The sequence below is a fragment of the Geomicrobium sp. JCM 19038 genome (assembly GCF_000698125.1).
Classification (GTDB): Bacteria; Bacillota; Bacilli; order Bacillales; family Marinococcaceae; genus Geomicrobium_A.
Genome location: NZ_BAXA01000003.1, coordinates 1 through 230,686, shown reverse-complemented (window position 1 = coordinate 230,686; position 230,686 = coordinate 1). Strand labels below are relative to the sequence as shown.

Here is a 230,686-nt window from a genome sequence, read left to right as displayed (position 1 = left end):
CGTATTCTGATCGCCTTTGAATCGTTGCTTCGTAATGGCTCGGATGAACGTGGATGAGCACTTCCGTTTCCTCATGAACTTCTTGAATTGCTTTTTTCAAAAACGATGCATACCCCTCTTGTTCTTGCATCGTGACGTTCATCATTTCTTTTGCCAAAGCACAAGCAAGATCTAAGATGTCTACTTCTGCATGGCGCAAATACGCGTCATAATCCACTCTTGCTGACTGGACAACCTCTGTAGCTTGGACAATTTGCTCAGCATACTCGTTGTGACCTTTTGCAAGTCCGTCACGATACCCTTCTTCTTCTCCGCTTCTTCTTGCTTGTTCATGTAGTCGTTTTGCTTCTTCTTCAGCAGCGAGTCGCTCATTTTGAATCGCTGTTTTGGCCGCTTCGATTTCTGCGTTGGCTTCATCAAGCAAGCGTTTCGCTTCTGTTCGAGCATTTTGAACGAGTGAATCTGTTTGAGCTTTTACTGTTTCGTTCATCTCGACGAGCGGTTCGTCATCACGCTCTTTGTGAAAGGTGTGGAGCAGCAATGTATACGGAGATTGATAGTCTGTTTGGTCACTTTGTTTAATGATCCTAGACAACGATATCATCTCCTCCACCACGTGCGATGACAATTTCACCCGCTTCTTCGAGGCGACGAACAGCGTTCACGATTCTCGTTTGGGCATCTTCAACATCTTTCAAACGTACAGGTCCCATGAATTCCATTTCTTCACGGAACGTTTCGGCCATTCGTTGCGACATGTTGCTAAAGAGAATCTCCCGAACTTCTTCACTTGCCACCTTAAGTGACAACTGTAGATCTTCGTTATCAACATCACGGATAATACGCTGAATGGATCGATTGTCGAGCGTGACAATATCTTCAAAGACGAACATCCGCTTTTTGATTTCTTCTGCAAGCTCAGGATCTTGAATTTCTAAGCTATCTAAAATCGTTCGTTCTGTACTACGGTCCACACTGTTTAACACTTCAACGACTGACTCGATGCCACCAGCTTCGGTGTAATCGTGCGTGAACGTAGAGGCAAGCTTTTGTTCTAGCACACTTTCCACTTCGCTAATAATTTCTGGTGACGTCCGGTCCATCGTAGCGATTCGTTTCGCAACATCAGCTTGTAAATCTGAAGGCAATTCAGACAAGATCTGTCCACTTTGATCAGGATCTAAATACGATAAGACGAGTGCGATCGTTTGTGGATGTTCGTTTTGAATAAAGTTCAAGACTTGTACAGGTTCAGACTTTCTCGCAAAGTCGAACGGACGCACTTGCAACGTTGACGTAAGTCTAGAGATAATCGCCATCGCTTCATCGTTTCCTAACGCTTTTTCTAACACGTCACGGGCGTAACCTATTCCACCTTGGGTCATGTAATCTTGAGCGACCGCTAACTGGTGAAACTCTTTAATAAGGGATTCTTTGATGTCGTTTTCGACTTTGCGTACATTTGCGATTTCTAGTGTTAATTGTTCAATCTCTTCTTGTTGCAAATGTTTATACACTTGTGCTGAAACGTCTGGGCCGAGTGATATGAGCAATGCAGCTGCTTTTTGTTACCGGTAATTTCTTTTTTGTTTTGACCATTGGTATGTGTGCCCCCTAGTCTTCTGAAAGCCACGTACGAAGCAACTTCGAAAATTCTTCTGGTCGCTCCCTTGCGAGTTGTTCCAATTTCTTTTTACGTTCCGCGCTTGGCGTTAAATCTTCTGTTGGAATTTCTTCAATTTCTTCGTCATACGTCAATTCTTCAACTTCTTCATACTCTTCTCTGTTTCGTCTGAGCAACAACACAATACCAATAATCAGAGCGATGATCCCGACTGCTGTTACGACATACGCCCATGTAGGGATCGTAAAGCTTGACGTCGGTTCTGTGTCAGCTTTGCCGTATAGCGGCTGTGATGTAACGAGAATCTTCTCTGAGACTGTGCCGTCCATCTCTTCTAAAAGCGGTTGATCAATGCTCGTCATCACGACTGACTCTAACATGGATTCAATTTCGCTCAGTGCTTGAGGTGGTAAAGACATCGGGTCGTCTGCAACTGGTGGCTCAACGACGACTTGTACACCTAAGTCACGAATCTTATAAGGACTTTCTTGAATTTGACGGTGGATTCGATTCACATCGTAATTGATGCGATCTTCCATTCGTTCATAATCACCGTCACCACCAGGAACGACACCTGGGTAATTTGCAATATCATCTTCACCTGTACCTGCAACACCTTCGTCATTTGGGGCTTGTCCCTCGTAATACTCAGACACACGCTCAGCACTGATGGCGATTCCTTCGGTTGCATCTTCATCTACAGGCTCAATGAGTTCTTCTTCACGATATTCTTGAGTGAAATCAACATCGGCTGTCACGGATACAACGACTTTGTCTTGGCCCATCATTAAGCCAAGCATTTGTTGCAAACGTTGCTGCAAGTCATTTTCAATCGTTCGACGGACTTCACGCTGCTGGTCATACGCTTGCATATTTTGCATGCCTTCTTGACTTTCATAAAAATAACTATTAAACAATTGATCGGTAATGACGATATTATCGGTAGGCAGGTTCGGTATACTTTTGGAAACTAAGTTGTACAGTGCTTGAACATTGCCTTGGTCAAGTGTCATCCCTGGCGCAAGCGTGACGACGACAGAAGCTTGAGCTGTCCCTTCTTCATCGCTTAACCAAATCGTCTCTTCTGGTAATTGGATCATTACCGTAGCGCCTTGCACGCCATCAATCGTTTGGATTAACGTTTCTAATTCAGATTGCATTGCCGCTTTTTCCATGACTGAAAACTCGTTGTCAGTCATTCCGAACCCTAAGCTATCACGGAAATCATCATATGTAATTGAACCTGTGGCTGGTAAGCCTTCCGCTGCAAGTTCTACCTTTATGTTATCGACGAGTTCTTCAGGTACGAAAATGGTCGTTCCATTATCTCGAATTTCGTTTGGGACACCACGACTATCCAATGTCTCCTTAATCTGACCCGTTTCGCTCACAGACATGTTGCTATATAGCGGAGCGTAACTCGTTCTAAATGTAAAAAAGATGATTAACATAATGACGACGAGAATGAGTACGAAGGAAGCAACAAAGATTCCTTGTTCTTTTCTCGTTTTTGACGTCCAAAAACCTGTTATTTTGTCTCGATACTGTATGAGTCGCTCATTCATGAACTGCCTCTCCTATTTCCTAACATTCATTACACTTGCATTCGCATCATCGTCTCATATGCTTCGACGACTTTATTTCGTACTTCAACTGTTGCTTGTAATGCGATTCCTGCTTTCTCAGAAGCAATCATTACATCATGCAATGATTCAACGTCTCCATTTACGAGCCGCGTCGTCATCTCTTGTGAATGCTGTTGCTCGTTGTTTACAGATTGAATGGCTTGTTGTAACGTCGTTGCAAACGACTCGTGTGCGTCAGAAGTCGTACGCTCGACACGGGGTTGGATTGTCTCCTGTGCAATCGATTGCACAGGCGCAAACATCGATGTGTGCTGGATCGTCACGTTCATTCACCTCTACTTTTAGTTTCTATTACCCTCGTCCAATTTCTAATGCTTTCATCATCATACTTTTGTGTGCATCAAAAACCGTTACATTTGCTTCATACGAACGTGTTGCCCCCATGATATCGACCATTTCTTTTAGAGGATCAACATTTGGCATGTGTAGATTGCCAGCTTCATCAGCATCAGGATGTCCTGGCTGATAGATCGTTTTACCTGGCGTTTGGTCAGCAGTAATCGATGTAACTTTCACACCATCTGCGTTTGAAACGCTTTGATTTCTCTGCTCTGATAAAATTGACGCAAAGCTTTCGTTTTTGTTCGGTGAAAGTGTGACGACTTTTCGTTCATAAGGTTGCCATTCTCCGTCTACCATCGTAGCCCTCGTCGTTTCTGCATTTGCCATATTGCTCGCTGCAACGTCCATACGTAAGCGCTGTGCGGTTAACGCAGATGATGTTGCGTTCATTCCAGTAAATAATGACAACCTAGCTTCCTCCTCGAATTGCTGTCTTTAATGAACTAAACTGACCGTTTAAACGATCACTAACTGCTTGATAGTAAACTTGATTGTTCGCCATCTTGGCCATTTCTTTGTCGAGATCGACACTGTTGCCACTATGGGAGTACATCACATTTCGTGGGTTTACTTGTTTCATTTGTTCAGAGTGATATGTAAAAGGTACGTGACGCTCATCGGTTCTATGTGCCAAAAGCTCTCCCTTGGCTTCGCTTAAAACGTCTTTAAACTGCACTTGTTTTGCTTTATAATTCGGTGTGTCCACATTCGCTATGTTTGATGCGATCGCTTGTTGTTGCATCATTGAGGCATTCATGCCCCGTTCAAGCGACGAGATCGTCGTTGAAAATAGTGCCATTTTGAACCTCCTCGTCCATTTGATGGCTTAAATCATGACAAAGCTTCTAATCGCTCAGAAACATTTGTTACTTCCGTAATACGCTAATCGTCTCTTTAATTGTATTCACTTTTGGGAAGTTTTTCTATAAAAAAACAGGTTTTACTACGAATTTCACTAATATAGAACTATAAATTACAGGTTTCGACAAATAAGTAAGGTCTATAATACCAATTAGTCTGAAAAATAAGTAGTCTTTTAGAATCACACGAAGATGGTAGAAAGGTAGTTTTATAGTCTATTTGAATCAGTCCTTTTCTTATTTCGATATTACATATTTTGTAAAAACGACAAAATCCCCTTCGAACGATTATTATCTTAATAATAGGAATAAATAATTTATCTTATTTATAGTTCTTTATAACCAGAATTTAAGACGTGAATCTGAGTCATTCCGAGCTTTATAATTTCGCTTTTCACTTTCGTTTAGGAAGTAAGACACATCGACTTTGACTAGCAGTTTCTATGAACTACATGGCAACCTAACACAAAAAAGCATCGCAAATGTGAGAACTCACATTTGCGATGCTTTTATTTATAGATTCTACTCTTCACGAAGACGCTCGAGTTCGTTTAAGAATTTACCGTTAAGAACTTTAATATACGTACCCTTCATACCGAGTGAACGAGATTCAATAACTCCCGCGCTCTCAAGCTTACGAAGTGCGTTTACGATGACAGAACGAGTAATTCCTACGCGGTCAGCAATTTTACTTGCAACGAGTAGACCTTCTTTGCCATCCAGTTCTTCGAAGATGTGCTCAACAGCTTCAAGCTCACTATATGAGAGAGAACTAATTGCCATTTGAACGACAGCTTTGCTACGTGCTTCTTCTTCGATCTCTTGAGCCTTCTCATGAAGGATCTCCATACCAACTACTGTTGCACCATATTCAGCAAGAATTAAATCATCATCGTTAAACGAGTCGTTAAGTCTAGCAAGAATAAGTGTACCAATACGTTGGCCACCACCGTTGATTGGAACAATGGTCGTAAGTCCTGTTTTGAATAGTTCTCTGTTTTCAACAGGGAAAGCTGTATATTTGCTGTCAATGTCAAGGTTTGACGAAGTGTCCGCCACCGAGAAAAGTCCTTCTGTGTATTCTTCAGGGAATTGACGCTCTTCTAAAATACGATCAATGCGATCGTGCTCAATTTCCTGTTGAATTGAATAACCGAGAAGCTTCCCTCTTCGACTTACAACAAAGATATTTGCAGAAATTACGTCACGTAATGTTTCTGCCATGTCCTTAAAATCGACATGTTGACCTGCTGATTTTTGTAGCATTTCGTTGATCTTTCTAGATTTCGTTAATAGTTCCATCTCCTGTAGATCCTCCTAATCATAAATTACAAGATATAGTGGCTGGTATCCTCATTGCCTGCAACATCTGCTAGTTTCTCATTGACATAACTTGCGGTAATAGTGATTGTTTCTAACGTGACATCGGATGCTTCAAACGACAGATCTTCTAACAATCGTTCCAACAACGTATGCAGTCTTCTTGCACCGATATTCTCAGTCGTTTGATTTACCTGCTCTGCTAACTCAGCCAATCTAACTACAGCTTCGTCAGAAAATTCAACGTTTATACCTTCAGTTTCCAAAAGAGCAGAATATTGTTTTAAAAGTGCATTATCAGGCTCACGAAGTATTCGCACAAAATCGTCTTTACTTAAGTTGTTCAGCTCTACCCGAATTGGGAAGCGCCCTTGAAGCTCTGGAATTAAATCCGACGGTCTTGATACGTGAAATGCACCCGCTGCGATAAACAAAATGTGATCGGTTTGCACGGGGCCATACTTCGTCGTCACTGTTGACCCTTCAACGATCGGCAATATATCTCTTTGTACGCCTTCTCGTGAAACGTCTACAGAACTTGACTGTTGTTTACCAGCAACTTTATCAATCTCATCAATAAAAATCATACCAAGTTGTTCTGTCTTCTCAACAGCTAACTGGCCGACTTCATCCATGTCAACGAGCTTTTGTGCTTCATCGTCAATAAGAACTTGCCTTGCTTCGCGCACAGGCAGCTTACGCTTTTTCTTTTTCTTTGGCATCATACTACCGAGCATATCCTGCATCATGCCCATCTGTTCCATGCCAGATCCAGAAAGCATATCCATAAGCCCTTGTTGTTGCTCTTCAACTTCAACCGTAACGAGTTCATCTTCTAATTCACCATTGGCCAATTGAGAAGCCGTTTTAGTACGGCGTTCTTTGATTGAATCACGTTGCTCTGACTCATCATCCAAGTCTACATCTTGATTCATGTTTCCTTGGGAATTAAAAAACATCTCGAGCGGGTTTTTGTACGCTTGGCTTTTCTTTTTCGAAGGAACAAGTAGCTCAACGAGACGCTCATTCGCTAAATCTTTTGCTTCTGGTTGTACGCCTTTCATCTTCTCTTCTTTGACGAGACGAACGGCAACTTCCACTAGATCACGAACCATCGATTCAACATCACGACCGACGTAACCAACTTCAGTAAACTTCGTTGCTTCCACTTTCACAAATGGAGCTCCTACGAGTTTGGATAAACGTCTTGCGATTTCAGTCTTCCCGACACCTGTCGGTCCGATCATTAAAATGTTCTTCGGTGTGATCTCATCACGAATGTTCTCCGCTACTTTGCTTCGTCGATAACGATTACGAAGCGCAACAGCTACGGCACGCTTTGCACCATTTTGACCAACAATATATTGATCAAGCTTATTAACAATTTGCTTTGGTGTTTGATTGGCATGTTCCAAAAGCCATCACCTATCCTTCATTCTTAGAATGATACTAAGCCGTTAAATTTCTTCAATGATTCGCTCATGGTTTGTGTACACACAAATGTCCCCAGCGGTCTTAAGTGCTTCTTCAGCGATCTCCTTTGCAGAAAGAGCTGAATGTTTCGCAAGCACACGTCCCGCTGCTAAGGCGTAAAAACCTCCAGAACCGATCGCAATCATGCCATCATCAGGTTCAATGATTTCACCAGTCCCTGCGACAAGAAGAAGTTTATCTTCGTTCATGACAAGAAGCATCGCTTCCAGCTTGCGAAGCACTTTGTCATTACGCCATTCCTTTGCGAGATTAATAGCAGCCCGGTCCAATTGTCCGCTCGCTTCTTGCAACTTGCCTTCAAACATCTCAAAGAGCGTAAACGCATCTGCAACAGAACCTGCAAATCCTGCAAGAACTTTACCGTTGTAAATTCTGCGAATCTTCTTAGCTGAGTGCTTCATGACTGTCGCTTGACCGAACGTTACCTGTCCATCACCTGCCATTGCACCTTTACCGTTATGTCGGATTGCAAAAATTGTCGTAGCATGGAATGAATGTTCCATGTTGCCTCCTTTCAGGCACGTGGGTGTGCACCTTTGTATACGTGACGAAGACGATCTGTCGTTACGTGCGTATACTTCTGCGTCGTACGGAGGTTCTCATGACCGAGAAGTTCTTGTACTGAACGCAGATCAGCACCTTCATTCAACAGATGAGTTGCAAACGTATGCCTTAGACTATGCGGAGAGATTCGCAAAGTGTGCGAAGCTTCCTGTACACGTTTCGTTAATGTATGACGTAAACCACGATCAGTAAGGGGAAGACCACGAAAATTTAGAAACACACGCTGTGCTTCTTCGCGCATTAAACGCTTTCGTCCATCTTCAAAATACCTCTCGAGTGCATCAATCGCAAAAGCGCCGATTGGAACGTATCGTTCTTTACGTCCTTTCCCTAAGACATGAACGGTTTCTGTCACGAAATCAAGATCCGTCATCTTCAAATTCGTGCATTCACTCACTCGTATTCCCGTTGCATACAGCAACTCTATGATCGCAAGATCTCTTTGTTTTAGTGGGTCATCTCCACGACAAACTTCAAATAGGGATTGAAGCTCCTCTTCATAGAGGAAGCGTGGCAGTCGATTGGGCTGCGAAGGAAAGTGTGTAAACGATGTTGGATTCTCAAGAATCATTGATTCCCGTTTTAAGAAGCGATAAAACGTCCGTAATACCGAGAGCTCGCGAGCAATACTCGTTCGCTGTAACCCTTTATTGTGCATTGCCGTCAAGTAAAGTCGTACGTGGAGACGCTCAGCATTCAAGCACCCTGCATCCACGCCTTCTTCGTTTAAGAATTCCTTCCAATCACTTAACCCACGAGTGTAGGCAGTAAGTGTATTGGGAGAGGCATTTTTCTCCACTTGCAGATATTGAAAAAACTTCTGATAAGGATCTTGTGCGTTTGTACACATGATCATTCACCTCAATAAAGCGACTAAATCGTACCACATAACTTTGTTGATATCAACCTAAACGCCTTGTTTTTTCATAAAATTCTGAATGGACTCCAGTGCTACTTGTCCGAGGTACTCATAGCGTTCTTTTTTCTTCATTTTCTCGGCTGGTCTAGGAACGAGACCGAAGTTAGCGTTAATTGGTTGGAAATGATCAGGGTCAGCTGTTGTTATATATTGCGCCATCGCACCGATCATTGTCTCTTTCGGGAAGACAATTAATTCTTCACCTAATACTTGCTTTGCAGCATTTGTGCCGGCAATAAGTCCTGCAGCTGCTGATTCTACGTACTTCCACGCCTGTCATTTGTCCTGCAAAGAATAAATCATCACGATCTTTGTATTGATACGTTGGACGCAGTAAACGGGGGCTGTTCATAAATGTGTTGCGGTGCATCACGCCGTAACGGACGATATCTGCGTTTTCCAAACCAGGAATTAGACGAATAACTTCCTTCTGTGGACCCCATTTCATATGTGTCTGAAATCCGACAATATTGTAAAGCGTGCCTTCTACGTTGTCTTGGCGAAGTTGAACGACGGCATATGGACGCTTCCCTGTTCTTGGATCTTCTAATCCTACTGGCTTCATCGGTCCGAACAATAACGTTTTTCGGCCACGACCGGCCATGACTTCAACAGGCATACAACCTTCAAAAAACATTTTCTTCTCAAATTCTTTTAGTGGAACTGTTTCGGCAGCAACGAGCGCATCATAAAACGTATTAAATTCATCTTCTGTCATCGGACAGTTAATATACGCCGCTTCACCTTTATCATAACGAGACTTGTAGTAGACTTTATCCATATCGATTGAATCGGTTTCAAGAATGGGCGCAGCTGCATCGTAAAAGTACAATTCTTCTTCACCGGTTAACCCGATAATGCTATCCGATAAGGCTGAAGAAGTTAGAGGACCCGTTGCAATAATTGTCGGACCACTTGGAATTTCGCTAATCTCTTCTCGCACGACATTCACAAGAGGGTGCGCGTGCAATCGCTCGGTCACTTTCCCAGCGAAATCATGACGATCTACCGCAAGAGCGCCTCCAGCAGGTACCGCACTTTCATCTGCTGAAGAGATAATAATTGAATCGAGTTTACGCATTTCTTCCTTTAATACACCGACCGCGTTCGCTAAAGAATTCCCACGTAATGAGTTCGTACAAACAAGCTCTGCAAATTGTTCAGTATGATGAGCTGGTGTCTTCTTTACCGGTCTCATCTCATATAAGTTAACAGGCACGCCTCGCTTACAATTTGCCAAGCCGCTTCACTACCTGCAAGTCCTGCACCAACTACGTTTACTGCTTGCTTAGTTGTCATCGCCATCTCCCTTTCAAAAGTCTCCCACTCTTCTTACTATCTAGTATAAATGATAACCCTCTTTGAAGAATAACAAACATTCAGTGACAATCTATGTATTTTCTTTTTTTTTAGCATTCTTTGACATGCAAACGCCCTTTTATCGAAAAGGGGCGCTGTAACAATATACCGATTTTTTCTCGTTCTTACAAGCTTTTTAATTCGGATCTTCTTCATAGTCACAATTTGTACACTGTACACGGACTTCTTTTTTCACTTTTTTCTCAACGAGCATGTGTTCACAACGAGGACACGGACGGGCGATTGGTTTATCCCAAGAGACGAAATCACATTCAGGATATTGATCACAGCCGTAGAACGTACGCTGTTTCTTACTCTTACGCTCGACGACGTCACCTTTTTTACACGTCGGACAATCAACACCGATTTTTTTGACGATCGCTTTCGTATTGCGACAATCCGGAAAGTTTGAGCAAGCCATGAACTTTCCATAACGCCCCATTTTAATGACCATCGCATTCCCGCACAGTTCACAATCTTCACCGGCAGGTTCGTCTTTAATCTCGACTTCTTGCATTTCTTTCTCAGCAACTTCGAGACGTTTTTCGAAATCTTGATAGAAGCGATCAATAATCATAATCCAATTCTGATCTCCCGCTTCAATTTCATCGAGATCTGTTTCCATTTTAGCTGTGAATTTCACATTTAAAATTTCCGGGAAAAACTCAACGATCAAGTCTAAAACAATTTCACCAAGTTCAGTCGGTACGAATCGACGGTCTTCCATCGCTACATAGCCACGACGTTGAATTGTATCGAGTGTCGGTGCGTACGTGGATGGACGGCCAATGCCTAATTCTTCCATCGTACGAACGAGTCTCGCCTCAGTGTAACGCGGAGGTGGCTGTGTGAAGTGTTGATTCTCATTCAACTCATCACGCGTCGCAGTTTTGCCTTCTTCTAAATTTGGTAGAAAAGAGTTTTCTTCTTCTTTTCCATCGTCATTTCCTTCAATATATACTTTCATAAAACCAGGGAATTTAACTTTAGACCCTGTCGCTCGGAAAATGACACCTTCGTTCGTCAAGTCTACTGACATCGTATCCATGATTGCAGGCGCCATACGACTTGCGACCATACGTTCCCATATCAAACGATACAAGCGAAGTTGATCTCTTGAGAGATAAGACTTTAATTCTTTCGGCTCTCTAGAAACCGTCGTCGGTCGAATCGCTTCGTGAGCGTCTTGACTGTTTTCATTTTGTTTTTTCGGCTTTATATCTTGACCAACATAGTCACTGCCGTACTTTTCTTCAATGAACGTTTTCGCATCACCTTTAGCTGTATCGGAAATACGAGTGGAGTCTGTACGCATATACGTAATTAAACCGACGGTCCCTTCTTTTCCAAGGTCCACACCTTCATACAACTGTTGTGCAAGCATCATCGTTTTCTTCGCTCTGAAATTAAGCTTACGTGCAGCTTCTTGCTGTAATGATGAAGTCGTAAACGGCTGAACCGGGTTTCGCTTACGCTCTTTCTTCGTCACGCTATCGATGAGGAATTCATCACCTTTTAGCTGACCTAATACAGCTTTAACATCATCTTCAGAGGAAAGTGGTTGCTTCTTTGATTTTTCTTTGTTATCTTTCGTACCGTAAAAATTCGCTTCGAACGTTTCTTTTCCATACGAAAACCGTCCTGTAATGGACCAATATTCTTCTGGTATAAATTCTTGAATCTCTTTTTCCCGATCATTAATCATCTTCACAGCGACCGATTGAACTCGTCCTGCACTTAACCCTTTTTTCACTTTCTTCCATAATAGAGGGCTAATGTTATAACCAACAAGGCGATCTAGAATTCGTCTCGCTTGTTGTGCATCAACTAAGTCCATGTTAATCGGACGCGGGTGTTTGAATGCGTCTTTGATTGCGGTTTTTGTAATTTCGTTAAATACTACACGACATTCTGACTCTGTGTCGATGTCGAGGCTATGCGCCAAGTGCCACGCAATCGCTTCCCCTTCGCGGTCGGGGTCGGCAGCGAGATAGATGCGTTTGGCTTTCTTAGCCGCCTGTTTCAAATCTTTTAAAACAGGGCCTTTTCCTCGAATGGTAATGTATTTCGGGTCATAATTCTGTTCCACATCAACGCCCATTTGGGATTTAGGTAAATCACGGACATGGCCCATGGATGCTTTTACTGCATATTTTTTGCCCAAATACTTTCCAATGGTTTTCGCTTTTGCGGGAGATTCAACGATTACTAGGTAATCTGCCATCTCGAGTTTCCTCCCCCTTCTTTGTAAATGTAAACCTTCCCTATTATTGAACATGAATTTACAATTTGTCAAACATCCTATGTTTTTAATCGGTGAAATTTTTTGATTTTATGCAGTAAAAATGGTTTATTCCTGAAATAATAAGTCGGTCGCAGACAAGACCATCTGGGCACCATCAAAGATCATTTGGTTCGTTCCTTTTGACGTTGACTCATCGATATTTCCAGGTAGAGCATAGACGTCTTTACCTTGTTCTAATGCACAATCGACGGTAATTTGTGTGCCTGATCGTACACCAGCTTCAACGACAAACAATCGGTCACAAAGACCGCTAATAATTCGATTTCGTTCAGGGAAATGCCACTTTTCTGGGGGTTGGGTTGGAAAGTATTCGGAGAGAATGAGATGTTTCGTAGCCATTAGATTTGCGATGCCTCTATTTTCTTTTGGATAAATATGGTTCAGTCCTCCTGCAATGACTGCGATCGTTGTTCCATTTTTGCCGATCGCGAGCTTATGGGCGTACGTATCAATCCCTCTCGCTAAACCACTGACGATGACGGCACCTTGTTGTATAACAGGTTCAAGTAAATTTGGCATAACAGTTTCTGCATAACGGCTCGGTGAACGCGTTCCTATAACGGCTAACAGATGTTGCGCATGTATTAAATGAAGGTTTCCGGAATAATAAAGTACTGGGGGAAGATCTGGTAATTCATACAGGCGGCGGGGATACTCTTGATCAAAGAGCGTAATGGCAGGGATTTCGGGTGGTTTAAAGTCTGAATACGGATGTTCTTTCCAATGCTTTGTCCACGTATTCACCGTGTCTGTTTTTGCTTTCGTGAGAAAAGCTAATGAAGCCACATCTAGCGTATGGATTTCTTCTACACGTACGTGTCTAATAAGCGACAATAAGTGCTTAGACGATAACTTCCTCGTACTGTGTAAGTAAAGCAGACGATTTCGTTTTGTGTTCATGTAACACCTCCGTAATCGTATTATAAAAAAAGCCCTTGTTTGTCACAAGGGCTTTTCCTTAATTACTTTACTTCGTGCGTTAAGCAAGCTTCGTAAAGGTTTTGTTCTTTAAGAACGTTAATGAGCGTTTCGCCAATTACTGCTGGAGTTTCAGCAACTTCAATTCCGCATGCGCGAAGTGTCTTTTGCTTTTCTTCAGCTGTTCCTTTACCGCCAGAGATGATTGCACCAGCATGTCCCATACGCTTCCCTGGAGGTGCAGTAGCGCCACCAATGAAACCGACAACTGGCTTCGTCATGTTATCTCTAACCCATTCAGCAGCTTCTTCTTCAGCTGTACCACCGATTTCACCGATCATGATAACCGCTTTTGTATCTTCATCTTCGTTGAAGAGTTTAAGCGTATCAATGAAATCTGTACCGTTAACTGGGTCTCCACCGATTCCAACTGCTGTTGATTGACCGATGCCGTTACTTGAAAGTTGCTCTACCGCTTCATACGTTAATGTACCAGAACGGGAAACAACCCCAACGTGACCTTTATGGTGAATGTATCCTGGCATAATACCAATTTTACATTCTTCAGGTGTAATTACTCCTGGACAGTTCGGTCCAACGAGACGAGTCTTCTTGCCTTCCATATAACGCTTAACATTAAGCATGTCAAGGACTGGAATACCTTCTGTAATACAGATTGCAAGATCTAATTCTGCGTCTACAGCTTCCATAATTGCATCTGCTGCAAATGCAGGTGGAACATAGATTACTGTTGCGTTTGCGCCAGTTGCTTCAACAGCTTCTGACACTGTGTTAAATACAGGAACTCCTTCAATCTCGGTGCCACCTTTTTTCGGTGTTACACCGCCAACGATGTTTGTTCCATATTCAATCGCTTGTTTTGTATGGAATAGTCCAGTACTGCCCGTGATTCCTTGGACAATAACCTTCGTATCTTTATTAATTAAGATACTCATTGTACTTGGCCCCGCCTTTCTATTTAACTAAAGCTACGATTTTTTCTGCACCATCAGCCATCGTATCTGCAGATGTGATGTTAAGCCCTGATTCTTCGAGAATCTTCTTACCTTCTTTTACGTTTGTACCTTCAAGACGTACAACGAGTGGAATTTCAAGTCCAACTTCTTTCGTTGCTGTAACGACACCTTCTGCGATAACGTCACACTTCATAATTCCACCAAAGATGTTTACGAAGATTCCTTTCACGTGCTCATCAGAAAGGATAATCTTGAACGCTGCTGTAACTTTCTCAGCAGTCGCACCGCCCCCAACGTCAAGGAAGTTCGCGGGTTCGCCGCCTTTGTACTTAATAATGTCCATCGTAGCCATCGCAAGGCCGGCTCCGTTAACCATACAACCGATGTTACCATCAAGCGCAATGTAGCTTAAGTCGTACTTAGAAGCTTCGATTTCTTTTGCATCTTCTTCGTCAAGGTCACGGTATTCTGTGATTCCTTTTTGACGGTAAAGAGCGTTGCTATCAAAGTTAAGCTTCGCATCAAGAGCGAGTACGTCGCCTTGCTTTGTTGTAACGAGTGGGTTGATCTCAGCAATTGAGCAGTCGTTTTCAACAAATGCTTGGTAAAGGCTTCCCATAAATTTAACCGCTTTTCCGAGTGAATCTTGCGGAATGTTCATGTTAAAAGCAAGACGTCTTGCTTGGAATCCTTGTAAACCTACTGCAGGATCAATATACTCTCTAAAGATCTTCTCTGGAGTCGCTTCTGCAACTTCCTCGATCTCAGTTCCACCTTCTTCAGAACCCATAAGGACAACACGGGATGTACTACGATCTAGCACAAGGCCGATGTAGTATTCTTGATCAATATCGCAGCCCTCTTCAATAAGAAGACGCTTAACTTCTTTACCTTCTGGACCTGTTTGGTGAGTCACGAGTGTTTTACCAAGAATGTCGTCTGCGTATGTACGCACTTCATCAAGGTTTTTCGCGACTTTAACACCGCCAGCTTTTCCGCGTCCACCTGCGTGGATTTGTGCTTTTACTACGGTTACGGCTGTACCTAATGAAGACGCTTTTTCAACGGCTTCATCGACCGTAAAAGCAACGTGCCCGTTCGGTACAGCAACGCCGTACTTGCGGAGCAATTCTTTACTCTGGTACTCATGAATATTCATGTTATTTCCATCCTCCTATGAGTACAATCGGTTACATCAGATGTGTCCTAGACAAGCAATCTGCTTGTCATAAGTTCATTTCACACATTTTTTATCATAGCATAAAACGTTTTCTACTAAAGGTTAAAGTACCGAAAATGTCGAAAAACGTCTTACGTAACAAATTTACTCATGAGAACGTCTTCAACGTATGAGCCGTCACTCTCTTTACGGTGACGTGGTTTTTGACCTTCAACCGTGAATCCTAGCCGTTTGTACAAAGCAATTGCTCGCTCGTTGTGCGCATAAACCTCTAATGAGACCTTCTCGATTGCCGGGTCATTATTGGCAAATAGTAACAATTCGTATAACAGCTTGTGACCGAGTCCTTGATTTGTATAACGTTCTTGTATACTCATCCCGAACATTCCGCAATGAGAATAATGCGGTCTTGATGGCCTGTTGAACGTGAGCATACCGATGACTTCATCACAATGTATGGCAACGAGCATTAAACCTGTTTCATTTTGATGCTTTCGGATCCTTGCTAGCTCATGCTCTACAATCGGTTGATATTCCTTTGCGGTTCGTCCCATAAATGAAGCATTCTCTTGCAAGACAACCTGTTTGTGTCGAATAATATCAACGACATCTGTAACGACGGCTTGACGGATTGTAATCTTGTTGTTCATAATCTTCCCCCTTAACGAATGAAGAAGCGCGAGTAGGTGACATCCCTGAAAATCAATGGGCTTCGTCAGCTTCCCGCGCTACTGATGAGTTGGATCAATTAGACAGTTAAAGCTTTGAATTGGCTCATAACGAGATCATAATATTTGCCTTCTCGTTTCATTAATTGTTCATGATTTCCATTTTCTAGAACATTTCCTTGCTCTAATACGATAATATTATCTGCCTCACGAATAGTCGATAATCGGTGTGCAATCATAATTGACGTTCGCCCGTGCAATAACGTTTTTAATGCTTGTTGAATTTTAACTTCGGTTTCAGTATCAATGCTTGCGGTTGCTTCATCTAGAATAATAATCTTCGGATCTGCCAATAGCGTTCTAGCAAATGATAATAACTGTCGTTCACCGACACTAAGCACGTTTCCTCGCTCTTCTACTTCCGTTTCATATCCATTTTGTAATTTTTCAATAAATTGATTCGCTCCAATTGCCTTTGCCGCTTGCTCCACTTCTTCATCCGTTGCATTTGGTTTCCCAAAGCGTATGTTCTCTCGGATCGTTCCTGAGAAGATGAACGTGTCTTGCAATACCGTGCTTACTTCTTCACGTAAACGATGGAGCTTGTAATCTTTTAAATCGATGCCATCAAGCATAATGCGACCATCTGTAGGATCGTAATAACGAGAAATTAAGTTCGCAATGGTTGATTTCCCAGACCCTGTATGACCAACGAGTGCGATCGTCTGTCCTTTTGGAATTGATAGGCTAATACGGTTTAACGCTTTACGACTTTCATCATAAGCAAACGTGACCGCTTCAAATTGAATTTCCCCTTTAAGATTCGTTGCTTCATTGCCATCGTGTTTTGATTTCACGTTCGGTTCTTCATCGAGAAACTCGAAGATTCGTTCTGAAGACGCCATCGCAACGAGTAGTTGATTGTACACTTGACCGAGTCTAGAAATGGGCTCCCAAAACATCCCAAGGAAAAATGCGAAAGAAACGAGAACACCAAATCCGATTGAACCTGTCATAACAAGATACGCCCCGTACCAAATTAAAACGGCAGAACCGAGTGCGTTTGCCATTTCTACAAATGGGCGGAAAACCGCACTTTTCTTAGATGCTTCGTCCCATGCATCGTAATTTTCTTTGTTCACACCTTTAAAAAAGGCCATGTTGTTTTCTTCTTGTGAAAACGATTGGGTGACTCTAACACCTTGAATGCTTTCATTTAAATGAGAGTTTAATTTCGATTGACGAATTCTTACCGTTTGCCAAGACCGTCTAATGTTACGACGTAGTTTCGTCGAAATGAAAAACATAATAGGCAGTACAATCAGCACAGCAAGTGCAAGTGGTGGGCTTAACGAAAACAGAATGATTACGATACTAATGAGCATGATAATGTCCATTAACATGTTAATAATTCCGTTTGTGAAAAGCTCTTGCAATGCATTCACATCATTGACGACTCTTACGAGAATTGAGCCTGCTGAGCGGTTATCAAAGAACCGGTTAGATAACCCTTGGATGTGGTTAAACAATTGCTTTCTCAGCGCATGAATTGCATTTTGTCCAATTTCGTTCGTCCATTTAATTCGTAGTCGGTTTGCAAACAATGAAAAAATATAAAGAAACAATGCAAGTACGGCTAGTTGTAGCATAAGCCCGTAATCTTCATTTGCTAGTGCAAAATCTAAAGCCCATTGACCGATAATGAGAGGGACGATCAATCGTACAGTTGTCGTAATCAGCATCGCAACGATCGCTTTTACGATTAAAGAACCACTTTCTTTCATGTAATGAAGTAAGCGTGTTAACTTTTCCCAATTGAACGGTTTTTCAATGGCTGTATCTTGACTATATCGAAAACGCTCCATTACCCTCGTTGTTGGCATTGACACTTTCCCCCCTTTCACCGTATGGACTCTTCTTGGATCGTTTGCAAATCTTGATATTGAATATCATAGATTCGTTTATACATGCCGCCTGCTTTAAGTAACTCACTGTGCTTCCCACGTTCTTTCATTTTCCCGTTTTCTAACACAAAAATTTGATCTGCATGTTGAACGCTTGATATACGGTGAGCGATAATGAACGTTGTGCGCCCTTTCATAAGTTCCCGAAACGCTTTTTGAATTTTTACTTCTGTTTGCATATCAACCGCACTCGTAGCGTCATCTAAAATTAAAATACTTGGGTTAACTAACAATGCTCTTGCGATTGAAATTCGTTGTTTTTGTCCACCAGAAAGCCCCATTCCCCGCTCACCTAAAACGGTGTCATAACCATTTGGTAATGCTTCAATGAATTCATGGGCATCTGCTCGTTTTGCGGCTTCCACAATCTCTTCAAGTTCGGCTTCTGGACGTCCGTAAGAAATATTGTCTCGGATTGAAGATGAAAACAAAAACGGTTCTTGTAGAACAAACCCAATATTTTCTCGTAACGTTTTAATTGTGTACTCTTGTACTGCTTTTCCATCAATCTTAACTTGCCCATGAGTGGCTTCGTAAAAGCGAGCAATAAGTTGTGTAACACTTGATTTACCTGCCCCTGTTTGACCCATGAGACCAATTGTCTCACCATGCTTCACTTGAAACGAGACATGTTGTAATGCTGGTTTTTCTTCTTTAGGATAATAAAAGGATACGTCTTCAAACGACACATCACCGGTAAGTCGTCCTGCATCAATCGCTGTATCATGGTTCTTTATATCTTCTGGTTCATTTAACACTTCAAGCAAACGCTCACCAGAAGCTTTTGATTGACTAAACGTATTAATGATAAAACCTAAATTCATTAAAGGTCCCATAATGTACCAGACAAGGCTAAAAAATGCGACAAACGCTCCGGGCGTTAGGGTGCCATAAATTGCTAGATAGCCACCGTAAGCAAGTAAGAGCACTACCGCAACGTTTCCGATAAATTCCATAACCGGAAAATATTTTGACCAAATGCTTGACGTGTACAAGTAACGATCGCGATAATGGGAGTTCTTCTCATCAAATCGATCTTTCTCGAACTCTTCTTTTGACAATGATTTTACTGTGTTCATGCCACTAACATTTTCTTGAACACGCGTATTTAAGCTTGCCATTGAAATACGAATTTCTTTAAATGCAGGGTGCACAAATTTATCAAAACGCTGTACCGTAATTGCTAAAATCGGCATCATAAAAAGAGTAATCAGTGCGAGTTGAGGTGAATAATAAAACATTACAATAAGAGAAAAAACGATGATCATTACGAAGTTAAACAATTGTGCAAACCCAAATGACAAGAAGAACCTGAAGCCTTCCACATCAGCGGTTAGTCTTGACATTAAATCCCCTGTTCGAGCGTTATCGTAATAGCGAAAAGGTAAATATTGCAACTTTTCATACAATGCTTTACGTAATTCATAAACGGTTTTGATCCCGAAAACATCGCCCCAATACTGATGGAAAAAGGCAGCTAAGCCTTTGAACATCATGACGATAATAAAACCGATTGCTAGCATAGGAATGAGGTCATAGTTTTGGTTTACAATTCCTTCATCAATGGCTAATTGCAGGAAAATCGGGTAGACGACCGTGAAGCCAGTCACAAATACTAAAAAGAAAATAGATCCTAAAAAATAACGTCGATACGGCCAATAGTACTGTCTTAAAGCCTTAAATATTTGCAAAATTACACCTACTTTCAAGCGAAGTTCAGAAAACAGTCACCAAGTAAATATAACGCTTTTCGAAATAAATTTCCAGTGAATATTCGGAAAAATTTTAAAAAACATAAATAAACGTTCAAGAGATGGAGAGTTTAGACTTTCCACCTCTTGAACGTTTACTTAATCATTCTTTTTATTTTTTTCTTCTTGGATCGTTTTTGTCATATCTTTTGCTTTGGCATCTTGTTCTTGCACACTATGGTGTACACCAAACTCATGCGCCATTTCTTCTTTGTACTGATTAATCATGTCTGATGCACCTTGAACATCAAGTAAATTCTTCTTATTTGCCATGAGTCGAACCCCCTTTGTCAGTAACATTCCCAACTTCGTGAATTTCTTTCATTTCACGATCAATTTTATAGACAAAGGCAAATACTTCAGCGACCACTTCATACAGCTCAGACGGAATCGGCGCTTCAACATGTAAGTGCGTCATCAGTTCTGCGAGTGCTTCATCTACAACAACAGGGGTATCTGACTCATTTGCAATTTGTTCAATTTTTTCTGCGACGGTACCGTGACCTTTTGCTGTTACGACCGGTGCATGATCGCTTTTTGCATCATGCCGAAGTGCAGCTGCAAATTTTCGTTTCGATTTCATACGCGCACGTCCAATCGATGATTCGTCGTCATCTCTTGATTTGAACTTTTTAACACCGGTAGTTGTTCATTTGCTCGTAACCATTCAAATGAAGTTAAGGAAAATCCGAGTTCTTTTAGCTTCTCTTTAAAAGGTGGCACTAAAATCGGTTTCATCCAGTGAGGTTCATCCATTTGATTATAAATGGTAATCGCTAGTTGCTGCTTTTGACGACGCACATCTACGACTGTATCTTGCAAATGCGGTAATGTTAAAAAAAATAACACTCTTTCTGTTTCTTCAAGCTGTTCTTTAGGGTCGTCCAGCATAATAAGCACATCTAAAAATGTGTCATTCACATGCATCGGTACGATGATTGGTTGCGTTTGTGACTCATGGAAGAGCGTTGCACCAACAACTTGTTGAAACACCGTTGCTAACTGTGCTTTTTGTTGCACCGGTAATTCAGATGAAACGCCTGCCTGAAGTAGTGCTCTCAAGGATACATGATTTTCACCACGTATAAAGTCACGTACTTGAGTGGCTTGAATACGTTCTTCTTTAAAGAGTTGTTGTAATACGAAACGCTCTTCCTTAGTAAGACCTTTTGCGTGTAACAGTTGACTCATCGTAGAGGCTTGCTCTTTTTGACTCATCTGTACTAGCTTTGACTCGAACGTTCGTGCATGTTCGACGTCTGTCATCGTCCCTCGTTCAACATTGTAGCCTTGATAGTAGTTCAGTCGCTCCTTGTTGTCTGACACCTTCTCCACGAGTCGCATCATGTATAATCTGTTGCAAACGAGAAACTTGCAACAATTCACGGTTGCCAACATCACGCGAAGTAGAAGCGTGTTCTAACAACTGTAGAAAACGCGTCGTAGATTCTGATTGCGTATGTAATTGTTGTAATTGCTGTTTGAGCGTATGTAAACGTTCACCAAGTGTCAGAGAAGACGTTTGAAACGTATGCAATGCGTCAAAACGTTGCTTTTGTCGCCGGAAACTGACGCTCTTGCATGAGCGTCATCGTTTGCAATGCATTTGGCTTAACCGTGCCCGCTTCCTTTAACAGCGACGCTAATTGTTGCATCTGCTCTTTCGTAAAAGCTACCTCATGTTTTACAAAATGATGGAAAAGCGCTCGCTCAAAACGATCTGCACGCTTTCCTAACGTTTCGTTAACATTAACTTGATTCGTTTGTTGGATAACTTTTAGTTGAATCTCGCGACCGGTCTGCTTTACTTGAAAGACGTAACGTTTGTTCGCTTCAAGCGCCGCTTCCAGACGCGCAACAAATGAACCGTTCTTCGACTCAATCGCCGCGAACTGTCCATTATAGATGGTCTTCACCTTTCCGCTAAACCACTCTCCTACCCGAAGACCATGAAATGATGACGTCTGCTGTGTACGGTTCTCAGTGCTATGTAGTGGACCACTGACATTCACTTTGACTTCACCTTCTTTAATATATACGATCTGCTACAGGACGAAAACTCCTGCGATGCACAGGCAACACTCCGTATTCATCCATCGCTTGTAAATGCGCACTTGTCCCATAACCAACGTGTTGATCAAACCCATACTGTGGGTACTGTTCGTGTAACGTTTTCATGTATTCGTCCCGCGTTTCCTTTGCGATCACAGATGCTGCCGCAATGCTCATACTTCTTGAATCACCTTTAATAAGTGATGTCTGACGAATCGTGACTGGGAGCGTCATCGCATCAACGAGCAAATGATCTGGTGTCGTTTTTAGTCCAGTGACTGCACGTACCATCGCTAACTTTGTAGCTTCATAAATGTTGAACTCATCAATTTCTTCAACACTTGCCTCACCAATGCTTACGGTACAGCGGCTCATAATTTCATCGTAGAAATACGCACGATCTCGTTTACTTAACTTTTTGGAGTCCGTAAGACCTGGAAGAAAAACGTCTTCTGGAATCATGACCGCAGCTGTAGTCACTGGTCCTGCAAGTGGCCCTCGACCGACTTCATCAAGACCTGCGATCTGCCACGTATTGCACATTTGAAACTCTTCATTTCTTTTATCGGTATAGGATTGCATTTTTTCACGTAGAAGCTGTTGTTTTTGCTCATAACTCTTTAGTAAATTCTGGACACCTGTTCGTGAATCTGCGCGAAGTTCTTCAAGTCTGGTTGCTTCGATCGTTTCCCCTGTTAACTCTGATTTAATGTCTTTAATCGTTGCTTTTTTCATGATTAGCCCTCTCTATGACGAAAACTAGGGATCCTTCGTCAGACGCCCCGCTTATTGCTCAGGTCGTTCAAGCGAAATTCTCCCTAGTTTTTCAGAACGATATTCTCGTAAAATCAATTCTGCAGTTGCATCAAAATCAATGTCTCCGCCTCCCATGAGGCATCCGCGCTTTCGGCCAATCTCTTCAAACCAGCCAACATCATGTTCTGGTTCTTCTTGAAGCTTGTACCGTTCTAACAAAGATTTTGGGTAGTATTCTTTCATATAACGAATCAAATAGAGTACAACATCTGAAAAATCAAGTCGCTCATCTTTAATTGCACCAGTCGCTGCTAAACGCAAACCGACCGTTTGATCTTCAAATTTCGGCCACAGAATTCCTGGCGTATCCAATAGCTCTAGCTTTTTGCCGACTTTTAGCCATTGGTTCTTTCTCGTCACCCCTGGCTTATTGCCAGTTGTTGCTTGATTCTTTCCTACGAGACGATTGATTAGTGTGGACTTTCCTACGTTAGGAATACCAACAATCATCGCTCGTACACTTCTGTGTTGAATGCCTTTTTTACGAAGCTTTTCCATTTTTGGTTCTGCAAGCTCTGTAACAGCAGCAATTAGCTCAGAGATTCCAATGTTCTTCTTAGCATCAATGGTCAGTGCTGTTTGACCAAGGTCACGATAATGTTGTAGCCATTGTTTCGTAACATTAGGATCAGCCATATCTGGTTTCATCAATACGAGAACACGGGGTTGGTCTGTAACGGTTTCATCAAGCACTGGATTTCGCGAGGATTCTGGAATCCGTGCATCGACCAGCTCAATGACCACATCCACTTGGTTTAAAGATTCTTTGATTAGGCGAATCGCTTTCGCCATATGTCCTGGAAACCACTGAATTGTCATCGTCTTCCCTACTTTCCTTACGAACTATAAATAAAAAGGAGCCTGACCAATGGCAAGCTCCTTTTGAACATCTTTAGTTGCTACGAAGTTCTTTAACTCTTGCAGCTTTACCTTGAAGCTTGCGCAAGTAGTAAAGTCTCGCTTGACGTACACGTCCACGACGCTTCACTTCGATCTTATCGATTCTTGGTGAATGTACTGGGAACGTACGCTCAATACCAACACCTGAAGAGATCTTACGTACTGTAAACGTTTCGCTAATTGAGCTTCCACGGCGCTTTAATACAAGACCTTGGAATACTTGGATACGCTCGCGCGTACCTTCAACTACCTTTACGTGAACAGCTACTGTATCTCCAGGACGAAAGCTAGGTACGTCACTCTTAAGTTGAGCTTTGTTAATTTCGTTAATGAGATTAGTCATTGGGTGTTTCCTCCTTCCTTCTCGGATGCTCTTACGGGATTACCACAGCGGAACATCGGATTCAACGGCTTTCGCCACAACTGCTATCATAGCATACCGATTAATAGAGTTCAATCGTTGTTCTTAAATTCATTTAACCATTTTTCTTCTTGGTCCGACTGATCATAGTCTTCTAGAAGATCAGGTCTTCGTTCATACGTCCTGCGAAGGGATTCTTTCTTTCGCCACTCTTCGATATTTCTGTGATGACCTGAGAGAAGAACATCTGGCACTTTCATTCCACGAAACTCTGCCGGTCTTGTGTAATGAGGGTGTTCAAGCAATCCCGTTTGAAACGAATCTTCTTTGGCTGATTGCTCATTACCAAGAACGCCAGATTGCAAACGAATAACGCTATCTGCAATTACCATCGAGGCGAGCTCTCCACCGGTTAACACGTAATCACCGATTGAAATTTCGTCTGTTGCAAGGGAACGAATGCGCTCGTCATATCCTTCATAGTGCCCACAAATGAAGACAATCTCTTCAGCTGACGCTAGTTGTTCGGCTTTCTCTTGCGTGTGTGGTTCCCCCTGTGGACAAAGGAGCACAACACGTGCGTCTTTGGAAAGCTGTATGCTTTCAATCGCATCATAGATCGGTTGAGCACGAAGCACCATGCCTGCACCGCCACCAAACGGATAGTCATCGACTTTGTTATGCTTGTTGTCAGCATACTGACGAAAATCTGTAACGGAATAGGTTACTTGCCCTTTCTCTTCTGCTTGCTTCCAAATCGATGACGAAAAAACTCCTTGATACATCTCCGGAAACAAACTTAAAAACGTGAGCTTCATTCGTCAAGCAACCCTTCCATTAATGTTACGGTTACCGTTTGGGAATTCAAATCGACTTGCTTAACCACTTCATCTATATAAGGTAGCAAGACGTCTTTTTTCTTCGGTTCCGTCCGCTTAACGACCCAAACGTCGTTCGCTCCTGGTGCGAGAATCTCTTTTACAAACCCGAGTTCTACGCCGTCTGTCGTAACGACTTTCAAACCGATAATATCATTGTAATAAAAGTCACCATCGGACAAATCATCTCGTTCATCTGCAGTAACTTCTAAAACCCCGTCGCGAAGCTTGTCTGCTTCGTCTTTGTTAGTAATGCCTTCAAACGTTAATAATTGGAACTGTTTATGCGCTCTGGAACTCGTAATCGTAAGGCGCTGACGATTACCGTTTTTATACTTGACAGATAATTCATTGCCAACCTTAAAACGCTTTTTTGGAAAGTCCGTCGTTGAAACGACACGAACTTCTCCTTTTACGCCGTGAGTATTCACGATTGTTCCAACATTAAAGTATTCAATGTTTGACGTCATGTGAAGCGTGATCTCCTTTAGTACGGATCTCTTTAATGACTCCATCTTCTACGATAATTTCGTCTTCAAGTTTATGATCAGCCCAACGATCCCCTACTTGAATGTCTGTATACCGTTTGACAGTGTCACCTGTAACTAGAGATCCTTCTGGCAACGTGCGGATTTTGTTCTCACGGAACGTGATGCTTTCTACCCGTTGCGTTCGTTTATTAATCTCTGCGTTAAAGCGTGTTTTTATGAGTGCTTTGTTTTTCGCATCTGTTTGCTCTTTCGCTTGCTTTTGAGCTTGAAAACGGAGTTGCTCCACTTCATTGGTTAGTCGATCTTTTTCTTGATCCATCTTTGTGAGCAACTTTTTGCGGTAATCTTCTGTAAGTACGTGACGTACGAGTACATTCTTTTCAATCCTCATAAAATCCACCTCATCCTCTAGATAGTATGTATATGTAAAAATCGTAGCATTGATAAAAGAAAAAGGGAAGGCTTAGCCTCCCCTCAACACGTCCTTAATCAGCAATCTTGAGACGAACTTTGCCGCTCTCACGATTGGCAGCAGCAAGTAATGAACGCATCGAACTTGCAACTTTACCATTTTTGCCGATGACTTTACCGACATCGTCCTTATGGACCGACAGCGTTAATAACGTTGTTCCATCGTGCTCTGTCTCTTCAACAGTCACATCGTCAGGATGATCCACAAGTGCTTTGGCAACGGTCAAGACGAGTGTTTGTAGCATCCGTATTCCTGCTTACTTGCTGTTCTTTGCTTCATGGACTTTCTCCATGAGGCCAGCAGTTGAGAATAGGTTACGTACTGTGTCAGATGGCTTAGCACCGTCAAGCATCCACTTTACAGCACGGTCTTCTTTTACTGTAAATGAGTTATCTGTAACAAGTGGGTTGTACGTTCCAATCTCTTCGATGAAACGACCATCACGTGGTGAGCGAGAATCCGCAACTACGACACGGTAGTAAGGTCTTTTCTTTGATCCCATTCTTTTAAGACGAATTTTTGTAGCCATAATTCATTACCTCCAACTTATATGTTGTAAATTTTTTATGATGACAAGTGGTCACCTATAACTTCACGATCATGGTGAAATCATCGCACATTAGCCTATTATAGACAAAATGTTTGAGTGTGTAAAGGGTTTTTCCTTTTCAGTGCATAAATCGCTTAAATTACTTCATAAACGGAAACTGCATGCCGCCTTTTCCTTTGCGTTTACCAGCTTTTCCGCCCATTTGTGACGTCATTTGCTTCATCATCTTCTTCATATCTTCAAACTGTTTAAGAAGCTTATTGACATCTTGAACGGTCGTACCGCTTCCTTTTGCAATTCGACGCTTTCGACTTGCATTTATAATCTTCGGTTCGACCTTTTCTTGCTTAGTCATTGAACGAACAATCGCTTCGACTTTGCCAATTTGGCTGTCGTCGACTTGCATGTTCTTCATGCCCTTCATCTTGTTGGCACCTGGCAACATGCCAAGCAAGTCTTCAAGAGGCCCATGCTTTTCACTTGATCAATTTGTTCTAGAAAATCATCAAACGTGAGGTCTGCATTACGAAGCTTTGCTTCAAGTTCCTTCGCCTTCTCTTCATCAACGTTCGTTTGTGCTTTCTCAATGAGTGAAAGCACATCGCCCATGCCGAGAATTCGTGAAGCCATTCGCTCTGGATGGAACGGTTCAAGTTGGTCAATCTTCTCACCCATACCGGCAAATTTAATCGGCTTCTCGGTTACAGCACGGATTGAAAGTGCTGCACCACCTCTCGTGTCACCGTCAAGTTTCGTAAGAACGACACCTGATATTTCAAGAAGTTCATTAAATTGCTCCGAAACGTTTACCGCATCTTGTCCGGTCATCGCATCAACGACGAGTAAAATTTCGTCAGGATTCACAGAAGCTTTCATTTCCTTTAGCTCATCCATTAAGTTCTCGTCAACGTGCAATCGTCCCGCAGTATCGAGAATGACTGTGTCGTGATGCTCTTCCTTCGCCTTTTCAACACCGCGTTTGACGATATCTACCGGGCTTACATCGGTTCCTTCAGAGTACACGGGCATATCCAGTTGTTTACCGAGTGTGTTTAACTGGTCAATCGCTGCTGGACGATAAATGTCCGCTGCAACGAGCATGGGTGTTTTATTCTTTTTCTTACGTAAATAATTCGCAAGCTTTGCCGTCGTCGTCGTTTTACCGGCCCCTTGCAAACCGACCATCATAATGACCGTCGGTGGTTTCGGTGCCGTTTCAATCTTGCTTTCTTCAGAGCCCATTAACGCAGTCAATTCTTCATTAACCACTTTAATGACTTGTTGACCTGGCGTAAGACTCTTCATCACTTCTTGTCCTACCGCACGTTCTTTTACGCGGTTTACAAATTGTTTAACCACTTTAAAGTTAACATCGGCTTCTAGCAAAGCAAGACGAACTTCACGCGCCATTTCTTTGACGTCGGCTTCACTTACTTTCCCTTTACCTTTTATCTTTTGCATCGTTTGCTGAAGTCGTTCAGCTAAACTTTCAAAGGCGATGGTCATCTCCCCCTTACTCTTCCGTACTTTCTAACTCTGTTACAAGAGCGATTACTTCACTGTCTTCAGACGCTAGTCGAAGTTTCTTGTAAAGCTCTTCTCTCAAACGATAACGGCTGAACAATTGAAGCTTCTCTTCATATTGTTCAAGCATAAGTTCACTACGCCTAATGTTATCATAAACGGCTTGACGACTCACATCGTATAACTCAGAAATTTCTCCGAGGGAATAATCATCGTAGTAGTACAATTGCAAGTAATTCCGTTGTTTGTCTGTTAATAATGCATGATAAAAATCAAACAATGCGTTCATTCTCATTGTTTTCTCGAGCATTGTACTTCACCCTTACTGTTAAGTGAATAACCTTTACAATTAGAATGGTACAATTCCCCTTGGATTGTGTCAAGAAACAGCCGAGAGTTTCTATAAAAACTCTCGGACATTTTAAGATCTAATTCTAGACGTATGACAAGCGTCCTGCTCATAATTTCAATCCATGAACTTACACGAAGTTATTCGCTCCTTCTCACTTACTTCTCTTCAACAAGTGTTTGGAACAAACCATACGTAAACTGTTCTGCATCAAACGGTTGTAAGTCATCGACTTTTTCACCAAGGCCGACAAACTTCACCGGAATGTCGAGTTCATTCCGAATCGCAAGTACGATTCCACCCTTTGCTGTACCGTCAAGCTTTGTTAAGACAATCCCTGAAACGTCTGTCGCTTCTTTAAATTGCTTCGCTTGTGCCATAGCGTTTTGTCCAGTCGTCGCATCTAAAACGAGCAACACTTCATGTGGTGCACTCGGCACTTCGCGCTGAATGACTCGTTTCACTTTCTCAAGTTCTTTCATAAGGTTCACTTTGTTTTGTAAGCGACCTGCGGTGTCACAAAGAAGTACGTCGGCGCCTCTAGATTTTGCAGCATGGATCGCATCATACATAACAGCCGCAGGATCTGAACCTTCTGCTTGCTTTATGACGTCAACGCCAACACGATCGCCCCATACACCTAGCTGTTCAATCGCACCCGCTCTAAACGTATCTCCAGCAGCTAGCACGACCTTTTTATCTTGCTCTTTAAAATGGTGAGCGAGTTTCCCGATTGTTGTCGTTTTCCCTACGCCGTTAACGCCGACGAATAAAATGACCGTCATGCCTTCTTGATTCATCGAAAGCTCGGAATCCTCTCCTGTGAAATCCAGCTTCTCGGTTAATTTCTCACTAATGACTGGTAAAATATCCGCACTGTTTTTCACATTTTCAAGCTTTGCAGTTTCACGAAGCTCATCCACGAGCTCCATAACCGTATTTACACCAACATCTGCTGAAATCAGTAGCTCTTCAAGCTCCTCAAAGAAATCCTCATCAACTGTGCGGTATTTTGCTGCTAACGTGTTCATCTTCTCAGAAAAAGAATCTCTCGTTTTTTGGAGACCATCTTTAAATTTCGTTGTAACCGAATCTGTTTGATTTGTTACGCGATCTTTTAACTTTTTAAAAAAACTCATTCGCTAAAATCCTACCTCTCTTATTTGCTCGTTGACATCGCTGGCTCAAGCATTTCTGCTTCCTCTAATCTTACAGAGACGAGTCTTGACACACCTGACTCTTCCATCGTCACACCATACAGTGAGTCACTCGCTGCCATCGTGCCTTTACGGTGGGTAATTACAATAAACTGAGTTTGTGCAGAAAAGCGTTGCAAGTAGTCCGCAAACCGTTTGACATTCGCTTCATCAAGCGCCGCTTCGACTTCGTCTAAAATGCAAAACGGAACAGGGCGAACGTTTAAGATCGCAAACAATAGCGCAATCGCTGTTAATGACTTCTCGCCACCAGACAATAACGACAACGCTTGTTTTTTCTTACCCGGCGGTCTTGCAAATATATCAATGCCTGTTTCTAGAAGGTCATCTGGTTCACTTAGAACGAGATCGGCTTCACCGCCGCCAAACATGACACGATACGTTTCTTTAAACTGTTCACGAATTTGCACGAACGTCTCTCGAAACTTGCGCGTCATCTCTTCATCCATTTCACGGATGGCTTCAACGAGCGTTTGTCTAGCTTCACGCAAATCTTCTTGTTGCGTTTTTAGAAACTGATAACGCTCAGACACGCGTTCATATTCTTCAATCGCCCCTAAATTTACGTAACCGAGTTCTTCAATGCCACGCTCTAATAACTTGAGCCGCTTTCTAGCGTCTTCAACCGGAAGCTCACGATCACGTTTCTTTTTGGCTGCTTCGTACGTTAACTCGTATTCTCCTTGTAAACGATCAAGAAGATGATCAAGCTCAACATCGAGTCGCTCTGTGACGAGCTCAATGTGCTGTCTTTGTTGATCGGTCTCGCGGTACTCGCTATCGAACCTCGTAACGGCTTGTTCAACTAAACCAAGCTTTTCGTTTGTTTCTTCACGCTCTTTACGTTTCGCTTCAACATACGTGTGCCACTTTTCTTTGCTTTCACGTGTCTTTTCAATGTCTTCATCAATCGTTGACGACCCACCTGAAACGTCTTCAAGACGGTACGTCAATGCCTCGCGTTCTTCTTTAATGTTAACTAACTCTCGCTGTTGCTCGCTCACCTCAGTTTGCAATCGTTTTACAGTCTGTTTTTGATGGTCGAGTTGTTCTTTTTGCTTGGCGCGTTCAATTCGAAGCAACGTCACTTGCTCTTGCATTTCTTTCTCTGAAAGTGCTTGTCGTTTTTTCTCAGCTTCTTTTTCATTAATCTCTTGCTCTAACGACGTGGAGCGTTCTGAGAGCTCAATCGCTTTTTGTTCATTCGTTTCCTTCTCTTCTGTCCATTGTAAAAGCTCTTGGTCAAGCACGCTTTTTTCTTTTACATACAAGGAGTGTTCAGATTGCTTTTGTTGCAGCCCTTGTCTTTGGAGATGCAACTCTTCTTTCGCTCGTTGTAGTGAATCGACTAGTTCTTCAAGCGTTAACTCTTTTGTTTGCAACAACTGCATGGCTTCATTATATTCGTTCGTTTTATCTTTTACGTTTTGTTCCAAGTCAGAGATTGCGGCTTCAATATCACGCTTTTTCTCAAGCAATTCTCCTTGCTCACGTTTGCGACCGAGTAACTCTTGGCCTTTTTTCTTTTCACTACCTCCGGTCATTGAACCGCCTGGGTTAATGACGTCGCCGTCTAACGTTACGATGCGGTGCCTAAACTCACTCACTTTAGCAATTGCTTGTCCACTCTCTAAGTCACTTGCAATGATAATGCCACCTAATAAGTGGTCAATGACGTTTTGAACGTGGTGCTCATTTGAAACCGCTGCAGTTGCTACACACTCAAATCCAGGTTGTTGCTCAAGTTTTTTTAGCGTGCTCGATTGAACAAACCTTGGCTTCATAACATTTTGAGGTAAGAACGTTGCTCTTCCTTGCTTTTTAGCTTTTAAGTAAGCAATTGCTTTTCGTCCATTTTGATCGGTGTCTACGACAATATGTTGTAGCGCCCCACCAAGTGCAGTCTCGATTGCAAGTTCGAATTTCTTCGTAGCATGAATGAGTGAAGCGACTGGACCGAGTACACCTGAGAGTTGACCGTGTTCTCTACCTTGCATGACAGCCTTTACCCCTTGGAAAAACCCTGCGTGTTCTTGTTCCATTCTCTCAAGTAAGTCAATCCGTGCTTTCACATCTTCATAACTTCGGTAGCCACGATGAAGATGATCGCTTTGTTTCTGTTTATGTTCTTGGATCTTCTCAACGTGTTGCTTTGACTCTTCCACGTCTTCAAGAACGGTTTGTTGCTTCGTTTCTAGTGATTCGATTTGCTTTTGCAAGTGATCGAAATTCGTTTGTTTTTCTTCAAGCGAATCCTTGGCACCTGAATGTTCTTCATCAAGTGTATCCATTCGCCGCTTGACTTTTTCCTGTTGTTCTTTTCGATAACGCATTTCGTTTTTTAGTGCAGCTTGTTCATTTAACACATCGATATACGTCGTTTTAAGCGCTTCAAGCTCTGTCTCGAAATCTTCTTGTGTTTTGCTCATTTCTTTTTGTATCGTGTTCCAACGCTTTTCGAGCTTTGCATCATTTGCTTCTTTATCTTCAAGTTGTTTTGCTTCAGCATCAAGTGATTTCTTGGACTCTTGCCAACTCGTCTCAATTGCCATCATTCTTTGCTCGAGTTCCTCAAGCCTCACGTGTGCGTTTGAACCTCGCTCATTCATGAGCTCACGATGACCTTCTAATTGAGTTAAACGCTCACTCACTTCTAGAAGTTCTTTTTGACTCTCTTCTAATTGTTGGTCAATTTGTTTGAGCAATGCTTTTACATCGTCTTGTTCTTGAACGCTTTTTTCAAGTTGTGCACCTTTTGTCTCTAAAGTTGCTTGTAAGGTTTGGAGTTTGTTTTTTTTACTCGTCCATTGCCCATGTTTATCATCAATATCAAAACTAAGTAACGAGATGTCTAACTTCTCGTATTCCTCACGCTTTTCGACGTACTCTTTTGCAGTAGATGCTTGACGCTCAAGGGGTTCGATTTGTTGTTCAAGTTCACTTAATATATCTTCAACACGCTGAAGATTATCTTTCGTCTCCGTAAGTTTTTTCTCTGATTGTTGTTTTCTTGATTTGTATTTCAAAACGCCAGCAGCATCTTCAAACATGACGCGACGTTCTTCTGGTTTTGAAGAGAGGATCTTTTCAACTTCTCCTTGTCCAATCATCGAATACGCTTCTTTACCGAGTCCTGAATCGATGAGTAGATCAAGTAAGTCTTTGCGACGGCAGGCGGTGCCGTTCAAATAGTATTCACTCTCACCTGTTCGAAACAACCGTCTCGTCATACTAATCTCAGCGTACTCAGAGCTCATATGTCCGTCTTCGTTATCCAAAACAAGCGTTACTTCTGCAAGGTTCACTTTCTTTCTCGATTCACTACCTGCAAAAATAATGTCTTCCATTTTTGATCCGCGCAACTGTTTCGCAGATTGTTCGCCAAGTACCCAGCGGACCCCGTCCGAAACGTTGCTTTTTCCGCTCCCGTTTGGCCCTACAATCGCTGTCACTCCCGGGTCTAGATCAATCTTTAACGGAGTTGCAAATGATTTGAACCCTGATATTTCTAGCCTTTTTAAATACATGGCTTTACCCTCAATTCTTTCTAACGTCGTGCTTATTCTCGTTCCATCTGACGACTTTTTTGTAATCTCACCTTTTCAAACATGAAAATCGCCTCTAAAATAGAATGGAAAGGGAGGCCATCCATGACGAATTTAGATCATGCTACACATGAGAATTTGACTTACATGTTTGAAAAGTTGCAGGAACGACTAAAAGTAGTAAACCGAGTTGTTCTTGATCCTGAGTACTACTCACTTAATCAATACGAAGACATTAAAGACGTGTATGACTATGTTGTTAGTCATCCGAATTTAAGCGTAAGAGAAATTGATGCACTCGTATCAGAACTCGGGGCAATTAAAGCAAAAAAATAGGTCAACCGTACAATCACCTTAAACCATTACGTTTTAAGGTGATTGTCATTTATTCGCTACTTTTTTACTTAATAAAGTTAGTGCTTTTTGTGCAGCGTGTTGTTCTGCAGCTTTTTTAGTCTTTCCTGTACCTTCACCGTAACTCGTTTCGTTTATGAACACTTTTGCGACAAATTCACGGTTGTGGGCAGGTCCTTGCTCAGCAACAATTTGGTAACTAATCCGTCCGCTACTTTCTTGTTGCACAAATTCTTGCAATTGGCTTTTAAAGTCCATGACGTCCGTGTAACTACCCGTTTCAATCTTTAGATAGACGGTTTCTTCAAGAAATGCGTATACTGCATCCATCCCTTGGTCTAAATACAACGCACCGACAAACGCTTCAAAAACGTCTGCAAGCATTGCAGGTCGATTGCGACCGCCACTCATCTCTTCACCTTTACCGAGGAAAATTAATGATCCGAACTCAAGTCGCTCAGCAAGCTCAAACAATGAAGGTTCGCACACAACAGCAGCTCTTAGCTTCGTCATTTCTCCTTCTTGCATGAGTGGAAAACGCTTGAATAAATGTTGAGATACTGCAAGCTCTAACACCGCATCCCCTAAAAACTCTAACCGTTCGTTATCTTGGTCTGCACGAAAGCGTTGTTCATTCACGTACGAAGAATGTGTAAATGCTTGATACAGCAATTGTTGATCAATAAACGTAACCGATAGGGAACTTAGCATCGTTTGGAACTTTTTCGCATGCGCATCACTTACACTGTATTTCTTCTCAGCCTTTCGTTTACGCCCTGACTGTTGACTCATTTTCATCTACTCCTTTAAAAAGTTCAATCAGAAAACGGGAAAAACAAGCTCTGCGATGTGCAGAACTTGTCTGAAAGGAAAGGGTTACTGTGCATCTATGTAGTTGACGACATCAGCAACCGTCGCAATCTTCTCCGCTTCCTCATCTGAGATCTCAAGGTCAAACTCATCTTCAAGTTCCATTACAAGTTCAACAACATCAAGTGAATCTGCACCTAGATCTTCTTTAAACGTTGACTCCATTTTCACTTCTGACTCTTCCACACTTAGACGATCAACGATGATTTTCGTTACGCGCTCTAATGTATTTGTTTCTGCCATGATAATTCCTCCTAGACTTTCATTCGTGTTTTTAATTCGATTGTTTATTTAATTGAATGTAACCATTGTCATTATAGATGATTTTCTAGTAAAAAACTAGAGAGGTTTGTCTTACCCCATATACATGCCGCCATCAACATGCAACGTTTGTCCTGTCATATAGCGACTATCCTCTCCACATAAAAAGGATACAACACGTGCAACATCTTCTGGCTCACCAAGTGTAGCAAGTGGGATTTGTTCAAGTAATGCTGATTTTGTTTCATCTTGCAATTCATCCGTCATTTCAGTTGCAATAAAGCCTGGTGCAACAGCATTCACACGAATGTTACGACTTGCGAACTCTTTCGCAAGCGTTTTTGTCAATCCGACAACACCTGCTTTTGCCGCAACGTAGTTCGCTTGACCTGGATTTCCAATTGACCCAACGACAGAGGCGATGTTGACAATAACACCTTCGCGTTGCTTCATCATCGGTCTAGATGCCGCCTTCGAGCAGAGAAACACCCCCTTTACGTTCGTGTTCATCACGTCATCCCAATCTTCTGATTTCATACGCATAACCAGATTGTCACGTGTAATCCCCGCATTGTTAATGAGTAAATCAATGCGTTCGAATTCATCCGTGACCGTTTTGAACATTTCTTTCACTTGTGTTTCATCAGAAACATCTGCTTGAATTGTAATCGCTCGTACACCGTGAGCTTCACAGCTTGCCTTTGTTTCTTCTGCCTTCGCTTGATTGCCTGAATAGTTAATCGCTACATCGGCACCTAGACTTGCCAGTTGAATCGCAATTGCTCGCCCAATTCCTCTAGATGCGCCGGTGACTAATGCCTTTTTTCCTTGCAATTTCAATAGATTAAACCTCCTGAAGTAACGCGTTTAGTTTCTCTACATCGTCGTTCGTATGCAAAGAGACAACGTCCACACTTTTGCGGTCAATTTTGCGCACAAGTCCTGATAGTACTTGTCCACTTCCTACTTCAACAAATGTATTGACGCCTTCACCAATCATATAGCGAATCGAGTCTTCCCAAAGAACAGGGGATGTCATTTGCTTGACGAGTCCTGCTTTTAACCGTTCGCCTGATTGTTCTCCTGTTGCGGATACATTTGTAATGACTGGAATGGTTGCATCTCGAAATGGAATGCTAGCTAACTCTTTTTCCAGCTCATTTGCAGCAGGTTCCATCAATTCAGAGTGGAATGGCCCACTCACATTCAATGGGATCGTACGCTTCGCACCTTTTTCTTTCATTCGTTCACCGACCGTCTTCACACCCGCCGTCGTCCCTGAAATAACGACTTGACCAGGTGCGTTAACATTTGCCATTTGCACTGCTTCACCATCAGCAGTTACCGCTTCACAGACCGCTTTTAAATCCTCGCGCGTACCACCCATAACTGCTGCCATCGTACCTGTTCCGTTCGGAACTGCTGCTTCCATGAACTGTCCACGCTTACGAACGACCGCAACCGCATCTTCAAACGTTAAAACACCTGCGGCAACGAGAGCGCTGTACTCTCCTAAACTATGACCTGCTACAAACGACGGGGTAACATTGAGCCCCTTAACAAGTTGCAAAGCAGCAATGCTCGTCGTAACAAGCGCTGGTTGTGCATTTGACGTTTGCTTTAGTTCCTCTTCAGGTCCTTCTTCCATGAGCTTCGAAAGTGGAAATTGTAACACACGATCAGCAACATCCACGACGTTTTTCGATGATTCATTCGTCTGTTTCGCATCTAGTCCCATTCCAATGACTTGAGACCCTTGTCCAGGAAACAAAAACGCAAACTTCCGCATGTGAATCACTCCTTCTCTGACGTATCGCTTAATTCTTTTGCGATGACTTCTGGAACTTTTTCTTCGATCATTTGCATAGCTTGCCTTACTGCGTGATAAATCGCTGTATGGTCTGATGAGCCGTGAGCTTTAATGACTGGCGCTTTAAGCCCGAACAATCCAGCACCACCATAGTGAGAATAACTCATCTTCTCTTTTATATTTTTAAACGAAGGCTTCAAAACTCCTGCTGCTAATTTGTTCATTGTCGTTGAGGTTAGCTCTGCCTTTAAGATCGTGAACAATGATTCAGCAGTTCCTTCAATCGTTTTTAGAAGGATGTTCCCCGAGAATCCATCACAGACAACAACGTCACAAACACCGTTTAATACGTCTCTTGCTTCAACGTTGCCAACGAATTCGAACTTTCCGCCTTGCAGTTGTTCAAAGGCAGCCTTTGCTAACTCGTTGCCTTTTCCTTCTTCTGTTCCAACGTTTAATAAACCGATGCGAGGCGTTTTACGATTTTTCACTTGTCGTAAATAAACGTCACCCATAACACCGTACTGATACAAGTGTTCCGCTCTCGCTTCAATGTTCGCACCAACGTCTAAAAGCAAGAATCCTTCGCCATCAATCGTCGGTAACATCGGCGCAAGTGCTGGACGCTCCACCCCGTCAATTCGCCCAACGTGAAGAAGTCCTGCCGTCATAAGCGCACCTGTGTTGCCTGCAGAAATACATGCATCACAGCGGCCTTCCCGTACTTCCCGAACAGCAAGAACCATTGATGAGTTCTTTTTACGACGCACCGCACGCGTTGGTGCATCTTCGTTTGTAATGACTTCATCGGTATGCAAAATTTCAATTCTTGGATGCGCATTTAAATGTTCGTTAATTTGCGCCTCGTCACCGACGAGAACAATCGAAATTTGGTCAAATGCTTTAACAGCTGCCATTGCGCCAGCCACTTGAGCTTTAGGGGCGTTGTCACCGCCCATAGCGTCTACTGCAATCTTCATGCTTTAAGCTCCTTTTATCAGTTCAACCTTCATCACTTTAGTCTTGATGTCCTCTTGCCATTTGAAATTCCCCAGAAAATACTCGTCGTTGATCGACATAACTTTCAACGATTACGGTTGTCCATTTGTCGTCTTGAGCGGTAACTTTTGCTTTGGCAACGACTCGTTCTGTTGCTTTTACTGGTTTTGAAAAACGTACATTAGCACGACCTGTTACGACGAAATCATCGTTAATGATGGCCACAGCTAGTGAATTTGCTTGTGCAAACAAATGATGCCCACGAGCAATTCCATTTCTCGTAAATACATGTTCTTCTCGAATTTCCATGATTGAAATCGCTGTCTCATCAAGTTGTAAATCAATGACTTCACCGATTACTTCTTCATCTGTTAACGCTTTTACTTCATCATGGTGTTGTCTTGCGACGTCTTTTAATCGCTCACGAAGTTCTGGTATACCAAGTTCTAAGCGATCTAGTCGAATTGTTTGAATGCTAACATTAAAGGACGTAGCCAATGCTTCGTCTGTGATGAATGGATTGTTTTGAATCGTTTCCTTCAGTTCAGCTTTACGAACATGCTTTGGTTTTCTCATGAATAATAAGCACCGCATTTCTATGACTAGGTCCTAATAGTAGTTTGCAACAATCTGGAGAGAAAATCAACAAATCTTTAATCGAGTTTCTCTCCAGAAAGCGCTCCTGTATCGGATAAATAGTTACGTAACGCCTCGTACTCAGCGTCGGCCCAAAACGCATCGGACTGTATGAGCGTTTGTGCGTCTTGTCTTGCTGTCTCAAGGGCTCGGTAATCATGGACAGGATCTGCTAAACGGAAGTGAGGCATACCGCTCTGTTTCTTACCAAGTAAGTCACCAGGACCTCGAAGCTTTAAATCTTCTTCTGCTAACACAAAACCATCTGTTGTTTCGGTCATAATCTTCATTCGTTCTTTTCCTGTTTCAGACGTTGGATCTGATAGCAAAATGCAGTACGATTGCGCATCTCCACGACCGACTCGACCTCTTAGCTGGTGCAGCTGGGCTAATCCAAAGCGATCCGCATCATAAATCAGCATACAAGTCGCATTCGGAACGTTTACACCGACTTCAACGACCGTTGTAGAAACGAGCAATTGTACGTGATTACTAAAAAACCGTTCCATCGTGCCGTTTTTCTCATCGTTTGAGAGACGACCGTGCACGAGTCCAACGGAAACGCTAGGAAGAATCTGTTGCAATTGCTCATACAAATCTATGGCATTTTGTACGTCTAGTTGCTCTGACTCCTCAATTAATGGACAAATTACATATGCTTGACGTCCGGCACGAATTTCTTTTTCTATAAACGTAATGACTCGCTCGAACATATCATGCTTCGCCCAATACGTTTCTACCGGTTTACGCCCTACGGGTTGCTCATCAATTCTTGATACGTCCATATCACCAAATGCTGTAATCGCAAGCGTTCTCGGAATGGGCGTTGCGGTCATGAACAACACATCTGGGCTGCCTTTTTCTTTCAATGCACGTCTTTGATTCACGCCAAATCGATGTTGTTCATCGGTTACGACGAGCCCGAGATTTGGAATTGGGACGTCAGGTTGAATGAGCGCGTGGGTTCCAATTACTAAATTCACCTGACCTGCTTCTAATGCTTCAATCGTTTGTTTTCGTTCAGACTTCTTCGTGGAGCCCGTCAGCAAACGAATTGAAACGTCGAATTCACGAAAGAGTTCTTGAAGCGATTCATAATGTTGCTCAGCTAGAATCTCCGTTGGCACCATTAATGCTGTCGTTTTCCCCGCAGTAATAACTGCATATATTGCAATCGCTGCCACGACTGTTTTACCAGAACCTACGTCCCCTTGTAGTAAGCGATTCATTCGATACGGTTGGTGCAAATCATGAACAATTTCATCAAGTGAGCGCTTTTGTGCCTGTGTAAGCGCAAATGGCAAAGTCTCCATAAACGCCTTTACTTTAGCTACATCCTCTTGAAGTGGTGTTGCCTGTTCATGTTGACGTACTGAACGTTTATACGCTTGCATGCGCAGTTGAAACAGCAGAAACTCTTCGTATATGTAACGTCTTCTTGCATGTTTTAAAGATTCTTTGTCCGTCGGTCGATGCAATTGTTGAATCGTATCGATGATCGCCGGTAATTTATATCGCTCTAACAAAGCCTCTGGCAATCGCTCTGGCGGAAACGCATCGGTCATCGCTAGCGCATCATCTGTCCATTGCGTCAGCTGGCGTGTCGTTAATCTTCCAGATAAGGCGTAGATTGGGGCATACGGCCTTTTCTTTTCTACTTGTCCAACTTCAATGGATTGAGCGGTAATTTGAGCTCGGTGCCGATTCCACTTCCCTGACACAGTAATTGCGACTTCGTTTTGCAATTTGCTTTTTAAAAAGGCACGGTTAAACGCTACAACGTTCAACACGTGTCCCCCGCTGTTCATTTTAAAATTCAATCGGTTTTTCTTTCTTCCGTAGTAACTTACTCTCGCTTCACCGATTACAACTCCTTCAACGGTCACATTGTCATCATGAACGAGCTGTTCAACCGGTTGTGCTTCTTTGTTTTCATAGCGATAAGGAAGATGTGCTAGAAGATCAGAAATAAAGAAAATGCCAAGGCGCTCGAGGTCTTTGGCACTTTCTTTACCGATTCCTTTTAGCGAGGAGACGGGTGTTTTCATCATGTACGCTCAGCAGAAAGGTCAAAAATCTGTGATTCGAGCGCTTTGCCTGTAGGTGTCGCAGCAAGCCCACCTAAAGCAGTTTCTTTTAACGTTTCTGACATACTCTCACCGATGCGATACATCGCATCAATTACTTCGTCACAAGGTATGCGGCTTTCGATTCCGGCAAGCGCCATATCAGCTGCTACCATTGCAATCGACGCACCTGCTGCGTTTCGTTTGACACAAGGTACTTCAACGAGTCCTGCAACCGGGTCGCAAACGAGTCCTAGCATATTTTTAAGTGCCATTGCCATTGCTTCAGCAGATTGCTTCGGTGTACCGCCTGCAAGCTCTACAGCAGCTGCCGCTGCCATACCTGCTGCAGAACCGACTTCTGCTTGACAACCACCCGCAGCTCCCGAAATCGAAGCATTGTTCGCAACGACAAGACCAAATGCACCTGAAGTCAATAAATAGCGTTGCATCGCTTCACGAGTTGGGTTTAATTTGTCTTTAAGACTAAACAACGTTCCTGGGACGACTCCAGCGGAGCCGGCTGTTGGTGTCGCACAAATCATTCCCATTGCTGCATTCACTTCGTTTGTTGCCATTGCACGACTCACTGCGCGTAAAAGTGTATCACCGCTTAGACCGTTGCCATTTTCGATATACTTCTCAAGCTTCTTTCCGTCTCCACCGGTGAGTCCTGAAACAGATTTCACATCTTCTTCAATGCCACGTCTTACGGCTTCTTCCATAATCGTGAGCTTCTCATCCATATCCGTTAAGACGGCTTCCCTTGAACGACCTGTCACCTCGGTCTCTTGTTGAATCATACTTCTGAAATGGAGATTCCATCTCTATTAGTCAATTCGATTAACTCTGCGACGTTTCGAAACATGAACGTCCACCTCTCAATCATTTATTCGTGAAGTTTTGCGACTTGGTCTACATGCTCAAGTTTTTCAAGTGATGTCATAATCTCATCTGTGACCGTTTGATCAACTTCAATGACCATGAGAGCTTCTCGCCCTTTTTCTTTTCGTGAGACTTTCATATGACCAATGTTCACTTTATGAAGCGCTAGTACGTTTGCCACATTTGCAATGACTCCGTACCGGTCTTGATGAACAATTAGAAGTGCTGGATGATGTCCGGTTAATTGTAAAGCAAATCCGTTTAACTCAATAATCTCAATCTTACCGCCACCGATTGAAATTCCAACAAGTTCCATCGCATTGTCGTCGGATTCAAGGCGTAGCTTGACCGTATTTGGATGGTCAGGAATGGCTTCTTCTTCATGAAAGCGTACACGCATGTTTGCATTGCTTGCATGTTCCTTTGCATCGCGAATTCGCTCATCAAACGTATCAAAGTCGAGCAATCCACCGATTAACGCCACGTCAGTACCGTGACCTTTGTACGTTTTCGCAAATGAGCCGTATAAATGAATGTTCACACGCTTCGGTTGACCATCAAAAAGCAGTCTTGCAAGACGTCCGATTCTAGCAGCACCTGCAGTATGTGAGCTGGACGGTCCAACCATGATTGGACCAATAATCTCTGTAACACTACGATATTTCATAACAATCCCCTTACGCTTTTGTAGGAGTGACCATCACGGCAACAGTTCCCGGACCAACATGAGTACCAATTACCGCACCGATTTCTGTCTTAACTGTCGATTGAGTGTTTAACCGAGCTTTAATTTCTTCTAAAACCGTGTCGCCAACTTCAGGAGCAACCGCATGACTTAATCCGATGTCTACCGGTTGGTCTTTGTATGTTTCTTGTAACGTTTCTACAATTTTATCGATTGCTTTTTTACGGCCACGAGCTTTTTCAAACGGGTAGACTTCTCCTTCTTTCGAAAGAGATAAAATCGGTTTCATTTTTAATAAGGATCCAATAAGTGCTTGTGCTTTACCGATTCTACCGTTTTTTTGTAAATACTCAAGTGTTTCAACCATAAAGTATACCGATGTTTCATTTAGCAGAACGTCAATACGGTCTTGAATTGCCTTTTGATCAGCGCCTTCAATAGCAAGCTTCGCAACATCAGCGACGATGATGCCAATAGAATAGCTCGCTCGTTTTGAATCAATCACATGCACGTTAATTTTGTCTTCTACTTCTGAGGCAGCGATCGTTGCAGCTTGATACGTACCGCTCAATTTAGAAGACAGATGAATGGAAAATATGACGGTATCTTCTTCTGATTCATCGTAGATTTCGCTGTAAAGCTTTTCAAAATCATACGGTGAAGGTTGAGAAGTTGTTGGCATTTGATTCGCTTGTTGTAACTTCTCATAAAAGGCAGTCGGACTTAATTCAATTCCATCAAGATACGTCTCATCCGCTGAAAAGTTTACTTTTAGTGGAATAACGGTAATGTCTAGTTCTTCAGCGAGCGCGTTCGGAATATCAGCCGTACTGTCCGTAACAATCTTTACACGTGTCATATCATCCATCCCCTCTTATCTTTTATTCAGCAGCAATAATGTAATGGTAAAGCGGTTGTTTCCCTTCATGCACTTCGGTCTCAACTTCTGGAAACTTCTCTTCGATGTACGAGACGAGCGCATCCGTACAAGACGCTTCTGCTTCTTCACCACTAATGATCGTTACCATCTCTGTATCGTTGTCTACCATTTGGCTTGTCACAGAAATGAGTGTCTCTTCTAAAGAGTCTCCTGAGCTTACAATTTTGTTCTCAACAAGGCCCATGATGTCGTCTTTCTTAATGTCTATGCCATCAATCGCTGTGTCACGAATTGATTTTGTAATTTGACCGCTTTTCACTTGAGAAATGCTCTCCGTCATTTCTTTTTGGTTGCGATCGGCATCGTTCATTGCATTAAACGAAAACAGCGCGCTTAATCCTTGAGGAACAGACTTCGTAGGGATGACACGAACATCACGATCACTCACTTCAGCTGCTTGCTCGGCTGTCATAATGATGTTGCTGTTGTTTGGAATTAAAAACACATGCTTTGCGTGTGTTTCTTTAATTGCATTCGTCAACTGCTCCGTACTCGGGTTCATCGTTTGACCACCTTCGATCACGATGTCTACACCGACACTCTTGAATAGATCACGAATTCCTTCACCCATGGCAACGGCAATCATAGCAAACTCAGCTTCTTCTTGAGTTTTTTCGGAACGGGCGGTTCAGTTTTCTTAGGTTCATTTGAAAGTGCAGCATGCTGGTCACGCATGTTGTCCACTTTAACGTGAATAAGATCCCCGTACTTTTGTGCCTCGTTCATGATGAAACCTGGATGTTCAGCATGAATATGAATCTTAATAATATCTTCATCACTTACGACTAGAAGAGAATCGCCGTATTGGCTTAACGTATTGCGGAAATCTTCTTCAACGTAGGGTGACTCGTTCGTTTTGTCATCGCTAAAGCGAACCATCACTTCAGTACAGTATCCAAATTCAATATCCTCTGGATTCATGTCACCTTGAATGTTGTGGTGTTCAACATGAACGAGCTCTTCCATCGTCGCTTGCTCTGGAGCGTCATCTGCTGTCGTTTCTCCGCGCATTGCACGTAGCATACCTTCATAGATGTAGACGAGTCCTTGACCGCCTGAATCGACGACACCTACTTCTTTGAGTACAGGAAGTAAATCAGGTGTGCGCTCAAGTGAAGCTTTCGCTTCTTCAATCGCATCGACAAGTACTTGTTCTGCATCCTTCGTTTTCTTTGCAGACTTGGTCGCTTTCTCAGCTGCATCTTTAGCAACCGTTAAGATTGTCCCCTCAACAGGTTTCATAACCGCTTTATAAGCCGTCTGAACGCCTCCGTCGAACGCTTTAGCAAGCGCTTGTCCGTCAAGCACTTGATCATGCTCAATGCCTTTTGCAAAACCACGGAATAGCTGTGACAAAATGACACCCGAATTTCCACGTGCTCCCATTAATAAACCTTTAGAGAACGTTTTTGCAACTTGGTTTGCACTCGTTGCATCTTGCTGTTTCATTTCTTTCACGCCAGATCGAATTGTAAGGCTCATATTCGTTCCAGTATCACCATCTGGTACAGGAAAGACATTTAGAGCGTCAACTCGCTTTGCGTGTTTCTCTAAAGCGACTGCTCCCTCATTAAACATGGCCAGAAGCATCTGGCCGTTAATTGTATTTGACACTTATACACACCTCATTTAGTCCAACCGTTACGGATTAGAAACGCGAACACCTTGAACGAAGATATTCACAGATTCTACTTGTAGTCCCAGTAATTTTTCTAGTTGATATTTCACTTTTGATTGTACGTTGTAAGCAACTTCAGAGATCTTAGTGCCATAGCTTACGATGATATACATATCAATCATAAGATCTCCCTCGTTTTCACGGATGACAACCCCACGTGAGAAATTGTCACGCTTTAAAAGCTCAGAGATTCCGTCTTTGATCTGCTTTTGAGAGGCCATGCCTACAATCCCATAACAGTCTGTTGCTGCACCTCCTGCAACGGTTGCAACTACTTCTTTTGAGATGTCAATGGAACCTAGTTGAGAATTCATTTCTAAGGCCATAGCCATCCTCCTTTCATCCATCAGTAATGATAACTATCGACAGTTTACTATATTTTTCAGCTTTTATAAAGCAACTGTTCATAAATCTATATTGATTTCTTCCATATTTTTATGCTAAGATGTTCGAGTGCAAGTAAGGGAGAAGTAAATAAAGGAGGGATTCTGATGGCACGTAAATGTTTTGTTACGGGTCGTGGACCATCAAGCGGTAATAACCGTTCCCACGCGAACAACTCGTCAAAACGCCGTTGGGGCGCAAATGTCCAAAAGGTTCGTATTCTAGTTGACGGGAAACCTAAACGAGTATATGTATCTGCAAAAGCGTTGAAAGCCGGTAAAGTAGAGCGCGTCTAAGCGCTACTTACCGGTTTTTATAAAATGAAAAAAAGAAAAAGCTCCGCTTAGCGGTGCTTTTCTTTTTTGGGGGTTACTCTTTTTTAAATGAGTTCAGCATCGCGCGAACAACCCCACCTAAAAACTTCGGAAGCTTAATCGTATAAAATTTCATTCCAATTCCTCCTTGAAGGCCAGCTTTTTCCGAAGACAAACACTGACGGGCACATACGGATTCTTCTATATGTATATTCACCCAGAAGGAAATAGTACATCGTTTTTATAAAAAATTACTCGGTTATGCTTTTAAGCCGTTCCACCGCCTGCTTGCGGTCACTTTGTTTATAAATGTGTGAACCTGCCACGAGCAAATTTGCTCCGTGTTCTACACATTGTTTTGCCGTTTCTTCGTTAACGCCTCCGTCAACTTCAATAAGCAACTCTTCGTTCACTTCATTTGCAAATTTACGTACTTCAGCAATCTTAGGTAACACAGCTTGAATAAAACTTTGCCCACCAAACCCAGGGTTAACCGTCATTAACAAGACGAGGTCTACGTCTTCAATCACATGTTGAATCATCGCTACTGGAGTATGTGGATTTAAAGCAACCCCCGCTTTAACACCATGGCTTTTAATGAGTTGAATCGTCCGGTGCAAGTGAGTACATGCTTCTACATGAACCGTAATGATGTCTGCGCCGGCTTTGACAAAGTCTTCAACGTACCGATCTGGATCTTCAATCATTAAATGAACATCAAGTGGTAGTGATGTTGAGCGTTTTGCCGCATCAACAATGAGAGGACCAATTGTAATGTTAGGAACGAACTTTCCGTCCATTACGTCTACATGGATATAGTCCGCATTGCTCACTGCCTCGATGTCGTTGCCTAGTTGTTTAAAATCCGCTGAAAGGATTGACGGTGCGATCATTGCCATTGTGTTAAAACCTCCGCTTTTCTTCTTCTTCTTTTTCGTTGTAAAATGCCAAATAATTGTCGTATCGATACGGTGCAATTTCATCGGTTTCAACCGCAGCCTTTACTGCACAACCATCTTCTCTGCGATGCGTACAGCCTCGGTACTTACAATCTTTGGACACCTCATAGATTTCAAGAAAGCTATCTGCCAAAACATCAAGGTCAATCCCCGTAAAATCAAGGGAGCTAAAGCCGGGAGTATCTGCGACTTGACCTCCACACGTTTGCAATAACTCAACGTGACGCGTCGTATGTTTCCCCCTTGATAATTGTTGCGAGATTTCACCTGTTTGCAGGTCTAATGAGACATCAACACGATTTAATAGCGTTGATTTACCAACGCCAGACTGCCCCGCAACGACGGTGGTGCGGTTTTTCAATTGTTCTCGAATAACGTCAAGATCGTCATCACCTGGCGTATAAACGACTGTATAACCGAGTGATTCATATCGACTTGCTTTGCTTTGAACTTCTCGCTTTATTTCTTCACTTGCAAGGTCCATTTTCGAAATGATGATGACCGATTCAACTTCCATCGCTTCTGTATGGACGAGCAATCGATCTAGTAAATACGTACTAAACTCCGGTTTCGTCGAAGACATAACGAGTAGTGCTTGATTGACATTGGCAATCGGTGGACGATGCATCTCATTTGATCTCGATTCGACCGTTTGAACATATTCCTCTTCAAACGTGACAAAGTCACCAACGAGCGGTTTAATCTTCTGCTTACGAAACAATCCACGTGCCCGACAACGCGTAACCTCTCCATCATGTAAAACATCGTAGAATCCACCGACGGCTTTTATAATTTGGCCTGCTTGCAACGAATCTCCTCCTTAGTCTTCTTCGAACTCTAGCGTATTGGATTGCATTTCTTCGTCGTTAATATACAACGCGTACGTCCCCGGTATACTCTTGCTCACTTCAAAAGGAACGAGATATTCGGTCGATTCTGTTATCTCTTCCTCAACGAAAATTTCTGGGTCGTCCCCTGTCGTTCTATCTGTAAATTCAATGCGAATGTCATACGACTGTCCAGCTTCTGGGTCGGTCACATTTACGGGGATCTCCGCATAGCGAGTTTGCGTTTCTTCCTCTTCGACAGGCGGTTCACCATTAGAAATCACGAATGTCACGTCAGACCCTTCATCAATCGTAACGTACGGTCCTGGCTCATGAGTAATCACTTGCCCTTCTGGCACAGTTTCTGAGTATTCACGATCAAATGAACCTGACAATTGATGAGATTCAAGGTAATTACGCACCGCTTGCTCACTCGATCCTGTAAGGTCTCCGAGTGTCATTTGTGGTGTTTCACTGTATACGAGTTGAACCGATAGCTCGTCTTGAATGACCTCATCACCAGCCTCAGGTGTCTGGCTGATGACGTACCCTGGTGGTTGCTCATCAGAAGGCTCACTCGTCATCTCAACGTCTATGTCTAGTTCTTCAAGAAGATCAAGCGCATCCTCTACACTCATTCCTGTTAAGTCTTGCATTTCAACCGTTTCCGGACCATCACTCACTCGAAGTGTAATCGCACTTTCAACTTTCACATTTCTTCCCGCTCTTGGGTCTTGGTAATAGACAACATCACGTTCAACTTCATCGTGATATTCTCGCTCAATTGTAACGATTAGTTCATGCTCTTCTAACAACTGTTCTGCTTCTTCGTAATTCGTACCAACAACATCAGGCACTTGCACTTCGTCTACAGCAAACCAAGACGGAATGACCATAAATCCTAGCACGAGCGCTGTCGGTACAATGATTAGAAATGCGAGTAATGGAAACAACCAACGCTTACGTTTTGACTTTTTCTTAGGCTCATTTGCTTTTGTATCATTTTCTTGTTGGTCTGTTTGTTCACTTGGAGCGACAATTGTTTCTTCAGAAGATTGTTGATCGCTTAATACGGGTAGCACTTTTGTTTCTTCTTCACTTTGATCATCAAGTTCAAGTGGCGCCTCATTCATCCGTTCTGGTAACAACGCCGTTTTTGCATCATGCAACATGTCGTGTACCGTCTCATAACGCAACAACGGATCTTTCGCAGTCGCTCTACGAATGATATTGTTCATGCTCTCTGGTAAATCAGGGCGCAACGCTTTTGCGTTCGGAATCTTCTCTTGCAAATGTTTGAGTGCAATTGAAACCGCAGAATCTGCATCAAACGGCAATGTCCCGGTAATCATTTCATAAAGCACAACGCCTAAAGCATAAATGTCCGCTTTTAACGTAACCGCCCCACCACGTGCTTGTTCAGGAGATAAATAATGAACAGAACCGAGGACAGAATTCGTATGTGTAATCGTCGCCGCTGAGGCCGCTCTTGCAATCCCAAAATCCGTTACTTTTACCGTGCCATCTTCATCAAGAAGGATGTTGTGTGGCTTAACGTCACGGTGAACAATTCCTTGGTCATGGGCATACGCAATCGCTGAAGAAATTTGATCAAAGATTTGGAGTACTTCTTGAAACGGAAGTGCACCTTCTCGAACTATTTTTTCTTTTAATGTACTGCCACCAACGTATTCCATCACGATGTAAAACGTTTGATCTTCTTCACCAACATCATAAATGTCAACAACGTTGGATGAATTAAGCTGGTCGCCGCCTGAGCTTCACGTCTAAACCTACGTATAAATGCTTCGTCGTGTGTATATTGAGGTTGTAAAACCTTCACAGCAACATCACGCTCTAAAATAACATCTCGCGCTCGGTAAACGTTTGCCATTCCGCCACCACCGATGGCTTCAATGACTTCATAACGACCGTCAATCCGTGACCCTATCATAGTTCGTTCGCTCCCTTGTCTATGAGAATGAACGTAATGTTGTCTTCGCCACCACGGTCAAGAGCAAGTTGCAATAGTTGATCGGCTTTATCTTCTAAACGATTATCTTGATTTAAGACAACGTCGAAATCATCGTTTGATAGCTTGTCGCTAAGCCCATCCGAACACAAAATAATGGTGTCCGTATCGCTTAATTCATGCTGCAACACATCAATGTTACACTGGTTCTCTGTGCCGAGTGCGCGTGTGACGACATTTTTTTGTGGGTGATTTTTGGCTTCTTCTTCTGAAATCTGACCTTGACGGTAAAGTTCATTTACGAGTGTATGGTCATGAGTCACTTGTGAGATATGGTGTTCTTTTTTTACGTATAAGCGGCTATCACCAACGTGAGCACTAATCATTTCAGATTCGGTTATGAGTGCACAGACAATCGTCGTACCCATGCCACGCATTTCTGTATTCGTCAGCGATTGCTCATAGATGCGTTTATTTGCGTCTGTAATCGTATGAAGAAGCCATGATGTCATGGCTTCTTCTGTTGCATGTGGTGCTTGTTTCTTCCATGCTTCTCTTAACGTTTGAATGGCAAGTTCACTCGCAACATCTCCAGCTTTATGGCCACCCATGCCATCAGCTACAACTGCGAGAAGAAGATCATCTGAGAGAAAATAATCACATACATCTTCATTATGTTCTCTCATCTTACCTACATCACTTCGAAGCTCAACTTTCACACTCACACCTTCGTTTCTTCAGCGCGTTCTTTTGCGCGTAATTGTCCGCAAGCAGCATCAATATCATGCCCTTGTTCACGACGGATTGTGACGAGTACTCCTTTTTCTTTTAACGTACGTTCAAATTCAAAAATATCTTCGCGGCTCGTACGCACATAATCACGCTCAACAACGTCATTAACCGGAATGAGGTTCACGTGACATTTAAGGTCTTTAATGAGCTCAGCTAACTCTTCAGCATGCTCAACTTGGTCGTTCACCTTACCAAATAGACCGTACTCAAATGTAACACGACGCTTCGTCGTCTTTTGGTAATACTTAATTGACTCCATTAGCTTTTTCACTGGGAATGCTTTGTTAATCGGCATTAAGCGACCGCGGATTTCATCGTTTGGCGCATGGAGGGAAATCGCAAAATTGATTTGCATTCCTTCATCAGCAAATTTGTAGATTTTAGGCACCATTCCACTCGTTGAGACCGTAATGTGACGAGCACCAATGTTAAGTCCTTCATCATGATTCACTGCTCTAAGAAAGCCCATTAGATTCTCATAGTTATCAAATGGCTCACCAATACCCATCACGACAATTGAGTCGACTCGCTCACCTTTTGCATCAAGGGCACGTTGCACGTCTAATACTTGTGCTGTAATTTCACCCGCTTCAAGATTTCGCTTTAAGCCACCGAGAGTTGATGCACAAAACGTACACCCAAGACGACACCCAACTTGTGTTGTTACACAAATGCTGTTTCCGTAATCATGACGCATTAATACAGTCTCGATTGAGTATCCATCGTGTAACTCAAAAAGAAACTTTTCTGTACCGTCAACAGATGTTTGACGAAGCACTTCTTTTAACCTCGTAAATCGAAATTCTTCTTTTAGTTTATCTCGAAGTGTAATCGATAGATTGGTCATTTCATCAATTGATTCGACACGCTTCCGATACAACCATTCAAAAATTTGCTTTGCACGGAACTTTGGTTCTTTGTTTTCTTTCATCCATTCTTCCCATTGCTCAAACGTTAATGAAAGAATTGATCGTTTTCCATCTGTTGCTGTTTTCGTAATATCTCGCTTTTTAGTTCTCGTTTCCATGACGAGCACTTCCCTTCTTCATTGCACAAATAAAAAATCCGTCACTGCCATATTGATGTGGCAAGATCGTTGTATATCCTTGATTTTTACTTTGTATCTTTATTCGTTCTTGTAATGATTCATCGTGAGTAAAGTCTTCATTGTTCTTTAGAAACTCTTGAACGACGTGTTCGTTCTCTTCTGGCAAAATCGTACACGTGCTATATACGAGCACTCCGTCATCTTTAAGCAGTTTGGACGCAGCGTTTAGAATATCAAGCTGTAATGCTGGCAATTTCCGAATCTCTTTTTCATCTGTATTCCATTTAATGTCTGGCTTACTTCGAAGCACGCCAAGTCCACTACACGGGGCATCAACTAAAATACGATCAAACCGCACATCTTGATACGTTTTAGCAAGATTCACCGCGTCTTCAGTCGTTGCATGAACAATTGAAAGTTGCAGTCGGTTTGCTTCTTTTTCAATCAGACGCTTTTTATGAGCATGCACATCATTGGCAATAATCTCGCCTCATCGTTCATTAATTCGGCAGCATGCATCGTTTTACCGCCTGGAGCTGCACACGTATCCAACATCTTCATCGAAGGTTTTGGGTTTAGTGCTCTTGCCACGAGCATGGAGCTTTCATCTTGAATGCTAAGTCGTCCTTCTTTGAACGCGGCACTTTTTGTGACGACGCCCTTTGTGACGATCAAGCTCTCTGTCGCTAGTTCACCTTTAACCGTTTCAATTCCTTCTTCCAAAAGCTCTGTTTGAACAGCTTCTACAGTCGTAACCCTTAAATTCACTCGAATCGTCGTTTTACCCCGTTCGCTGTTCGTTGCACATAAACGCATCGTTTCTTCTTCACCGTAAGCGTTGATCCAACGGTTAACGAGCCATTCTGGGTGAGATGTTTCAATCGCAATTCGTTTAGAACTTGGTGTAATGGAAGAAAAGTCAGGAAGCCCTTGTCTTGACAACGAACGTAAAACGCCGTTGATTAAACCTTTAAGACCAACTCTCCCCCATTGTTTTGAAAGCTCAACTGCTTCGTGAATTGCTGCTCGTTCGGGAATGCGATCCAAATAAAACATTTGGTAAACTGCCATTCGTAGAATGACTTGAATTCGTTGATCACTTTTGTGGACTTTGTTTTTCATTACACCATTTAAAAGATAATCAATCGTATTCAATCGTTTTATCGTACCATAAACCACCTCTGTTACAAACCGTTGATCCACAGCCGATAACTGATGGGTTTTAAGTTGTTCATCAAGTGCTAGATGCTATAGGCCCCTTTGAAGAACACGGCTTGGAGCGTTTTTGCTGCCACGTAACGTGGGTTTTCATTCTTTGTCATCTTTGAGTACATCTCCAACGTTTAAGGATTGGCCTTTTCCTCTAAGAAAATCAGAGGCTTCCATGGCTTTTTTGCCTGCTGGTTGGACGAGAAGTAACTTTACCCCTTGATGGTCTCCCGCCACAACGGTAAATGAATCTTGCTCACGTTCCACAACCGTTCCAGGATTTGCATCAAAGTTGTGATCACTAAGCTCAGACTTCCATAATTTAAGCGACTGACCATTCCACGTCGTAAAAGCAACCGGCCATGGGTTCATACCACGAATTTGGTTATGAACAGCTTGGGCAGATTTCGTCCAATCAATACGTTCTGCACCACGAGCGATGTTCGGTGCATACGTTACCTTTTCTTCATCTTGTTGTACCGGTTGAACCGTTCCATTTTCAAGATGTGGCAACGTTTCTTTTAAGAGCTTCGCACCGAGCGCACTTAGCTTGTCATGCATCGTTCCAACTGTATCGTCTTCTTCAATGTTGATGGCTTCTTGAAGAAGCATATCTCCTGCATCCAATCGCTTCACCATATACATGATGGTCACGCCAGTTTCTTTTTGTCCATCGATGATGGACTGATGGATCGGAGCGCCTCCACGATAAGCCGGCAACAGTGAAGCGTGAACGTTCACCGCACCGTATTTTGGAGCTGTTAAAATCGACTCTGGCAAAAGTTGACCGTAAGCAGCAGTTACAATCAAATCAGGATTTCCTTCGATGGCTTGTTCTACCGCTTCTTTATCACGAAGTTTCTCTGGTTGAAACACCGGGATGTCATGTTGCTCAGCTTCAACTTTCACAGGCGTTTTAATGAGCTCTCTTTTGCGTCCCTTCGGACGATCGGGTTGAGTGACGACACGGATGACATTATGACCTTCTTCAACGAGCATAGAAAGCACAGGTACAGCAAAATCAGGTGTTCCCATAAAAACGATTTTCATACTTATCTATCCTTTCAAACCTTACTGTCGTGCAAAAACCCCCAACGTTGTGGGGGCTACATGAATATGTTTGGATGGCGATCAATGGCCATAAAACGACTATCTTTGTGCACTTCTTGTTGGTAATGAGTAAATAGTTCGCTGAGAATCTCCGAAAAATTAGGTTCTCGTTTGTATTTTATCATGCATTGCGTCCGATATCTATCATTGATCCGACTAATTGGTGACGGAGTCGGCCCTAAGATGACCGATTGATCACTTAGACGCTCCTTTAGAAAACGAGTCGCTCGTTCAGCAGCTTTCATCGCCGTGAGCAATTCTTCATGCGAAAATGTAATTAAACAGATGAAATAATACGGCGGGTACCCTGCTTGTCGCCTTTGTTGCATCTCATACGCAAAAAAACCTTCAAAATCATGGCTTTTTGCGTGCTGGATCGCATAATGTTCTGGGGTGTACGTTTGGATGACGACTTCTCCTTCACGCTTGTCTCGCCCCGCTCGGCCACCGAGTTGCGTTAACAACTGAAACGTTCGTTCAGGTGCTCTGAAATCTGGTAAGTTCAAGAGCGTATCCGCAGTTAAGACGCCTGCCAATGTAATTTTTGGGAAATCCAAGCCTTTGGCAATCATCTGCGTACCGAGTAGAATATCTGCCTCGTGATTACCAAATCGCTTTAACAGTGCTTCATGCGAACCTTTCTTACGTGTCGTATCGTTGTCCATTCGTATGATTCGCGCTTCTGGTAATAGCTTTTGCAATTCCTCTTCGACTTTTTGCGTTCCTGTTCCAAAGAAGCGAATGTGCTCACTTTCACACGCTGGACACTCCTCATACATCGTCTCTTCATGTCCACAATAATGACACTTCAACTGGTTACCCCGTTGATGATACGTAAGGGAGATTTCACAGTGCGGGCAATCTCCAACGTACCCACAACTTCTACACATCACAAACGTCGAGAACCCACGCCGGTTCAAAAACAAGACAATCTGCTCTTCTTTCGCTAACCGGTCTTTCACTTTATCTAGCAACTGACTAGAAAATACCGACCGATTGCCACCACGAAGCTCGTCTCTCATATCAATTAGTTCAATGGCAGGAAGCGGTTTTTTATTTACACGCTCTGGCAATGAAAGTAACGTATAGACGTCTTTTTTTGCTCTAGCGAAGCTTTCCATAGAAGGTGTTGCACTACCGAGAACGACAGGACACTCGTGCGTTTGGCTACGATAAATGGCCACTTCTCGAGCATGATAACGGGGATAATCTTCTTGTTTGTAACTACTTTCATGCTCTTCATCAATAATGATTAAACCAATGTTGTTAAAGGGCGCAAACACGGCAGACCGTGCTCCAACAACGACTTGCACTTCGTTACGGTGAATCTTCATCCACTCGTCATACCGCTCTCCGCTTGAGAGCGCACTATGCATCACGGCAACGTGGTCTCCGAATCGCCGCTTAAACCGTTCAACCATTTGTGGCGTTAGTGAAATCTCGGGGACGAGCACAATCGCTTCTCGTCCTTCTTTTAGCACTTGTTCAATCGCTTGCAAATACACTTCCGTCTTACCGCTACCGGTAATTCCATGCAACAGCATCGGTTTCGATGATCGTTCTTCAACTGCGTCACGAATTGATTCATACGCAACGTGTTGATCATGGGTGAGCGTTCGCTTCGCTTCCCGCCCATCGCCAGCTTGGCGTTCATAGGGATTGCGTTCAATAACGATTTGATGCTCCTCAAGAAATTCATTTTTGATGAGCGTTTGAATCGTTGAGCGACTGAGTCCATGATCATTAATAAGTGTGGCGACTGGAACAGCGCCAGAATCTGCTACTCGCTCAATCGTCGCTAGTGTCTCTTGTTGTTTCGTCGTTTTCGGTTGTTGCGCGCTTTGTAACGTTGTTACTGCCTTTTGCTCCTTATGCTTTGCACCGTCTTTTAGCTCATAATACACTGACAGAACATTTTCCTGAATCCCTCTAGAAACGGCCTTTAAAATCGTTTTATCCTCCGGAATTTCTTTGAATGGAATTTTGATTCGTTGGCCGAACAGCGCTTGAACAGAAACGTCAACGTGATTTGCTTTCTCGTTTAAAACGAGAAATTTTTGTGCTTTTGCTCTCATCGCCGCAGGAATCATTGCAAACAGTGCTGTGATTTGGAAACACGTCGTTTCTTTAGCAAGCCAACTCCCTAAATCTAGAAGTTCTGGACTAAGAACTGGTGTGACGTCTAACAGTTCACTAATAGACTTGACGTTTTTCACGGATGCTGTGTCGGATAATTCAACGATAATTCCTGTTAGTTTACGTTTCCCGAACGGGACGAGCACACGCATCCCCGGTGCTGCTACGCCAAGATGAGCGTCTTTTAAACGATAGTCAAACGGTCGATCGACACCTCCCGCAGCGACATCAACGATGACTTTCGCGTACACGGTGATTCTCCTCACGTAAAAGCTTCGATGCGTTTTCTAAAATCGTATATGCTAACGTTTCTTTCTTCTGTTGATCAACTCGGTTTACGCCACCTTCACGATCAATCAATAACACACGGTTTTCATCACTTTCAAAACCAATTGAGCGGTCCGAAACATCATTCGCTACAATTAAGTCCAGTCGTTTTCTTTCAAGCTTTTCTTTTGCGTACGTTTCTACATCTTGCGTTTCTGCCGCAAAACCTACAAGCACTTGATGATGTTTATTTTCTCCGAGTGTCCGAAGAATGTCTTTCGTCCGCTCCATTTCAATCGTCAGGTTGCCTGCTTGTTTCTTCACTTTATGCGCTTCTACCTTTGTTGGTCGATAATCAGAAACTGCAGCGGTTTTAATGACAAAGTCTGCATCATCAAAGTGCTTCATCACTTGTTCATACATCTCCTCTGCGCTCGTTACCGAAATGAGCGTGACGCCTTGCGGCGCCTCCAAGTGCACAGGTCCACTAACGAGTGTCACCTTCGCTCCTAAATCAATAGCTGCTTTGGCAATTGCATAACCCATCTTCCCTGTCGAACGATTGCTCAGAAACCGTACAGGGTCAATGACTTCTCTTGTTGGACCAGCGGTTATGAGGACGTTTTTACCCTTTAGTGTCTTTTCTTTTTGTTCACTGAATTCGCCGTGTAAAAAATTCAGGATATCTTCTGGCTCGGCTAATCGTCCCTTGCCAATCCACCCACACGCTAAGTAGCCCGCACCTGGTTCAATAAATGTCACACCGCGGTTCATCAATGTTTCGAGGTTTTGGATCACGGCTGGATGGTCATACATGTTCACATTCATTGCCGGTGCAACGTATACAGGAGCTTTTGTCGCAAGCAACGTGGACGTTAACATGTCATCTGCAATCCCATTTGCATATTTCCCAATGAAATTTGCGGTCGCAGGCACGATCACAAACGCATCTGCCCAATCAGCAACGTCGATATGAGCAATCTTTGAGACATCTTCTTCTACAAACGTATTGTCATAAACCCGGTCCCTCGTGAGCGCTTGAAACGTTAGTGGTGTAACAAATTCTTTGCTACTTTCTGTCATGATCGTCTTTACACTCGCTCCAGCTTGTTTCAATTTCGAAGCAAGGGCGGCTGCTTTAAAAGCTGCAACTCCTCCGGTTACACCGAGCACGATTTTCTTACCGTCCATACGTCCTACACCCTTCCGCACTGTTCTTTTTGCTATTTATTATAGCAAATTCCTATGTAAATAAAAAAAGACTGCCTGTAAATAGACAGCCTCTTTAACCGTTACGCTTTGATGTTTAAGTAGCCTTCTTGAATTTCTTCAAGTGCAACACCGACATTCTTTTTTGATACTGGCTTGTTCACTCCAGAAGTTCTGTCTTCTTGCTCTTGAAGTGCACGTGCGCGTTGCGCTGAAATTGTAACGAGTGAATACTTACTATCAATCTTCTTTAACAATGAATCAATCGATGGGTATAACATCTTATTCACTTCCCTCTACTAAATTACGATAATAATCGATCACACGCTCTTGACGGAGATGCTCTGCATCAATGATCGTTTGAACTTTACTTACAGCATTGTCGACCTGATCATTTTCAACAACATAATCGTATTGCGCCATCATTTCAATTTCAGCTTTCGCAACATTCATGCGTTGGTTAATTAGATCAGAATCTTCCGTTCCTCGCCCTTCAATTCGTTTTCTAAGCTCATCTAAGTTTGGCGGAGCTAGGAATATAAAAACACCATCTGGGTATTTCTCTTTTACTTTGGCAGCACCTTGAACTTCAATCTCCAAAATAATATCTTGTCCTTCACGGAGCTGTTCTTTTACATAGTGTAGTGGTGTTCCATAATAATTATCAACATACTTTGCCCATTCTAAAAGCTCATCATTTGCGATCATTTCTTCAAAGACTTCTTTTGTCTTATAGAAATAATTGACGCCTTCTTGCTCACCTTCTCTAGGAGAGCGGGTCGTTGCAGACACGGAGTAAGAAATTCGATCATTCACGCCTCTTAATGCGTTACAAACTGTACCTTTCCCAACTCCTGCAGGCCCTGATAAAACAATTAATAACCCTTTGTCCTTTTTCAACATCGGTTCACTCCTACACTTATGATTCTTCTTCGCCTTCGTCTTTTGAATGCAATCGTTGAGCAACGGTCTCTGGTTGGACCGCTGACAGTATAACATGGTCACTATCTGAAATAATAACCGCTCGCGTTCTTCTTCCATATGTAGCATCGATCAGCATGTTACGATCGCGACCTTCTTGAATAATTCGTTTAATCGGTGCAGATTCAGGACTTACAATGGTAATAATTCGATTTGCTGAAACCATATTTCCAAAACCGATATTAATGAGTTTCACGTTCATTATGTTACCCTCCTTTTCTGCACGTCGTTTATTCGATATTTTGCGCTTGTTCGCGTAACTTTTCAAGCTCAGCTTTGAACGAAACGACACTTTTGGAGATTTCTGCATGGTTGGCTTTAGAGCCAATTGTATTTATTTCACGATTCATTTCTTGAAGAATAAACTCCAGCTTACGACCCATCGGGGGTTGTTCAGTAAGCGTTTGTAAAAACTGCAATCGGTGCGAATGTAGTCTCGTTAATTCTTCTGTAATATCACTCTTATCAAGTAAAAAGGCAATTTCCTGATGCAACCGCTCATCGTGTTCATTTAATGATCTATACGACTCACTTAGCTTTGACTCTAAGCGTTCACGATACATCGTTTCTACTTCAGGTACATACCCTTTTATCTTAAGCTCCATCTGTTCGAGCTCGAGCAATCGCTCATAAACATCACCGTACAAATACTCTCCTTCTGTTTCTCTCATGCTTAATAGCTGAACGAGAGCGTCCTTCGATGTGTTTAGAACAAGTTCCTCCAAACCGTTTGTCGTCGACTCATCATCAACGACTTCAATGATCCCTAAATCAATTAAGCTTGAATCGAGTGAAATCTTCTGTTCAACATTCTCCGTTTTCATAAATCTACGCATTGTTTTGATGTAATCATCATACAATGTTTCATTCACTTGGAGTTTTTTTAGACGACCTCGATTCTCTTCAATCTCAACTTTCAGATCAAACTTCCCTCGGTTTACCCGAGACTTTATAAGCTTTAGAAGGTCTTGTTCTATGTGTCTTAGTGAAGTAGGCAACTGCATATGAACATCTAAAAAACGATGATTTACGGTACGCATTTCGACGAGTAACTTTCCACCTATAAATGTCAGTTCTGCTCGTCCAAAACCAGTCATACTATTTACCATTCGATTCACTCCATCATTTTATTTTATACGTTTTTGCTTTAGACAACAAGTAGTTCACCGTTGTCTTTCAAAAGAGAACCGCGAAATTTGCTGAAAAGAAGTCGGATTTTCGTTGTCGTTTTTTACTATTACATATATTACAAGGTGGGAATTTATGGTACATTATAAGTAGAAAAGATGTGAAACTTTTCCCAATTTGAAACGTCTATACTACGACCAAGTTTTATGGAGGGGAATTGTATGAAACCGTTACGTTTATTGCCTATTGTAGGACTATTCGTACTAAGTAGTGCTTGTGGTGCTGATGAAGAAGTGATGGCAAGCGCTCCTGTATTTGGAGAAAAATCTCTTCACGAATTACGTGAAACTCCAACTCATAAAGTGAGTGTTTATGACGAAAATGATGAAGATTTTCATGTAGAATTTACGCGAGATGAATTGCAAGAAGATGAGCTACGCTCTTTTGCAAAAGAACTTGCCCGTGGCGAGAACGGTTATGATCAATCAATGAAAACCCCTAAGAACATCGACGGTCAAGTCGAAGGTGGCCAAGACCAAGTGATCTTAGACGAAAATGCTCTTGTTGAGAATATATTGAATCATTCGTATTATCATGATTCTATTAAACTACCGATCGAAGTAACGTCTCCTAACGTTACTGACGATGATCTACAAGCTATCTCCGATGAGACTATTGGTTCATTTTCAACGTCTTTTGATGCGAGCACAACGGGAAGAGTTGAGAACATTCGTTTATCAACCGAAAGTATCCACCGCTCTGTTCTAGGTCCTGGCGACCGCTTTTCGTTCCATGAAGTCGTCGGACCTGCGACTGCAGAACGAGGCTATCAAGAAGCCAATGTAATCGTCGATGGGGAGTTTACCAATGGTATGGGTGGTGGTATTTGCCAAACGTCCACAACCCTTTACAATGCTGTAGAACGTGCAGGACTGGACATTGTTGAACGTCATCACCATTCATTGCCGATCAGTTATGTCCCAGAAGGTGACGATGCAATGGTAAGTTGGGGATGGGCAGACTTTAAGTTTGAAAACGGTCACGACTTCCCTGTTATGATTACTGGTTCTGTTGATGCATCTAGCGGGCAAGTCACGTTTGAAGTTACGGCTGCCGAAAGCATTTAAGGTGAGGTTAAGAAAGCGAGATTCTCAGGAATCTCGCTTTCTTTGTTCAATCACGTAAATTCTTTTTGTTTACTTTTCCAGTTCGTTCGTACGGAAGCTTTGAACGAAAGGTTATTTTTTTTGGCATTAATTCTCGTCTTGCTTGTTCTTTTAACCAACGTCGCAACTCTTCTTCTGTTAACGCGCTAACTTTAGGCTCGATAAAGGCATGTAGACGCTCACCAAAACGCTCATCAGGGATACCGACAACAGCCACTCGTTCAACTTGTTCATGTTCATGTAACAGTTGTTCTAATTCAATTGGATAGACGCTAATTCCTCCCGATATGATTTGTTCATCTTCTCTTCCTCGGCTATAATAACGTCCTTTTTCGTCTTTCACTACAAGATCTCCAGTTGAATACCAGCTTTGTTTCACCTTTTCCATACCGCTCTTCGTTAGGATTTGCAATGACCCAGCCTCTTGACTGTTCGCCACCTTGCCTCTTGTGTCTACAACTCTTGCTTTCATCCTTTAATTGGTTTGCCTAACGCTCTTGGGTCCTGTCGTAAATCGTTTGGAGTTGCGATGAAATTTAACCCTGTTTCTGTCGTACCGAATAAATTGTGCACAACGGGGCCAAACAACACGGTAGCACGCTGAATCAGTGGTTCATTTAACGGCGCGCCACCTGAAGCGATGCACTGAATCGTTAGCTTTTTTGCTGCTTTGACTTGGACAAGATCGTGTAGCATCGTCGGTGTCACAATTAAGAGATGAACGTTGTGATCTGTCATTCGCTTCATCACGAGGTTTGCGTTAAACCGTTCATCAACAATTACTTCTTTCCCTGCAGCAACACACAATAAAAAAACCGCAAACCCGTAGCCATGGTACATCGGTGTTGCGATGTAAACGTGTTGATGATGCTTCATGTTTAGGGTCGTTATACATGCACGAAAAGGAGCCAAATAATTCGTCAATGAAGGTTTGTGCGCGATCGCTTTTGCTTTGCCTGTGGATCCTCCTGAAGGAATAATCACACGATTAACCCGTGCCCTACCAGGACGTTTCTTAGCTGCTTTTATTTGCTCAATCTCTTGGACAGTAAGTGCTGCCACGTTGTCCGTAGATGAGTATGTACTGTCGTGAATGACGGCTTTTATGTTATTTTCCGTGCAAAAAGCATGAAGCTGCTTCGTAGACAACGACGGGTTCATCAAAAACACATCAGCTCCTATCGACGTACAAGCAAATAGCAACGTCGTAAAAGACGTATTGTTCGTTACGACGAGAGCCACCCGATCTCCTGATTTTATGTCAACTTCATGGTTGCTCAGTTTACGAGCAGTGATGAGTACTTTCTCATACAAATCTTCGAAACTCCACACAACGCCATCACTTCTAACCATCGGAGCGTGTCGATACGTTCGTTTTGCAAATTCTAACAACGCCATAACGTTAACGCCTCGACGTACACAGGAGTACAAGAGCGTAGCTAGTGCTTTTGGATGTAGTAAACGAATGTTATGTAGTGCTTTCAATAATTGAATCAATGGTTGCTACTCCCCTTTTACAACTCGATCACTTTATAAACTCACTTTTCTTGAACTATAAAGCTTCGCAAATGTAAGCCACCACGGCTCATAACGTTTTTTCTGTTTAATCGTCGCATCAATAATTTTTATTGCCGCTTGTTCTGGCGACATTGCAGGCATTTTCTCGTAGCGTTTTGTAGGGGCAATCATCGGCGTTCGAACGAGCGGCAAATAGATGCTCGTTACGTTCATTCCACGCTTCTTTACTTCTGGTGTGACCGAGCGAAGCCACGTATCAAACGCACTTTTTGATGCTTGGTAAGCGGCAAAGTGAGACATCGGAGGTAATTGGCAATTAATCGTAGACACATTCACGATCTGGCCACCACGTTTCTCTAGTAGCGGCAGCATCGACATAACAATTGCAGCAGGTGCTTCATAGTTAATGTTCAGCGTTCGCTTTACATCATGGAAGCGATTCAATGATTCATAGATCGACCGTCGAATTGACAATCCAGCATTTGATAGCAATACATCAATACCGTCCGTCTCTTTTTGAATCGTATGTAAAAAGTGCTCGCGTGCTGATTCATCACGTAAATCGAGTGCATAAATGGACACAGTAGCGTTTTGTTTTTGTTCAACCACTCGTTTTACCTCGTCCAATCGTTCATGGTCTCTTGCTACTAAGAGAAGATGGCACGTCGCATTAGCAAATAGGAATGCCATCTCTTTACCAATACCGGAGCTTGCACCTGTAATGAGAACGGTTTTCTTGTTGAATGCTTTTGCTATTTGTCTTTCGTTAAGAGAGGTTTTCGGAAAGAGAAATGCTTCTACCAGTTGGTTCATGTTAATCACCCGGATCCAGTTTACCATATAATGTGAATATTGTTAGTTTACATAATTATTTTACTGTAAATTGAACGTTCTTTTCATCGTTGTTTTATGAAAACGACGTCTGTTCATATGACCCACTTTTGTGATTTCATAACAAAAAAATTGCCCTAAAAGATCTTAAGCCGACCTTTTAGAGCAACGCTTCATGCTATTCTCCTTTTTTAAGACCAGACCAACTTAATGCAACGGTTGGAATGGCTGCGAGACCGACAATGAGGAACCATTCGTTTAAGCTAAGTGCTGTTGTATAGAAAATTGGTTGTAAGAATGGTACGTAAATCACGGCTAACATCATGACGAATGAAAGAACGACGGCAACGACGAGCGCTTTGTTACTAAACGGATTTCTGTGGAACACCGAGTATTCGCTACGACAATCAAACACATGAATCAATTGTGCGACAACGAGCGTAGTAAAGGCTACTGTCTGCGCCTTCGTTAAATCTGGAATACCGGTAGTTCCATACAATGTGACGACAAAGCCGATGAGGGTAACCGCTCCGATTAGAAAGCCTCGTGTAATAATTTTAACTCCGAGACCTCTTGCGAAAATTCCTTCTCTCGGATGCTTGGCGCCCGTTTCATCACATCATTTTCAGCTCGGTCAACTCCGAGTGCCATCGCTGGTAGGCCATCCGTAACGAGGTTAATCCATAAAATTTGAATCGCAACGAGTGGCAACGGTAAACCGAGTAAAAGTGCAAACAACATGACTAGAATTTCCCCGACGTTTGAAGCAAGCATATAACGAATAAACTTCCGAATATTATCATAAATCGTACGGCCTTCTGCAATGGCAGCTTTGATCGTTGAAAAGTGGTCATCCGCTAGAACGAGTGCAGCAGCCTCTTTAGCTACGTCCGTTCCCGTCTTACCCATCGCAACGCCAATATCTGCCGCTTTTAATGCCGGTGCATCATTTACACCATCACCTGTCATCGCAACGACGTGCCCGTTTTGTTGCATCGCTTGTACGATGCGAAGCTTATGTTCAGGTGTGACACGAGCAAATACGTACGTTTTGCCGACGTGTTTGTTTAGTTCACCATCGTTTAACTGATCTAGCTGGCTGCCAGTCATAACAGAGCCGTGTTCTGGAAGCATATCTAGACTCTGTGCAACTGCTTTTGCTGTGTCCACATGGTCACCGGTAATCATAACGGTCTTAATGCCAGCTTCACGGCATTCTTTAATGGCATCTTTCACATCAGGTCTTGGCGGGTCCATCATCGCTTGTAAACCGATTAACGTCATGTCTTGTTCAATGTCTACACCTACGGTCGCCCCTTCAGGTAATGGTCGAACGGCTACTGCGATCGTCCGCAATGCTTTTTTTGCCATACGACTTACCGTTTGGTCCCATTTGGAGCGCATCGTCATTGAAAGTGACTTCACTTCACCGCTTACTTGTACACTCGTACACCGAGAGATTAAGACGTCTGGTGCACCTTTTGTAATGACAAACTTTTGTCCTTCGCGATTTCGAACGATAACGGTCATGCGTTTACGATTTGAATCAAAAGGAATCTCATCAAGTCGAATCCACTCATTCGTTAATTGCTGTTGATAGACGTTGTGCCTTGCTGCTGAAACGGCTAGTGCTACTTCTGTTGGTTCCCCACTTACGGTAAACTGATCTGAAGATTTCACATGTTGCTTGCGGTCACTCGTCTCAAGTTGTAGTTCTGCATTGTTACACAGCAGTCCATAGGTGAGTAAATCTTCACTGTCCTTTTGAACCTTAGTTGGCTTTTGGTTACTTAAGAACTTGCCTTCGACCCCTTCGCCTTCAACTTGTACATGCTGTGAGAATGTCCAAAGTTCTGTTACTGTCATATCATTTTTCGTTAACGTTCCCGTTTTATCCGAACAGATGACGGAAGCACAACCGAGTGTTTCGACTGCTGGCAAACGTCTTACGATCGCCTTATGACGGATCATTCGCTGTACACCGAGCGCTAATGCAACAGTCACAATCGCTGGTAGCCCTTCAGGAATTGCAGCTACCGCAAGCGATACACCTGCTAAGAACATTTCATATGCAGGTTGTCCTTGCATAATACCGAGTAGAACGACTAGAATTGTTAAGAAAATCGCACCGACAATGAGGATTTTACCTAACTGCTCTAGACGACGCTGTAGCGGAGTGGAGACACTTTCAGTGGATTGCAACAAATGCGCAATTTTCCCCATCTCCGTTTTCATTCCTGTATGAACGATGACACCTTTCCCGCGTCCTCTCGTCACCATCGTGCCGGCAAATGCCATATTGTGTTGGTCTGCAAGAGCTGCCTCACTGTTTGAAACAATGTGCTCATTTTTCTCAGAAGCGACAGATTCACCCGTTAACGATGATTCTTCAATAGCAAGTCTCATCGTCTCGATTAAGCGGATATCTGCACTAATACGATCTCCGTTTTCTAGTTGTACGATATCTCCGGGGACGGCATATTGAGAAGCAATGTTCGTCCATTTCCCATCTCTAAATACGGTAATTTCTGGAGCAGATAATTCTTTTAACGCTTTTAACGATCGTTCAGCCTTTCTCTCTTGTACAAAACCGAGAATGGCGTTGACGAGAACGATCCCCATGATGACGAGGGCATCAATGTATTCGCCCAGTAAGCCTGATACGAACGTTGCGACAAGCAAAATAATAACCATAAAATCTTTAAACTGTTCTAAGAACAAAATCGGCCATGGAGTTGCTTTTTCTTCTTGTAGTTTATTCTGACCATGGATGTGTAGTCGTTCTTCTGCTTCTTTTTCCGACAAACCGGTCGTTACTTCCGTGTTTAACTTCTTATAGACCGTAAGCGGATCGATTTGATGCCATTTCATCTCTTCCCACCCCACAGCTTGGACTTCTCAATCCATCCTATTCAGTGAGTCTAGAAAACATGCTATACTGTTGAGGTTAGAAAGGGTGAAATTATGTCTTACGATGGATTTGTACTTCGTTCTGTCCTAAACGAGTGGCAAGAAAAACTTGTTGGTGGCAGAATTACGAAAATCAAACAACCGAGCGCAACCGATATTTATATGACGATTCGAAATCAACGTCAAAATATAACCGTACTTCTTTCCATTCACCCAAGCTTTGCTCGCATGCATGAAAGCACGAGTCCTGCGGGCGATCATCAAGAACCACCAATGTTTTGCCGAATGCTAAGAAAGCATCTTGAAGGTGGATTCATTAAACGGATTGAACAAACGGATCTAGAACGAGTGGCAACATTTACTATTGAATCAACTGATGAGATTGGCGATCGTGAAGAGAAGAAACTCATTGCTGAGATTATGGGTAAGCATAGCAACTTAGTCTTAGTTGCAGCGAATGGTAATATCATTGATGCGATTAAACATATTTCTCCAGCAGTAAACCGTCACCGAACGCTTTTACCAGGTCAAACGTATACGAGCCCTCCACAACAAGAAAAGCAAAATCCTTTGTCTGCAATGACTGATGATGTCTACCGGGCAATTGATTGGAACAGTGGCAAAATCGATAAGCAACTCGTTAGTCGTTTTTCAGGAATGTCTCCCCTCTTAGCAAAAGAAATTGTTGAGCAAGCAGGCATTGGCGATCGATCAACCCTTGCGAAATCTTTCTTAGACATGATGGAAAGGCTCAAGACACACACGATTCAACCGACGATCCATCAGTCTCCTCAAAATAAAGAGTACTTCTATCTTTTACCACTCTCACATATTGGCGGAGAGAAGACGACGTTTACGTCAACAAACGAAATGATTGCGCAGTTCTATAGTGGAAAAGCAGAACGAGATCGCGTAAAGCAGCAAGCGCACGATTTAGAACGTTTCTTAAAAACTCAGCGCCAAAAAAACGAGCGCAAGAAAAAGAAACTCCAACAAACTGAACAATCTTCATTAAAAGGATTAGAAAATCAAAAGCTCGGGGAGTTACTCACCGCTCACATGCATCTTATGAAACTAGGAGACCGTGACGTGGAAGTCGTTGATTATTACGACCCTGAAGGTCAAACGTTAACGATTGCACTTAACCCTGAAAAAAGTCCAGCTGACAACGCGCAGCATTACTTTAAGTTGTACAACAAAGCGAAAAGTGCCCAACACGCGGTAAAAGAACAACTTAAACAAACGGATGAAGAAATTCTTTACTTTGACAACTTAATTCAACAAATGGATTACATTTCTCAACATGAAGTCCAAGACATCCGAGACGAACTTGAAGAAGAAGGTTACTTGAAGCAGAAACATCGTGGCAAAAAGAAAAACAAGCCGCAAAAGCCAAAACCAGAGCGTTATGAATCAAGTGAAGGAATCGAAATTTTTGTTGGCAAAAACAATAAACAAAACGAATTTCTCACGATGCGTTTTTCAAATCGCAACGACACGTGGTTGCACACGAAAGACATTCCAGGCTCCCACGTTGTCATTCGAAGCGACAACTTCCAAGAAGAAACACTTCACGAAGCCGCTCAACTTGCAGCTTACTTCTCGAAAGCACGAGAATCTGGGAGTGTCCCAGTTGACTATACATTAATACGACATGTGAAAAAGCCGAGCGGTGCCAAGCCTGGTTTTGTTACGTATGACGAACAAAAAACATTGTTCGTCACACCAGAAGAACACGTCGTAAGGAAACTGAAGAAATAGGGGGAAACTTGCTTTGAAGTTAATTTTGAAACTGCTTCTAGGTGTTATCGGGGGTATTGTTGTTGGTCTTATCGCTGTTTCACTTCCGTCTTGGGTAATGGATGCGATCGTGACCTTCCAGATGATCTTTGGCCAATTTCTAGGCTTTATCATTCCTTTTGTTATTTTATTTTTTATTACGAGTGGCGTTGCGAGCATGGGCGCAGGTTCTGGCAAAACCCTTGGTCTTACGACGGGAATCGCGTATACTTCTTCGGTTCTGGCAGGTGTATTCGCACTTGTTATTGCTCTTGTCGTCTTACCATTATTCATTACTGAATCTGTTCCTATGGTCGGAGAAGAAGCAGGCTTCACTCCGTTATTTGAATTAGAAATTGATCCTGCACTCGGTGTAATTACCGCACTTGTGATGGCGTTTGTGTTCGGAATTGGTATTGCACGAACGAATTCACCGACATTAAAGTCATTTTTCGATGAAGGAAAAAACATCATTGAAAAGTTGCTTTGGAAAGTCGTTATTCCGTTCTTACCATTTTACATTGCAAGTATCTTTGCTGAAATGGCTGCAGACGGTACAGTTTGGGAAACACTTTCGTCATTTGCTCTCGTGTTAGTTTTAGCGATTGCTACGCATTGGTTATATTTAATTGGCGCCTTTACGATTGCCGGGTCTGTTGCTGGTCAAAATCCATTTTCAGCGCTTAAAAACATGCTACCAGCCTACTTTACAGGGGTCGGTACGATGTCTAGTGCAGCGACAATTCCAGTAACCGTCGAAGCAACGAAGAAGAACCGTGTTCGAGAAAGCATGGCAGAAACGGTCATTCCACTCGGCGCAAATATCCATTTAGCAGGTAGTACCATTACTATCGTATTAGCTGCAACAACGGTCATGATGATGTACGGCGATTTAGCAACACCAACTGTATTAGGGATGTTGCCATTCATCTTTGCCCTTGCCGTCATTATGATTGCAGCTCCTGGTGTTCCAGGTGGTGCGGTCATTGCTTCACTCGGATTACTCACGACGATGCTCGGATTTACTGAAGCTGCGGTCGGTATTATGATCGCCCTTTATATGGCACAAGACAGCTTCGGTACAGCAACGAACGTAACTGGCGACGGTGCGATTGCACTCCTCGTTGATCGCTTTGTTAACGGAAAACATTCTTAATTAGACTGTCAAAAGCCGTCTACGATTGAGATCGTAGACGGCTTTTTTATGCAATAACGGAACTTCTCCGCTCCATCATCACTGTACTTCGCCACTCCCCATTAAGCTTGGCGATATTCTCTCTTACACCAATATGTCGAAACCCACACTGCTCATGAATATGTATGCTCGCTTTGTTCTCACTAAGAATGACTGATTGCAACGTCCAGATCCCATGTTCTTCTGAACGTTCTATAAGTTCATTGATTAGCGTCTTACCAATTCCTTTGCCGTGCTGCGATTCGTCTACATACACGCTCACTTCTGCAACGCCTCGATATGCGTGACGTTTTGAGACCGGCGCAAGAGCCGCAAAGCCAACGACCCGTTCGTCAGTCACTGCCACACAACGACTATGGTTATGGTGTTTTTCATCCCATTCGGACCAAGAAGGCACCGTTGTTTCAAACGTTGCTAACAAAGAGTCAATTCCTGCTTGATAGATCGGCTGCATATGTTCATAATCTGATTGTACCATGTCACGAATCCTCAACAATAACTCCTCCTACAAAAAAGAAACCACAACTGTGGTCTCTATCGCCAATTTTCTGGCGTTTTTTGCCATTGCTTTAATTGTACTTGTTCTTCTCCTTGAATGACACCTTTTTTAATCGCTTGTTCAATCAATGTTTGAAAGTCTGTTAACGTATTGTGCGAGATGTTATGTTCAGCGAAGTTCTTCATACCAATCTTTAAACCGTAAGAAAAGATCGCTACGACACCAACAACGACGCCACCAGCTTCTTGAATTGCATTGGCAACATCAATGGAACTTTTACCGGTTGAAATAAGATCTTCAACGACGACAACACGATCACCTTTAGACAGCTTACCTTCAATTAAATTGCCTTTCCCGTGCTTCTTTGCACTTCCTCGTACGTAGATCATCGGCAATTCTAAGCGATCACTTACGATTGCTGCGTGTGGAATTCCAGCTGTTGCTGTTCCTGCAATCACATCACAATCAGCGTAGTTTTCAGCAATGACGTCCTTAAATCCTTCTGCAATCTCACTACGAAGTGACGGGTGTGATAGCGTAAGGCGGTTATCACAATAGATCGGCGCTTGTAATCCTGATGACCACGTAAAGGGGTCGTTCGGTTTTAAACTAACGGCTTCAATGTCTAATAACTCACTTGCAAGTTGTTGTTTACGATTCATGATGAAACACTCATTCCTTTCCATTGTGAAAGCATGGCTTCATAAGCTATGCGAGGATCGTTATGCTCAGTAATGGCACGTCCAACAACGATGGCGCTACTCCCTGAAATTTTTGCTTCTTCAGCTGTTGCTGCACGCTTTTGGTCATGCAAATTACTGTCATGATTACGAATTCCTGGTGTTAGTGTATAAAGATCATGCCCGAAAGTTTTCCTGAGCATCGCAACTTCGTGGACAGAACAAACGACTCCATCAAGTCCTGCTTCTACCGTTCGAGTCGTATAGTGATGAACCATCTGTTTAAGATTCTCTTGAATTAATAAGTCTTGTTTTAACATGTGTTCTGTCGTACTCGTCAGTGCAGTGACTGCAATGAGTTTTGGTCGATTTGCGCCTGCTGGTGTACCGGCTTCAATGCCTTCCCTTGCTGCTACTAACATTTCTTTTCCACCGATCGCATGAGTCGTAATCACATCCACGCCGAAAGATGCCAGTTGCTTCATCGTTTTGCCTACGGTTGTCGGAATGTCATGACATTTCACATCCAAAAACAGATGATGCCCTCGTTCTTTAAGATCGTGTACGAGCTTTGGTCCAGCTGAATAAAACAATTCCATCCCGACTTTAAGATCTGGTCTTACATCTTCGAATCTCTCTAAAAAATCCATCGCTGTTTTTTCATTATTCATGTCCAAGGCTATGAAAAGCGGTGCATGTGTCACAGTACCACACCTCTTCTCTGTAACTCTGACACTTGATTTACATTAAGCTGATCTAACCACGTTGGTAGTTCGTCAATAATTTCAATACAAGCAAACGGATTCGTAAAGTTCGCGGTACCGACAGCGACTGCATCAGCACCTGCGATCAAAAATTCAATCACGTCTTTCGCTGATTCAATTCCACCCATACCAATAATCGGTAAGTCTGTAACTTGCCTTACGTCGTAAACCATTCGAAGTGCAACCGGTTTTACCGCCGGACCTGATAAGCCGCCTTTTTCATTTGCTAAAATCGGCTTTTTCGTTCGCCAATCAAAGCGCATGCCGATGAGCGTATTAATCAGTGATAATCCGTCTGCTCCTGCATGTTCTACCGCTTTGGCTATTGCCGTAATGTCCGTGACGTTCGGCGATAGCTTCACGTACACAGGTTTGTTTGTCGCTTCTTTAATTAAGTTCGTTAGCATCGCTGCCTGTTCAGGATCCGTCCCGAACTGTATGCCACCCGTTTTCACGTTCGGGCACGAGATGTTAACTTCAAAAGCCCCAACATTACTGGACTCATTAAGGGTGTTGACAACCTTTACGTATTCTTCTGGAGAAGAACCGGATACATTCGCTAGAATCGGAACATCAAATTGTTCAAGAAACGGAAGTTCTTTGTCACGAACCGCTTGTGCACCAGGGTTTTGTAGCCCGATGCTATTGAGCATTCCTGACGGACTTTCTGCAACACGGGGCGTGTTGTTTCCAAAGCGTTGTTCACCAGTCGTTCCTTTAATCGCAATCGCACCGAGTAAACTTAAATCATAGAGCTCACTGAACTCTCGACCAAACCCAAAGCACCCTGATGCGGGCATGATTGGATTTTTCATCGATAAACCAGGCAAATTCACCGCTAAACGTTCGCTCATAGTAACACCTCGTTTGATTGGAATACAGGACCGTCCGTACAAATCTTGACATACGACGTTTCATCTTCAGTTTTGCACACGCAAGCGAAACAAGCCCCGATGCCACAGCCCATATGTTCTTCTAATGATACGTACACGGTTGTATCATGATGCGCGGCAGCTTTAACCGCTTTTAACATCCCTCTTGGCCCACACGTATAGATGTAAGTGGATGGTTGTTCGAGATTTTGCAAGGCATCAATGACAGTGCCCTTCTCTCCATAACTTCCGTCATCCGTCATAATCGTCACGTCCGTTGCTCGTAACTGCCTAAACGCCTCTTCATAAAAGACAGCGGCTTCGTTCTGAAAACCGAGAATGACTCGAAATGGTATGTTACGTTCTGAGAGACTACGGGCTGCAAAATACATTGGTGGTACTCCGACACCGCCACCGATCAGGGTTACTCCCTGATCGGTTGACGGTTCTTCTGTTGGAAACCCTTGCCCCCCAAGCGGTCCTAGCACTTGCAAACAATCGTTCGGTCGCACGTTCGTTAACGCCCTCGTCCCTTCACCTGTGCATTTGTAGACGAGTGTGCACGTACCGAGCTCTTGATTTACTGAGGCGATGCTGATAGGACGACGCAAAACGTGATGGCTAGAAGGAACTTTAATATGGAGAAACGTCCCAGGGCGATTCATTTCTTGAACGAGTTCACCACTTAAGATCATTTCATACGTCTCTTCAGCAATTTCTTGATTTCTTACGACCTTTAGAGGAACTGATTTCATACGTGTACCTCCTCTTTTGATGTTGCTTGCTGCAGTTTTGGCACTGGCTCTGTCGCAAAGCTCATCATTTCAAGCACGTGGAGAAGTGCAAATGCTGTATCCATTGATGTGAGACAAATGATTTCATGTTCGACCGCTTCACGGCGAATTCTAAATCCGTCTCTCGCTGGTTGCTTGCCTTTTGTAAACGTGTTGATGACAAGTTGGGCACCACCTTCACGGATGATCGATGAAATGTCTTGTTTGCCTTCACCAATCTTATGAACGTTTTGTACGGAGATGCCTTCGTTTTGTAAAACGTCCGCGGTTCCTTTCGTTGCGAGCAGTTGGAATCCGAGTCGGTCGAAGCGATGAGCCAATTTGATCGCTTCATCTTTATCTTTATCTGCAATCGTGAACAAGACGTTGCCTTTTCTAGGAATGTTCATCCCTGAAGCGACTAAGCCTTTGTATAACGCTTTTTCTAATGTTAAATCGCGACCGAGCACCTCACCTGTTGATTTCATTTCAGGTCCTAAATGAATGTCAACTCGGCGCAACTTCGCAAAGGAGAACACAGGTGCTTTTACCGCTACACGATCCGGCTCAGTGTGATATACCTCATCGTAACCGAGTTCTTTTAACGTTTTTCCTAAAATGACGTGTGTTGCAATTTGTGCCATCGGTACGCCTGTCATCTTACTTAAGAACGGAACTGTGCGACTCGCTCTAGGGTTCACTTCAATGACATACACTTTGTCGTTATAAAGAACGAATTGGATGTTGAGTAGACCAACAATGTCTAAGCCTCGAGCTAACTTTACCGTCTGATCAATGACTTCTTGTTTCGTTGTCGCAGACAACGATTGCGGAGGATAAACTGCAATCGAGTCACCAGAGTGAACACCTGCACGTTCAATGTGCTCCATCATACCTGGTATAAAGACGTGTTCACCATCCGAAATGGCACCAACTTCTATTTCTTTTCCGTAGAAGTAACGATCGATCAACACCGGGTGCTCGCTATGCACGTGAACTGCTTCTTCCATGTACGTGCGCAGCTCATTTTCATGTTCAACAATTTCCATCGCCCGACCCCCAAGTACGTACGACGGACGAACGAGCACTGGGTAGCCTAATGTGTTCGCAGCAACGACTGCCTCTTCCACTGACGTTGCCGTTTTCCCTGGTGGCATCGGTACATCAAGTGCTTTTAATGCGCGCTCAAATTTATCACGATCTTCTGCTGTGTCCATCGCTTCAAGCGACGTTCCTAAAATCTTCACGCCCGCATTGGCCAGTTTCTCCGCAAGGTTGATCGCTGTTTGACCTCCGAATTGAACGACGACTCCTTCAGGCTGTTCTAAATCAATGACGTTCATTACTTCCTCAAACGTTAATGGTTCAAAGTAAAGCTTATCTGACATACTGAAATCCGTTGAGACCGTCTCAGGATTGTTATTAATGATGATCGATTCATAGCCTGCTTGCTGAATCGCCCAAACTGCGTGAACTGTTGCATAGTCAAACTCAACACCTTGACCGATTCGGATTGGACCTGATCCTAAGACGAGAACGGACGGTCGATCGGTTTTGAATGATTCATTTTCTCGCTCATACGTACTGTAGTAGTACGGCGTTTTTGATTCAAATTCTGCGGCGCACGTATCGACCATTTTGAAAACTGGTGCCAATTGATGTGATTTTCTTACGTCTCGAACGTCCATCTCTGACACGTTCCAAAGTGAAGCGATCACTTTATCTGAGAAGCCATTCTCTTTTGCGACAGCTAAAACCTCTTTATCATTCGGTTTCGCTTCGATCGCTTTGTGGAGTTGCACGAGTCCTTCAATGTGCATGAGGAAAAACTCATCGATTTTTGAGTGCTTATGCAATTGGGCAATTGTATACCCTCTTCTAAATCCTTCTGCTACCGCATAAAGCCTTTCATCATCAGCAACTTCCCATTGCTCGATCAGCTCTTGATCACTTTTTTGTTCGTAGCGGGGTACTAAGAGATGATCTTCTTTCATGTCTAAGGAGCGAATGCCTTTAAGTAGCGATTCCCCAAACGTACGTCCGATTGACATGATCTCACCGGTCGCTTTCATTTGTGTACCGAGCTTACGGTTTGCAGACGAAAACTTGTCAAATGGCCAACGAGGGATTTTCGTTACGATATAGTCTAATGCTGGTTCAAAGCTTGCATAGGTTCGTTCCGTCACGGGGTTTTTAAGCTCTTGCAAATAGTAACCAACAGCGATTTTTGTCGCTAGTTTAGCAATTGGATACCCAGTCGCTTTTGATGCAAGCGCGGAAGAACGACTCACTCGAGGATTTACTTCAATCACGTAGTATTCATCACGATCAGGGTCATGTGCAAATTGCACGTTGCAACCCCCTTCAATACCAAGGGCGCGGATAATCGTTAACGAGGCATCACGCAGTCGTTGGTAGTCACGATCGTTTAACGTTTGTGAAGGGGCTACAACGATTGAGTCTCCCGTGTGCACCCCGACAGGGTCAATGTTTTCCATGTTACAAACGACGATCGCATCGTCATTTGCATCACGCATCACTTCGTATTCGACTTCTTTCATTCCGGCAATGCTTTGTTCAACGAGGCATTGATTCACTGGGCTGTAGGAGAGGCCTGACTCAAGTGTCTCCGCTAGCTCTTCAAACGTCTTCGCAATTCCCCCACCCGTTCCACCGAGTGTGTAAGCTGGACGAACGATAACCGGCAAGCCAACGGTCTTCGCAAATGCCATCCCGTCATCGATGGTATGAACGATCTCACTTGCAGGAACTGGTTGGCCGAGTTCGTGCATGAGTGAGCGGAATGCTTCACGATCTTCTGCTTTTTCAATTGCTACGAGGTCTGTCCCGAGTAATTCTGTTCCATACTGTTCTAGAACACCGTGATTGTTTAGTTCCATCGCTAAGTTTAAAGCTGTTTGACCACCCATTGTCGCAATTAAACCGTCTGGTCTCTCTTGGCGAATAATTCGAGAGACGAACTCAAACGTCAACGGCTCAATGTACACTTTATCTGCCATATTCGTATCAGTCATAATCGTTGCAGGGTTTGAGTTAATCAGCACCGTCTCGTACCCTTCTTCTTTTAACGCTTGGCAAGCTTGTGTCCCTGAATAATCAAACTCTGCCGCTTGACCGATTACGATGGGTCCTGATCCGAGTACGAGTACTTTTTGAATATCTTGACGTTTAGGCATTTTTCGTCATCTCCTACTGGTTGTAAGATTCGGTTCATAAATTGATCAAACAAATCGTTTGCGTCCATTGGGCCTGGTGCTGCTTCTGGATGATATTGCACACTAAATGCACTTTGATCTTTCAGTTCTACGCCTTCTACAGAACCATCGTTTACTGCCACATGCGTTACGATTAGCGGTGTGTTTTCAAGTGACTCTCGTTTAATCGCAAACCCGTGATTTTGCGCAGTCATCGTTACTTTCCCAGTTGGAATATGTTTAACGGGATGATTGGAACCACGGTGTCCGAACTTCATTTTTTCCGCTTCGGCTCCGAGGGCAAGACACAGCAGTTGATGCCCGAGCAAATACCGAAGATCTTCGTCTTGCCGACGAGTGCTTTTACCGTTTCAACGGCCTCTTTGACATCTCTTGGATCTCCTGGTCCGTTTGAGAGCATTACTCCATCAGGATTTTCTGCTAACACATCTTCTGCTGAGACATTAAACGGAACGACTTTTACTTCACAACCGCGCTTTAGTAGTTCTCTCATAATATTCTGTTTCGCTCCGTAGTCGATTAAGACAACCTTTGGTCCTCCTCCACCTGGAACGGTATATGTATTTTTAGTAGAAACACTTTCCACTTGATTCGTAAGGGGCGCTTTTGATTTTAGGCGATTGATGACGTCTTCTTCATTTACTTCACCGTTGCAAATGATCGCACGAACGGTTCCTTTTTCACGAATACGCTTCGTTAATTCACGAGTGTCAATTCCTTCAATTCCTGGAATGTCAAAGCGTGTTAGTAATTCATCAAACGATTCTTCACTCTTCCAGTGATTTGGATAAGGTGAACGAGATTTCACAACAACACCTTTTACAGCAGGAACGAGCGTTTCAAAGTCTGAACGATTGACTCCGTAGTTACCGATCAAAGGGTACGTAAAGGTAATGATTTGGCCTGCATAGGACGGGTCTGACATAATTTCTTGATAACCAGTCATTCCAGTATTAAAGACAATCTCCCCACTCTGTTCTTTGTCACTTCCAAATCCTGTGCCCGTGAATACAATCCCATCTTCTAAAATTAATTTGCGTACCATTTACATCACTCCTTTAAGTTCCTGAACTAAATTTGCACGTACCACTGCATTGATTATTGCCATTCTACAAAATACTCCGTTTTCCACTTGCGTAAAAATTCTTGATTTATGACACTCTACGAGCTCTGAGGCAATCTCAACGTCTCGATTAAACGGCCCTGGATGCATGATAATGCTCGTTTCTTTCATCGTTTCTGCCCGCTCAACTGTTAGTCCGTAAGCTTCGTGATAATTTCTCATATCAAGCGTTTCAACATGACGTTCATGTTGAACTCGAAGCATCATGACAACGTCGGCGTTTGCGACTGCTTCATCTACCGTCATCACGTTCAGTGATTGATCCACTCGCTTCGTCCATTCACTAGGTCCAGCGACAATCACTTCTGCACCGAGTTTCTGAAGAGCGCTAATATTCGAACCAGCAACTCTGCTGTGTAACACGTCTCCGATGATTGCAACGCGAACACCTTGAAAGGTACCAAACTCTTCGTAAATCGTGAACATATCAAGAAGAGATTGCGACGGGTGTTGACCACTTCCGTCGCCTCCATTAATGATTGGTATCGATATGTCTTGTAATTGATTGTAATAATTGTTTTCAGGGTGTCTGATAACAACAGCCGCTGCTCCAAGAGCTTGAAGCGTTCGAACCGTGTCGTACAGCGATTCACCTTTTTGAATGCTTGAGTGGTCACAATCGACATTTAGCGGTGTATAACCCAGTCGTTTTTCAGCAGCTTCAAATGACAATTTCGTTCGAGTACTCGGTTCATAAAACACATTTGCAATAAACGCTTCGGATGATGCTTTGAATCCATTTTGTTTTTTGCAACGCTTTGCTTCCTCAAGTAACTCATAAATGTCCTGCTTTTCTAACTGCTCCATCGTTGTAAAGTGACGCATCGTTGACCACTCCTCACTAAAATTGTGTTAGCCGTTGTTTTGATCGTCTTCAACACTTTCGAACAATTGACCATTTCCGTAACCGATCGTTTTATTCGGTAATACTCCGTGTAAGATCATGCCGATAAACGTTGCTAGTGCCATAGAAGGAATCACTAGGTCTTCTGTAATTTCAATGAACGCTCCGCCAATTCCAATGACGAGTATAGTAGAAGCGATGACTAAGTTTCTGTTCTCTGACATGTCCAAACGATTTTCTACGATCAGACGAAGACCAGATGAAGCGATAATCCCAAAGAGCAAGATGGAGACACCACCCATGACTGATACAGGAATACTTGCGATTAAGGCTTCAATTTTTCCGGAGAAGCCGAACACGATCGCAAACACGGCTGCACCACCGATAACAAATACGCTAAACACTTTCGTAATCGCGAGCACTCCGATATTCTCCCCGTACGTCGTATTTGGTGGACCCCCGACGAAACTGGCAATGACTGAGGCGATCCCATCACCGAGTAGTGAACGATGAAGACCTGGGTCTTTCAAAAAGTTGCGCCCTGTAATTTTACTTAGTACCATTTGATCTCCGATGTGTTCTGCCATCGTCACAAGGGCAATCGGTGCCATAATCCCGATAATCGCAAGTGAGTAAATCGGATCAACCGTAATGTACGGAATTGCAAAGTCTGGAATGTGGAACCACGGAGCTTGTTGGACCGGCGTTAAGTCGACAAGCCCAGCAAAAATGCTAATCACATAGCCTGTTACGAGTCCGATCAAGACCGGGATGAGTCGTAAGAAACCTTTAAAGAAGACCGATGAGACAATCGTTACTGTAAGCGTAATGAGTGCGATCGTAAAGTGTAATGCCGTATCGACATATTCACCTGTACTTGCGTCATAATTCATCGCCATCTCGATGGCCGTTGATGCAAGTCCTAAACCGATAACCATAATGACGGGCCCGACGACGATTGGAGGTAAAAGCTTTAGTAACCAGTTCACACCAAATGCCATAATAAGTAGTGATGTGAGTCCGTAAACAATTCCGGCTGAGAACGTTCCGAGCATGACCGCACCAGGTCCACCAAACGTCATCGCACTTATGAGCGGGCTAATGAATGCGAATGATGATCCGACGTAAGCAGGAATCTTTCCTCTCGTCGTGATCAAGTAAGCGATTGTCCCGAGACCACTCGAAACGAGGGCAACGGAAGGACTTAAACCGGTTAATACCGGGACTAAGATTGTGGCGCCAAACATGGCGAATAAGTGCTGCATGCTAAGAATGATCCATTTTGCGAGTTTAGGGCGTTCGTGTATGTCTAATACTGGCTTCATGTTTACCTCCATAAAAAATCTCTTTACCCGGCGGCAAAGAGATGGACCTTGAGTTACACGTAGCCATATGAGCTAATTTGAGTGTAAACAAGGTAAACCTCTTCTCAGCCTCTCGGGACTGGGTTAAAGAGTATTCATTATTAGTTTGTAATGCTAACGAGATCGACTTGATCACTTTCTTCTAACTGTACCTGAATCGTCTCACTGGACGACGTCGGTATGTTCTTTCCTACAAAGTCTGCTCGTATCGGTAGTTCTCGATGCCCTCGATCAATCAATACTGCTAATTGAATTTGCGAAGGTCTCCCTATATCCATCAATGCATCCATCGCTGCTCGTACAGTACGTCCTGTATACAAGACATCATCCACAAGAATAACGCGTTTACCATCAACCGATACTGGCAAATCAACGTGATGAATCTCTGGTTCTTCTTTCTTTTGCGTTAAGTCATCTCGGTACAACGTAATGTCCATGGAACCTACTGGAACTTCAATGCCTTCAATACGTTTTAAATTGCTTGCTAAACGCTGTGCTAGTGGATATCCTCTCGTTCTGATCCCGACTAAAAGTACGTCTTCCATTCCTTTGTTCTTCTCGAGCATCTCATGAGAAATCCGTGTTAATGCTCTTCGCATTGCCGCTTCATCAAATAGTGTCTGTGTCCGGGTTGTCATGAAAGAATCTCCTTTCGCCCTACATATAAAAAACCCCTGCTCCGTAATAGAGAGGGGTTGAGTATACATATTCAGAAAACAGACGTCACCTAGGACGTGTCTTCTACGTATCCTTCTCAGCCTCTCTGGACTGTGTTAAAGGGCTATTTTATTTCTACCGTTATTATTTCATTGAACGTATTTTTTGTCAATGCTCTGATGAATGTTCTAAATTGTAGATTAATTGCTCCATATCATCAGGAAGTTCTGCGGTTACAGTTACTGTCTCTTCAGTCGCTGGATGAATAAATGAGAGTTCCTTTGCGTGTAGTGCTTGCCCTTCAATTGGCAATGTCTTCTTTGGACCGTATTTCGGGTCCCCAGCAATTGGATGGTCAATGTATTCCATATGAACACGGATTTGGTGCGTTCTTCCTGTCTCTAGTTGACATTCTACGCGCGTGTAATTTTTGTACCGTTTGATGACGGTAAAATGTGTAATTGCTTCACGTGAGTGGGCGTCTGTTACCGTCATCTTTTGACGATCGTGGTGATGACGCCCAATCGGTGCATCAATCGTTCCAAATTCGTGTGCAATCACACCGTGAACGATCGTTTCATACGTACGCTTTAACGTACGCCCTTGCAATTGTTGCACAAGATGTTGATGCGCTTGATCCGTTTTTGCAACGATCAATAGCCCGCTCGTATCTTTATCAATTCGATGAACGATACCCGGTCGCATTTCCTCATTCAACGTCGACAATTGCATTTTTAAACCGAGCAAAGCATTGACGACAGTACCGCTTGGATGCCCTGGTGCAGGGTGAACGACCATGCCTCTTGGTTTGTTGATCACGAGAACATGCTCATCTTCATAGCGGATGTCGAGTGGAATGTCTTCTGGGACTGCCTCAAGTTGTTCTTTTTCTTTTGGAATTACAGTGACACGATCACCGTCTTGTACTTTGTAGTTGCTTTTCACATTCGCACCGTTTACCGTTACGTGATTTTCATTAATCCAGTCCTGAATTGTCGTTCTAGATTCTCCTGTTCTTGTAACGATAACTTTGTCTATACGGGTTCCCGCTTCTTCGATAACCCATTCGAATTTACTCATGACTACTTTGCTCCTTTTTCTCTTTCCGATCTTGCATAAACATTAAAATGAGCAAGAAAATCACACCAAGAGTTAATGCTGCGTCTGCGACATTAAAAATTGGAAAGCTATAACTTCCAATGTACACATCGACAAAATCAACAACTTCACCTCTAAACAACCGGTCAATAAAGTTACCGATCGTTCCGCCTAATAAAACACCAAGCGCTATACCGTATCCGCGATGTTCTTTAATAAGCTTAGGCATGTAATAAATGATTCCGACGACAACGACCGCAGTTACGATAAAAAACAACCACATTTGCCCTTGTAAAATTCCAAATGCTGCCCCCATATTTCGATGTGAGGTAATATGTAACACTTGTTCAATGATCGGAATCGATTCCCCAATTTCCATGTTGCGATCGACAATAATTTTAGTTAGCTGATCAAGTCCGATAATGACTAACGCAATCAGATAGTATAATGCGATCAACTTTGTCTCTCCTTTACAAGGAAAATGGCGGCAGATAATTACTGCCGCTCTTCTCCTTCAATTTCATTTGTAAAGTCATCGTCTGGAGGCTTGACGACGTGTACGTGTTCCGCTCCATGATACCCTTCGATCCCAGTACTTGCATAGCGCTCAAACTCCTCAGTAAATCCAGCTCTTTCTCAACCCAAAAGTCGCTCGTCGCGCTTTCATGATAACTCTGATCTTCAGTCGTATTCATCAGTGCTTCCCACATATCTACTCCGTCAGAAGCGACCTGACCACCACTATACGGACTCGGATTTCCTTGTGCCGTTCCAAGAAAGACGCCGCTTTGATCTGCAGGTTTCTCCGGATTCACAACTGTACGCGCCGTTGGATTGGCTAGAAGTCGTTCTTTAGGAATCTCAGCACCTGTCTCTTCACAGATCCCATACGTACCGTTTTCAAATTTCTTTAAGGCATGAACAATTTCTTCGTGTTCAACGTGGCGATGCATATGAAGCGCATCATCTTTACTTGCCTCATAAAAAATATCCGCAGAATCGGCAGGATGATTGTCAAACACCGACAATTCATTATCCCGCCCATCTTCTTCGTGGGCATGTTCTCGTCGCTCAATGTCTTTTTTGCGTTCTTCTAAATCATGCTTTATTTGTTCCATCCAAGACACGTAAATTCCTCCCTACAAAGTTAGTTTCTCTTCATAGGGAGCCATTTAACCGAGGCTTATTTTGCCGTTTCTTCCAAAATCGCAGGGTCATACGTCTTTACAACATCTGCACAACGTGTACAAAGTGTGTTGAAGCTTTCATCTTCACCCACATCTTCTTTCACGTGCCAACAACGTTCACACGCATCACCTTCAGCTTTTTGTACGGAAACATTCGTTTCTTCGCCTTTAACAAGCTCAAGTTGCGAAACGATAAATAACTTCTCAGGGTGACTCATCTCGTTTAACATTGCATAAGCTGTTTCATCCACAGTAAGAACGAGCTTTGCTTCTAATGATTTACCAATGACTTTGTCTGCCCTTGCTTCCTCTAATGCCTTTAGCACAACGGTACGGACGTTTAACAAGTGTGCCCAGCGTGCTTCGCGTTCGCTTTCGTTCTCAATCGTAAATACGTCAGGCATCTCTGTAAGTTGAACATAGTCTGTTTCACGATCTTTAATGAAACACCATGCTTCTTCAGCCGTGTATGGTGTAATTGGTGCAAGTAATTTTGTAAGTGCAACAACGCTATCGTAAAGCACTGTTTGCATCGCTCTTCTTTCGGCATCATTTTCATGATCACAATACAATGCATCTTTGGCAACATCCATATAGAATGCACTTAAATCGATTGAACAGAAATGATGCAACGCTTGATACGTCGTCCCAAAAGCATACTCCCGATACCCTTTCTGAGCACGTGAAATGACATCATTCAGACGTTGATACATGAACAAATCCACGTCATTCATGTCGCTCATCTTAACCCGATCGGTTGCTGGATCAAAGTCACTTAAGTTTCCGAGCATAAAGCGAAGTGTGTTACGAATTTTACGGTACGTTTCAGACACTTGTTTCAAAATGTCATCGGATACACGAACATCCGATTGGAAGTCTGTTGAAGACACCCACAAACGTAAAATATCAGCACCGAGTTGCTTCATCACTTTCGCAGGATCAATAACATTCCCGAGTGATTTCGACATCTTTTCGCCTTTACCGTCAAGCGTAAAGCCGTGGCTCAATACCTTTTTGTACGGTGCATCACCTGTTACGGCAACGCTCGTTATGAGGATGAGTTGAACCATCCACGGTATTGGTCACTACCTTCAAAGTAAAGATCAGCAGGACGGTGCTGGTCGTCACGTTCTTCTAAAACACCTTGGTGTGAAGAACCTGAGTCGAACCAAACGTCCATAATATCTGTTTCACGCGTGTAGTTACCATTTGGGCTTTTCTCAGAGGAATAACCGCTCGGCATTAAGTCTTTTGTCTCCCAATCAAACCAAATGTTTGATCCGTGTTCACGGAACAAATCAGCCACATGTGCAATTGTCTCATCTGTAATAATTGGAGAACCGTCTTCTTCGTAGAAGACCGGAATTGGAACGCCCCAAACTCGTTGACGGCTAATACACCAATCACCACGGTCGCGAATCATATTATGAAGACGTACTTCTCCCCACTTCGGTTGCCAATCCACACGTGCAATCGCGTCTAAAAGTTCTTGACGCATGTTCTCAACAGAGACAAACCATTGCTCAGTCGCACGGTAAATTACTGGCTTTTTCGTACGCCAGTCGTGTGGGTAAGAGTGAGTGATGAACTTCAATTTAAGCAACGCGCCGGTCTCATCCAGCTTTTCTGTGATTGGCTTGTTCGCCTCATCATAGAAAATACCTGCAAATCCCGGAGCCTCTTCGGTCATAACGCCCTTATTGTCTACAGGACAAAGCGGTTCTAAGCCGTACTGTTGACCAATAATAAAGTCATCTTCCCGTGTCCTGGTGCAGTATGAACAGCGCCGGTACCTGCATCAAGTGTTACATGCTGTCCTGTCATAACAAGGGAGTCACGATCGTAAAACGGATGTGCAGCAACGACTTGATCAAGCTCAGCACCTTTAACCGTCTTAACAATCTTAGCGTCTTCCCATTCTAACGTTTCGCTTACTTCATCGAACAATTTACTCGCAATAACGAACGTTCGATCAGCGACAGAAACAAGCGCATAGTCATAATCTGGATGCACAGAAATACCGAGGTTTGCTGGCAATGTCCAAGGTGTTGTTGTCCAGATGATGAACTCTGAACCGTTGTCGATAACCCCTTTACCATTGGTTACTTTCATCGCTACGTAAATCGAAGGTGAACGCTTGTCATGATATTCAATCTCTGCTTCAGCAAGTGCCGATTCAGAGGAAGGTGACCAATACACAGGCTTTTTCCCTTGATAAACGTGACCCGCTTTAGCCATTTCACCGAACACTTTAATTTGGTTCGCTTCAAAGTCTGGTGTTAATGTGACATACGGGTTATCAAAGTCACCGATCATACCAAGACGCTTAAACTGTTCTTTTTGCGTTTCAACTTGATCCCACGCGTACGCTTCACACGCCGCTCGGAATTCAGAAACGGACATTTTCTTACGATCAACTTTTTTTGTTTTCGTGAGCGCCGTTTCAATCGGCAATCCGTGCGCATCCCAACCTGGAACAAACGGTGCTTTAAAGCCATCCATGTTGCGATGACGAACGATCATGTCTTTTACGATTCGGTTCATTGCATGTCCAACGTGAATGTTTCCATTTGCATAAATCGGTCCATCATGAAGCACATACATCGGTTTATCAGCATTTTTCGTCATCACTTGTTCGTAAAGCTTTGCTTCTTCCATTCACCTTGCCATACGGGTTCGCGATTTGGAAGGTTTCCTCTCATCGGGAATTCCGTTTGTGGCATTCGTAGCGTTTTTTTGAAATTCATATCTTTCCTCCTAAGTCAGTACAAAATAAAAAAACCCCATCCCACTCATAGGGACGAGGTTTACCCGCGGTACCACCCTGATAGCTCATAAGCCACTCAGTCTAATTATCGCTTTAGTCACGCCAAACTCTACTCACGTCCTATTCGAACGCTTTCTGTTCGGTAGCTCCTGGGTGATCTTCGTGAATCAACTCTTTACGAGGCTCACACCCTCCCTCGCTCGCTCAAAAAGTTTATTGATCACTACTGTCCCAATCAACGCCTACATTTAGTTAGTATTGCTAAAAGTATAGTCGATCTCTACATGAACGTCAAGTCAGCGACTTTTTTGGTCTTCGTATGTATGACTTGTATGTTCCTCTTCTTCATCTTCTACACCGTTTGTTAGGCTATCCCAATCTTCATCATCTAAAAGCTCTAGTTGTGCTTCAATTAGCATCTTAAATCGCATCCGGTACACGGCTGCTTGTTTTTTGAGTTCTTCAAGCTCTAGCGCAATCTTACGCGATTTCGAAAGAGCATCGTTAATAATGCGATCAGCGTTTTTCTCAGACTCTTTAATGATAAGCTGCGACTCTTTTTTTGAACTACGCTTGAGTTCTTCTGCTGATTCTTGCGCAACAAGGATTGATTTGCTTAACGTTTCCTCAATGTTTGAGAAATGATTCAAACGCTCTTCAAGCTCATTAACTTTAGAAAACAGCTCTTCTTTCTCACGAATGACGGTTTCATAATCCTTGATGACTTGATCAAGAAACTCATTCACTTCGTCTTCATCATAGCCTCGGAACCCTTTAGCAAATTGCTTATTGTGAATGTCCATCGGTGTTAATGCCAAGAAAGCCACCTCCATAGTTATTTCTTCAAACCATAGGTTACACGTAAATTGCCTTTCTTCGTTTCACTATCGATTGAAAAAGCTTTCTACGTCCATGCTTTTGAAGTGATAATGTATCGCCAGTTTGGATTTGAAAACTCGGATCCTCCACCGTTCTCCAATTCACTTTAACCCGGCTATTCTCTATATATGCCTTTGCTTTCGTTCTCGACAAGTTGTACATCTCTGAAATAGCAGTATCTAGTCTAAGCGATGAGATGAATCCTGTCTTTTCTTCCCACTCATCAGTTATATCATACGCATTATGTAGCGGAAGTGTCGAAAGTCTTAACGGCGTATTCCCTGCACCTTCAAGATTCATCAGAATAAAGTCTTGCATTTCTTCTGTTGCGAACCATTGAACCTTGCCTTGTAAAACGTGAATGTCTCCAAACATCTCTCGCTTTACACCTAAAGCCATTAATGCGCCAAGAAGATCGCGGTGTGAGACAGTTGAGAATTTCGGGTCAAATGCCCCGTGAAACATAACAATGTTGTACCGCTCAGGCGACACTTCTTCAAAAAAAGGATAGATGAGCGCTCGTTTACGCTCAACACCTTCAATCCCTCCAAAAAAAGCAACCTTAACGGTTTCATCGGCTCCGATCACCGACTGTACAATGTCAACTTCCCTCGGATTTAAAAAACCAGTGAGCTTTGCTTCGTACGTCGTTTCAACAGCATCTTTTATGTCTTGTACTTGTACAATCCATTCGTGCTCTTCCTTACGAAAATGTTGAAAGATATCCATCGATTAGAAGAAGATTGCAATTACACCTTGTCGCGCTAATGCCAAAGCAATCAATGCTACGATTGGTGAAATGTCAATCATACCTAAATTCGGGATAATTCTACGAAACGGTTCTAGATACGGTTCAACAATGGTTGCTAATGCTTGTCCAAAGCCTGATTCACGCAATCCAGGTAACCAACTAGAAAGAACATAAATAATTACTGCAATTTGATAAAGCGACATCGCCATTAATACGATCTGGCCGATCATTGCCATAAAACCACTCACCCCAACCTCTTCTAATCAAAATCTTGTTGCATGAGCTCCGAGATTGCCCCTGAAATCTCTACATTGTCTGGTGTACACAAAAAGATGTTCCCACCAATCTTTTGAATGTCACCGCCAATGGCATAAACCGTGCCACTTAGAAAATCAACAATCCGTTTGGCTTGGTCTTTTTGAATGCGCTGCATATTCAAAATCACCGATCGTCGATTTTTCAAATGATCGGCAACATCTTGAGCTTCTTCATACGTTCTCGGTTCAATTAAAACCATCTTGGCAGACTGCTGAATGCTTTGCAAGCTTACGACATTTTGAGTACGATCTTTTTGCTCACTGTCAGACTTTGACTCTTCAACAGGAGCATCTAATTCTTCCTCAACATAATCTTCGTCAACATCAAAAAAACGTTTAAAGCGAGATTTTATGCTCAATATGAACGAACCTCCTTTACGCTAAATTGCTGCGCTCATCTCCAACAAGACGAGAGCCTACTCGAATGAATGTCGCACCTTCTTCGATTGCGACTGTATAATCATTGGACATCCCCATCGATAACTCATGACACGGAGCATGTGCAAACTCACGTTTTACAATCTCTTGTTGCAATTCTTTGAGCTTTTTAAAATGCGGCCTCGTATCTTCAGGTACACTTTCATACGGTGCCATCGTCATAAGTCCAACGACTTCAATTGCATCATACGCTTGCAATTGCTCAATAAAGCTCATAACACCTTCAGGCGTTAATCCAGACTTCGACTCTTCACCTGAGACGTTCACTTGTACGAAGCACTTTACAGTCCCGTCTCCTTTGTATCGCTTTTGAATCTCTTTGGCAAGCGATATGCGGTCAAGCGAATGAAGATAATCACATTCATGGATCACATCTTTCACTTTCCGGCTTTGAAGCTGACCGATAAAATGCCACGTAGCAGCACCAGTGATCGCCTCGCGTTTTTCTAGGAGTCCTTCTGCTCGACTTTCACCAAGGTGCTTCACACCAGACGCCACAGCTTCTTCTGCACGCTCATGTGACACATACTTCGTCACTGCAACGATGTTAATCTCTTCTTGATGCCTACCTACGCGCTCACAAGCTTGTTTAATTTCTTGATTTATGTTCAGTAAATTGTCGCTCACTACAACCATGACGCTCAACTCCCACTTGATCTCATAATATACGCTGCCATACGCCCCGTTTTACTGCCGTCTCGACGATGGGAATAAAACAGGTCCGGCTCACTCGCTGTACAATAACCACTTACTGTTATTTGACGACGAGGAACACCCGCTTGCTCAATTAAAAGAGCATTTGTCAGTTTGAGATCAAGCTCATATTGACCGTCGCTTACACGATTCCAAGTCGCAACATCACTTGGCAAAACCGCTTTTAACTGGTCAATCACACGATCATCTACAACATATTTTTCTTTCCCAATGGAAGGCCCAACATATGCATGAATACTCGTCACATCAACGTTCTCACTTTCAACCCATTGACGGACAAGTTCACCGCCAATGTTACCAGCAGTCCCTTTCCATCCCGCATGTGCAGTTCCTACAATTGTGCCACGGTCCCCAGTAAAAAGAAGAGGCACACAATCCGCATAAAGCGTCGCTAAAACAACCTGCTCATCTCGAGTGTACAAACCATCAGCGTGAGATACGACAGATTCCATACTCTTCGTGCCAAGGCCCCGCTCAATTGTCGTGACTTTCTGAACGATATTGTTATGCACTTGTTCACAGTAGACAAAGTCATCAAGACTTACGCCTAATTTTGCACTCAAACGCTCTCGATTGCTGATCACATCATCGTGATCGTCACCAACATGTAATCCGAGGTTCGCTTCGTTATACGGAGCACGACTAACACCTTCGTTACGACTCGTAAAACCAGCAACAATCCGCTGATCTATAGGTTCTAAATGAAATAGCTTATCGACTGGATTATACACAAACGGTTCTTTCCCCATGAAACGCCTTCCTTTATAGCAGTCTTTCATTATATTTTAGCACATATCGAGCGTTTGACGGTAGTTTTGCAGAAAAATGTCAAGAGTTATTGCCATAAACATAGACAAGGATTACATCCGTTCCAATCTTAGCAATCTGACTCCAAGGAATAATCAATTCCTCTTCCTTTCCAAACATATTAAGCATCCGATTATTTCCCGTCACGACCAAAGATTCAATCATCCCAGTCGATAAATTAATATCCACATCACCAAGCGTCCCGAGCCGCTTACCCGTTTGCACATTCACAACCTCTTTTACTTGTAAATCGGTTATTTTAAGCATCACTTGGACTCCTTTCTAATTAAAGCATCCCTTGCTTATCCATATGATGACTTGGAAGGTTTTATCGCTTTATTTTCGATCGAAGTTAGGAGGGCTGTGGGTTAATTATTGTTGAAGGTGTTGTGTTATGTAATTATGGTACGTGAAATTTCGATTGTTGATCATGGGTTGAACAGGGCCTTATTTCCGGTACGTGAAATTAAAGAGGGGTTTTCAGCTAGATGTCGAATTACTCCAACAGGAGGTGTCATATTGCTTATTAATGAAACATTGCTTCAACTGCAAGCACTAGAAAAACGCTGCTTCGATTACGTACCCGCTCTACATTCTGACATTGAAAAATTTAAAGCTGGTTTAAATGGTGAAACACAACTCTACAATCTTCTAAACGCCATTCAACTCCCTCATTGGCAAGTGCTCCACAACAAACGACTCCCCAGTTACGAACCGTATTACTTTCAACTCGACCTCATCGTACTCACATCTGACACCGTTTATCTTTTTGATACGAAACAGATGAAAGGACACATTCATTTTCACGACGATGAAACCGTCACAAAAACATCTGGTAATGAAACCGAAACGTTAAACAATCCGATTCATCAGGTCAAACGCCACGAACGGTTATTTCAAACGTTCCTCCATCAACAGCGCATTACAACCTCGATCACCATTCGTCCTTATGTCGTTTTAACCTCTCCTTACACCGAACTTTCTTATCCCCCTAGACTGCAAGAAGAAATTCAACGCTATGTAATTCGTGCAGAAGCTATTCCAAAACTTTTATCCAACGTTCATGATCCAATGACAGGTAATGGCAAAATAGCCAAAATGACATCACTCATAAACACAAATCATCGACCAAAGTGGCGAAATTTATTGCATGATTATAATCTTACGTATGCCAACTTACGTCTCGGCGTCCCTTGTACGCAATGTAATTATATTCCAGTGGAACGAGCGTCTAATCACATACGCTTCTATTGTAAAAAATGTCAGACTTATTCTTATGAAAATATTCAAGCGGGGCTTGTTGATTATGCCCTACTCATCAATCACTATTGCACAAACAAAGAAGCCAGGCAATTTTTAAGCATACAAGATCGACATACAATGCTACGATCATTACAAAAAATGTCTCATTACACCCGCTATACAAATAATAAAACCTGTTATCGATTGATATTACCATGGGAACAAAAATGACTGCATATTAATTTCAGTATGCAATACATTATATCGTTTTCTAGCTACAGTGAGTAGCGCCCCCGCTTACTACACCCTCGCTATCCCCTTGCTACACTCTCGCATCCGCTTGCTACACCCTCGCATCCGCTTGCTACACCCTCGCATCCGCTTGCTACACTCTCGCATCCACTAGCTACACCACCCCACCACCACCAAAAAACCCACCGCATTTTCGCGGTGGGTTCGGCTCACACATTTATCGGGTGTGTTTATTCATTTCTTGAATTGCGGCTTTTTCGAGTCGGGATACTTGGGCTTGGGATATGCCGATTTCTTCGGCGACTTCCATTTGTGTTTTCCCTTGGAAAAAGCGCATGTCTAGTATTTTCTTTTCCCGTTCGTTTAGACGGATCATTGCTTCTTGGATGGCAATGTGCTCGACCCATGTGGAGTCTTTTTCTTTTTCGTCGCTAATTTGGTCGAGGACGTAGATTGGGTCGCCACCATCATTGTAGATTGGCTCGAATAATGAGACGGGGTCTTGAATGGCGTCTAATGCGTAGACGACTTCTTCTTTTGGTAGGTCTAATTCTTTTGCTATTTCCAGTACGGTCGGTTCGGTCGTGCGGTCTTTTTCTGCCATGAGTCGGTCTCTGACTTGTAATGCTTTGTACGCGGTGTCACGTAATGAACGCGAAACGCGAATCGGATTGTTGTCGCGTAAGTAGCGGCGGATTTCTCCGATAATCATCGGGACGGCGTACGTTGAAAACTTGACGTTGTGGCCTAAGTCGAAATTATCGATGGATTTCATCAGTCCTATGCAGCCGACTTGGAATAGATCGTCGACATATTCGCCACGGTTGTTAAAACGTTGAATGACGCTAAGTACGAGTCGTAAATTTCCGTTTACGAGTGTTTCTCGTGCAGATTCTTCTCCGGATTGGAGCTTTTGGAAAAGGATACGCATTTCATCGTTTTTAAGTACAGGTAATTTAGACGTATCAACTCCGCAGATCTCAACTTTGTTGCGTGTCACATATGTTCCCTCCCACGGCGTCATCGCAGTGAACGGTTCGTTCTTCCTGCTCACGTTCAGTATGTCCGCGGGAGGACTTTTTATGCGATCAATCTTTTCGTTTTATCTTTTAGATAGACAATAAATGGTATAAAAATGGCGGTAATCCTTCGCTTTTTCATTAAACCATTTTATTAAATTCTTTTCTTAGGCGGCGAATAATTCGTTTTTCCAGTCTTGAAATATAAGATTGAGAAATTCCTAACATATCTGCGACGTCTTTTTGTGTCTTCTCTTTCGTACCCGCAAGTCCAAATCGCAGTTCCATAATTTGTTTTTCACGGGGATTGAGTGTCGTTAATGCGCGGCGCAATAATGATTTATCTACTTTATCTTCAAGGTCTCGTGTAATGATATCTTCCTCGGTTCCCATAACATCGGATAATAACAATTCATTGCCGTCCCAATCAACATTTAACGGTTCATCAAAAGAAATTTCAGAACGGGTTTTGTTGTTGCGTCGCAAATACATGAGAATCTCATTTTCGATACACCGCGATGCGTATGTTGCTAGTTTGATCTTTTTCTCGGGATTAAATGTGTTCACAGCTTTAATAAGGCCAATCGTTCCTATGCTAATCAAATCTTCAATATTAATGCCGGTGTTTTCGAACTTCCGAGCGATGTAGACGACAAGGCGTAAGTTCCGTTCAATGAGTCGACTGCGTACTTCAGGGTCTCCGTTTGGAAGCTTTTCTAGAAGCTCTGCTTCTTCTTCTTTGCTAAGAGGTGGAGGCAACGCTTCGCTACCGCCGATGTAGTACACTTCGTCGGGTTTAATGCCTAGTTTTTGGAGTAGCTTATACCAATGAATCGTAAGTTTCATCTTTGATTTCTTCCACAATGTAAATCCCCCTCCGTTCGGCTTTATTCAGCTGGCACCATTTCAGGTGGATGATGCATTGAAAACGATCTTCTGATGATACGGCACGGGTTTCAAATGCGATCAATGCTCGATTTAAAATGTGAGACGAGTCACCACTTACCATTTCAATTTCTGCTGCTTGGATCGCAAATAAAAATCCGTGTTCTTTGCCGATCGCTTGATATGGGATAATTCGAACATTTTCATTCCAAGGATTTTCTCCTTTTGTACCTTCAGCGCTCAACCATGTTGAGAAGCTTTCGAGTGATTCATTCGTTAAAACAGATTCAAGAACGGAAAGAGTCGCGACCATTACTGGCTTTCTCGTAATGGGATCTTTCAAGTGGTTTCCGGTGTCGATGAGTGCTTTTGCATAAACGGATTCAACGTTACCGTCCATTTGAATGCGAACGTTTATGATTTTATTTTCATTGCGTTTCTCTTCTTTTAGTGAGTGTTTTGTAATTTGCGTTAAGAGAATCACAACGGGTAATGTGGATAAGACGAGCAGCCCGTGCATATGATCTAACGTAGCCCAGCTTGACGTCTGTTTCCACGTGTGTAGTAACTGTGATGATTGCCAAAACCACGTCATCGCAATAACGGCCCCGCCAGATAACAATGAAATGACATAAAACGTAAACGTCGTTTTAATGAACCGCGCGAATCGCTTAAAACCAAAAGCAAGGTATACAGTACAGATACAAACGATTACTTGGCTCACTGGATGCAATAACATTGCACCGTAGTCGGTTAACCATAGAAATAGCGGTAAGCTCGTAATGAGTGCAACAAACAATACTCTGAAAAGAGAGAATTCATATCCTTGCCATTTGCCAGTCATGTAAAGGAGACTAGCAGTAACGACCGTATTTAATCCATAGATGACATCTATGTATAAGGTCAATGAACGCCCACTCCCTCCTCTCTAGACGGTTTCTGTTTTTCCTTGATTACTAGTATAGAGAGAATCGATTTCGAAGTATGTCATTTTCTCAGAGCATGTCTCTTACTCTTTTTACACGTTTACGTATAAATGTGTCGAAATCCACGGCGACGTTGTAAGGAACGTCTGATTAATCACGATTTCACCATTCGACAATGCAAACATAAAAAAATAAGAGTCCAATAATTGGACTCTTATTTCTTATCTTCTTCTTCGACGATTGCGTAGAAACGCTGGTACATCGATCGATTCGTCTTCTTGTTGTGGCTCTGGTTGTGGCGGCTCCTCGTAAACCGGTTGTTGCCGTTGCTCGCGCGTCGGCTCCACTTCTTCACGTGATGCTTGTTGGCGTGGCATTGATGAACCGCGAACTTTTTGTTGTTTCGCTTTCTTATCAGCAACGTCATCAAAACCAGTCGCGATAACCGTTACGACGATTTCTTCTTTCAGATTTTCATTGATTACGGAACCGAAAATCATGTTTACTTCTGGATCCGAGGCATCGGAGACAATCTCCGCTGCTTCATGAACTTCAAACAAGCTTAAGTTCGAACCACCTGTAATGTTCATGAGCACCCCTTGCGCTCCATCTACAGACGTTTCAAGGAGTGGGCTTGATATGGCCTTTTTGGCCGCTTCTGCTGCACGATTCTCACCGGTTGCAATACCAATACCCATAAGTGCTGAACCTTTTTCACTCATGACTGTCTTCACGTCGGCAAAGTCAAGGTTGATTAAACCAGGAGTAGCAATTAAATCCGAGATCCCTTGTACACCTTGACGAAGAACGTTATCTGCTTCACGGAATGCTTCAAGCATTGGCGTGTTCTTGTCAACAATCTCAAGCAAGCGATCGTTTGGAATGACGATTAGTGTATCGACTTTTTCCTTGAGTGCTTCAATTCCGTCCTTTGCATGAGTCGAACGTTTCTTTCCTTCAAAAGAAAATGGCCGAGTTACGACACCTACCGTTAGCGCGCCGATTTCTTTAGCAACTTCTGCGATTACTGGTGCAGCTCCTGTTCCAGTACCTCCACCCATTCCAGCGGTGATAAATACCATATCAGCACCTGTTAAACATTCTTCGAGCTGCTCTTTGCTTTCTTCAGCTGCTTTCTTCCCAATCTCTGGGTTCGCTCCTGCACCTAAACCACGCGTCAACTTTCCACCTAGTTGTAGTTTCGTTTCAGCTTGTGATAATTGCAATGCTTGAGCATCTGTATTTACAGCAATAAATTCTACGCCTTGTAGACCGTTTTCAATCATTCGATTTACCGCGTTGGAACCGCCGCCTCCGACCCCAATAACTTTAATTTGGGCGAGTTGGTCCATGTCCATTTCAAACTCTAGCATCTCAGGTCCCCCTCATCAGTCAAATGTGCCTGTCCTATTCAAAAAACACTTTAAAGAAGTTACGTACGCGTTTTTTTACGCCAGGGCTATCTTCATTCGATTCTTCTAGTTCATTCGCAGAATGTCTTGATTTGCGATTTTGTTCTACTTTTGGTTGTGCGGATTCAGTTGTCGCAGCGACCATCTCTTTATTATGCATTTTAACATGCTTGTGAGCAAATTCAATGAGTCCAACTGCATTTGTATACCGTGGTTCTCTGACACCGATATAATCTGGAATCGCCATCCGGACGTTTCGACCGAGTACATCACGAGCAAGCTCGAGTGTGCCAGGAAGCATCACTCCACCACCTGTGAGTACGACTCCTCCAGGAATATCACCTTCTGCGTCTAACGTTTCGTTTACGAGTTCGAAGATTTCTTCCATACGAGGCTCAATGATGTGAGCAAGATCTCGTTGAGAATATTCTTCGCCACTACCTTGACCCATCGGCGTAATTGTCGTAGTGACTTCATCACTACTGTCATCAATAAATGCATGACCGTGTTCCGTTTTCAATTGTTCAGCTTGTGTCATTGTCGTGCGCAACCCAACAGATAAATCATTGGTGACGTGTGATCCGCCAATTGGCATCACGTACGTTGAGTGCAAACCACCGTTCTTAAAATAAGAAATGGTCGTTTGGCCACCACCAATGTCTACGAGTGCAACACCGAGCATTCTTTCATCGCTTGATACAGCAATTTCACCTGCAGCAAGTGGCTGCAAGAAGATGTCTGTAATTTCAAGGTTTGCTTTTTCAACGCATCGAAGTAAGTTATGTAAAACGGTTTTTGATCCTGTGACCAATAACCCTTCCATTTCCAAACGAACTCCGATCATCCCAGTTGGATCTGTAATCCCGTCATACCCATCAACGATGTATTGTAAGGTACGATATCAACAATTTCACGATCGTGAGGAATGCTCACGACTGAAGCTGCATCGGTAACGCGATCAATATCTTCTGCTGTAATTTCTTTGTTTGGACTTGATACAGCTACGATTCCGTGTGTTTGATGGAGATCAATGTGGTTTCCGTTAATGCCGACAACCACTTGTTTAATTGACATCCCTACCATTCGCTCTGCTTTATCGACGGCTTCTCGAATTGCATTTACAGTGGCATCTATGTCAACGACTGCACCTTTTTTAATTCCAGTAGAAGCTGCATTGCCTACTCCAATAATGTTCAACATTCCTGCTGACATTTCCCCGATCATGACACGTACCTCGGCTGTACCAATATCAAGACTGACATAAATTGTGTTGTTGTCCATGAACGGTACCTCCTACTTGTAATGAAACGGCTTCGTTTCTATTACATTTCTTCTTAGTAATGAACCGAAATAAAATGACTACCGTTCTTCTTTAATTCGATTCGGGGATGTGAAAATCCTTTATCAGTTGTGAAAAAGAATTACTATGTACAAGTCTACACTAGAATTGATAAGGAGGAAAGCGAAAAACGCTCTAGATAAACGCTAGCACGAAAGCCACAGTTCCCAAATGGGAACTGTGTCCATTAGATCAGTTATTTTCTCCTTCTTCAATGGGCTCTTCTGTAACTGAATCTTCCTCAGTTTCTAGCCCACCATCACCCGTATCAATGTGCTCTTCATGAATCTCCCCGGCATACTCTTCAGGATTAAACGCTTCAAAGTAAGGGCTCATTTTCATGTGTAAAATTCCGTCCGAAGGCTCTGAGATTTGCCTTGCAACCGTTGGATAAGGCGCCATGTAGCTTGCGAAGTTTTCAATCGTCGTTTCAACTTCAATTCCATCATTCATGAATAAGCGAAGAAGTGTAGGATCGTCATCACTCGGATGAATCTCCGATATGTGATTGATCATTCCGCTACCAAGCTTGTCCAATTCAACGAAAAACGCTTCTAACAGCTCTTCGTTTTGCCAGTTAAAAATAATTGGTGCATCACTTGGATAGGTGTCGAGCGATTGTTCTTCCATTAATTGACCGTTCCCATAGACGGGAATAAATTGATCATTACTATGCAAATAAGCCGTACGATCCCGTTCTTGGACAATAATTCGTAATGTTGTCGGGAGGATCGTTCAATTGTCGCTTCTTCAATGTATGGAATTTGTTCAACTCGCTCTTTTGCACTACTGAGCGATTGTGACCATATGCTCTCACCACTTACGAGAGCACTTTGATCAATAATCTCACGAGTTTCTCCAGTGTAATTTCCTTCAACTTGGATTTGCTGTACATGACTTAGAGGAGATTGAAAGTAGACGACGATCCCAATAAGGATAAAGAAGATACTTAAATAAAAAATGAGACGGCGGTTGGCTCGCTTTTTCCTCTGTTCTTTTAACGCTGGTATTCGGTCGCTCACAGAGACGACATTTTGTTTGTCTGCCATAGAAATGTCCTCCTACCGTCCTGCTGTTATTCTTTGATTAATGTTTGGATGACTTTGATAAAACGATCACTCGCATCAGGTGTTCCTGCTTTTTGTGCAGCAAGCTTCATGTTGCTTTGCGTTTCTCCGTCAAAAATGTTGCGTAAGTCAGAAGCAAGCTGTTCTGATCCCCATTCATTTTCTTTACGAACAATTGCTGCACCTGCTTTTTCAAGCGCTCGTGCATTGTGTTCTTGATGGTTGTTTGTTACATACGGACTGGGAATCAGAATTGATGGAATCCCAATTGCTGTAATTTCTGAGAGGGTCGTTGCACCAGCACGACTAACAATTGCGTCGACACTTTTTAAAACGCTCGGCATATCTGAAATAAATGGACGAATCACGACGTGTTGATTCGTCTCAATCGTTTCTAGTTGCTCTTTCACTTTATCATAATGAACGTCGCCCGTAACATAGAGAAATTGACAGATTTTGTCTTTTAACTGCGGAAGTGCTTCCAAAAACGCTTCATGAATCGGTCTTGCGCCTCGACTACCTCCGACAATCAATACAGTAGGTACATTCGCATCCAGTCCATATTCATTTTGTAAATCGACGTTGTCTGCACGCAACGCTTCTTGGGCTCTTGGATTTCCAGTGTATACCGTCTTCTCTTTTGGAAAATAGTTCGTCGCTTCATCAAAACACGTCGCGACACGATCGACGTATCGACTTAAAAATTTATTCGTAAGCCCAGGAACACTGTTTTGTTCATGAATGATCGTTGGAACGTTTAACTTCGCTGCCGCATACATCACAGGACCCGCAACGTAGCCACCTGTTCCAATCGCCACATCTGGTTGAAACGAACGAATCAATGATTTCGCTCGTTTCGTACCCGTTAAAAAGCGCTTAATCGTTTTCACATTTTCGAAGGAAAGCTTTCGCTTAAATCCACTAATCTCAATTGTTTCAAACGGCAATGGGTGGTTTGGAACGATGTTTGCTTCTAAACCATTGGACGTACCTATATATAAGAAATGAGCGTCTGGGTACTGACGTTTAATTTCATTTGCAAGGGCAAGTGCAGGGTAAATGTGACCGCCTGTACCTCCACCAGTTAATAATACTTTCATTTTCCCACCTAATTTCAAAATATTAAACGCTTCTTGCGTGAGCGCTAATGTTTAATAGAATACCTAAAGCAACAAGCATGAGCGTAAGCGACGAGCCACCATAACTTAAGAGTGGCAGCGTAATCCCTGTTACTGGAATTAAGCCAATAACAACGCCAATGTTGATCGCTACTTGTACGAAAAGCATACCAACAATTCCGACCGCAAGATATGTGCCGAATGAATCAGGAGCAAGCAAAGCAGCTCGAATCCCTCTCCATAAGATGACTGTAAACAAGAAGATTACCATGCTCCTGCAATAAAGCCACCTTCTTCTGCAATCACGGCAAATATAAAATCCGTTTGAGGCTCGGGTAAGTAAAAATACTTTTGTCTACTTTCACCAAAACCCATTCCAAACAATCCGCCTGGTCCAATCGCATAAAGTGATTGAATAATTTGAAACCCTGTTCCGAGTGGATCACTCCACGGATCTAAAAACGATGTGATTCGGTCAATACGGTAAGGTGCAGATGCTATCAACCCTACAAATCCTAATACGCCAATCCCACCGAGGACAGCAAAGTGCTTAATCCTGCTCCCGCAACGAATAAAATGATAAATGATGTTGCCACCATGACTGCTCCAGTACCTAAATCAGGTTGCAACATAATCATGCCAAACGCTACGAAGATCGTTGCAAGCAGTGGCAAAAGCCCTTTTTTAAAGGACGACAGCAGTTGATTGTTGTTGGAAAGCCAATGTGCCAAAAACCCAATCATCGCAAGTTTCATAAACTCTGACGGTTGAATGGAGAAAGCACCTACACCAATCCAACTCTGAGCACCACCACGAATTAAGCCGACGCAGGAATGAGCACGAGAATAAGTAAACCAAAGCAGACAAAAAGTGCCGGTACGACATACCTTCTCATCTTCCAATAGTCAAAGTGCATCATAATGACGAGGCCAATGACACCGACAAATGCAAAGAGCGCTTGTCGCTTGGAGAAATAGAACGGATCGTTAAAACGATATTCCCCCCAAGCGGCACTCGCACTGTACACCATAATAACCCCGATAATTAGCAATGCACCAATGGCAAATAATAATAAACCATCGACCGGTTGTTTTGTATTTTTCACAGTTTCACCCCGTCACAACGCTGATTATGCTGTTCTTATTTGAACAGTCCTACTACAGCTTATGACGCGTGTTGCCGTAACATGTCCACCCTTTACTGAATTGCTTCAACAGCTTTCAAAAATGCTTCTCCACGCTCTTCAAAGGTTTTAAACTGATCCCAACTCGCACAAGCTGGAGACAATAAAATAACGTCACCTTCGTCAGAGGCTTCATACGCTTGTTCAACCGCTTCTTCAATCGTTTCATGTAAACCAATCGACTGAACACCTGCCTTTTGACCAGCACGCTTTAACTTCTCTTTCGTCTCACCATACGTTATAAGTGCTTTCACACTCGTTAAACTGGAAACGAGTTCATCAAACTCATTGCCACGATCCAATCCGCCTGCAATGAGTACAATTGGCTCGTTAAAGGCGCGTAGCGCTTTGTCAGTCGCTAATATGTTCGTCGCTTTACTATCGTTATAGACTCTTCGTCCATTCAATTCTTTAACGAATTGCAATCGATGTTCAACACCACTAAATGACATTAACACGTGAGCAATCGCTTCTTTGTTAATGTTGCATGTCGTAGCGACCGCGATCGCTGCGAGGATGTTCTCCAAATTGTGCATACCTGGGAGCACGATCTTGTCAATGGCAATGATCGGCTCACCATCAACTTGAATGACTTTCTTATTTTCATCTAAACTCACACCGTATGATAACGTGGACTGGAGTGAAAATGGTAGCGGTTTTGCTTTTGAACGGCTTGCAATTTCCTTTACCGTTGGATCATCTTCATTGTAGACGAGCACGTCAGTAGCAACTTGAAAAGCGGTTACGTTCGCTTTTGAATCGACATAATCGTCTTTTGTACCATGATAATCCAAATGAGCGTCAAAGATGTTTAACAAGACAGCAACCTCTGGCTTAAAGTTAATCGTTCCTTTTAACTGGAAACTAGACACTTCTGTGACCATATAGTCGTCTTCTTGAACCTTCTCTGCCACTTCACAAGCTGGCAAACCGATGTTTCCTGCTAAAAACGCTCGTTTATCATCTGCAGCTATCATTTCTTCGATTAACTTTGTCGTTGTCGTTTTACCATTCGAACCTGTAATCGCAATGAGTGTTCCGTTAAGAATCTCACCCGCGAGCTCTACTTCAGTTACAACTGGAATGTTTTGTTGAATAGCTCCAAGAACGATTGGATTATCATAACGAATGCCCGGATTTTTTACGATAAAAGCTGGATTTTGTTCAAGAAGGTACGGGGGATGCCCTCCGGTTACGAACGTAACCCCGAGGGCTTCTAATGCTTCAACGTTGTTTAACTCTTCTTTTGGCTTGTATTCATTAACGACAACGTTTGCACCATGCTTTATAAGAAGGCGCGCAGCCGCTTCTCCGCTTCTAGCAAGCCCTAAAATTAAAACGTATTTATCTTGCAATTGATCCATCATCATAAATCTAACACCCCAATGTATACGCCAAGAACCGCAAAGATTAATCCAGCGATCCAAAAGACGATAACCACTTTCCATTCAGACCAACCGACAAGCTCGTAATGATGATGGAGTGGACTCATCTTAAATACTCGCTTCTTCGTTAGCTTATAAGACGTTACTTGAATGATGACAGAAAGCGTCTCAATGACGAACACAGCACCAATTAAGACGAGAAGAATTTCCATCTCAATCAAAATTGCAATCGCCGCAATCGCACCACCTAATGCGAGCGACCCTGTGTCACCCATAAATACTTTAGCTGGATGCGCATTAAAGACGAGAAATCCGAGAACTGCACCAACAACAGCCGCTGAGAAGATCGCAACTTCTGTAAATCCGGCAGCCCATGCGAGCACGGTGAACGCACCAAATGCAATTGCAGATGTACCTGCAAGTAGTCCATCTAGGCCGTCCGTTAAATTCACAGCATTGGAAGCGCGACGAGCATCACTGCAACGAGCAGCAAGTACAACCAACCGATATCAATTGATAGTGAAGTAGCTGGAATGTGCACACTCGTAGAAAATTCATATTGACGAAGTACGAAATAGAAGATCGCAGCAACGACAAGTTGTGCTAGAAGTTTTTGTTTTGAATTTAAACCGAGGTTTCGTTTCATGACAACTTTAATAAAGTCATCAAGAAATCCGACGAGACCAAAGGCTACGGTTACGAGTAACAATAACCATATGCGGTAATCGAGCTCTAGTTGAGGTACAAACGCAATGACGATAAACACCGTCAAAACGATACTAATGAGTACAACGATGCCTCCCATCGTTGGCGTACCACTTTTCTTTTGATGACTTTTTGGTCCTTCGTCGCGAATGCTTTGCCCAAACTTCATGCGGTGAAGCATTGGAATAAACAATGGGGAAAGAGCAACGCATAAAACAAATGCAGTTGCAATCGCGATGAGTATAACGGGTTCAAACATGTAAGCTCTCTCCTTTCACCATTGTTTACGCTTGGCTTAACCGTTTCATAATCGCTTCTTTCGCAACTTCACGATCGTCAAAATCATGAAATACGCCGTTTACTTCTTGATACGTTTCGTGACCTTTACCAGCAATGACAATCACGTCATCTTTCGTTGCTTTAGAAATCGCATAATCAATCGCTTCCGTTCGGTTTACGATCACTTCATAACGATTTGTTTGTACACCTGCAACCATGTCACGCAAAATATGTTCTGGATCTTCAGATCTCGGGTTGTCACTCGTGAAAATCGCGAGATCTGCAAAGCTCTCAGCAATTCTAGCCATTTCTGGACGTTTCGTACGATCACGATCGCCACCACAACCAACAACGACGTAGACATTTTTCGTTGCAAGGTCCTTAACGGTTTGCATAATGTTGTCAAGGCTGTCTGCAGTATGAGCATAATCAACAATGACGGCATAATCTTGGCCTAGGTTCACCGTTTCAAATCGACCTGGAATTGGCTTACTTGCTTCTAAGCTTGATTTAATCGTCTCTAGGGAAATCCCTGAAACGTACGCTGCACTTGCTGCCGCTAACGCATTATAGACGTTAAACCTTCCGACCATTTTAAGATCGAGGTCGATCGATTGATCACCAATTTCTAACGTAAAAAATGTACCAGATGGTGTTTGACGTAGGTTCTTCCCACAAACATCCGCTTTATCACTTAGTCCATACGTAATGACTGGGGCTGCTGTTGCTTGCATGAGTTCTGCACTCACTGGGTCATCGATGTTTAAAACGGCAGCTTTTAACTCATCCGCGTATCGGTTCCCGAGTTGAGAGAATAATAAACTCTTTGCGTGCTTATAATTGTCAATGGTTTCATGATAGTCTAAGTGGTCAGCAGTCAGGTTCGTAAAGACAGCTACGTTAAAGTCCGTCCCACGAACACGACCGAGTGCGAGCGCTTGTGAACTCACTTCCATTGCCACATCTGTGACGTCTGCATCAGCCATGTCACGGAAGGTTTTTTGTAATAGCAATGATTCTGGCGTTGTGTTCTTTGATTCAAATGTCTCGTTTGCATACTTTGTATACAATGTCCCGATTAAACCTAATGAGCGTTTTGCTTCGTTAAAGATGTTTTCAATTAAGTGTGTTGTTGTTGTCTTTCCGTTCGTTCCTGTTACTCCGATCACATTTAATTGTTTTGTCGGATCATCATAAAACTTCGCCGCGATTTGTGCCAAGGCACGATACGAATCTTTCACGACAATAACTGGAATCGAAACGTTAAGTACCTCTTCAGCGATAATCGCACTTGCACCTTTTTGCTCGGCTTGTTCGGCGAACTGATGACCGTCCACTGTAAAGCCTCGAAGTGCAACGAAGAGCGACCCTGATTGAATTTTTCTAGAGTCCATTTCTACAGATGTAATTGTAGGGTTATGTGAAGTTGATTTTTGGAAGACGAGTAGGTCTTCGGTTAGATCATTTAATTTCATTTTTACCACTCACTTTCATTCTCACAAGCAATTATTATATCATTAATAGCTTCTTATATGGTTACAATTTCTAAGTACACGCAAAAAACTTACGAAAGACTCTTATGTATAAGCAATCAGCCAAGGAAATTAGTCCCTTGGCTGTTCTTCATCCCCCATAAAGATCCGGACTGTAGATCCTTCTTCCACTCGTTCGCCTGCTACTGGTGATTGACGTTGGATAAATTCACCATTTCCTTGAATATCAAGTTCTAACGGATAACTTGCATCGTGAATGTCTCGAAGGTCAATCCAGTTAGGTCAGGAACTTCTAAAACCGGTACATCCGTCCACGTTAATTTCTTCTCGATTTGATCCTCTCGCTTAGGCACACCGATTGCTTCTAAACTATCGCCAATAATCTTACCTGCAATCGGTGCCGAAACAACGCCACCGAACTGAACCGTGTTTTTCGGATTGTCTACAGCAACGTAGACGACGATTTGTGGATCGTCTGCTGGGGCAAATCCGATAAATGAAACGATATGATTGTTTTCCAAGTATCGACCACCAGAAGCCTTTTGAGCGGTACCTGTTTTCCCACCTACTCGGTACCCATCAACAAATGCTTTTCCACCTGTGCCTTGAGCGACTACGTTCTCAAGGGCACGACGCACTTCTTTAGACGTCTCTTCTGAGATGACGTTACGTTTTGCAATTGGCATCTGACTGTCAATCACCATATCTGTATCAGGGTTAATCCAATCTTTTGCAATAAACGGTTGGTATAACGTTCCACCATTTACAGCTGCGGCAACGGCGGCAACTTGTTGAATCGGTGTAACGGCAACCCCTTGACCGAATGCGGTCGTCGCACGTTCGAGCGGACCGACGTTTTCTTCTTTAAATAGAATGCCAGATCCTTCGCCGTCCATATCAATGCCTGTCTCTTCACCGAAACCAAAAGCTCGAATGTAATCAAATAACTTCTCTGTACCTAAGCGCTCCCCAAGAACAACAAAGCCTGGGTTACAAGAGTTTTGTACAACTTCTAGAAACGTTTGACTGCCATGCCCACCTTTTTTCCAACAGCGAAGCCGATGTCCTGCCACTTCAATTGACCCACTGTCGTAATAATGATCGTTATCTAGGTCAACTTTATTCTCTTCTAGTGCAGCTGCAAGCGTTATGATCTTAAACGTTGACCCGGGTTCATACTGCGCCCAAATCGGGCGGTTCTGATTGTAAATCTCTGGTGATACGGATTGATAATCGTCTGGGTTAAAGTGAGGGCGACTAGACATGCCAAGGATTTCTCCAGATTGTGGATCCATTGCAATTGCGAGCGCACCGTCTGGGTTGTACGTTGCTTCTGCATTATCAAGCTCACGTTCAATAATCGTTTGCACCCGATCGTCGATCGTTAACTTTACGTCCATTCCATTTTGTGGCGGTTGGTATTGATCAGCCATGTCTGGAAGACGACGACCTTGTGCATCTGAGAAGAAGGATACGTGACCACTTTGTCCAGCCAATTTCTCATCATAAAAACTTTCCAAACCGACTAAGCCTTGATTATCAATACCTGCGAAGCCGAGTACGTGTGCAAGGTGTTCTCCTTGTGGATAGTGACGCTTATTGTCTTCCACAATATACACGCCTGAATGGCGCATTTTACGAATATCACTAGCCACCTCTTGATCAATCTTTCGACCATCTGGATTAATTCTTACGATTGAGCTCTTCTCAGTCACTTGACGGTAAATTCGCTCTTTGTCTCCGTCTAGTAAATCTGCAAGCATTGCCGCCGTTTCTTCAGGATGATCAATTTGCCGTGGCACGACGAGCACGGACGGTGCACTAACATTCGTCGCTAGCACTTCTCCATTTCGATCCAAGATCTCTCCTCGTTCTGCTTCAAAAGGTAAATCACGCTCCATGAATCTTCAGCAGCTCCTGTAAGCCAGCCACCAAGACCAAACTGTACATACCCTAGTCTTGCCATTAATACAATTGCCAAAACGAGGCCAATGATTAAAAAGAAAAAGAGGCGTTTACGTACGAGCGTTTTTGTTATTTTTGACATAAAAGGGCCACCTTTAACGAGAGGTTCAAAAAAAGGAGGGCTAATGTGTAGCGTATACGTTCGACGCTTTTCAAAAGTCCTCCGATTACGGTCTGTCCCTTTTACAATATGCTTGTACGGTTCTAATCAGAACTGCAAACGATTATTCTACTGGTTCCTCTTCTTCTTGTGATTCTTCTACTTCTTCTGTTGGTGACTCTTCAGATGACTCTTCCGCTTCATCTGGCGACGATTCTTCTTCATCGTCTAAAGCACTTCGGTCTGTTGTAAATGCAACGTCAATCGTTTCTACTCCTGATAATGACGCCCCAGGTTCTAATGATTGATTCATTGCAAAACCGTTGCCTTCAACATGAATGTTAAGGTCTGCAACGACACCAAACTTCATCACATCTCGTTGCGACCATCCTGTAAAGTCAGGCATGATACTTTCGCCACCGGTATGAAGAAAGATCTTTTCACCTGCTAAAACTTTCTCGTGGGCGTCAGGGTATTGTTTTTCAACCCGGTTGCCATCACCTATTACAACTGCGTCAAGGTTATGCTCTTGCAACTCTTCCACAGCACGATTAATTCTTGATCCTGTCACATCGGTCACTTCAATACCTTCTGGTTGATACTCATCAGCATCAAGATCATATGACGTTAAATTCAAGTATTGGATACTCTGTTTTAACACCGTATTAAAAATCTCAGCGACAGCTCCGTTACCACTTCTACCATCAGGCATATTCGGTCGATCTACAGCAACGTAAACGATAAGTTCAGGATCGTCATACGGGGCCATCCCTAAAAAGGAAAAGATGTTCTGATTATGACCGTTCAAATATCCACCTTCACTCGGAATTTGTGCCGTACCCGTCTTCCCTGCAACTTCAATTCCTTCTACTTGATACGGTTGACCCGTACCAATATCACTGTACACAACATCGCGTAATTGACTTTTCACTTGGTTTGCTGTTTCTTCAGAGATCGGCTGACCTGAAAGCTCAGGTTCATGTTCATACGTGACGTCTCCTGTGTTCGGGTTAACGATTTTGTCGATTAAATATGGCTGAACCATATCGCCACCGTTGGCGATTGCCGTTGCCGCTTGAACCTGTTGAATCGGTGTAACGGCCGATGCTTGTCCAAATCCTGAATAGATGGCCCCTAAGTCATTTTCAGACATTAAGCCTGAAGCCTCCATCGGCAAACCAATTCCAGTCGGTCTTCCAAATCCGAAGCGTTCCATATATTCATAGAATCGGTCTGCACCGAGCTTGTCATTAACAATTCTTGCAAAAGCAGTGTTTGCCGACCTCGGCATCGCTTCTTTATAGGGAATGTCTCCCCAACCTCGTCCTTGATTGTGGTCACGAATGTGCGGGGTATCACTATATCCAGTGCTATACGTTCCCGATTGAAAATATTCTTCGTCATCGTATACGCCTTCTTCAATCGCTGCAGCCATCGTAAACATCTTCATCGTCGAGCCTGGTTCGAAATGGTCAGACACGGTAAAGTTCATATGGTTCGAGATCGATTGATAATAATTTGGATTAAACGACGGACGATTACTCATCGCGAGTACTTCACCTGTTTTCGGATCCGCAACGATTGCCATCATGCGCTCAGGATCGTAAAGCGTTTCAGCAACCGTTAGTGCTTGTTCAACGGCAAGTTGAATGTGCGAATGCAACGTCAAGTAGACGTCTTGTCCGTGATACGCTTCTTCCATCTCGCGCGCCTCACCAGGCAATGGCACACCGTTTCGTGCACGTAAATAACTATACGAGCCTCCACTTCCAAGGAGATACTCATCTAACGAAGATTCCAACCCCATGGCTGGTTCATCCTCGCTTCGATCAAAGTATCCAACGACATGAGAAGCAAAGTCTTGGTTCGGATAATATCGTCTTGGCTCCGTTTTGAATTCAATACCCGCAAGTTCTAAGTCCTCAATGTTCTCTTTTTCTTCATACGTTAATTGACGAGACCCGCTTCCTAGTTCAACTTGGAAACGATCTGCATCGACACCTCTTTGCAACATATCTCTTAATTCGTTCGTTTCAAGACCAATATAAGGCGCTAACTGCTCAGCAGTGTGATCAATGTCTTCGACAGCTTCATAGCCATAATCATCTTTAAGAATGGCTTGGACTGAATAAGAAGACACTTCTTCTGCAACGGCACTTCCGTTACTCGTGTAAATCGTTCCCCTTTCACCATGTAACGGTTGCTCACTCGTCCACTGACTTTCTGCATACGCCATATAGTCGTGCTCGCTCGTCCCTTTTGCTACTTGTACATATAAAAAACGTCCGCCAATTACTGCCAAAAAAAGCGCAGCAACGGCGAACACGGTTAACGCTCGGTATACGATCGTTGTACGTTTCACAACACCACCACCTTGCTCAATGCGTACTATTCGTTACCTGTTACAACCTGCACATTGGCTTCATTTAACTCCATACCATGCTCCTGTGCTAAGTGTAGAATTCGCTCAGGGTCACTTAATTCCGCGACTTGTAAATCCAATCCAGCATTACGCTCTTGTTGAGCTGCAATGTCACGCTCCAACGTGTCAATGCTACTGTTTTGACCGTAAATGGTCGCGTAGTTGGAGATCATAAAAAGGGCAGTCGTCACAACAATGGCAAGAATCATGAACATGATGCATTTTTCACCAAGAGTAATTCGTTTTTGAATACGCTTTTTTACGGTACGTACATCTTGACTTTGATGATGCTCTTCAACATGTTGATGTTTATGTGCGAATTGACTCATTGCTGCCTCCCTCGATTTGATTACTTTATTTTTTCTACGACGCGAAGACGAGCAGAACGGGCTCTACGGTTGTGTTCAATTTCTTCGTCACTCGGTAAAATTGGTTTCTTTTTCACCCAGCGCATCGATGGTTCTAATTCTTCCGGGATAACTGGTAAACCTGGCGGAAGCTTTGGTAAGCGACAAAATTCGTCTAATGTTGACTTCGTTAAGCGATCTTCTAATGAATGAAACGTAATGACCGCAATGCGTCCATTCAAGTTCATCATAGATACAAAATCGGATAACGCACGCTCAAACGATTGCAATTCATCATTAACTGCAATCCGAATCGCTTGAAACGTTCGCTTAGCAGGATGTCCCCCAGTCCTTCTCGCTGCAGCTGGAATTCCTTCTTTAATGAGCTCAACGAGTTGGTCGGTCGTTTCGATTGGCTCTTTTATCCGTGCTCTTTCAATCGCGCGTGCAATTTGCTTTGCAAATTTCTCTTCCCCGTAGCGATAAATCATCTGTGATAATTGTTCAAAACTCCACTCGTTAACGACTTCTTTCGCTGACAACGGTTGACGCCTGTCCATTCTCATATCAAGCGGAGCATCCCCTTGGTAACTAAACCCTCGGGATTTATCATCAAATTGCGGTGAAGAAACACCAAGATCGAACAAAACGCCATCGATCTGTTCAACGCCTAGTGAACGAAGCGTCGGTACCGCCTCTTTAAAGTTGACGTGAGTAAGTATTAAACGTGGTTCATCTGCGAATCGTTCTTTCGCTGACAAAATCGCTTCCTCATCTGCATCAAAAGCGTACAGCCTACCTTGATCATTTAACTGTTCTAAGATGTGCGATGAGTGTCCTCCCCTGCCAAAAGTACAATCGACATAGACACCATCGGGTTTGATATCCAAATAGTCAACGGCTTCTTGTAGAAGCACAGTTTCATGCTTAAAAATCGTTGCACGCTCCTTTCTTTAGAAATCAAGATCTTCCATTGATTCAGCAATCTCGCTAAACGATTCTTCGGACTCAGTAAAGTAGGCTTCCCAAATAGAAGAATTCCAAATCTCAACTCTTCTTGAAACACCAATAATGGCACATTCCTTCTCTAAATTCGCATAGGTTCGAAGCGGTAGCGGGATGTTGACTCTCCCCTGTTTATCAAAAGATGTCTCTTGAGCACCCGAAAAGAAAAAACGGGTAAACGCTCTGGCATCCTTTTTAGTAAATGGCAATGATTTTAACTTCTGTTCAAGCAGGTCCCATTCAGATCTAGGGTATACGAAGACACACTGGTCCATTCCTCTCGTTACGACAAACTGGTCCCCCAATTGTTCGCGAAACTTTGATGGAATAATGAGCCGTCCTTTTTCATCGATGGCGTGGGTATACTCTCCCATGAACATGTTCGCCATCCCCCTCCACTTGATATTTTTAACTTACCACAATCCCCCACTTTACACCACGTTTTATACTCGATTTTTTTACGTCAATTTCTTTACAGTTTTATTACCTTATGAAATGACGCTAATTTTGTCGCGATTACAAACGAGAATAAGCACGGGAAAACCTTGACAAATCAGGCTTTCCCGTGCTCTTATAACTACAGTTTTCACTTATTCAGTAAATATATCACTATTATCAATCTCACTACGCGCTAAATACCGTGAAAAATGGCGTAAACTTCACGGGGCATTTCACTCGATGTCGAGGATCGTTTCATTCCTGCTGTAAGTTTTGACGGGCTCTGTCTAATTAGACGTTTCTTCCGACGGATTCTACATTCTTCAGACATCGCTTTTTTCATTGCCTTACGATAAAAGACAAATAATTCAATCAATAAAAATAAAAAAAACGGCGTTTTCCTTCCACTTAGAAGAAAAACACCGGCTTAATCGATTAACCCACTCTACTCGTGGGGACAAGTGGGGGATTTATTCGTAATAGACGAGATGTTGATACTCTTCAAACGTTGCACTAAACAAGAGGGTTCGTAAACGTTCAATTCCAATCTCATTTATTACTTGGACGATCGTTAACATTCGCTCTTGTGGTTTACCGTTAGGCGATAAGTGAGCTCCGCATGAGTGAGTTTGTTAATGTCAACGTCCGCTTTGTGGTACTGCCAGCTGTCGATTCTGTCTCGCATCGACTCAAATGTTCGTTTCATTTCATTTAAACGACGATCACTATATCGTTCTTCGCTTCTAGAAAATGAAAGAAGCGCTTCTCTCATTTCTTTCTCCGCTTCTTCTAGAAGGCTGACACTGCGTTCATACAGTTTCTCACTGTCCACTTTATGGTACAGCTCTTTTAGCTCTTCTCTTCTTGCTCGTGTACCTTCTGAAACGATTTCTAAAGGCGTTTTTTGGCTAACGCGAATGCCCTTTTCGCTACGTCGGTTTACAAACGTTTGTTGTAAGCGCAAGGTGACAGGAGGAACTTTGCGGTTAAATTGATGGAAAAATGGCTTAAGCATCGACCAATATTTAATTTCACCTGGACCTGCTACAAAATACAATACAGGCAACATCTGCTCTTGTACAAACGGTCTCGTAAATACGTTGCTACTAAAGCGCTCAGGATATTCTTGAGCTTCTTTTGCCCATTGTTTCGACGATTGATTAAAGCGATGATCACTAATTGAAAGCGTTCCGTCTTCATTTGCAACGAGCTTCTCTCGATAGCCGTCGATATGGTAAAACAGATGAGCATGATCTTTGGAAAGGGTAATAAACGGTTCTTCCCCTTGCTCTTCCATACGCTCACTGCTTTTCACAAAGCTTTGGCGTACATCTTCATTTTGCAAAAGCAGCGCTTCAAATATGTTCCCCATCATCTTTCTAAAAATTGGTTCTTCAGGGTCAATGAGCACAAGCCCTTCATCTTTAAAGATCCAAGACATCATCTCAGCAAAGAAATGAGTGAACGTGCTAGAACGTGCCGCGAACTGTTGCAGCTTGTCACGCAATGATTTCGTGTGGTCCGTTTCACCAAGCGCGATTAGAATCTCATCAATCATCTTCTCTATCGCTTCACGTTCAAGAGGCTGATGCGTCACTGGCGCCCCTGCTTTCGTCTCTCCAGTATACTTCACTCGCTTTACACTACCCGTTGTGCTGTGTACATACACGTGGTTCACTTCATCAATATCATGATCTTCTCCAGCGATCCAAAAAACCGGAATTACTGGCGTTTGCAGACGCTCTTGTTCGACCTTCGCTTTTTGGATGATCGTTAAGGCTTTAGCAATTGTATAGATCGGTCCAGTAAAAAGACCTGCTTGCTGTCCCCCTACGATGACCGTAGCGTTTTGATCTTTTAATTTCTCAATTTGCGCTAACTGCATGTCATTGTATTCAAATTGCTGATGATATTCGCGCAGCGCCTGACGCAAATCATCGTGGTTTAACTGATAACTCTTTAATTCTTCAAAGCGTTCGGTTGAATGACCGATCGGTCGATAATCAAACAAACATTGAACTTCATCATCGCCACTTGCGTATCCACTCAACCATTTATCCAAATTCATTGAATATCTTTCTATTGTCATGATTCCCGACCTTTCTTGACGAGTTCGTGCGTTCACATCAAGCTTATGCTGTGAAATATGTAGTTACACTCGAAAGGATTCCGATGCATAACAACGTAACATAAATCGGCACTAAAACGATAAAATACGTTCGCCAAATCGCTGTAAATAACTTTCTACCGTAAAGATCGCCGAACTTCTTCCACTGGGCAAATGTTAACCACATACCAATGAATAAAAACACCAAGCAATCCAAATAAAGCCGATCGTAAACAGTTCATACCAAATCATCATTACTGCAAAAAAGAAAAACGGCACACTACAATCTGCAGCAATTTTTAACGCCCTCGTTTTATTGCTCATAAAACGTACAAGCAAAACTGATAGTAACAAAAAAACGACGAGCGGAAAAGTAATAAGCACTGTAAGTAAAGTAATCATCGTCAAGTCTCGCTACAACTCCCTTCGAGCAGCAGCAAAGGTGTCTATTCTTTTGGTGTACGCAGCCCATTCTCTACTACCCAGTTTAGCATAACCCAATAAAGAAATGCTTAACTGTCTTTCAATGATTTTTGTCGTCACCTACGACAAAAATGTTAATTTATAGTAGTATAGAATTGTAATACAGACAGCGAAGGAGGCACTTCATTGGACGTACAAATTGAGCAACTCCGAATTAATTACAAAACACTTGAGGATTTTAAAGCATTCCGGGAAGTTGGCATTCAAGAACTTTCTATGAAAGAAGAATTAGAGCAAGATATGATTGAAAATAACAGCAAGTCTCCTTTTTTCGGCATTTACATCGGGGACAGGCTCGTAGCGAGAATGTGTTTATATGAGATTGACAAGGCATATGACTTATATTTCTCCCCAGCACAAAAATACTTAGAGCTTTGGAAACTCGAAGTTCTTGAACCTTATCGTAACCAACGTTTTGGTAAAGCACTCGTTGAACACGCGAAATCATTTGGTTATCCAGTTAAAACAAATGCACGCCAAGGATCTGATCAGTTTTGGCTAAATATGAAATTTGATGCGGTACATTACGATGAAATTCGTGATCGTGGAGAGAACCCTTACGTTTGGTACCCATCTAATGTAAAAGCACAAACCTTACAAAAAGACGAGTCGCAATAATTGCGACCCGTCTTTTTTTATATTCGCGAATGACTTTTCGCTTTTTCTAGAAGTGAGATAAACGATTGGTAATCATGTTGAACAGCTTTTAGTTCTCGTTCTACTTTCGTAAGCTTTAAGACGAGCGCTTCGTTTTCTAATTGCTTTTTCTGTAATTCACTCTCAATCCTCTTTGTGTACAACTCTGATTCATCGAGTGTTTGCAAGTAATCAATTACATCTTTCATGCTACTTAACGTAGAACTTGTTTTAGTTGTTACATCCGCTACACTTGCTACTTCTGCATGCGCTTGTTCATAATGACGATTCTCTTTTGCTGCCTCAATTTCTTTCGTATATTGCTTTCGAATGGTCGCATTCCAGCGAAAGCCACACGCAGCTGCCGTTCGCTTTAAGCGACTGCCTACTTCTTCAAAAGCTTGTAATTGTGTTTTTCCTTCTCGAATGTGAGCTAATACGAGATCACTTAGTAACTGATCTTCCTCTTGGCTCCAGGCGTCTTGACGAATTGCTGTCATTTCCATCCCTCCAACCCTCATAGTAAGTAGAATCCGATATGTACTTTTATGCAAGAATTCGTAAGTCTATGATTCATAAGAGAAATTAAAAAAAGCCCCTCTATCATATTGATAAAGGGACTTCCTTACTGTTTACGCTTCTACAACACTTTCACCTTTGTACGTTCCGCATGATTTACATACGCGGTGTGAACGCTTAAGCTCTCCACATTCCGGGCATTTTGTCATACCTGGTACAGCAAGTTTTACGTGCGTACGGCGTTTGTTTTTACGAGTACTAGATGTTTTTCTTTTAGGTACTGCCATGTCTCTTGCCACCTCCTTTAACAAATCGATACTACCTTAAACATTATCCATTTCAACATGCATGAAGCTACGCGCAACCATCTATGATCATCTTCATTATTGATCGTTTTGAAAATACTTAGCTAAGTCTTTCAAACGGGGATCAATGGCGTTTTGATCATCATCATTCTCTTGGCTTTGCTTTTCGCTTAATTCCCAACCGTTTCCAGATGTTAGTCCATCTTTTTTAAGGTCTTCATCTTCATTAATGACACGAATTGGAATTACAAGTAGAATGTTCTCCTTAATATATGGGAGAAGATCAACATAACCATTTTCCGGTTCATGCAGCGTTTCATCTTCATCATCAGTTACTGGCAAACCATCAATTCGAAATCGCTCAATAATGTCAATTTCAAATGGAGACGTTGTATCGACCAACGTGCGAGCGCAAGGCAACACGAACGTACCTGTCGCTGTAAACTGAAAGGTCGCATACTGGCTAGTAATCTGAACAAAACCTTTGATATGAACAGGTGAGATATCACGCAGTTCTTGATCGCGTTCTACAAGTTCAGATACGTTCACATCCTTCTCGAAAGGGATTGTATCTTGACGGCTTGTTAGAAGCTGTTGAATCGTCCAGCGCATTATTTATCACCTCAAAGCAACAAAAGTAATTATAGCTGTCATTATGCTTGTTTGTCAACATTTTTTCTTTACATTATACTGTAAGCGAACGATGATTTCACATTCAAATTACGAAAGAAGGGTGATTATGAAAGCAATTGGGCTTATCGTGGAATACAACCCTTTTCATAACGGTCATCTCTATCATTTACAAACCTCAAAAAAACATGCGAAAGCAGACGTCGTCGTTTGTGTCATGAGTGGGTATTTTTTACAACGAGGCGAACCTGCAAGTTATTCGCGACAAACGCGTACGAAGCTCGCCCTTGATGCAGGTGCTGATCTAGTCGTTGAACTCCCCTACGCTTATTCTAGTCAACATGCAAGCTTGTTTGCTCGAGGAAGCGTTTCAATTCTTAACGACTTACTCATCGACTCGTTTTACTTTGGTAGTGAATACGGTGACATTGATGCTTTTAAGGAATTAGATCAGTTTATGCAACAACATGAACAAACGCTAGAATCGCACGTAAAAAAACGCATGAATGAAGGAGCGTCATACCCTAGAGCACAGTCTGAAGCATTTCTTGAATTAACACCACCTACGACGTTCCCAGATTTAAGTCAACCGAATAACATTCTAGGTTATCAGTACGTGAAATCCGCAAGGGAATTAAACGCTTCGATTCAGCCTGAAACAATTCAGCGCACCGGAAGTGGATACCATAGCGAAGACCTTGAAGAAAAAAGTGCAATCGCCAGCGCAACTGCAATTAGACGGGCACTGTCAAACGATGAACTTGAAGACATTCGCCCTTTCGTGCCAAATGAAACGTACGCTGCACTAACCGAGCATCCACTCGTGTCGTGGGATGACTATTACAAGTACTTACAACATGAATTATTAACGACTGACATCACAGTTCTTGCTTCTTACTATGACGTTCAAGAAGGATTAGAATATCGGCTAGTCAACGCAGCAAAAAAAGCTGACAGCTTCCAATCGTTTATGAATCTCGTAAAAACAAAACGATACACCTGGGTTCGAATTCAACGTACACTCGTCCACATTTTAACAAAAACGACGAAAGCGAGCATGGCTGACGCATTAGGTGCGAACCGTCAACCGTCTGCGGTTCGTTTGTTAGGATTTTCTAAGGTGGGTCAAGCCTATTTAAGCAAAGTTAAGAAAGAAACAACACTTCAACTGTACGACCGTCCGCCGAGGCAAAAAAACGCACAAATGCGACTCGATGAAAAAGCCGCATTTGCTTATTGGAGCTATTTACCAACTTCAACCAGGCCTGACTTCTACCAACGCGAATACGAGAAACCGATCGTTTTAAGCGACAGAACGTAAATAGTCAATCGCTTCTTCAAGTGTAGAAATTGGGACGACTTGCATGTCGGTATTGATGTCTTCTGCTGCTTCTATGGCTTGTTGATAGTTTGAAAGTTCACCAAGCTCTTCATCATTAGGTGCAAAGAAAATGTCGATGCCGGCTTGATCTGCAGCAACGATCTTTTGAGAAATGCCTCCGATTCTGCCAACATTTCCGTCTTCATCAATGGATCCTGTGCCTGCTACGTTAAGTCCTCGTGTAATATCATCCTCTTGCAATTGATTATAGATTTCTAACGAGAACATTAACCCTGCAGAAGGGCCACCAATGGCTCCTGCCTCAATCGTAACTTCCGGATCAAATGTCACGGTGCGGTCATTAACAGGATAGATAATCCCTAACCCGACTGCATCCTCTGGCTGACCATTCTCTTCTCCTGCATTCGGGAATGTTTGCATTTCAACATCAACTTGTATTTGTTCCCCTTCACGAATGACGCTTAACACCGCTTCTTCACCTTCCATTTTCTCAGACAATGCTTCGGTTAGTTCTGTGAAATTAAGAATCGTTTGCTCATCGACGCCAATGATTAAATCACCGGCTTCTAGTACATCTACTGCACCCATTCCATCAACAAACTGAGTAACAAAAACCCCATTTTCTTCGATATCTACACTTGCTCCCGCTGCTCGGTAGGCTGCAATTTTTGCAGCATCTTGAGATTGCCTCATCGACTCGACTTGGCGATGGTGGTATTCTTCATCACTTTCGTTCTCGGTCATAATCATCTCTTCTGGTGTTAACACGCGGTACGGGCTTAAAAACGACCATAAATACAAAAAGGGGTTGGCTCGACTTTGCAAAATTGTCGTTAAGTAAAACTCTCCCTCTTCAAGGTCTGAACCCCCTTCAACCGTAATGATTTCTTGAAGACCAGTGGCATCTCCAGGTTGAGAATAATAATAACCAATTGGGATCTGTTGAATCAAAAGTACAGCGAGTAAGCTAATTGCTATGATCCACAGCGTCTTTGTAGGTTTACTTCGGTTGTTCTTCTCGCTCATCGCTTCTCCTCCCAATTCAATATGCGCCGTCTTATGTCTTCTACGTAATGACTGGCTTCTACTCTCCCTTGTTCAACGAGTGCTTCAATTTCTTGAAAAGCGACAGTACTATGCTGCTTCAAAATCGGTCGCATCAGCACATCAGCTTGGAGCCATTTGCTTTCCACGATCTCTCTTCCCATAATTTCCATACTTTGCATTATCACATCATAAATCGACGTAATCGGTGGGTCCTTTGGAAAAAATGAAACATCAACCGCAATCACGATATCTGCGCCCATGTTGCGAACCGCTTGAATCGGAACACGATCAACAATCCCACCATCAACGAGAATCTTGCCATCATATTGTACGGGTACAAAAATGCCAGGAATTGAAATGCTCGCTCGAACGGCTTTTGAAATGCTACCCGAATCTAGAATGACTGATCTCCCTTTTTGCAAATCCGTCGTAACGATTGAGAGTGGGACCTCTAAGTCTTCGATATTTTTGCCTTGAGTGAGCATATAAATTAATTCTTCAATTCGCTTCCCATTGATGAGCCCCATTTTCGGAACCGTAAAATCAACAAAGTACTTTCGTTTAAACAATGATGCTAATTCTTCCAAATCAGTCGCTGAATGTCCAAGCGCAAATAGCGCACCAACGAGTGAACCCATACTACTGCCTGCAATATAATCAATCGGAATATTTTCTTTCTCAAATACGTCAAGGACTCCGACGTGAGCAATTCCCCGCGCTCCGCCAGAACCTAAAGCAAGACCAACTTTCGGTTTTCGTTGTTCCACATTTCACTCCTCCGTTTAATACCAAAGAAATGACTTCTATGATAGCTTACCAGTCTTTCGAGACTCATTCCTAATTTTAAAAGAAAACGAGAGCTCGTTCTATTTTTGTGAACGAAACGTAATTATGAAAGTACAATGCCTTGTCCTGAGTCCACCAATGAGGAGGCTGTTCTTTTGTCACTTTCAAAATGGAATTCTCTTTTTCTAGCTTGTTCTGTACTTTTAATGGCAGCCTCATTAATGCTCTTCCCTCAACATTCATTGGATGCATCATTACGAGGGTTATCGATTTGGTGGGACGTCGTTTTTCCGTCGTTACTACCGTTTTTTATAATTTCTGAGCTTCTCATCGCCTTTGGCGTCGTTAGTTTTCTAGGCGCCTATATGGAACCATTAATGAGACCGTTATTTCGTGTGCCAGGCACTGGTGGTTTTGTATGGGCAATGGGACTTGCCAGTGGCTATCCAGCAGGTGCAAAACTTACGGCACGCCTTTGGAAAGACAAACGAATCACGACGATTGAAGCTGAACGTCTCGTTGCATTTACGAACTCTTCAAACCCACTATTTCTGTTCGGGGCAATTGCGATCGGTTTTTTTCATGACCCTGCTCTCGGAATTGTTCTCGCGTTTGCCCATTACGGAGGCAACGTCCTCGTCGGAATGATGATGCGATTTCACGGGGGAAATCACATTCAGACGAGGCAAAAAAAGAAACGCTTTCCTTCCTTAAAAGAAGCTTTTCACATGTTACATGAAGAACGTCTTCAAGATACGAGACCGATTGGACAAAAACTTGGCGATGCCGTTCAATCATCGGTACAGACGCTATTAATGATCGGTGGTTTCATTATTCTATTCTCTGTGTTAAATGAAGTTCTTTCTTTGCTGCACATTACGCAATGGTTGGCACTGATCGTGACATTGGCATTAATGATCTTCCAATTCCCGACCGAGTTAAGCGTACCAATTATTTCGGGACTTTTTGAAATGACGCTTGGTAGTCAGCTTGTCAGCACAACGACAGGAGCAACACTAAAAGAGCAAGCCATCATCGTTAGTTTCTTACTCGCATTTGCAGGGTTTTCCGCTCAAGCACAAGCTGCAAGCATTCTCGCTGCTACCGATATTCGATTTAAACCATTCTTTTTTGCAAGGGTCATGCAAGGTGTCTTCGCTGCAATATTAACGTTTTTCGTATTTGATTGGCTGTATCAACCTCGTGTACAAGAAACGGCGTCTGGAGGCGCGTCACAAAACTTCCTTGCAACGTTCATGGATGCCTTTTACACGTGGGGTCCGATCGTTACACTCGTTACATTGCTCATCTCTATTGTCATTTGGCACCAAAGACTGATCACAAATCGTTAACGTTGATATTTTTCACGTAGCGCACGCTCCACAGGAGGTGGCACGAGGTCTTCTGCATTTCGCCCATATCGAGCCACTTCTTTTACGATGCTTGAACTTAAGTAAGAGTAATTGTTATTTGTCATCATGAAAAACGTCTCAACTGACGATTCTAACTTTCGATTGATTGAGGCGTTTTGCATTTCATATTCAAAGTCACTAACCGCTCGTAACCCTCTCACAATGACACTTGCATTCTTCTCTTTAACATAGTCAACGAGCAAACCTTGAAACGAGTCAACGGATACGTTGTTAATATGTGTTAACGACTCTTCTAACAATTGCACACGCTCTTCTACTGAAAACAATGGTGTTTTTCGTTGATTGTTTAAAACAGCGACGATAATTTCGTCAAAAACTTTTGCGCCGCGCTCAATAATATCAATATGTCCATTCGTAACAGGGTCAAAACTGCCTGGATAAACTGCGATCGTCGTCATATCCTTATTCCTCACTTTCACTCATTCGATACATCGTAATTGTCGTATCTCGGTAGCGTTTTTCATGGACGGTTTCAAGCGACTCGATCTCTTTAGGTAACGTGACACTCGAATCATGTTCACATACAATTACACCATCTGGATGCAAGAGAGTACCGCCTACAATCGCTTGAATATCTTCTTCAATCATTTGCTGTTTGTAAGGTGGATCGATATAAATAAAATCAAATTGAATACGTTCACTGCTAAAACGTTTAAGTACTGATTGCGCACGTCCTTGATGAATGGTTAAGCGTTGGTCGACACGGCAATGTTTCGCATTTTTCGTAATCGTTGTAATCGCTTCTTTTGAAAGTTCTACAATGTGCATTCGTTCCATGCCACGACTGATCGCCTCAATCGATATGGCTCCACTTCCCCCATAAAGATCAAGACCAATGCCTCCATCAAAGTAAGGTCCAAGTCGATGAAATAACGCTTCGCGAACTTTATCAGCAGTCGGCCTCGTTGTATTTCCTTTTACAGCTTGTAATCGCATCCCCCGCTGTTCTCCTGCTATGACACGCATCGTTAACTTCCTTTCTATCTTGCATTCATAAAACCCTTTTAGTTTATCATACCTTGAAAGTGACAATTCAAGAAAAAGATTCACATCGGTTTGTATATTCTTGCACGTTTACGGACATGATAGAGTTAGCAACATGATCCCATGTTGCAAGTAACCGCGGAGAACGCTTACGTTTCCCCATAAGCGCTTCCTCCGGTTTCTCCTCTCCCATTGCCTGTCGATAACAACAGGCTCCGCGTGTCCATATGGGCGCGCGGCTTTTTTTGTATAAAAGAAGCTTGAGTATGAGTACTCAAGCCATTAAGTATGCAAATGTTCATTTGTTCTTTCCAATTGAGTGTCGTCTTCGAAATTCAAATCAAGTTCCCTTCGAACCGACCATTCTATGTTGTGGACAAAATTCAATCGTCCAATTTGTTCGGATACACTGTTGGCATCGTCGACATTGCAATATAAGACAACATATTTCATTTTCTTAGATACGTATTGGACGTGTCCATACTTGCGTAAATGTCTGACGTGTTTTAACGATTGTACCCAGACTACTAGTCCTTGTCTTTGTTGATACATAGGTACCGCCCCTTACGGTAAAACCGGAATGTTATTCCATTAGTTTATCATGGGAACAAGTTAGTGACAACGCCGTCACAACGTTGCCATCGTTTGTACTCATGACTCTATTCAAAAACAAGAGTGATGACTACTCAGTTTCCATGAAAAAGCAACGAAGTCTCACGCCTTTGTGCTTGCATGCCTATGGAGAAAATGATATTATATGTTCACTTTCATATGTACGTTAATGATCGAAATGCGATGACAGGACAAGTAAAAGGACGTTATGCCACAGAGAGCGAAGCAACCGCTGAAACCTTCGCGCCACTAACTCCTTTGAAACCTACCTTGAGCAGTCAGTTAACCGCTGACCGTTTACTCTGCGATAAAGAGTACAAGTGAACCACATCGCTGTGGTTAATCAAGGTGGTACCGCGGAAAAGCTCCTATTTCGTCCTTAATACGGATGAAATAGGAGCTTTTTTTCGATTGAGGTGACGAACATGAACACAAAACGCATCGTCATAAAAATTGGCAGTAGCTCACTGGCAAAGCGTGATGGTGGAATTGCTCACGAACGAATCATTCACTATAGTCGTGCCATTGGTGAACTACACCAACGAGGGTACGAAATTATTCTTATATCTTCAGGCGCCGTGGCTGCAGGCTTTCAAAAAATTGGCTACCGAACACGACCGACGACGACTGCCAAAAAACAAGCAGCCGCAGCAGTTGGTCAAGGGTTGTTAATGGAAGCTTACGAAAAAGCATTCTTACAGCAATCGATTGCTGTAGCGCAATTGCTATTAACGAGAAGCACGTTTTCCCACGAAGAGCAATACAACAATGCCTACCAAACATTGGCTGAGCTTCTCAGGAGACGAGTCATTCCTATTATTAATGAAAATGACTCCATCGCCATTGAAGAACTAACGTTTGGTGATAATGACTGGCTTTCAAGTCTTGTTGCAGGTCTATTAAACGCCGATCAACTGCTTCTACTTACGGATGTTGATGGCGTTTATAACGCCCATCCAAGTCAACCTGACGCAAAAAGAATTGAGCATTTAACTGTCATTACCGATTCATTTATTAATGAGATGGATGACAAACGATCGAGCCTTGGAACTGGTGGTATGAAATCGAAGCTAGAGGCTGCTAAACGAGCGCAATCGCTAGGAATAAATACGTTTATTGGTCGTGCAGAAAGTGAAGAGGAATTAATCCGAGCAGTCAATGGAAACGGCAAAGGAACGTACGTTGAGCGTCAACCGAATACGTGGACGAAAAACCGACAATGGGTCGGTCTTCATTCGGAAATTGAAGGGCGTATTATGATTGATGATGGAGCAAAGGATGCGATGCTCTACCGTGGTAAGAGCTTACTAGCGGTTGGAATTAAAAAAGTCGAAGCATCATTTGAAAAAGGTGCAATTATTGCAGTCTACGATCGTGACGGGTTACTCGTCGGTAAAGGTCGTTCTTCATTATCTTCAAATGAATTAGGAACAGCAAACGAGACTTCAATCGTTTGTATTCATAGAGATCATTGGGTAAGCCATCAGAAAGGACGGATGATTGATGAGTCTAACAAAACAACAAGCGATCGCTTGTAAACGAGCGAGTAACGCTATTGCAAACGCAAGCCTTGAAAAGAGAAATGAAGTATTACGTCTGATTGCACAAGGTTTAGATGAAGCGAAAGACGTCATTCATGATGCGAACTTAAAAGACATCGATGATGCCGTACAAAACGGAATCTCAAATGAATTAATTGATCGCTTAACGTTAACGCCAGATCGAATTGAATCGATGAAAGAAGGGTTATTCACTCTCATTGACCAACCGGACCCATTACGAAAAGAAACCGAACAATCGTGGACACGAGAAGACGGACTCGTCATTAAAAACGTCCGCTCTCCGTTAGGCGTTATAGCAATGGTGTATGAAGCCCGTCCAAATGTCACAATTGACGCAGGAAGCCTTTGTCTAAAAGCAGGTAACGCTTGTTTACTAAGAGGAAGTTCATCAGCGAAACGTTCAAATGAAGTGCTCGTAACGGTGATGCAAGATGCCCTTACGAAAGCAAACTTATCCCGAGACATCGTTCAACTCATCTCTCCAGATTCAAGGGAGAGTGTGAATGAACTCGGTCAATTACGAGGACTTGTTGACGTGATGATCCCTAGAGGAAGCGCCTCACTGATCCAAACCGTTCTCCGTCAATCGATCGTACCGGTGATTGAAACTGGCGAAGGCAACTGCCACCTCTATATTGAAGGAACAGCCGATAAACAAATGGCCATTGACCTTGCCATCGATAGCAAAACCGATCGCCCTTCTGTCTGTAATTCAGTCGAAACGATTCTCGTAGACCGTGAATGGGCGACCCTTCACGGTCATGACTTGATTCACGCGTTAATTGATAAAGGCGTGACCATCTATGGTGATAGCACATTGCAAGCCTTAAACGAAAACGTCTTACCTGTCACCGAAGAACACTTTGAAACGGAGTTTCTTGATTACGTCGTTGCAATGAAAACCGTTAACGATAGCGGAGAAGCGATCCGTCACATTGATCAGTATAGTAGTCATCATTCAGAATCGATTGTCTCGAACAATGAAGCGATCGTGGAGCGTTTTCAACAATTGATTGACTCAGCTGCTGTGTACCATAACGCTTCGACTCGCTTTACGGATGGTGGAGAATTCGGATTCGGTGCAGAGATTGGCATTAGTACGCAAAAGCTTCATGCAAGAGGACCTCTTGGTCTTGAAGCACTCACAACGAACAAGTACGTCATCCAAGGAAGTGGACAAACGAAAGGAGTTCAATATAGTCATGAAACCTAATCTGTTGTTTGTTGGAGCCGGGGCTATGGCTGAAGCGATCATCGCTGGTGTGCGTGCGACTGATCAAACGAAACAAACGACGATCAAAGCGATGAATAAATCCAATCAAGAACGCTTAGCGTATATGAAAGAACGCTATGAGATCGAAACATTAACCGATGTTAAGGAAGCAATGGACGAAAGTGACGTTGTCGTGCTGGCAATGAAACCAAAAGACATTGAATCTGCGATCATTCAACTACGACCTTTTGTAACGAAACATCATGTATTTTATTCTGTACTTGCAGGAACAAAAACGGACTATATTTCTTCATTACTCGGTACGAAAAATGCCGTGATACGAGCTATGCCGAACACTTCCGCAACGGTCATGCAATCAGCAACTGCGATTTGTAAAGGTGAATATGCAACGGATGAAGACGTTGAACTTGCACGATCGTTGTTTTTACACGTCGGTACTGTAACGACGGTAACGGAGACACAAATGGATGCCGTTACCGGCATTTCTGGAAGTGGTCCTGCGTACATGTACTATGTTATTGAAGGCTTGATGGAATCAGCAGAACGCGCCGGTATTGGCTCTGATGAAGCGAAACGATTAATCGTTCAGACGATGATCGGTGCTGCCACTCGCTTTAGTCACACTGAACAAACACCAAAAGAGCTCTATAAAGAAGTGATGAGTCCTGGTGGGACGACTGAAGCCGCATTTAAGCATCTCGAAATGTTTCAAGTGAAAGAACACATTGCTAAAGGTGCCGATGCGGCCATCGGTCGATCTAAGCAACTTGGCGACTACGATGTGGATCATACTTCAATCGGAGGTTAAGTGATACGTGAGCTCAGATAAACATTGGCGCCTCAAACTTCAAGACTTCGTTGAGCATCGCTTTTTTACGATTGTCGTGATGCTCTTTATCTTTGTTAATGCGGTCATCGTCGGTCTTGAAACGTACCCAGAACTGTACATTCCTTATCAAGAATGGTTCTACATTGCTGACCGTGTGTTGCTTTGGATTTTCACCGTTGAAATTGTGTTACGACTCATTGCAAGCGTTCCATTTTATACGTTTTTCAAGAGCGGTTGGAACTGGTTTGACTTCTTGATTATCTTAGCCGGTCACTTATTTGCAGGTGCACACTTCGTGACGGTACTCCGAGTGCTTCGTGTACTTCGAGTGCTTCGTGCGATCTCTGTCATTCCGTCATTACGAAGACTCGTTGATGCACTCATGCGCACAATCCCTTCCCTCTTCAACATTATGTTTTTAATGAGTCTCGTCTTTTATATCTTTGCTGTCATCGGTACGATGTTATTTGCGTCAATCTCTCCGGAGTATTTCGGAAGCCTCGGGCGCTCTGTATTGACGCTCTTCCAAATTGTAACGCTGGATTCATGGACAGAAGCGGTCATGCGACCGATTTTAGAGATTGAGCCATGGAGTTGGATTTACTTTATTGCGTTCGTTTTAGTTGGTACGTTTATTATCTTTAACTTATTCATCGGGGTGATCGTAAACAACGTTGAAAAGGCAAATGAAGAAGACACCGCAAAACATAGTACCGAAGAAACAGACTATCAAAAGCTTCACAACGAATTACAAGAAGTAAAACAAATGCTTCGAGACATAAAAAACTCGGATCCAAAATAGGATCCGAGTTTTTGTTATTGGGTTACTTTAGCGAAGAATTCTTTGTACAATGCTTGTAATGCATCATCGGCTTCACGTTCTTTTACTCCAAACGTAAGTGATACTTCTGAGGAGCCTTGATTAATCATTTCTAAGTTAACACCTGCACCTGATATTGCTTGCGTTGCTCTTGACGCAAGACCGACGGTCTCGTGCATGCCTTCTCCTACAACCATTACCATCGCAAACCCGTGTTCAATGTAGCAGTCATCGACACCGAGTTCATTTTGAATGCGATTAATAAGGCGATTCTCGCTATCAATAGAGAACTGAGATGTTCTTAAGATGACTGACGTATCATCAATTCCAGAAGGTAAATGTTCATAAGATAGTCCTTCTTCTTCAACCATTTCTAAAAGCCTACGTCCAAATCCAATCTCGCGGTTCATTAAATATTTTCGAACGTAAATAATACTAAACCCTTTATCAGCAGCAATTCCGGTTACAGGAAAGTACGTATTCTCTTCTTTACGACGAGCGGTAATTAATGTCCCTTCACTTGATGGGTTATTCGTATTCTTAATGCTTACTGGAACGTCATGTTGAAATGCTGGAATTAACGCAACATCATGAAAAACTGAAAAACCAGCATACGAAAGCTCACGCATTTCCCGATACGTCATATGGTGGATCTCTTCTGGATTTTCAATGACATTTGGATTTGCTACATAAACCGAATCAACATCTGTGAAATTCTCATAGAGAGAGGCCTTTACACCAGCAGCTACAATAGCACCTGTAATGTCTGAACCACCTCTTGGGAATGTCGTTAAGATCCCTTCCTCGGTATACCCGAAAAAGCCTGGGAATACGATCACGCGCTCTTCATCACGTAATGCTTTTAATTGTTCGTAAGCTTCTGGAATCACACTAGCGTCCCCTGGTTCGCCTTCAACGAGAAGTCCAGCTACTTTCGGATTCATATAAACTGCATCAATGCCTACATTCGAAAAGTGTGCTGCGATTAATTTCGCATTATTGTCCTCGCCTGCGGCTTTCATTTGATCCATAAATTGATCCTCATTGTCCGCTTTGCTATAAAAGTCAACGCGAGCGTGAAGGTCTTGTTCTACTTCTTCAATCGCTTCACTAGGCAATGCGAGCTCTTTTGCAATCGATTGATAGCGCTCAATCACTGCTGCAAGCGCATCGTCTGTTGATTGACCTTTACTACACTTCTCACCTAAGTCAATCAGCATATCTGTTACTTTAATGTCGTCTTTCGTTCGTTTTCCCGGTGCTGAAACGACAATAATTCTTCGTTCAGCATCTTCTTGTACGATATTCGTAAGCTTTTCAATTTGTGGCCCACTCGCCACTGATGTTCCGCCAAATTTTACAACTTTCATTTACTCTCTCTCCCTTTTTCTTGGTGTACATTCATAGCTATAGGCGGTCTTCTTCCGACCATTGTTGTTCTCCTAGTCCAAATAATTGCAGCATCGCGAAAAAGATGGGGACGTCTGATTGGGTGTAAAAATCAGTGGAGCATGAAGACTCTGCATCATAATCCAACGATTTGGCATGGCCAAACGTCGTCTCTTGAAGGAAGTTCGTCATTTCTGCTTCATCAAAACACGAAGGAGCTGCATACGTTTGTGTCGTATGATCAATGATCGTGCGAGTATCACTCGGGCACTCACGCTGATCGGCACAAACATTCCACCGATAATAAGAATTGCAACAACAGATAATAGCGTAATGACAATTTTTTTATCCTTGCGTTTCATATACAATCCCTTTCGTTCCTATATCTTCTTTTATTATACTTAGATTCTTAATTAGAATCTAGGAATATCCTTTATTGAGACCGCTAAACGTCGTTCATTTCTTGACAATTTTTCAAGGAACTTCTACGATAATACATAAGATTGTAAAAGTAATGTGTTCATTTTTCTTCACTCGTAAGGGGATCTGATGTTATGACGCTCAACGTTTTGAAAAATCGTCAACTGATGACGAAAGAAATTAATGATCTAATCGTCTCTCACGAAAAAGTTGCACACGTTCAACTAGAGAACCGACTTGATCATGCATTACTTGTTCTCATTAAATCGGGATATACAGCCGTACCTGTACTTGATCGTGACTACCGAGTGAAAGGTCAGATTAGTAAGACAGAAATCTTAGACTCTATTCTCGGGTTAGAGCAATTGGAGATGGAACGCCTTCATGATATTACTGTGGAGACGGCCATGAACAAAAACATCCCACGATTACGCACGGACGCTACATTCCAAAAAGCATTAACGACGTCAATTAATCATCCGTTCATATGTATTGTTGACGAAGACGATGCCTTCGTCGGAATTTTAACGAGACGATCAATTCTCGCCTTGGTTCACAGATATTTGCAATAAAGAAAAGCTATTAAGAATCAACTGTTCTTAATAGCTTTTTTATGGAATCAACTACAGCTACAGCTCCCACCTGATCCGCATCCCCCACTACAAGACGAGGAGTCAAAGTAAGGATTTGAAGAAGGAACTTTAATAAACGGCGACACTGAGCTTGCCAGTAGCTCACCAATCGAAGATAACAACTTCTCTAAGTCCCGTTCTGCTTTCCGAAATGCAGCGACTGTTTCACACATGTCCATTTCGCGCTTTGCTAGTCGCATAGCTTTCGTTACTGTATGATAATCTGGATGGTATTTACCAAACCGTTGAACTTCTTCAAAACGCACCTTTTCATCATTAAAGGCTACGATACAAGACGTTGCGTAAGCATCTTCGTTCATTTCTCTTTTTGTATCGAGATAAGTAGTGTACACATCACTACGAGTGATCATAAAAGAAAGTTCTTCGGAAACATCCAACAGGTCAACAGGTGTTGATACGACACTTTGCACTGTAAAACACCTCCAAACCCCAGTATAACATGCGTAGAGTTACAATTGAATGGTTTCCTCATATTCATGTAGTAACGAACCTTTTTCATCATAGAGTTCGATGACTAATTGGTGCTTCCCACTCGGAACGTCTTTAAGCATAAATGCGGCTTGCTCGACTTTTTCTTTTTCCCCATCAAGAGTGACGATGAAATAGCCTTTTGGTCGTTCCTCATCATGACGATTAAACGTCACTTCTGGAACATACGTTTCAACATAGATCGTACTCCCAATTTGGTGCGTTTGTATTTTTGTTTCAGTATTCTCAGTAGACACTTCTTGAATGGCTGGCAACGGTTCAATCGTTATATCGCTTTGCACGAAAGGTGACATGAGTAGCATAATCATCCATACGGACATAAAAACGACCTCCTTTGTCTTATTATGCCAAAGAAGGCCTAAAACTATGCTACCTACGGAACATGCTTAACAAACTCATCGTCATCCCAAGTCCTTGGTTTACTTTAGCTACTCGTTGGGGCCACGTTTGACCGTTGAATACTTTCGCTTCTTTCTCCATGTCAACGAGCTGTTCAGGATGCCGTGCGAGCTTACGGTACCATGTCGGTTCTGCACGTAAATAGCGCTTAAGATCTGGACGACTCCGAATGTATTCCATTACGTCACTTCTCATCGTATCAACCGCCTTTTAAAACCCTCTAAAGGAAAACGGATTATCCCTCGTGCTGCTACGAACTGGAGCACCTGTATTTTGGAACTGCCCCATTAGTTGTTGCACGTTGTTCATCACACCACTAAATTGACCTAAATAACCTTGAAGCTCGTTTACGTTCATTTGACCAAGTTTGGAGACGACAGAGGCAACGGTTGGGTTGTTATCAAGTAAGCCTTGTAAATTGCTCGAAGCTCCCCTTGTGTCTGTACTAGTTGCTTCTTGATGTCCACCAGTTCCTACTTGTTCAGTTGGAGCTGCAGTCGTACGCGCAAATCCTTGCCAGCTTTGATCGTCTGATCCTAAAATACTCCAATCTTGATATAACGCATTCCATGAACGGCGTCCTTCACGGACTTCCTGAATTAACCCTGGATGATTTTTGACAAATGCCTTAAAATCAATCACCGAAGGTCCATGTGCTCATCTGGCATGATACCCCCTCCTTTTGCTTTTACATTACGCATCCACTCTTGTCTATGTTCATCAAAATTCCTTATGCTAGCAATTGCATATTTAAGCGTTTTTCTATAAAATAAAGAATGGATTGAGCCTTTTAGGAGGGAACGGGATGAAAATAACAGACTTCAACTTTCCAGACAAAGAATTGAAATTTGGAAACTTGCTTCCAGTCATGGACAAGCACGGATTTATCCACGCAGAACAATGGGATTACGAACGTGTTACCTTTGATTATGAAATGAAAGACGAACGCGAAGGTGCCACATACTTCTTACGAGTACCTGCCTACGCAATCGACGGAGATATTCCAGGGGAAGATACGGTCGTTAAATTAATGACGCCGATTCTCGGTAGACATTATTACCCACACGGTGTCGAGTACGATGAAGAGTTCCCAGACAAAATCGTTTCAAAAGTGAAGTCTAAACTTCAAGGCGTTGAAGAAGGATTAACAGACTTCTAAATTGTTAAGACAGCTGTATACTCAGCTGTTTTTCTTTTTACGAAAAAAGCGAGAACGCATGAATAGCGTACTCGCTTTTTTGTCATTAGCCGTAATAAGGTGAGATCATAATGTAGATTAGTACACCTGTAATACTCACATAAAGCCAAAGCGGCATCGTCCAACGAACAATCTTCTTATGTTTTGTTACTTGATTAGTCATACCCCAAATGACTGAAAACAGTACGAGTGGCACGATAATGGCTGCGAGTGGAATGTGTGTAAGTAGAATAAAGTAATAAATCCCTGCCATAATCCCTTCGCCACCGTAAGGTGTCGAGTCTGCAAGTAAATGGTGTGCCACATACGTTACGAGGAACAACGTTGTTGTCGATAAAGCTGCATAAATAAACCTACGATGTACTTTTACGTTGCGCTTTATAATTGCATAGAGTGCTGCAAGCAAGAACACCGTCGTAAAACTGTTATAGATGGCGTTCATCATCGGTAAAATCGTCACATCAAACGACGCTTCAGCGCCTAGCCCGTCCATAAAAAACAATAGAGCGATTAAACCATTAATTACGATGGTTAACGTGACGACAATCCACGTGTAATTTTTGTTCGTTTTCGGTACATAATCTGCGTTTCCCAAAGAAAACAACCTCCTGTCGTTTCCATTATACTGCAACGACTACTCACACTCAAAACGTCTCCTTGACGATTATATGACAAAAGAGCGACCGAATTTGGCCGCTCTTTCTTGTCACTTAGTATTTCGTTACACCGATTAGAAGCATTAACGCAACAATCGTAGGAATAACGAGTACGATTCCGGACACAATAAACGTATTCGGCCAACCGTGGTCTTTATCCTTTAAGTGCATGAAATAGTAAAGTTGTAAAAACAACTGGATCCCTGCTAAACCTAGAATAAACGGAATCGCAAATGATCCTGGAACGACATCAGCACCAACAGCAATAAATGCAAGCAGTGTGATTGCGATCATAAAACCAAATGCAATCGTTTGAATTCGTTGCTCCCGATTAATCTTTCTAATTTCTTCAGGAGTCATTGAGCTTTTCTCAAACGGTTGAGATAAATTTTCACCCATTTATGATCAACCTCCGATTCCCATTAGGTAGACAACCGTGAAGATGAAAATCCACACGACGTCGATAAAGTGCCAGTAAAGACTAGCTACGTAAAACTTTGGAGCATTCGTAAGCGTAATTCCCGATTTGTTGTAACGGATTAATAACAAACTAATCCAACATAAACCGAACAATACGTGGGCTCCGTGCAAACCTACTAGTGCGTAGAAAGATGATGCAAATGCACTCGTCGTAAATCCAAGTCCATAATGTACATATTCCACAAACTCATAGATTTCAAAACCTAAGAATGCAGTACCGAGAGCAACCGTGACCCACATCCAAATCTTCATCTTCTTAAATTGATTTTTCTTCATCGCAAACATTGCGAACACACTCGTTAACGAGCTTGTAAGAAGAATCATCGTCATAATAAAGACGAGTGGCAGTGAGAAAATATCCGCCGCTTCCGGACCAGAACCTGTTCCGTTACGTAAACCTAAGTACGTTCCAAAGAACGTGGCAAACATCGTTGTTTCACCGGCAAGGAACACCCAGAAGCCAAGAAACTTGTTCTTGCCTTCTAAGGTTGCCTTTTCCGGGTGGGAAGGAAGTCCTTTGGATAAATCAGTTGTTTCAGCCATTCGTTCCCACCTCTTTCTCCATCTGCTCAACGGTTTCTTTCGAAATATGATAACCGTGGTCTTCTTTCACAGAATGCAAGGCCATTGAGCCGAATGTAATAATTCCACCGACAGCAATTACAATCCAAGGACTAATAATCGCATTTTCCATGTTTAACATAATGAAACCAAATCCGGCGAAGAATAGTCCAAGACTAATCGTAAACGGATAGATTGAACCGTTTGGCATGTGAATGTCACCAATTGGCTCTGCTGGCTTCATCGTTCCATCACCATGAATCTTTTCATAGAATAATGGATCAAGAGAACGAACTTGTGGTGTTTGAGCAAAGTTGTATTCAGGTACTGGTGTTGGTGTCGCCCACTCAAGTGTACGACCATCCCAAGGATCTCCACCTTCGCGAGGTGATTTCATTGCAGAATATACAACGTTAATTACGAGCAAGATAATTGCCGCACTCATTACAAATGCACCAATCGTAGAGATCATGTTCATCGTGTCCATCCCTTGACCTTCAAGGTATGTATACACACGACGTGGCATACCGATGAGTCCAAGAATGTGTTGAACGAAGAATGTTAAATGGAAACCAACATAGAACATCCAGAACATAATTTTACCTAAAGTTTCATTAAGCTTATGACCGAACATCTTCGGATACCAGTAGAACGTTGCACCGATGAGTCCTAGAACGATACCACCTAATATGATGTAGTGGAAGTGGGCAACAACGAAATACGTATCGTGGTACAAGTGGTCAACTGGTGCCATTGCAAGCATAACCCCTGTTACACCACCGAGTACGAACGTCGGTACGAATGACGACGCACAAAGCATTGCCGTATTAAATGTGAGCTTACCGCCCCACATCGTAAAGAGCCAGTTAAAGATCTTAATACCGGTAGGTATACCGATAATCATCGTAGCAATCGCAAACACAGAGTTTGCAATCGGACCAATGCCGACGGTAAACATGTGGTGCATCCATACCATGAAACCGAGGAAACCGATGATTAGTGTTGCAAATACCATTGCTGTATAACCGAAAAGACGTTTCTTAGAGAATGTCGGGATAATTTCAGAAATCATACCGAACGCTGGTAATACGAGAATGTATACTTCCGGGTGTCCGAAGATCCAGAAGATGTGTTGCCAAATGACAACATTACCACCCTCACCAGGGATAAAGAACATACCATCAAACATACGGTCTAGCATAAGAAGTGCAAGACCAGCTGCAAGTGGTGTAAATGCAAATACGATTAAGATTGATGTAACGAGCGTCGTCCAACAGAAAAGTGGCATACGCATCATCGTCATACCAGGTGCACGCATGTTGATGATCGTTACGATAAAGTTAATCCCCGATACGAGTGTACCAATACCGGACACTTGTAAACCGAGTACGTAGAAGTCAATTCCAAGTCCACCGTAATCACGGCTTGCGAGCGGAACGTACGACGTCCACCCTGCATCTGGTGCTCCTCCGAAGAACCAACTCAAACTTACGAGTATTCCCCCGAAGAAGAACAACCAGAAACCGAGGGCGTTCACGAACGGAAACGCGACGTCTCGTGCACCGATTTGCAGTGGCACGATGTAGTTCATAAACGCGAATAATAGTGGTGTTGCTGCTAAGAATAGCATGATCGTACCATGCATCGTAATAAATTCATTAAATGTCTGACCACTTAAAAAGTCATTCATCGGGAACATCAATTGAATTCTCATAAAGACGGCCATTAGGCCGGCTTTTAAGAAGAACAATGTACCCGAGATGAGATATAAGACGGCCAGCTTTTTATGGTCGACAGTCGTCAACCAATCCCAAAGCACACTCTTTTGGAGCGTGTTTGTAGCCTCTCTTACCACGTGGATTAGCCTCCTTTATGCATACCCTTAAGCGATTAGTCTCGCTCAAGCCCTTCTTTCGTTTCTGGGTCTAATTTCTCTAACTGATTTAAATAAGCTACAAGGGCGTCAAGCTCTTCATCGCTTAAATCTGGATAAGCAGGCATGTTGTTCCCTTGCTTTAATGATTGAGGATCTTGAATCCAAGCTTTCAAGTTCTCATCCGTCACTTCAAGGTAGTTCGCGATTGTCTCACGATCTCCAAAGTTCGCAAGTGATGGACCCATTGCGCCTCCGTCTCCATCTACTGCGTGACATTGCAAGCAGCTTTGCTCTTCAAAGAGTTCACGACCTTCGTTTGCAAGTGATTCAGTTGGAGCTTCCTCTTCTTCTTGCATTGCAGTTGCCCACTCGTCGAACTCATCTTGCTCAAGAGCGATCAATCTGAAGTCCATTAGCGCGTGTGATGGACCACAAAGCTCTGCACATTTTCCTTTGTATACACCTGGCTCACTTGCTTCAAGCCACATGTAGTTCTCAATTCCAGGAATGTTATCGACTTTACCCGCAAGTGCAGGCACCCAGAATGAGTGCATAACGTCTTCTGCTTCTAAGACGAATGCAACTTTCGTGTCAACAGGCACGTATACTTCGTTACCGGCTGTAAATGAGTCATCACCAAAGTCATAATCAAACTGCCACCAGAACTGATGTCCAGTCGCTGTAATCTTCATGACATCGTCGCCAAGCTCTTCAGCACTTTCAGCGTCCAATTCTTCTTCATCAACCTCTTCTTCATTCTCAGCTTCTTGAGCTTCAAGACCAGTGTTTGATAAGTAAAATTGTCCAGTTACTGTAGGTACAGCTAAAATAGCTAATAAAAATAGCGGAATTACTGTCCAAGCCACTTCTAGCTTTGTACTTCCGTGAACTTGTTCAGGGTATTCATTGTCTCCTTCTTTATGACGGAAACGAGCAACTACGATAAAGAACAGTACGAAGACGACAATAATAACGATCGCCATGACGTAAAGACTTAAAATCATGTTGTCATAAATCCATTGCGACTGAGGACCCATTGGGTCTAAAGCCGTCAATCTTCGCTCACCACAGCCTGCCAAGAACAGGAAGACTGCCATAAACGGCGCAAACTTGAAAAGTCTTCTCAAACCATTCATGAGAGATTTTACCCCACTTTCTTTCTGTTGCTGATAATACAAGTGTAACCGTTGACTCGTAAATTCATGTAAGAACATGATCGAATTCACATCAGACTTAATCCTTCGTATAAATCAAGCGAACACACGGAACGCTTATTATTATACGAAGTAAGCTAAATGGGTATCCAAGTACATACAGCATGTTTTTGCCCGCCTTACAGTGACGAGCGTGGTTCAAAACGAATTACAATTGCCGGTTGAATATACTGAGGAAACGTACAACTTACACATCTAAAGTGAGCGCTATACGGTCACACCAACCGTAAACAAGTTGGTGTTACTGACAAACGGTAGTAGTCGTATTCATTCTTTGTCGGACATAAACGGTACAATCATTATTATGTAACTACTTGATCACACCATTTGCGAACTCGAAGCGTCATAGCGAGTACTCCTCAACCAAGTGCGGCAAAGCCCCGTTTATCGCTAACCGTGTCACCCCCTTTAAATCGTAAGAATGGCAATCAAGTACATTCACTTGAACCAATCAAACCTACTACAGTCTACTACAAAAGTCATATAGAGCGTAGAGGTTATCATTTTAATGCTATTATAGCCTAAAATTAAAATGGTTTCATCAAGTATCACCAATCTGATGAATATTTCACATGAATTGCCACGAAATGTTCACTGAACGTAAATTGACTTATGATGTTAAAGTTCTTTACTATTTACATGAGTGGTTCTTTACGTGTCGAAACATGTCGCTCGTAATAGCCTATTTTACGTAATCATACTCTATTTGTTTTGTCAACAGGTTTTACCCTACTTATGAAAAGGTGATCATCTTGAACAGAGGTTTGAAGTTTTTTGGGATTCTTACTTCAATCGGTATGATTATTGTACTTTTACAAGGTGCAATTGTCACGAAAACCGATTCTGGTGACGGCTGCGGCGAAACGTGGCCATTATGTTTTGGAGAAGTACTCCCAAGCAACATGGTATTTGCAACAATTGTCGAATATAGCCACCGTCTTGTCTCAGGAATTGTCGGGTTGCTCGTTATTATCTTGGCGATTTGGTCGTGGCGAAAGCTTCGTCACACTCAGGAAACGAAGTTCTGGGCGTTAATGGCCGTCTTGTTCATTGTTTTCCAAGGGATGATGGGTGCGGCTGCGGTCGTGTTCGGTCATTCGAATATCGTCCTTGCGCTACACTTTGGTATTTCAGCCATTTCTCTAGCAACTGTTGTCATCTTAACGATTCTATCATTTGAGAACGACAACCGACCACAGCCTCGAGTCACGAAAGGCTTTAGAAATTACGTATTTGGTGTACTCGTTTACGCCTATGCGGTCATTTACACTGGCGCTTACGTAAAACATACCGGCTCGACTTATGGCTGTACGAGTTTTCCATTTTGCGATGCTGCCTCATCGTCGATTAATTTTCAAGCACTCGTACAAATCATTCACCGCTCTGCGGCAATCTTACTCGTCGTTCTACTCGTGATTTTAGCAATCAAAGCAATGAAGTTTAAGAGCGAAAGTAAAACATTATCGATTAGTGCGTGGACAGTCGTTGCTCTCGTCCTCATTCAAGCTACTGCTGGGATTTTAATTGTTTATTTCCCAGATCAATACATGACGTTTGCACTCATTCACTCACTTGTCGTTTCAATTATGTTCACAATGATTTGCTACATTGCCACAATCATTGTAAGACGACCTGCTTATTAACAAAAAGCCCTCTCGATCGAGGGCTTTTTGTTTTTAGAATGCATCCAACAAGTTTGGCTTATACTTCGGTATTGCCCGCTCTAACAACTGTGCAGTATCATCGCTGATTGATAGCTGCCCGCGTTCTCTAAGGATTGAAAGATCAATATAACGAAACAACAACGGCACGAGTGTGCGAATATCTACAGTGATTGCATCATGACGTGGATCAGCTAGCGTTTCAACGTGTGTGCGTTCAACGTAATAACTGCCATTGTTCCACTCAGCGAACTCATCCGTAATCGCAAACGTCATGCTTTCACCATCTTCTAATTGAAAGGGAAACTGCTCTAAAAACCGCTGTGCATCGACGATACGTGCCATAAAAAATGGTTTCCGCTCTTCTTTCACTTGAGGGTTATCCAAATAAAATTGCCACGGTGTTTGCGATAATTGTCGCATTTTAATCGTCTCTGCCATCGAATCATGGTCTGCAATAAATCGCCATAGCTGTTCATAGGCTTCTTCGTTCAACGCAACAAACTCTGGCACGATCAGTTCATTTTCTTTTATCTTATAAAAAAGATAGCCTCGGTCTTCACCATGCTGGTCTACGTAAATGATCGCACGATATGTTTTAGTGAAATGATTAAACTTACGGTTTAACCACCACCATTCATCCCGATTAATCATCCCGGTGTAACGTGTCGCTAATTGCTGATAGACATCTTGCAGCCTTTGCCAATCTTCTTTTGTAACGTGATCAAAACTTCCAGTACCGTTTTTTGATGGTTTCGGAAACTGTTCTTTACTCGTAAAAACTGCTGTCGAGTGATCACAATACAACTCCCAACCGAATTTTCTGTAATACCCGACAGAGAAGGGGTCAAGTAGAGAAAGTGTTTGACCTTTCTCTACCATATCCGTCAGGGCATGTTTTATTAACGTACGAACGAGCCCCCCTCGCCGATGCTCTGGCCACGTCGATACGCCTGTAATCCCACAGGCTTTCATCGCTACGCCTTGAACGTATACATTCATCGGTAACATCGACACTTTCGAAGCAAGCCGCTCACCTTCAAAAGCGCCCCAAATGTTTGAAGGTTCAATACGAGAGCGGATATCATCTCGATCTTCTTTCGAAAAGTTGCCTTGGAAAGCAAATTCACCAAGTTCGATCACTTGGTCTATTTCATTGTCATTCAACCTACGAATTTCCATTGACTACTCCTTCATTAGCTCTCGAACTCTAGCAGTAAATCACCTGCTTCAATCGCTTCATTATTGCTTATATGAACCGATTTAATTCTGCCGTCCTTTGGAGCCTGTACTGTTGTCTCCATCTTCATCGCCTCCGTAATAATCAGGTGATCTCCTTTTTTCACGTCTTCACCTTCTTTTACGATCACGTTTAAAATGGTCCCTGGCATCGTTGCTGCGATATGTGCAGGGTTTTTCTTGTCAGCTTTAGCTTTTTCTCTGACGTTCGTTTTAATACTACGATCTTTAATCACGACTTCACGTGGTTGACCATTTAATTCGTAATAAACAATTCGATCTGCTTTTTCGTTTGGCTCTGATACTGAAATCAATTTAACGATTAATGTCTTTCCTTCTTCAATGACGACTTCAATCTCTTCACCTAAACGAAGCCCGTAAAAGAACGTTCCTGTATCAAGAACCGATACGTCACCAAAGCGGTTTCTAAACTGCTCAAATTCCTCAAACACTTTCGGATACATCGTATGATTTAATACGTCATGTGCCGTTACTTCTCGTTCAAGTGATTCGAACAGTTCTTTCTCTACTTGTTCAAAATCAACCGGGTCCATATGCTTTCCTGGACGATCTTTTAGTGGTTCACGGTTTTTTAAGATGATCTTCTGAAGCTCTTCTGGAAATCCACCGTGAGGTTGTCCAATTTCACCTCTGAAAAGCTCGATCACTGATTCCGGAAAATCAAGCGACTCTCCTTTTTCAAAAATGTCTTCTTCTGTTAGCTCGTTTTTGACCATGTAAAGTGCCATGTCTCCAACAACTTTCGAAGAAGGCGTCACTTTTACAATATCGCCAAACATTTCATTGACTCGCTTATACATGTCTTTCACGTGATCCCATTGGTTTTTCAAACCGACTGCTTTTGCTTGCTGTTGCAAATTACTATACTGCCCGCCTGGCATTTCATGTTCATAAATCTCAGGATGAGGCGCGAGCAAGCCATTCTCAAAGCCTTTGTAATAGTGACGGACGTCTTCCCAGTATCCCGTGAGTCTTTTCACGTCTGTCACATTCATTTGAGGTTCTTTATTCGTACCCTTCAGGGCATAATAGAGACTTTCCATACTCGGTTGTGAAGTTGAGCCTGCCATCGAACTAATGGCCGTATCTACAACGTCGACACCTGCATCGATCGCCCGGCTATACGTAAATACCCATTTCCGCTCGTATCATGCATATGCAAATGAATTGGCAGCGAAGTTGCTGATTTTAGCTCTCCGATCAATTCAAACGCAGCTTCAGGTTTCAAAAGACCTGCCATATCTTTAATCGCCAAAATATGTGCGCCTTCACGCTCAAGTTCTTTGGCAAGGTTCAAGTAATAATCCAAGTTGTATTTCGTTTGTTTCCCTTCGAGTAAATCTCCTGAATAACAAATCGCTGCTTCTGCGAGTTTACCACTCTCTCGAACGGCTTTTATTGCAGGTTTCATTCCTTCTAGCCAGTTTAATGAATCAAACACACGGAACACATCGATGCCCGCTTCTGCTGATCTCTTCACAAACTCTTCGATAACATTGTCAGGATAGTTTTTGTAACCGACCGCATTAGCCCCACGTAACAACATTTGGAACATCACGTTTGGAATTTTTTCACGTAACGTGACGAGTCGTTCCCACGGGTCTTCATGCAAGAAGCGCATCGACACATCGTACGTTGCTCCTCCCCACAACTCTAGAGAGAATAAGTCAGGCATGAGCCTCGCCGTTTGATCAGCAATCGCTTTTAGGTCGTGTGTTCGTACACGTGTAGCTAAAAGTGACTGGTGCGCGTCTCTATACGTCGTATCTGTAATTAACGTACGCTCTTCTTTTTTTAGCCACTCAACAAACCCGTCAGCTCCTAGTTCATCAAGACGTTGTTTGGTCCCCGCTTTAGGAGTCTTTGTTAAATCAACTTCTGGAATTCGAGGGGCCAAATAAATTGGCTTCTTCTGCTTTTCTAAATCTGGGTAGCCATTCACAATCGTTTCACCAATGAACGTCAACATCTTCGTTCCCCGGTCTTTCTTTCTAGGAAATACGAATAATTCTGGTGTCTGATCAATAAATGACGTATTGTACTCCCCATTTAAAAACGAAGGATGTGTAACGACATTTTCTAAAAATGAAATATTCGTTTTAATCCCTCTAATTCGAAACTCTCGTAAATTTCGGAGCATTTTCTGTGCAGCAACTTCAAACGTTGTTGCCCACGTAGAAACTTTTACGAGTAACGAATCATAATGGGCACTAATGACCGCTCCTTGAAAACCGTTACCAGCGTCAAGTCGCACACCAAATCCACCACTTGAACGGTACGCATTAATTCTACCTGTATCTGGCATAAAGCCGTTCTCAGGATCTTCTGTCGTCACACGCGACTGAATCGCAAATCCGTGCAACGTAACTTGATCTTGTTTAGGTAACGCGAGTTCTTTCCCGAAAAGCGTCGCACCGTCTGCAATGTACAATTGTGCATGAACAATGTCTACACCTGTAACCATTTCAGTAATCGTATGTTCCACTTGAATCCTTGGGTTGACTTCAATAAAATAAAATTCTCCATCAGCGCCTACTAAAAACTCGACCGTACCTGCGTTATAATAATTGACACTTTTCGCAAGTTGCACCGCTGATTCACAAATTCGTTCACGTAACTCATCTTCTAAGTTAATGCTCGGCGCAATTTCTACGACTTTCTGATGACGTCGTTGGACTGAACAATCACGCTCATACAAATGCAAGATGTTCTCACTATGATCACCGAGAATTTGAACTTCGATATGCTTAGGGTTTTCAATCAGCTTCTCAACGTAAACTTCATCGTTGCCAAATGCACTTAGCGCCTCTGATTTGGCACGTTCGTACGACTCTTTTAACTCTTTAGCTTCCCTTACAATCCGCATCCCGCGGCCTCCGCCACCTAAGCTCGCTTTTATAATAAGCGGATAGCCGTGTTCGCTCGCAAACGCTTCCACTTCGTCCAAACTTAAAACCGCACCGTCACTTCCTGGAATCACAGGGATGTTTGCGTTAATTGCTGCTGTCCGCGCGCGAATTTTGTCACCGAACATTTCTAAGTGTTCTGACTTTGGACCTATGAATACAATCCCTTCTTGTTCACAACGCTTCGCAAATTCTGTATTCTCTGCTAGAAATCCATATCCTGGATGAATCGCATCTACACCGATTCGCTTTGCGAGTTTTATCATCGCTTCAATATCTAAGTAAGCCTCAATCGGCTTTTTATCTTCGCCTATTAAGTAGGCTCATCTGCTTTATAACGGTGAAACGCTCCTGAATCTTCTTTCGAGTACACCGCAACAGTACGTATTTCGAGCTCCGTACAAGCTCTAAAAATACGAATCGCTATTTCTCCACGGTTTGCAACGAGTACTTTAGAAATCGTTTTTAATTTACTCATCGAAGTTCCTCCCACCAAATATGTATTTCTCATTCTAGATGTATATCATATCACGTTCATTTCTAGGTCGGCTACTAATAGGCACATGATTGTGTCGAATGTACTCGTAAAAACACTAAAAAAAGCCATTCTATGTAGATAGAATGGCTCTATTTATTCACGACAGTTGCATCATGTAACGCGGCTAATTTACGTTCTAGTTCTGACAATATGTTCTTTCCATTCGCCTCATCAATAAGATTCAATCGAATCGCAAAATCAATTTCACGAGACAACCCATACATCTGTGTATCGAGTACTTCCTCATACAATGGGCATTGCGGCATCGTTAGGTTATCCATCTGCACTTCGATCAATTGCCTGATCTTCTCAGCATCTGCTTTTAGGATGGCGAAGGCCTGCTCTCTGCTGTCCATCACTGTCTCCATCTGCACATGCATCCCTCCAGTTTGAACTCTCTTACCATCATATCGGCTACAGCTAGAAAATGCAAGTTGATTCCTACAAGTAACCGCTTAAAAAATGCTAAGATCGTAATTTTGTGAAATTCGTTTTAAAAGTTCAATGCCAACAACGCTATTTCCCTTCTCATCTAACGCCGGACTGTAGATGCCTATGCCTATGCCACCAGGTAAAGTACCTAAAATTGCACCAGACACACCACTTTTTGAGGGAATGCCTGCTTCGATCGCTAATTGCCCTGAGCTGTTGTACATGCCGCACGTCACCATAAACGTCTTAACGAGCTGAGCAATCCTCGGTGAAACTAGCTCTTTTTCATGTAGTGTACTATATCCCCTGTTTCCGAGCACTTGACCGATTCTAGCAAGGTGACAACAACTCATCTCAATTGAACATTGCTTCGTATAAATATCAATCACTTCATCAATGTCGCCTTCTAGAATGTTGTTCGCCTTTAAATAATAAGCGAGTGCTCGATTTTTGTCTGTTGTGTCATATTCACTTTGCGCAACGTCTTCGTTGTACGTAATGTCTTCATCGTCGGCAAGTTCACGTATAAAATGCAAAATCCGCTCAAACTTCTCTTCTTTTGTATTGCCTTTAATCATTGATGTAATCGTGAGTGCCCCGGCGTTAATCATTGGGTTAAGTGGCTTTGATTGGTCGGTTAGCTCAAGCCTTGCCATTGAATAGTACGGATCCCCTGTAGGTTCCATGCCCACGCGTTCAAATACATACTCTTTCCCACGATCTTCAATCGCTAATGCGAGCGTCAACACTTTTGACACGCTTTGAATCGTAAACGTTGTCCCGACGTCACCAAACCGATGACAAGCACCGTCTTTTGTAAAGATCGAGCAGGCAACCATCGACGGGTCGCTTTTTTTCAGTGCAGGTATGTAATCAGCAACATTCCCAGTTAATGAAAGCGGGCGAACTTCTTCAATTGTTTTTTTCATTTCTCTTACAAAATTCTCAGTTAACATAGACTACCGCCTCCTATTTTGTAAGTTGCCCTTTCTCTTCTATTATCATCATAATAAAGTAGCATAAACGAAGACAAGCTGTTACGATTATTGATGTAGGAATTAGAGGAGGATTCAAATGGATCAACACATACTTACACTATCGGGAGAAAGTAAATTCACGATTACCATCGACCCAACGGTATGGATCTTTGATAATCGCAAACTCGATGTGGACCAACACTTTAACGATCAATCAGAACAAGATAAGCCAGAAGAGCCAGAATTCGGACCGAGAAGATGGCAAACGAATCAAATCCGCACAAAAAAAGAAGCCCTCATTGAAGGCTCCTATGGGATGGTTCTTAAACCTTTTATTGAAAATGCTGAACCGACAGACCAAGCGAAGACGCTCGTTGCAATTCGCAGAAACGGTGAAGAATACAGTGCGCCTATTGACGTTGCGAAAGAATGGATCGCAGTATTCTCTGAAAACGGTCAAGTCATTAAAACGAGTGGTCCTCTTCATATTTATTATGGTGACGGTTCCAATCGCGAAAATCCGATCACTGATGTTGTCGGGCTTCGACTTGATGCATAGCGAAGATCATCTCTTAAAGAAGATCTGCTGCTAATTGGGCTAGTGCTGAGCGCTCGCCCTTTTCTAATGCTGTATGACCGCTAATTGAAACGTTTTTAAAACGTTCAATTACATACGTCAGTCCATTGTTATACGCATCCAAATACGGATGGTCAATTTGCTCTGGATCTCCAACGAGAACGACCTTACTGTTTTCTCCGACACGTGTAAGAATGGTCTTGGCTTCGTGTTTCGTTAAGTTTTGCGCTTCATCAATAATGATAAATTGATTTGGCAAACTACGACCGCGAATATACGTTAAAGCTTCCACTTGAATACCACCCATGCCAGCTAAAATATGATCGAGTTCCTCTGGCTTGTTCGTATTAAACAAGTACTCCAAATTATCGTAAATCGGTTGCATCCATGGGCGAAGCTTTTCTTCTTTCTCCCCTGGTAAATACCCGATATCTTTCCCTAGTGGCACGACAGGTCTTGCTACGAGTAGCTTTTTGTAACGTCCTAAATCTTCAGCTTGATATAGTCCCGCTGCAATCGAAAGCAACGTCTTGCCTGTCCCTGCCTTTCCAGCAAGAGTGACGAGTGGCAATTGTGGATCAAGCAACAATTCAATCGCCATTTTCTGCTGAACATTTCTCGGTTTCACTCCCCAAATGTGCTCACGCTCATAGCGGAGTGGTTCTATATGCGTTGCAGAGTGGTTCACTTTTGCTAATCCTGAGACAGAAGGTTGCAGTCGATTCTTTAACACTAAAAACGTATTTGGCTCTAGCTCACCACATTTCAATTCGTGAACAGGCAATGTTTGATTTCCATAGAAACTCTCAAGTACTGTTCCATCAACTTCAAGACGGCGATAACCTTTATACAATTCGTCATTCACGACAACACGATCATACAGAAAATCTTCCGCAGTTAAGCCAAATGCTTCGGATTTAATTCGAACGAGCGCATCTTTTGAGACGACAATGACTTTTCTTGCTTGCTCAGCCGCTTGTTGTTCCACGTTTAAATTTAATGCTACTGCAATTAAACGATTATCATTCGTTACATCCGGAAGAGTCACACCAACGGTTTTGTATGAGCTATGATTTAATTCCACTCGTACAAAACAATCGCTTCCAACTTTAATACCTTTATGAAGCGGTCCTTCTTCTCGCAACTTATCAAGAATCCTAGCCACTTCTCTTGCATTTTTCCCTAGTTCATCCATGTTCTTTTTTTTCGCATCAAGCTCTTCTAATACGACAGCTGGAATAACAACATCATGAGGCTTAAAGGAAAACAGCGCGTATGGATCTTGCAAAAGAACATTGGTATCAAGAACGTAAATATTCTTCAATCGATTACCTCCCGGCATTGAGGGTCCCCATCCGTCATGCATTGATCCTCTACTACTTTTTTATGCACAGAGAGCTTCAATGTTGACAAGTCTTTCAATTTCATTGCACGATTACTATATGAAAAACGATTTTTATCTTTTTTGAACGAGGTGAATGAAACGTGCGAGCGAAATGCTTACTATGTGATCGCGTTGATTCTCTAAACGACGAAGACCCACAAACAAAGAAGTTACGTAACCGACCGATTCATACGTACACGTGTAAAGATTGCTATGAGCGCATTGCTAAACGAACAGAAGAGCGACTTGCGACGGGCAATTATCACATCCCCCATCATAAAAACAATCCATAAAAGAAAAAACGGTACAGGTGAGCGCGCTCACCTGTACCGTTTTAATTTGTCTGTTCTTTTTGCGGTTTGCTCCGTTTGTGCATTCGTAATCGGATTCGGTAAATCCCGAGTATAAGACCAGCTACAATGAGTGATTCAACGACTGGATAGAACACGCCAAAGAACGCAATAATTAATGAGCCTATTAAAAGCGCTGCATAAACGACGATGTTTTTTAAAAGCGGTAGTTTTCTTGCAAACCCAAGGTTAAACACGACAATTGAAAGGATTACGACTGTCAAATATAACAACCAAAACCCTAATGCAATGTTTTCGTGTAAATTAAATAATCCCGCTGCAAAAGACACATCATCTACAGTCATCTCTCGACCTTCCACGATCGATTCCTCCTTTTCCTAATCAAAGGTTACGAGGTTTTCTTTTTACGTTTCGTTTCACGTTCACGCATCGCCGTATTTAACGTCTTCTTACGTAAACGAATTGAATCAGGTGTTAATTCACAGTACTCATCATCACCTAAATACTCTAATGCTTCTTCAAGTGTGTGAATGCGAGGTCGTTTTAACGTTGTTGTTTGTTCTTTGTTTGCTGAACGAATGTTGTTTGCTGCTTTTTCTTTCGTAATGTTTACAGCAAGATCGTTGTCACGATTGTGTTCACCAACAACCATTCCTTCATATACTTCAGTACCTGGTTCGATAAACATGACACCACGATCTTCAAGTTGAGTCATGCTGTACGTCGTTGCTTTTCCTTTATCATTCGAAATTAAGACACCTTCACGACGCCCTGCGATGCGACCGTCAAAAGCAGGTTGATACGAATCGAACGAGTGGTTAATGATTCCGTAACCTTTTGTTTGACTCATAAATTCTGTACTGTACCCTACGAGCCCTCTAGATGGGATCTTAAACTCAAGACGAACTTGTCCATCCCCTTGTTGCTCCATGTTGAGCATCTCGCCTTTACGTGCACCAAGTGCCTCCATAACAGAACCTGTATATTGGTCTGGAACGTCTACTTGAACGTGCTCGTACGGCTCACATTTTACACCGTCAATTTCTTTAATAATAACTTCTGGCTTTGATACTTGTAGCTCATAACCTTCACGTCTCATGTTCTCAATGAGAATCGACAAGTGCAATTCACCACGACCAGAAACTGTCCAAGCATCAGGAGATTCCGTTTGCTCAACTTTCAAACTAACATCTGTTTCTAATTGACGGAACAGACGCTCTTCTAATTTACGGCTCGTCACATGGCTGCCTTCAAGTCCTGCAAATGGACTGTTGTTCGTAAGGAACGTCATTTGTAGTGTCGGCTCATCAATTCGAACGAGCGGTAGCGGGTCGATGTTGTCTTCATGACAAACCGTCTCCCCTACGTTAATGTCATCAATACCGGCAATGGCAATAATGTCTCCAGCAGAGGCATGTTCAATTTCAACCTTCTCTAAACCGTGGAAACCGAACATTTTACTCACGCGGAACGATTGCTCTTTCCCGTCACGTTTTACAACGACACAACGATCACCTTTGTTCAGTGAACCTCGGAAAATACGCCCAACACCAATACGGCCTAAGAAATCGTTGTACTCAAGCATCGTTACTTGGAATTGTAATCCTTCGTCACTGTTTTCAACCGGTGCAGGAACTTCTTTTACGATCGTTTCAAAGAGAACTTCCATACCGCTATCCTTTTCGTCTTCTGGACGTTTAGAGATTCCTTGAATCGCTGATGCGTACACAACAGGGAAATCAATTTGCTCATCTGTCGCCCCGAGCTCAATGAAAAGATCTAGCACTTCATCAACAACTTCGTCTGGACGTGCGTTCTCACGATCAATCTTGTTTACAACAACAACAGGCGTTAATTCTTGTGCTAATGCTTTCTTTAATACGAAGCGTGTCTGTGGCATACAGCCTTCGTAAGCATCAACGACGAGAAGTACACCGTCTACCATCTTCAAGATTCGTTCAACTTCACCACCGAAGTCGGCGTGTCCAGGTGTATCTAGAATGTTAACTTTCGTATCGTTGTATTGAATGGCTGTGTTTTTTGCGAGAATCGTAATGCCTCGTTCTTTCTCAAGATCATTCGAATCCATCGCTCGCTCAGCGACTTGCTCATGCTCTTTAAATGTCCCTGATTGCTTTAATAATTCGTCTACAAGTGTCGTTTTTCCATGGTCTACGTGTGCGATAATCGCTATATTTCTTAATTCATGTTTATTGTTCACTAGATGACTTCTCCCCTTATAATCCGTTACTTATACTGTTCAACTTTTCTATTTTAGCACATCTCTCTTGACAACTCCACTTCATAAAGTGCCTTTCCAATTACGACAATTTCCGTTACACTAAATGTAGAATAATAAAAGCAGGTGAAAATGTTGAAGAATATTCATTGGCCCGTGTTGCTTTTAGCCGTCCTTGCTGTATTAGGTATTGCCACATACGGTGTTGCTGTTGCTGAACGCAGTTTCTTGATTGCCATCTTGGCAACTGTTATGGTCGTTATTGCCTTTATGGGTTCTTCCAAATATCGATCCCGTAATACTGCTTCTTAAACGTTAAAGAGCGTTCCACATCGGAACGCTCTTTTTATTATTGTAATCGACTCAAAAACTCTTGGCTAACGTTTGGCACAGCAGCTAAGTACGTACTCTGGTCTTCAATAGAGATTGGTGAACCATCAACTTTTACGCATTCACAGCCGGTTTCTTCTAACAATACTTTAGCCGCAGCGAAATCCCACGGCGATAGACGTAAGCTCATATAGCCGTCTAGTCGCCCTGCAGCAACATACGCACTTTCAAGAGCTGCTGAACCATATGAACGTACTGCACGTACGTCTCGTACAATCGTCTGAAACCCTTGTTTTAATGATTCGTCAGCTTTACCGACGAGCCACCTTGCGTTAAAACCTAAAATCGCTTGCTCAAATGGCACCGACGCTCTTTTTGGCAATCTCTTCCCGTTCATGTACGCCCCGAGACCGCGGACCGCCGTAAACCACTCTTCACTTTTCACATCATAAACGATCCCAACATATCCAATGCCTCGTTGATAAATTCCAACGGATACGCAATAGTTCATCGATTGATGAACGAAATTGGTTGTCCCATCAATTGGATCAATAATCCACGTAATCGTGTCGTCGTTATGAACATCGTCATGATCTCCTTCTTCCCCGACAATACGATGCGTAGGATAGAACTTTCGAATTTGATCGGTCATCAGGCGTTGTATTTCAATATCTTTATCTGTCACTAAGTCATCTGCATCTTCTTTCGTATCTATATGTAAGGATTCACGCTCCACATCGACAATGCGGGTTGCTGCAGTTTTTACAAAAGATACCGCCTCGTCTTTTAAAGCTGACCAGTTCATTTGTTGCGTCTCCAATTCACTCGCTCCTTCTCCCAGCCATCCATTTCTCTTCCACTTAGTTTAGCTTACATGACATTGAAAGTAAAAAAAAAGCGGGCTTCTGCCCGCTAAAAACTCCCTGTATGATTATCCTTCAAGCCTTAACAGTTCCTGTGTGAGTTTCTTCAATTTAAGCTTCACTTGTTCTATTCCCTTTTCATCATTCGCTACCATATAATCGTGTAGGGTGACCAATTCATAATCAATCTCTAGACGTACAACAGGAATTCGTTTCTCAGCGTCGTTTCTCTTCATCGCTTGAATCACTTGTTCCATTACATACACCCCTCATTTTTTGTCCGAAAAACTTAGGGCCGCCTATGAACTTGGCGGATGGCCAAGCCTTTCGATCACCTGCGACACATGATTAAAAATTCTGATTTCGGATATTATATCATATGCGCTTCGATTTTCAAATGACATTCTAATTCGATGTTTTAGGTAAATGCACGTACACGAATTGTGACTCATTGTATGACAAGACACCTTCAACTTAGTACAATATATATAGAAAGGGGATTATTATGGAGAAAACAGGATTTAAACCTTCGGACTTTGACGTATTTACAATTGACGGCCTCGAAAATCGTATGGAAGCATTGCGAGAGCAAATTCAGCCTAAGTTTAAAGAAATTGGAGACGAGCTCACTGCTGAGTTAAATCGTCTTACCGGTGAAGACATGCATCTACACATTGCTAAGCATTTAAGAAGAACAACCAATCCACCGAATGACTCGTGGCTCGCTGTTGCCCCAAACAAGCGAGGTTATAAAAAGCTGCCACATTTTCAACTCGGGCTTTTTGATGATCATTTATTTATCTGGCTTGCGTACATTTATGAACTACCGAATAAATCAGATATTGGTCAAGCATTCTTAAACGAGATCGAAGAACTTAAATCGTTACCTGGAGAGTTTGCAATTTCTACAGATCACACGAAAAAAAAGTGCTGAGAAACTTCAAGACTTGGATGAAAAAGCACTACGTGAAAAAATAGAACGGTTTAGAGACGTAAAAAAAGGTGAGTTCTTAATTGGCTTACAACTCAATCGCGGGGATGCACGCGTTGAAAACTACGAACGTCTAAAAGAAACAGCGATTACCACGTATGAAACGTTATTGCCGTTGTATCGCCATAGCTTAAACATCTAAAAAAGGACAAAGAGACATTCTCTTTGTCCTTTTTTATTACAATTTTACTTTCTCATCAGGCTCTACTGCTTTTGCTTTTTGAATGACCGAATAAGTCGACGTGTCAGCTTGTTCATCATACTCTTGAAACGTCTTCTTTTCTTCACTTTTAGATGGAACGACCGATTTAAATTGTTTATAAGCTGCTAAAACTTCACTCGCTTGTTTCCCTTGGTCATACACTTGCTCAATGACCGAAAAGAAATTTGCGACCGCAACAATTTCTTCTTGAGACCAATCTGGAGATAGCGGAATTGAAACTTCATCTTTTGCCATTCTCATTTCCTCCTTTAAACCACACTACAATATGTGCACGTCATCGCGCACATATTGTACCAAATCGTAGACGTGTAAGACAAAGGTAAGTGAACAAACTTCCCAACCACTCATACGACACGCTTAGCTCGTTTTCGTCGAGCGAATTGTATAACACAATACAAACAAAACTCCCTTCAAAGGAGCAGCTTTGAAGGGAGCGTATGATCTTACTTCTTTTTCTTTTTGCTTTTGCACTCGTTACAGCTACTATATAGTGTGCTTATTTTCTCACCTTGGTAATGTTCAATTGTACAATTGCACGTTCCACAAATAATTATTGACATCTTCAACACTCCTTGTAAGCGTTTTATTACTGTTAATACTATAATATGATGTCATATTTGTCTTGTCAACGATTATTTGTATAACACATTTATTTTTTTCACACAAAAAAGCACACTAGATTAACATCTACGTGTGCTTTTCTTTATAATTGTATAACTTATTCATCTTCAAGAGCGATTTCATCAGGATGAATAAAGCGATAACCTTTCTCTTCTATACCTAAAACAATATCTTCAAGAGCATCTTTCGTCCATTCGCGGTCGTGCATGAGTAGGTTTGCACCGTTACGTAATAGTTCAGTGTTAACCATAACGTCAGCGAGTGGCTCTGCTTCTAAATAATCACTTTCCCAATCATATCCATATGTCCAGTTCATCAACAACATCTCTTCGTCTTTTGCAAGCTCTCTCGTATAGTCTGTATTCAAACCAAATGGAGCTCTAAAGAAGTCTGGACGCTCACCGCTAATGTCTTCAATGACATCATTGAGCCCTACGATTTCTTCATATTGCTCTTCTTCAGAGAGCGTTTGTAAGTCTGGGTGACCCATCGTATGATTTCCGATTGCATGGCCATAATCAATAATTTGCAGTAGCTCTTCTTCTTGTTCTTCTGTAGTTAGAAAATGTCCATTCACAAAGAAAATTGCACTTACATCAAGATTATGTAAAATCTCTGCCATTTCAACTGCATGATTGTCAGGAGCATCATCGATCGTTAATAGTACCGCTTCACTCTGTGCATCTCCTATGCTTTCAAAGACACCTGCTTCTTGGTTCCACGTATATTGCGGTTCAAGATCTTCTGGTTCTTCTTCAACTTCTTCGTCAGCATTGTCATTCTCATCATCAGATTCCAGCTCATCATCTACGTCATCTTCAATATCTGTTTCCACTTCTTCTACTGGCTCATCCGTTCCATCGACTTCTGCTGCTGTTTCTTCCGATTCGTTGTCACCACAGGCGCTTAACACGAGCAACGGCAGGGCTCCCAAGGCAATTAGCATTTTAGGCTTATTCATACGTCCACCTCCATTTAATTCCATTCATTTTCCATAGTACAGGAATCGACACAAAATGAGAAATATTTTCCTACCAAAAAGGACAACTTATTTGTTAAGATAAATACTTATGAGAAATCTAGAAGGCAATTATTGGCTTTCATTTACTCATTGCAATTCTATTAGGAAGTTGGTAGCTAGTATGAAACGACTTACACCTGTGTTTTACATCTCCGTGGTCGTTGCCGCCCTATTTATTCTTTGGGGCTCAATAGGAACTGAGCATATGATGGACACGTTGTCATCATTACAAGCGGCAATTTCCACACAACTTGGCTGGTATTATATGTTAACCGCATCAGCCTTCGTACTTCTCTCTATTTTTCTTGTCGTCAGTCCTTTTGGACGAATTCGACTAGGGAAACCTGACGAACGACCTGAATACAATTATTTTACTTGGTTCGCATTTTTATTTACAGCTGGTATGGGCATTGGGCTCGTCTTCTGGGGAGCAGCAGAACCACTCAATCACTACTACAACCCAGCAACTGCTGAAGGTGAATCGAGCCGCGCGGCCGCCGAGGCTCTTCAATATTCTTTCTTCCACTGGGGATTTCACCCTTGGGCAATTTATTCAGTCGTCGCACTTGCGCTTGCGTACTTCGGGTTCAGGCATAATGCCCCAGGCGTTGTAAGTGCAGCATTCCGCCCTCTGATTGGCGATAAAGCAGATGGTTGGATTGGAACTCTCATTAACTTCATCGTTGTATTTGCTACTATTTTTGGAGTCGCAACCTCTCTTGGTCTAGGAACTGCACAAGTTGGCGCTGGACTATCACAACTCTTCCCAGTGCAAAACAGCACGACATTACAACTTTGGATTATCGCCGTTGTCACGGTAATTTATATCGCATCAGCCGCAACTGGGATTAATAAGGGAATTAAAATACTTAGTATGGCGAATATCGCGTTAGCCTTTGCGCTTTTACTTTTCGTATTAGTTGTAGGTCCAACTGTAATGTCTTTAAGTGCGTTTACGCAAACTGTAGGAAGTTACTTACAGAACCTCCCTTACATGAGTTTTAGGCTTGCAGCATTTGACGATGAAACGGCAACGAGTTGGGTCAATGACTGGACCTTATTTTACTGGGCTTGGTGGATTTCTTGGGCACCATTTGTCGGAACATTTATTGCTCGCGTCTCAAGAGGACGTACGATTCGTGAATTTGTGCTAGGTGTAATCTTAGCTCCAACTGCCGTTAGTGCCTTGTGGTTTGCGACGTTTGGTACAGCTGCAATGGACCTGGATAATCAAACTGGCGGAGCGATATTTTCCTTAATCTCAGATCCTGCTAATGGTGAAGAAATGGCGTTGTTTGCGCTCCTTGAACAATACCCGTTAGCGACGATTATGACAGGTCTTTCTGTTCTATTAATTGCATCGTTCTTCGTGACATCGGCCGACTCAGCCACATTCGTTCTAGGTATGCAAACAACAGGTGGAAGTATGAACCCACCGATGTCAGTCAAAGCCGTATGGGGTATAATTCAATCGGCAGCAGCTGCATTTTACTCTTAGCTGGGGGATTGGATGCCCTGCAAACAGCAGCAATCATTGCAGCATTACCGTTCTCAGTAATTATGATTCTTATGACTGTCTCACTTATAAAATCGTTAATTCAAGAACGTAAAGCAATTGATCAAAAAGAAGCTCGAAATCGAAAAGAAATGAACGAGGAATTAAAACTTATTAAAGAAGAACGAGAACAATTACGAAAAGAACGGAAACGACTTCGTGAACAAGAAAAAGCAAGGAAAAAAGAAGAACAACAACAAAAACGAAAACAAACGACTGATGCGAAAGCTACAAATCCACAAAACAAAGATGACAACCAAAACAAGTAGCAGTTGGTATGTTTTTCCTGCTTTATAACAAACGCATCACAGAACTTTCGTTACGTTTACAACTATGGGAAATATAGTCTTTTCATCTACCTTTAATGATATGATCTATTCAAGGCTGATGAAAGGATGCGTGAAATGTTAACGAAACTAAAATTAACTTCACTTGTTCTATGTAGTTTTCTATTCATTGCATGTTCTATAAACCATCACCCATCTAGCCATGCTAATAACTTGGAAAACCGCGAACGACCAAACGTATTTTTTATTTACGATGATGATAATCACGATAGTGAACGAAATTACCTTGAGGCAATAAGTACGTTTCATTCAGAACATCCAGAGACAGAAGTACAACTCGTTGATAAATATGATGAACAAGCACTTGTTGATGAACTAAATTTAACGGAGTTCCCAGCATTGGTATTTCAAGATACTGGAAGCTACTACGTACGAGCTTCCGGTCCAACTTCGAAAGAAATTATATTACATCATTTACGTAGTGATTATGATCGCTATAGCTTACATCAACCAAACAGACCGTAATCCTTTATCGTAGGATTACGGTCTGTTTTTATTACAGTTAACTACGACGTTGTTTAAGTCCTGTCATAAAATCAAGCATCACGTGCACGGCCGCTTTTAACGTTTGTTTCTCAACATCTTTACTATAATCAATACAGACAAGATCCATCGCATTCGCTTTCGGATGACGTCCAGCTTCCATCACCGCTTCAAAAAGTTCATCTGTTCTCATACCACCTGGTGTAGACGCAGGTGCTCCTGGCCCGAAGGCTGAATCAAGCACATCCATATCAACGGTTACGTAAATCATGTCGACAGTCTGGTCTAGTAAGTCTAGTGCCTTAGAGACGGTTTGCCTAACTCCAATTTCACGAGCTTGTTTTAAAGTTGTGTAGTTCACTTCATGAACATCAGCATAATTCTTTAATGATTTGGCGTTAAAGTAACCGTGCAACCCAATCGTATGGACGTTACTTCCTTTTACGATTCCGCCCTCGATGAGCTGTCGAATTGGTGTACCATTTGCCGGACCAATTACACTTGGGTCCCTTAAATCGAAATGAGTATCAAATTGTAACACGCCAATCGTTTTCGTATCATGAACCTGTTTATAACCTTTGATTAATTGTGCAGTAATGCTATGATCACCACCCATAATGATCGGTATTCCATGAGGGTGATACGTTTGCATCGAAATCATCATCTGTTTTATTTGCTCGTGACTATAGTCAATATCGGTAATCGCTTGTTTTGTATCTCCAAGATCAATGACCTTTAAAGACGATAAATCTACATTTTCATCTAAATTATATGGGTTAAATGATTTCCAAAGCTTACGTAATTCATTAGGGGTTTCACTAGCAAACGATGCACTAATACTCGACTTAGATAATGGAGCACCGGCTAGTACAACATCAGCTTTTTTTAGTAATTGTTGAAGATGTTCGTTACGATCGTTATCAAGCGTTTGAATCCATTCATGTACTTTTGAATCTTCCGTCATTTTCTTTTTCGTATAGATCCATTCTGGTCGATTTAACTGAGGATAAGGATACACGTTATCATTCTCCTTTAACTAAAGTAATTTATGCAAAAAATGATGATCGGTAAAGAAATAAAATCTATAAGAAAAGCTCCTACAATTGGAACAATTAAAAACGCTTGTTTAGAATGTCCATACTTTTGTGTAATCGCATCCATATTTGCCATTGCAGTCGGTACAGCCCCTACTCCATGGCCCGCGAACCCACCAATCATTACGGCTGCATCATAATCCCTACCGAGAATTGGGAATAAAAGGAAAATACCAATTATAATGACAACAATTACTTGAATGAGGGCAATCGTTAACAATGGCAATGCAAGATCTACAATTTCCCAAAGCTTAATACTCATTAACGCCATTGCTAGAAAGACCCCTAAAGCAACTCCGCCGATTAACGCAATTAATCCATTTGAAAACTGCGTCGTGTCATTCGTTTGATAGCGATCCAATAAATTTCGTGCGATAACAGCAATCACCATTGCTCCAACATAATTCGGAAGCACAAATCCTGTCCAGTCGGTGAATGCGTCACCTAAATAACTTCCTACACTCATACAAAACGTAATGAGACCAAGGTGTAAGAAAATACGATGTGCTGTTAATGTAGATTCATGAACTTCTTTTTCCTTCGTTTGTTCAGGTTTTATTTCCTCTACTGTTGCAGTGCCCTGAGATAGATTATTTTTTTTAATCAAGTACCGGACCATCGGGCCACCAATAATACCCCCAACGACTAATCCAAATGTCGCTGTTGCGATTCCTGCGGTTATCGCACCTTCAACACCTAAAGATTCAATCGTTCCTCCAAAAGCCGCCGCAGCGCCGTGTCCTCCTAACATCGACACAGATCCTGTCATTACACCAATTAAAGGATCCAATCCAAAAAGTCTAGCCATTGAGATTCCGATTACGTTTTGCAACAAAGCTAGCACACCAACGATCGCCCAATATATGAGCAAAAGCTTTCCACCTTTTTTAATGAGTGCAAAGCTAGCGCTCAATCCAACCGTTGTATAGAATACGAGCATAAAAATTTCTTGAAGTGTTGTATCAAAAACAATCTGTATCACGTCAGATTGATGAAGCATAAAAACTAAGCTCGCAACGAGTAAACCTCCAACAACCGGGGCGGGTATTGAGTAACGATCTAAAACTTTAACTTTAGAAACAATCCAATTTCCAATGATTAATAATAAAATTGCTAGAAAAAATGTCGTAATATAGTGAATTTCCAAATGACTCAACCTCCTTATACATGATTTCTCTGTCTAGTATGATTATATACATGTATAATAATAGTTTATAATACTAATATTCAATTACTTGATAGGTTTTGCCTATAGAGGAGGGAGTTCGTATCGATTTCAGAAAACTGTCGTACTTCCAAGAGTTAAGTGATACGAGAAATTTTACGAAAGCTGCGAATAACTTAAATATCTCTCAACCTTCACTAACTCAAGCCATTAAGAAATTAGAAGATGAAATTGGTTTTTTACTTTTTGAACGTTCTAAGAGGAGAGTTACGCTTACAGAGTCAGGAGAGCGGTTTTACGAAGCAAATCGAGAATTAATGAAGCGACACAATGCATTAACGATTGAAGTGAACGCCATTCGTGAAGGCGGTTCTGGCAAGGTAGTCATCGGTATGATTGAATCAACGAAAAATTGGATGGCTTCCGTTATTATGGAGCACTATGCACTTTATCCATCATTGAATTATCAATTTCAAGAAATTCTACGTAAAGAGGACGTCATTCAAGCAGTACAACGGTACGATACTCATGTGTGCATTACAAATTATTTCATCAACACAGAAGACATTGCTAGCCAACCATTATATAAGGAAGATATCGTTGCAGTTTCAAAACAACCCTTATCAACGACAGAAGCGATCGCTATGAAAACTTTAGGAACCATACCACTCATATTGCCCCCAAAAGAGTACCAAACACATAAAGACATCTTAGATGCATTTACAATTGCTGAAACCGAGCCACTCATAAAATTTGAAGTAGAAAGATTTGAAACAGCATTAGCTTTTGTAAATCGTGGTTTAGGAGTGGCGATGGTACCTAAACGGTATGTATCCTATTCCGAGCAATTCACGAATCTCTATATCTACACACTGACTGACCCTACACCTACAAGGATGGTCTATGTAAGTTATCATTTGCACCGATATTTACCTGCAGCAATAACTAAACTTATTTCACTAACATTAGATTTCAATCATCATCAGTTAGATGACACACCATAAAACTCTGTGTTATAGATCACAGAGGTTTTTGGAACGTTTTACTTAATATGAATTGGTGTGCCGATTGCAACTTCTGCTGCTTCCATCGTAATCTCACCAAGTGTTGGGTGAGCATGAATTGTCATTGCAACATCTTCAGCTGTCATACCTGCTTCAATTGCAAGACCGATTTCAGCAATCATATCAGATGCGCTTGGTCCAGCTACTTGTGCACCGATAATTAGTCCGTCATCTTTACGAGTAATGAGCTTCATGAAGCCATCAGAGTCGTTAAGTGATAATGCACGGCCATTTGCTTGGAATGGGAATTTAGAAGCTTTCGCTTCAAATCCTGCTTCTTTCGCGCTTTCCTCAGTGTGTCCAACAGATGCAAGCTCAGGCTCTGTAAAGGCAACGAGTGGAATACCGAGGTAATCGATTTCGCTTGCTTCTCCAGAGATAACCTCTGCTGCAATTTTACCTTCATAAGACGCTTTGTGTGCAAGTTGTGGGCCATCAACGATGTCACCAATTGCAAAAATGTTGTCAACGCTCGTACGAAGTTTCTTGTCCGTCTTAATAAGACCGCGATCTGTTACGTCTACACCGATTTGCTCAAGACCGAGCTCATCTGTGTTTGGACGACGTCCAACAGATACGAGCAAGTAATCCGCTTCGATTTTTTGCTCTTCGCCTTTAACATCTACAGATACTGTAATGCCCTCATCTGTCTCTTCAACGCCTGAAGCTTTGGCTTGAGTAATAAACTCAACACCCTTGCTCTTTAAGCGACGTTGTACGAGCTGAGCCATTTGCTTTTCAAATCCAGTAAGAATACGCTTCTCACCTTCAAGTACAGTCACTTGGCTACCGAGGTTTGCATACGCACCTGCAAGCTCAACACCGATGTAACCTCCACCAATAACGACGAGACGCTTTGGTACTTCTTCAAGTGCTAGAGCACCTGTTGACGTTCCTACACGGTCGCTTAGTGGGAACGGAGGAAGTTCAATTGGACGAGATCCTGTTGCAATGATACAGTTTTTGAATTTGTACGATTGTGAGTTGTAGTTCTCACCAGAAACTCTTACTGTATCTTTGGCAGAAAAGTAAGCTTCACCTTTGACGATGTTTACTTTGTTGCCCTTAAGAAGTCCTTCGACTCCTCCGGTTAACTTTTTAACAACGCCTGATTTCCATTCTTGAACTTTAGAGAAATCAAGTGTTGCGTTTTCTGTCGTAATTCCCATTTCGTCAGTACCTTGAGCTTTCTCAAAACGGTGACCCGCTTCAATTAAAGCTTTAGAAGGAATACAACCAACGTTTAGACAAACGCCACCCACGTTCTCGCGTTCTACGATCGTTACTTTTTGTCCGAGTTGTGCGGCACGGATTGCTGCAACGTATCCCCCTGGGCCAGACCCAATAATCAGCGTGTCTACTTCTTCTGCTAAATCTCCTACTACCATGAATTACCCCTCCATTATTATGCGCTCTGGATCGTTAAGCAAACGCTTCACGTGATTCAGTGCATTTTGTGCAGTAACACCATCAATAAGACGATGATCATAACTTAATGATAATGCAAGCATCGGTCTTACGACAACTTCTCCGTTTTCGACAACGCTTTTTCTTCAATTCGACCGATACCGAGAATAGCAACTTCTGGATGATTAATAACTGGTGTAAACCAAGCACCACTTGCAGAGCCGACGTTTGAAATCGTGCTCGTACCACCTTGCATTTCACCACTCGTTAATTTTCCATCGCGAGCTTTAATTGCAAGTTCAGTAATCTCTGATGCAAGCATAAATACTGATTTACGATCTGTATCACGAACAACAGGAACAACTAGACCACGATCTGTATCCGCTGCGATTCCAACGTTGAATCGTTTCTTGTAAACAATCTCTTCATTTTCATCGTCAATTGAAGCATTCAATGCAGGATAAGCGCGAAGTGCAGACGTGTAGGCTTTGACGACGTACGGCAAGTACGTAAGCTTAATGTCTTGTTCAGCTGCAACCGGCTTGAACTTCTTACGGTTTTCAACGAGTGCACTCACTTCAACTTCATCCATGTGTGTTACGTGAGGAGCTGTGTGCTTACTGTTTACCATTGCTTTAGCAATCGCTTTACGCACACCTTTAAGTGGTACACGCTCTTCAGTGACGGTAGACTCTGTTGATGTCGTTTGCTTCGTTTCAGTCGTTGTGCTTTCATCTGTTTGCTCATCGCTAGAAGCGTCAGCAGATGGCTGGTCGCCACTTACGAATGAATCGATATCTTCTTTTAGAACGCGACCATTCTTGCCACTACCTGTGACTTGTTGAATGTTTACATCGTTCTCACGCGCATATTTGCGGACTGTCGGCATCGCAATCACACGCTTATCGTCAGCTGAATCAGCTTGATCTTCTTTAGATGAAGAGCTTGTCGTTTCTTTTTCACTCTTCTCTTCGCTTGCTTTTGTTTCTTCTTTAGATGATGATTCTTCTTCTTTTACTTCTTCTTCCTCATCATCTTCACTACCGTCATCGATTGTTAGAATGACTTCACCGACCGTAGTCGTTGTGTTTTCGTCAACTTTAATCTCTAATACTGTACCCTCAACTGGAGATGGGATCTCAACAACGGCCTTGTCGTTTTGCACCTCGCAAAGAACATCGTCCTCTTCGACTTTGTCTCCCTCTTTAACGAACCACTTAACAATTTCACCTTCATGGATGCCTTCTCCAATATCAGGAAGCTTAAATTTGTAAGCCATAAGTTGCTACCTCCTTTTCGTGAACGCTCGTTTAAAATTCAATCGTTTCTTTCGCTTTTTCATAGATGTCTTCAGCATTTGGAAGCCAAGCATCTTCATCAGAAGCAAAAGCATATACTGTATCCGGTGCTGCAATACGAGCAATTGGTGCTTCTAAGTGTAAGATTGCACGTTCGCTAATTTCAGCAACAATAGTTGCACCGACGCCCGCTTGACGCTGTGCTTCTTGAATGACAACTACGCGGTTTGTTTTCTTAACAGATTCTAAAATCGTATCAAGATCCAATGGACTTACAGTACGAAGGTCAATGACTTCAGCACTGACGTCTTCTTTTTCTAAACGGTCTGCAGCTTTAAGCGCTTCATGCACCATAGCGCCGTAGGCAATGAGTGTAACGTCTTTACCTTCACGCTTAATGTCTGCTTTGCCGAGTGGAATTGTATATTCTTCGTCAGGAACTTCTCCCTTAAAAGAACGGTAAAGCTTCATATGCTCTAGGAAAACGACAGGGTCATTGCTTCTAATTGCTGAAATTAGAAGCCCTTTTGCGTCATATGGAGTGGAAGGAATTACAACGCTAATCCCTGGCGTTTGTGCAATAAGACCTTCTAAGCTATCAGAGTGAAGCTCAGGCGTTTTTACACCGCCACCAAAAGGCGCGCGAATTGTAATCGGGCTACTATAGTGTCCACCAGAACGATAGTGAGTACGAGACATCTGCCCTGCGACTCCGTCCATTACTTCAAAAAGGAATCCGAAGAACTGAATTTCCATAATTGGTCTAAATCCAGTTAACCCGAGTCCGATTGCAAGACCACCAATTCCTGATTCAGCGAGTGGTGTATCAAAGACACGCTCTTCACCGAATTCTGCTTGAAGACCTTGTGTGGCACGGAATACACCACCGTAATGACCGACGTCTTCACCGAATAACAAGACGTTTTCATCATTTTTTAGTTCCGTGCGCATGGCTTCAGTAATTGCTTGAATCATTGTCATTTCTGCCATTATTCATTCGACTCCTTCGCACGATAGTATTCGAGTTGCTCTTCAAGGTTAGAACTGAGGTCATTACCCATGATCTCAATGAGTTCACTTACCTTTTGATGAGGCGTCTCGTCTGCTTCTTTAATTGCAGCTTTAACGTCCGCTTTCGCTTGCTCAACAACTTCGTTCTCTTGTTCTTCTGACCAAAGTCCTTTTTCCTCAAGGAACTTGCGGAAACGAACGAGTGGATCTTTCTTCTCCCAAGGATCGTCTTGATCTTCAGTACGATATCTCGTTGGATCATCACCAGAAAGGGAGTGTGGCCCGTAGCGATAACAAAGCGTTTCTATTAGCGTAGGACCGTTTCCTGAAATCGCGTTATCACGAGCTTTCTTTGTTGCAGCATAAACGGCCAAAACGTCCATTCCGTCTACTTGTACGCCTTCAATTCCGGCAGCAACTGCTTTTTGTGCAATCGTACCTGCTGCTGTTTGCTTTTCAGCTGGTACAGAAATCGCAAATTGGTTGTTTTGAACGATAAAGATCGCTGGTGCATTAAATGCTCCTGCAAAGTTCATTCCTTCATAGAAGTCACCTTGAGATGAACCACCATCACCTGTATACGTAATGACGACGTTTTCTTTTTGTTTTTTCTTAAGTCCAAGTGCAATTCCTGCAGCTTGTACGATTTGCGCACCGATGATGATTTGTGGCATCAACACATTAATGCCTTCCATCTGTCCGCCTTTATAGTGGCCTCTTGAGAATAAGTACGCCTTTGATAACGGGTACCCGTGCCAAATCAATTGTGGAATGTCACGATAACCTGGTGCAATCCAATCTTCTTTATCTAGAGCAAAATGAGAACCGAGCATTGACGCTTCTTGTCCTGCAACTGGCGCATAAAAACCTAAACGACCTTGACGTCCTAAAGAAACGGCACGTTGGTCAGCGACACGTGTGTAGACCATTCGTTTCATAAGTTCCTTAAGTTGATCATCACTTAAGTCTGGTAGTGCATCTTCGTTTACGACTTTACCGTCTTCGTTTAGTACCTGAAAAGTTTCAAACTTGTCTTCTACTGCTTCAATCGTCTTTTCAGCCAAAGCGGCTCACCTCTTTCATTTATTATCAGGCATTGTGTAACATGCCTTGTTGAGCGAACAAACTTGAGTGATTACCTAATGATTAACGTACCCTGAATCACTACTTTTCAATCTCACATATGAGCTGAATCTGTTTCATGGACACTCATCTAAAAACTAATACACAACATTTCAATAACAGCATACATGAATAGTAAATCATTCGTCAATCCTTACGGCTATATATTCATTTTCTAATCGATACATTTTTAAAATTGACGAACAACTCTAATCTGTTATATATCATCTTGTGATTTTGACGATTATATAATGATACAGATTGATTTCTTACGCGTATCACAAACGAGTTTCCCCTAAACAACATCGTTCATTCAGACATAAAAAGAAAACGAACTACCCTAAGTCCGTTTTCTAATTTGTCGTATGCTTTGCTTATTATGTTTATTTAATGATGAGTACATCTTCTGTTCTCCATTACGCTTCTAGCAGTTCAGCAGACTCGTAAAACTGTTCTTTTGCTTCATTAAAACGTTCTGTCTGATCATTAAATGCTTCTTTGTTTTCATTAATCGTACGATACAATTCATTTACGTCATTGATCTGTTCTTCAAGTTCTTCAAATGATAAATCTTCATTCAAGAACATCGTATACAGCTCTTCGTCTAAAGCAATTGCTTGTAAGTAATTGTCATACAATTCCTTATGAACCTCATAACGACCTTGCATTGCTTCAAACACAGCCTTTACCTCATCTTGACGTGCTGACTCAACTTCTTCAATCATCTCTTCGCCTTCCATCAACTGAGCATACGCTGACTCAATGCTCTCACGTTCAGTTTCAATTCGTTCTTTACGCTCTGAGGCAAGCTCAAGTGCTTCATTAACTTTCTCTTCAATCTCATCCATCTCACCTAAACCTAATTGCACCATCTCTTCAAACAATTCATATTCTCGTTCTTCAGCCTCAACTAACGGTTCTTGTTGTTGTTCGAATTCAAGCTCTAATGCGATCGCCTCTTCAATATGTTCGAACAGTTCTTCTTCAGCGGAGTTCCCGCAAGCGGATACGATGAGCAATAGTCCGAGCATCGTTGCCCATATCATCATGCGTTTTGTCATCAAATGTCCTCCCTGACTTTCGTCTTCATTTATCATATAAGAACAAAGTAGCATTTGCAAAGTATATTTGGTAATTGTTAACAAGGCACCTTTGCTTTTTTTTAGGCAAAAATCCAAACCATTTCCTCACGCTTTGCATACTCTGTAAAGGTAACGCGTAAAGCGAATACAAAAGGAGGTATTCTCCATGTCATATGGTTATGGCGGTTATAGCGGCTACGGTGGTTATGGTTACGGCAACTACGGTGGTGGCGGTGGATTCGGAGCAGGGAAAGGCTTCGCACTCATCGTTGTACTTTTCATTCTTTTAATCATCGTTGGTGCTTGTTACGGAGATAAAAAATAACAGCTTTTCCCTTTATAGCAGTCACACAATGTGACTGCTATTTTTCTTGATTGCTTTGTCTAAATCCATGTACATCTGCTATACTTTACGAAGTATCTTATTCCCGTAAACAACGATTTATGTACTCATACATCAAGGTTTTACACATAAGGAGGAACAATGGATGATTACGATGGACAGAATTGTCCGTGAAGGACACCCTGTTTTAAGAGAAGTCGCGAAAGATGTCGCGCTTCCTCCAAGTAACGAAGACCTCGCGGTCCTTAAAGAAATGCACGAGTATTTAACGAACAGTCAAGACCAAGCAATTGCAGAAGAATACGATTTACGACCTGGTAGTGGCCTCGCAGCCCCTCAAATCGGTGTAGCAAAACGAATGTTCGCTATTCACACGACAGATGAGAAAGATAACCTACACAGTTACGGTTTTATTAACCCTAAAATTGTTAGTCATTCTGTTGAAGAAACGAGTCTTGAGAACGGTGAAGGGTGTTTGTCTGTTGATCGACCAGTTGAGGGTCTCGTACCGCGTCATGCGCGTATTACCCTTGACGCACACACGTTGGACGGAGAGCACATTCGGATGCGTTTTCGTGGTTATATCGCGATCGTAATTCAACATGAAATGGACCACTTAAACGGCATTATGTTTTATGACCGTATTGAAGAATACGATGGACCACACAAACGACCACTACCTGTTTAATGCATGAGAAAGCGCGACGAGGAAAATTCCTCGTCGCGCTTTTTATGTCTATGACAGCAGTGCCAGCTTTTTGAGCCCTTCATAAATTCCTTCATCGTCTACATGTGTTGTCGTAAAATCAGCTACACTTTTAACGATGTCTTTTCCATTTCCCATTGCTACTCCAGTTCCAGCTGCTTGGAGCATTTCAATATCATTAAGACCGTCACCAAACGCAATCGTATCTTTCAGATCGATGTGCAAGAGATCCGCAACTTTCTTAATGCCAACAGCCTTTGATCCACCGTTCGGAATAAGATCAAGCGATAATTCATGCCAACGTACGAAATCGAACTGTGGATAATGATCTTCGTAGCCGTGTGCTTCCTCAATTTTAGAAAACAGCAACCCTTGATAAATCTCACCTTCAAATGGATCGTTGACAACATTCGGATAAGGAAGATGCAAGCTATCCATACACTCTCGAATTCGATCACTTGCAGCGATGTTTGTTCTTGCTCCTAAATGGTCCATGACAACCATTGGATGACCCTTTTCATGAGCGTCTGAGCGAATCGCTTTTAACGCATCTTTATCGAGTGATTTCGCTAGTACAACTTGATCTTCAAGTACGACATAAGAGCCGTTAAAGCCGATATGTGTTGTAATGTTTAGCTCTTTTTTAAGCTCATTGTACATAAAAGGAGCGCGCCCGGTTGCAATAACAACATGATGCCCTTGTTCTTGAAGCTGTCTTACTGCATGCTTTGTAGCTTTTGACATTTTTTTCTCTTCATTGTAAATCGTTCCGTCTATGTCTAAAAAAACGATCTTTTGGTTCATACTCTCACTCCTCATTGCCCTATTCTTCTATTATTATGTCGGATAAGTTTATGACTGAAAACCCTCTAGAATGTTTTAACTGCTTTTTTTCTGTCTAAACTATTGGGTACACTACAAGCTGGACGGCTTAAGACGAGGAATTATATGGTAGGTTTATTTGCGAACAAGCAGGAAATACGCTAAAATAAAGAGACTGTCTGCTGGGTTTATTTTTTCGTGGCAGTGCCCTCCCCTTTTGGAATCTCATCGGCCGAGCATTGGATATTCTTTAAGGGACCACTACTACTAGATAAACCCCGATCATGAACGGAATGTCTGTAAAGTTCAGAGATAACAGTACAGATAACAACGATTAAGTAGAATACACGATGCTACTTCATAATAAACGTTGTACTTTTGTGAGAATAAGGAGAGATATAAATGATTTATAAAGTAATGTATCAAACGAAAGCATCTGAAGTACCTGTACGCGAAAAAACAGAAGCGTTATACATTGAAGCACAAGATGAGCGCGACGTACGTCGTAAACTTGCTGCCGATAACTATAACATTGAATTTATTCAACCGTTAACAGGTGCACATTTGGAATATGAGCAAAGTCGTCCAGACTTTAAATTGGAGAATAAGTAATGAAGCAATTGCAAGAAGATCAAGTAGCAGTTTTCGCCTTAGGAGGGCTTGGCGAAATCGGTAAAAACACGTATGCCATAGAATACAAAGACGAAATTGTCATTATAGATGCAGGGATTATGTTCCCTGAAGATGAATTGCTCGGCATTGATTATGTGATTCCTGATTATACGTATTTAGCTCGTAATGAAGACAAGATTGTCGGACTATTTATTACTCACGGTCACGAAGATCACATTGGTGGTATTCCTTATTTGTTGCGTGAGATTAATGTGCCAGTATATGGCGGAAAACTCGCAAATGGATTGCTTCGAGGCAAACTTGAAGAACACGGGTTATTACGTAGAACGAAGATGATTGAACTTAACGAAGACGATGTGATTTCATTTAAACATCTTTCACTTTCGTTCTTCCGTACGACACACAGCATTCCTGATGCTCTCGGGATCGTCGTCAATACGCCAGAAGGCAACATTGTCCATACTGGTGACTTTAAATTTGACTTCACCCCCGTCGGTGAACCAGCTAACTTAACGAGAATGGCTCGACTTGGTGAGGAAGGCGTACTTTGTTTACTATCTGATAGTACAAACAGTGAAGTACCTGGATTTACGATGTCTGAGCGTAAAGTTGGCGATAGCATCGAGAATATCTTCCAACAAGTTGACGGAAGAATTATTTTCGCGACATTTGCTTCAAACATTTATCGTTTACAACAAGTCGTTACTTCCGCCGTTAAACACGGCCGAAAAATTGCCGTATTTGGACGTAGCATGGAATCTGCACTTACAATCGGACAAGAACTTGGCTACATTCAAGCGCCAAAAGATACGTTCGTTGACACGAACCAACTAAGTCGTATTCCAGATAATGAAGTGACCATTCTTTGTACTGGTTCACAAGGTGAACCGATGGCAGCTCTTTCTAGAATTGCTCATGGAACACACCGTCAAATTCAAATTATCCCTGGAGACACGGTCGTATTCTCAAGTTCACCAATTCCAGGTAATACACTTAGCGTTAACAAGATTATTAACCAACTATTCCGCGCAGGAGCAAACGTTATTCACGGTCCACTAAATGACATCCATACGTCTGGACACGGTGGCCAAGAAGAACAAAAGCTCATGCTTCGCCTCATGAAGCCAAAGTACTTCTTCCCTATTCATGGGGAGTACCGCATGCTCGTAAGCCATAAGAAATTGGCGATGGATTGTGGAATTCCAGAAGAGAACGTCTTCATTATGGATACAGGTGAAGTACTTGGATTAAAGCGCGACGAAGCGAAAAAAATTGGCAAAGTCCCATCAGGAGCAGTTTATGTAGATGGAAATGGGATTGGCGACATCGGTAATATCGTTTTAAGAGACCGTCGTATCCTTTCTGAAGAGGGCCTCGTTGTTGTTGTCGTATCACTTGATATGAAGAACTTCAAAGTGTCTGCTGGACCTGACATCATCTCAAGAGGATTCGTTTACATGCGAGAATCTTCCCATTTGATTCACGATGCTCAGAAAATGCTCGACAAACACTTAAGAGACTTAATGGGTCAAAAAACTACCCAATGGTCCGAAATTAAAAACGAGATCATCGAATTGTTAGCACCTTTCCTTTATGAGAAGACAAAACGTAAGCCGATGATTTTACCAATCATTATGGAAGTTTAATGATACACCTACAAAAGCAGCGTAAAGATCTTACTTGATCTTTACGCTGCTTTTTATTTTGGCAACTTGGACAACTCGTTCATCACTTTTGACTATTTTTTATATAAAAAGGTGATCCAAACGACTAGGTTATTCGTTAGCTTTTATAAGAGGTTACATATTAGCTACGACTAGCTGATTGTAATTTCATTAATCTTTCAAAAGGAGCGATTTTTCTATGAAAAAAGCGATGATGTTTCCGTTAGCTGGCGTTTTGGCAGTGACAACATTTGCAACGACCGCTTCAGCCGATCACGAGGGACGTGAGTTTTTAGTCGAACTTAGCCCTGAAAATGAAGTAATGGATGTAGAAAGTGATGCAATGGGAAAAGCGCATTTTGAGGTTAGTGAAGATGGCGATACACTTGACTATTGGATTCAGGCTGAGCATTTAGAAGACGCAACTGCTGGTCACTTGCATAGTGGACCTGTTGGTGAAGATGGACCCGTAGAGTTGTTTTTATTCCACAATGATGAACCGATGGACTATGATGGCGATATTGCTTCAGGAACACTACATGCTGATGATTTAGTTGGTGATTTAAGCTGGGAAGAATTTTCTATGGCTCTTGTTGCTGGCGATGTGTATGTTAACATTCATACAGAAACCTATCCAGACGGTGAACTACGCGGACAACTCGATGAGTATGCTCAAGAAGCTGCGATGGACTATGCCAATATGCCTTCAGATATGCCCCAAACAGGTATGGGAGGATCGAGCTCAAGTAATTGGTTTACTTCTTTATGGTCAAGCATAACTGGATTCCTTTTTAACTAGAAATAGGCAATGATTTTGTACGATGACTAAGAGTGTCTATAAGTAAAAGATAGAAAAAGCGCATGCCCTAAGCAACTTACCACGGCATGCGCTTTTTCTTAGTCATACAGTTCTTTGACAACCGCCTATAAGTTGAGCGACTCCTTGACAGGGTGGCGCTCACTAGACTCATGATCTTAGCCCAACTTAGATTTCAAACATCGATGTTTCACTTATGCAGTAAGACGAGCCATTGTATCATGCTCATCAGTTACTTAAGACTTGGGTGGTTTTAGCTTTATCGCAACAAGCGCTTAATTCGTTGTTCTAATGTAGTAACTTGATCTTGACCTTGCTGGAAGTACCTCATGCTGCCATTTGCATCGAATAAATAGAACGCAGGGATGAAATTATAACCGAATGCATCCGACAATAGCGTCTCCTCATCGATTCCAACTGGTGCTTCAATTCCTGCCTTCTTCGCCTTTGCAATCACTTCATCCTCATCTTCACCTTCCAAATTAATTGAAACGGTATGAATGAGTCCGTCATAACGTTTTAAAAGCGCCGCAACATCTGGCATTAACTCAATACAAGAGCTGCAATCTAACGTCCAAAAGTGTACGAGATACGGTTTACTGGCTTGCTGTTCCGGATACCCACTTACCCAGTTAATGTGATCTAACTTAGGCATCTCTGAACCAATACGAAGTCCCATTTTCATGTCCCCTTTCATAAGTACCAATGTGATTTATCGTACTCATAAAGGCGTACATTGGTTACGGGCACATTGAAGTTTAGACACGATCTAATAACGTTTGCGATAGATTGACGTTATGCTGGTGAATACGCAACATTCCATTCATTAGATCAGCATAAATCATACTCACCGTACTACTAGAACCCGAACCGTGATAAAAGTGTCCATAACGCATTTCTCGTTCCATCCGTTGGACTTTTGGGTTGTTGTAAATGACACGAATAGCTAGTTCTTTGTCATGTTCTACAAAAGCTCGGGACGTATAAACAAAGCTTTCACTCACTTCTTTGTAGAGCGCTTCAATATTCGCACGTTCCCAATGATTGAGCACTTTTTGTCTCGCTTCTAATTTACTTAACGCACGAGCCATCTCCTTCATAACATTCGTTTGGCGTTCAACATCATTATTAATTGATAACAGTTTAATGGCCTCATTCGTATCTGAATCCTTTAAATGTTGTTCTGTAATTCTTCTTAAATGATGGAACGTCGTTTTGTAGAGTGAGTCAATCACCTTCTCCTCCTCCATAATGGCTTTTCGAGCTTTATCATTTTCCAACATTTGCATAAGTTCAGGAAACATCTTAGACTCTACACGCTCCAACATATGTTCAATCTCTTTTCGCGCTTGCAAAAGCCCAACTGCTGGAAACTTCGCTGTCGTTTGGTCAATGTATTTATGATGGCTAGTTTTATTGCGTTCGGATTTTGGCATAAGTCTTTCCATCCATATGGCAAACCGATTGCAAAACGGCAATAGAACAATCACATTCACAACATTAAACAACGTATGTGCATTTGCTAATTGTCGCTCAACATCTCCACCTATAAAGGTAAGCAATTGGATAAAAAGCGTCGTAAATGGGAGGAAAATTAGTACACCGATAAACTTAAAGATCGCATGGGCAACCGCTGCTCTTTTCGCATCAATTGTCGCTGTAAGGCTAGAGATCATTGCCGTAAATACAGTGCCAAAATTTGCTCCATATACAATTCCTACTCCTGCTTCTAAGGAAATTGAACCAGTTGAAGCAAGCGTCATCGCGATTGCAATGGTTGCAGCACTATTTTGGATCACAGCTGTGAAAGCAATACCAGCGAATACTGCGAGCCATAAATTACCTGAAAGAAGTGTCATTAGCTGTGTAAACTGTTCGTCATACTGGAGTGGCTCCATCGCTCCAGTCATTAGGCCCATCCCAAAAAACACAAAACCAAAGCCTAAAATAATTGAACCGTAAGAACGAATGCGAATGTTAATAAGAAACAATAAAACGCCTAGCGTTACAAACGCAAGGGCGTAATCTGTAATCGAAAAAGCAATCAATTGAACGGTCAACGTCGTACCGACTGCAGAGCCAAGCATCACCCCGAGTGCTCTCCTTAAGCTAATTAAACCTGCGTTTACAAAACCAACTGTCATCACAGTAGCAGCTGTTGAAGATTGCATGGCAGCCGCTAATACAATCCCTGCTAGTGCTCCATACAGTTGGTTTTTGTCACCCGTTGCAAAAATGTTCGGAGGCGACTTGACGCTGCTCGCTTTAAACCGTCACTAGCAATATACATACCATACAAAAAAATGGCTAAGCCGCCAGCCATTTGTAAACTAATCGTCAACCAATCCATAGCCGGCACCTTCTTCTTGGCTCTCCTTCATTTTCGTTACGATATTAACGACATGGTCCGCTAACCGCTCATAATAACGAATGACAAAAAACAGCGGCGAAAGCTCTGGAATGCGTTGAACATTTAATTTCATCTCTTCTTGAATTAATGCTTGAATGTGCTGGAATAAATGATCAACAACTTCGTCTTGCTCTTCAATCGTTTCTCCTTGTCGGTAATCTCGTTCCCTGAGCATGATTAAAGCTTCGTTAAACATCGTTTCACTTTTTGAATTCATTTCTTTAATGTTTTCTTCAATCTTTCCTCCAATTTCAAGGACTCCATTTTTGCGAAATGTTTCCCCAACTTCAGCGATGTTTACAATTTGATCCCCAATTCGTTCAATCTCTCTTGCAACACGCATAATCGCTGATAATTGTTGCAATTCACTTGGCATAGGAGGTTGAAATACAATAAGCTCCAATACTCGTTGATGAATATCTTGATCCAAATGATCAACCGCTAGATCTCCTTTGATTAGTGAATGAATCGTGTTCTGATCTTGCTTAAACAGCACATCAGGAAGATCTGTCATTTGTTCTTTCGCTAGTTTTCCCATTTTAAGCAATTGTCGATAAATGTCATTGAATTCTTCATTAAAAAGTTTCACTTGATTGTATCCCCCTCCTTCTCAGTTATTTAGCTTATGAAATTTATGTTTTCTTCATGATACAATCAGAAATTATGCCATCAACTCCAGATCGTAACCACTCGATTGCTTCATGCTCGTCATTTACCGTATAAACAAACGTTTTCAAACCTATTTCTTTAAATTCTGAAATGTCTTCTGCTGAAATTAACCGATGATGAGGATGAATGGCATACACGTCGTAAGGCTCAAATCCTTGGACATAGTGTCGAATGTTATGCATTTTCTGATTGACAAGTAAACCTATTTTAATCGATTCATTCAATTGTTTTACATTGTACAGGCAACTATGGTCAAATGAAGAAACAATCGTTTGTTCAAATCGCCCGTACCTTTCGATCGTTTCAACGACCGCTTTTTCAATTTCTTTATAAAAAGACGGGATGTTTTTAATCTCAACATTGATGAGCACGTCTTTAGGTAGCGCCTCAATTACTTCACCCAAGGTTGGCAGCGGCTCATCTTTATACTTAGGATGAAACCAACTTCCTGCATCAAGTTGTTGGAGTTGTGTTAGTTCATAATCACTCACCAAACCTTCCCCATTCGTCGTGCGTTGGAGAGCTTCATCATGAATGATCACAAGCTTATTATCTTTCGTTAAGTGAACGTCCAATTCAATCCCCGTTGCTCCATGCTTGATGGCTTCTTGAAAGGCTACGATCGTATTTTCTGGTGCGATATGTGAATAGCCTCGATGTGCGATAAACACCACTACACCTCCATTAATTATAAGTAATGTTATAAAAGGTGCCACACGGATCCCGTTGTGACACCTTTTTGTATTAGCGTTTCATTTCGCTCGTTAAATAGTTTTTGACTGTTTCGACTGCAATTGGAATCGCAGCTTCTTTAGGGTTTAATGTTGGCTCATGTAACCCTGCTTCTCCGTCTACGCCTAGCCAGAACATGAATCCTGGAATTTCATCAAGAAAGAATCCGAAGTCTTCCCCTGTCATCGCCTCTTTGCTCAATTCAAATTGGACGTTTGGGTTCGCCTCTATGAAGTTTATAAATGATGATACGCGGGCTTCATCATTCCACACTTGTTTATAGCTTGATCCCCACTCAACGTCAACGTTACACTGAAAGCTTTTCGAAATACCTTCTCCCATGTCTAGGATATTTTGCTTTACGAGTTGCATCGCTTCTTTTGAGCGTGTTCGAATCGTCCCTTCAGTATCTGCACGGTCTGCAATAATGTTTTCTTTTTTTCCGCTTTCGATTTTACCGATGGTGATGACCGCACTATCTAATGGGTTGATTCTTCTTGAAATAATCGATTGAAGTTGCGTCACCATGTAACTCGAAGCGACGACCATATCATTCGCATCATGTGGGAATGCAGCATGGCCACCTTTTCCTTGCAAATGCAAATTAAACTCTCCTGTATTTGCAAATAACAAACCTGGCTTCGTTGAGATCGTTCCTACTTGGCGAAGTGGATCGACGTGTAAAGCCATCATCCAATCTGGTTTCCATTGTTTAAAGATCGCTGAATGCATCATCGGCTCTGCCCCACCAGGTCCTTCTTCTGCAGGCTGAAAAATAAACAATAGATTGTCTTTTGGCTGCTCATGAGCAAAATGATTCAAAAGAGAAAGCGCAATCGTCATATGAAAATCATGACCACATGCATGCATAAACCCCTCATGCTCTGAGGCAAAAGGCAGTCCTGTTTTTTCATCGACAGGAAGTCCATCTATATCCGTTCGATAACCGATGGTTTGGGACGGATTACTGCCTTGAACTTTAATAAAATACCCTGTCTCCCAAGGTTCAATCGTTAAGTAATCTTGAGGCATATCGTCCACTTGTTTTTTAATGCGAGCACTCGTTTTGAATTCTTCGAATCCAGGTTCAGGAATTTTGTGAAAATCCCTTCTTAATTCGATCATTACGTCATCACTATAGATCATCGTCTCACCTCATGATTGAAAAGACTCCCGTTTGTTAGCCAAACGGGAGCATACGATTATTCTTCTTCTTTTAACTTGCGAAGTTCTTGCTTGATTTCAGTTTTGCCACGTGTACCTTCATCAATGTCTTTGATAACACGCGCTGGTGTACCAGCTACAACTTTGTTTTCTGGTACATCTTCTGTAACGATTGCACCTGCAGCGACAACAGATCCTTTACCGACACGTACGCCTTCAAGAATGACTGCATTTGCACCGATCACAACATCGTCTTCCACGATCACTGGTTGTGCTGATGGTGGCTCTACAACGCCTGCTAGTACAGCGCCTGCTCCGATATGGCAGTTTTTACCGACCGTAGCTCGTCCACCCATAACAACGTTCATATCAATCATTGTACCTTCGCCGACAACGGATCCAATGTTGATGCTTGCACCCATCATAATGACAGCATTGTCACCAATCTCAACTTGGTCACGAATGATTGCGCCTGGCTCGATACGCGCTTTAATGTTCTTCATGTCAAGCAAAGGAATCGCAGAGTTACGACGATCGTTCTCAACGACATAGTCTTCAATCTTCGCTTCGCTTAATGCAGCTTGAACTGCTTTCCACTCACCGAATACGACAGCTCCCTTTTCATTCGGATAGACTTTCGCACCTTCACCGAAATTACTATTAGATACATCACCGTTCAGGTATACTTTTACCGGTGTTGATTTCTCTGATTCAGAAATAAACTTAACAATCTCATGTCCGTCCATCATCTTCATACTTCATTTCCTCCAAACACTCTCGTAGTATCAATTTTCCTATTCTAGATTATCACATTCGTAGTGTGAACAAAAGCTTAAGGTTCTCGCGAACGCTCACCTTCACGTGTTCTTCGTCTTCAATGATCTCTTCTATGCTATCATGAGTTTTAACGTAGAGATCTCGTGCAGGCAACGCGAAGTCTACCCCTTCTTCATGTAAAATCTCCACAATCCGCAAGTTGATTTCTTCTTTTACGATTAACCATTCACTCCAAGCCGTCGTTTTCGTGAAGAAATAAAACATTAATTCGATTCCAGACTGATTAAAATCGTGTAATCGAACAAAAATTGTCTCTTGATCAATTCCTTCATGCTCTTTCAACTCGTTTTCAATACGTTCACGTGAACGTTTTAAAGAAGCAATGGGTGTTTCAAATGGGAATTGAATTTCAAATGCAATTTGCCGTTTATTCATTTCAGACCAGTTCGTAATCGGTTCATGGGCAAGTGTAGAATTTGGGACCGTTACGAGCCCTTCCGAAAACGTCCGTACCTTTGTACTTCGAAACGAAATGTCCTCGACAATCCCCTCTACAGTTGGTGTTTCAATCCAATCTCCCTTCTTGAATGGCCGCTCTGTGACGATAATAATACCACCAAAGAAGTTCCCGATTGTGTCTTGAGCAGCTAAGGCGAAGGCTAGTCCACCTAAACCAAGACCAGCGATAAACCCGTTAATATCGAAACCCCACGTATCTAAAATCACAGTTAACGTTAGGGCAATGATAATCGCTCGTAATATCCTTGATAAAAACGGTACGAGCATACTATCTTCGTCTCCGTCTAAACGCATGCTAAGCTTTTTAAACATGTTAGACGTCGTTCCTGAGAAGTTAAACAATCCCCAACCGACCGTAATGATAATCGTCGTTCTAAACACCGTCGTAATTAAATCAAAGCGTCTAGTTTCTACAGCAGTTGGGTCTGATGGAAATAAGTACAACAAAGCAAGATAAAGCCCTAACGTAACGAAGAAGAACCGGAGTGGCTTTTGATAACTAAGTAAGAAGTTTGGAATGACTTCACTTTGACTTTTCCTAGATATCCTTAGTACGAAGGCAAAGACATATCGCGTAAATAATTTGCGCAGGAATAAAAACATACAGATGATTAAAAACGCAAACACAAACCTTAACCACGGGTAACTTTCTATTGACTCATAATATAATTCAACCATGTGAACCTCCAAAACGAAAAAAGAGAGAATCATTCGATTCCCCCATCGTCTGATCTCATATTCATTGTCATGTTGACACTTTTATGCGTTCTAATGTAAGTACATGATCTAATAATTCATGTACTGCCCCTTCGTCCAATCGCTTATCCCACTTGCCTTCTCTTATTAACAATGCCTGTTCAATTACTTTCGAATTCTTCCAACGTTTCAACGCCCAAATCGCGCCCTTCGTTTTGGAAGTCATTCGCCCGAGCTCTTTAAAGCACCAAGAACGGCAAGCATTTAGGACAGCTTCATGACCGTACGGATCATAAAACGGGTGAAATACATTTAGTTTATGTTGACGAAGTGACCCTTTCATTGCCTCGTTTAACCACGGCACAGGTACTTCTCCAATCACTTCTTGCGCAGGCTTTCCTGCGATCAGTTTTCCAGATTGATAACAAATGGTAAAATCCATCAGCAAACCTTCATCCATACCTTCATGCTTCATCACAGCGTCAAGACCTCGCCTTTTAATTAGCACGAATTCATAAGATGGCAATGAATGAGGATGGGTTACTTCTTCTTCAAGAACACATAAAAACTCAAGTCCATTTCCAGGTACTTCAAGTTCTTCCTCACTTAACAATTCCAGTAATCTCTGTTGGTCTTCTGCACGAATTGGACGATTTACGACACAGAATATGTCTAAATCACTAACCTCCTCGTCATAATCACCTAAAACCTTCGAGCCACTCAAGTACAAGCCTGTGAGGCGGTCTTTAAGAACCGTACTTACCACTTCTTTTAAATGACGCAAATAATCGTCAATCTGGTCATCCATGATCAGCATCTTCCTCCATCCATATCATTAAGTATGATTTATCTAATGCATATTTATATGCACTTAAGAATATGTTAGCTGATTGTTTGAGATGTTGCAATCAAAAAGAAAAAGAACGAGGCAAAAGCCTCGTTTCAATGGGTCCGTTCATATATAGGAGGGAATTACATGTCACTGATACAGACCGGGGGGTATGGCACTTTCATTCGATGGAAAGAAGTAAAACATCGGCGGATATGTCTACTTCCTTCCATACGATATCTTATGCAAGCTACCTTATACTCTAGTAATGACTTGACCTACTCTAGCAATATTTCCGTCATTGCCTACTGACTTTAATCATTAACGATCACAAGAGATATAAATCGTTCCTCTAAGACGTGAACGGCTTTTTTCTTTTTCTGGCTTTCGACCACAATCAGGTCTAGATTCTCTTTCTTTTGGGTACCAAGGTGCAGCAGGCTTTTGATAGCCACTTTCGAAAACGTTATCGTCGTTCCCGCAGCGATGATTACGATTCTCACGGTTACGATCATCTGAATTACGATCCTCACGACATGAACATCCGTTCCAGTGATGACGAGATTTTCCCATTTAAATACACCTCCTTCGTGAAAATAAGGAGCACGAAGTACGTGCTCCTAGTACAGATTAAAGATTAGTCGTCACATTCAATTTCAAAACGAATGCGGCAACGCTCTTCGCGTCTACATTTGTCTTTTTTCTCACAGCAATCATAATCATAATCATAATCATAATCTCTCTTACATCCACAGTGACGACGGCGCTCACAACCACAGCCGCGACCATGACCACGACCACCTTTGTTGTTACCACCAAAACATCCGAATAAGTTATCCCAATGATTATATGACATTTATTTACTCTCCTTTAATCAACCATATTTTTGCTTACAGTTAATTCTATGTAGCAATGGAACATGCTTTGTAATTGAAAGACCTAGATTAAAGGAAAAACGAGCAAAACGTCTATGAAATTGGGTAGTTTCATAGACCATCGTCTTTATGATGGAACAAAAAAACTGCTGAGAAATTGTTCCTCAGCAGTAAGAATTGTTATTCTTTATCGTTTTTATTTTCGTCTTTATTACGACGAACAATCGTATCTAGAAGATCAAGAATCTCATCTTTGCTTAAATCATCAGCACGAGTTTCTCGTTTTTGCTCTGACACTGGTGACGAATCATCTGTCGATTGTTCGTCAGTTGTTGTTCGATCTTCAGTGTCTTCCGTTTCTTCTGTTCCGTAACGAGGTTCATCTTGACGCGTTTCGTTTTCTGCATGTTGTTCGTTTTGTCGGTCTACGTGATCTTTGTTGTTCTCTTTTGTAGCTGTTAAATATCTTCTTTCACCATCGCGATCATCAACGACGACATACGGTTTTTTTGATCTCGTTTCTTTATCAAACAAACTGTACATAACTGGAATGAACACGAGCGTGAGTAGTGTACTACTAATTAAGCCACCAATGACCGCAATCGCCATCGGCTGTTGCATCTCTGCACCTTCACCCATACCAATTGCAATTGGTACCATACCGAGAATCGCAGTAACAGACGTCATCACAATCGGTCTCGTTCTTAATTGAACGGATTCAACTAAAGCATCATACGTTGACATCCCTGCTCGTTTACGTTGATTTACGAAGTCGAGCATAACAATCCCGTTGTTAACAGCAATACCGACGAGGATAATGATCCCGATAAACGCGGTAATTCCGATTGCTGTTTGCGTTGCAGTTAAAGCAATCGCAACACCAATAATGACGAGCGGTACAGTGAGCATCATAATAAATGGTAACTTAAAGGACTCGAACTGTGCAGCCATAATCAGGTAAATAAAGATAATCGCTAATGCAAGTGCCAAAATCATACTCGCAATCGCATCATCTAAAATTTCTTGTTCCCCACCAAATGAGAATTGTGCACCGTCTGGCAACTCAATTTCTGCAACAGCTTCTTCAATTGATGCGGATACATCACTCAAAACAGCAGCGGTCGTGTAACTTACTGTAAATTCAACAGCTTCCTCTTGGTCCGCTCGCTGAATTGACGCTGGACTTTCACCGTCAGATATCTCAGCAACATCTCCTAAGTTTACCGTTTCACCTTCACTGTTTCGAATGGTTAATACTTCAAGTTCTTCAATCGTATCAGTATAACTACTATCTAAACCAACGACAACTTCATATGTGGAAGACGAAGCATTTTCGTCGTTCTCTTCCTCGTCTTCGTCATCGCCATTGCTCGTAAGTTGAACGAGTGCAATCGTTTCACCACGAGTTGCTTCACTCACTTGACTTGCAATTTCAGCAGGCGTTAATCCATTTTCTAATGCTTCATCAGAATCAACGTCGATGGCGATTTCTGGAATCGTTTCTTCGATACTAAGTTCAACATCGTTAATGATGTTGTAATCGAGTAATTCATCTTCTAAGTCATATGCAAAGTCGTATAGCTCTGAGCGATCATCATGAGAAACGATAAATGGTACGGTATTCGCTTCGCCACCCATCGCTGCTGACATCGTATATGCACTTAATTCCTCAACACCATCATCGGCACGTTCTAATTCGCGAGTAATCGATTCAACGAATTCCGCATCCGTTAATGTTCGCTCATCCATCGGTACGAGTGAAACGATAATCTCCGCAACGTGAGATTGACCATTACCACCCATATCCATTGAAGAGCCACCGATGGTCGCAGAGTAATCGGCAATTTCTTGATAGTCGTCGAGTACTTCTTCAATTGCCGCAACGGCTTCATCCGTTCTTTCTAAACTTGTTCCTGGCTCCATTTCAACATCAACATTAAATGAACCTTGATCACTTTCTGGCAAGAGCTCAGTACCGACGGTAAAGAGTCCTGCAATACCTCCAAATAAGAGCAAGAATGTGATGGCGATGACTGATTTACGATGAGCAAGCGACCAGTGGTCATATTCTCAAGCCAGTTCATCGATTTGGAATTACGGCGTTTATCTTCAATGTCTTCATCTGGTGTTTTTAACACACGACTTGCAACCATCGGTACGACGGTAATCGCGACAAGTAATGAAGACAATAAACTAAACGACACGGTCAATGCCAGTTCTCTAAAGATGTCACCAACGATGCCTGAGATAAATACAATTGGTAGGAACACTGAAACAGTCGTCAATGTCGAGGCGACAATTGCACCAAAGACTTCTTTCGTTCCTTCACGTGCTGCGTCTTTTGGATCCTTGCCTTTCGATAAGTGACGGTAAATGTTCTCGATCACTACGATGGCGTTGTCAATAACAAGACCGATCCCGAGTGCTAAACCACCGAGTGTCATAATGTTTAGGCCAATGTCTAAGAAATACATAAACGCAAACGTTACAATGACTGAAAATGGAATAGCAAGCCCGATAATGAATGGTGTTTTCAAGTTTCGAAGGAATAAGAAAAGCACCGACATCGCGAGCACACCACCAAGAATTAACGCTGATAATACGCTATTAATCGCTTGGTTAATAAAGTCACCTTCGTCATATAAAGTTACGACTTCTAGATCTTCATAATCACTATCATTTAATAATTCATCAAGTCGATCGTTCACTGCATTTGACGTTTGTGTCGTGTTTGCATTGGATTCTTGCATGATCGACAGTGTAATGGCTTCTTCTAAGTTGGCTCTTGTAATCGTTGATTGTTCTTCAGTAACGACATCTACTTCACCAACATCATCGACTGTTACTTGATCCCCACTTTCTGGATCAACGCCAACCACGACTTCTCGTATGTCTTCAAGAGTTGTAAGCTCACTGATCACACGCGTCGTTAAACTAAGTTCGTCTTGTTCAACCGTTCCACCAGGCATCGATACGTTGTTCGCCTGTATCGCACCTGTGATATCTTCTTGCGTCAGTGAATAATCGTCCATAAGCTCTCGATCAAGGTTTATCTCAACGATTTCACTTAAACTTCCCGCTTCGTCAACGCTAGCGACACCAGGAATATTTAATAATTCATCTTCAAGACTAAGTACATCATCTTGGAAATCAATCACATCGTCACCAGAAGTAACCGCGAGTTGCATCATCGGGAACATCGATGGGTCAAACTGTAAAAAGCTCGGCTCATCCACGTCATCTGGTAAATCAACTTGCCTTAGTGTATTAATAATCTCCAGCTCAACATCACTAATGGATGTATCCCAATCGAACTGTAAGATAATCATGGAAGTTCCTTCCATACTGTTCGACTGCATTAATTCTAATCCCGTCGTTCTGGAAAGCTGGTTTTCAATTGGTTCGGTCACTTCAGATAATACTTCTTCAGGACCTGCGTTTGGATAACTCGTAACAACTGCTGCAACTGGTGGTTCTATGTCTGGAATTAGTTGCAAAGGCAACCTAGTTGAGGACACGATTCCCATAATGATAAAGAGAATCATGACCACAATCGTAAATACCGGACGCCTTATGGAAAAGTTCGTCATGCACTCCACCCCTATTTCATTTCTATCTTTACTGATCATACACATGAAACATGAACTGTATATGACTTGGGACATTTGTCATCAGTCGTTCACATTTTTATTTTTCATCATTGGTTTCGTTAATGGATACGTACATGCTCGTTCCAAGGTTACGTTTACTTTCTACTTTAATACTAAACTTATGCAAATCTAAGATTCGCTTAACGAGGGAGAGCCCGAGCCCATTCCCACTGATCTGTGGTGTTCTCGATGCATCCACCGTGTAAAACCTCTCAAATACATATGGCAAGTGTTCTTTCGGGATACCAATGCCTTGATCTCGAAAAACAATTGTAAATTTACCACGGTCATTTTTCGCTTCAATATCAATAACCCCACCTCGGTCGGAGAACTTAATTGCATTTGTTAGTAAGTTCATCCACACTTGCTCCATTAAATCTTGATCGGCAACGATCATAATTTGAGGAAGGTCAATGTTGATCGTTATGTTTTTTTGTTCCCATAACAATTGGGTGGAAAGAACGACACGTCGAATTTGCTCATCAACTAAGTATTCGTGCTTTTCAATGGGATGATGTTCTGACTCGAGCGAAGCGAGTTGGAGTAAATGATCACTCAGTCGTGAAAGTCTTTGTGTACTTGAATGGATGATGTCTAAGTACTCTTTTTGTTCATCTTCTTTTACGACACCGTCACGAATTGCTTGAACGAATCCATTAATTGTCGTCATTGGGGACTTAAATTCATGCGAAACGTTGCTAACAAACTCTTGTCTCATCGTTTCAATTTGTTGTAGTTCTTTGGACATATAATTAAAATTATCGACGAGCTCGCCTATCTCATCTTCCCTTTTTTTCTTAATGTAAACCGAGAAATCACCTTTCGCCATTTTTCTAGCTGCATTAGATAATTGATTAATCGGTGAGATAATCGGGGTAGACGCAACTACAAATCCTAAGCTACCAATAATTAATACGATCATCAATACGACTAGGACAATATGCCGAACCGCTTCTGACTCCTCTGTGATATCAAACTGGTAAACAAATGTATAATTTTCGCCTGAACCTCTTTTGGGGCAACGACTTCAAACATGTCTACATCACTTCGAAATGTAAACGCCGTTTCTGATTCGTCGAGATGATTTATGCGATTAATGGAAGTCGTTGATATAGAGCTCGCCTGTTCGGTTGAAAAAGCTACATCACGATCCCCATCAATTGCAATCACTTCAGCTTGATATAACTTTGCTAGTTCCTCAATCTCTCCAAATGAATCAAGCTCTTTAGCTTGAAGTACGGTATTCATTCCTGATTCAATACTCGTAACCGATAATTCAGATTGATAATGTTCCGGGTACATGAAATAAGCATAAACGTAAGCGATCAATAAACTGACAAATAAAACGACGATAAACGTAATAACAATGCGCACATGAAAACGTTGACGCCACAGTAGAAATAACATTTAATTCATCGCCTCGAGTGCATAACCTAGTCCGCGCACAGTTTTTATTGATAACTTTGGTAGATGGCGAATTTTTTCACGTAAACGTTTAATATGTACATCTACCGTTCGATCGTCACCTGTAAAATCAATTCCCCAAATCGATTCTATTAATTGTTCCCTCGTAAAAATCTTCCCTGGAAATTTCGCTAGATGAAAAAGTAACTCACATTCCTTCTTCTTTAAGACCACAACGTCATCGTCTTTCATGACTTGGAGGCGGTCTAAATCTATCGTATACGCTCCAATTGTCGTAACCTGCTGACTCCCACTGTCTGAACGCTTTAGAAGAGCTTTCACTCGTAACGTCATTTCAATCGGATCGAACGGTTTCACTAAGTAATCATCCGTTCCGGCATTAAATCCGTTGATCTTATCTTTAGACTCTCCTTTTGCCGTAATCATTAAGATTGGGATTGACGACTGTTCTCGAATTGATTTCGTTAATTGAATGCCATCAAGTTTCGGCATCATCACATCAATTAATGCTAGTGAGACGTCTTGCTGCTTCATGTACAGTAGTGCTTCTTTCCCATCGCGAGCTTCGATTACTTTATAACTTGCATTTTCTAAGTATAAACGGATTAACTTTCGAATATGTGCATCATCATCAGCAACAAGGATTGTCGTCACATCAACCCCCTCCTTATCCCTTTAGTGTATACCTACAACATGAACTGATTATGACAAATACGAGTGAAAATCGCAAAAAACTGCTTCTGAACCCGAAGCAATCAGATTTAATTCGTATTTTATATTGTAGTTCTATTTAATTTCCAATATAATAGTAATGCAATTCAGAAAATTAAAAGGGGGCATATCATGATTAAATTTCCATTGCGGTTCAGTTATTTGGTAGCGCTTACATCGACATTTGTTTTAGTAGGTTGTGGCATCGACTCTGCAAGTGATGATTTGGACACTTCAGAAGGAGAATCCTTGACAGGAGCAGAGACGATTGATGAGGAAGACTTAGATTCTGACGAAACAGAAGGCTCCTCTGAAAACAATGAGGATGTCATTACGATTGAAGTGGGACATGTTGCTCCACCTAACGAAGCGTATTCAATTGGCATGGAAGCATTTGCCGAACAATTGCTAGAAGAAACAGACGGTATCATCGAACTTTCCATTTACGGTGGGGGCCAGCTTGGTGGTGAGCGGGATATGGTAGAACAAATTACATTCGGAACGTTAGACATGGGGCTAATCACTTCAGGTCCCGTCGGTAATTTCGTACCTGAACTAGCGGTATTAGAAATGCCATTTCTGTTCGAAAGTACCGACCATGTATATGAAACCGTTGACGGTGAAATCGGTGACGAATTACTCGGATATATGGAGAACGCAACATGGTTGGACTCGGAATATGGGAAAACGGTTTCCGTCATTTCTCAAACGATTCGCATCCAATTGTACATCCTGATGATTTATCAGGTCTAACAATGCGTACAATTGAAAATGATATGCATGTTGATACGTACAATGCATTAGGCGCGTCACCAACTCCGATTGCTTGGCCAGAAACGTACTCTTCAATTCAACAAGGAATTGTAGATGGTCTAGATACGTCTTACGGGGTATTTGAAAGTGGGAATCTATTTGAAGTTCAAGACTACTATACTGAAACAAATCTCTATTATGCATCAGCTTACTTAATTATGAGTCAAGACCGATTCGACTCGTTACCTGAAGATATACAAGATACACTACAGACGTTAGGTCGTTCGTTTGCTAGTGAACAGCGAGCCATTAATCAAGATATGGAAGTCGAACAAAAACAACATATGATTGATGAAGGCATGGAAATTGTTGACCATTCCGATGTCGATGTTGAAGCGTTTCGTGAATCGGTTCAGTCTGTGTACGATCGGCATGCTGATTCCTTTGGGGACTATGTTGAGCGCATTACGAATCTAAACCGTTGACAGTTGACAATAGAAGGTAGGGATCAGATTGTGGCACAAAATCATCACGAAAATCAATCGCATCGTTGAAAATATAACTGCTCTCTTGCTTGCACTCATGGTGCTTGCTGTTTTCGTGCAGATCGTTAGCCGAGCGTTATTCAATATGTCGTTTCCTTGGACCGAAGAACTTGCCCGCTACCTAATGATTTGGGTGACGTTTCTCGGTGCTAGTTTTGCTTTTCAATATGGTGCACATATTAGTATCGAGGCTTTCGTTACTAGACTAAAACAACAATGGTCGCAAATTCTTCATGTCATTGTAGCTATTGTCTGTACAGCTTTCTTTTTTATCTTAATCTTAAAAGGTATCGAAATGATGGACCGTTCAATGATACAACGATCGGCGGCACTTGGCATTCCGATGGGCTATGTGTATAGTGTCATCCCACTAAGCGGTTGTTTAATGATTCTTAACCTCATTGACGTCACTATGAAAGCACTTAAGCAGCCAGAACAAACTGATTCAACAAAGAAGGGCATCGAAGGGGTGGAATAAATGGTTATCCTTTTATTTATCGCACTATTCGTATTATTCCTGATCAACGTCCCAATTGCGATTGCCCTCGGCCTTGCATCTGTCATCGTCTTCATTGTAAGTGGACAAACCGATTTAATTACGTTACCTCAACGAATGTTCGCAGCGTTAGACTCGTTTCCATTAATGGCTGCACCTTTCTTCATTCTAGCCGGGAAGTTGATGGAACATGGTGGTATATCACAGCGGATCGTTGACTTTGCCAAAAGCCTTGTCGGTCAATTTCGCGGAGGTTTAGCACACGTTGCAATCGTCTCTTGTTTAATCTTTGCTGCACTATCAGGCTCAGCATCCGCAACGACCGCCGCAGTTGGTGCCATTTTAATCTCATCGATGGTTAAAAACGGTTATGATCGCAATTTCGCAGCTGCGGTTAATGCAGCCGGTGGAACGACAGGAATTATTATTCCACCTAGCGTACCATTAGTGTTGTACGGTGTTTCAGCGGGTACCTCGGTTGGTGCATTGTTCATCGCTGGAATTTTACCAGGCATTATGATTGGCTTGTCGTTAATGCTTGTCGCCTATATCATCTCTAGAATTAAAGGGTACGGAGCCGCCTCAGAACCAACGAACATCAGAAAAATCGGCACGTCATTTAAAGATGCTTTTCTCGCTTTACTCATGCCAGTCATAATACTCGGTGGTATTTATGGTGGCTTTTTCACACCGACCGAAGCCTCGGCAATCGCCGTCGTATATGGGTTTTTAGTCGGCATATTTGTATACAAACAGTTAACACTTGGCGTTATGCGAAAAATACTCGTAGAATCTGCGGTAACTTCGTCAGTAATTATGTTCATCATTTCAACTGCAGCTTTATTTGGAATGATCTTAACACGAGAACAAGTTCCTCAATCGTTCGCAGGTTTGATTATGGACTCAGCGTTATCTCCAATTATGATTATTTTGCTAATCAACGTTATGCTTTTATTAATCGGAACGTTTATGGAAACGATTGCATCTGTTATCATACTCACACCGATACTCCTTCCGATTGTTACTAGCATCGGTATGGACCCGGTACACTTTGGTATCATTATGATCGTTAACTTATCAATCGGTTTGATTACTCCACCGGTTGGTGTATCATTATTTGTTGCAGCACAAGTAGGAGAAACGAAATTCGAAGGTGTCGTACGAGCGGTCACACCATTTCTCTTAATGATGATCATTAACGTGCTCATTGTCACGTTCTTCCCTTTCCTAAGCATGGGCTTACTGCAGTTACGACAATAAAAAAACGATGAATGGCACTTTGGCCGTTCATCGTTTTGTATTATTGTTCATGAACGGTCGGCTTCTTAAGCGTTGCACCCACACGCTGTTTTTTGAGGAGTGGGTATAGCTTTAAGAATACAGGCACAAAAACCGCACCGACGACAATTCCTTTAATTAAGTTAAAAGGTAAAATACCACCTAACACCATCGTAAGCATCATACCGCTAGAAAGATCCATTCCAACGAGCCATACATATGCCGGTAAGAAGATAAAGTAATTTAATACACTAAGAATTACCGTTAAGGACACTGTACCGACACCTATTCCGAGTACGAGACTCTTCGTCGTACGGAAACGACGATAAATGTATGCAATCGGCAAAACGAACGCTAAACTTGCCATAAAGTTCGTAACCATACCAATTGGGTCGCCTGCTCCCATAAACAATGTGTACAATGCAATCTTAACCCCAGCAACTGCAATGCCTGCAACCGGTGAGAATAAAATCGCTGCTAAAAGAACTGGAATCTCACTAAAATCCAAACTCAAAAAGTTTGCCGGTAAAAACGGAATTGGGAAACTAATAAACATAAACGCAGTCCCATCGCACCTAATATTGCGTAACTTACGAGCCGAAACGTCTTTGTTTGTTGATTCATAACACTTCTCTCCCTTCTTCGGTAAAAAAGGGATAACAGAGGCATCATTGTTTTGATGATAAAAACGAGAAAAGCCCCTTTGTTTAAAAACAAAGGGGCTTAAATATCAAAACAAATGATTCGCAAAATAAACATGTATCAACAATTGATACAGGCTTAGAATCGCAAACGATTCTCTGCAATCTTCTCCCATCCAGACTTTACTGTCGGCTCTGGAATTTCACCAGATCAACCACTTAAACATTTAAGCAGCTCACGGACTAATCACAACGATCGTGAATCACCGCCGGTCGGGAATTTCACCCTGCCCCGAAGACCAATTTATTTTATTATGTTTCTATCCTACTGCACTTTATTGATAACGTCAAGTCGTTTACTCGGATTTAATTCTTTTTTCTGAAAAGTCTCAGGCGCGCTCACAGGTTTAGTTTTCATCCAGATGGGTACCCTTTCTAAGACAAAAACGCGCAAGGAGGCATACATGCATATTCGATTTGGGTTTGTTTCTAACGCTTTACATCTCTACGAAGCATCCCCTGCAAAAACGATGACGTTCTCAAGATTCAAATCATTAGATCCAAAGGATGCTCTTTCACAATTACATGCGATTACCGAAGAAAACTTACGTCGCACTCGCCGCATTCTTCTTTACACTGTCGCACAACAAATTCCTTTATATCGTTTTTCTTCATCAATCGTTCCGCTTGCGACTCATGATGATGTCGATTTTGATTATATTACTCCTTTTAAGCACTTATACGAAGAAATTGGCGAAATTGTTAACTCAAATCAATTGCGGACGAGCTTCCACCCGAATCAATTTACGCTATTCACAAGTCCAAAACAGCACGTCACCGATAACGCCATCAAAGACTTAACGTATCATTACGCATTAAGTAAAGCGATGAACCTTCATGAAGATATTCGCATAAACATCCATGTTGGTGGCACCTACAATGATCGATCTGAAGCGATTAAACGTTTTTCACACAATATCCAATCAATTCCTAAAGCGATTGCAAAGCAGATGACATTTGAAAATGATGATAAAACGTATACAACGACTGAAACACTAGAACTATGTGAACGTCACGATTTCCCGATGATGTTTGATTATCATCATTACGTGGCAAATCATGATGAAAATGAAGATTTACACGAACTGCTCCCTCGTCTGTTTAAAACGTGGGAAAGAACTGGTCAACCACCAAAAATTCATCTTTCTTCTCCAAAGTCAGAGAATGCTTTTCGTAGTCATTCAGATTATGTAAGCATCGACTTTATACGTCCATTGCTCGACGTATTAAAATCACTCAACACGTCTGTTGATGTCATGATTGAAGCTAAAGCAAAAGACCGGGCTTGCCTCAAGCTAATTGAAGAAATCACAAAGATTCGCGGATACAAGCGCCATTGTGGTGGTATAGTTTCACGATAAAAAAACTGCGACTGCACGAACGGGCGAACCGTCACCGTCTTTAATTTTAAGTGGTAGCCCAACGAACAAAAACGGTTCTAACTTAGGAAGACTCTCTAACGAGGCTAGATTTGTATAGGTCACAATTTGTTTCTTTAATAGCGCGCGTTCAAGCTTCTCGCTAATTTCACCACCAACAAATGGAGGATGAGCCTTTACAATTTGTTCATAGTGATCCAGATTTACACAATCAGCAAAGAATAATCCCGTTTTTTCTGGAAATGGACGTCGTAGATCGACCCGTACAGCTTGACCGAGGAACTGCTGAAGAGGAATCTCACTTAATGTTAAGCCACTTTCATGCATATGTGAAAATGCATCCACATGTGTGCCCGTATGGCTACCCATTGACAGTTGACGAACGACGTACTCATCTTCACTAAGCGTACAAAACGTATTGATTGTAACTTCTGGATCTCCAGGGTATACATCCATTCCATTATGAATGGTCTGACTTAAATCAATTACCTTCATGCTAATCCCCCAATACGGTGAAACGCCTCGCAAAGCGAGGCGTTTTTAGATGACATCATACCCTTGATCTTCAATTTCTTCTACGATTGCTTGTTTCGAGATCGTTTTTTCGTTGTAGTCGACCCCTACTTGATGCTTGTTCAAATCTACATCAACATTTGTAACACCATCAAGTTGACCGATACTCGTCTCAATTGCCTGTACACAGTGATTACAAGACATTCCTTGTACCGAAAATGTGTCTTTCATATCGATCCCTCCTCTTCTCTATCGTACCACGGACAACACAACGATCAAAAACCTTCCGCTTCTCATGTTCATTTCTTAACGTCTTATGTTCGTTCACCGTTCTTTCATTCATTACTTATAATTAGCTTCGATATACTCACGTACCATTGTTAGTAACAAGACGTGAGGTGAACAAAATGATAACAATTGATCAAGTGTCAAAGTCATACGGAAAAAAACAAGTCATAAAAAACGTATCATTATCAATTCCAGAAGGTTCTTGCTTCGGTCTCGTTGGACCAAACGGAGCGGGAAAATCTACGTTGTTAAAGGTAATTACGATGATTTTGTCAGCAGACCACGGTGAAATTACGATTGCAGGTGAAAGTACGGAACGGAATTCTGCGAAAATTAAACAACAACTCGGTTACGTCCCTCAAGAAATCTGTTTAGAGGAAACGTTAACGGTCGAAGATAATTTAAAATTTTTCAGCCAAGTTTACAATGTTCCTTCTTCCATTCAAAAAGAGAGAATAGATCATGTTCTCAAAACGATTCAATTGGAAGATCGCAAAAAAACGATCGTCAAGCAATTGTCTGGCGGGATGCAGCGCCGTTTAAACATTGGATGCACATTGCTCCACGATCCGATGCTCTTGATTATGGATGAGCCAACTGTCGGCGTCGACCCTAACTCACGAAACGAAATCTATAACGTTGTCAAAACGTTAATCAAATCGAACAAAACCGTGATTTATAGTAGTCACTATATGGAAGAGATTGAGAAACTTTGTGACCTCGTATGTTTTCTCAATCATGGAGAAGTAATCGATATGGATTCTCCACAAACGATTATACAAAACAACTCGACAAAAGCAGTGGAAGTGTCCATTAATGCAAATGACCTCAAACATTTCCAACATTTAGGAGAGCCAAAAGAGAGTAAAAATGGCTATGTATTTCCTAGCGACGATCCATTACAACTCATTCATCAACTGATAGAAACAATGAAAGAACACCGCATTGACGTACACCATTTACAAATGGTGACCCCCTCTTTGGAAGACATCTACTTACAAAAAACAGGTCAGTCATTATCAGAGGAGGGTCAGTCATGAATGCACATTTTTCACTTGAGTTAAAGAAAATGCTCCGAGACAAAGGCTTGGTTTTTTGGACCTTATTGTTACCGATCTTCTTCATTGTCATTTTCGCATCCATTTTCGGCAATCAATCGAGCACAACGTCACTTACACTCCATGTCGTTGTAACTGATTCCACGACGTTAACAGATCCATTCATTGAACAGCTACAGCACATTGACACGATTGACCTTGAACAAATCGATTCAACCCATTCAACAAATGAACTTCTCGAAAGTGGCGACATTTCGACGTTACTTGAAATAAATGGAGAACAGCTAACACTTCATTATGATGGTACACAAGAAGACACCGCTGGCGCTCTGTATGGCATCATTGACAATGTGTCTCAACAACTGCATTTACAAGTAAGCCAACAAAACGTAAGCAATGCTGTTAGTGAGGAAGCCTTCACGGATGAATGGTTTGCAGCACCGTTCCAACTTGAAGCCGTGACAATCGACGACCAGTCTGTTGATGCAATTACACACATCGTACCAGGATACGCGGTTATGTTTACGTTTTTCATCTGTATATCAATGGTATCTTCACTATTAAAAGATCTTCGTCAAGGTATGATTTCAAGACTTGCGACGAGTCCAAAACACCCGTTACATTATTTACTCGGAAAATGGTGTGCATTTATCGTTGTCGTGTTATTACAACTTGTCATTCTTCTAAGTTTCGGATGGCTCGTATACGATGTTCAGATTGGTAATCTTATGGCGATCTTCACACTCTCACTATTTCTTTCAATGACAGCAACTGCCATTGGTTTACTCATTAGCATGGCTGTTCGTTCAGAGAACTCTGGGATCGCCACTACCCAAGTACTCGCTTTAGGAGGAGCTATCGTTTCTGGATTGTGGATGCCGATCGAGTTTATGCCAAATTTCGTCCAACAAGCGAGCGTTTTCTTCCCACAATATTGCTCATCAAGCATATTTAGAAGTCATGGCATCAAGTGGAACACTTGCGAATATTTTTCCTTCATTAGTGATATTGCTAGTGTTTACAATCATTTGCCTAGCAATCGCTCTCTTTCTTTATCCTCGTTTCCTCCGGGATGCGGCTTAACACGATAATACGATGGATATTCACCTTCTGCTCCGTTATACTGTTAGTAGAAGTTGCATGACAGGGAGGTTACGATGATGGATGAGGAAGTAGAAATGATGGAACACGAACATTCCAAACACCCTATTGAACCGAATGCTGATAAAGAACGCATGTTAAAGCGATTACGCCGTGTTGAAGGACAAATCCGCGGATTACAAAACATGGTCCAAGACGATCGCTATTGTGTAGATATATTAATTCAAATTAGCGCAGTTCAAGCTGCTCTAAAGAAAGTCGGGTATTCGCTTTTAGAACACCACGCCAAGACGTGTGTTGTCCATGATATTAAAAACGGCAAAGAAGAAGAAACGTTAAATGAGCTCATGAAAGTCATTGATCAATACGCGAAGTCATAAAGAAAACCTCTGCATGATGCAGAGGTTTTCTTTATGACTTGATTTTTGAAACGAACGTACGATTATTATTGTCTCATGAATTGGCGTTCATCTTCATTTAAACCACAAGCTCCACATTGAATTCGATTATGTGGTCCTTTATAAGGAAGGTGAAACGGATCAAGATCGCTTTGCTCATACGACTGAACAACGTCCCCGTTCTGAGGATCTAATTTCACCGCTTGTGGTGACTGTTCAATAATGTGAAAACGCGTTTTGTTCGTTTTACACGCTGGACATACGTAATGACTCATGAATCATTCCTCCTGTTTTCGTTAAGTTGTCCATAACGACGATTCTCTATCCCATTTGAATTAAAAAAGATCCGTTAGCTCCTCTTAATCATTAACAAACAAAACGTTATAGAGATGACGTACTCACAATAAAAAAGCGACTACTGTTGCTACGCTTTTTGCAAACGTTGCCACAGTGGTCGCTTTTTCAGTACGTATCTTATCCGAGAATATGAGGACCAACAGGTCCTGCTTTTCATCACTCTGGTGCTACAACGACACCACAACCGATTCGATCTCCCGAGTCTCCTGTTGAGCGTGTTTCTTCATCTGCACCTGGTGCATCGCTCTCACTTGATTGGTAGCGATCTGGAATATTCGCGAAATTGTCTCGACCTTCGTGAATAATCAATGATACATCGTTTTCTAATAATTGTTCTGGTGTAAATTGATCAAGCATAAAAGTCGCTTGAGCGGTTCCATCTTCATTTACGTAAAGTGATGGCAAATCGCCTGTATGATGTCCATGATCATGGTCAGACAAAGAGAAGTGACCACCTGCACTCATAAACGGACCTTCCTCTGCATCAACTTCGCACACACCATTTTCATGAATGTGGTACCCATGGAACCCTTCAGGTTTTAAACCTTCTACTTTCGTATGAACGACCGTTTTCCCTTGGCTATCTTGGTAAAAGTTCGCTTCACCAATTTGATCATAATTCGTATTCACAACCTCTGCAACGGCAGTTGGTCTAAGCGGAGCGTGGTCTTGCTGTGTTGCGCTTACTTCATAAGCTTCTTCATTTTCAGGTGCACTTTCGTCATTTGCACAACCCACAATTAACATCGCAAGTAAAACGACTAAGAGCTTCTTCATAAAAACGCCTCCCGTTCGTATACTCGTATCCTTGACACAAACAGGTGGCGTCTATACATGCAAAACTAGTTATTGTTCAAAAGAATAGACTCGTTCTCCATGAATCCACGTGCTAACAAGCGTCGTTGTATAAAGAAACGGATGGCCCGTCCAAATAACAACGTCTGCATCCATTCCCGGATGTAACTCACCGACGTGGTCTTCTAACCCTAAATGCCTTGCAGCGTTAGACGTAATCGCCCGAAACGCGGCGCTTTGTTTTAGTCCCGCTTTTACTGCCTCACTTGCGCTTTGAACTAAATAATTAATGGCGATGACAGGATGATCTGTGGTAATCGCATAGTTCATGTTGCGAAGTTCAAACTCCATCACAGTTTGCCAACCCTTGTTTTTCGTTTCTACTTTAGATTTAGGTGACATCGTCGGACCTACAGAGATGGAAACACCTTGATCTTTCAAGAAATCTGGAATGTAATGACCTTCTGTTCCGTGTTCAAGCGTTAACTTAAACCCAAACTCTTTTTGTAAACGCAGCGCTGTAATAATGTCATCTGCTCGATGAGCGTGTATTCGAAACGGTATTTCCTTACGAAGAACTTTAGCGAGTTGCTCATAGCCTAAATGAACGTCTGCGTTGCCTTGTTTTCGTTTTTCTATGTAATCGATCGCTCCATAAAGTTGCTCACGAAAAACTGCTGCAACACCCATACGTGTAATTGGACGTTTTCCTTTGCCTCCATACACACCTTTAGGGTTTTCTCCTAAAGCTGCCTTCATTCCAGACGGAGACTGAATGACCATTTCATCTAAGATCTCCCCTGCCGTCTTCATCGTAAACATTTCTCCACCTATGACATTTGCACTTCCTGGTAACACTTGAACTGTCGTGACGCCAGATGCTAATGCATGTTGAAAACCTTCTTCACGTGGATTGCACCCGTCAAGCGCTCGGATTTCTGGGGTGGCAGGGTGACTCGTCTCATTAAAGTCAGCACCTTCTTTACCAATTCCTTGTTCACTAACCCCCAAATGCGTATGAACATCAATCAAACCTGGTGTTATGTAACCGCCTCGTACATCGATCTTTGTGACGTCTTCAGGAATCGAATCTTCACCTACAATGTCCACAATTTTTCCTTGATCAATGAGTAAAGCCGAGTCATGAACTTCAGTTCCATCCCCTTTTAAAATCGTTCCATTATAAAAAGCTTTCATATCATCGCCTCCTCTATTATCTAACAATAACAAAAAATTCCCTCAATGAGGGAATTTCTGACGATTAATTTGCGATATTTAATTGTAATTCCTCTTCTAGCATTTCTGCAATGTAACGAAACTCTTGGTCAGTGTCTTTTCCTGTTAATACTGTATAATAGTTCAACGCTTCCATTATTTTTAGTAGTTGGTCAGCCCGTGCTTCCTTGTTCATAACCAGTCCCATCCCCCTTTTCAGCATCATCCTATCACATCCATCGATCAAACTTCTACATATTTGACAAAAAATGTCTGTATATTTATCTTTTTTACAACATTCGACAAAATAGATTGCTCAACTGAGGACAAGAAGAAAGTCACACATCAAAAAACCGTATTCTGCTACTAGTAGCAGAATACGGTTACAATATTGTACTCAAACGAGTCATAGATCACTTATGGTGTCCCGTACTGGGCTCGAACCAGTGACCTCCACCCTGTCAAGGTGGCGCTCTCCCAACTGAGCTAACGGAACATTATCAGCGACAACTATATTATATGATAGATTCTAAACACTGTCAACATCTTCCTCCCGGAAAAACAGGTCATTATTACTGGTTTGTTTTCATAGGTATAAGGGTACTTTTTAATAAGGCCAAACCGCCAGGAGGTACGTAATGCTTTGGACAATCATTCTCGTGATTATCGTATTATGGCTATTAGGCTTTATCGCTGATGTTGCAGGCAACCTTATTCATATTTTACTCGTCGTTGCACTCGTTATTTTTATATTTCAATTATTAACAGGACGAAGGTAAAGAAAGACCGTCAATTTTGACGGTCTTTCTTTATGAGAACCTTCCACCTTTCTTCTTTTTCAATTGGTTCATTTTAGCAGAGATTCTTGCTTTTTGATTTGCGGTTTCTTCTTGATTAATTGCAATGTCTACAATTTGATCGTTCGTAATTTGAACGTCAAGAACTGCACCATCTGTAGCCTCTTCAGGTAACTCATCTGCTTTTACATGATATTCTTGTTCACTCTTCCCGACTAATAAGACTGCAATCCCGTCTTCAATACGATCTAGAACAGCACGCTCTTCTGTAATCGCTCATCCCTCCTAATCATCAAAGCAAGCCAACCCTTGTTGCTCAATCGATGTAAGGTGTTCCTGTCCAATTCCTTCAATCCGTAGAAAATCTTCATAAGATGTGAAAGGTCGCAAGTTTAGAATCTGTTCTGCTCTTGCAGGGCCGATTTGGCTAATTTCTTGTAACTCTTCAACAGTCGCACGATTCACAGCTACCATACCAGCGTAACACGTACCGGCGTCTTTTTCTTCACTTGCTTGTACTGAATAATCACGACCGTTTGTCTTTACGACAATATTGCCTGAAACGTCTGTTCCATACACATTTGCACCAATCCCATCTAGACGATTTAGCACGTCATCATGTGGATGGTCAAATGGATTTCCTTCACCTGCAGAATAGATCGCTAAACTCGGTTCCACTTCATTAAGAAACGCTTCACTATTGGATGAGCTTGAACCGTGATGTGATACTTTGAGTACATCACTTTGTAAGGAAGCATCACGTTTTAGAAGTTCATTTTCTGCCCCTTCTTCAATGTCACCTGTAAATAAAAAACTTTGGTCACCATAAGCGACTTTAATGACGAGCGAGTTATTGTTTTTGTGTTCTGTAAGTGTTTCAGGATGGAGTACGGTAAACGATGCATTCCCATAGATTTCTGAGTCACCGTGTCTCGGTTCTTCATAGGTAACATCTGCATTAAGGATTGAATCTACAACTCGTTCAAATGTCGCAGTCGTGTGGTCATCCCCGTTCATCCATACTTCTTTTACATTAAATCCTTCAATAATTTTATCCATTTGTCCGATGTGATCAGCATGAACGTGGGAGCCGATTAATAAATCAATTTCGGTTACGTTTTGTTCTTCTAAATAATCAACAACATCCGTTTGATCGTGTCTACCTGTATCAATGAGAGCTGTGAAATCTTCCGAATGCAAAAGCGTCGCATCTCCTTGACCGACATCAATAAAATGAATATACAAATCCGGCAATTCATACTGCCCTCGGTTTGGATAACGTCCATCACCATCATCATAGGCAGAATTCAAATTCAAGTATTGCAAGCGACCTAGTTCATCATCAGGGATTACATCTGGTGATGCTTCTTGGCAACCTACAGCTGTCATTAAGACGAGCAGAAAAAATAGGAATACTATACGTTTCATCATCTCACCCTTCTCGTTTTTGTTAGTGTTTTCTTGCGAGAAGGGATTTATCCTCATAGATGACAAACGTTAACAGGGAACATTTCCCGCTACTTCAGACGATTCTTTTGATTCATCAGTTCTTGGAACTTCTGATCTAATAATGCTTTTTCCTCTTCATCAACTGTTGTCGCAAGTCGACTTAACGTCTCTGTAATTTGCAAGTCTAATTGCATGTGGTCCATTGTCTCTAGCTCTTGTGTAGTTTCTACGTGATGCACATCTTTTACCCTGCTTCATCTTTACTTAAATCGAGCGTATGACTCGCAACTTCATCAATAAATTGGCGATCATGAGTGACAAAAACGATCGTTCCTGGGAAAGCGATCAATAATTCTATAAGCGCTTCTTTAGCAGCGTAATCAAGGTAGTTCGTCGGTTCATCTAGAAACAAAACATTGTGCTCGCCGAGTAACGTCATAATGAGTGACAACTTCACCCGCTCACCGCCACTTAGATAAGCGGCTCTTTGATGCACTACATCACCACGGAATTGTAGACGAGCCAAAACCGTACGTACAAACGACTCTTCATAAGGACTATGATCTAGCGCATTTTCTAAAATCGTACGATCTCCATCAACCTGCTCTTGATGCTGATCAAAATAACCGATATTCGCTGCTTTACTAACCGAAAAGCGTGCTCGGTCTTTATACATGTTACGCAGTAACGTCGTCTTCCCAATCCCATTTTCACCAATAATTGCTAGTCTTTCTCCACGTTGAACGTGCCCTGATAGCTTTTTAGCTACATTCTGATTTGGAATTATTAATTGCTGATCTTGAAATTGCACCACGTATTTTGCATTTAGCGGCGTAAACTGCGCAGCATTAAAGACGAGCGCTGCTTCAGTTTTAGGTTTTTCTTTCACTTCTAGTTGTTGTATTCTTGAATCAATTGCTTTTCCTGCCCGATTTAACTTTGCTTTTGTTTCACCAGCGCTACGCTTATGAAGGCGTGCCTCTGAATTCCCCATCCGTGAAGGAGCTTTTTTTACAGAAGCCGACTTTTTCTTTACCCCTTCAATCGATTGTTGCAGCCGCTTCTTTTCTTTTACATATTGATCATATTGAAAGGCTTGCTCGTCAATCCTCTCGCGTTTTTGCTTTTTGTACGCATCATAATTGCCCGTGAATGCCGTCAACTTCCCATCGTCTAATTCCCAAATCGTCGTGCAAATGTTATTTAAAAACGCGATATCATGAGACGTAATGATAACGGTACGAGTTTCATTAACGATTTGTTCTTCTAATTGTTCAATGCCAGTTACATCAAGATGGCTTGTCGGTTCATCCATAATGAGAAGTTCTGCCTCCGTTGCAAACGCATGTGCAATCTTCAAACGAGTCTTCTCACCACCACTGTTCGGCGTCTGTGGTACATTCCACAAATGTCTTTCTTTGTGCTCAGCTTCCAAACTAGGCAGATCATCTTCTTGAGGTACAAAAGCGGACGTACCTTTAAGAATGACTTCACCTTGGTCAACAGATTTCATGTTGGCTAGCAATTGTAATAAAGTCGTCTTTCCAACACCATTCTTGCCGACCAACCCAATTCGTTCACCTTCATATACGTGCAACTGTTCAATTGAGAATAATGATTTCCCTTTGACTGAGTAACTTAAATGATTTGCTCTTAATAACAAAAAAATCCCTCCAGCGTTGCCTAGAGAGAGTTTAATCCATTATAAACGTACACGAATAAAACAAACGCAAAATCACGTTTGAATTCATTTCTTTCACTTTATTGGAAAGGGTACATTTGGGCAGACTAATCCTATCTCTAGACATCATTCATACATATTTGTATTACTATTGTCTGTTTGTAATAGAATTAGTTCCACATTCGACGTTGTACCTTTCCTTTCTTAGATTTAGCTAAAGCATGCCATACTGCTAATTTATTGTCAACGGTTCTTCAAGATCATCACAAGTCTCGTTAAGTGCATTGCAACGATTAACGCGTATGCAACGAGCATAACCACATCTAACACGAGTGGATTGTCAAAATCGACATAAAGAAGGACGAGCACCAACCCTCCGAATATGATAAATACATTAAACAATCCAAACCGATTTAACACATCCATGAAACGTCTCCTCACCCAATTCTTTGAAAAATTATAACTGTTCCCACAACGAGAATAAAAAAAGCTACGAGCAACACGAAATTCATGTTCAAGAAATGCTCCTCCTTCATTCACTGCTATACCTACTACTTTATCGAACAAGCCAACAAAAACGTAGTCATTTGTCTTGCGTAATTCTTACAGTTTTGCAACAAAGTAAAAACGCACACATCGCGTGTACGCTTACTTTTCGAGTTGCCTCGTTTGAAATGCTTGCTTTATTTGGTCTGCCTCTTCTTGTAATCGTTTAAGTTCGTTCCTGATGTCGTGAATTTCGTATTCCAAAGCGTATAACTCCCATGTCAATACGACCACACTGATCCTCCTTGATTTCTGGCTCAGTGTATATTATACGCTTGTAACCAACTTGTAAAAAGATGTAATTAGTTTGAATTCGAAATGTTAAACTATCATACGTTTGTAACATTAGTAATCAAAAGTCTGTATAATACTGCTGAAATTCATAGTCTCTAGCTTGTTTTAGGAATAAGGACTTGCTTTGCAATTTCTTTCCCTATTTCTAAAGATGCAGTAGCAGCAGGGATGGTGCGTTGCAAACATGAAGTGAACGCTTCCCATTCACTAAATGAAAATCATCAACCATTTTCCCTTCAACAGTGAGTGCTTGTGCACGAACCCCACTTGGCGCTTTAACGAGATCTTCTTTTTGCACCTCTGGAATAAGACGTTGCAAGCTTTTTACGAACTCATCTTTATTGTAGGAACGAACCATTTCACCGATGCCCGTTTTCATATATTTGCGGGCAATTCGCCAAAAGCCTCCGTATGTTAACACTTCAGACAAGTCTTTCGCGTTAAAGTCCGTCTTGTTATACCCTTCACGTTTAAACGACAAAACAGCATTTGGTCCTGCATCAACTTCTCCATCAATCATACGCGTAAAGTGAACCCCTAAAAACGGGAATTCTGGGTTAGGTACTGGGTAAATGAGGTTATTGACGAGATAGCGTTTTTCGGGCTTCAACTTATAATACTCTCCGCGAAATGGCACAATCTTCATATCTAGATGATAACCCGCCATCTTGGCAATACGATCACTTTGAAGGCCCGCACAATTAATGAGGTAATGAGAATGATACGTTTTGTTGTTCGTTCTAACCGTAACAGACTGATTACTTTCTACAATGGATGTCACTTCTTCACTTAGGTGAATGTCGCCACCGCTAACTCTAATTAATTCTGATAATTTCACAGATACGTGTTTGTAGCTAACGATTCCAGCGGTCGGAACGCGAATAGCTTTAATACCATTAACGTGAGGTTCGATCTCTTTTAACTGCTTCTCATCTAGAAGTTCAACATCAAGACCGTTCGTTCTTCCTCGCTCATATAGATTCTCTAAATTTGTTAACTCAGATTCATCTGTTGCGACAATGACTTTGCCACATATATCCACATCTACGTCATGTTCTTGACAAAATGCACGCATTGACTCGCTACCAGCTTTTGCAAACTTTGCTTTATAGCTGCCAGGTTTGTAATAAATACCTGAATGGATGACACCACTGTTATGACCAGTTTGGTGTGAGGCTACTTCTTTTTCTTTTTCGATGACTTGAACCTTTAAGTTAGGATTGTTGTTTAGAAGGTTGTAAGCAACGCTTAAACCGACAATTCCTCCCCCAATAATTGTGTAATCATACATGTTATCCCTCTCCTATAAACAAGATTCTGCGATGACTTCAACGAGGTGTTTCACTTGAATTTGATGACTCATTCCTTCACGCTCAACACCCATTTTCATTTGTAAATGACACCCTGGATTTGTCGTAATAATCAAATCCGGTTTCGCACTGACGACCGCTGGCATTTTGTAATCTAAAATGTCCATTGACGCTTCGTAATTCACGATGTTGTAGATCCCTGCTGAACCACAGCAAAGGTCTTGTTTGTCCATTGGCACATAATTTAATCCAGGGACTTTAGCGATTAACTCCAACGGTGCATCGACATTTTTTTGAACATGAGTCATGTGACAAGACGGTTGATAGACAGCTGTATGATGAACGTGATGATTATATGTTAGATTGCTTTGTGCCAACACCATAGAAATGTCCGCATGTTTTTTGGAAAATCGTTCTGCACGCTCTTTCCAAGCGGGCTCATCTTTAAGTAGATGATCATACTCAACGAGCATCGCACCACAGCCACCGATACTTGACACGATGTAATCAAACGATCCGCTTTCAAAGGCTTCAATGTTTTTCTTTGCTAACTGACGTGCCGTTTTGAGATCTCCACCGTGCGACTGAAGCGCACCGCAACACGATTGGTCTTTGACAACCGTTACATGAACACCAGCTTTTCGTAACAGTTGAATGGCTTGGTCATTAATCGTCGAAAACATCGTATCCATTAAGCAACCGAGAAAATACGCGACTTTAACGGTTCCCGGTAGTGCGTCTTCTTCGTAAGCTTTCTTTTCTTTAGAACGCTCCGCCTTCGGTATAATTGATTCAAAAGCTGCCATTCCTTTAGGAAGTACCACATTTAAAATACCCGTTTTTCGTGCAGCAAATTGCAAAGGTAGTCGTTGATAAGACAATAAGCCGAACTTTGCTATTGCAAGCATTGATGAATGAGGAAGTAGCTTTTCAAAAAGTGCGCTTTCAATGAACTGTTCACGTTTTGAACGTTTCGTTTCTATGCGCAAAACTTCTTTTGCTGACTCTAAGATCGATCCATATTGAACATTGGTCGGACATGCGGTTTCGCATGCACGGCAACCGAGACACATGTCAATCGGCTCTTTTAAATCGTCGTAACTAATCTTACCTTCAGCTGCCATTTTCACGAGATTTATTCGCCCTCTTGGACTATGCGTTTCTTTGTTCATCGTTTGATACGTCGGGCAAGCTGGCAAACAGTATCCGCATTGAACACAATCAAACGTCTCTTGATAGGCAAGTCTTTTATCAACCATCGCGTAACACCAACTTCTGGCCTTTTTCAGGAAAAATCTTTCCTGGGTTTAAGATGTTATTCGGATCAAAGCTCTCCTTTACTGTCTTCATCATTGCTAAACCTTTTGCTCCGAGTTCCATTTCCATAAACGGTGCTTTCATCGTGCCAATTCCGTGCTCTCCAGATAATGTGCCACCGAGTTCAATCGCAGCTTCAAAGATCTCTCCTACAGCTTTTTCTACACGTTTCATCTCTTCTTCATCGCGAACATCCGCAATAATATTCGGATGAAGATTGCCATCTCCAGCATGGCCAAACACAACAAGATCGATGTTATTCGCGTTTTTAATCTCTTTTAAAATACGAAACATCTCTGGAATCTTACTTCTTGGAACGGTCGCATCTTCTGAGATTTTCGTAGGTTTCACTTGCACGATCGCAGGAGAAACGAGTTTTCTTGCTTGCCAAAACTTACTCGCTTCCTCAGCGCTTTTCGCAATTTGTACGTCCCTTGCCCCATTCTTCAAACAACACTCTCGCACTTGCTCAGCTTCTTCTTCAATGGCTAGTGGGTGTCCGTCAATCTCAATTAAAAGTAGTGCCTCGACATCAATTGGCAGCCCTGTCGGTTGATATGCTTCGACAGCTTTTATTGAAGCTTGATCCATAATCTCAAGCTTTGAAGGGGTAATGCCTTCACGTAAGATCGCACTAATGGCTTTTCCAGAATCAATGAGATCGTCAAATAAAACGAGCATCGTTTTATTTGCTTTTGGACGGGGGACGAGTTTTAGTGTTGCTTCTGTAATAACTGCAAGTGTGCCTTCTGAACCGACAATTAGTTTCGTTAAATCATAACCGGTGACGTTTTTGACCGTTTGACCTCCGGTACGAATAATATCACCATTTGCGGTGACAATTTCTAGGCCAAGTACGTAGTCTTTCGTTACACCGTACTTTAAACCTCTAGGTCCCCCAGCATTTTCGGCGAGGTTGCCCCCGATGGTTGAGACATTCATACTACTCGGATCTGGGGGATACATCATTGAAAACGCTTTTGCAGCTTCATCGATATGACTCGTAATCACCCCTGGGGAAACGACTGCAATCATATCATCAGGATAAATCTCTAATCGATCGTCCCATTGAGAGAAATCTAAGACGACGCCACCATACACCGGAATTGGGCCACCACTTAACGATGTCCCTTGGCCTCTTGGATACACAGGAACATGTAATTCATTCGCGAGCGTAACAATCTCTGAAACTTCTTCTGTAGCTGTCGGTTGTATGACAACTTCAGGGATGTGATGTCCGAACGAAGCGTCATAAGCATATGACGCACGATCAGACAGTGACGTTAAAATCCGACTTTCATTGATGAGCTGTTTCGCTCGTAACCTTTGAACGAGTTCTGTTGCGTTACGGTTCTCATTCATCCTATATTCATCCTTTTTTAATCCAGACTCGTATCACCTAGTTTTTTACGAACATTCGTAATGTGTGTATTCATTGCTTCCCTAGCACCTGACGCATCCTTTTTTTGTATAGCTAAAAATACGTTTTCGTGTTCTTTATACACGTCTCTACGCTTCTCGGTTTTTCCAACATTAAATCGAAGTGAATACTCAATCGCTTGATTTAACAGCTCACCGATGTTTTCAAGTGATGACACGAGAAAGGGATTCTTTGATGCACGTACAATTTCATAGTGAAAATGCGTATCCGCTTCACTACCAATGACCGTTTCATCTTGTACCGTTTCTTTAAATTGTAATAAGGCGGTTTCTAAGCGAATAAGATCACGTTCATTTGCACGAGTCGCCGCTAGTGCCGCCGCTTCTGTTTCAATGATGTGACGCATTTCTAGGAGGGAATGTACTTCCTCCATAGAAACGAGTCCCATTTTCAAATTCGAGAGCATATCGACGAGCTTTACATCTTTCACCCATCTGCCGCCACCTTGTTTCGATTCAATGACACCTGCTGCAGTTAATACGCTTAATGCTTCACGAATCGGTGAACGACTGACTTGAAATAAGTCAGAAAGTTCTTGTTCAGAAGGTAGTTTCACACCTCGACGATACGGTTCTTCCTGAATCATTTCTTTTAATTGTTCTAACACTTGTTGTGAAATGTGTTTTCGCTCGATAAAAACTTTGCTCATTAGATCACACCTTTTAGGATGTCATGTTTACTGCTGCCTCACGTTTTGAACGCATCATATGCCAAGCCATCGTTATTCCAATTAGAATAAATCCGATGACATTCGTCATCATACCTGGAGCAATTAAAAGAATTGCACCAACGAAGAAAGTAATTTTTTCTATTAATTGCAAATCCGTTGATAGATAGCCACTTAAAGCGACAGCCATCGCGAACACTCCGATTACACATGTCACAACCGTGGTTGTAATTGTCAGAGCATTCACTGAGTGTGTACTTGTCTCTTGTAGGACCATCACTGGGTTGTACGCAATCATAAACGGAATGATAAACCCTGGTAAAGCTAACTTTACAGATGTCCAAGACGTCTTCATTGCATCTGCACCTGCAATACCCGCTGCTGTGTAAGAAGCCAGTGCTACCGGCGGTGTAATATTTGAAAGTGCACCGAACCAGAATACGAAGAAATGCGCTGCAATTGGGTTAATGCCCATTTCAATAAGTGCTGGTGCTGCAGTTACTGCAACGACGATGTATAGAGCTGTAGAAGGAAGACCCATACTTAATACGATACACGTAACCATGACGAGTAATAACGCAATCCAAAGCATGCCGTTTGCTGCATTTAAGACATTGTATGCAATCGCTGATCCAAGTCCTGACATTGTGACAACAGCGATAATGATACCAATGGACGCACACGCAAGCCCTACTTGAACAGAACTTTTAGCCCCGCCAATAAACGCTTCTTTAACTTTTGAAAGGTTTACTCGTGTTTCTTTATCTTTCGTTAACCAACTTGCAACAATTACTGAAATAATTCCAGCAAAGCCTGCAAATAACGGTGTATATCCTGCAAGTAACGTCCCAATTACGATGAGAATCGGAAATAGCAAAACTCCTCGTTCTTTTAACACCGTCCACACTTGTGGAATAGAGTCTTTACTCATCCCTTTTAGCCCTTGCTTCTTCGCTTCTAAATCAATCGCAAACACGAGGGCAATAAAATACAAGAATGTCGGGATAATTGCCGCAAATACAACGGTTGCATAAGGCACCCCAAGAAACCCTGCCATAATAAATGCGGCTGCACCCATGATCGGAGGCATCATCATACCACCAGTAGATGCCGTTGCTTCAACGGCGGCTGCATAGTTGCGCTTTAAACCCACTTGCTTCATTAAAGGAATTGTAAACGCACCTGTTGTTGCAACGTTTGCCACTGCACTACCATTTAATGAACCAGTTAGTGCACTAGAAATAACAGCCACTTGAGCTGGTCCACCACGTCGTTGACCAGCAACAGCAATGGCTAAGTCATTAAATAACTTCGAAGCTCCACTAACACTTAAAAATGCTCCAAACAAAATAAAGATTACGATATACGTAGAGGCAATTGACAACGTTAACCCAAAGACACCTTCTGTTGTCATATACACTCTATAAAGCAAACGTTCAATGCTGAACCCTGCGTGACCGAACATCCCTGGAAAATAAGGACCAAAAACAGCATAAATCATCGCCGCGCCAGCTAAAATTGGAATGAATGTTCCGAGTGTTCTTCTTGACGCTTCAAGTAGTAGAAGTACTGTAATGATTGCAAAAACATAATCAATTGGAATCGCTTGTGAAACGCGATCAATATGGATCGTCGTATAAAAAATTAAAATATAACCTGTTCCTATTATACTAATAATTGCTAGTGCAAGGTCGATTTTTGTGAATCTTTTCATATTTCCTTTTTTACGAGCTGGATACAACAGAAACGCTAAAATAAGTAATAATGCCAAGAAGATAATGTTTCGATAAATCTCTTGAATGTTCATTAGACTATTTACGTAAATGGCGAACCCAGATAAAAGTATTGCAATAACAGCCATCGTTTTGTATTGCCAACCTTTTAACTGTCTTCCCATCATTGCTTGGTCTTGCTCAACGTCTTTTTCTTTTACTTCAGTCGCATCATTTACAGCCATCACATGTCCCCCTTAATCCGTTTTATTATTCTGCTGCCTCTGGAGGAATTAGTTCCTCAGGAATGTCCATTCCAACTTCTTCAAAATACGTATATGCCCCGATATGTAATGGCACAGAAACTCCGTCTAATGCCGTTTCTAAAGACATTGCTTTTGCGGAATTATGCACTTGATACATCGTTTCTAAGTTCTCAAATAAAATCTTCGTCAATCGGTAAACGCTTTCATCATCAAGGTGTTTATCTACAGCTAAGATATTTGATTGCGCAATCGTTTCAATCGGTTCAAGTTGCCTTGGATAGGACTCTTCCTCAATTGTGTACCTAAAAAAGACCGGCTGTCCGTCATTAATTGAATCTAATTGGTCGTCTGTTACTTCGAGTACACTAGCATTGACTCCACTTGCAAACATATCTGTAATAGCCGTTACTGGGACCCTGCTGGTAAAGAACCTCCATCTAATCGACCGTCACGCATGGATGAAATCGTATCGTCATAACCAAGATAATCTGGTGAAATATCTTGGATTGAAAGATCGATTCCATTAATTAAAGCAAGCGTCGACTGTTCAGTTCCACTTGCTTGTGGTCCGACAGAAAATGATTGACCTTCAATATCAGCGATCGTACCTGTCTCAACATAATTGTTCATCAAAACAAAGTGTTCAACATTTGGCCAAAGCATCGTAATGGAACGTAAGTCTTCATAAGCGTTCCCTTCAAAAACCGATGTTCCTTGATAAGCTTGGTCAGCAATTAGCCCTTGGAGTATTGCGAATTGCGCTTCTTCTTTTCTAAGTAAATCAATATTTTCCACCGAACCGGCAGAAGACTGACCAGTCGCGCGTATTCCTTCGTCAATCAACTCTTCTGTCCATAAATTCCCCATGCCTACGCCAATTGGATAATATGTACCGCCTGTCGATGCTGTGGCAATTGAAAAATATTGATTTCCTTCATTACAAGATGCCAACAACATTGACGTACTAACTAGTCCTGCAAGAATCGTTGTTTTCTTGAGCACCTAAATTCCTCCCCTTTATGTAAGCGCTTAAGTAAGTTGTATGACAAGTATACAACTTATCGGACAAATTACAATATAAATATTAGATAATTAGCTGTTTTTTAATGAATTAACAAAAAAAAAGAACCCTGCAGGGTTCTAATTACGGTTTATAAACATACGTTACATGCCTCTTAGACGGTTCTGATGGTCGTTCATTGACTCGCTAGCTTCAGTTAATAGATTCTAAGTAAGACAGTTAATTCTTCAATTTCTACATCGATCGCTTTTGCACATTCATAGTGTTCATGATCATTTAATCGATTTTGAAATTGAACGAGCCACTCTAGCTCCCTTAGAAAGATCTTACGGTCTTCATAGCTCATCATTAAAGCCCCAATTCAGCGCTAGTATATTTCTATATACCCATTATACATGAAACCGAAACGATGACTAGATGAATCGTCATAATTTCTAATTTGGAACGTTTAACTCTAACCATTCGTCTGTTTCTTCAAAGCCGTACTTTAAATAAACTGGCTTTCCTAATGCAGATGCACCGAGCCATAACTTATGTACCCCCCGCTCTTTCGCTTCAATCACAGCTAGATCAAGCATCTTTGTTCCAAACCCTTTGCCCCTATGTGTTGGTTTAGTATACATGTTCGTAATATACCCTTTCACACCACTTGCGTTCGTATAGGTAGGTGGAAATTGATAAAAGACAATCGCACTCGTAGCAACGATCACACCTTGTTCCTCAGAAAGCCATTGGATGAGGTCGCCTGACTCAATCTTGTCCACAAAGAACTGTCGCAATTGATCGTCAATATCTTGGTCAGCTGTGATACTTTCATCAATTAATTGCTGCTTTCGTATGTCGATCAAACCTTCTACGTCATTCAGTGTTGCACGTCTTATAAACATGACCTTGCACCTCCATTTGCATTCAGTGCCATCGTATCATATTCACGGATTTGCGTTTCGCTCCTTACGATGTAGGGAATTAAAAAGCCATTATCATAACGTTTATAGGGAGCTAGTGAACATGAAAAAACGATATGCTGCGCCAATCTTTATTCTCCTTAGCTTGTACATCGGTTTTAATGGCGCATTTTTATTTGATTATATTTTAGCAATGAATGTGTATTATTTTTGGGTTCCATTCGTTGCCTTTACACTTAGCTTTTTCCTTGGTCGGTTCATCGCCCACTTGACAATTGGACGCTTTATAAAAGTCTTCGGAGCGCTCTTTTTGAGTCTTTTTTTACCTTTTTTATACGTTGCAATTCCGATCGATTTGTTACTTATTAGTTTATATTTCTTAGAACTACTCACCTCTGAAGTCGTTAACATTGTTCTTTCGATCGCCTTCGTGACCTTTATAACGTTGTTACTCGTTATGTATCGTAATGCCTGGTCACCGATTATTCAACATCACACGATTACGTCCACAAAAGGTTCTAAAGAATCGTCATTTAAAATTGCTGTCATTACCGATATTCATCTAGGCAATATTAATGGCAACCGCCGAATACAACAACTCGTAAAAAAAGTAAATCGGCTGAATGCCGATGCCATTGCACTCGTTGGCGATGTGATGGAAGACAACATTGAACCGCTAAAGAGAAATAAAATGTTTGATGAGTTATCTCACTTAAAATCCAAGCTCGGTACGTTTGTTGTGCTTGGAAACCATGAATTTTACGGTCAAGATGTTGAAGAATATATTGAGCGAATGAAAGAAGCAAACTTCTCTTTGTTACGAGATGACATTGTTTACCTCGGAGATTCAATCTCAATCATCGGACGTAAAGATGCTGAAGATCCTACAAATCGTAAACTCGCTAAACAAATGGTCAATGAAACTTCACGAGAACGATTCGGCATCGTCTTAGACCATCAACCACTTGATCTTGAAGAACTATCAACTAACGACACATTGACCTTGTCTTCTCCGGTCATACTCATCGAGGCCAAGTCTCCCCGTTGCATTATGTTACGAATAAGAAGTTCCCGCTAGACTATGGAATAAAAACTCATAACGGTACATCAATGATCGTTTCATCCGGTTTTGGAACGTGGGGACCTCCCATTCGACTAGGGAGTCGTTCAGAAATTCGCTTCGTTGATGTCCGTTTTCAAAGAGCATCTTCTTGATTGTATACTTCTTCCAATTTGATCAATACTAAAAAAATCAAACCGTCAAGGAGGAAGAAGTATGAGCATTTGGCTAGACGAACACGAGCACAGCTACCAGAAAGTAGAATCCGATATAGAAGTCGACCATCTCATCGTCGGTGCCGGGATTACCGGAATTACTCTCGCCTATTTGCTGTCTAAGAAGGGGAAAAGCGTGACCCTCATCGATGCGAACCGACTCATGAATGGGACGACAGGGCATACGACAGCTAAAATCACGGCTCAACACGCACTGATTTACGATGAATTCAAATCAAACATCGGCAAAAGCAATGCACGCATCCATTATGAAGGTGCTGTTGATGCAGCCAAGCACATTCAATCAACCATTCAGGAGCTTGCAATCGATTGTGACTACGAAAAAAAAGATTCAATTCTTTATGCTACAAGTGATCGCTACGTTCAAAAGCTTGAACAAGAAGAAAAAGCCTATGATGCGTTAAACATTCCGTATGAACATACGCAAATTGATATGCTCTCATCAAAGAAAGCATTAAAAATGGCAAACCAAGCTGAGATGCATCCGACAAAGTACCTTTCCGCACTCGTTCATGAGATTACTCGAGCTGGAGGAACCATTTATGAGAACACGGTTGCAGTCAACATAAACCACGGTGAACAAACTGTTGTAGAGACGAGTGATGGCAATCAGATCACTTGCTCAAATGTGTACATTTGTTCTCATTTCCCCTTTTATGAAGCAGTCATTTTTATTTTTCCAGACTTACCGCTGAACGATCCTACGTAATTGCGATTGAGCCGATGCAAATGATCGATGACGGGATGTATTTAAATCCTGAATCACCCAAAACGAGATCGATTCGTAAAGCTTCTTATAAAGGGAAAGATGTGTTATTAATCGGAGGTGAGAGTCATAAAGCAGGACAAGGGAAAGCCGTATCCCATCATTACTTAGCTTTAGAGAAATTTGCTGAAGAAACGTTCGGGATCAAACAAGTGATTGATCGCTGGTCTGCGCAAGATTTAACGACGCTAGATAAATTACCATATATCGGGCCGATGCATGACGATTACCCGAATATCTATGTAAGTACAGGGTATCGTAAATGGGGAATGACTACAGGTACGCTCGCTGCCATGATTTTAAGTGACTTAGCAGAACAAAAACAAAATCGTTATGCCGATTTGTATGATCCGAAACGCTTTTATGCAGATCCATCTATTGTGACGTTTCTTCGTGAGAATTTGAACGTCGCTACACACTTGATTAAAGGAAAGCTAGATGGGACGAAGCAATCTTTAGGTAAGTTAGAACGTGGAACTGGCACTGTATTTAAACATAATGGTCAGCGAAGTGGTGCTTATCGAGATGATGATGGTCAACTTCACATTGTTGATACGACATGCACACACCTCGGTTGCGAAGTAAATTGGAATGATGGGGATCGTACGTGGGATTGCCCATGTCACGGGTCACGGTTTTCATATACTGGAGAAGTTATTGAAGGTCCTGCTGAGAAACCGTTACAAACGAAATCGTTTACGATGTTCGATGCGATTGATGTCGATCAAGAATCATCCGGTTATTAATGACGACAAACTCAGGTGATTTGTATCGATCTTGAAACTAATATCATGTGGCTATGAATTCTCGAACAAAAAGTGAGTAAGCGTTCCTCCTTACTCACTTTTTGTAACAGTACGATTATCCGATCATCCCACGTTCTTCGACGACTTGTGCGAGAGAAGATTTAATTGAAATATTCTCAAATTGTATTCCTAACTGTACAGCTGTTTGGGCGATTTCAGGTCGTAATCCTGAAAGTGTCGTTGATACACCTAGAAGTCTAAGGCCTTCAATTAATTGAAAGATTTGTTGAGCAACCATCGTATCAATGATGGGTACACCTGATAAATCGATAAATAACTCAGTAATTTTCTTCTCAGCACTTTGTGAAAGTGTTTGTTCGAACATAATCTTTGCGCGGTATGTATCAATGTCCCCTACAACAGGTAAAAGTGCTGTTCTTTGACTCAACATTAGTATTGGACAACTTAATTCTACAATGGTCTTCTGTTGTGCACTCGTTCGCATTTGCGATTGAGATTCATATTCTTTCGTAAACTGAACGATCACATCATTCATCTGCTTCGTAATTTCCTTTAGCCAATGCCGCTGTTCAGCAACATCCATTGTCGGATCAACATTTTGCAAATATTCTTCGAACAATTCGATATAAATTAATTGGTTGTTCATAAATTCACCAATAATTGTATCTAACGGGGTGTTCTGATGATATTCATCCTTTGCCACTCGCGCTATCCACGAATCAACTTGTATAACACCGTCACCTTTGAATAAATTAAAGAATTGAATATGGAAATCATGGTTTTGCTTCTTTAATTTCGTAATGACGCTTTCATTTTTACTTCCATAAACACCTTCATCAGATTCCAAATCTTCAAACCAGCGATTAGTAATGCCCTCACTTCGATTGATCATGTATGTATACAGTTGATTGTTCACGTTCATGCTACTCTCCTCTAATCTGTAATATTCAATGGTAATTATGCTGTAAGATAAATTTGGGCGTGTCTATTGTACATTCTGTTGGATAAAATAACTCATGAAAGTAAAACATAGCCTACTTGGCTATGCTTCTCTTTAATGATTCAAATCCGAGTGCATGAAACCCTATAATGATGGTATTCAAATTAGGTACATCCACATATACCCGGATCTACCAAGCTTAAACCCATTATTTAAAATAAATAAAGTTTATTTTTTGTTTACGCTTAATTCCTAGTCTTGTTCGCTCACTACGTACATCAAAAGCAAATTCATCCATTCGCTTAATCGCATTTAAATAGACAGATCCTAAGCGTAGCGTATCAATTTCATCGAACAGCGAAATAAAACGAATGTTATTCTCATCGAAATACGTTAACGTCTCAAGTAATAATTCGCTCGAAGTTGCTAAACAAGAAAGCTTAACGACAACAACCGTGTCCTTGGGTTGTAATTGCTCAATTAAATCAAGTAGTTCTTCATCCGAACCCTCACCAAAATCCCCTTCTTGGACAATCGTGTTGACGCCATACTTTTCTAGCAGTTGATTTTGAAGCCACCCTTCTTCATCCCGACTGTATGGTCTTACATATCCATAAATCATAGTAGCACCTCTTTTAAGTATGAACGTATTGTTATTATTACCTTTACACACTTAACTTTACAAGTAGTAAAGATCTCCTATACGTACACTACCCTCCGTTCACACTTTTGAATCATTACCTTTAAAACAACTTCATTTGTTCATGTTCAACTTCTGTTATATTAGAAACCGTTAGGCCTAATAAACGAATTCCTTGATCTGTTTCTCCAATTTCATCGTACATTTTCTGGCCAAGTTGATATATCTTATCTGCTGACTTGAAATCTGTGTCGTTACTAATCCTCTTCGTGATCGTTTCAAAAGAATGATAACGGACTTTAAGAACGACTGTTTTCCCTTTTTTCCCGTGGCGTTCGAGTGCAGCTTGCACTTCTTTACTTAATCTCATGAGTTCTCGCTTTACTTCATCCTCAGAGAAAAGGTTCGAGAAGTACGTATGTTCCTTCCCTACCGACTTGCGATTTCTCGTCAATGAAAGTGGTTTATTATCGATTCCTCGTATTTTACGATAATAAGACATTCCCGCCTTACCGAAGTATCTTACTAAATCCATTTGATCTAACTGATACAAGTCTTCCCCACGATAGATGCCTAATTCGTGCATCCGAAACGTGGTTTTCGGACCAATACCGTGAAACTTTTCAATCGGTAACTCCCGTAAAAAATCAACCGCTTTTTCTGGAGGGATGACAGTTAAGCCTGCAGGTTTATTCTGGTCTGATGCAATCTTAGCAATAAATTTGTTATAGGACACACCTGCAGAACTTGTAAGTCTCGTCTCTTTGTAAATTTGCCGTTGTAAGTGCTTTGCCACGACGGTAGCACTATCAATTTGCAACTTGTTGTTCGTCACATCAAGATAAGCCTCATCAATGGACATCGGTTCTACATAATCGGTGATTTTTCGCATGATTTGTAGGATTTGCTCTGATGCCTCTTTGTACGCAGGGTAGTTTCCTTCTATAAAAATCCCTTCTGGACAGCGCTCATACGCTTCGTACGCACTCATTGCTGAATGGATACCAAACTTCCGAGCTTCATAATTGGCAGTTGCAACGATTCCCTTTCCACCTGTTTTTCGTGGATGCTTCGCAATAATGACAGGCTTCCCTTTTAAGGAAGGGTTATCTCGTTCTTCGACAGAGGAGAAAAATGCATCCATGTCTACATGAATGATCTTTCTCGATACATTATTATACGGTTCAGGAAACTGAAGATCACTCGACATTGCACGTTCTCCCCTTTCTAAGTTTCATTATAACGAACAAACGATCGCATCTCAAACAATTAAAAACCCTTGCGATTTATTTCGCAAGGGCAATGAGTTTTATTCGTCTTCACTGTCGTCTTCATCCGATTCGTCTTCGGAATCTTCTTCAGGCATTTCTTCATCGTCTTCCATGAGTTCAGCACCTGCAATTTCAATATCTAGACCGAGTTTATAATCAACACCTGGGGTGTAGTTATTACCCGCATTCCAAAGAAGGAATTCATAAATATTGTTGTCATAAAGTGCTTTAATTTGAGCTTCAATTTCTGGTGCATCATAAGATGTCCATTGTCCATCTGGCAAATAGGATGCGGTAAAGTCTTGCAACCATGGACGAGAAACCGGTGGATTATCGAGTTCTTCTAACACTTCATTTTCAACTTGAGAATAATAGTCCATTACGTTGTATGGCTCCAAGTCTGGGTATCTAATACCTGGTAAGCTACCTTCTCCCCAATGACTTGGGTAAGGCATTGAAGAAATGACGTCTACGTTCTCCGAAATTGCTGCAAAGCTTTGGCCGATGTTTGGTTCATCGTACATTGCTGCTACTCCGAAAATATCAACCGATACTTTGACGCCGTACTCTCTAAGCTCTTCACGTGCATATTCTACAAAATCGGTTACAGCAGCAATTCTCTTTTCATAACGATCCATATCTGAATCTGCATACTTGCCTTCTGTGTAATTTAGCGAGTCATCTCGACTGCCGAACCCTTCTGGGAATCGCACATAGTCAAATTGAATTTCTTTAAAGCCTGCTTCTGCCGCTTGGCGTGCAACTTCGACGTTGTATTCCCATACTTCTTCTGAGAATGGGTTTACAAAGGCAGATCCACCAGGGTTCGTCCATACGTTGCCACCTTCAGTAAACGACAACTCTGGTTCTTGTTTTCCTAGAATCGTATCTTTGAAGACAACGACACGGGCAATCGGATAGATCTGTGACTCTTCTAACGTATCCATCATTCCCTCAACATCTGTAATCACATCACGAGAATTCTCTTGAACACGCTCATCTTCTGAGTCTGTTTCGAATGTAATAAAGCCGTCATCATCTTTGACGTCAATAACCATTGCGTTTAAGTCTGTACTGTCGACAAAATCAACGAGTTCACTGAATTTCTGACCACCAGCCGAGTGTGCCGTTGAGAAAATTCCACGAACGCCATCTTCTGGGTACTCAATGTTCACACCGCTATCATATGTAAATCGGTCTGGAATCAGGCGTGGTAACGTAAGTAGATCTTCTTCAGCATCCGGAATTGCAAATAACCTAGCTTCACTTTCATCTTCTGAATCTTCGTCTGAATCTTCATCAGCTTCTTCTGAGTCTTCTTCCGTCTCTTCTACGTCTTGTTCTGTATCTTCCGCTTCTTCCTCAGCAGACACGCTCGTGATACTTAACGTTGTAGCGACAAATCCGGCGACGACAAATGCTGACAACTTCCAAGGTCTATTCATCTATTCACCCTCCTCTTGAGGCGTAGGCATTTCAAAGTTTGCTAGAATTTCTTGCATACTAATTAACGTATCTTCTAGTTCATACCAATGGGCATTCATTGCACGGTGGGTTTCATTTACATTCTCAATCCCATCCGTAATATCGGCAAAGTCAGCTTCTTCACTGCTTAGCGTTTCAAAGTATTCACTTTGAGCGCTCAAGTTGTGACGGTATTCATCAATAAACTGGGATAATTCCGCACCATAATCTGACAGCCCTACTGAAAATTCTTCGATATCGTTCGGAAGTTCTTCTGCATCTACATGCTCAATGGCTTGTCCAATCGTATTCAATTCCTGGTTAATTTGGCTATGTATTGAATCGAGCGATTGCAAAATTTCCTCTCGATCACTTAAATTCGAAGCTACTTTACCCGTACCTTCGAGTAATGCTCCCTCACTATCATTGGCTAAGTCTTCTTCAAAATCCAACTGTAAATCTTCTTCAACGTTAAGTAACTGTTCCGCTTCTGATTGAAAATCTTGATGTAAGCCTCTATGCCGTCAACAGCATTCCCAGCGTCTTCTGCACTGGCAGTCTCTTCTGAGTCGGTACATGCCGATAACAGAACGAGTGTTAACGCTAGACCACTTACTGATACTTTCTTTTTCAACACAAGCCCTCCCTTTTCTTACAGATCTTACATGTGATGTTCATGTTACACATGACCCATTCTAAATACAAACAATTTCCATCATAAATCGTCAACCTCTTTATCGATATTATACCAATCATCAGAATACATGAATAGGGTATTTGTATAAATTTGTCATTTATTAGCAAATAGGTTTAAAGCTTTCCATTTTCGTGAATAGAAGATTAATACATCAAGGAGGGGTTTTTCATGAGCGATAAAGCGACGGATAAACTTAAAGGAATGGGTAACCAAGCGAAAGGTAGTGTAAAAGACGCTGCAGGAAAAGTTACGAACAACAAAAAAATGCAAGCAGAAGGAAAAACAGACAAATTAAAAGGAAAAGCGCAAGATACGAAAGCAAACGCCAAACATGAAATGGATAAATAAATTCAACGTGCAGCTTTGCAAGACAAAGCTGCATTCTTTTTTGTATAATGATGATTAACCGCCTTAACGTTTGAAAGGAATACTTCATGAAACACACTCAGCAAGATTTCACTAAAGGTCCATTGTTTAAACCGCTCGTGTTTTTTTCTGGTCCGATTATGATTACGAACTTGCTTCAGTCTTCTTTTCAAATTACTGACAGCCTTTGGGTCGGAAATTTACTAGGAGCAAGTTCTTTAGGTGCCGTCGCCATTTCAAGCACCATAATGTTTACCGTCTTGTCTTTTGTAATTGGCTTGAACAATGCCTCTTTAACCATTCTATCGCAACAAAGAGGCAAAGATAATGAACATGGATTACGTTCTTACTTAAATGCTTTTGTCGTCATCATGGCTGTCATCGCGACTCTGTTTGGAATTGCAGGCTATGTATTTTCAGAATCGCTCCTTTCACTCATCGGTACACCAGAGTCGATTATAGACCAAGCAATCGCTTACTTACAAATTACCTTTATCGGCATTATTTTTTTATTTGGTTACAACTTTATTAGTACAATTCTTCGTGCGTTAGGTGATAGTAAAACACCACTCAAGATTGTACTTATTGCCGTGATTCTAAATATTATCTTCGATCCGTTGTTTATCGTAGGGTTTAATCTTGGAATTGAGGGCGCCGCTTATGCGACGATTGCATCTCAAGGGCTCGCATTTTTTTATGGGCTATTTTATGTCATTAAACATCAGCTTGCCCCATTTTCTTTGCCTACGTTACCTAAACGAGTCGAAGCATCTTTAATCTTTCGTCTCGGCATACCGTCTGGACTACAAATGGCCGTAATCTCAGCCGGTGTTGCCGCCATTTTAAGTGTTGTTACTGGGTTTGGCGAAGATGTTGTTGCTGGATTTAGTGCCGCTCAACGTCTGGATAGTTTAATTATGCTACCTGCAATGGCTTTAGGAACTGCGGTTAACAGCATCGCAGGACAAAACATCGGTGCACAAAGCTGGGATCGTGTCCGCAAGCTCGCTACACTTGCCGTACTTTACAACTTTGCGATTATGTTTACAATCGCTCTACTTGTCGTGATTTTTGCGGAGCAAGGGGTCAGACTATTTATACAAGACGAAGAAGCAGTAGCTTTTGGGACACGTTATTTGCAAATCGTTGCACTATGCTATCCGTTTCTCGGTGTGAATTTCGTTTTGAATGGGATCGTACGTGCCTCTGGAGCGATGTACCAAGTGCTTATCTTAAACATCCTCTCATTTTGGGTGCTTCGCTATCCACTAACTGCACTATTCTCCCATTGGTTCGGTGAGGTTGGCATCGGCATTGGAATGGGCATCAGCTTAATCATCGGTAGTCTGTTTGCCTATCTTTACTTTCGTTACGGAAAATGGGATCAAAAACAAATATTCGCTGAACAATAGACGAGCCATGAATGGCTCGTCTATTGTTTATCACGTATTTTTAAACAAGCGAATAACACAACTCTATTCACGTTTCTTAAACGCAAACCGAAACGTAACGTCATTTTCAGAGCTACTTACTTCGTAGCGTACATCTAAAGCTTTCGCCATTTGTGAAACGAGATATAAACCAATACCGCTTCCACCAGTATGGCGGTTCCTTGATTTCTCAACACGATAAAACGGTTTAAAAATCATATCTCTTTCCTCTTCGCTTAACGTAACCCCGTCGTTGTTAATCGTGACAATCGCTTCATCTCCTAAGTCTTTCAATGAAACGGTGAGGTTTGCTCCAGTAGGTGAGTACATGTATCCGTTATGAATGACGCTATACAACATTCGTTTGACGAGCTCTTCATTTCCGATGACGATTTGCTCGTCTGGAAGCGTAACGTTCGTCGTCATGTTTTTCTCTTCTCTAAAGTAATCCAACTTATGAAGCGTCGTTTGAATGACGTGAACAAGGTCAATTTCGACTTGTTTTTGATTGAGCAAGTCTCGTTCAAATCGTGACAGTTGCATCATGTTTTGTACGAGCGTCTCCATTTCTTCAGTTGTATTCAACGACTTTTTCAAATAGTGATCGCGATCTTGATAAGGGCCAATGTTATGGATCATTCCTTCCATCTGTCCTTTTAAGATCGTAATCGGTGACTTTAATTCATGAGAAGCTGCCGAAAAATATTCTCGTCTACGTTCTTCAATCTCACGCTCTCGTTCGATGTCTGACTGCAACTTTTCATTTGCAGATTTCAATTGTAGCAACGTTTCTTCAAGGTTATTTGACATTTGATTAATGCTTTTCGATAGCTCTCCAATCTCATCATGCTGTCGTGTTTAATCGTTTTCGAAAAGTCCAACCTTGCGAGTGATTGAGCTGACGCATTTAACTTCAGCAATGGTTTCGTAATCTGTCTCGAGAAGAAGTACGCACAACCGATTGATAGTATAATTGCTACAATAAGAATGTATGGCAAAAACAAAAATAACGCTTCCGTTGCTTCACTGACAGGTTGCAACGATGCATTAAAGAACAAATGAAACGCTCGACCTTCAATGGTGATCGGTACGGTTTGACTATAACCCTCTAAAAACCCTTCTAACGTAGGAGGTTGAACGGCTGTCGTGCGATTGCCGAGCCCGTCTTCAATTTCAAACGTACGGGCATTCAGAGAAAATAGCGGATGAAAATTCTCATCTAACAAATAAAAGTAAACGTTTTGATTCCAACTAAGCGCTTCTAACTGTTCGTACGTTTCTTGAAACGTCGCCTCCTCTTCATTCGCTTGCATGACGATGCGTTCAATCTGTTCATCAACTTCTTGAATTTTGTATTGTTCATAAAAACTCGGTAAAAACAAATACAGCAATGCATAGAAAACGAGTGCTAATGTGACGAGTGTAACAGCGGTAATGAGAAAAACTTTACCTGTTATTCGCTTTGGTGAAAGATGCTTAATGGTCGGTAACATGTAACTTATATCCGACTCCTTTTACTGTCATAATTCGATCCGTTGATAACTTTTTTCGCAGATTCTTTATGTGGGTGTCGATCATCCGAGTTTCTCCAAGGTACTCATACCCCCACACGTGCTCAACGATCGTTTCTCTCGTCAATACTTTTCCTTCGTTTTCCATTAGCAGTTTTAAGATATCAAACTCTCTCGTCGTTAAACTAATTTCCTCATCGTTTACCCACACTTGGTAACCTAGAGCGTCTAATTTTAATTCTTCGTGTACATAATAGTCTTTTTCTTTTTCATGATGGTGATTCGTGCGTCTTAATACCGCTTCAACACGAGCAGTCAGAATCGTAAAGGAGAAGGGTTTCGTAATGTAATCATCTACCCCTACCTCAAAACCACGGACTTGATCTTGTTCTTCACCTAATGCCGTTAACATGATAATTGGCACAAACGACGTGTTGCGAATCATTTGAACAAGTTTGATTCCATCAATATTAGGCATCATTACATCAACAATACATAAATCAAATGGTTCGCGCTTAAATGCTTCATACGCTTTAAGTCCGTCGTCTGCGGTTACCACTTCATACCCGTTAGCCATTAGAAATTGTTTAACGATTTCTTGAATCTCAAGGTCGTCTTCAGCTACTAATATTCTACTCATGTTCTTAACGCTCCAACTTTGATCTGTCATTATCTACTTCTTACTATACACTACGTGCTAAATCTAAAAAAAGAGTGAGCACCTTAACTGAAGGTACTCACTACGTATCCGCTCCTTTCCTAAACATGCCTTACTTTCTTTAACGTTTCATCGTCTAAATGAGAATGCTGGGGGGCAGCATTTTGTTGATCTACCTCTTACATTAAAGGCTCATCTGTAGTTCATGTGTAGGAGGCAAGAAGTTCTTGTGAGACTCTCTACCTTTTTTCTAGTACACTAAGATTCACTCTGATGTGTATTTAAAAATCAGTAAGGATTGTGATCATTCATGCGAGAAAAGAGTATTTTGCATAGACAAGCAAAAACGATTCTTACGAAAGCTTCTGGCTTTCTTCAAGGATACAGTCACACCCTGAACCTTATGTCGGATGTGCATATGGCTGTTCTTATTGTTACGTACGGAAAATGCCAATCGCCCTTTTTCGGGAAGAGTTGTGGGGTGACTACGTTGATGTAAAAGCAAATGCTAAGTCATTGCTCATAAAAGAACTACGACGTGAAAAACAAAAAGGACCGGTCACGATTTTTATGTCTTCTAGTACTGATCCTTATCAGCCGATTGAATACAAAGAAGAGTTAACTCGCAATCTCTTAGAAACACTTACTGAAGACCCACCTGATTTTCTATTCATTCAAACGAGAAGTCCGATGGTTACTCGTGATTTGGACTTATTCCAAAAACTAAAGGACCGTTTACTCATAAGCATTACAATCGAAACAGATGAAGATTCAATTCGAAAGCAGTTTTCCCCACAAGCACCTGCGATCCGAGGGCGACTACGAGCTCTTAAAGAACTTCATGCGAATGGTATTCAAACGCAAGCTGCGATTGCTCCACTATTACCAAGCTCACCAAATTTCCCAAAAATCCTAAGAGACCATACGAACCGAATCACGATTGACGACTTTTTCATGGGTGATGGCAGTGGCGGTAAACGAACGAAACAATTGAACATTCAAAACAAATACGAATCTGAACATGTCCATCATTGGTACGACAGAGATGCTTACAAAAAATTGCTACGCCGCTTTCAGCAAGAGTTTCTTGATGAAGAACTCTTTATCAGCCAACAAGGTTTTCTACCTCCCACATAACGAAAAGAGCAACCGTCATTAAACGGTCGCTCTTTTTTAATCCTTATATTAGATCATGACTTTACACACGTCTTGCGAAAATGCGACTGGATCTTCAAGCGGTAATCCTTCAATTAGGAGGGCTTGGTTGTACAATACGTTCGTGTACAAAGCCAATGTCTCTTCATCCGCTTGCTGCAATTTCGTAAATACTTCATGCTTTGCATTAATCTCTAACACTTTATCTGCTTTAACTTGTTGATTATTGTCAGGCATCGATTGAAGAACTTTTTCCATTTCAATCGTAATTTCTCCATCCGCAGCAAGTACAACAGGGTGTGATTTCAGACGTTTTGATTCACGAACATCAGATACTTTGTTACCTAGAACCTCTTTCATCTTATCAAAGAGTTCTTTATAGTCTTCATTCGTTTCTTCTTGATCTTCGTCAAAATCTAGGTCTGCGCTAGAAACCGATTGGAACGGTTTCTCTTTATAGTTCTCAAGCATCTTAATCGCAAACTCATCAATATCTTCCGTAAGATAAAGAATCTCAAAGCCTTTATCTGCTACCATTTCTGTTTGTGGAAGTTTTTTAATTCGTTGTACAGATTCTCCTGTTGCATAATAAATTGCTGTTTGTTCTTCAGGCATACGATCAATGTACTCAAGTAATGACGTATACTTTTCTTCATGCGATGAATAGAAGAGAAGCAAATCTTCTAAGTCCTTTTTGTTCATTCCAAAATCGCTATACACACCGAACTTTAATTGACGGCCAAATGATTCATAAAACGTCACGTAACGCTCACGATCATTTTTTTGCATCGTCTTTAATTGTGATTTGATTTTTGACTTGATGTTTTTTGCGATCAATTGCAGCTGGCGATCATGTTGCAGCATTTCTCTTGAAATGTTCAATGAAAGATCTTCTGAATCGACGAGTCCTTTAACGAAACTAAAGTAATCCGGTAACAAGTCAGAGCATTTTTCCATTATCAACACACCGTTAGCATAGAGCTCTAACCCTTTCTCGAACTCTTTAGAGTAATAATCAAACGGAGCATTTTCTGGAATGTAAAGAATGGAATCGTAACGAACAGCACCGTCAACACTAATATGAACATGATCTAACGGTGTATCAAATCCATAACGTTTATCTTGATAAAATTGCTCATAATCTTCTTTCGTTAATTCACTTTTGTTTTTACGCCAAATTGGGATCATACTGTTAATCGTCTCTGTTTCAACGACTTCGACCATATCATCAGACTCTTCGTCTTTTGGCTGTTGAGTTGTTACGTTCATCGTAATTGGATAGCCAATAAAATCAGAGTACTTCTTAACAATCGTTTGTAGGCGATGTTCTTCCAAATACTCATCGTATGACTCGTCTCCACTGTTTTCTTTTAACTTCAAGACAATTGTCGTACCGATCGTCTCGTTGTCTACTGGGTTAATTGAGAAACCATCGGTGCCGTCTGAAGTCCAAGCATAAGCTTGTGTCTCATCAACAGAACGGCTCGTAACAGTTACTTCAGAGGCAATCATAAATGCTGCATAAAAGCCTACACCGAATTGTCCAATAATGTCGTGGCCATCTTGAATTTCTTGTTCCTTTTTAAACGCGAGTGAACCACTTTTGGCAATCGTTCCGAGGTTGTTTTCTAGTTCTTCACGTGACATACCGATTCCAGTGTCTGTGATCGTTAATGTACGTTCTTCTTTGTTCGGTTGAATGTGAATGTAATAATCCTCACGGTTAAAAGTAATGTTGTCATCTGTAAGCGCTCGGTAATACATCTTATCGATTGCATCACTTGCATTAGAAATTAATTCACGTAGAAAAATTTCTTTATGCGTATAGATCGAGTTAATCATTAATTCTAATAGTCGTTGTGACTCAGCTTGGAAAGGTATTTTTGTCACGATAAGTCCTCCTTCGCATTTCCATTAGCACTCTTATATGTAAAGTGCTAACCTATTTTTATTTTACAGATCTCGTGCAACGCGTCAACATTTCTCTTAAGCATTTAACAATTATGTTACGACTTTTGCTAATCTTTAATTGAATTGTTAACGTGATGCGTGCAACTTGTTTGTATAATAGTAGTAAGGAGAAAGGCTCTCTTACAAGAGGTGAGATGCAATGAACCATTTCAATATAAAAGCGATTATCAAACAAGAAGAAATCCATTCAGTAATCTCTCTTTACCGCCATACGCATGCAAAAGAACAATGTGATGAGATACAAGCTGAACTTTTACAACACTTTCATTATGAAGGTTTTTTAGCTTTGAAAGTAATGGATGCTAACGATCAACTTATCGGATTTATTTACGGCTATACATCAAAGCCTGGTCAAGACGATCATGAACAATATAAAACGACGTTAAACAAAGACTTATACGATCAATGGCTACACCATTGCTTTGTCATTACAGGAATTGTGATCCACCCTACAATCCGCCGAAAGAAAATCGTTCGTTATTTAATTGAACACATAACAAATGTCGTGAGGCATAAAACAGCGATTTTAACATTAGAACTTTCGAACAAAAAAGATCGAAATCTATATAAGCAACTCGGTTGGGATCTGATTTGTGACCATTATTACCCAACTTCAATCATTAAACCCTTTGTTATTATGGGAAAACAACTCCAATCCACTCCTCAACTTACTTCTCAAGCATAGAGCAATTTTGCTCTATGCTTGTTTTTGTAAAAAACTACTAAGCTCAATTGATTGTTTGTCATTCAAATCCCATGTATATTTTAAAGGGAAGTGTTCATTCGGAGAGGATAAAATGGCTCAATCATCTTTACGCTTTTGGTTAAAAGTATCTCGAGCACAAGTGTTACCGGTTATGGTACTCCCAGTTATGATTGGTGCGTCCGGAGCATTTGCGTTTACGCAATCGTTTCATCTCGGTCTTTTTCTTATTACGCTAATCGGTGCACTTAGTGCCCATTTATTTAGCAATATGATTAACGATTTGTGGGATTTTAAGAATGGTGTTGATCAAGCAGCTGAAGAATCTGCCGCTTCAATATCCACAAATTCGCGTGTATTACCGAACGGACAAGTAAACATCCGCACGTTTGCCCTTGTCACTTGGGGGTACTTCGCAATAGCTCTCCTTGCCGGCATTAGTTTAAGTGTTATTGTCGGTTGGCCCGTATTACTCTTTGCTGTAATTGGTGGACTTATTGCTTACTTTTATGTCGCTCCACCGCTGAAGTTCGGCTATCGTGGTAAGGGGTATAGTGAGCTTGCTATTTTTCTTGCGTTCGGTGTATTACCAGTGACTGGAACGTATTATGTTCTAACAGAGTCACTCCATATCGAGGCTTTTTTAATTAGTATTCCGATCGGCTTGTTAACGACATTAATTCTTTACAACCACCACTTCCTTCATTGGGAAGCCGATCTAAACGCTGGTAAAAAAACACTCGTCGTTATTTTTGGTGAGAAGAAAGCAATAAACTTCTCAAAATTCCTTGCAGGATTAAGTTATCTATCTTTGCTTTTTCTTGTTGTTGGACAAGTGTTGCCTTGGTACGCTCTCATCGCTTTATTGTCCGCGTACCCACTATTTAAAACCTACGGAACATTATCAGCCAAAAATGAAAGTAAGCAGTATGCCGTTCTAATGGGCGCTTCATTAAAGGCGACAATCCGTACTGGCTTAGTTATGACTTTATCGCTAATTATTAGTGGTATAATTACAATGTAGAGGTGAACATCATGACAGAGAAACGAGTACTAGGAGAATTTCATAACATTATTAATGAAAATAACACGTGGAGAATTGGTGGCTTCCCACTTCAAGATGGAAGCTTTTGGGAATATCGTGAACCGAATGCGGTCGTTATCTCAAGAAACGGCATGCTTTATGTTCGTGCCCCACTAAGCCGTTCACACGACCACGTCCAAATTCTTGATAATGCTAAGCATATGTACTACTCAAAAGAACCTGTTATTGTACCTGAAGATGGCAAAATCAGCTTTGAACTTAGCATTAAAGCAAATACAAAAGACACGACTCCTGGTGACTTGTATGATGGGTATGTATCCATTAACTTGCTTGATTTCACTACAGGTGCAGCGCTTGATTTCTTTACGAATGCTGAACAATACTCTTCGGTTTATGGAATTCTTCCATTCCCAGGCGTTGACGTTCCTGACACCGATCAAACGAAATATTTCTGCATGTTCAAAGAATCAACGGACCACTTTAAAACAGGTGATTTCAACCTATACAAAATTACGTACGACCAACTCAATGACGAAGTGATTTTCTACATTAACGATCATGAAGTACGTCGCGAAACAAATGTACCAGTGAAATTAAACCAATTCACAGTCGCACTCGGAATTATGACTGAAAAAGACCTTACTGCAAACGGCAGTGTAAGTGTTCACGGTCAAACGGTTATTGGCGAATGGTCTCCTGTAACGATCACAACTGAAGAAGAATAAGCAAAAACGGCACCTTTTAGTGAAGGTGCCGTTTTTGTTATTTAATTCTATTCATAGACCTCATAATTCTGTCCTGTTTGCATACCTTCTGCAGATTTACTATACGCTAAAGCCACTTTTCCCCCAGCAACTGGCTGGAAACCTTTAAAGAAGCTACCAAGCTTCTCATATGACTCCTCTAAAACGGTAGGACTTACTGCGTTAATTCGAATACCTCTTGGCATTTCGATAGCTGATGCTTTCACAAAAGACCGCACAGCGCCGTTAGCCATCGCAGCAGAAGCTCCTTGTGGGATCGGATCATCCATCATAACTCCAGTCGTAAGGGTGAAGCTGCCGTTATCTTTTACGTAAGGAATTCCGAGCAATACGAGATTTATTTGACCTTTTAACTTGCTCGTTAAGCCTAATTCGTTTTTTTCAGGAGTTAATTCTTCAAGCGGAGCAAATCCGGCCCTACCTGAAGCATTGATAACCGCATCAACTTCTCCGACTTGGTCATACATTGCTCGAATACTTTCTTCATCCGTAATATCAACGGTCACGTCGGCTCCAGATCTTCCGGCACGAATCACTTCATGCTGCTTCTCTAACCGTTCGTAGACCTTAGAACCGATCGTACCACTTGCTCCGATCAATAAGACTCTCATGTGCACTCAACCTTTCTTCTACGCCGATTTCTATTCTGGTTACCTAAATAACTATGAACAATATTCTTTGCCTATGCAAAGTTCCTTACGATTCATCTCGCTTAGCGTATTCCATGATCGAAAAACCAATATAGGAAAAGAAGCTCATCAAAACAAACGAGAAAACAATGAGTCCCATCTGTACGTTCATTAACAGAAATGATTGATAAAACCATATGATCACAGCTAATGAAAACCCAGAAACCATCGCATACTTTAATTTATTCAAACGAACATTACTCCCTTTCCCAGTTTTCCTTAGTTTAACACATACGTTTTTATGGTTAATCGTTGTTGCACATTCAATAACAGAACTTAACACACGACTAAAAAGCTGCTTAGAGATTAATCATCCCTAAACAGCTTTTCAATTGATTCTAGCGTCATTTATGAAGGGTCATAATAAATTGGTGCATTCGGTCCAAGATCTAGCCCTAAGAACATCCATACAATTAACATGATTGTCCATGAAATGAGGAAAAAGATAGAGAACGGGAACATCGTAGATATCAGCGTACCAATTCCCATCTTGCGATCATACTTTTGAGCAAATGCGATAATCATTGCAAAGTATGGTAAAAGTGGGGTTAACATGTTTGTTGCAGAATCAGATACACGGTAAACAGCTTGAGCAAGCTCAGGCGAATAACCCGTTTGCATCATGATTGGTACGAAAATCGGTGCCATCATTGCCCATTTTGCAGAAGCTGAACCGATAAACATGTTTAACGTTGCCGTAACAATAATAAAACCGATCACGACTGGTAATCCATCAATATTCAATGAGGTTAAAAACTCACCACCATATATTCCGAGAACAAGATCTAAGTTCGATTCATTAAAGAAAGCAACAAACTGTCCTGCGGTAAATGCTAGTACGATAAACATACCCATCGATGCCATCGTATCAGACATTTGCTTAGCAACATCTTTATCACTACGAATTTCTTTCGTCACAATACCATATACGATACCTGGTACTAAGAACAAGATGAGGATAAAGACAACGAGAGAATCCATAAACGGAGACATGACGATTGGCATTTCAGGGTCGTCCCCTCGCATAGGGCCCCATTCTGGTAGAATGAGCAGACTTAATACCCCAGCAGTTACGGCAACAGAAATCACTGAATAAAGGAGTCCTTTTTTCTCGACTGGCTTTAGACGCTCAAGATCGCCACGGTAATCTCCTTTATACTCACCAAGTCTAGGCTCGACAATTTTCTCAGAAACGATCGTACCTACGATCGTCAGTAAAATGGTTGACGCAATGATGAACCACCAGTTCATCGCGACATTCATTTGATCAGCATATGCTGGATCCATAGTTGCTGCAGCATTGATCGTCATTTGACCGAGCATCGGATCAATTGATGTTAGGATCAAATTGGCACTAAAGCCACCAGATACACCTGCAAATGCCGTAGCAAGACCAGCGATCGGGTGTCGACCAAGTGCAGCATAAATGACCGCTCCTAGAGGGGGCAATACGACATACCCTGCATCAGTTGCAACACTTGACATAATAGCCGCAAACAATAGACCTGCTGTAATAAGACGGTTCGGAATCGATAATACAAACGCTTTTAACCCTGCATTAATTAGTCCAGTACGTTCACATACACCGATACCAATCATCGTTGCTAACACAACACCGAGTGGTGCGAAGTTAATAAAGTTATCGACCATACTCGAAAATATATAAGTAATTCCTTCACCACTTAACAAATTGAGAACTTCAACAGACTCCCCACTGTTCACCGGGTCGTCAACAGAAACATTAAAACTAGATACAATTGCAGATGCCAAGATGACGATTAACGCCAATAGTGCAAACAATGTGACAGGGTGTGGTAAATTATTTCCCGTCTTCTCTACAAAGTCTAAAAAGCGTTGAAAAAGCCCTTTTTTTCTAGGTTTTTTCTCAGTTTCCTCATTCATAACAAACACTGCCCTCTTTCTAATCTCTTATCGCAAAAGAATTCAAACAATTTTCGCCGACAAACGTCGACTTCAAAATCCATAAAACTAATAATGCAATTTTCGTGCCTAAATGTCAACGAGATATTATTATTCTAAAAAAATAATTTTTTCCAAAGATCTGTATGTAAATGTTCGCTATCAGTTCATAAAAAAAGAAGCTACGTAACAAAAGAAACGTTACATAGCTTCTACGCTTTATTTTTCAAAGAAACGAATGAGTTCTTCTGTGAATTTCTCTCGCTCATCATAGAATAAACTGTGACCACTATCGTTAAATGGGACAATTTCAGCTGCTTCAATTCCTGACTCCATAACTTCTGCTAAATCAAAGGGACAAATCTCATCATTCTTACCGTGTAAGATTGCGGTTGGTACTTCTATTGATGATAAGTCGTCTCGTAGATCCGCATCACGTAACGTTCTTGCACATGCAATCGTTGCATGTGGGCTTGCGTCCATCGCTAAGCTATGGAACCAACGATTGTAAGCTTCACTCGGTTCGTGACCAAAGAACAACTCTCCGAAGTCTTCAAGCATCTTGCTCGATCTTCATACGCACCTTCAATTAACCCATTAACATTATCTTTTGGAATACCAAACTGGAAATCATCGCGTTCTGTGAATACGGGTGCTGCCGCTCCTAATAAGGCAAGTTTACGAATTCCTTTCCCTTCATGCCTTGCCATATATCGAATGGCAATCGCGCCACCCATTGAGAAACCGGCTAAAATTGCATCGTCCAATTGTAACTCGTCAATCACGGCTCTAAGATCATCAGCTAGTGCGTCATACGTATATCCAGATGAAGCTTATCCGATTTACCGAAACCTCTTAAATCGACACCAATAAAGCGGTACCCTTTTTCTGGTAGTACAGCCATTTGGTGATCAAACATACGGTGATTAACAGGCCAACCGTGCAAGAAGATGACTGGTGTTCCTTCTCCAATATCTTCTACAAATAGTTTTGTTTGATCGAACGTTTCAATATAGTGACCCATGTAAGACACGCCTTTCCAGTATTTAGTTACTGCTAATGCAATTCCCATAACTTCCATTTGTGAAACTAGAAAAACAAACATGGAAGAATCATTTAGACTAACATTACAATTATCGGAAATGATACGTTAACTACACGTCATCATTCTAAGTATATGTAAAATGAAAGCTAGCATATTTTACCGATAAATTCAGATTTTTTAATAAAAAGCTAGCCAGCACCTCTACATTCGAACTATACTGAAGAAGAATACGTGTTTACGATTACTTAAAAGGAGTGAAGGCTTGTTATGAGATCTGATCTTTTACATTTTATTGATGGTGAATGGGTGAAGTCTACAGGAGCGGATTCAATTGAAGTATTAAACCCTGCCACTGAAGAAGTTATCGGCACGATTAGTAATGGAACGAAAGAAGATGTGGATCTTGCTGTAAAAGCAGCTCGTAAAGCATTTCCAACTTTCTCACAAACGACAAAAGAAGAACGAATTGCACTATTAACCCGTATTGCAGATGAATACGAAAAGCGTAAAGATGATTTTGTTGAAATGATTACACAAGAACTCGGTGCTCCGATCATTATGAGTGAGAAAGTTCACTATAATATGGGACTTGCCCATTTCCGACAAGTCGCAAAAGAACTTGAGACGTTTGAATTTACCGAAAAGCGTGGACCTACATTAATTCGTAAAGAAGCGATCGGTGTAAGCGGTCTCATTACGCCGTGGAACTTTCCAACAAACCAAACATCAACAAAGCTTGCAAGTGCATTTGCCGCCGGTAGCACGGTCGTCCTCAAGCCATCTGAACTCACACCTTATGCTGCACTCATCTTAACTGAAGTCTTTGAAGCGGCTGGTGTTCCTAAAGGAGTATTCAACCTCGTCAATGGCTCAGGGGAAACTGTAGGCGATGCGATTAGCTCACACCCTGATATCGATTTCGTATCCTTTACAGGTTCTGGAGCCGTCGGACAAAAAATAAGTGAAAATGCAGCGAAAACGATTAAACGAGTCGCACTTGAACTGGGCGGTAAATCACCATTAATCGTACTTGATGATTACGATATGAAGAAAGCAGCTAAAATTGCTGCTGGTAATGTTTTTGCAAACTCTGGTCAAGTATGTACAGCTGCAACCCGTACTCTCGTCTCTAAAGCAAAACACGACGAGTTCATCGAAGCTTTGAAAGGGGTACTTCCTAGGTTCAGTGTTGGAAACCCTCGAGATGAAAAGACATTTTACGGACCCCTCGTTGCCGAAAAGCAATATGATCGTGTACAAGACTACATTCAAAAAGGTCTTGATGAAGGCGCAGAACTTATTGCAGGTGGTACAGGTAAACCAGAAGGCCTTGAAACAGGCTATTACGTAAAACCGACCGTTTTCACAAACGTCAAAAATGACATGACGATTGCCCAAGAAGAAATTTTCGGACCGGTCATGTCAATTATTACGTATGATACGTTAGAAGAAGCAATTGAAATTGCGAACGATACGATTTACGGTCTTGCAGGCTACGTCGTAGGTGAAGATGAAGAAACCGTACAAAAAGTTGCTTCCTCCATCCGCGCTGGGCGTATCTCCATTAACAACCCTCCTTCTGACTTCTCTGCTCCTTTTGGAGGTTACAAGCAATCAGGAGTTGGGCGCGAATGGGGCGAATATGGAATCGAAGAATATCTTGAAATTAAAGCAGTTGTTGGCGTATCATAATGATTAACTATAAAGCCTTGCAATGATTCATTGCAAGGGCTTTACTATGAGGTGAACATCATGTTCAAACGCTTATTCCAAAGAAAAAGCTGTTTCTTTTGTAAAGGAAAAACCCAACATATGAAACGCTACCTTACTCTTGAAAAGGAGACGGTTCTCGTATGTGAAAAGTGTCTTGAATATGCCGAACGCCGAGCATTTTTAAAAGCTTAATTTACATGAACAAAATAATACTCACTGCCATAATTGCCATTCCAAACACAACGCCATAAATCGTTGAATGGCCTTCATCATATTCACGCGCTGCAGGTAAAAGTTCATCTAGTGAGATAAAGACCATAATGCCTGCGACTGCAGCAAAAATAAATCCAAACATCATTTCGTTCAAATAAGGCATTAAAAATAAAAATGCGACAACTGCACCTAATGGTTCTGCTAACCCTGACAAAAAGGACAATTTAAATGCTTTCTTTCTACTACCTGTTGCGTAATATACCGGTACACTTACAGCAATTCCTTCTGGAATATTATGAATGGCAACTGCAATTGCAATCGCTATACCAAGAGTTGGGTCATGTAATGCAGAGGCAAACGTTGCTATTCCTTCTGGAAAGTTGTGAATTGCAATGGCGAGTGCCGTAAACGTCCCCATTTTCAGTAGGTCAGGCTGTTGTTTATGAACTTCACGTAATGTACGGTTCATGTCTTCTACTTTTTTAACTTCATGGGGGTTTTTCTCATTAGGTACAAATCGATCAATGATTGCTATTAAAAGCATACCGCAGAAAAAACTTAGAACGGTCAACCACTTTCCCGCTTCCACCCCAGAACTATTCGTTAATGCTTCTAATGCTTTAGGAAAGATCTCTACAAATGAAATAAAAATCATCACACCCGCACTAAACCCTAACGCCCAAGAAAGGAACTTCGTGTTTGTCGTCGACGTAAAAAAAGCAATTAAACTACCAATTCCCGTTGCAAGGCCTGCCATTAGCGTTAATAAAAATGCGATCCAGACTTCTTCCCCCATCCCCTAGACCTCCACTTCCTTTGCTCAGTCTAGTCTATGGTCAAACATTCCAAAAGATACTCGTCTCAATTTTCATGGTTCATTTGAACAATCCCTTTTTATTTTTAAATCCGGGGAAATCCACTCACCCTATTGAATCGTACGATATCACTCGTTAAAGAATGAAATTGACAACACCCTATATTTCACCGCATTTCATGTAGTTTATATTAAACGATGTAACGCTTTAACTTCTTTAACGACAAACCTAGCAACCTAAACAAAAGAAGGGATTTACTATGAAAACTAAATGGCAATTATTAGTCGCATAGCAGTCCTAATGGCTGGTTGTGGCACAAATCCAACACCAGGCAGTGAAGCAACGAATCATATTGGTGACCCAAAGGACATGACTGCAGGTATGTGATGAAAATGACTGAGTCATCGGTTGTTCTAGACTTATCTCCAGCTCATCAAAAGTATGTCAAAGAGGAGCTTGAACAAGATTTTACTGATATGATGTTACGTACACTTGAAGTAGAAATTACTGACGAGTTAGATTTTATTGACCATGATGGCACGCCAATTGATTCAGAAATCATTGAAGAAGGCGACCGTTTACGACTCGACTTCGATATGGCTGACTATGATGCTACGGAAAGCCCAGTAGAAATGGATTTTCTCATCTACGACCCTAAATCGGACGAAGAAATTATCGCTGAACACTCTCCCTCTGAAGAGGGCTATCATTTAGCGATCGTGTATAGTGATGACGATGCTATGGAAAATGTAGACGAACAAGAAGTAGAAAAACTTATGCAATCTGATAACCTCTTGCAAATATACTATCTCCACACTTCAGAAGAAAAGCCAGCAACGAATTTCAAAGATATTTTTAATTTAGACACTACCCCTTCCTTCGTCATTCTTGACAGTAATGGGATCGTGGATACAGTCGAGTCACTTGAAGAAGTTCAAAACAGCATAAATCAATAATTTACAGCAAGCGATGATCACATCGCTTGCTGTTTTTTGTAGTAAAAATAATTTATAACTCACCTCCTAGTCGATAATCACATACGATGATTTGACCATTTTCTTTGATTTGGAGGTGTCTTCGTGAATCAACCTGAACATTTATGGAATCCAAATCGGCGCAACCGAAATGGAATTTCAATTAACAATAACTTAATAAATGGTGCCGGAGTCATTGGTGGTAATGGCACAATTCCTACTGGTGTCCCAACTTCTCCAACACTCCCAACCATTCCAACGATCCCAACAGCACCACCCACAGTCATCACCATTCCACTTCCTGGTGCCACTGGGCCAACTGGTCCTACGGGACCTACCGGGGCAACGGGTGTCGGTCTTCAAGGCGCCATCCCATTTGACCCTACGACTGCACCAACATACCTTGTCGGGCAAGTTGTAACGTATCAAGCAGCACTTACCTTGTTAACTCTTCTCCTCCTTCTGGAACGCCAGATACTTCTCCAGACTACACACTCCTTGCTGCAGCAGGCGCGACTGGGCCACAAGGCGTTACTGGCTCTACAGGTAATACGGGGGCCACTGGCCCAAGTGGAGGAGTACCGGGACCTACAGGTGCCACGGGTGATACTGGATCTACTGGCACTACCGGGGCCACTGGCGTTACTGGGCCTACCGGCGCAACGGGGGCCACTGGCGTTACTGGGCTTACCGGCGCTACGGGGCCACTGGCGTTACTGGATCTACTGGCACTACCGGGGCCACTGGCGTTACTGGGCTTACCGGCGCTACGGGTGGCACCGGTGTTACAGGGCCTACCGGTGCTACGGGTGTCGGTCTTCAAGGCGCCATCCCGTTTAACCCTACGACTGCACCAACATACCCTGTCGGGCAAGTTGTAACGTATCAAGGTAGCACTTACCTTGTTAACTCTTCTCCTCCTTCTGGAACGCCAGATACTTCTCCAGACTACACACTCCTTGCTGCAGCAGGTGCGACTGGGCCACAAGGCGTTACTGGGTCTACAGGTAATACGGGGGCCACTGGCCCAAGTGGAGGAGTATCGGGACCTACAGGTGCCACGGGTGATACTGGATCTACTGGCGCTACGGGGGCCACTGGCGTTACTGGGTCTACTGGCGCTACGGGGGCCACTGGCGTTACTGGGTCTACTGGCGCTACGGGGGCCACTGGCGTTACGGGCATTACGGGTGCCACTGGCATCA

The 230,686-nt window shown here is 42.0% G+C and carries 228 protein-coding genes, 1 tRNA gene, 22 pseudogenes, 1 riboswitch and 2 other annotated features (1 of these 254 cut by a window edge); of the genes and pseudogenes, 47 read left to right on the top strand and 204 right to left on the bottom strand.

What is annotated here, in order from left to right; all coding sequences use genetic code 11:
• The 35 genes and pseudogenes from fliH to smc all read right to left on the bottom strand — a co-directional run.
• A protein-coding gene (gene fliH, locus JCM19038_RS05945; RefSeq protein WP_042415623.1) for a flagellar assembly protein FliH crosses the window boundary here: on the bottom strand, positions 1-595 show its 5' portion. It extends 128 nt beyond the left edge of the window; the window shows 595 of its 723 coding nt (coding positions 1-595); it begins with the start codon at positions 593-595; its stop codon lies beyond the left edge, outside the window.
• Positions 588-1,553 carry a flagellar motor switch protein FliG gene (gene fliG, locus JCM19038_RS05940; RefSeq protein WP_042415621.1) on the bottom strand — a complete coding sequence of 322 codons (966 nt, stop codon included), beginning with the start codon at positions 1,551-1,553 and terminating at the stop codon, positions 588-590. The genes fliH and fliG overlap by 8 nt, the downstream gene beginning before the upstream one ends.
• 61 nt (positions 1,554-1,614) lie before the next feature.
• Entirely contained in the window at positions 1,615-3,189 is a 1,575-nt protein-coding gene (fliF, locus tag JCM19038_RS05935) for a flagellar basal-body MS-ring/collar protein FliF (protein WP_042415619.1), read from the bottom strand.
• A gap of 29 nt (positions 3,190-3,218) precedes the next feature.
• A complete protein-coding gene (gene fliE / locus JCM19038_RS05930; RefSeq protein WP_238554293.1) occupies positions 3,219-3,533 on the bottom strand; it encodes a flagellar hook-basal body complex protein FliE in 315 nt (104 codons plus the stop codon).
• A 28-nt stretch (positions 3,534-3,561) separates the two neighbouring features.
• Complete coding sequence (gene flgC / locus JCM19038_RS05925; protein WP_042415615.1) at positions 3,562-4,020, bottom strand: flagellar basal body rod protein FlgC; 459 nt, start codon at positions 4,018-4,020, stop codon at positions 3,562-3,564.
• A 1-nt stretch (position 4,021) separates the two neighbouring features.
• Complete coding sequence (gene flgB, locus JCM19038_RS05920) at positions 4,022-4,411, bottom strand: flagellar basal body rod protein FlgB (RefSeq protein ID WP_042415612.1); 390 nt, start codon at positions 4,409-4,411, stop codon at positions 4,022-4,024.
• A 583-nt stretch (positions 4,412-4,994) separates the two neighbouring features.
• Positions 4,995-5,774 carry a GTP-sensing pleiotropic transcriptional regulator CodY gene (gene codY / locus JCM19038_RS05915; protein ID WP_042415609.1) on the bottom strand — a complete coding sequence of 260 codons (780 nt, stop codon included), beginning with the start codon at positions 5,772-5,774 and terminating at the stop codon, positions 4,995-4,997.
• A gap of 26 nt (positions 5,775-5,800) precedes the next feature.
• Positions 5,801-7,207, bottom strand: a complete 1,407-nt coding sequence (gene hslU / locus JCM19038_RS05910) for an ATP-dependent protease ATPase subunit HslU (protein ID WP_042415605.1) — start codon at positions 7,205-7,207, stop codon at positions 5,801-5,803.
• A 42-nt stretch (positions 7,208-7,249) separates the two neighbouring features.
• Positions 7,250-7,789, bottom strand: coding sequence for an ATP-dependent protease subunit HslV (gene hslV, locus JCM19038_RS05905; protein WP_042360246.1), 540 nt, complete (start codon positions 7,787-7,789; stop codon positions 7,250-7,252).
• 11 nt (positions 7,790-7,800) lie between these two features.
• Complete coding sequence (gene xerC, locus JCM19038_RS05900; RefSeq protein WP_042415602.1) at positions 7,801-8,700, bottom strand: tyrosine recombinase XerC; 900 nt, start codon at positions 8,698-8,700, stop codon at positions 7,801-7,803.
• 57 nt (positions 8,701-8,757) lie between these two features.
• A pseudogene (trmFO, locus tag JCM19038_RS05895) lies at positions 8,758-10,068 on the bottom strand (FADH(2)-oxidizing methylenetetrahydrofolate--tRNA-(uracil(54)-C(5))-methyltransferase TrmFO).
• A gap of 196 nt (positions 10,069-10,264) precedes the next feature.
• Positions 10,265-12,352, bottom strand: a complete 2,088-nt coding sequence (topA, locus tag JCM19038_RS05890) for a type I DNA topoisomerase (RefSeq protein ID WP_042415599.1) — start codon at positions 12,350-12,352, stop codon at positions 10,265-10,267.
• Positions 12,353-12,478: 126 nt separating this feature from the next.
• Complete coding sequence (gene dprA, locus JCM19038_RS05885; RefSeq protein ID WP_042415596.1) at positions 12,479-13,333, bottom strand: DNA-processing protein DprA; 855 nt, start codon at positions 13,331-13,333, stop codon at positions 12,479-12,481.
• 62 nt (positions 13,334-13,395) lie between these two features.
• Positions 13,396-14,307: a succinate--CoA ligase subunit alpha gene (sucD, locus tag JCM19038_RS05880; protein ID WP_042415593.1), complete on the bottom strand. Its 912-nt coding sequence runs from the start codon at positions 14,305-14,307 to the stop codon at positions 13,396-13,398.
• A 19-nt stretch (positions 14,308-14,326) separates the two neighbouring features.
• Complete coding sequence (sucC, locus tag JCM19038_RS05875; protein ID WP_042360243.1) at positions 14,327-15,487, bottom strand: ADP-forming succinate--CoA ligase subunit beta; 1,161 nt, start codon at positions 15,485-15,487, stop codon at positions 14,327-14,329.
• Positions 15,488-15,639: 152 nt separating this feature from the next.
• A complete protein-coding gene (locus JCM19038_RS05870) occupies positions 15,640-16,158 on the bottom strand; it encodes a GNAT family N-acetyltransferase (RefSeq protein ID WP_042415590.1) in 519 nt (172 codons plus the stop codon).
• 98 nt (positions 16,159-16,256) lie between these two features.
• Positions 16,257-18,059: an ABC transporter ATP-binding protein gene (locus JCM19038_RS05865; RefSeq protein ID WP_042415588.1), complete on the bottom strand. Its 1,803-nt coding sequence runs from the start codon at positions 18,057-18,059 to the stop codon at positions 16,257-16,259.
• 17 nt (positions 18,060-18,076) lie between these two features.
• On the bottom strand, positions 18,077-19,831 hold the full coding sequence (locus tag JCM19038_RS05860; RefSeq protein ID WP_042415586.1) for an ABC transporter ATP-binding protein: 1,755 nt from the start codon (positions 19,829-19,831) through the stop codon (positions 18,077-18,079).
• A gap of 159 nt (positions 19,832-19,990) precedes the next feature.
• A complete protein-coding gene (locus JCM19038_RS22660) occupies positions 19,991-20,164 on the bottom strand; it encodes a hypothetical protein (RefSeq protein WP_193745054.1) in 174 nt (57 codons plus the stop codon).
• A complete protein-coding gene (locus JCM19038_RS05855) occupies positions 20,154-20,474 on the bottom strand; it encodes an EscU/YscU/HrcU family type III secretion system export apparatus switch protein (RefSeq protein ID WP_042415584.1) in 321 nt (106 codons plus the stop codon). The genes JCM19038_RS22660 and JCM19038_RS05855 overlap by 11 nt, the downstream gene beginning before the upstream one ends.
• Positions 20,471-21,217 (bottom strand): hypothetical protein, encoded by a 747-nt coding sequence (locus JCM19038_RS05850; RefSeq protein WP_152549344.1) that lies wholly within the window; start codon positions 21,215-21,217, stop codon positions 20,471-20,473. Before JCM19038_RS05850 ends, JCM19038_RS05855 begins: the two co-directional genes overlap by 4 nt.
• Positions 21,168-21,428: a hypothetical protein gene (locus JCM19038_RS05845; protein WP_042415579.1), complete on the bottom strand. Its 261-nt coding sequence runs from the start codon at positions 21,426-21,428 to the stop codon at positions 21,168-21,170. The genes JCM19038_RS05850 and JCM19038_RS05845 overlap by 50 nt, the downstream gene beginning before the upstream one ends.
• Before the next feature lie 4 nt (positions 21,429-21,432).
• Positions 21,433-21,903 (bottom strand): hypothetical protein, encoded by a 471-nt coding sequence (locus tag JCM19038_RS05840; protein ID WP_042415577.1) that lies wholly within the window; start codon positions 21,901-21,903, stop codon positions 21,433-21,435.
• 16 nt (positions 21,904-21,919) lie between these two features.
• Positions 21,920-22,678: a ribonuclease HII gene (locus JCM19038_RS05835; protein WP_042415574.1), complete on the bottom strand. Its 759-nt coding sequence runs from the start codon at positions 22,676-22,678 to the stop codon at positions 21,920-21,922.
• Positions 22,679-22,729: 51 nt separating this feature from the next.
• Positions 22,730-23,578 carry a ribosome biogenesis GTPase YlqF gene (gene ylqF, locus JCM19038_RS05830; RefSeq protein ID WP_042415571.1) on the bottom strand — a complete coding sequence of 283 codons (849 nt, stop codon included), beginning with the start codon at positions 23,576-23,578 and terminating at the stop codon, positions 22,730-22,732.
• 73 nt (positions 23,579-23,651) lie between these two features.
• Positions 23,652-24,002 (bottom strand): 50S ribosomal protein L19, encoded by a 351-nt coding sequence (gene rplS / locus JCM19038_RS05825; protein WP_042360239.1) that lies wholly within the window; start codon positions 24,000-24,002, stop codon positions 23,652-23,654.
• Between the two features lie 110 nt (positions 24,003-24,112).
• The gene (trmD, locus tag JCM19038_RS05820; RefSeq protein ID WP_042415568.1) at positions 24,113-24,838 is read right to left on the bottom strand and encodes a tRNA (guanosine(37)-N1)-methyltransferase TrmD; all 726 of its coding nucleotides are present in this window, start codon (positions 24,836-24,838) and stop codon (positions 24,113-24,115) included.
• Positions 24,835-25,368, bottom strand: coding sequence for a ribosome maturation factor RimM (gene rimM, locus JCM19038_RS05815; protein ID WP_042415565.1), 534 nt, complete (start codon positions 25,366-25,368; stop codon positions 24,835-24,837). Before rimM ends, trmD begins: the two co-directional genes overlap by 4 nt.
• Positions 25,352-25,780, bottom strand: coding sequence for a YlqD family protein (locus JCM19038_RS05810; protein ID WP_042360236.1), 429 nt, complete (start codon positions 25,778-25,780; stop codon positions 25,352-25,354). Before JCM19038_RS05810 ends, rimM begins: the two co-directional genes overlap by 17 nt.
• A gap of 94 nt (positions 25,781-25,874) precedes the next feature.
• Entirely contained in the window at positions 25,875-26,105 is a 231-nt protein-coding gene (locus JCM19038_RS05805) for a KH domain-containing protein (protein WP_042415561.1), read from the bottom strand.
• Between the two features lie 12 nt (positions 26,106-26,117).
• Positions 26,118-26,390: a 30S ribosomal protein S16 gene (gene rpsP / locus JCM19038_RS05800; protein WP_042360234.1), complete on the bottom strand. Its 273-nt coding sequence runs from the start codon at positions 26,388-26,390 to the stop codon at positions 26,118-26,120.
• A 160-nt stretch (positions 26,391-26,550) separates the two neighbouring features.
• Positions 26,551-27,911 (bottom strand): annotated as a pseudogene (gene ffh / locus JCM19038_RS05795) (signal recognition particle protein).
• A 13-nt stretch (positions 27,912-27,924) separates the two neighbouring features.
• Positions 27,925-28,245, bottom strand: coding sequence for a putative DNA-binding protein (locus JCM19038_RS05790; RefSeq protein ID WP_042415558.1), 321 nt, complete (start codon positions 28,243-28,245; stop codon positions 27,925-27,927).
• Positions 28,246-28,442: 197 nt separating this feature from the next.
• On the bottom strand, positions 28,443-29,423 hold the full coding sequence (gene ftsY / locus JCM19038_RS05785) for a signal recognition particle-docking protein FtsY (protein ID WP_042415554.1): 981 nt from the start codon (positions 29,421-29,423) through the stop codon (positions 28,443-28,445).
• 20 nt (positions 29,424-29,443) lie between these two features.
• Positions 29,444-33,028: a chromosome segregation protein SMC gene (gene smc / locus JCM19038_RS05780; RefSeq protein WP_042415551.1), complete on the bottom strand. Its 3,585-nt coding sequence runs from the start codon at positions 33,026-33,028 to the stop codon at positions 29,444-29,446.
• Between the two features lie 123 nt (positions 33,029-33,151).
• Here smc and JCM19038_RS05775 point away from each other — a divergent pair, with 123 nt between their 5' ends.
• Positions 33,152-33,382: a DUF1128 domain-containing protein gene (locus JCM19038_RS05775; protein ID WP_042415548.1), complete on the top strand. Its 231-nt coding sequence runs from the start codon at positions 33,152-33,154 to the stop codon at positions 33,380-33,382.
• A gap of 45 nt (positions 33,383-33,427) precedes the next feature.
• Here JCM19038_RS05775 and rnc read toward each other — a convergent pair whose 3' ends face one another.
• The 12 genes and pseudogenes from rnc to JCM19038_RS05715 form a co-directional block, all read right to left on the bottom strand.
• Positions 33,428-34,192, bottom strand: a complete 765-nt coding sequence (rnc, locus tag JCM19038_RS05770; RefSeq protein ID WP_042415546.1) for a ribonuclease III — start codon at positions 34,190-34,192, stop codon at positions 33,428-33,430.
• A gap of 84 nt (positions 34,193-34,276) precedes the next feature.
• A complete protein-coding gene (gene acpP, locus JCM19038_RS05765; RefSeq protein WP_042360232.1) occupies positions 34,277-34,513 on the bottom strand; it encodes an acyl carrier protein in 237 nt (78 codons plus the stop codon).
• Positions 34,514-34,624: 111 nt separating this feature from the next.
• Positions 34,625-35,371 (bottom strand): 3-oxoacyl-[acyl-carrier-protein] reductase, encoded by a 747-nt coding sequence (gene fabG / locus JCM19038_RS05760; protein ID WP_042415544.1) that lies wholly within the window; start codon positions 35,369-35,371, stop codon positions 34,625-34,627.
• Between the two features lie 4 nt (positions 35,372-35,375).
• Positions 35,376-36,320, bottom strand: a complete 945-nt coding sequence (fabD, locus tag JCM19038_RS05755) for an ACP S-malonyltransferase (RefSeq protein ID WP_042415542.1) — start codon at positions 36,318-36,320, stop codon at positions 35,376-35,378.
• A gap of 5 nt (positions 36,321-36,325) precedes the next feature.
• Positions 36,326-37,321, bottom strand: a complete 996-nt coding sequence (gene plsX / locus JCM19038_RS05750; protein WP_042415539.1) for a phosphate acyltransferase PlsX — start codon at positions 37,319-37,321, stop codon at positions 36,326-36,328.
• Between the two features lie 37 nt (positions 37,322-37,358).
• Positions 37,359-37,916, bottom strand: a complete 558-nt coding sequence (fapR, locus tag JCM19038_RS05745; RefSeq protein ID WP_042360228.1) for a transcription factor FapR — start codon at positions 37,914-37,916, stop codon at positions 37,359-37,361.
• Positions 37,917-37,993: 77 nt separating this feature from the next.
• Positions 37,994-40,027, bottom strand: coding sequence for an ATP-dependent DNA helicase RecG (gene recG, locus JCM19038_RS05740; protein WP_373902487.1), 2,034 nt, complete (start codon positions 40,025-40,027; stop codon positions 37,994-37,996).
• A pseudogene (gene sdaAA / locus JCM19038_RS05735) lies at positions 40,024-40,910 on the bottom strand (L-serine ammonia-lyase, iron-sulfur-dependent, subunit alpha). Before sdaAA ends, recG begins: the two are co-directional and overlap by 4 nt.
• Before the next feature lie 21 nt (positions 40,911-40,931).
• Positions 40,932-41,594, bottom strand: a complete 663-nt coding sequence (gene sdaAB, locus JCM19038_RS05730; RefSeq protein WP_042360226.1) for an L-serine ammonia-lyase, iron-sulfur-dependent subunit beta — start codon at positions 41,592-41,594, stop codon at positions 40,932-40,934.
• A gap of 10 nt (positions 41,595-41,604) precedes the next feature.
• Positions 41,605-42,471 (bottom strand): DegV family protein, encoded by an 867-nt coding sequence (locus JCM19038_RS05725; RefSeq protein WP_042415533.1) that lies wholly within the window; start codon positions 42,469-42,471, stop codon positions 41,605-41,607.
• 22 nt (positions 42,472-42,493) lie between these two features.
• Positions 42,494-44,142: pseudogene (locus JCM19038_RS05720) on the bottom strand (DAK2 domain-containing protein).
• A 51-nt stretch (positions 44,143-44,193) separates the two neighbouring features.
• Complete coding sequence (locus tag JCM19038_RS05715; protein ID WP_042360225.1) at positions 44,194-44,556, bottom strand: Asp23/Gls24 family envelope stress response protein; 363 nt, start codon at positions 44,554-44,556, stop codon at positions 44,194-44,196.
• Positions 44,557-44,721: 165 nt separating this feature from the next.
• Between JCM19038_RS05715 and rpmB the strand changes: the two genes are divergently transcribed.
• Positions 44,722-44,910 carry a 50S ribosomal protein L28 gene (gene rpmB / locus JCM19038_RS05710; protein WP_042360224.1) on the top strand — a complete coding sequence of 63 codons (189 nt, stop codon included), beginning with the start codon at positions 44,722-44,724 and terminating at the stop codon, positions 44,908-44,910.
• Between the two features lie 73 nt (positions 44,911-44,983).
• On the opposite strand, the gene spoVM is transcribed toward rpmB, so the two are convergent.
• The 15 genes and pseudogenes from spoVM to JCM19038_RS05640 all read right to left on the bottom strand — a co-directional run bounded on the left by spoVM (position 44,984) and on the right by JCM19038_RS05640 (position 58,547).
• Positions 44,984-45,064 (bottom strand): stage V sporulation protein SpoVM, encoded by an 81-nt coding sequence (spoVM, locus tag JCM19038_RS05705; RefSeq protein WP_042415530.1) that lies wholly within the window; start codon positions 45,062-45,064, stop codon positions 44,984-44,986.
• Between the two features lie 115 nt (positions 45,065-45,179).
• Positions 45,180-45,827, bottom strand: a complete 648-nt coding sequence (gene rpe, locus JCM19038_RS05700; protein WP_042415527.1) for a ribulose-phosphate 3-epimerase — start codon at positions 45,825-45,827, stop codon at positions 45,180-45,182.
• A gap of 4 nt (positions 45,828-45,831) precedes the next feature.
• The gene (rsgA, locus tag JCM19038_RS05695) at positions 45,832-46,695 is read right to left on the bottom strand and encodes a ribosome small subunit-dependent GTPase A (protein WP_042415526.1); all 864 of its coding nucleotides are present in this window, start codon (positions 46,693-46,695) and stop codon (positions 45,832-45,834) included.
• A 12-nt stretch (positions 46,696-46,707) separates the two neighbouring features.
• Positions 46,708-48,453, bottom strand: coding sequence for a Stk1 family PASTA domain-containing Ser/Thr kinase (pknB, locus tag JCM19038_RS05690; RefSeq protein WP_238554300.1), 1,746 nt, complete (start codon positions 48,451-48,453; stop codon positions 46,708-46,710).
• Complete coding sequence (locus JCM19038_RS23375; protein WP_052361121.1) at positions 48,411-48,668, bottom strand: hypothetical protein; 258 nt, start codon at positions 48,666-48,668, stop codon at positions 48,411-48,413. Before JCM19038_RS23375 ends, pknB begins: the two co-directional genes overlap by 43 nt.
• Positions 48,665-49,405, bottom strand: a complete 741-nt coding sequence (locus JCM19038_RS05685; protein WP_255343350.1) for a Stp1/IreP family PP2C-type Ser/Thr phosphatase — start codon at positions 49,403-49,405, stop codon at positions 48,665-48,667. The genes JCM19038_RS23375 and JCM19038_RS05685 overlap by 4 nt, the downstream gene beginning before the upstream one ends.
• Before the next feature lie 2 nt (positions 49,406-49,407).
• Entirely contained in the window at positions 49,408-50,505 is a 1,098-nt protein-coding gene (rlmN, locus tag JCM19038_RS05680) for a 23S rRNA (adenine(2503)-C(2))-methyltransferase RlmN (protein ID WP_042360222.1), read from the bottom strand.
• Positions 50,489-51,753 (bottom strand): annotated as a pseudogene (gene rsmB, locus JCM19038_RS23370) (16S rRNA (cytosine(967)-C(5))-methyltransferase RsmB); the annotation flags it as partial. The gene rlmN and the pseudogene rsmB, both read right to left, overlap by 17 nt.
• 81 nt (positions 51,754-51,834) lie before the next feature.
• Complete coding sequence (fmt, locus tag JCM19038_RS05670) at positions 51,835-52,785, bottom strand: methionyl-tRNA formyltransferase (RefSeq protein ID WP_042415524.1); 951 nt, start codon at positions 52,783-52,785, stop codon at positions 51,835-51,837.
• A gap of 56 nt (positions 52,786-52,841) precedes the next feature.
• The gene (gene priA / locus JCM19038_RS05665; protein WP_042415522.1) at positions 52,842-55,232 is read right to left on the bottom strand and encodes a primosomal protein N'; all 2,391 of its coding nucleotides are present in this window, start codon (positions 55,230-55,232) and stop codon (positions 52,842-52,844) included.
• Positions 55,210-56,439, bottom strand: coding sequence for a bifunctional phosphopantothenoylcysteine decarboxylase/phosphopantothenate--cysteine ligase CoaBC (gene coaBC / locus JCM19038_RS05660; RefSeq protein ID WP_042415519.1), 1,230 nt, complete (start codon positions 56,437-56,439; stop codon positions 55,210-55,212). Before coaBC ends, priA begins: the two co-directional genes overlap by 23 nt.
• 101 nt (positions 56,440-56,540) lie before the next feature.
• Positions 56,541-56,738, bottom strand: coding sequence for a DNA-directed RNA polymerase subunit omega (gene rpoZ, locus JCM19038_RS05655; protein WP_042415516.1), 198 nt, complete (start codon positions 56,736-56,738; stop codon positions 56,541-56,543).
• 1 nt (position 56,739) lies between these two features.
• Positions 56,740-57,357, bottom strand: coding sequence for a guanylate kinase (gmk, locus tag JCM19038_RS05650; RefSeq protein ID WP_081831648.1), 618 nt, complete (start codon positions 57,355-57,357; stop codon positions 56,740-56,742).
• Between the two features lie 19 nt (positions 57,358-57,376).
• Positions 57,377-57,640 (bottom strand): extracellular matrix/biofilm regulator RemA, encoded by a 264-nt coding sequence (gene remA, locus JCM19038_RS05645; protein ID WP_042360218.1) that lies wholly within the window; start codon positions 57,638-57,640, stop codon positions 57,377-57,379.
• Positions 57,641-57,668: 28 nt separating this feature from the next.
• Positions 57,669-58,547 (bottom strand): YicC/YloC family endoribonuclease, encoded by an 879-nt coding sequence (locus tag JCM19038_RS05640; RefSeq protein WP_042415513.1) that lies wholly within the window; start codon positions 58,545-58,547, stop codon positions 57,669-57,671.
• 240 nt (positions 58,548-58,787) lie between these two features.
• Between JCM19038_RS05640 and JCM19038_RS05635 the strand changes: the two genes are divergently transcribed.
• Positions 58,788-59,693: a VanW family protein gene (locus JCM19038_RS05635; RefSeq protein ID WP_052361115.1), complete on the top strand. Its 906-nt coding sequence runs from the start codon at positions 58,788-58,790 to the stop codon at positions 59,691-59,693.
• A 46-nt stretch (positions 59,694-59,739) separates the two neighbouring features.
• Here the strand turns inward: JCM19038_RS05635 and JCM19038_RS05630 are convergent, their stop codons facing one another.
• The 4 genes and pseudogenes from JCM19038_RS05630 to JCM19038_RS05615 all read right to left on the bottom strand — a co-directional run bounded on the left by JCM19038_RS05630 (position 59,740) and on the right by JCM19038_RS05615 (position 64,952).
• Positions 59,740-60,171, bottom strand: a complete 432-nt coding sequence (locus JCM19038_RS05630) for a hypothetical protein (RefSeq protein WP_193745053.1) — start codon at positions 60,169-60,171, stop codon at positions 59,740-59,742.
• A 29-nt stretch (positions 60,172-60,200) separates the two neighbouring features.
• A complete protein-coding gene (locus JCM19038_RS05625; RefSeq protein ID WP_042415508.1) occupies positions 60,201-61,229 on the bottom strand; it encodes an AMP-binding protein in 1,029 nt (342 codons plus the stop codon).
• A 33-nt stretch (positions 61,230-61,262) separates the two neighbouring features.
• Positions 61,263-62,063, bottom strand: coding sequence for an SDR family NAD(P)-dependent oxidoreductase (locus tag JCM19038_RS05620; RefSeq protein ID WP_052361113.1), 801 nt, complete (start codon positions 62,061-62,063; stop codon positions 61,263-61,265).
• A 196-nt stretch (positions 62,064-62,259) separates the two neighbouring features.
• Positions 62,260-64,952: pseudogene (locus JCM19038_RS05615) on the bottom strand (calcium-translocating P-type ATPase, SERCA-type).
• A 93-nt stretch (positions 64,953-65,045) separates the two neighbouring features.
• Here JCM19038_RS05615 and JCM19038_RS05610 point away from each other — a divergent pair.
• Positions 65,046-66,752 carry an NFACT family protein gene (locus JCM19038_RS05610; protein WP_042415499.1) on the top strand — a complete coding sequence of 569 codons (1,707 nt, stop codon included), beginning with the start codon at positions 65,046-65,048 and terminating at the stop codon, positions 66,750-66,752.
• Positions 66,753-66,765: 13 nt separating this feature from the next.
• Positions 66,766-67,926, top strand: a complete 1,161-nt coding sequence (locus JCM19038_RS05605) for a dicarboxylate/amino acid:cation symporter (protein WP_042415497.1) — start codon at positions 66,766-66,768, stop codon at positions 67,924-67,926.
• A gap of 46 nt (positions 67,927-67,972) precedes the next feature.
• On the opposite strand, the gene JCM19038_RS05600 is transcribed toward JCM19038_RS05605, so the two are convergent.
• From JCM19038_RS05600 to JCM19038_RS05500, 23 genes and pseudogenes are all read right to left on the bottom strand, one after another.
• A complete protein-coding gene (locus JCM19038_RS05600; protein WP_238554292.1) occupies positions 67,973-68,458 on the bottom strand; it encodes a GNAT family N-acetyltransferase in 486 nt (161 codons plus the stop codon).
• Positions 68,459-68,499: 41 nt separating this feature from the next.
• Positions 68,500-69,126, bottom strand: a complete 627-nt coding sequence (gene pyrE, locus JCM19038_RS05595; RefSeq protein WP_042415494.1) for an orotate phosphoribosyltransferase — start codon at positions 69,124-69,126, stop codon at positions 68,500-68,502.
• Complete coding sequence (pyrF, locus tag JCM19038_RS05590) at positions 69,123-69,848, bottom strand: orotidine-5'-phosphate decarboxylase (RefSeq protein ID WP_042415491.1); 726 nt, start codon at positions 69,846-69,848, stop codon at positions 69,123-69,125. Before pyrF ends, pyrE begins: the two co-directional genes overlap by 4 nt.
• Entirely contained in the window at positions 69,845-70,762 is a 918-nt protein-coding gene (locus JCM19038_RS05585; RefSeq protein ID WP_042415488.1) for a dihydroorotate dehydrogenase, read from the bottom strand. The genes pyrF and JCM19038_RS05585 overlap by 4 nt, the downstream gene beginning before the upstream one ends.
• Positions 70,759-71,535, bottom strand: a complete 777-nt coding sequence (locus JCM19038_RS05580) for a dihydroorotate dehydrogenase electron transfer subunit (protein ID WP_042415485.1) — start codon at positions 71,533-71,535, stop codon at positions 70,759-70,761. The genes JCM19038_RS05585 and JCM19038_RS05580 overlap by 4 nt, the downstream gene beginning before the upstream one ends.
• Positions 71,532-74,750, bottom strand: coding sequence for a carbamoyl-phosphate synthase large subunit (gene carB, locus JCM19038_RS05575; RefSeq protein ID WP_042415482.1), 3,219 nt, complete (start codon positions 74,748-74,750; stop codon positions 71,532-71,534). Before carB ends, JCM19038_RS05580 begins: the two co-directional genes overlap by 4 nt.
• Positions 74,693-75,834: pseudogene (carA, locus tag JCM19038_RS05570) on the bottom strand (glutamine-hydrolyzing carbamoyl-phosphate synthase small subunit). The gene carB and the pseudogene carA overlap by 58 nt, the downstream one beginning before the upstream one ends.
• Positions 75,835-76,737, bottom strand: a complete 903-nt coding sequence (locus JCM19038_RS05565) for an aspartate carbamoyltransferase catalytic subunit (protein ID WP_042415479.1) — start codon at positions 76,735-76,737, stop codon at positions 75,835-75,837.
• A 27-nt stretch (positions 76,738-76,764) separates the two neighbouring features.
• Positions 76,765-78,081: a uracil-xanthine permease family protein gene (locus JCM19038_RS05560; RefSeq protein WP_238554291.1), complete on the bottom strand. Its 1,317-nt coding sequence runs from the start codon at positions 78,079-78,081 to the stop codon at positions 76,765-76,767.
• 140 nt (positions 78,082-78,221) lie between these two features.
• Entirely contained in the window at positions 78,222-78,758 is a 537-nt protein-coding gene (gene pyrR, locus JCM19038_RS05555) for a bifunctional pyr operon transcriptional regulator/uracil phosphoribosyltransferase PyrR (protein ID WP_042360210.1), read from the bottom strand.
• A gap of 187 nt (positions 78,759-78,945) precedes the next feature.
• The gene (locus tag JCM19038_RS05550; RefSeq protein ID WP_042415474.1) at positions 78,946-79,857 is read right to left on the bottom strand and encodes an RluA family pseudouridine synthase; all 912 of its coding nucleotides are present in this window, start codon (positions 79,855-79,857) and stop codon (positions 78,946-78,948) included.
• The gene (gene lspA / locus JCM19038_RS05545) at positions 79,850-80,329 is read right to left on the bottom strand and encodes a signal peptidase II (RefSeq protein WP_042360275.1); all 480 of its coding nucleotides are present in this window, start codon (positions 80,327-80,329) and stop codon (positions 79,850-79,852) included. Before lspA ends, JCM19038_RS05550 begins: the two co-directional genes overlap by 8 nt.
• Positions 80,330-80,345: 16 nt before the next feature.
• A complete protein-coding gene (locus JCM19038_RS20420) occupies positions 80,346-80,993 on the bottom strand; it encodes a TraR/DksA C4-type zinc finger protein (protein WP_238554299.1) in 648 nt (215 codons plus the stop codon).
• 65 nt (positions 80,994-81,058) lie between these two features.
• Positions 81,059-81,280: a zinc finger domain-containing protein gene (locus tag JCM19038_RS23365; protein ID WP_238554298.1), complete on the bottom strand. Its 222-nt coding sequence runs from the start codon at positions 81,278-81,280 to the stop codon at positions 81,059-81,061.
• A 51-nt stretch (positions 81,281-81,331) separates the two neighbouring features.
• Positions 81,332-82,560, bottom strand: a pseudogene (locus JCM19038_RS25365) (class I tRNA ligase family protein); the annotation flags it as partial.
• Positions 82,561-82,784: 224 nt separating this feature from the next.
• Positions 82,785-83,720, bottom strand: a complete 936-nt coding sequence (locus JCM19038_RS25360; RefSeq protein ID WP_373902474.1) for a class I tRNA ligase family protein — start codon at positions 83,718-83,720, stop codon at positions 82,785-82,787.
• Between the two features lie 135 nt (positions 83,721-83,855).
• Positions 83,856-84,077, bottom strand: a binding site (T-box leader).
• 48 nt (positions 84,078-84,125) lie between these two features.
• Entirely contained in the window at positions 84,126-84,647 is a 522-nt protein-coding gene (locus JCM19038_RS05530) for a DivIVA domain-containing protein (RefSeq protein WP_042415471.1), read from the bottom strand.
• A gap of 37 nt (positions 84,648-84,684) precedes the next feature.
• Entirely contained in the window at positions 84,685-85,437 is a 753-nt protein-coding gene (locus JCM19038_RS05525; protein ID WP_052361111.1) for an RNA-binding protein, read from the bottom strand.
• 3 nt (positions 85,438-85,440) lie between these two features.
• A complete protein-coding gene (locus JCM19038_RS05520; RefSeq protein WP_042360208.1) occupies positions 85,441-85,695 on the bottom strand; it encodes a YggT family protein in 255 nt (84 codons plus the stop codon).
• Positions 85,696-85,718: 23 nt separating this feature from the next.
• On the bottom strand, positions 85,719-86,135 hold the full coding sequence (locus JCM19038_RS05515; RefSeq protein WP_042415468.1) for a cell division protein SepF: 417 nt from the start codon (positions 86,133-86,135) through the stop codon (positions 85,719-85,721).
• Between the two features lie 16 nt (positions 86,136-86,151).
• Positions 86,152-86,850 (bottom strand): YggS family pyridoxal phosphate-dependent enzyme, encoded by a 699-nt coding sequence (locus tag JCM19038_RS05510; protein ID WP_042415465.1) that lies wholly within the window; start codon positions 86,848-86,850, stop codon positions 86,152-86,154.
• Between the two features lie 5 nt (positions 86,851-86,855).
• Positions 86,856-87,677, bottom strand: a complete 822-nt coding sequence (gene pgeF / locus JCM19038_RS05505) for a peptidoglycan editing factor PgeF (RefSeq protein ID WP_052361110.1) — start codon at positions 87,675-87,677, stop codon at positions 86,856-86,858.
• 79 nt (positions 87,678-87,756) lie between these two features.
• Positions 87,757-88,002 carry a YlmC/YmxH family sporulation protein gene (locus JCM19038_RS05500; RefSeq protein WP_042360205.1) on the bottom strand — a complete coding sequence of 82 codons (246 nt, stop codon included), beginning with the start codon at positions 88,000-88,002 and terminating at the stop codon, positions 87,757-87,759.
• A gap of 252 nt (positions 88,003-88,254) precedes the next feature.
• On the opposite strand from JCM19038_RS05500, the gene JCM19038_RS05495 reads away from it, so the two are divergent.
• Complete coding sequence (locus tag JCM19038_RS05495) at positions 88,255-89,208, top strand: nuclease-related domain-containing protein (RefSeq protein ID WP_193745052.1); 954 nt, start codon at positions 88,255-88,257, stop codon at positions 89,206-89,208.
• A gap of 238 nt (positions 89,209-89,446) precedes the next feature.
• Here the strand turns inward: JCM19038_RS05495 and sigG are convergent, their stop codons facing one another.
• The 19 genes and pseudogenes from sigG to JCM19038_RS25355 form a co-directional block, all read right to left on the bottom strand.
• A complete protein-coding gene (gene sigG / locus JCM19038_RS05490) occupies positions 89,447-90,229 on the bottom strand; it encodes an RNA polymerase sporulation sigma factor SigG (protein WP_042415459.1) in 783 nt (260 codons plus the stop codon).
• A 160-nt stretch (positions 90,230-90,389) separates the two neighbouring features.
• On the bottom strand, positions 90,390-91,094 hold the full coding sequence (sigE, locus tag JCM19038_RS05485; protein ID WP_042359894.1) for an RNA polymerase sporulation sigma factor SigE: 705 nt from the start codon (positions 91,092-91,094) through the stop codon (positions 90,390-90,392).
• Complete coding sequence (locus JCM19038_RS05480) at positions 91,069-92,040, bottom strand: sigma-E processing peptidase SpoIIGA (protein ID WP_042415454.1); 972 nt, start codon at positions 92,038-92,040, stop codon at positions 91,069-91,071. Before JCM19038_RS05480 ends, sigE begins: the two co-directional genes overlap by 26 nt.
• Before the next feature lie 240 nt (positions 92,041-92,280).
• Positions 92,281-93,432, bottom strand: a complete 1,152-nt coding sequence (ftsZ, locus tag JCM19038_RS05475; RefSeq protein ID WP_042415452.1) for a cell division protein FtsZ — start codon at positions 93,430-93,432, stop codon at positions 92,281-92,283.
• Between the two features lie 34 nt (positions 93,433-93,466).
• A pseudogene (gene ftsA / locus JCM19038_RS05470) lies at positions 93,467-94,752 on the bottom strand (cell division protein FtsA).
• Positions 94,753-95,002: 250 nt separating this feature from the next.
• The gene (locus tag JCM19038_RS20415) at positions 95,003-95,440 is read right to left on the bottom strand and encodes a hypothetical protein (RefSeq protein ID WP_052361108.1); all 438 of its coding nucleotides are present in this window, start codon (positions 95,438-95,440) and stop codon (positions 95,003-95,005) included.
• Positions 95,440-95,859 carry a cell division protein FtsQ/DivIB gene (locus JCM19038_RS20410; RefSeq protein WP_052361106.1) on the bottom strand — a complete coding sequence of 140 codons (420 nt, stop codon included), beginning with the start codon at positions 95,857-95,859 and terminating at the stop codon, positions 95,440-95,442. The genes JCM19038_RS20415 and JCM19038_RS20410 overlap by 1 nt, the downstream gene beginning before the upstream one ends.
• Positions 95,860-95,885: 26 nt before the next feature.
• Entirely contained in the window at positions 95,886-96,977 is a 1,092-nt protein-coding gene (murG, locus tag JCM19038_RS05460; RefSeq protein WP_042415450.1) for an undecaprenyldiphospho-muramoylpentapeptide beta-N-acetylglucosaminyltransferase, read from the bottom strand.
• A gap of 22 nt (positions 96,978-96,999) precedes the next feature.
• Positions 97,000-98,100: pseudogene (spoVE, locus tag JCM19038_RS05455) on the bottom strand (stage V sporulation protein E).
• Between the two features lie 92 nt (positions 98,101-98,192).
• On the bottom strand, positions 98,193-99,548 hold the full coding sequence (murD, locus tag JCM19038_RS05450) for a UDP-N-acetylmuramoyl-L-alanine--D-glutamate ligase (protein ID WP_042415447.1): 1,356 nt from the start codon (positions 99,546-99,548) through the stop codon (positions 98,193-98,195).
• Positions 99,545-100,527 (bottom strand): annotated as a pseudogene (mraY, locus tag JCM19038_RS05445) (phospho-N-acetylmuramoyl-pentapeptide-transferase). The gene murD and the pseudogene mraY overlap by 4 nt, the downstream one beginning before the upstream one ends.
• 25 nt (positions 100,528-100,552) lie before the next feature.
• Positions 100,553-102,022: a UDP-N-acetylmuramoyl-L-alanyl-D-glutamate--2,6-diaminopimelate ligase gene (locus JCM19038_RS05440; RefSeq protein ID WP_042415444.1), complete on the bottom strand. Its 1,470-nt coding sequence runs from the start codon at positions 102,020-102,022 to the stop codon at positions 100,553-100,555.
• A 129-nt stretch (positions 102,023-102,151) separates the two neighbouring features.
• A pseudogene (locus JCM19038_RS05435) lies at positions 102,152-104,087 on the bottom strand (stage V sporulation protein D).
• Between the two features lie 142 nt (positions 104,088-104,229).
• The gene (locus tag JCM19038_RS05430) at positions 104,230-106,467 is read right to left on the bottom strand and encodes a penicillin-binding protein (protein ID WP_042415439.1); all 2,238 of its coding nucleotides are present in this window, start codon (positions 106,465-106,467) and stop codon (positions 104,230-104,232) included.
• 26 nt (positions 106,468-106,493) lie between these two features.
• Entirely contained in the window at positions 106,494-106,856 is a 363-nt protein-coding gene (gene ftsL / locus JCM19038_RS05425) for a cell division protein FtsL (RefSeq protein WP_042359818.1), read from the bottom strand.
• A gap of 20 nt (positions 106,857-106,876) precedes the next feature.
• A complete protein-coding gene (gene rsmH / locus JCM19038_RS05420) occupies positions 106,877-107,809 on the bottom strand; it encodes a 16S rRNA (cytosine(1402)-N(4))-methyltransferase RsmH (RefSeq protein WP_042415436.1) in 933 nt (310 codons plus the stop codon).
• Between the two features lie 18 nt (positions 107,810-107,827).
• The gene (gene mraZ, locus JCM19038_RS05415; RefSeq protein WP_042415432.1) at positions 107,828-108,259 is read right to left on the bottom strand and encodes a division/cell wall cluster transcriptional repressor MraZ; all 432 of its coding nucleotides are present in this window, start codon (positions 108,257-108,259) and stop codon (positions 107,828-107,830) included.
• Between the two features lie 629 nt (positions 108,260-108,888).
• Entirely contained in the window at positions 108,889-110,406 is a 1,518-nt protein-coding gene (bshC, locus tag JCM19038_RS05405) for a bacillithiol biosynthesis cysteine-adding enzyme BshC (RefSeq protein WP_042415427.1), read from the bottom strand.
• Positions 110,407-110,449: 43 nt separating this feature from the next.
• Positions 110,450-110,826: pseudogene (locus JCM19038_RS25355) on the bottom strand (DUF3397 family protein).
• Between the two features lie 207 nt (positions 110,827-111,033).
• Between JCM19038_RS25355 and JCM19038_RS05395 the strand changes: the two are divergent.
• A complete protein-coding gene (locus JCM19038_RS05395) occupies positions 111,034-111,525 on the top strand; it encodes an N-acetyltransferase (RefSeq protein WP_042415421.1) in 492 nt (163 codons plus the stop codon).
• Between the two features lie 17 nt (positions 111,526-111,542).
• On the opposite strand, the gene JCM19038_RS05390 is transcribed toward JCM19038_RS05395, so the two are convergent.
• The 3 genes from JCM19038_RS05390 to JCM19038_RS05380 all read right to left on the bottom strand — a co-directional run bounded on the left by JCM19038_RS05390 (position 111,543) and on the right by JCM19038_RS05380 (position 112,979).
• Positions 111,543-112,043 carry an RsfA family transcriptional regulator gene (locus JCM19038_RS05390; RefSeq protein ID WP_042415779.1) on the bottom strand — a complete coding sequence of 167 codons (501 nt, stop codon included), beginning with the start codon at positions 112,041-112,043 and terminating at the stop codon, positions 111,543-111,545.
• 132 nt (positions 112,044-112,175) lie between these two features.
• A complete protein-coding gene (rpmF, locus tag JCM19038_RS05385) occupies positions 112,176-112,349 on the bottom strand; it encodes a 50S ribosomal protein L32 (protein ID WP_042359825.1) in 174 nt (57 codons plus the stop codon).
• A gap of 96 nt (positions 112,350-112,445) precedes the next feature.
• Positions 112,446-112,979, bottom strand: a complete 534-nt coding sequence (locus JCM19038_RS05380; RefSeq protein ID WP_042415419.1) for a DUF177 domain-containing protein — start codon at positions 112,977-112,979, stop codon at positions 112,446-112,448.
• A 127-nt stretch (positions 112,980-113,106) separates the two neighbouring features.
• Between JCM19038_RS05380 and JCM19038_RS05375 the strand changes: the two genes are divergently transcribed.
• Positions 113,107-114,318: a nucleotidyltransferase gene (locus JCM19038_RS05375; RefSeq protein ID WP_042415415.1), complete on the top strand. Its 1,212-nt coding sequence runs from the start codon at positions 113,107-113,109 to the stop codon at positions 114,316-114,318.
• On the opposite strand, the gene JCM19038_RS05370 is transcribed toward JCM19038_RS05375, so the two are convergent.
• Together JCM19038_RS05370 and JCM19038_RS05365 are read right to left on the bottom strand one after the other, a co-directional pair.
• Positions 114,301-115,365 (bottom strand): SepM family pheromone-processing serine protease, encoded by a 1,065-nt coding sequence (locus tag JCM19038_RS05370; protein WP_042415412.1) that lies wholly within the window; start codon positions 115,363-115,365, stop codon positions 114,301-114,303. The two genes, JCM19038_RS05375 and JCM19038_RS05370, sit on opposite strands and share 18 nt — an antisense overlap.
• The gene (locus JCM19038_RS05365) at positions 115,362-116,153 is read right to left on the bottom strand and encodes a patatin-like phospholipase family protein (RefSeq protein WP_042415409.1); all 792 of its coding nucleotides are present in this window, start codon (positions 116,151-116,153) and stop codon (positions 115,362-115,364) included. The genes JCM19038_RS05370 and JCM19038_RS05365 overlap by 4 nt, the downstream gene beginning before the upstream one ends.
• Positions 116,154-116,327: 174 nt before the next feature.
• Here JCM19038_RS05365 and ylbJ point away from each other — a divergent pair, with 174 nt between their 5' ends.
• Positions 116,328-117,524, top strand: coding sequence for a sporulation integral membrane protein YlbJ (gene ylbJ / locus JCM19038_RS05360; RefSeq protein WP_193745051.1), 1,197 nt, complete (start codon positions 116,328-116,330; stop codon positions 117,522-117,524).
• Here ylbJ and coaD read toward each other — a convergent pair.
• From coaD to JCM19038_RS05345, 3 genes are all read right to left on the bottom strand, one after another.
• The gene (gene coaD / locus JCM19038_RS05355) at positions 117,521-118,003 is read right to left on the bottom strand and encodes a pantetheine-phosphate adenylyltransferase (RefSeq protein ID WP_042415403.1); all 483 of its coding nucleotides are present in this window, start codon (positions 118,001-118,003) and stop codon (positions 117,521-117,523) included. The genes ylbJ and coaD overlap by 4 nt on opposite strands.
• Positions 118,004-118,007: 4 nt before the next feature.
• A complete protein-coding gene (rsmD, locus tag JCM19038_RS05350) occupies positions 118,008-118,571 on the bottom strand; it encodes a 16S rRNA (guanine(966)-N(2))-methyltransferase RsmD (protein WP_042415400.1) in 564 nt (187 codons plus the stop codon).
• 300 nt (positions 118,572-118,871) lie between these two features.
• Positions 118,872-119,141, bottom strand: a complete 270-nt coding sequence (locus JCM19038_RS05345; protein WP_042415397.1) for a YlbG family protein — start codon at positions 119,139-119,141, stop codon at positions 118,872-118,874.
• 234 nt (positions 119,142-119,375) lie between these two features.
• Positions 119,376-119,585, top strand: a binding site (T-box leader).
• A gap of 41 nt (positions 119,586-119,626) precedes the next feature.
• Between JCM19038_RS05345 and proB the strand changes: the two genes are divergently transcribed.
• The 4 genes from proB to JCM19038_RS05320 are packed head-to-tail and all read left to right on the top strand — an operon-like array spanning position 119,627 to position 123,628.
• The gene (gene proB / locus JCM19038_RS05335; RefSeq protein WP_042415390.1) at positions 119,627-120,739 is read left to right on the top strand and encodes a glutamate 5-kinase; all 1,113 of its coding nucleotides are present in this window, start codon (positions 119,627-119,629) and stop codon (positions 120,737-120,739) included.
• Positions 120,705-121,976, top strand: coding sequence for a glutamate-5-semialdehyde dehydrogenase (locus JCM19038_RS05330; protein ID WP_042415388.1), 1,272 nt, complete (start codon positions 120,705-120,707; stop codon positions 121,974-121,976). The genes proB and JCM19038_RS05330 overlap by 35 nt, the downstream gene beginning before the upstream one ends.
• Complete coding sequence (gene proC / locus JCM19038_RS05325) at positions 121,966-122,805, top strand: pyrroline-5-carboxylate reductase (protein WP_042415386.1); 840 nt, start codon at positions 121,966-121,968, stop codon at positions 122,803-122,805. Before JCM19038_RS05330 ends, proC begins: the two co-directional genes overlap by 11 nt.
• 7 nt (positions 122,806-122,812) lie before the next feature.
• Complete coding sequence (locus JCM19038_RS05320; protein WP_042415384.1) at positions 122,813-123,628, top strand: ion transporter; 816 nt, start codon at positions 122,813-122,815, stop codon at positions 123,626-123,628.
• A 14-nt stretch (positions 123,629-123,642) separates the two neighbouring features.
• Here JCM19038_RS05320 and JCM19038_RS05315 read toward each other — a convergent pair whose 3' ends face one another.
• The 3 genes from JCM19038_RS05315 to JCM19038_RS22650 are packed head-to-tail and all read right to left on the bottom strand — an operon-like array spanning position 123,643 to position 125,397.
• On the bottom strand, positions 123,643-125,016 hold the full coding sequence (locus JCM19038_RS05315; RefSeq protein ID WP_042415382.1) for an aspartate kinase: 1,374 nt from the start codon (positions 125,014-125,016) through the stop codon (positions 123,643-123,645).
• Positions 125,017-125,053: 37 nt separating this feature from the next.
• The gene (locus JCM19038_RS22655) at positions 125,054-125,227 is read right to left on the bottom strand and encodes a hypothetical protein (protein WP_193745050.1); all 174 of its coding nucleotides are present in this window, start codon (positions 125,225-125,227) and stop codon (positions 125,054-125,056) included.
• A complete protein-coding gene (locus JCM19038_RS22650; protein WP_193745049.1) occupies positions 125,224-125,397 on the bottom strand; it encodes a hypothetical protein in 174 nt (57 codons plus the stop codon). The genes JCM19038_RS22655 and JCM19038_RS22650 overlap by 4 nt, the downstream gene beginning before the upstream one ends.
• Positions 125,398-125,589: 192 nt before the next feature.
• Here JCM19038_RS22650 and cbpB point away from each other — a divergent pair, with 192 nt between their 5' ends.
• The gene (gene cbpB / locus JCM19038_RS05310) at positions 125,590-126,027 is read left to right on the top strand and encodes a cyclic-di-AMP-binding protein CbpB (RefSeq protein WP_042415379.1); all 438 of its coding nucleotides are present in this window, start codon (positions 125,590-125,592) and stop codon (positions 126,025-126,027) included.
• 47 nt (positions 126,028-126,074) lie between these two features.
• Here cbpB and JCM19038_RS05305 read toward each other — a convergent pair whose 3' ends face one another.
• The 4 genes from JCM19038_RS05305 to ylbD are packed head-to-tail and all read right to left on the bottom strand — an operon-like array spanning position 126,075 to position 127,638.
• Positions 126,075-126,518 (bottom strand): YlbF family regulator, encoded by a 444-nt coding sequence (locus JCM19038_RS05305; RefSeq protein WP_081831629.1) that lies wholly within the window; start codon positions 126,516-126,518, stop codon positions 126,075-126,077.
• Between the two features lie 39 nt (positions 126,519-126,557).
• Positions 126,558-126,917, bottom strand: a complete 360-nt coding sequence (locus JCM19038_RS05300) for a hypothetical protein (RefSeq protein ID WP_042359834.1) — start codon at positions 126,915-126,917, stop codon at positions 126,558-126,560.
• A gap of 49 nt (positions 126,918-126,966) precedes the next feature.
• On the bottom strand, positions 126,967-127,191 hold the full coding sequence (locus JCM19038_RS05295; protein ID WP_042359835.1) for a YlbE-like family protein: 225 nt from the start codon (positions 127,189-127,191) through the stop codon (positions 126,967-126,969).
• A gap of 15 nt (positions 127,192-127,206) precedes the next feature.
• A complete protein-coding gene (gene ylbD, locus JCM19038_RS05290) occupies positions 127,207-127,638 on the bottom strand; it encodes a spore coat protein YlbD (protein WP_042415377.1) in 432 nt (143 codons plus the stop codon).
• A 163-nt stretch (positions 127,639-127,801) separates the two neighbouring features.
• Here ylbD and JCM19038_RS05285 point away from each other — a divergent pair, with 163 nt between their 5' ends.
• Positions 127,802-128,155 (top strand): YugN family protein, encoded by a 354-nt coding sequence (locus tag JCM19038_RS05285; protein WP_042415374.1) that lies wholly within the window; start codon positions 127,802-127,804, stop codon positions 128,153-128,155.
• An 85-nt stretch (positions 128,156-128,240) separates the two neighbouring features.
• On the opposite strand, the gene JCM19038_RS05280 is transcribed toward JCM19038_RS05285, so the two are convergent.
• The 5 genes from JCM19038_RS05280 to coxB all read right to left on the bottom strand — a co-directional run bounded on the left by JCM19038_RS05280 (position 128,241) and on the right by coxB (position 132,903).
• Positions 128,241-128,789 carry a DUF420 domain-containing protein gene (locus JCM19038_RS05280; protein ID WP_042415371.1) on the bottom strand — a complete coding sequence of 183 codons (549 nt, stop codon included), beginning with the start codon at positions 128,787-128,789 and terminating at the stop codon, positions 128,241-128,243.
• Positions 128,790-128,904: 115 nt separating this feature from the next.
• Positions 128,905-129,249, bottom strand: coding sequence for a cytochrome C oxidase subunit IV family protein (locus JCM19038_RS05275; RefSeq protein WP_042359838.1), 345 nt, complete (start codon positions 129,247-129,249; stop codon positions 128,905-128,907).
• Between the two features lie 6 nt (positions 129,250-129,255).
• Positions 129,256-129,873 (bottom strand): cytochrome (ubi)quinol oxidase subunit III, encoded by a 618-nt coding sequence (locus JCM19038_RS05270; protein WP_042359839.1) that lies wholly within the window; start codon positions 129,871-129,873, stop codon positions 129,256-129,258.
• Positions 129,866-131,746 carry a cytochrome c oxidase subunit I gene (ctaD, locus tag JCM19038_RS05265; protein WP_042415370.1) on the bottom strand — a complete coding sequence of 627 codons (1,881 nt, stop codon included), beginning with the start codon at positions 131,744-131,746 and terminating at the stop codon, positions 129,866-129,868. The genes JCM19038_RS05270 and ctaD overlap by 8 nt, the downstream gene beginning before the upstream one ends.
• A 35-nt stretch (positions 131,747-131,781) precedes the next feature.
• A complete protein-coding gene (gene coxB / locus JCM19038_RS05260; protein WP_042415777.1) occupies positions 131,782-132,903 on the bottom strand; it encodes a cytochrome c oxidase subunit II in 1,122 nt (373 codons plus the stop codon).
• 830 nt (positions 132,904-133,733) lie between these two features.
• Here coxB and JCM19038_RS05255 point away from each other — a divergent pair.
• The gene (locus tag JCM19038_RS05255; protein ID WP_042415367.1) at positions 133,734-134,624 is read left to right on the top strand and encodes a heme A synthase; all 891 of its coding nucleotides are present in this window, start codon (positions 133,734-133,736) and stop codon (positions 134,622-134,624) included.
• Between the two features lie 33 nt (positions 134,625-134,657).
• Here JCM19038_RS05255 and eis read toward each other — a convergent pair whose 3' ends face one another.
• The 4 genes and pseudogenes from eis to glsA all read right to left on the bottom strand — a co-directional run bounded on the left by eis (position 134,658) and on the right by glsA (position 140,734).
• Positions 134,658-135,824 carry an enhanced intracellular survival protein Eis gene (gene eis, locus JCM19038_RS05250; RefSeq protein WP_042415363.1) on the bottom strand — a complete coding sequence of 389 codons (1,167 nt, stop codon included), beginning with the start codon at positions 135,822-135,824 and terminating at the stop codon, positions 134,658-134,660.
• Positions 135,825-135,838: 14 nt separating this feature from the next.
• Positions 135,839-139,286 (bottom strand): annotated as a pseudogene (gene pyc / locus JCM19038_RS05245) (pyruvate carboxylase).
• Between the two features lie 149 nt (positions 139,287-139,435).
• Positions 139,436-139,714, bottom strand: coding sequence for a YlaN family protein (locus tag JCM19038_RS05240; RefSeq protein ID WP_042415775.1), 279 nt, complete (start codon positions 139,712-139,714; stop codon positions 139,436-139,438).
• Positions 139,715-139,801: 87 nt separating this feature from the next.
• Positions 139,802-140,734 carry a glutaminase A gene (gene glsA, locus JCM19038_RS05235; RefSeq protein WP_042415360.1) on the bottom strand — a complete coding sequence of 311 codons (933 nt, stop codon included), beginning with the start codon at positions 140,732-140,734 and terminating at the stop codon, positions 139,802-139,804.
• A gap of 118 nt (positions 140,735-140,852) precedes the next feature.
• Between glsA and JCM19038_RS05230 the strand changes: the two genes are divergently transcribed.
• Positions 140,853-141,314 (top strand): hypothetical protein, encoded by a 462-nt coding sequence (locus JCM19038_RS05230; protein ID WP_042415357.1) that lies wholly within the window; start codon positions 140,853-140,855, stop codon positions 141,312-141,314.
• Between the two features lie 13 nt (positions 141,315-141,327).
• Here JCM19038_RS05230 and JCM19038_RS05225 read toward each other — a convergent pair whose 3' ends face one another.
• Positions 141,328-142,674 (bottom strand): PhoH family protein, encoded by a 1,347-nt coding sequence (locus JCM19038_RS05225; RefSeq protein ID WP_042359844.1) that lies wholly within the window; start codon positions 142,672-142,674, stop codon positions 141,328-141,330.
• A gap of 143 nt (positions 142,675-142,817) precedes the next feature.
• Between JCM19038_RS05225 and JCM19038_RS05220 the strand changes: the two genes are divergently transcribed.
• A complete protein-coding gene (locus tag JCM19038_RS05220) occupies positions 142,818-143,009 on the top strand; it encodes a YlaI family protein (RefSeq protein WP_042359845.1) in 192 nt (63 codons plus the stop codon).
• Between the two features lie 41 nt (positions 143,010-143,050).
• On the opposite strand, the gene JCM19038_RS05215 is transcribed toward JCM19038_RS05220, so the two are convergent.
• Both JCM19038_RS05215 and typA read right to left on the bottom strand, forming a co-directional pair.
• Positions 143,051-143,371 carry a YlaH-like family protein gene (locus tag JCM19038_RS05215; RefSeq protein ID WP_042359899.1) on the bottom strand — a complete coding sequence of 107 codons (321 nt, stop codon included), beginning with the start codon at positions 143,369-143,371 and terminating at the stop codon, positions 143,051-143,053.
• Between the two features lie 44 nt (positions 143,372-143,415).
• Entirely contained in the window at positions 143,416-145,248 is a 1,833-nt protein-coding gene (typA, locus tag JCM19038_RS05210) for a translational GTPase TypA (protein WP_042415353.1), read from the bottom strand.
• Between the two features lie 150 nt (positions 145,249-145,398).
• Between typA and JCM19038_RS05205 the strand changes: the two genes are divergently transcribed.
• Complete coding sequence (locus JCM19038_RS05205) at positions 145,399-145,578, top strand: DUF5325 family protein (RefSeq protein WP_042359846.1); 180 nt, start codon at positions 145,399-145,401, stop codon at positions 145,576-145,578.
• Between the two features lie 37 nt (positions 145,579-145,615).
• On the opposite strand, the gene JCM19038_RS05200 is transcribed toward JCM19038_RS05205, so the two are convergent.
• A complete protein-coding gene (locus JCM19038_RS05200; RefSeq protein ID WP_081831628.1) occupies positions 145,616-146,416 on the bottom strand; it encodes an inositol monophosphatase family protein in 801 nt (266 codons plus the stop codon).
• Positions 146,417-146,527: 111 nt separating this feature from the next.
• Positions 146,528-146,716, bottom strand: a complete 189-nt coding sequence (locus tag JCM19038_RS05195; protein WP_042359847.1) for a hypothetical protein — start codon at positions 146,714-146,716, stop codon at positions 146,528-146,530.
• A 248-nt stretch (positions 146,717-146,964) separates the two neighbouring features.
• Between JCM19038_RS05195 and JCM19038_RS05190 the strand changes: the two genes are divergently transcribed.
• Both JCM19038_RS05190 and JCM19038_RS24880 read left to right on the top strand, forming a co-directional pair.
• Positions 146,965-147,393 (top strand): DUF1054 family protein, encoded by a 429-nt coding sequence (locus JCM19038_RS05190; protein WP_307189958.1) that lies wholly within the window; start codon positions 146,965-146,967, stop codon positions 147,391-147,393.
• Between the two features lie 13 nt (positions 147,394-147,406).
• Positions 147,407-147,592 carry a DUF1054 family protein gene (locus JCM19038_RS24880; protein WP_307189957.1) on the top strand — a complete coding sequence of 62 codons (186 nt, stop codon included), beginning with the start codon at positions 147,407-147,409 and terminating at the stop codon, positions 147,590-147,592.
• Positions 147,593-147,628: 36 nt separating this feature from the next.
• Here JCM19038_RS24880 and JCM19038_RS05185 read toward each other — a convergent pair whose 3' ends face one another.
• The 3 genes from JCM19038_RS05185 to JCM19038_RS05180 form a co-directional block, all read right to left on the bottom strand.
• Entirely contained in the window at positions 147,629-147,907 is a 279-nt protein-coding gene (locus tag JCM19038_RS05185; protein WP_042415350.1) for a UPF0223 family protein, read from the bottom strand.
• Between the two features lie 209 nt (positions 147,908-148,116).
• Complete coding sequence (locus JCM19038_RS21660; protein WP_081831626.1) at positions 148,117-148,233, bottom strand: GapA-binding peptide SR1P; 117 nt, start codon at positions 148,231-148,233, stop codon at positions 148,117-148,119.
• A gap of 158 nt (positions 148,234-148,391) precedes the next feature.
• On the bottom strand, positions 148,392-149,255 hold the full coding sequence (locus JCM19038_RS05180; RefSeq protein ID WP_042415347.1) for a polysaccharide deacetylase family protein: 864 nt from the start codon (positions 149,253-149,255) through the stop codon (positions 148,392-148,394).
• A gap of 109 nt (positions 149,256-149,364) precedes the next feature.
• On the opposite strand from JCM19038_RS05180, the pseudogene JCM19038_RS05175 reads away from it, so the two are divergent.
• Positions 149,365-151,139, top strand: a pseudogene (locus tag JCM19038_RS05175) (BCCT family transporter).
• Between the two features lie 135 nt (positions 151,140-151,274).
• Positions 151,275-151,682: a hypothetical protein gene (locus JCM19038_RS05170; RefSeq protein ID WP_042415344.1), complete on the top strand. Its 408-nt coding sequence runs from the start codon at positions 151,275-151,277 to the stop codon at positions 151,680-151,682.
• A 37-nt stretch (positions 151,683-151,719) separates the two neighbouring features.
• On the opposite strand, the gene JCM19038_RS05165 is transcribed toward JCM19038_RS05170, so the two are convergent.
• Together JCM19038_RS05165 and gltS are read right to left on the bottom strand one after the other, a co-directional pair.
• Positions 151,720-152,664: an agmatinase family protein gene (locus JCM19038_RS05165; protein ID WP_042415771.1), complete on the bottom strand. Its 945-nt coding sequence runs from the start codon at positions 152,662-152,664 to the stop codon at positions 151,720-151,722.
• A 68-nt stretch (positions 152,665-152,732) separates the two neighbouring features.
• On the bottom strand, positions 152,733-153,941 hold the full coding sequence (gene gltS / locus JCM19038_RS05160; RefSeq protein WP_042415342.1) for a sodium/glutamate symporter: 1,209 nt from the start codon (positions 153,939-153,941) through the stop codon (positions 152,733-152,735).
• A 98-nt stretch (positions 153,942-154,039) separates the two neighbouring features.
• On the opposite strand from gltS, the gene JCM19038_RS05155 reads away from it, so the two are divergent.
• Positions 154,040-154,963, top strand: a complete 924-nt coding sequence (locus JCM19038_RS05155; RefSeq protein WP_052361104.1) for a LysR family transcriptional regulator — start codon at positions 154,040-154,042, stop codon at positions 154,961-154,963.
• Between the two features lie 38 nt (positions 154,964-155,001).
• Here the strand turns inward: JCM19038_RS05155 and lpdA are convergent, their stop codons facing one another.
• The 5 genes and pseudogenes from lpdA to JCM19038_RS05130 form a co-directional block, all read right to left on the bottom strand.
• Positions 155,002-156,411: a dihydrolipoyl dehydrogenase gene (gene lpdA / locus JCM19038_RS05150; protein WP_042415339.1), complete on the bottom strand. Its 1,410-nt coding sequence runs from the start codon at positions 156,409-156,411 to the stop codon at positions 155,002-155,004.
• Between the two features lie 3 nt (positions 156,412-156,414).
• Positions 156,415-157,709, bottom strand: a pseudogene (locus tag JCM19038_RS05145) (dihydrolipoamide acetyltransferase family protein).
• Between the two features lie 31 nt (positions 157,710-157,740).
• Positions 157,741-158,718 (bottom strand): alpha-ketoacid dehydrogenase subunit beta, encoded by a 978-nt coding sequence (locus tag JCM19038_RS05140; protein WP_042415335.1) that lies wholly within the window; start codon positions 158,716-158,718, stop codon positions 157,741-157,743.
• Positions 158,718-159,803, bottom strand: coding sequence for a pyruvate dehydrogenase (acetyl-transferring) E1 component subunit alpha (gene pdhA, locus JCM19038_RS05135; protein WP_042415332.1), 1,086 nt, complete (start codon positions 159,801-159,803; stop codon positions 158,718-158,720). The genes JCM19038_RS05140 and pdhA overlap by 1 nt, the downstream gene beginning before the upstream one ends.
• 474 nt (positions 159,804-160,277) lie before the next feature.
• Positions 160,278-160,922, bottom strand: a complete 645-nt coding sequence (locus JCM19038_RS05130; RefSeq protein WP_052361102.1) for a YkyA family protein — start codon at positions 160,920-160,922, stop codon at positions 160,278-160,280.
• Between the two features lie 187 nt (positions 160,923-161,109).
• Here JCM19038_RS05130 and JCM19038_RS21655 point away from each other — a divergent pair, with 187 nt between their 5' ends.
• Entirely contained in the window at positions 161,110-161,268 is a 159-nt protein-coding gene (locus tag JCM19038_RS21655) for a YjcZ family sporulation protein (RefSeq protein ID WP_081831624.1), read from the top strand.
• 163 nt (positions 161,269-161,431) lie between these two features.
• Positions 161,432-161,974, top strand: coding sequence for a peptide deformylase (def, locus tag JCM19038_RS05125; protein WP_042415329.1), 543 nt, complete (start codon positions 161,432-161,434; stop codon positions 161,972-161,974).
• Between the two features lie 48 nt (positions 161,975-162,022).
• Here the strand turns inward: def and JCM19038_RS05120 are convergent, their stop codons facing one another.
• Positions 162,023-162,796 (bottom strand): Cof-type HAD-IIB family hydrolase, encoded by a 774-nt coding sequence (locus JCM19038_RS05120; protein WP_042415327.1) that lies wholly within the window; start codon positions 162,794-162,796, stop codon positions 162,023-162,025.
• A 420-nt stretch (positions 162,797-163,216) separates the two neighbouring features.
• Here JCM19038_RS05120 and JCM19038_RS05115 point away from each other — a divergent pair, with 420 nt between their 5' ends.
• The 3 genes from JCM19038_RS05115 to JCM19038_RS05105 all read left to right on the top strand — a co-directional run bounded on the left by JCM19038_RS05115 (position 163,217) and on the right by JCM19038_RS05105 (position 165,910).
• Positions 163,217-163,426 (top strand): DNA-dependent RNA polymerase subunit epsilon, encoded by a 210-nt coding sequence (locus JCM19038_RS05115; protein WP_042415324.1) that lies wholly within the window; start codon positions 163,217-163,219, stop codon positions 163,424-163,426.
• The gene (rnjA, locus tag JCM19038_RS05110; RefSeq protein WP_042415321.1) at positions 163,426-165,093 is read left to right on the top strand and encodes a ribonuclease J1; all 1,668 of its coding nucleotides are present in this window, start codon (positions 163,426-163,428) and stop codon (positions 165,091-165,093) included. Before JCM19038_RS05115 ends, rnjA begins: the two co-directional genes overlap by 1 nt.
• Before the next feature lie 217 nt (positions 165,094-165,310).
• A complete protein-coding gene (locus JCM19038_RS05105) occupies positions 165,311-165,910 on the top strand; it encodes a CHRD domain-containing protein (RefSeq protein WP_052361101.1) in 600 nt (199 codons plus the stop codon).
• Between the two features lie 277 nt (positions 165,911-166,187).
• Here the strand turns inward: JCM19038_RS05105 and JCM19038_RS05100 are convergent, their stop codons facing one another.
• The 16 genes from JCM19038_RS05100 to JCM19038_RS05040 form a co-directional block, all read right to left on the bottom strand.
• Positions 166,188-166,607 (bottom strand): TlpA disulfide reductase family protein, encoded by a 420-nt coding sequence (locus tag JCM19038_RS05100; protein ID WP_042415318.1) that lies wholly within the window; start codon positions 166,605-166,607, stop codon positions 166,188-166,190.
• Positions 166,608-166,686: 79 nt separating this feature from the next.
• The gene (locus JCM19038_RS05095) at positions 166,687-168,117 is read right to left on the bottom strand and encodes a Na/Pi cotransporter family protein (protein WP_238554297.1); all 1,431 of its coding nucleotides are present in this window, start codon (positions 168,115-168,117) and stop codon (positions 166,687-166,689) included.
• Positions 168,118-168,122: 5 nt separating this feature from the next.
• Complete coding sequence (locus JCM19038_RS22645) at positions 168,123-168,278, bottom strand: hypothetical protein (protein ID WP_193745048.1); 156 nt, start codon at positions 168,276-168,278, stop codon at positions 168,123-168,125.
• Entirely contained in the window at positions 168,259-168,927 is a 669-nt protein-coding gene (locus tag JCM19038_RS05090) for a PhoU domain-containing protein (protein WP_042415310.1), read from the bottom strand. Before JCM19038_RS05090 ends, JCM19038_RS22645 begins: the two co-directional genes overlap by 20 nt.
• Positions 168,928-168,970: 43 nt before the next feature.
• Entirely contained in the window at positions 168,971-169,678 is a 708-nt protein-coding gene (locus JCM19038_RS05085) for a glycerophosphodiester phosphodiesterase (RefSeq protein WP_193745047.1), read from the bottom strand.
• Positions 169,679-169,751: 73 nt separating this feature from the next.
• The gene (locus JCM19038_RS05080) at positions 169,752-170,885 is read right to left on the bottom strand and encodes an N-acetyldiaminopimelate deacetylase (protein WP_042415308.1); all 1,134 of its coding nucleotides are present in this window, start codon (positions 170,883-170,885) and stop codon (positions 169,752-169,754) included.
• A 56-nt stretch (positions 170,886-170,941) separates the two neighbouring features.
• Positions 170,942-171,658 (bottom strand): 2,3,4,5-tetrahydropyridine-2,6-dicarboxylate N-acetyltransferase, encoded by a 717-nt coding sequence (gene dapD / locus JCM19038_RS05075; protein ID WP_042415304.1) that lies wholly within the window; start codon positions 171,656-171,658, stop codon positions 170,942-170,944.
• 52 nt (positions 171,659-171,710) lie between these two features.
• Positions 171,711-172,877 (bottom strand): mechanosensitive ion channel family protein, encoded by a 1,167-nt coding sequence (locus JCM19038_RS05070; RefSeq protein ID WP_042415758.1) that lies wholly within the window; start codon positions 172,875-172,877, stop codon positions 171,711-171,713.
• Between the two features lie 67 nt (positions 172,878-172,944).
• Positions 172,945-173,703: an aminoglycoside adenylyltransferase domain-containing protein gene (locus JCM19038_RS20405; RefSeq protein WP_052361099.1), complete on the bottom strand. Its 759-nt coding sequence runs from the start codon at positions 173,701-173,703 to the stop codon at positions 172,945-172,947.
• 342 nt (positions 173,704-174,045) lie between these two features.
• Positions 174,046-174,297, bottom strand: coding sequence for a hypothetical protein (locus tag JCM19038_RS05060; RefSeq protein ID WP_042415302.1), 252 nt, complete (start codon positions 174,295-174,297; stop codon positions 174,046-174,048).
• Between the two features lie 57 nt (positions 174,298-174,354).
• Positions 174,355-174,513, bottom strand: a complete 159-nt coding sequence (locus JCM19038_RS22640; protein ID WP_193745046.1) for a hypothetical protein — start codon at positions 174,511-174,513, stop codon at positions 174,355-174,357.
• A gap of 266 nt (positions 174,514-174,779) precedes the next feature.
• On the bottom strand, positions 174,780-176,615 hold the full coding sequence (locus JCM19038_RS24285; protein ID WP_255343349.1) for an efflux RND transporter permease subunit: 1,836 nt from the start codon (positions 176,613-176,615) through the stop codon (positions 174,780-174,782).
• The gene (locus JCM19038_RS24280) at positions 176,501-178,189 is read right to left on the bottom strand and encodes an efflux RND transporter permease subunit (protein ID WP_255343348.1); all 1,689 of its coding nucleotides are present in this window, start codon (positions 178,187-178,189) and stop codon (positions 176,501-176,503) included. Before JCM19038_RS24280 ends, JCM19038_RS24285 begins: the two co-directional genes overlap by 115 nt.
• Before the next feature lie 97 nt (positions 178,190-178,286).
• Complete coding sequence (locus tag JCM19038_RS05050; RefSeq protein WP_152549340.1) at positions 178,287-179,171, bottom strand: HAMP domain-containing sensor histidine kinase; 885 nt, start codon at positions 179,169-179,171, stop codon at positions 178,287-178,289.
• Between the two features lie 8 nt (positions 179,172-179,179).
• Complete coding sequence (locus JCM19038_RS05045; protein ID WP_042415300.1) at positions 179,180-179,656, bottom strand: hypothetical protein; 477 nt, start codon at positions 179,654-179,656, stop codon at positions 179,180-179,182.
• Positions 179,657-180,328, bottom strand: coding sequence for a response regulator transcription factor (locus JCM19038_RS05040; RefSeq protein WP_042415297.1), 672 nt, complete (start codon positions 180,326-180,328; stop codon positions 179,657-179,659). It abuts the gene before it with no gap.
• A 189-nt stretch (positions 180,329-180,517) separates the two neighbouring features.
• Between JCM19038_RS05040 and dctP the strand changes: the two are divergent.
• From dctP to JCM19038_RS05025, 3 genes and pseudogenes are all read left to right on the top strand, one after another.
• Positions 180,518-181,623: pseudogene (gene dctP / locus JCM19038_RS25350) on the top strand (TRAP transporter substrate-binding protein DctP).
• Positions 181,624-181,651: 28 nt separating this feature from the next.
• Positions 181,652-182,161, top strand: a complete 510-nt coding sequence (locus JCM19038_RS05030) for a TRAP transporter small permease (protein ID WP_042415294.1) — start codon at positions 181,652-181,654, stop codon at positions 182,159-182,161.
• Positions 182,162-183,439 (top strand): TRAP transporter large permease, encoded by a 1,278-nt coding sequence (locus JCM19038_RS05025; protein WP_042415291.1) that lies wholly within the window; start codon positions 182,162-182,164, stop codon positions 183,437-183,439.
• A 40-nt stretch (positions 183,440-183,479) separates the two neighbouring features.
• Here the strand turns inward: JCM19038_RS05025 and JCM19038_RS05020 are convergent, their stop codons facing one another.
• Positions 183,480-184,013, bottom strand: coding sequence for an ECF transporter S component (locus JCM19038_RS05020; protein WP_052361095.1), 534 nt, complete (start codon positions 184,011-184,013; stop codon positions 183,480-183,482).
• Positions 184,014-184,258: 245 nt separating this feature from the next.
• Positions 184,259-184,402, bottom strand: a riboswitch (FMN riboswitch).
• 160 nt (positions 184,403-184,562) lie between these two features.
• Here JCM19038_RS05020 and uvsE point away from each other — a divergent pair.
• Positions 184,563-185,519, top strand: a complete 957-nt coding sequence (gene uvsE / locus JCM19038_RS05015; RefSeq protein ID WP_042415289.1) for a UV DNA damage repair endonuclease UvsE — start codon at positions 184,563-184,565, stop codon at positions 185,517-185,519.
• On the opposite strand, the gene JCM19038_RS05010 is transcribed toward uvsE, so the two are convergent.
• Positions 185,511-186,032, bottom strand: coding sequence for a cyclase family protein (locus tag JCM19038_RS05010; protein ID WP_042415287.1), 522 nt, complete (start codon positions 186,030-186,032; stop codon positions 185,511-185,513). The genes uvsE and JCM19038_RS05010 overlap by 9 nt on opposite strands.
• Before the next feature lie 45 nt (positions 186,033-186,077).
• Positions 186,078-186,281: a copper chaperone CopZ gene (copZ, locus tag JCM19038_RS05005; RefSeq protein ID WP_042415286.1), complete on the bottom strand. Its 204-nt coding sequence runs from the start codon at positions 186,279-186,281 to the stop codon at positions 186,078-186,080.
• Between the two features lie 176 nt (positions 186,282-186,457).
• On the opposite strand from copZ, the gene JCM19038_RS05000 reads away from it, so the two are divergent.
• The 3 genes from JCM19038_RS05000 to JCM19038_RS04990 all read left to right on the top strand — a co-directional run bounded on the left by JCM19038_RS05000 (position 186,458) and on the right by JCM19038_RS04990 (position 188,877).
• Complete coding sequence (locus JCM19038_RS05000; protein WP_042415284.1) at positions 186,458-187,378, top strand: ABC transporter ATP-binding protein; 921 nt, start codon at positions 186,458-186,460, stop codon at positions 187,376-187,378.
• Positions 187,375-188,487 (top strand): ABC transporter permease, encoded by a 1,113-nt coding sequence (locus JCM19038_RS20390; RefSeq protein WP_052361094.1) that lies wholly within the window; start codon positions 187,375-187,377, stop codon positions 188,485-188,487. The genes JCM19038_RS05000 and JCM19038_RS20390 overlap by 4 nt, the downstream gene beginning before the upstream one ends.
• A 66-nt stretch (positions 188,488-188,553) precedes the next feature.
• Positions 188,554-188,877: a metal-sensing transcriptional repressor gene (locus JCM19038_RS04990; protein WP_373902440.1), complete on the top strand. Its 324-nt coding sequence runs from the start codon at positions 188,554-188,556 to the stop codon at positions 188,875-188,877.
• 65 nt (positions 188,878-188,942) lie between these two features.
• Here the strand turns inward: JCM19038_RS04990 and JCM19038_RS04985 are convergent, their stop codons facing one another.
• From JCM19038_RS04985 to JCM19038_RS04970, 5 genes are all read right to left on the bottom strand, one after another.
• On the bottom strand, positions 188,943-189,170 hold the full coding sequence (locus tag JCM19038_RS04985; protein WP_042359873.1) for a hypothetical protein: 228 nt from the start codon (positions 189,168-189,170) through the stop codon (positions 188,943-188,945).
• Between the two features lie 238 nt (positions 189,171-189,408).
• Positions 189,409-190,029, bottom strand: a complete 621-nt coding sequence (locus tag JCM19038_RS04980) for a superoxide dismutase family protein (RefSeq protein ID WP_042359874.1) — start codon at positions 190,027-190,029, stop codon at positions 189,409-189,411.
• Between the two features lie 69 nt (positions 190,030-190,098).
• Complete coding sequence (locus tag JCM19038_RS04975; protein WP_042415280.1) at positions 190,099-191,244, bottom strand: amidohydrolase; 1,146 nt, start codon at positions 191,242-191,244, stop codon at positions 190,099-190,101.
• 64 nt (positions 191,245-191,308) lie between these two features.
• Complete coding sequence (locus tag JCM19038_RS22635; RefSeq protein WP_193745045.1) at positions 191,309-191,458, bottom strand: hypothetical protein; 150 nt, start codon at positions 191,456-191,458, stop codon at positions 191,309-191,311.
• A gap of 224 nt (positions 191,459-191,682) precedes the next feature.
• Positions 191,683-191,758 (bottom strand) — tRNA-Val (locus tag JCM19038_RS04970).
• A gap of 142 nt (positions 191,759-191,900) precedes the next feature.
• Between JCM19038_RS04970 and JCM19038_RS22225 the strand changes: the two genes are divergently transcribed.
• Positions 191,901-192,041, top strand: a complete 141-nt coding sequence (locus tag JCM19038_RS22225) for a lmo0937 family membrane protein (protein WP_152549339.1) — start codon at positions 191,901-191,903, stop codon at positions 192,039-192,041.
• Between the two features lie 30 nt (positions 192,042-192,071).
• On the opposite strand, the gene JCM19038_RS25345 is transcribed toward JCM19038_RS22225, so the two are convergent.
• The 14 genes and pseudogenes from JCM19038_RS25345 to JCM19038_RS04920 all read right to left on the bottom strand — a co-directional run bounded on the left by JCM19038_RS25345 (position 192,072) and on the right by JCM19038_RS04920 (position 204,650).
• The gene (locus JCM19038_RS25345; RefSeq protein ID WP_081831646.1) at positions 192,072-192,332 is read right to left on the bottom strand and encodes a DUF3006 domain-containing protein; all 261 of its coding nucleotides are present in this window, start codon (positions 192,330-192,332) and stop codon (positions 192,072-192,074) included.
• Between the two features lie 12 nt (positions 192,333-192,344).
• Complete coding sequence (locus JCM19038_RS04965; RefSeq protein WP_052361092.1) at positions 192,345-193,490, bottom strand: MBL fold metallo-hydrolase; 1,146 nt, start codon at positions 193,488-193,490, stop codon at positions 192,345-192,347.
• Positions 193,491-193,576: 86 nt separating this feature from the next.
• Positions 193,577-193,747 (bottom strand): hypothetical protein, encoded by a 171-nt coding sequence (locus JCM19038_RS22630; protein WP_193745044.1) that lies wholly within the window; start codon positions 193,745-193,747, stop codon positions 193,577-193,579.
• A gap of 5 nt (positions 193,748-193,752) precedes the next feature.
• Positions 193,753-195,171, bottom strand: coding sequence for a ribosomal protection-like ABC-F family protein (gene abc-f, locus JCM19038_RS04960; RefSeq protein WP_052361091.1), 1,419 nt, complete (start codon positions 195,169-195,171; stop codon positions 193,753-193,755).
• Positions 195,172-195,432: 261 nt separating this feature from the next.
• Positions 195,433-195,615 (bottom strand): hypothetical protein, encoded by a 183-nt coding sequence (locus JCM19038_RS04955; protein ID WP_042415279.1) that lies wholly within the window; start codon positions 195,613-195,615, stop codon positions 195,433-195,435.
• 222 nt (positions 195,616-195,837) lie between these two features.
• Positions 195,838-195,969, bottom strand: a complete 132-nt coding sequence (locus tag JCM19038_RS24275; protein WP_255343347.1) for a hypothetical protein — start codon at positions 195,967-195,969, stop codon at positions 195,838-195,840.
• Between the two features lie 155 nt (positions 195,970-196,124).
• Positions 196,125-197,320, bottom strand: a pseudogene (lhgO, locus tag JCM19038_RS04950) (L-2-hydroxyglutarate oxidase).
• 12 nt (positions 197,321-197,332) lie between these two features.
• Positions 197,333-198,598: a (Fe-S)-binding protein gene (locus JCM19038_RS04945; RefSeq protein WP_042415276.1), complete on the bottom strand. Its 1,266-nt coding sequence runs from the start codon at positions 198,596-198,598 to the stop codon at positions 197,333-197,335.
• Positions 198,591-200,018, bottom strand: coding sequence for an FAD-binding oxidoreductase (locus JCM19038_RS04940; RefSeq protein ID WP_042415275.1), 1,428 nt, complete (start codon positions 200,016-200,018; stop codon positions 198,591-198,593). Before JCM19038_RS04940 ends, JCM19038_RS04945 begins: the two co-directional genes overlap by 8 nt.
• Before the next feature lie 17 nt (positions 200,019-200,035).
• Positions 200,036-200,746 (bottom strand): FadR/GntR family transcriptional regulator, encoded by a 711-nt coding sequence (locus JCM19038_RS04935; RefSeq protein WP_042415273.1) that lies wholly within the window; start codon positions 200,744-200,746, stop codon positions 200,036-200,038.
• Between the two features lie 13 nt (positions 200,747-200,759).
• A complete protein-coding gene (locus tag JCM19038_RS04930) occupies positions 200,760-202,721 on the bottom strand; it encodes a TRAP transporter permease (RefSeq protein ID WP_042415271.1) in 1,962 nt (653 codons plus the stop codon).
• A 25-nt stretch (positions 202,722-202,746) separates the two neighbouring features.
• Positions 202,747-203,699, bottom strand: a pseudogene (locus JCM19038_RS04925) (TAXI family TRAP transporter solute-binding subunit).
• A gap of 260 nt (positions 203,700-203,959) precedes the next feature.
• A complete protein-coding gene (locus JCM19038_RS22625; RefSeq protein WP_193745043.1) occupies positions 203,960-204,109 on the bottom strand; it encodes a hypothetical protein in 150 nt (49 codons plus the stop codon).
• 88 nt (positions 204,110-204,197) lie between these two features.
• Positions 204,198-204,650, bottom strand: a complete 453-nt coding sequence (locus JCM19038_RS04920) for a GNAT family N-acetyltransferase (RefSeq protein ID WP_042415269.1) — start codon at positions 204,648-204,650, stop codon at positions 204,198-204,200.
• Between the two features lie 121 nt (positions 204,651-204,771).
• Between JCM19038_RS04920 and JCM19038_RS04915 the strand changes: the two genes are divergently transcribed.
• Positions 204,772-205,746: a metallophosphoesterase gene (locus JCM19038_RS04915; RefSeq protein ID WP_042415266.1), complete on the top strand. Its 975-nt coding sequence runs from the start codon at positions 204,772-204,774 to the stop codon at positions 205,744-205,746.
• Between the two features lie 198 nt (positions 205,747-205,944).
• A pseudogene (locus JCM19038_RS25340) lies at positions 205,945-207,476 on the top strand (FAD-dependent oxidoreductase).
• Between the two features lie 115 nt (positions 207,477-207,591).
• Here the strand turns inward: JCM19038_RS25340 and JCM19038_RS04905 are convergent.
• The 6 genes from JCM19038_RS04905 to JCM19038_RS04880 all read right to left on the bottom strand — a co-directional run bounded on the left by JCM19038_RS04905 (position 207,592) and on the right by JCM19038_RS04880 (position 212,446).
• Positions 207,592-208,419: an STAS domain-containing protein gene (locus JCM19038_RS04905; RefSeq protein ID WP_042415264.1), complete on the bottom strand. Its 828-nt coding sequence runs from the start codon at positions 208,417-208,419 to the stop codon at positions 207,592-207,594.
• Positions 208,420-208,645: 226 nt separating this feature from the next.
• A complete protein-coding gene (locus JCM19038_RS04900; protein ID WP_052361090.1) occupies positions 208,646-209,059 on the bottom strand; it encodes a recombinase family protein in 414 nt (137 codons plus the stop codon).
• A 121-nt stretch (positions 209,060-209,180) separates the two neighbouring features.
• Positions 209,181-210,287 carry a DNA polymerase IV gene (dinB, locus tag JCM19038_RS04895; RefSeq protein ID WP_042415261.1) on the bottom strand — a complete coding sequence of 369 codons (1,107 nt, stop codon included), beginning with the start codon at positions 210,285-210,287 and terminating at the stop codon, positions 209,181-209,183.
• Between the two features lie 99 nt (positions 210,288-210,386).
• Positions 210,387-211,793, bottom strand: coding sequence for a putative glycoside hydrolase (locus JCM19038_RS04890; RefSeq protein ID WP_081831617.1), 1,407 nt, complete (start codon positions 211,791-211,793; stop codon positions 210,387-210,389).
• On the bottom strand, positions 211,794-212,264 hold the full coding sequence (locus JCM19038_RS04885) for a YkyA family protein (RefSeq protein WP_042415258.1): 471 nt from the start codon (positions 212,262-212,264) through the stop codon (positions 211,794-211,796).
• A complete protein-coding gene (locus JCM19038_RS04880) occupies positions 212,243-212,446 on the bottom strand; it encodes a hypothetical protein (protein WP_042415255.1) in 204 nt (67 codons plus the stop codon). The genes JCM19038_RS04885 and JCM19038_RS04880 overlap by 22 nt, the downstream gene beginning before the upstream one ends.
• Before the next feature lie 231 nt (positions 212,447-212,677).
• Here JCM19038_RS04880 and JCM19038_RS04875 point away from each other — a divergent pair, with 231 nt between their 5' ends.
• A complete protein-coding gene (locus JCM19038_RS04875) occupies positions 212,678-212,857 on the top strand; it encodes a CsbD family protein (RefSeq protein ID WP_042359884.1) in 180 nt (59 codons plus the stop codon).
• Positions 212,858-212,943: 86 nt separating this feature from the next.
• Positions 212,944-214,287, top strand: a complete 1,344-nt coding sequence (locus JCM19038_RS04870) for an MATE family efflux transporter (RefSeq protein WP_042415253.1) — start codon at positions 212,944-212,946, stop codon at positions 214,285-214,287.
• 63 nt (positions 214,288-214,350) lie between these two features.
• On the opposite strand, the gene JCM19038_RS20385 is transcribed toward JCM19038_RS04870, so the two are convergent.
• Genes JCM19038_RS20385 through JCM19038_RS04860 form a run of 3 tightly spaced genes read right to left on the bottom strand, consistent with a single transcriptional unit; the run spans position 214,351 to position 216,486 of the window.
• Entirely contained in the window at positions 214,351-215,115 is a 765-nt protein-coding gene (locus JCM19038_RS20385; RefSeq protein ID WP_052361089.1) for a cell wall metabolism sensor histidine kinase WalK, read from the bottom strand.
• A complete protein-coding gene (locus JCM19038_RS20380; protein WP_052361088.1) occupies positions 215,079-215,798 on the bottom strand; it encodes a methyl-accepting chemotaxis protein in 720 nt (239 codons plus the stop codon). Before JCM19038_RS20380 ends, JCM19038_RS20385 begins: the two co-directional genes overlap by 37 nt.
• Positions 215,782-216,486: a response regulator transcription factor gene (locus JCM19038_RS04860; RefSeq protein WP_042415251.1), complete on the bottom strand. Its 705-nt coding sequence runs from the start codon at positions 216,484-216,486 to the stop codon at positions 215,782-215,784. Before JCM19038_RS04860 ends, JCM19038_RS20380 begins: the two co-directional genes overlap by 17 nt.
• A 435-nt stretch (positions 216,487-216,921) precedes the next feature.
• On the opposite strand from JCM19038_RS04860, the gene JCM19038_RS04855 reads away from it, so the two are divergent.
• Positions 216,922-217,611, top strand: coding sequence for a radical SAM protein (locus JCM19038_RS04855; protein ID WP_307189954.1), 690 nt, complete (start codon positions 216,922-216,924; stop codon positions 217,609-217,611).
• Positions 217,612-217,659: 48 nt separating this feature from the next.
• Here the strand turns inward: JCM19038_RS04855 and htpG are convergent, their stop codons facing one another.
• A complete protein-coding gene (gene htpG, locus JCM19038_RS04850) occupies positions 217,660-219,519 on the bottom strand; it encodes a molecular chaperone HtpG (protein WP_042415248.1) in 1,860 nt (619 codons plus the stop codon).
• Positions 219,520-219,739: 220 nt separating this feature from the next.
• On the opposite strand from htpG, the gene JCM19038_RS04845 reads away from it, so the two are divergent.
• From JCM19038_RS04845 to JCM19038_RS04835, 3 genes are all read left to right on the top strand, one after another.
• On the top strand, positions 219,740-220,285 hold the full coding sequence (locus JCM19038_RS04845; RefSeq protein WP_042415245.1) for a GNAT family N-acetyltransferase: 546 nt from the start codon (positions 219,740-219,742) through the stop codon (positions 220,283-220,285).
• 112 nt (positions 220,286-220,397) lie between these two features.
• On the top strand, positions 220,398-221,327 hold the full coding sequence (locus JCM19038_RS04840; protein ID WP_042415242.1) for a prenyltransferase: 930 nt from the start codon (positions 220,398-220,400) through the stop codon (positions 221,325-221,327).
• 11 nt (positions 221,328-221,338) lie between these two features.
• On the top strand, positions 221,339-222,073 hold the full coding sequence (locus JCM19038_RS04835; protein WP_042415239.1) for a DUF6081 family protein: 735 nt from the start codon (positions 221,339-221,341) through the stop codon (positions 222,071-222,073).
• Between the two features lie 47 nt (positions 222,074-222,120).
• On the opposite strand, the gene JCM19038_RS04830 is transcribed toward JCM19038_RS04835, so the two are convergent.
• The 4 genes and pseudogenes from JCM19038_RS04830 to JCM19038_RS04815 form a co-directional block, all read right to left on the bottom strand.
• The gene (locus JCM19038_RS04830) at positions 222,121-222,723 is read right to left on the bottom strand and encodes a short chain dehydrogenase (RefSeq protein WP_042415236.1); all 603 of its coding nucleotides are present in this window, start codon (positions 222,721-222,723) and stop codon (positions 222,121-222,123) included.
• 85 nt (positions 222,724-222,808) lie between these two features.
• Positions 222,809-222,991, bottom strand: a complete 183-nt coding sequence (locus tag JCM19038_RS04825) for a hypothetical protein (RefSeq protein ID WP_152549338.1) — start codon at positions 222,989-222,991, stop codon at positions 222,809-222,811.
• Positions 222,992-223,149: 158 nt separating this feature from the next.
• Positions 223,150-224,703, bottom strand: a complete 1,554-nt coding sequence (locus JCM19038_RS04820; protein ID WP_042415229.1) for an AbgT family transporter — start codon at positions 224,701-224,703, stop codon at positions 223,150-223,152.
• Positions 224,704-224,940: 237 nt separating this feature from the next.
• A pseudogene (locus JCM19038_RS04815) lies at positions 224,941-225,745 on the bottom strand (alpha/beta fold hydrolase).
• A 288-nt stretch (positions 225,746-226,033) separates the two neighbouring features.
• Here JCM19038_RS04815 and JCM19038_RS04810 point away from each other — a divergent pair.
• A complete protein-coding gene (locus JCM19038_RS04810) occupies positions 226,034-227,458 on the top strand; it encodes an aldehyde dehydrogenase family protein (RefSeq protein ID WP_042415226.1) in 1,425 nt (474 codons plus the stop codon).
• Positions 227,459-227,672: 214 nt separating this feature from the next.
• Here the strand turns inward: JCM19038_RS04810 and zupT are convergent, their stop codons facing one another.
• Positions 227,673-228,488 carry a zinc transporter ZupT gene (gene zupT / locus JCM19038_RS04805; RefSeq protein WP_042415223.1) on the bottom strand — a complete coding sequence of 272 codons (816 nt, stop codon included), beginning with the start codon at positions 228,486-228,488 and terminating at the stop codon, positions 227,673-227,675.
• Positions 228,489-228,893: 405 nt separating this feature from the next.
• Between zupT and JCM19038_RS04800 the strand changes: the two genes are divergently transcribed.
• The gene (locus JCM19038_RS04800) at positions 228,894-229,463 is read left to right on the top strand and encodes a hypothetical protein (RefSeq protein WP_042415219.1); all 570 of its coding nucleotides are present in this window, start codon (positions 228,894-228,896) and stop codon (positions 229,461-229,463) included.
• 128 nt (positions 229,464-229,591) lie between these two features.
• Here JCM19038_RS04800 and JCM19038_RS24695 read toward each other — a convergent pair whose 3' ends face one another.
• The 3 genes and pseudogenes from JCM19038_RS24695 to JCM19038_RS24685 all read right to left on the bottom strand — a co-directional run.
• Positions 229,592-229,792 (bottom strand): hypothetical protein, encoded by a 201-nt coding sequence (locus JCM19038_RS24695; RefSeq protein ID WP_304412578.1) that lies wholly within the window; start codon positions 229,790-229,792, stop codon positions 229,592-229,594.
• Between the two features lie 176 nt (positions 229,793-229,968).
• The gene (locus tag JCM19038_RS25335; protein WP_373902424.1) at positions 229,969-230,154 is read right to left on the bottom strand and encodes a hypothetical protein; all 186 of its coding nucleotides are present in this window, start codon (positions 230,152-230,154) and stop codon (positions 229,969-229,971) included.
• 275 nt (positions 230,155-230,429) lie between these two features.
• A pseudogene (locus JCM19038_RS24685) lies at positions 230,430-230,686 on the bottom strand (hypothetical protein); the annotation flags it as partial.

Coding starts and splice junctions, on each gene's coding strand:
- fliF (WP_042415619.1), bottom strand. CDS start 3,189: ATGAATGAGCGACTCATACAGTATCGAGACAAAATAACAGGTTTTTGG.
- flgB (WP_042415612.1), bottom strand. CDS start 4,411: ATGGCACTATTTTCAACGACGATCTCGTCGCTTGAACGGGGCATGAAT.
- codY (WP_042415609.1), bottom strand. CDS start 5,774: ATGGAACTATTAACGAAATCTAGAAAGATCAACGAAATGCTACAAAAA.
- hslV (WP_042360246.1), bottom strand. CDS start 7,789: ATGGAACATTCATTCCATGCTACGACAATTTTTGCAATCCGACATAAC.
- xerC (WP_042415602.1), bottom strand. CDS start 8,700: ATGTGTACAAACGCACAAGATCCTTATCAGAAGTTTTTTCAATATCTG.
- topA (WP_042415599.1), bottom strand. CDS start 12,352: ATGGCAGATTACCTAGTAATCGTTGAATCTCCCGCAAAAGCGAAAACC.
- dprA (WP_042415596.1), bottom strand. CDS start 13,333: ATGAACACAAAACGAAATCGTCTGCTTTACTTACACAGTACGAGGAAG.
- sucD (WP_042415593.1), bottom strand. CDS start 14,307: ATGAGTATCTTAATTAATAAAGATACGAAGGTTATTGTCCAAGGAATC.
- sucC (WP_042360243.1), bottom strand. CDS start 15,487: ATGAATATTCATGAGTACCAGAGTAAAGAATTGCTCCGCAAGTACGGC.
- JCM19038_RS05870 (WP_042415590.1), bottom strand. CDS start 16,158: ATGAACAACAAGATTACAATCCGTCAAGCCGTCGTTACAGATGTCGTT.
- JCM19038_RS05865 (WP_042415588.1), bottom strand. CDS start 18,059: ATGCCAACAACGAGGGTAATGGAGCGTTTTCGATATAGTCAAGATACA.
- JCM19038_RS22660 (WP_193745054.1), bottom strand. CDS start 20,164: ATGGCAAATAAGAAGAATTTACTTGATGTTCAAGGTGCATCAGACATG.
- JCM19038_RS05855 (WP_042415584.1), bottom strand. CDS start 20,474: ATGAAATCGAAACGAAAATTTGCAGCTGCACTTCGGCATGATGCAAAA.
- JCM19038_RS05835 (WP_042415574.1), bottom strand. CDS start 22,678: ATGAAAAAAGCAACGATTAAAGACATTAAATCAGAGTTAACAGGGGAA.
- ylqF (WP_042415571.1), bottom strand. CDS start 23,578: ATGACAATTCAGTGGTTTCCAGGACATATGGCGAAAGCGATTCGCCTA.
- rplS (WP_042360239.1), bottom strand. CDS start 24,002: ATGACTAATCTCATTAACGAAATTAACAAAGCTCAACTTAAGAGTGAC.
- trmD (WP_042415568.1), bottom strand. CDS start 24,838: ATGAAGCTCACGTTTTTAAGTTTGTTTCCGGAGATGTATCAAGGAGTT.
- rimM (WP_042415565.1), bottom strand. CDS start 25,368: ATGACGTCAAACATTGAATACTTTAATGTTGGAACAATCGTGAATACT.
- JCM19038_RS05810 (WP_042360236.1), bottom strand. CDS start 25,780: ATGAGGATTGAAAAGAATGTACTCGTACGTCACGTACTTACAGAAGAT.
- JCM19038_RS05805 (WP_042415561.1), bottom strand. CDS start 26,105: ATGCTACAAACACTCGTCTTGACCGTTGCCAAAGCACTTGTGGATCAT.
- rpsP (WP_042360234.1), bottom strand. CDS start 26,390: ATGGCTACAAAAATTCGTCTTAAAAGAATGGGATCAAAGAAAAGACCT.
- JCM19038_RS05790 (WP_042415558.1), bottom strand. CDS start 28,245: ATGCTCGAGAAAACAATGAGAATGAACGCATTGTTTGATTTTTATCAT.
- ftsY (WP_042415554.1), bottom strand. CDS start 29,423: ATGAGTTTTTTTAAAAAGTTAAAAGATCGCGTAACAAATCAAACAGAT.
- smc (WP_042415551.1), bottom strand. CDS start 33,028: ATGTATTTAAAAAGGCTAGAAATATCAGGGTTCAAATCATTTGCAACT.
- JCM19038_RS05775 (WP_042415548.1), top strand. CDS start 33,152: ATGACGAATTTAGATCATGCTACACATGAGAATTTGACTTACATGTTT.
- rnc (WP_042415546.1), bottom strand. CDS start 34,192: ATGAGTCAACAGTCAGGGCGTAAACGAAAGGCTGAGAAGAAATACAGT.
- acpP (WP_042360232.1), bottom strand. CDS start 34,513: ATGGCAGAAACAAATACATTAGAGCGCGTAACGAAAATCATCGTTGAT.
- fabD (WP_042415542.1), bottom strand. CDS start 36,320: ATGCGGAAGTTTGCGTTTTTGTTTCCTGGACAAGGGTCTCAAGTCATT.
- plsX (WP_042415539.1), bottom strand. CDS start 37,321: ATGAAGATTGCAGTAGACGCTATGGGCGGTGACAACGCCCCTAAAGCT.
- fapR (WP_042360228.1), bottom strand. CDS start 37,916: ATGAGAAAACCAAAGCATGTTCGTAAAGCTGAACTGAAGGAAACGATT.
- recG (WP_373902487.1), bottom strand. CDS start 40,027: ATGATGAAAACACCCGTCTCCTCGCTAAAAGGAATCGGTAAAGAAAGT.
- sdaAB (WP_042360226.1), bottom strand. CDS start 41,594: ATGAAATATCGTAGTGTTACAGAGATTATTGGTCCAATCATGGTTGGA.
- JCM19038_RS05725 (WP_042415533.1), bottom strand. CDS start 42,471: ATGACACGTGTAAAGATTGTTACGGACAGTACGGCTGATATTCCGAAC.
- JCM19038_RS05715 (WP_042360225.1), bottom strand. CDS start 44,556: ATGGCCTTAGAAATGAATTCTCAACTAGGTTCCATTGACATCTCAAAA.
- rpmB (WP_042360224.1), top strand. CDS start 44,722: ATGGCACGTAAATGTTTTGTTACGGGTCGTGGACCATCAAGCGGTAAT.
- spoVM (WP_042415530.1), bottom strand. CDS start 45,064: ATGAAATTTTATACGATTAAGCTTCCGAAGTTTTTAGGTGGGGTTGTT.
- rpe (WP_042415527.1), bottom strand. CDS start 45,827: ATGGCAATGATCGCACCGTCAATCCTTTCAGCGGATTTTAAACAACTA.
- JCM19038_RS23375 (WP_052361121.1), bottom strand. CDS start 48,668: ATGATAGGGTCACGGATTGACGGTCGTTATGAAGTCATTGAAGCCATC.
- rlmN (WP_042360222.1), bottom strand. CDS start 50,505: ATGGAAACGAGAACTAAAAAGCGAGATATTACGAAAACAGCAACAGAT.
- fmt (WP_042415524.1), bottom strand. CDS start 52,785: ATGAAAATCGTTTTTATGGGAACACCTGATTTTGCTGTACCTGTGCTT.
- coaBC (WP_042415519.1), bottom strand. CDS start 56,439: ATGGACGGTAAGAAAATCGTGCTCGGTGTAACCGGAGGAGTTGCAGCT.
- rpoZ (WP_042415516.1), bottom strand. CDS start 56,738: ATGTTATACCCATCGATTGATTCATTGTTAAAGAAGATTGATAGTAAG.
- remA (WP_042360218.1), bottom strand. CDS start 57,640: ATGAACGTGAAACTCATTAATATCGGTTTTGGAAATATGGTTTCAGCA.
- JCM19038_RS05640 (WP_042415513.1), bottom strand. CDS start 58,547: ATGGTAAATAGTATGACTGGTTTTGGACGAGCAGAACTGACATTTATA.
- JCM19038_RS05635 (WP_052361115.1), top strand. CDS start 58,788: ATGAAACCGTTACGTTTATTGCCTATTGTAGGACTATTCGTACTAAGT.
- JCM19038_RS05620 (WP_052361113.1), bottom strand. CDS start 62,063: ATGAACCAACTGGTAGAAGCATTTCTCTTTCCGAAAACCTCTCTTAAC.
- JCM19038_RS05610 (WP_042415499.1), top strand. CDS start 65,046: ATGTCTTACGATGGATTTGTACTTCGTTCTGTCCTAAACGAGTGGCAA.
- pyrE (WP_042415494.1), bottom strand. CDS start 69,126: ATGAATCGTAAACAACAACTTGCAAGTGAGTTATTAGACATTGAAGCC.
- JCM19038_RS05585 (WP_042415488.1), bottom strand. CDS start 70,762: ATGAGCGAACGTTTAGCGGTGAATTTGCCTGGTTTATCGATGAAAAAT.
- JCM19038_RS05580 (WP_042415485.1), bottom strand. CDS start 71,535: ATGAAATCAGTTCCTCTAAAGGTCGTAAGAAATCAAGAAATTGCTGAA.
- carB (WP_042415482.1), bottom strand. CDS start 74,750: ATGCCTAAACGTCAAGATATTCAAAAAGTACTCGTACTCGGATCAGGA.
- JCM19038_RS05565 (WP_042415479.1), bottom strand. CDS start 76,737: ATGCGTCACTTTACAACGATGGAGCAGTTAGAAAAGCAGGACATTTAT.
- JCM19038_RS05560 (WP_238554291.1), bottom strand. CDS start 78,081: ATGAAGCCAGTATTAGACATACACGAACGCCCTAAACTCGCAAAATGG.
- pyrR (WP_042360210.1), bottom strand. CDS start 78,758: ATGACAACCCGGACACAGACACTATTTGATGAAGCGGCAATGCGAAGA.
- JCM19038_RS05550 (WP_042415474.1), bottom strand. CDS start 79,857: ATGAGTAAATTCGAATGGGTTATCGAAGAAGCGGGAACCCGTATAGAC.
- JCM19038_RS20420 (WP_238554299.1), bottom strand. CDS start 80,993: ATGGAACAAATAAAGCATGATTTAGAAGAACGCAAAAAAGACATTGAG.
- JCM19038_RS23365 (WP_238554298.1), bottom strand. CDS start 81,280: ATGAGTCACCCTGAGAAGTTATTTATCGTTTCGCAACTTGAGCTTGTT.
- JCM19038_RS25360 (WP_373902474.1), bottom strand. CDS start 83,720: ATGGAAGAAGCAAAGCTTTACGAACAAGTGATGACGAAAAATGCTGAT.
- JCM19038_RS05525 (WP_052361111.1), bottom strand. CDS start 85,437: ATGGATATCTTTCAACATTTTCGTAAGGAAGAGCACGAATGGATTGTA.
- JCM19038_RS05520 (WP_042360208.1), bottom strand. CDS start 85,695: ATGGCAATGATCGGCCAGATCGTATTAATGGCGATGTCGCTTTATCAA.
- JCM19038_RS05510 (WP_042415465.1), bottom strand. CDS start 86,850: ATGGTTGTAGTGAGCGACAATTTACTGAACATAAATCAAGAAATTAAA.
- pgeF (WP_052361110.1), bottom strand. CDS start 87,677: ATGGGGAAAGAACCGTTTGTGTATAATCCAGTCGATAAGCTATTTCAT.
- JCM19038_RS05500 (WP_042360205.1), bottom strand. CDS start 88,002: ATGCTTAAAATAACCGATTTACAAGTAAAAGAGGTTGTGAATGTGCAA.
- sigE (WP_042359894.1), bottom strand. CDS start 91,094: ATGAAACTTACGATTCATTGGTATAAGCTACTCCAAAAACTAGGCATT.
- ftsZ (WP_042415452.1), bottom strand. CDS start 93,432: ATGCTAGAGTTTGAAATGGACATGGACCAACTCGCCCAAATTAAAGTT.
- JCM19038_RS20415 (WP_052361108.1), bottom strand. CDS start 95,440: ATGGAAGAACAATCGCTCGACACCTATCCAAGTGATGCACCAATTATT.
- JCM19038_RS20410 (WP_052361106.1), bottom strand. CDS start 95,859: ATGGCAGACAAACAAAATGTCGTCTCTGTGAGCGACCGAATACCAGCG.
- murG (WP_042415450.1), bottom strand. CDS start 96,977: ATGAAAGTATTATTAACTGGTGGAGGTACAGGCGGTCACATTTACCCT.
- murD (WP_042415447.1), bottom strand. CDS start 99,548: ATGATGATGGATCAATTGCAAGATAAATACGTTTTAATTTTAGGGCTT.
- JCM19038_RS05440 (WP_042415444.1), bottom strand. CDS start 102,022: ATGAAATTAAATGATCTAACCGAAGACCTACTCGTCTTCCAAAAATCA.
- ftsL (WP_042359818.1), bottom strand. CDS start 106,856: ATGAGTCAATTCGCACATAAACATCAACATGTTGAAGAGCATCATCAA.
- mraZ (WP_042415432.1), bottom strand. CDS start 108,259: ATGTTCATGGGAGAGTATACCCACGCCATCGATGAAAAAGGACGGCTC.
- bshC (WP_042415427.1), bottom strand. CDS start 110,406: ATGACAATAGAAAGATATTCAATGAATTTGGATAAATGGTTGAGTGGA.
- JCM19038_RS05390 (WP_042415779.1), bottom strand. CDS start 112,043: ATGACAGCAATTCGTCAAGACGCCTGGAGCCAAGAGGAAGATCAGTTA.
- rpmF (WP_042359825.1), bottom strand. CDS start 112,349: ATGGCAGTACCTAAAAGAAAAACATCTAGTACTCGTAAAAACAAACGC.
- JCM19038_RS05380 (WP_042415419.1), bottom strand. CDS start 112,979: ATGCGCTGGACGATTCAACAGCTTCTAACAAGCCGTCAAGATACAATC.
- JCM19038_RS05375 (WP_042415415.1), top strand. CDS start 113,107: ATGAAAGCAATTGGGCTTATCGTGGAATACAACCCTTTTCATAACGGT.
- JCM19038_RS05370 (WP_042415412.1), bottom strand. CDS start 115,365: ATGAGCGAGAAGAACAACCGAAGTAAACCTACAAAGACGCTGTGGATC.
- coaD (WP_042415403.1), bottom strand. CDS start 118,003: ATGACGACGATCGCAGTTTATCCAGGCAGTTTTGACCCTGTTACGAAT.
- rsmD (WP_042415400.1), bottom strand. CDS start 118,571: ATGCGTGTCATAGCAGGAGAACAGCGGGGGATGCGATTACAAGCTGTA.
- JCM19038_RS05345 (WP_042415397.1), bottom strand. CDS start 119,141: ATGTATCAACAAAGACAAGGACTAGTAGTCTGGGTACAATCGTTAAAA.
- proB (WP_042415390.1), top strand. CDS start 119,627: ATGAACACAAAACGCATCGTCATAAAAATTGGCAGTAGCTCACTGGCA.
- JCM19038_RS05330 (WP_042415388.1), top strand. CDS start 120,705: ATGAGTCTAACAAAACAACAAGCGATCGCTTGTAAACGAGCGAGTAAC.
- proC (WP_042415386.1), top strand. CDS start 121,966: ATGAAACCTAATCTGTTGTTTGTTGGAGCCGGGGCTATGGCTGAAGCG.
- JCM19038_RS05315 (WP_042415382.1), bottom strand. CDS start 125,016: ATGAAAGTTGTAAAATTTGGCGGAACATCAGTGGCGAGTGGGCCACAA.
- JCM19038_RS22655 (WP_193745050.1), bottom strand. CDS start 125,227: ATGACGAACTTCCTTCAAGAGACGACGTTTGGCCATGCCAAATCGTTG.
- JCM19038_RS22650 (WP_193745049.1), bottom strand. CDS start 125,397: ATGAAACGCAAGGATAAAAAAATTGTCATTACGCTATTATCTGTTGTT.
- cbpB (WP_042415379.1), top strand. CDS start 125,590: ATGACGCTCAACGTTTTGAAAAATCGTCAACTGATGACGAAAGAAATT.
- JCM19038_RS05300 (WP_042359834.1), bottom strand. CDS start 126,917: ATGTCCGTATGGATGATTATGCTACTCATGTCACCTTTCGTGCAAAGC.
- JCM19038_RS05295 (WP_042359835.1), bottom strand. CDS start 127,191: ATGAGAAGTGACGTAATGGAATACATTCGGAGTCGTCCAGATCTTAAG.
- JCM19038_RS05285 (WP_042415374.1), top strand. CDS start 127,802: ATGAAAATAACAGACTTCAACTTTCCAGACAAAGAATTGAAATTTGGA.
- JCM19038_RS05275 (WP_042359838.1), bottom strand. CDS start 129,249: ATGGGTGAAAATTTATCTCAACCGTTTGAGAAAAGCTCAATGACTCCT.
- JCM19038_RS05270 (WP_042359839.1), bottom strand. CDS start 129,873: ATGGCTGAAACAACTGATTTATCCAAAGGACTTCCTTCCCACCCGGAA.
- coxB (WP_042415777.1), bottom strand. CDS start 132,903: ATGAATGGTTTGAGAAGACTTTTCAAGTTTGCGCCGTTTATGGCAGTC.
- eis (WP_042415363.1), bottom strand. CDS start 135,824: ATGGAAATTCGTAGGTTGAATGACAATGAAATAGACCAAGTGATCGAA.
- JCM19038_RS05240 (WP_042415775.1), bottom strand. CDS start 139,714: ATGGAGACAGTGATGGACAGCAGAGAGCAGGCCTTCGCCATCCTAAAA.
- glsA (WP_042415360.1), bottom strand. CDS start 140,734: ATGTTAACTGAGAATTTTGTAAGAGAAATGAAAAAAACAATTGAAGAA.
- JCM19038_RS05230 (WP_042415357.1), top strand. CDS start 140,853: ATGGATCAACACATACTTACACTATCGGGAGAAAGTAAATTCACGATT.
- JCM19038_RS05225 (WP_042359844.1), bottom strand. CDS start 142,674: ATGCCGGGAGGTAATCGATTGAAGAATATTTACGTTCTTGATACCAAT.
- JCM19038_RS05215 (WP_042359899.1), bottom strand. CDS start 143,371: ATGACTGTAGATGATGTGTCTTTTGCAGCGGGATTATTTAATTTACAC.
- JCM19038_RS05205 (WP_042359846.1), top strand. CDS start 145,399: ATGTTGAAGAATATTCATTGGCCCGTGTTGCTTTTAGCCGTCCTTGCT.
- JCM19038_RS05195 (WP_042359847.1), bottom strand. CDS start 146,716: ATGGAACAAGTGATTCAAGCGATGAAGAGAAACGACGCTGAGAAACGA.
- JCM19038_RS05190 (WP_307189958.1), top strand. CDS start 146,965: ATGGAGAAAACAGGATTTAAACCTTCGGACTTTGACGTATTTACAATT.
- JCM19038_RS05185 (WP_042415350.1), bottom strand. CDS start 147,907: ATGGCAAAAGATGAAGTTTCAATTCCGCTATCTCCAGATTGGTCTCAA.
- JCM19038_RS21660 (WP_081831626.1), bottom strand. CDS start 148,233: ATGTCAATAATTATTTGTGGAACGTGCAATTGTACAATTGAACATTAC.
- JCM19038_RS05180 (WP_042415347.1), bottom strand. CDS start 149,255: ATGAATAAGCCTAAAATGCTAATTGCCTTGGGAGCCCTGCCGTTGCTC.
- JCM19038_RS05170 (WP_042415344.1), top strand. CDS start 151,275: ATGTTAACGAAACTAAAATTAACTTCACTTGTTCTATGTAGTTTTCTA.
- JCM19038_RS05165 (WP_042415771.1), bottom strand. CDS start 152,664: ATGACGGAAGATTCAAAAGTACATGAATGGATTCAAACGCTTGATAAC.
- lpdA (WP_042415339.1), bottom strand. CDS start 156,411: ATGGTAGTAGGAGATTTAGCAGAAGAAGTAGACACGCTGATTATTGGG.
- JCM19038_RS05140 (WP_042415335.1), bottom strand. CDS start 158,718: ATGGCAGAAATGACAATGATTCAAGCAATTACTGAAGCCATGCGCACG.
- JCM19038_RS05130 (WP_052361102.1), bottom strand. CDS start 160,922: ATGACAAAACGCATGATGATATGGGCAACGATGCTCGGACTATTGCTC.
- JCM19038_RS21655 (WP_081831624.1), top strand. CDS start 161,110: ATGTCATATGGTTATGGCGGTTATAGCGGCTACGGTGGTTATGGTTAC.
- def (WP_042415329.1), top strand. CDS start 161,432: ATGATTACGATGGACAGAATTGTCCGTGAAGGACACCCTGTTTTAAGA.
- JCM19038_RS05120 (WP_042415327.1), bottom strand. CDS start 162,796: ATGAACCAAAAGATCGTTTTTTTAGACATAGACGGAACGATTTACAAT.
- JCM19038_RS05115 (WP_042415324.1), top strand. CDS start 163,217: ATGATTTATAAAGTAATGTATCAAACGAAAGCATCTGAAGTACCTGTA.
- rnjA (WP_042415321.1), top strand. CDS start 163,426: ATGAAGCAATTGCAAGAAGATCAAGTAGCAGTTTTCGCCTTAGGAGGG.
- JCM19038_RS05105 (WP_052361101.1), top strand. CDS start 165,311: ATGAAAAAAGCGATGATGTTTCCGTTAGCTGGCGTTTTGGCAGTGACA.
- JCM19038_RS05100 (WP_042415318.1), bottom strand. CDS start 166,607: ATGGGACTTCGTATTGGTTCAGAGATGCCTAAGTTAGATCACATTAAC.
- JCM19038_RS22645 (WP_193745048.1), bottom strand. CDS start 168,278: ATGGATTGGTTGACGATTAGTTTACAAATGGCTGGCGGCTTAGCCATT.
- JCM19038_RS05080 (WP_042415308.1), bottom strand. CDS start 170,885: ATGATCTATAGTGATGACGTAATGATCGAATTAAGAAGGGATTTTCAC.
- dapD (WP_042415304.1), bottom strand. CDS start 171,658: ATGAAGATGATGGACGGACATGAGATTGTTAAGTTTATTTCTGAATCA.
- JCM19038_RS05070 (WP_042415758.1), bottom strand. CDS start 172,877: ATGGTTGAATTATATTATGAGTCAATAGAAAGTTACCCGTGGTTAAGG.
- JCM19038_RS20405 (WP_052361099.1), bottom strand. CDS start 173,703: ATGGATGACCAGATTGACGATTATTTGCGTCATTTAAAAGAAGTGGTA.
- JCM19038_RS05060 (WP_042415302.1), bottom strand. CDS start 174,297: ATGGGAAAATCTCGTCATCACTGGAACGGATGTTCATGTCGTGAGGAT.
- JCM19038_RS22640 (WP_193745046.1), bottom strand. CDS start 174,513: ATGGTCGCGGCTGTGGTTGTGAGCGCCGTCGTCACTGTGGATGTAAGA.
- JCM19038_RS24280 (WP_255343348.1), bottom strand. CDS start 178,189: ATGACGAACTTTTCCATAAGGCGTCCGGTATTTACGATTGTGGTCATG.
- JCM19038_RS05050 (WP_152549340.1), bottom strand. CDS start 179,171: ATGATCGTATTAATTATTGGTAGCTTAGGATTTGTAGTTGCGTCTACC.
- JCM19038_RS05045 (WP_042415300.1), bottom strand. CDS start 179,656: ATGTTATTTCTACTGTGGCGTCAACGTTTTCATGTGCGCATTGTTATT.
- JCM19038_RS05025 (WP_042415291.1), top strand. CDS start 182,162: ATGGTTATCCTTTTATTTATCGCACTATTCGTATTATTCCTGATCAAC.
- JCM19038_RS05020 (WP_052361095.1), bottom strand. CDS start 184,013: ATGTTTATTAGTTTCCCAATTCCGTTTTTACCGGCAAACTTTTTGAGT.
- uvsE (WP_042415289.1), top strand. CDS start 184,563: ATGCATATTCGATTTGGGTTTGTTTCTAACGCTTTACATCTCTACGAA.
- JCM19038_RS05010 (WP_042415287.1), bottom strand. CDS start 186,032: ATGAAGGTAATTGATTTAAGTCAGACCATTCATAATGGAATGGATGTA.
- copZ (WP_042415286.1), bottom strand. CDS start 186,281: ATGAAAGACACATTTTCGGTACAAGGAATGTCTTGTAATCACTGTGTA.
- JCM19038_RS05000 (WP_042415284.1), top strand. CDS start 186,458: ATGATAACAATTGATCAAGTGTCAAAGTCATACGGAAAAAAACAAGTC.
- JCM19038_RS20390 (WP_052361094.1), top strand. CDS start 187,375: ATGAATGCACATTTTTCACTTGAGTTAAAGAAAATGCTCCGAGACAAA.
- JCM19038_RS04990 (WP_373902440.1), top strand. CDS start 188,554: ATGATGGATGAGGAAGTAGAAATGATGGAACACGAACATTCCAAACAC.
- JCM19038_RS04985 (WP_042359873.1), bottom strand. CDS start 189,170: ATGAGTCATTACGTATGTCCAGCGTGTAAAACGAACAAAACGCGTTTT.
- JCM19038_RS04980 (WP_042359874.1), bottom strand. CDS start 190,029: ATGAAGAAGCTCTTAGTCGTTTTACTTGCGATGTTAATTGTGGGTTGT.
- JCM19038_RS04975 (WP_042415280.1), bottom strand. CDS start 191,244: ATGAAAGCTTTTTATAATGGAACGATTTTAAAAGGGGATGGAACTGAA.
- JCM19038_RS22635 (WP_193745045.1), bottom strand. CDS start 191,458: ATGAACAAGGAAGCACGGGCTGACCAACTACTAAAAATAATGGAAGCG.
- JCM19038_RS22225 (WP_152549339.1), top strand. CDS start 191,901: ATGCTTTGGACAATCATTCTCGTGATTATCGTATTATGGCTATTAGGC.
- JCM19038_RS04965 (WP_052361092.1), bottom strand. CDS start 193,490: ATGATGAAACGTATAGTATTCCTATTTTTTCTGCTCGTCTTAATGACA.
- JCM19038_RS04955 (WP_042415279.1), bottom strand. CDS start 195,615: ATGGATGTGTTAAATCGGTTTGGATTGTTTAATGTATTTATCATATTC.
- JCM19038_RS04945 (WP_042415276.1), bottom strand. CDS start 198,598: ATGGTTGATAAAAGACTTGCCTATCAAGAGACGTTTGATTGTGTTCAA.
- JCM19038_RS04940 (WP_042415275.1), bottom strand. CDS start 200,018: ATGAATGAGAACCGTAACGCAACAGAACTCGTTCAAAGGTTACGAGCG.
- JCM19038_RS04935 (WP_042415273.1), bottom strand. CDS start 200,746: ATGAGCAAAGTTTTTATCGAGCGAAAACACATTTCACAACAAGTGTTA.
- JCM19038_RS04930 (WP_042415271.1), bottom strand. CDS start 202,721: ATGGCTGTAAATGATGCGACTGAAGTAAAAGAAAAAGACGTTGAGCAA.
- JCM19038_RS22625 (WP_193745043.1), bottom strand. CDS start 204,109: ATGAGCTATGAAGACCGTAAGATCTTTCTAAGGGAGCTAGAGTGGCTC.
- JCM19038_RS04920 (WP_042415269.1), bottom strand. CDS start 204,650: ATGTTTATAAGACGTGCAACACTGAATGACGTAGAAGGTTTGATCGAC.
- JCM19038_RS04915 (WP_042415266.1), top strand. CDS start 204,772: ATGAAAAAACGATATGCTGCGCCAATCTTTATTCTCCTTAGCTTGTAC.
- JCM19038_RS04905 (WP_042415264.1), bottom strand. CDS start 208,419: ATGAACGTGAACAATCAACTGTATACATACATGATCAATCGAAGTGAG.
- JCM19038_RS04900 (WP_052361090.1), bottom strand. CDS start 209,059: ATGATTTATGGATATGTAAGACCATACAGTCGGGATGAAGAAGGGTGG.
- dinB (WP_042415261.1), bottom strand. CDS start 210,287: ATGTCGAGTGATCTTCAGTTTCCTGAACCGTATAATAATGTATCGAGA.
- JCM19038_RS04890 (WP_081831617.1), bottom strand. CDS start 211,793: ATGAATAGACCTTGGAAGTTGTCAGCATTTGTCGTCGCCGGATTTGTC.
- JCM19038_RS04875 (WP_042359884.1), top strand. CDS start 212,678: ATGAGCGATAAAGCGACGGATAAACTTAAAGGAATGGGTAACCAAGCG.
- JCM19038_RS04870 (WP_042415253.1), top strand. CDS start 212,944: ATGAAACACACTCAGCAAGATTTCACTAAAGGTCCATTGTTTAAACCG.
- JCM19038_RS20385 (WP_052361089.1), bottom strand. CDS start 215,115: ATGTCAAATAACCTTGAAGAAACGTTGCTACAATTGAAATCTGCAAAT.
- JCM19038_RS20380 (WP_052361088.1), bottom strand. CDS start 215,798: ATGTTACCGACCATTAAGCATCTTTCACCAAAGCGAATAACAGGTAAA.
- JCM19038_RS04860 (WP_042415251.1), bottom strand. CDS start 216,486: ATGACAGATCAAAGTTGGAGCGTTAAGAACATGAGTAGAATATTAGTA.
- JCM19038_RS04855 (WP_307189954.1), top strand. CDS start 216,922: ATGCCAATCGCCCTTTTTCGGGAAGAGTTGTGGGGTGACTACGTTGAT.
- JCM19038_RS04845 (WP_042415245.1), top strand. CDS start 219,740: ATGAACCATTTCAATATAAAAGCGATTATCAAACAAGAAGAAATCCAT.
- JCM19038_RS04840 (WP_042415242.1), top strand. CDS start 220,398: ATGGCTCAATCATCTTTACGCTTTTGGTTAAAAGTATCTCGAGCACAA.
- JCM19038_RS04835 (WP_042415239.1), top strand. CDS start 221,339: ATGACAGAGAAACGAGTACTAGGAGAATTTCATAACATTATTAATGAA.
- JCM19038_RS04830 (WP_042415236.1), bottom strand. CDS start 222,723: ATGAGAGTCTTATTGATCGGAGCAAGTGGTACGATCGGTTCTAAGGTC.
- JCM19038_RS04820 (WP_042415229.1), bottom strand. CDS start 224,703: ATGAATGAGGAAACTGAGAAAAAACCTAGAAAAAAAGGGCTTTTTCAA.
- JCM19038_RS04810 (WP_042415226.1), top strand. CDS start 226,034: ATGAGATCTGATCTTTTACATTTTATTGATGGTGAATGGGTGAAGTCT.
- zupT (WP_042415223.1), bottom strand. CDS start 228,488: ATGGGGGAAGAAGTCTGGATCGCATTTTTATTAACGCTAATGGCAGGC.
- JCM19038_RS04800 (WP_042415219.1), top strand. CDS start 228,894: ATGAAAATGACTGAGTCATCGGTTGTTCTAGACTTATCTCCAGCTCAT.